This window comes from Streptomyces saintjeani, assembly GCF_055409605.1.
On the sequence record NZ_CP189624.1, the window covers coordinates 3066155 to 3295221 of the forward strand.

General features: G+C 70.4%; 198 protein-coding genes, 5 tRNA genes and 2 pseudogenes (2 of these 205 running past the window's edge). 75 read left to right on the top strand and 130 right to left on the bottom strand.

Annotation, left to right across the window (positions count from 1 at the left end):
- Positions 1-127, bottom strand: the 5' end (the start) of a protein-coding gene (dusB, locus tag ACQCO7_RS13655) for a tRNA dihydrouridine synthase DusB (RefSeq protein WP_464072088.1). 1016 nt of this gene lie to the left of the window's left edge; 127 of the gene's 1143 nt are visible here — the first part of the coding sequence; its start codon is at positions 125-127; the stop codon falls past the left edge of the window.
- A 106-nt stretch (positions 128-233) separates the two neighbouring features.
- Between dusB and ACQCO7_RS13660 the strand changes: the two genes are divergently transcribed.
- The gene (locus ACQCO7_RS13660; RefSeq protein ID WP_464072089.1) at positions 234-1685 is read left to right on the top strand and encodes an MFS transporter; all 1452 of its coding nucleotides are present in this window, start codon (positions 234-236) and stop codon (positions 1683-1685) included.
- A 98-nt stretch (positions 1686-1783) separates the two neighbouring features.
- Positions 1784-2188 carry a hypothetical protein gene (locus tag ACQCO7_RS13665; protein ID WP_464072090.1) on the top strand — a complete coding sequence of 135 codons (405 nt, stop codon included), beginning with the start codon at positions 1784-1786 and terminating at the stop codon, positions 2186-2188.
- A gap of 55 nt (positions 2189-2243) precedes the next feature.
- Here the strand turns inward: ACQCO7_RS13665 and ACQCO7_RS13670 are convergent, their stop codons facing one another.
- Positions 2244-3626 carry a glycine--tRNA ligase gene (locus ACQCO7_RS13670; RefSeq protein WP_464072091.1) on the bottom strand — a complete coding sequence of 461 codons (1383 nt, stop codon included), beginning with the start codon at positions 3624-3626 and terminating at the stop codon, positions 2244-2246.
- 206 nt (positions 3627-3832) lie between these two features.
- On the opposite strand from ACQCO7_RS13670, the gene ACQCO7_RS13675 reads away from it, so the two are divergent.
- The 4 genes from ACQCO7_RS13675 to ACQCO7_RS13690 all read left to right on the top strand — a co-directional run bounded on the left by ACQCO7_RS13675 (position 3833) and on the right by ACQCO7_RS13690 (position 6948).
- Positions 3833-4792: a metal ABC transporter substrate-binding protein gene (locus tag ACQCO7_RS13675; RefSeq protein ID WP_464072092.1), complete on the top strand. Its 960-nt coding sequence runs from the start codon at positions 3833-3835 to the stop codon at positions 4790-4792.
- Positions 4793-4816: 24 nt separating this feature from the next.
- Complete coding sequence (locus tag ACQCO7_RS13680) at positions 4817-5572, top strand: metal ABC transporter ATP-binding protein (protein WP_464072093.1); 756 nt, start codon at positions 4817-4819, stop codon at positions 5570-5572.
- Position 5573: 1 nt separating this feature from the next.
- On the top strand, positions 5574-6476 hold the full coding sequence (locus tag ACQCO7_RS13685; protein ID WP_464072094.1) for a metal ABC transporter permease: 903 nt from the start codon (positions 5574-5576) through the stop codon (positions 6474-6476).
- A gap of 61 nt (positions 6477-6537) precedes the next feature.
- Positions 6538-6948 (top strand): Fur family transcriptional regulator, encoded by a 411-nt coding sequence (locus tag ACQCO7_RS13690; RefSeq protein ID WP_010354829.1) that lies wholly within the window; start codon positions 6538-6540, stop codon positions 6946-6948.
- Here ACQCO7_RS13690 and ACQCO7_RS13695 read toward each other — a convergent pair.
- Genes ACQCO7_RS13695 through recO form a run of 3 tightly spaced genes read right to left on the bottom strand, consistent with a single transcriptional unit; the run spans position 6945 to position 9968 of the window.
- Positions 6945-8276, bottom strand: a complete 1332-nt coding sequence (locus ACQCO7_RS13695; RefSeq protein WP_464072095.1) for a histidine-type phosphatase — start codon at positions 8274-8276, stop codon at positions 6945-6947. The genes ACQCO7_RS13690 and ACQCO7_RS13695 overlap by 4 nt on opposite strands.
- Before the next feature lie 40 nt (positions 8277-8316).
- Positions 8317-9183: an isoprenyl transferase gene (locus ACQCO7_RS13700; RefSeq protein ID WP_464072096.1), complete on the bottom strand. Its 867-nt coding sequence runs from the start codon at positions 9181-9183 to the stop codon at positions 8317-8319.
- Positions 9184-9218: 35 nt separating this feature from the next.
- The gene (gene recO / locus ACQCO7_RS13705; RefSeq protein ID WP_464072097.1) at positions 9219-9968 is read right to left on the bottom strand and encodes a DNA repair protein RecO; all 750 of its coding nucleotides are present in this window, start codon (positions 9966-9968) and stop codon (positions 9219-9221) included.
- A 174-nt stretch (positions 9969-10142) separates the two neighbouring features.
- Between recO and ACQCO7_RS13710 the strand changes: the two genes are divergently transcribed.
- A complete protein-coding gene (locus ACQCO7_RS13710; RefSeq protein WP_464072098.1) occupies positions 10143-11354 on the top strand; it encodes an MFS transporter in 1212 nt (403 codons plus the stop codon).
- On the opposite strand, the pseudogene ACQCO7_RS13715 reads toward ACQCO7_RS13710, so the two are convergent.
- Positions 11351-11488 (bottom strand): annotated as a pseudogene (locus ACQCO7_RS13715) (protein phosphatase); the annotation flags it as partial. The gene ACQCO7_RS13710 and the pseudogene ACQCO7_RS13715 overlap by 4 nt on opposite strands.
- A gap of 74 nt (positions 11489-11562) precedes the next feature.
- Between ACQCO7_RS13715 and ACQCO7_RS13720 the strand changes: the two are divergent.
- Positions 11563-12063, top strand: a pseudogene (locus tag ACQCO7_RS13720) (SigE family RNA polymerase sigma factor); the annotation flags it as partial.
- Positions 12064-12412: 349 nt separating this feature from the next.
- On the top strand, positions 12413-13432 hold the full coding sequence (locus ACQCO7_RS13725) for a hypothetical protein (protein WP_464072099.1): 1020 nt from the start codon (positions 12413-12415) through the stop codon (positions 13430-13432).
- Positions 13433-13451: 19 nt separating this feature from the next.
- Here ACQCO7_RS13725 and ACQCO7_RS13730 read toward each other — a convergent pair whose 3' ends face one another.
- Together ACQCO7_RS13730 and leuA are read right to left on the bottom strand one after the other, a co-directional pair.
- Positions 13452-14147: a TerB family tellurite resistance protein gene (locus ACQCO7_RS13730; RefSeq protein WP_464072100.1), complete on the bottom strand. Its 696-nt coding sequence runs from the start codon at positions 14145-14147 to the stop codon at positions 13452-13454.
- A 182-nt stretch (positions 14148-14329) separates the two neighbouring features.
- Entirely contained in the window at positions 14330-16051 is a 1722-nt protein-coding gene (gene leuA / locus ACQCO7_RS13735; RefSeq protein WP_464072101.1) for a 2-isopropylmalate synthase, read from the bottom strand.
- Positions 16052-16372: 321 nt separating this feature from the next.
- On the opposite strand from leuA, the gene ACQCO7_RS13740 reads away from it, so the two are divergent.
- From ACQCO7_RS13740 to ACQCO7_RS13760, 5 genes are all read left to right on the top strand, one after another.
- A complete protein-coding gene (locus ACQCO7_RS13740) occupies positions 16373-17440 on the top strand; it encodes a M4 family metallopeptidase (protein WP_464072102.1) in 1068 nt (355 codons plus the stop codon).
- Between the two features lie 22 nt (positions 17441-17462).
- Positions 17463-17729 carry a protealysin inhibitor emfourin gene (locus tag ACQCO7_RS13745; protein ID WP_464072103.1) on the top strand — a complete coding sequence of 89 codons (267 nt, stop codon included), beginning with the start codon at positions 17463-17465 and terminating at the stop codon, positions 17727-17729.
- Between the two features lie 86 nt (positions 17730-17815).
- Positions 17816-19114 (top strand): GH1 family beta-glucosidase, encoded by a 1299-nt coding sequence (locus tag ACQCO7_RS13750; RefSeq protein WP_464072104.1) that lies wholly within the window; start codon positions 17816-17818, stop codon positions 19112-19114.
- Positions 19115-19157: 43 nt separating this feature from the next.
- Positions 19158-19409 (top strand): type II toxin-antitoxin system CcdA family antitoxin, encoded by a 252-nt coding sequence (locus ACQCO7_RS13755; protein ID WP_464072105.1) that lies wholly within the window; start codon positions 19158-19160, stop codon positions 19407-19409.
- A complete protein-coding gene (locus tag ACQCO7_RS13760; protein WP_464072106.1) occupies positions 19406-19804 on the top strand; it encodes a DNA-binding protein in 399 nt (132 codons plus the stop codon). Before ACQCO7_RS13755 ends, ACQCO7_RS13760 begins: the two co-directional genes overlap by 4 nt.
- A gap of 1 nt (position 19805) precedes the next feature.
- Here ACQCO7_RS13760 and era read toward each other — a convergent pair whose 3' ends face one another.
- Positions 19806-20768, bottom strand: a complete 963-nt coding sequence (gene era, locus ACQCO7_RS13765; RefSeq protein ID WP_055718987.1) for a GTPase Era — start codon at positions 20766-20768, stop codon at positions 19806-19808.
- Between the two features lie 175 nt (positions 20769-20943).
- Here era and ACQCO7_RS13770 point away from each other — a divergent pair, with 175 nt between their 5' ends.
- Both ACQCO7_RS13770 and ACQCO7_RS13775 read left to right on the top strand, forming a co-directional pair.
- On the top strand, positions 20944-22242 hold the full coding sequence (locus ACQCO7_RS13770) for an ammonium transporter (RefSeq protein WP_464072107.1): 1299 nt from the start codon (positions 20944-20946) through the stop codon (positions 22240-22242).
- Entirely contained in the window at positions 22239-22577 is a 339-nt protein-coding gene (locus tag ACQCO7_RS13775; RefSeq protein WP_010354845.1) for a P-II family nitrogen regulator, read from the top strand. Before ACQCO7_RS13770 ends, ACQCO7_RS13775 begins: the two co-directional genes overlap by 4 nt.
- Positions 22578-22679: 102 nt before the next feature.
- Here ACQCO7_RS13775 and ACQCO7_RS13780 read toward each other — a convergent pair whose 3' ends face one another.
- The 15 genes from ACQCO7_RS13780 to ACQCO7_RS13850 form a co-directional block, all read right to left on the bottom strand.
- Positions 22680-23663: a COG1470 family protein gene (locus tag ACQCO7_RS13780; RefSeq protein ID WP_464072108.1), complete on the bottom strand. Its 984-nt coding sequence runs from the start codon at positions 23661-23663 to the stop codon at positions 22680-22682.
- A 91-nt stretch (positions 23664-23754) separates the two neighbouring features.
- Positions 23755-25074 (bottom strand): WxL domain-containing protein, encoded by a 1320-nt coding sequence (locus ACQCO7_RS13785; protein WP_464072109.1) that lies wholly within the window; start codon positions 25072-25074, stop codon positions 23755-23757.
- A 166-nt stretch (positions 25075-25240) separates the two neighbouring features.
- Positions 25241-25714, bottom strand: a complete 474-nt coding sequence (locus ACQCO7_RS13790; RefSeq protein ID WP_464072110.1) for a hypothetical protein — start codon at positions 25712-25714, stop codon at positions 25241-25243.
- Between the two features lie 148 nt (positions 25715-25862).
- Positions 25863-26216, bottom strand: a complete 354-nt coding sequence (locus tag ACQCO7_RS13795) for a cytidine deaminase (RefSeq protein ID WP_464072111.1) — start codon at positions 26214-26216, stop codon at positions 25863-25865.
- A 2-nt stretch (positions 26217-26218) separates the two neighbouring features.
- Positions 26219-27628 (bottom strand): SMI1/KNR4 family protein, encoded by a 1410-nt coding sequence (locus ACQCO7_RS13800; protein WP_464072112.1) that lies wholly within the window; start codon positions 27626-27628, stop codon positions 26219-26221.
- 23 nt (positions 27629-27651) lie between these two features.
- Positions 27652-28011 (bottom strand): MmcQ/YjbR family DNA-binding protein, encoded by a 360-nt coding sequence (locus tag ACQCO7_RS13805; RefSeq protein WP_409112598.1) that lies wholly within the window; start codon positions 28009-28011, stop codon positions 27652-27654.
- Positions 28008-29303 (bottom strand): hemolysin family protein, encoded by a 1296-nt coding sequence (locus ACQCO7_RS13810; RefSeq protein ID WP_464072113.1) that lies wholly within the window; start codon positions 29301-29303, stop codon positions 28008-28010. The genes ACQCO7_RS13805 and ACQCO7_RS13810 overlap by 4 nt, the downstream gene beginning before the upstream one ends.
- Entirely contained in the window at positions 29300-29797 is a 498-nt protein-coding gene (gene ybeY, locus ACQCO7_RS13815) for an rRNA maturation RNase YbeY (protein ID WP_010354853.1), read from the bottom strand. Before ybeY ends, ACQCO7_RS13810 begins: the two co-directional genes overlap by 4 nt.
- A 12-nt stretch (positions 29798-29809) precedes the next feature.
- Positions 29810-30868: a PhoH family protein gene (locus ACQCO7_RS13820; protein WP_464072114.1), complete on the bottom strand. Its 1059-nt coding sequence runs from the start codon at positions 30866-30868 to the stop codon at positions 29810-29812.
- Positions 30869-31042: 174 nt separating this feature from the next.
- Positions 31043-32185, bottom strand: a complete 1143-nt coding sequence (locus tag ACQCO7_RS13825; RefSeq protein WP_464072115.1) for a carbohydrate kinase family protein — start codon at positions 32183-32185, stop codon at positions 31043-31045.
- Positions 32186-32367: 182 nt separating this feature from the next.
- Positions 32368-33657 (bottom strand): glucarate dehydratase family protein, encoded by a 1290-nt coding sequence (locus ACQCO7_RS13830; protein WP_464072116.1) that lies wholly within the window; start codon positions 33655-33657, stop codon positions 32368-32370.
- 65 nt (positions 33658-33722) lie between these two features.
- Positions 33723-36326, bottom strand: coding sequence for an immunoglobulin I-set domain protein (locus ACQCO7_RS13835; protein ID WP_464072117.1), 2604 nt, complete (start codon positions 36324-36326; stop codon positions 33723-33725).
- Positions 36327-36424: 98 nt separating this feature from the next.
- A complete protein-coding gene (locus ACQCO7_RS13840) occupies positions 36425-36973 on the bottom strand; it encodes a hypothetical protein (RefSeq protein ID WP_464072118.1) in 549 nt (182 codons plus the stop codon).
- Between the two features lie 117 nt (positions 36974-37090).
- Entirely contained in the window at positions 37091-38023 is a 933-nt protein-coding gene (locus ACQCO7_RS13845; RefSeq protein WP_464072119.1) for an HtaA domain-containing protein, read from the bottom strand.
- A gap of 69 nt (positions 38024-38092) precedes the next feature.
- The gene (locus ACQCO7_RS13850; RefSeq protein ID WP_464072120.1) at positions 38093-38872 is read right to left on the bottom strand and encodes a neocarzinostatin apoprotein domain-containing protein; all 780 of its coding nucleotides are present in this window, start codon (positions 38870-38872) and stop codon (positions 38093-38095) included.
- A gap of 105 nt (positions 38873-38977) precedes the next feature.
- Between ACQCO7_RS13850 and ACQCO7_RS13855 the strand changes: the two genes are divergently transcribed.
- Positions 38978-39991: a heme/hemin ABC transporter substrate-binding protein gene (locus tag ACQCO7_RS13855; RefSeq protein WP_464072121.1), complete on the top strand. Its 1014-nt coding sequence runs from the start codon at positions 38978-38980 to the stop codon at positions 39989-39991.
- Here the strand turns inward: ACQCO7_RS13855 and ACQCO7_RS13860 are convergent.
- The 9 genes from ACQCO7_RS13860 to hrcA form a co-directional block, all read right to left on the bottom strand.
- Positions 39988-40977, bottom strand: coding sequence for an adenosine deaminase (locus tag ACQCO7_RS13860; RefSeq protein WP_464072122.1), 990 nt, complete (start codon positions 40975-40977; stop codon positions 39988-39990). The two genes, ACQCO7_RS13855 and ACQCO7_RS13860, sit on opposite strands and share 4 nt — an antisense overlap.
- Positions 40978-40997: 20 nt before the next feature.
- Entirely contained in the window at positions 40998-41909 is a 912-nt protein-coding gene (locus tag ACQCO7_RS13865; protein WP_464072123.1) for a ribonuclease Z, read from the bottom strand.
- Positions 41910-41915: 6 nt separating this feature from the next.
- Positions 41916-42269 (bottom strand): histidine triad nucleotide-binding protein, encoded by a 354-nt coding sequence (locus ACQCO7_RS13870; RefSeq protein WP_464072124.1) that lies wholly within the window; start codon positions 42267-42269, stop codon positions 41916-41918.
- A 139-nt stretch (positions 42270-42408) separates the two neighbouring features.
- Positions 42409-45606, bottom strand: coding sequence for a S41 family peptidase (locus ACQCO7_RS13875; RefSeq protein ID WP_464072125.1), 3198 nt, complete (start codon positions 45604-45606; stop codon positions 42409-42411).
- 95 nt (positions 45607-45701) lie between these two features.
- Positions 45702-46094 (bottom strand): VOC family protein, encoded by a 393-nt coding sequence (locus ACQCO7_RS13880; protein WP_464072126.1) that lies wholly within the window; start codon positions 46092-46094, stop codon positions 45702-45704.
- 9 nt (positions 46095-46103) lie between these two features.
- Complete coding sequence (locus tag ACQCO7_RS13885; protein WP_464072127.1) at positions 46104-46850, bottom strand: 16S rRNA (uracil(1498)-N(3))-methyltransferase; 747 nt, start codon at positions 46848-46850, stop codon at positions 46104-46106.
- Positions 46850-48001, bottom strand: a complete 1152-nt coding sequence (locus ACQCO7_RS13890; RefSeq protein ID WP_464072128.1) for a nitronate monooxygenase — start codon at positions 47999-48001, stop codon at positions 46850-46852. Before ACQCO7_RS13890 ends, ACQCO7_RS13885 begins: the two co-directional genes overlap by 1 nt.
- Positions 48002-48069: 68 nt before the next feature.
- Positions 48070-49206 carry a molecular chaperone DnaJ gene (gene dnaJ / locus ACQCO7_RS13895; RefSeq protein ID WP_464072129.1) on the bottom strand — a complete coding sequence of 379 codons (1137 nt, stop codon included), beginning with the start codon at positions 49204-49206 and terminating at the stop codon, positions 48070-48072.
- Entirely contained in the window at positions 49207-50223 is a 1017-nt protein-coding gene (gene hrcA / locus ACQCO7_RS13900; RefSeq protein WP_010354871.1) for a heat-inducible transcriptional repressor HrcA, read from the bottom strand.
- A 120-nt stretch (positions 50224-50343) separates the two neighbouring features.
- Between hrcA and ACQCO7_RS13905 the strand changes: the two genes are divergently transcribed.
- Together ACQCO7_RS13905 and ACQCO7_RS13910 are read left to right on the top strand one after the other, a co-directional pair.
- Positions 50344-51045, top strand: coding sequence for an MBL fold metallo-hydrolase (locus tag ACQCO7_RS13905; protein ID WP_464072130.1), 702 nt, complete (start codon positions 50344-50346; stop codon positions 51043-51045).
- Positions 51046-51086: 41 nt separating this feature from the next.
- On the top strand, positions 51087-51890 hold the full coding sequence (locus ACQCO7_RS13910; protein ID WP_464072131.1) for a DUF3097 domain-containing protein: 804 nt from the start codon (positions 51087-51089) through the stop codon (positions 51888-51890).
- A 47-nt stretch (positions 51891-51937) separates the two neighbouring features.
- Here the strand turns inward: ACQCO7_RS13910 and hemW are convergent, their stop codons facing one another.
- Entirely contained in the window at positions 51938-53170 is a 1233-nt protein-coding gene (gene hemW / locus ACQCO7_RS13915; protein WP_464072132.1) for a radical SAM family heme chaperone HemW, read from the bottom strand.
- Positions 53171-53201: 31 nt separating this feature from the next.
- A complete protein-coding gene (locus ACQCO7_RS13920; protein WP_464072133.1) occupies positions 53202-55100 on the bottom strand; it encodes a SpoIIE family protein phosphatase in 1899 nt (632 codons plus the stop codon).
- A gap of 143 nt (positions 55101-55243) precedes the next feature.
- On the opposite strand from ACQCO7_RS13920, the gene ACQCO7_RS13925 reads away from it, so the two are divergent.
- Positions 55244-59200 carry a HAMP domain-containing protein gene (locus tag ACQCO7_RS13925; protein WP_464072134.1) on the top strand — a complete coding sequence of 1319 codons (3957 nt, stop codon included), beginning with the start codon at positions 55244-55246 and terminating at the stop codon, positions 59198-59200.
- Positions 59201-59202: 2 nt separating this feature from the next.
- On the opposite strand, the gene ACQCO7_RS13930 is transcribed toward ACQCO7_RS13925, so the two are convergent.
- Together ACQCO7_RS13930 and lepA are read right to left on the bottom strand one after the other, a co-directional pair.
- The gene (locus ACQCO7_RS13930) at positions 59203-61080 is read right to left on the bottom strand and encodes an AMP-dependent synthetase/ligase (protein ID WP_464072135.1); all 1878 of its coding nucleotides are present in this window, start codon (positions 61078-61080) and stop codon (positions 59203-59205) included.
- 200 nt (positions 61081-61280) lie between these two features.
- Complete coding sequence (gene lepA / locus ACQCO7_RS13935) at positions 61281-63149, bottom strand: translation elongation factor 4 (RefSeq protein ID WP_464072136.1); 1869 nt, start codon at positions 63147-63149, stop codon at positions 61281-61283.
- A gap of 357 nt (positions 63150-63506) precedes the next feature.
- On the opposite strand from lepA, the gene rpsT reads away from it, so the two are divergent.
- Positions 63507-63773 (top strand): 30S ribosomal protein S20, encoded by a 267-nt coding sequence (gene rpsT, locus ACQCO7_RS13940; RefSeq protein WP_409112623.1) that lies wholly within the window; start codon positions 63507-63509, stop codon positions 63771-63773.
- A gap of 296 nt (positions 63774-64069) precedes the next feature.
- Here rpsT and ACQCO7_RS13945 read toward each other — a convergent pair whose 3' ends face one another.
- The 8 genes from ACQCO7_RS13945 to leuS all read right to left on the bottom strand — a co-directional run bounded on the left by ACQCO7_RS13945 (position 64070) and on the right by leuS (position 74886).
- Entirely contained in the window at positions 64070-64846 is a 777-nt protein-coding gene (locus tag ACQCO7_RS13945) for a class I SAM-dependent methyltransferase (RefSeq protein ID WP_464072137.1), read from the bottom strand.
- A gap of 46 nt (positions 64847-64892) precedes the next feature.
- Complete coding sequence (gene holA, locus ACQCO7_RS13950) at positions 64893-65879, bottom strand: DNA polymerase III subunit delta (RefSeq protein WP_464072138.1); 987 nt, start codon at positions 65877-65879, stop codon at positions 64893-64895.
- A 56-nt stretch (positions 65880-65935) separates the two neighbouring features.
- Positions 65936-66181 carry a hypothetical protein gene (locus ACQCO7_RS13955; protein ID WP_464072139.1) on the bottom strand — a complete coding sequence of 82 codons (246 nt, stop codon included), beginning with the start codon at positions 66179-66181 and terminating at the stop codon, positions 65936-65938.
- 159 nt (positions 66182-66340) lie between these two features.
- Positions 66341-68758, bottom strand: coding sequence for a ComEC/Rec2 family competence protein (locus ACQCO7_RS13960; RefSeq protein ID WP_464072140.1), 2418 nt, complete (start codon positions 68756-68758; stop codon positions 66341-66343).
- Positions 68755-69846 (bottom strand): ComEA family DNA-binding protein, encoded by a 1092-nt coding sequence (locus ACQCO7_RS13965; protein WP_464072141.1) that lies wholly within the window; start codon positions 69844-69846, stop codon positions 68755-68757. The genes ACQCO7_RS13960 and ACQCO7_RS13965 overlap by 4 nt, the downstream gene beginning before the upstream one ends.
- Positions 69847-69971: 125 nt before the next feature.
- Positions 69972-70817 (bottom strand): DegV family protein, encoded by an 846-nt coding sequence (locus ACQCO7_RS13970; protein WP_464072142.1) that lies wholly within the window; start codon positions 70815-70817, stop codon positions 69972-69974.
- Between the two features lie 94 nt (positions 70818-70911).
- Positions 70912-71607 carry a hypothetical protein gene (locus ACQCO7_RS13975; protein ID WP_464072143.1) on the bottom strand — a complete coding sequence of 232 codons (696 nt, stop codon included), beginning with the start codon at positions 71605-71607 and terminating at the stop codon, positions 70912-70914.
- A 372-nt stretch (positions 71608-71979) separates the two neighbouring features.
- Positions 71980-74886 (bottom strand): leucine--tRNA ligase, encoded by a 2907-nt coding sequence (gene leuS, locus ACQCO7_RS13980; protein WP_464072144.1) that lies wholly within the window; start codon positions 74884-74886, stop codon positions 71980-71982.
- A 427-nt stretch (positions 74887-75313) separates the two neighbouring features.
- Between leuS and ACQCO7_RS13985 the strand changes: the two genes are divergently transcribed.
- A complete protein-coding gene (locus tag ACQCO7_RS13985) occupies positions 75314-76477 on the top strand; it encodes a cytochrome b/b6 domain-containing protein (protein ID WP_464072145.1) in 1164 nt (387 codons plus the stop codon).
- Positions 76474-78099: an NADH-ubiquinone oxidoreductase-F iron-sulfur binding region domain-containing protein gene (locus ACQCO7_RS13990; protein ID WP_464072146.1), complete on the top strand. Its 1626-nt coding sequence runs from the start codon at positions 76474-76476 to the stop codon at positions 78097-78099. Before ACQCO7_RS13985 ends, ACQCO7_RS13990 begins: the two co-directional genes overlap by 4 nt.
- A gap of 109 nt (positions 78100-78208) precedes the next feature.
- On the opposite strand, the gene ACQCO7_RS13995 is transcribed toward ACQCO7_RS13990, so the two are convergent.
- From ACQCO7_RS13995 to ACQCO7_RS14010, 4 genes are all read right to left on the bottom strand, one after another.
- A tRNA-Ala gene (locus tag ACQCO7_RS13995) sits at positions 78209-78281 on the bottom strand.
- 74 nt (positions 78282-78355) lie between these two features.
- Positions 78356-78589: a hypothetical protein gene (locus tag ACQCO7_RS14000; RefSeq protein ID WP_003976229.1), complete on the bottom strand. Its 234-nt coding sequence runs from the start codon at positions 78587-78589 to the stop codon at positions 78356-78358.
- Between the two features lie 3 nt (positions 78590-78592).
- Positions 78593-78766, bottom strand: coding sequence for a hypothetical protein (locus ACQCO7_RS14005; RefSeq protein WP_010355366.1), 174 nt, complete (start codon positions 78764-78766; stop codon positions 78593-78595).
- A 69-nt stretch (positions 78767-78835) separates the two neighbouring features.
- Complete coding sequence (locus ACQCO7_RS14010; protein WP_464072147.1) at positions 78836-80266, bottom strand: MFS transporter; 1431 nt, start codon at positions 80264-80266, stop codon at positions 78836-78838.
- A 105-nt stretch (positions 80267-80371) separates the two neighbouring features.
- On the opposite strand from ACQCO7_RS14010, the gene ACQCO7_RS14015 reads away from it, so the two are divergent.
- Positions 80372-81298: a helix-turn-helix transcriptional regulator gene (locus ACQCO7_RS14015; protein ID WP_464072148.1), complete on the top strand. Its 927-nt coding sequence runs from the start codon at positions 80372-80374 to the stop codon at positions 81296-81298.
- Here the strand turns inward: ACQCO7_RS14015 and ACQCO7_RS14020 are convergent.
- The 7 genes from ACQCO7_RS14020 to ACQCO7_RS14050 all read right to left on the bottom strand — a co-directional run bounded on the left by ACQCO7_RS14020 (position 81280) and on the right by ACQCO7_RS14050 (position 85502).
- A tRNA-Ala gene (locus ACQCO7_RS14020) sits at positions 81280-81352 on the bottom strand. The genes ACQCO7_RS14015 and ACQCO7_RS14020 overlap by 19 nt on opposite strands.
- A 98-nt stretch (positions 81353-81450) precedes the next feature.
- Entirely contained in the window at positions 81451-82122 is a 672-nt protein-coding gene (locus ACQCO7_RS14025; protein WP_029184092.1) for a histidine phosphatase family protein, read from the bottom strand.
- A complete protein-coding gene (gene rsfS / locus ACQCO7_RS14030; RefSeq protein WP_464072149.1) occupies positions 82119-82556 on the bottom strand; it encodes a ribosome silencing factor in 438 nt (145 codons plus the stop codon). Before rsfS ends, ACQCO7_RS14025 begins: the two co-directional genes overlap by 4 nt.
- A gap of 75 nt (positions 82557-82631) precedes the next feature.
- Positions 82632-84356 carry an LCP family protein gene (locus ACQCO7_RS14035; protein WP_464072150.1) on the bottom strand — a complete coding sequence of 575 codons (1725 nt, stop codon included), beginning with the start codon at positions 84354-84356 and terminating at the stop codon, positions 82632-82634.
- A gap of 25 nt (positions 84357-84381) precedes the next feature.
- Positions 84382-85008, bottom strand: coding sequence for a nicotinate-nucleotide adenylyltransferase (nadD, locus tag ACQCO7_RS14040; RefSeq protein WP_050373599.1), 627 nt, complete (start codon positions 85006-85008; stop codon positions 84382-84384).
- A gap of 45 nt (positions 85009-85053) precedes the next feature.
- Positions 85054-85218, bottom strand: a complete 165-nt coding sequence (locus tag ACQCO7_RS14045) for a hypothetical protein (RefSeq protein WP_029184090.1) — start codon at positions 85216-85218, stop codon at positions 85054-85056.
- Positions 85219-85349: 131 nt separating this feature from the next.
- The gene (locus ACQCO7_RS14050; protein WP_010355358.1) at positions 85350-85502 is read right to left on the bottom strand and encodes a hypothetical protein; all 153 of its coding nucleotides are present in this window, start codon (positions 85500-85502) and stop codon (positions 85350-85352) included.
- A gap of 141 nt (positions 85503-85643) precedes the next feature.
- Between ACQCO7_RS14050 and ACQCO7_RS14055 the strand changes: the two genes are divergently transcribed.
- Positions 85644-86741 (top strand): M48 family metallopeptidase, encoded by a 1098-nt coding sequence (locus ACQCO7_RS14055; protein WP_464077206.1) that lies wholly within the window; start codon positions 85644-85646, stop codon positions 86739-86741.
- Between the two features lie 90 nt (positions 86742-86831).
- Here the strand turns inward: ACQCO7_RS14055 and ACQCO7_RS14060 are convergent, their stop codons facing one another.
- The 9 genes from ACQCO7_RS14060 to rfbA all read right to left on the bottom strand — a co-directional run bounded on the left by ACQCO7_RS14060 (position 86832) and on the right by rfbA (position 94193).
- Positions 86832-87113 (bottom strand): type II toxin-antitoxin system RelE family toxin, encoded by a 282-nt coding sequence (locus ACQCO7_RS14060; protein WP_464072151.1) that lies wholly within the window; start codon positions 87111-87113, stop codon positions 86832-86834.
- A 4-nt stretch (positions 87114-87117) separates the two neighbouring features.
- Entirely contained in the window at positions 87118-87399 is a 282-nt protein-coding gene (locus tag ACQCO7_RS14065; RefSeq protein ID WP_464072152.1) for a type II toxin-antitoxin system Phd/YefM family antitoxin, read from the bottom strand.
- Between the two features lie 72 nt (positions 87400-87471).
- On the bottom strand, positions 87472-88542 hold the full coding sequence (locus tag ACQCO7_RS14070; RefSeq protein ID WP_464072153.1) for an SCO2583 family membrane protein: 1071 nt from the start codon (positions 88540-88542) through the stop codon (positions 87472-87474).
- Between the two features lie 77 nt (positions 88543-88619).
- Complete coding sequence (locus ACQCO7_RS14075; protein WP_464072154.1) at positions 88620-89162, bottom strand: SCO2584 family spore wall biosynthesis protein; 543 nt, start codon at positions 89160-89162, stop codon at positions 88620-88622.
- A gap of 100 nt (positions 89163-89262) precedes the next feature.
- The gene (locus tag ACQCO7_RS14080) at positions 89263-90546 is read right to left on the bottom strand and encodes a glutamate-5-semialdehyde dehydrogenase (RefSeq protein WP_464072155.1); all 1284 of its coding nucleotides are present in this window, start codon (positions 90544-90546) and stop codon (positions 89263-89265) included.
- 250 nt (positions 90547-90796) lie between these two features.
- Complete coding sequence (locus ACQCO7_RS14085; protein WP_409112640.1) at positions 90797-91222, bottom strand: hypothetical protein; 426 nt, start codon at positions 91220-91222, stop codon at positions 90797-90799.
- 203 nt (positions 91223-91425) lie between these two features.
- The gene (proB, locus tag ACQCO7_RS14090) at positions 91426-92556 is read right to left on the bottom strand and encodes a glutamate 5-kinase (RefSeq protein WP_464072156.1); all 1131 of its coding nucleotides are present in this window, start codon (positions 92554-92556) and stop codon (positions 91426-91428) included.
- A gap of 141 nt (positions 92557-92697) precedes the next feature.
- Positions 92698-93297 carry a dTDP-4-dehydrorhamnose 3,5-epimerase gene (gene rfbC, locus ACQCO7_RS14095; RefSeq protein ID WP_464072157.1) on the bottom strand — a complete coding sequence of 200 codons (600 nt, stop codon included), beginning with the start codon at positions 93295-93297 and terminating at the stop codon, positions 92698-92700.
- Between the two features lie 26 nt (positions 93298-93323).
- Positions 93324-94193 (bottom strand): glucose-1-phosphate thymidylyltransferase RfbA, encoded by an 870-nt coding sequence (gene rfbA, locus ACQCO7_RS14100; RefSeq protein ID WP_464072158.1) that lies wholly within the window; start codon positions 94191-94193, stop codon positions 93324-93326.
- Between the two features lie 136 nt (positions 94194-94329).
- Here rfbA and rfbB point away from each other — a divergent pair, with 136 nt between their 5' ends.
- The 9 genes from rfbB to ACQCO7_RS14145 all read left to right on the top strand — a co-directional run bounded on the left by rfbB (position 94330) and on the right by ACQCO7_RS14145 (position 107070).
- Positions 94330-95319 carry a dTDP-glucose 4,6-dehydratase gene (rfbB, locus tag ACQCO7_RS14105; protein WP_464072159.1) on the top strand — a complete coding sequence of 330 codons (990 nt, stop codon included), beginning with the start codon at positions 94330-94332 and terminating at the stop codon, positions 95317-95319.
- Positions 95316-96146 carry a dTDP-4-dehydrorhamnose reductase gene (rfbD, locus tag ACQCO7_RS14110; RefSeq protein WP_464072160.1) on the top strand — a complete coding sequence of 277 codons (831 nt, stop codon included), beginning with the start codon at positions 95316-95318 and terminating at the stop codon, positions 96144-96146. Before rfbB ends, rfbD begins: the two co-directional genes overlap by 4 nt.
- Positions 96143-97408, top strand: a complete 1266-nt coding sequence (locus tag ACQCO7_RS14115) for a polysaccharide biosynthesis protein (protein WP_464072161.1) — start codon at positions 96143-96145, stop codon at positions 97406-97408. The genes rfbD and ACQCO7_RS14115 overlap by 4 nt, the downstream gene beginning before the upstream one ends.
- 131 nt (positions 97409-97539) lie before the next feature.
- Positions 97540-97923: a DUF2304 domain-containing protein gene (locus ACQCO7_RS14120; protein WP_464072162.1), complete on the top strand. Its 384-nt coding sequence runs from the start codon at positions 97540-97542 to the stop codon at positions 97921-97923.
- Positions 97920-98684, top strand: coding sequence for a glycosyltransferase family 2 protein (locus ACQCO7_RS14125; RefSeq protein WP_464072163.1), 765 nt, complete (start codon positions 97920-97922; stop codon positions 98682-98684). Before ACQCO7_RS14120 ends, ACQCO7_RS14125 begins: the two co-directional genes overlap by 4 nt.
- On the top strand, positions 98681-99577 hold the full coding sequence (locus ACQCO7_RS14130; RefSeq protein ID WP_464072164.1) for a glycosyltransferase family 2 protein: 897 nt from the start codon (positions 98681-98683) through the stop codon (positions 99575-99577). The genes ACQCO7_RS14125 and ACQCO7_RS14130 overlap by 4 nt, the downstream gene beginning before the upstream one ends.
- A 127-nt stretch (positions 99578-99704) precedes the next feature.
- Positions 99705-101879 carry a bifunctional glycosyltransferase/CDP-glycerol:glycerophosphate glycerophosphotransferase gene (locus ACQCO7_RS14135; RefSeq protein WP_464072165.1) on the top strand — a complete coding sequence of 725 codons (2175 nt, stop codon included), beginning with the start codon at positions 99705-99707 and terminating at the stop codon, positions 101877-101879.
- 71 nt (positions 101880-101950) lie between these two features.
- A complete protein-coding gene (locus ACQCO7_RS14140) occupies positions 101951-105493 on the top strand; it encodes a bifunctional glycosyltransferase/CDP-glycerol:glycerophosphate glycerophosphotransferase (RefSeq protein ID WP_464072166.1) in 3543 nt (1180 codons plus the stop codon).
- Between the two features lie 20 nt (positions 105494-105513).
- The gene (locus ACQCO7_RS14145; RefSeq protein WP_464072167.1) at positions 105514-107070 is read left to right on the top strand and encodes a DUF6020 family protein; all 1557 of its coding nucleotides are present in this window, start codon (positions 105514-105516) and stop codon (positions 107068-107070) included.
- A gap of 71 nt (positions 107071-107141) precedes the next feature.
- On the opposite strand, the gene ACQCO7_RS14150 is transcribed toward ACQCO7_RS14145, so the two are convergent.
- The 19 genes from ACQCO7_RS14150 to ACQCO7_RS14240 all read right to left on the bottom strand — a co-directional run bounded on the left by ACQCO7_RS14150 (position 107142) and on the right by ACQCO7_RS14240 (position 134143).
- Positions 107142-107495: a hypothetical protein gene (locus tag ACQCO7_RS14150; RefSeq protein ID WP_464072168.1), complete on the bottom strand. Its 354-nt coding sequence runs from the start codon at positions 107493-107495 to the stop codon at positions 107142-107144.
- 93 nt (positions 107496-107588) lie between these two features.
- Positions 107589-109025: a GTPase ObgE gene (gene obgE / locus ACQCO7_RS14155; protein WP_010355337.1), complete on the bottom strand. Its 1437-nt coding sequence runs from the start codon at positions 109023-109025 to the stop codon at positions 107589-107591.
- 135 nt (positions 109026-109160) lie between these two features.
- Positions 109161-109415, bottom strand: a complete 255-nt coding sequence (gene rpmA, locus ACQCO7_RS14160; protein ID WP_040253648.1) for a 50S ribosomal protein L27 — start codon at positions 109413-109415, stop codon at positions 109161-109163.
- Positions 109416-109429: 14 nt separating this feature from the next.
- A complete protein-coding gene (rplU, locus tag ACQCO7_RS14165; RefSeq protein ID WP_010355335.1) occupies positions 109430-109750 on the bottom strand; it encodes a 50S ribosomal protein L21 in 321 nt (106 codons plus the stop codon).
- Between the two features lie 277 nt (positions 109751-110027).
- Positions 110028-113834 (bottom strand): Rne/Rng family ribonuclease, encoded by a 3807-nt coding sequence (locus ACQCO7_RS14170; RefSeq protein ID WP_464072169.1) that lies wholly within the window; start codon positions 113832-113834, stop codon positions 110028-110030.
- A 282-nt stretch (positions 113835-114116) separates the two neighbouring features.
- Positions 114117-114878 carry a TIGR03936 family radical SAM-associated protein gene (locus ACQCO7_RS14175; RefSeq protein ID WP_464072170.1) on the bottom strand — a complete coding sequence of 254 codons (762 nt, stop codon included), beginning with the start codon at positions 114876-114878 and terminating at the stop codon, positions 114117-114119.
- 47 nt (positions 114879-114925) lie between these two features.
- Positions 114926-115990, bottom strand: a complete 1065-nt coding sequence (locus ACQCO7_RS14180; protein WP_464072171.1) for a hypothetical protein — start codon at positions 115988-115990, stop codon at positions 114926-114928.
- 201 nt (positions 115991-116191) lie between these two features.
- A complete protein-coding gene (locus ACQCO7_RS14185) occupies positions 116192-118213 on the bottom strand; it encodes a restriction endonuclease (protein WP_464072172.1) in 2022 nt (673 codons plus the stop codon).
- Between the two features lie 98 nt (positions 118214-118311).
- A complete protein-coding gene (locus ACQCO7_RS14190; RefSeq protein WP_464072173.1) occupies positions 118312-120240 on the bottom strand; it encodes a TIGR03960 family B12-binding radical SAM protein in 1929 nt (642 codons plus the stop codon).
- 95 nt (positions 120241-120335) lie between these two features.
- Positions 120336-121964, bottom strand: coding sequence for a CYTH and CHAD domain-containing protein (locus ACQCO7_RS14195; RefSeq protein WP_464072174.1), 1629 nt, complete (start codon positions 121962-121964; stop codon positions 120336-120338).
- Between the two features lie 104 nt (positions 121965-122068).
- The gene (rodA, locus tag ACQCO7_RS14200; RefSeq protein ID WP_464072175.1) at positions 122069-123265 is read right to left on the bottom strand and encodes a rod shape-determining protein RodA; all 1197 of its coding nucleotides are present in this window, start codon (positions 123263-123265) and stop codon (positions 122069-122071) included.
- Positions 123262-125652, bottom strand: coding sequence for a penicillin-binding protein 2 (mrdA, locus tag ACQCO7_RS14205; protein WP_464072176.1), 2391 nt, complete (start codon positions 125650-125652; stop codon positions 123262-123264). Before mrdA ends, rodA begins: the two co-directional genes overlap by 4 nt.
- Before the next feature lie 184 nt (positions 125653-125836).
- Positions 125837-126511 carry a rod shape-determining protein MreD gene (mreD, locus tag ACQCO7_RS14210; protein ID WP_464072177.1) on the bottom strand — a complete coding sequence of 225 codons (675 nt, stop codon included), beginning with the start codon at positions 126509-126511 and terminating at the stop codon, positions 125837-125839.
- Positions 126512-126526: 15 nt separating this feature from the next.
- Positions 126527-127480, bottom strand: coding sequence for a rod shape-determining protein MreC (gene mreC, locus ACQCO7_RS14215; RefSeq protein ID WP_464072178.1), 954 nt, complete (start codon positions 127478-127480; stop codon positions 126527-126529).
- A gap of 128 nt (positions 127481-127608) precedes the next feature.
- Positions 127609-128628 (bottom strand): rod shape-determining protein, encoded by a 1020-nt coding sequence (locus ACQCO7_RS14220; protein WP_010355320.1) that lies wholly within the window; start codon positions 128626-128628, stop codon positions 127609-127611.
- A gap of 365 nt (positions 128629-128993) precedes the next feature.
- On the bottom strand, positions 128994-129407 hold the full coding sequence (gene ndk / locus ACQCO7_RS14225; RefSeq protein ID WP_010355319.1) for a nucleoside-diphosphate kinase: 414 nt from the start codon (positions 129405-129407) through the stop codon (positions 128994-128996).
- Positions 129408-129470: 63 nt separating this feature from the next.
- The gene (locus ACQCO7_RS14230; RefSeq protein WP_464072179.1) at positions 129471-129827 is read right to left on the bottom strand and encodes a DUF4233 domain-containing protein; all 357 of its coding nucleotides are present in this window, start codon (positions 129825-129827) and stop codon (positions 129471-129473) included.
- A gap of 2 nt (positions 129828-129829) precedes the next feature.
- Positions 129830-131314, bottom strand: coding sequence for a bifunctional tetrahydrofolate synthase/dihydrofolate synthase (gene folC / locus ACQCO7_RS14235; protein ID WP_464072180.1), 1485 nt, complete (start codon positions 131312-131314; stop codon positions 129830-129832).
- A 180-nt stretch (positions 131315-131494) separates the two neighbouring features.
- Positions 131495-134143, bottom strand: a complete 2649-nt coding sequence (locus ACQCO7_RS14240; RefSeq protein WP_464072181.1) for a valine--tRNA ligase — start codon at positions 134141-134143, stop codon at positions 131495-131497.
- A 136-nt stretch (positions 134144-134279) separates the two neighbouring features.
- On the opposite strand from ACQCO7_RS14240, the gene ACQCO7_RS14245 reads away from it, so the two are divergent.
- A complete protein-coding gene (locus ACQCO7_RS14245) occupies positions 134280-135263 on the top strand; it encodes a hypothetical protein (protein ID WP_464072182.1) in 984 nt (327 codons plus the stop codon).
- Positions 135264-135332: 69 nt separating this feature from the next.
- Here the strand turns inward: ACQCO7_RS14245 and clpX are convergent, their stop codons facing one another.
- From clpX to ACQCO7_RS14270, 5 genes are all read right to left on the bottom strand, one after another.
- Entirely contained in the window at positions 135333-136622 is a 1290-nt protein-coding gene (gene clpX, locus ACQCO7_RS14250) for an ATP-dependent Clp protease ATP-binding subunit ClpX (protein ID WP_409112669.1), read from the bottom strand.
- A 180-nt stretch (positions 136623-136802) separates the two neighbouring features.
- Positions 136803-137483, bottom strand: a complete 681-nt coding sequence (locus ACQCO7_RS14255) for an ATP-dependent Clp protease proteolytic subunit (protein ID WP_464072183.1) — start codon at positions 137481-137483, stop codon at positions 136803-136805.
- A gap of 418 nt (positions 137484-137901) precedes the next feature.
- Positions 137902-138510, bottom strand: coding sequence for an ATP-dependent Clp protease proteolytic subunit (locus ACQCO7_RS14260; RefSeq protein ID WP_461800900.1), 609 nt, complete (start codon positions 138508-138510; stop codon positions 137902-137904).
- A 255-nt stretch (positions 138511-138765) separates the two neighbouring features.
- Positions 138766-140145: a trigger factor gene (gene tig, locus ACQCO7_RS14265; RefSeq protein ID WP_464072184.1), complete on the bottom strand. Its 1380-nt coding sequence runs from the start codon at positions 140143-140145 to the stop codon at positions 138766-138768.
- A 169-nt stretch (positions 140146-140314) separates the two neighbouring features.
- Positions 140315-140391 (bottom strand) — tRNA-Pro (locus ACQCO7_RS14270).
- Positions 140392-140537: 146 nt separating this feature from the next.
- Here ACQCO7_RS14270 and ACQCO7_RS14275 point away from each other — a divergent pair.
- A tRNA-Gly gene (locus tag ACQCO7_RS14275) sits at positions 140538-140608 on the top strand.
- Positions 140609-140684: 76 nt separating this feature from the next.
- On the opposite strand, the gene ACQCO7_RS14280 is transcribed toward ACQCO7_RS14275, so the two are convergent.
- The 5 genes from ACQCO7_RS14280 to ACQCO7_RS14300 all read right to left on the bottom strand — a co-directional run bounded on the left by ACQCO7_RS14280 (position 140685) and on the right by ACQCO7_RS14300 (position 144643).
- On the bottom strand, positions 140685-140879 hold the full coding sequence (locus ACQCO7_RS14280; protein WP_464072185.1) for a hypothetical protein: 195 nt from the start codon (positions 140877-140879) through the stop codon (positions 140685-140687).
- Between the two features lie 64 nt (positions 140880-140943).
- Positions 140944-141702: a DUF6508 domain-containing protein gene (locus tag ACQCO7_RS14285; protein ID WP_464072186.1), complete on the bottom strand. Its 759-nt coding sequence runs from the start codon at positions 141700-141702 to the stop codon at positions 140944-140946.
- Positions 141703-141754: 52 nt separating this feature from the next.
- Positions 141755-142936: a PP2C family protein-serine/threonine phosphatase gene (locus ACQCO7_RS14290; protein ID WP_029184083.1), complete on the bottom strand. Its 1182-nt coding sequence runs from the start codon at positions 142934-142936 to the stop codon at positions 141755-141757.
- Between the two features lie 169 nt (positions 142937-143105).
- Positions 143106-143915: an Fpg/Nei family DNA glycosylase gene (locus tag ACQCO7_RS14295; RefSeq protein ID WP_464072187.1), complete on the bottom strand. Its 810-nt coding sequence runs from the start codon at positions 143913-143915 to the stop codon at positions 143106-143108.
- 242 nt (positions 143916-144157) lie between these two features.
- Positions 144158-144643, bottom strand: a complete 486-nt coding sequence (locus ACQCO7_RS14300; RefSeq protein WP_464072188.1) for a ribose-5-phosphate isomerase — start codon at positions 144641-144643, stop codon at positions 144158-144160.
- A gap of 201 nt (positions 144644-144844) precedes the next feature.
- Between ACQCO7_RS14300 and ACQCO7_RS14305 the strand changes: the two genes are divergently transcribed.
- Entirely contained in the window at positions 144845-146275 is a 1431-nt protein-coding gene (locus ACQCO7_RS14305) for an amino acid permease (RefSeq protein WP_409112676.1), read from the top strand.
- Here the strand turns inward: ACQCO7_RS14305 and ACQCO7_RS14310 are convergent.
- Positions 146262-147845: a serine/threonine-protein kinase gene (locus ACQCO7_RS14310; RefSeq protein ID WP_464072189.1), complete on the bottom strand. Its 1584-nt coding sequence runs from the start codon at positions 147843-147845 to the stop codon at positions 146262-146264. The genes ACQCO7_RS14305 and ACQCO7_RS14310 overlap by 14 nt on opposite strands.
- Positions 147846-148082: 237 nt before the next feature.
- On the opposite strand from ACQCO7_RS14310, the gene ACQCO7_RS14315 reads away from it, so the two are divergent.
- The gene (locus tag ACQCO7_RS14315; protein WP_464072190.1) at positions 148083-148802 is read left to right on the top strand and encodes an LPXTG cell wall anchor domain-containing protein; all 720 of its coding nucleotides are present in this window, start codon (positions 148083-148085) and stop codon (positions 148800-148802) included.
- Between the two features lie 211 nt (positions 148803-149013).
- Here the strand turns inward: ACQCO7_RS14315 and ACQCO7_RS14320 are convergent, their stop codons facing one another.
- Positions 149014-149595, bottom strand: a complete 582-nt coding sequence (locus ACQCO7_RS14320) for a biotin transporter BioY (protein WP_464072191.1) — start codon at positions 149593-149595, stop codon at positions 149014-149016.
- A gap of 220 nt (positions 149596-149815) precedes the next feature.
- Between ACQCO7_RS14320 and ACQCO7_RS14325 the strand changes: the two genes are divergently transcribed.
- Together ACQCO7_RS14325 and ACQCO7_RS14330 are read left to right on the top strand one after the other, a co-directional pair.
- A complete protein-coding gene (locus tag ACQCO7_RS14325; protein WP_464072192.1) occupies positions 149816-151180 on the top strand; it encodes an amino acid permease in 1365 nt (454 codons plus the stop codon).
- A gap of 114 nt (positions 151181-151294) precedes the next feature.
- Positions 151295-151936, top strand: a complete 642-nt coding sequence (locus ACQCO7_RS14330) for a superoxide dismutase (protein WP_409112680.1) — start codon at positions 151295-151297, stop codon at positions 151934-151936.
- A gap of 127 nt (positions 151937-152063) precedes the next feature.
- On the opposite strand, the gene ACQCO7_RS14335 is transcribed toward ACQCO7_RS14330, so the two are convergent.
- Positions 152064-152840 carry an SAM-dependent methyltransferase gene (locus tag ACQCO7_RS14335; protein ID WP_464072193.1) on the bottom strand — a complete coding sequence of 259 codons (777 nt, stop codon included), beginning with the start codon at positions 152838-152840 and terminating at the stop codon, positions 152064-152066.
- Between the two features lie 207 nt (positions 152841-153047).
- Positions 153048-154061 (bottom strand): hypothetical protein, encoded by a 1014-nt coding sequence (locus ACQCO7_RS14340; RefSeq protein ID WP_464072194.1) that lies wholly within the window; start codon positions 154059-154061, stop codon positions 153048-153050.
- 295 nt (positions 154062-154356) lie between these two features.
- Between ACQCO7_RS14340 and ACQCO7_RS14345 the strand changes: the two genes are divergently transcribed.
- A complete protein-coding gene (locus ACQCO7_RS14345) occupies positions 154357-155007 on the top strand; it encodes a DUF2238 domain-containing protein (protein ID WP_464072195.1) in 651 nt (216 codons plus the stop codon).
- A gap of 75 nt (positions 155008-155082) precedes the next feature.
- On the opposite strand, the gene pepN (ACQCO7_RS14350) is transcribed toward ACQCO7_RS14345, so the two are convergent.
- Positions 155083-157629, bottom strand: a complete 2547-nt coding sequence (gene pepN / locus ACQCO7_RS14350) for an aminopeptidase N (protein ID WP_464072196.1) — start codon at positions 157627-157629, stop codon at positions 155083-155085.
- Between the two features lie 188 nt (positions 157630-157817).
- Here pepN (ACQCO7_RS14350) and ACQCO7_RS14355 point away from each other — a divergent pair, with 188 nt between their 5' ends.
- On the top strand, positions 157818-158456 hold the full coding sequence (locus tag ACQCO7_RS14355; RefSeq protein ID WP_464072197.1) for a mycothiol-dependent nitroreductase Rv2466c family protein: 639 nt from the start codon (positions 157818-157820) through the stop codon (positions 158454-158456).
- A gap of 4 nt (positions 158457-158460) precedes the next feature.
- Here ACQCO7_RS14355 and ACQCO7_RS14360 read toward each other — a convergent pair whose 3' ends face one another.
- From ACQCO7_RS14360 to ACQCO7_RS14370, 3 genes are all read right to left on the bottom strand, one after another.
- Complete coding sequence (locus ACQCO7_RS14360; protein WP_464072198.1) at positions 158461-158712, bottom strand: hypothetical protein; 252 nt, start codon at positions 158710-158712, stop codon at positions 158461-158463.
- A gap of 79 nt (positions 158713-158791) precedes the next feature.
- Positions 158792-159187 carry a hypothetical protein gene (locus tag ACQCO7_RS14365; protein WP_464072199.1) on the bottom strand — a complete coding sequence of 132 codons (396 nt, stop codon included), beginning with the start codon at positions 159185-159187 and terminating at the stop codon, positions 158792-158794.
- A gap of 753 nt (positions 159188-159940) precedes the next feature.
- Entirely contained in the window at positions 159941-160363 is a 423-nt protein-coding gene (locus tag ACQCO7_RS14370; RefSeq protein ID WP_464072200.1) for an ATP-binding protein, read from the bottom strand.
- A gap of 207 nt (positions 160364-160570) precedes the next feature.
- On the opposite strand from ACQCO7_RS14370, the gene ACQCO7_RS14375 reads away from it, so the two are divergent.
- Together ACQCO7_RS14375 and ACQCO7_RS14380 are read left to right on the top strand one after the other, a co-directional pair.
- The gene (locus tag ACQCO7_RS14375; RefSeq protein WP_464072201.1) at positions 160571-161452 is read left to right on the top strand and encodes a helix-turn-helix domain-containing protein; all 882 of its coding nucleotides are present in this window, start codon (positions 160571-160573) and stop codon (positions 161450-161452) included.
- A gap of 4 nt (positions 161453-161456) precedes the next feature.
- Entirely contained in the window at positions 161457-161672 is a 216-nt protein-coding gene (locus ACQCO7_RS14380) for a DUF397 domain-containing protein (protein ID WP_464072202.1), read from the top strand.
- Here ACQCO7_RS14380 and ACQCO7_RS14385 read toward each other — a convergent pair.
- The 3 genes from ACQCO7_RS14385 to ACQCO7_RS14395 all read right to left on the bottom strand — a co-directional run bounded on the left by ACQCO7_RS14385 (position 161644) and on the right by ACQCO7_RS14395 (position 164638).
- Positions 161644-162801, bottom strand: a complete 1158-nt coding sequence (locus ACQCO7_RS14385) for a glycosyltransferase (protein WP_464077207.1) — start codon at positions 162799-162801, stop codon at positions 161644-161646. The genes ACQCO7_RS14380 and ACQCO7_RS14385 overlap by 29 nt on opposite strands.
- Before the next feature lie 111 nt (positions 162802-162912).
- Positions 162913-164097 (bottom strand): serine hydrolase domain-containing protein, encoded by a 1185-nt coding sequence (locus ACQCO7_RS14390; RefSeq protein WP_464072203.1) that lies wholly within the window; start codon positions 164095-164097, stop codon positions 162913-162915.
- Positions 164098-164188: 91 nt separating this feature from the next.
- A complete protein-coding gene (locus ACQCO7_RS14395; RefSeq protein ID WP_464072204.1) occupies positions 164189-164638 on the bottom strand; it encodes an NUDIX domain-containing protein in 450 nt (149 codons plus the stop codon).
- A 187-nt stretch (positions 164639-164825) separates the two neighbouring features.
- Here ACQCO7_RS14395 and ACQCO7_RS14400 point away from each other — a divergent pair, with 187 nt between their 5' ends.
- The 4 genes from ACQCO7_RS14400 to ACQCO7_RS14415 all read left to right on the top strand — a co-directional run bounded on the left by ACQCO7_RS14400 (position 164826) and on the right by ACQCO7_RS14415 (position 170440).
- Positions 164826-168089, top strand: a complete 3264-nt coding sequence (locus ACQCO7_RS14400) for a S8 family serine peptidase (protein ID WP_464072205.1) — start codon at positions 164826-164828, stop codon at positions 168087-168089.
- 483 nt (positions 168090-168572) lie between these two features.
- Positions 168573-169553 (top strand): LuxR C-terminal-related transcriptional regulator, encoded by a 981-nt coding sequence (locus tag ACQCO7_RS14405; RefSeq protein ID WP_464072206.1) that lies wholly within the window; start codon positions 168573-168575, stop codon positions 169551-169553.
- Positions 169554-169755: 202 nt separating this feature from the next.
- Complete coding sequence (locus ACQCO7_RS14410; protein ID WP_464072207.1) at positions 169756-170073, top strand: hypothetical protein; 318 nt, start codon at positions 169756-169758, stop codon at positions 170071-170073.
- A 145-nt stretch (positions 170074-170218) separates the two neighbouring features.
- Positions 170219-170440, top strand: a complete 222-nt coding sequence (locus tag ACQCO7_RS14415) for a hypothetical protein (RefSeq protein WP_464072208.1) — start codon at positions 170219-170221, stop codon at positions 170438-170440.
- Positions 170441-170516: 76 nt separating this feature from the next.
- Here ACQCO7_RS14415 and ACQCO7_RS14420 read toward each other — a convergent pair whose 3' ends face one another.
- Both ACQCO7_RS14420 and ACQCO7_RS14425 read right to left on the bottom strand, forming a co-directional pair.
- Positions 170517-171152, bottom strand: coding sequence for a hypothetical protein (locus ACQCO7_RS14420; RefSeq protein WP_464072209.1), 636 nt, complete (start codon positions 171150-171152; stop codon positions 170517-170519).
- A gap of 1 nt (position 171153) precedes the next feature.
- A complete protein-coding gene (locus ACQCO7_RS14425; RefSeq protein ID WP_464072210.1) occupies positions 171154-171675 on the bottom strand; it encodes a sigma-70 family RNA polymerase sigma factor in 522 nt (173 codons plus the stop codon).
- 278 nt (positions 171676-171953) lie between these two features.
- On the opposite strand from ACQCO7_RS14425, the gene ACQCO7_RS14430 reads away from it, so the two are divergent.
- Positions 171954-172970 carry an aspartate-semialdehyde dehydrogenase gene (locus ACQCO7_RS14430; protein ID WP_464072211.1) on the top strand — a complete coding sequence of 339 codons (1017 nt, stop codon included), beginning with the start codon at positions 171954-171956 and terminating at the stop codon, positions 172968-172970.
- A 78-nt stretch (positions 172971-173048) separates the two neighbouring features.
- Here the strand turns inward: ACQCO7_RS14430 and ACQCO7_RS14435 are convergent, their stop codons facing one another.
- Positions 173049-173192, bottom strand: coding sequence for a hypothetical protein (locus ACQCO7_RS14435; RefSeq protein WP_464072212.1), 144 nt, complete (start codon positions 173190-173192; stop codon positions 173049-173051).
- A gap of 5 nt (positions 173193-173197) precedes the next feature.
- Positions 173198-174433 (bottom strand): MFS transporter, encoded by a 1236-nt coding sequence (locus ACQCO7_RS14440; protein ID WP_464072213.1) that lies wholly within the window; start codon positions 174431-174433, stop codon positions 173198-173200.
- A 57-nt stretch (positions 174434-174490) separates the two neighbouring features.
- On the opposite strand from ACQCO7_RS14440, the gene ACQCO7_RS14445 reads away from it, so the two are divergent.
- Entirely contained in the window at positions 174491-175348 is an 858-nt protein-coding gene (locus ACQCO7_RS14445; RefSeq protein WP_464072214.1) for a LysR family transcriptional regulator, read from the top strand.
- 212 nt (positions 175349-175560) lie between these two features.
- Entirely contained in the window at positions 175561-178125 is a 2565-nt protein-coding gene (gene pepN, locus ACQCO7_RS14450; RefSeq protein ID WP_464072215.1) for an aminopeptidase N, read from the top strand.
- A gap of 89 nt (positions 178126-178214) precedes the next feature.
- On the opposite strand, the gene ACQCO7_RS14455 is transcribed toward pepN (ACQCO7_RS14450), so the two are convergent.
- A complete protein-coding gene (locus tag ACQCO7_RS14455) occupies positions 178215-179108 on the bottom strand; it encodes an EamA family transporter (RefSeq protein ID WP_464072216.1) in 894 nt (297 codons plus the stop codon).
- 134 nt (positions 179109-179242) lie between these two features.
- Here ACQCO7_RS14455 and ACQCO7_RS14460 point away from each other — a divergent pair, with 134 nt between their 5' ends.
- The gene (locus ACQCO7_RS14460) at positions 179243-179746 is read left to right on the top strand and encodes a MarR family winged helix-turn-helix transcriptional regulator (protein ID WP_464072217.1); all 504 of its coding nucleotides are present in this window, start codon (positions 179243-179245) and stop codon (positions 179744-179746) included.
- Positions 179747-179805: 59 nt separating this feature from the next.
- On the opposite strand, the gene ACQCO7_RS14465 is transcribed toward ACQCO7_RS14460, so the two are convergent.
- Entirely contained in the window at positions 179806-180054 is a 249-nt protein-coding gene (locus tag ACQCO7_RS14465) for a hypothetical protein (RefSeq protein WP_464072218.1), read from the bottom strand.
- Positions 180055-180228: 174 nt separating this feature from the next.
- The gene (gene malQ, locus ACQCO7_RS14470) at positions 180229-182235 is read right to left on the bottom strand and encodes a 4-alpha-glucanotransferase (RefSeq protein WP_464072219.1); all 2007 of its coding nucleotides are present in this window, start codon (positions 182233-182235) and stop codon (positions 180229-180231) included.
- Between the two features lie 131 nt (positions 182236-182366).
- Between malQ and ACQCO7_RS14475 the strand changes: the two genes are divergently transcribed.
- Positions 182367-184352 carry a TerD family protein gene (locus ACQCO7_RS14475; protein WP_464072220.1) on the top strand — a complete coding sequence of 662 codons (1986 nt, stop codon included), beginning with the start codon at positions 182367-182369 and terminating at the stop codon, positions 184350-184352.
- Here ACQCO7_RS14475 and ACQCO7_RS14480 read toward each other — a convergent pair.
- Positions 184349-185062, bottom strand: a complete 714-nt coding sequence (locus ACQCO7_RS14480) for a DUF4232 domain-containing protein (protein WP_464072221.1) — start codon at positions 185060-185062, stop codon at positions 184349-184351. The two genes, ACQCO7_RS14475 and ACQCO7_RS14480, sit on opposite strands and share 4 nt — an antisense overlap.
- 419 nt (positions 185063-185481) lie before the next feature.
- On the opposite strand from ACQCO7_RS14480, the gene ACQCO7_RS14485 reads away from it, so the two are divergent.
- The 3 genes from ACQCO7_RS14485 to ACQCO7_RS14495 all read left to right on the top strand — a co-directional run bounded on the left by ACQCO7_RS14485 (position 185482) and on the right by ACQCO7_RS14495 (position 189114).
- A complete protein-coding gene (locus ACQCO7_RS14485) occupies positions 185482-187710 on the top strand; it encodes an ATP-binding protein (RefSeq protein WP_464072222.1) in 2229 nt (742 codons plus the stop codon).
- A 305-nt stretch (positions 187711-188015) separates the two neighbouring features.
- Entirely contained in the window at positions 188016-188375 is a 360-nt protein-coding gene (locus ACQCO7_RS14490; RefSeq protein WP_464072223.1) for a hypothetical protein, read from the top strand.
- A 19-nt stretch (positions 188376-188394) separates the two neighbouring features.
- A complete protein-coding gene (locus ACQCO7_RS14495) occupies positions 188395-189114 on the top strand; it encodes a hypothetical protein (protein WP_464072224.1) in 720 nt (239 codons plus the stop codon).
- Between the two features lie 4 nt (positions 189115-189118).
- On the opposite strand, the gene ACQCO7_RS14500 is transcribed toward ACQCO7_RS14495, so the two are convergent.
- From ACQCO7_RS14500 to ACQCO7_RS14510, 3 genes are read right to left on the bottom strand one after another with little or no spacing between them, the layout of a single operon-like run.
- The gene (locus ACQCO7_RS14500; RefSeq protein WP_464072225.1) at positions 189119-189646 is read right to left on the bottom strand and encodes a GNAT family N-acetyltransferase; all 528 of its coding nucleotides are present in this window, start codon (positions 189644-189646) and stop codon (positions 189119-189121) included.
- Between the two features lie 41 nt (positions 189647-189687).
- Positions 189688-189861, bottom strand: coding sequence for a DUF397 domain-containing protein (locus ACQCO7_RS14505; RefSeq protein WP_464072226.1), 174 nt, complete (start codon positions 189859-189861; stop codon positions 189688-189690).
- A 6-nt stretch (positions 189862-189867) separates the two neighbouring features.
- Positions 189868-190749, bottom strand: a complete 882-nt coding sequence (locus tag ACQCO7_RS14510; protein ID WP_464072227.1) for a helix-turn-helix domain-containing protein — start codon at positions 190747-190749, stop codon at positions 189868-189870.
- Between the two features lie 135 nt (positions 190750-190884).
- Between ACQCO7_RS14510 and ACQCO7_RS14515 the strand changes: the two genes are divergently transcribed.
- The gene (locus ACQCO7_RS14515; RefSeq protein WP_464072228.1) at positions 190885-191286 is read left to right on the top strand and encodes an ATP-binding protein; all 402 of its coding nucleotides are present in this window, start codon (positions 190885-190887) and stop codon (positions 191284-191286) included.
- Between the two features lie 24 nt (positions 191287-191310).
- Here ACQCO7_RS14515 and ACQCO7_RS14520 read toward each other — a convergent pair whose 3' ends face one another.
- Positions 191311-192216: a zinc-binding dehydrogenase gene (locus ACQCO7_RS14520; RefSeq protein ID WP_464072229.1), complete on the bottom strand. Its 906-nt coding sequence runs from the start codon at positions 192214-192216 to the stop codon at positions 191311-191313.
- A 489-nt stretch (positions 192217-192705) separates the two neighbouring features.
- On the opposite strand from ACQCO7_RS14520, the gene ACQCO7_RS14525 reads away from it, so the two are divergent.
- From ACQCO7_RS14525 to ACQCO7_RS14545, 5 genes are all read left to right on the top strand, one after another.
- A complete protein-coding gene (locus tag ACQCO7_RS14525; protein ID WP_464072230.1) occupies positions 192706-193299 on the top strand; it encodes a class I SAM-dependent methyltransferase in 594 nt (197 codons plus the stop codon).
- Between the two features lie 82 nt (positions 193300-193381).
- Positions 193382-193915: a PadR family transcriptional regulator gene (locus ACQCO7_RS14530; RefSeq protein ID WP_464072231.1), complete on the top strand. Its 534-nt coding sequence runs from the start codon at positions 193382-193384 to the stop codon at positions 193913-193915.
- Entirely contained in the window at positions 193912-194595 is a 684-nt protein-coding gene (locus ACQCO7_RS14535) for an ABC transporter ATP-binding protein (RefSeq protein WP_464072232.1), read from the top strand. Before ACQCO7_RS14530 ends, ACQCO7_RS14535 begins: the two co-directional genes overlap by 4 nt.
- A gap of 2 nt (positions 194596-194597) precedes the next feature.
- Entirely contained in the window at positions 194598-194747 is a 150-nt protein-coding gene (locus tag ACQCO7_RS14540) for a hypothetical protein (protein ID WP_464072233.1), read from the top strand.
- A complete protein-coding gene (locus ACQCO7_RS14545) occupies positions 194744-196072 on the top strand; it encodes an ABC transporter permease (RefSeq protein WP_464072234.1) in 1329 nt (442 codons plus the stop codon). Before ACQCO7_RS14540 ends, ACQCO7_RS14545 begins: the two co-directional genes overlap by 4 nt.
- 68 nt (positions 196073-196140) lie before the next feature.
- Here ACQCO7_RS14545 and ACQCO7_RS14550 read toward each other — a convergent pair whose 3' ends face one another.
- On the bottom strand, positions 196141-196677 hold the full coding sequence (locus tag ACQCO7_RS14550; RefSeq protein ID WP_010354180.1) for an HNH endonuclease: 537 nt from the start codon (positions 196675-196677) through the stop codon (positions 196141-196143).
- A gap of 339 nt (positions 196678-197016) precedes the next feature.
- Between ACQCO7_RS14550 and ACQCO7_RS14555 the strand changes: the two genes are divergently transcribed.
- Positions 197017-198057, top strand: a complete 1041-nt coding sequence (locus ACQCO7_RS14555; RefSeq protein WP_464077208.1) for a mechanosensitive ion channel family protein — start codon at positions 197017-197019, stop codon at positions 198055-198057.
- A gap of 299 nt (positions 198058-198356) precedes the next feature.
- Here ACQCO7_RS14555 and ACQCO7_RS14560 read toward each other — a convergent pair whose 3' ends face one another.
- Both ACQCO7_RS14560 and ACQCO7_RS14565 read right to left on the bottom strand, forming a co-directional pair.
- The gene (locus tag ACQCO7_RS14560) at positions 198357-198632 is read right to left on the bottom strand and encodes a hypothetical protein (protein ID WP_464072235.1); all 276 of its coding nucleotides are present in this window, start codon (positions 198630-198632) and stop codon (positions 198357-198359) included.
- On the bottom strand, positions 198633-202208 hold the full coding sequence (locus ACQCO7_RS14565) for a hypothetical protein (protein WP_464072236.1): 3576 nt from the start codon (positions 202206-202208) through the stop codon (positions 198633-198635). It abuts the gene before it with no gap.
- A 316-nt stretch (positions 202209-202524) separates the two neighbouring features.
- Here ACQCO7_RS14565 and ACQCO7_RS14570 point away from each other — a divergent pair, with 316 nt between their 5' ends.
- The 3 genes from ACQCO7_RS14570 to ACQCO7_RS14580 all read left to right on the top strand — a co-directional run bounded on the left by ACQCO7_RS14570 (position 202525) and on the right by ACQCO7_RS14580 (position 204983).
- A complete protein-coding gene (locus tag ACQCO7_RS14570) occupies positions 202525-203022 on the top strand; it encodes a hypothetical protein (protein WP_464072237.1) in 498 nt (165 codons plus the stop codon).
- Positions 203023-203112: 90 nt separating this feature from the next.
- Entirely contained in the window at positions 203113-204729 is a 1617-nt protein-coding gene (locus ACQCO7_RS14575; RefSeq protein WP_464072238.1) for a trypsin-like serine protease, read from the top strand.
- Complete coding sequence (locus ACQCO7_RS14580) at positions 204729-204983, top strand: DUF7660 family protein (RefSeq protein ID WP_464072239.1); 255 nt, start codon at positions 204729-204731, stop codon at positions 204981-204983. Before ACQCO7_RS14575 ends, ACQCO7_RS14580 begins: the two co-directional genes overlap by 1 nt.
- A 461-nt stretch (positions 204984-205444) precedes the next feature.
- On the opposite strand, the gene ACQCO7_RS14585 is transcribed toward ACQCO7_RS14580, so the two are convergent.
- A complete protein-coding gene (locus tag ACQCO7_RS14585) occupies positions 205445-205840 on the bottom strand; it encodes a hypothetical protein (RefSeq protein WP_464072240.1) in 396 nt (131 codons plus the stop codon).
- Positions 205841-206078: 238 nt separating this feature from the next.
- Between ACQCO7_RS14585 and ACQCO7_RS14590 the strand changes: the two genes are divergently transcribed.
- The 7 genes from ACQCO7_RS14590 (at position 206079) to ACQCO7_RS14620 (ending at position 217329) form a co-directional block, all read left to right on the top strand.
- Positions 206079-207428, top strand: a complete 1350-nt coding sequence (locus ACQCO7_RS14590; protein ID WP_464072241.1) for a hypothetical protein — start codon at positions 206079-206081, stop codon at positions 207426-207428.
- A 14-nt stretch (positions 207429-207442) separates the two neighbouring features.
- A complete protein-coding gene (locus ACQCO7_RS14595; protein ID WP_464072242.1) occupies positions 207443-208432 on the top strand; it encodes a glutamate ABC transporter substrate-binding protein in 990 nt (329 codons plus the stop codon).
- 83 nt (positions 208433-208515) lie between these two features.
- Positions 208516-209784, top strand: coding sequence for a coiled-coil domain-containing protein (locus tag ACQCO7_RS14600; protein ID WP_464072243.1), 1269 nt, complete (start codon positions 208516-208518; stop codon positions 209782-209784).
- Positions 209781-212420, top strand: coding sequence for a serine/threonine-protein kinase (locus tag ACQCO7_RS14605; protein ID WP_464072244.1), 2640 nt, complete (start codon positions 209781-209783; stop codon positions 212418-212420). Before ACQCO7_RS14600 ends, ACQCO7_RS14605 begins: the two co-directional genes overlap by 4 nt.
- 3 nt (positions 212421-212423) lie before the next feature.
- Positions 212424-213608 carry a PP2C family serine/threonine-protein phosphatase gene (locus ACQCO7_RS14610; RefSeq protein ID WP_464072245.1) on the top strand — a complete coding sequence of 395 codons (1185 nt, stop codon included), beginning with the start codon at positions 212424-212426 and terminating at the stop codon, positions 213606-213608.
- Positions 213609-213704: 96 nt separating this feature from the next.
- The gene (locus ACQCO7_RS14615) at positions 213705-215051 is read left to right on the top strand and encodes a vWA domain-containing protein (RefSeq protein ID WP_464072246.1); all 1347 of its coding nucleotides are present in this window, start codon (positions 213705-213707) and stop codon (positions 215049-215051) included.
- Positions 215052-215091: 40 nt separating this feature from the next.
- Entirely contained in the window at positions 215092-217329 is a 2238-nt protein-coding gene (locus ACQCO7_RS14620) for an FHA domain-containing protein (protein ID WP_464072247.1), read from the top strand.
- Positions 217330-217496: 167 nt separating this feature from the next.
- Here ACQCO7_RS14620 and ACQCO7_RS14625 read toward each other — a convergent pair whose 3' ends face one another.
- A complete protein-coding gene (locus ACQCO7_RS14625; RefSeq protein WP_464072248.1) occupies positions 217497-218393 on the bottom strand; it encodes a methyltransferase domain-containing protein in 897 nt (298 codons plus the stop codon).
- Positions 218394-218476: 83 nt separating this feature from the next.
- Between ACQCO7_RS14625 and ACQCO7_RS14630 the strand changes: the two genes are divergently transcribed.
- On the top strand, positions 218477-218890 hold the full coding sequence (locus ACQCO7_RS14630) for a globin (protein WP_464072249.1): 414 nt from the start codon (positions 218477-218479) through the stop codon (positions 218888-218890).
- A 111-nt stretch (positions 218891-219001) separates the two neighbouring features.
- Here ACQCO7_RS14630 and ACQCO7_RS14635 read toward each other — a convergent pair whose 3' ends face one another.
- The 7 genes from ACQCO7_RS14635 to ACQCO7_RS14665 form a co-directional block, all read right to left on the bottom strand.
- Entirely contained in the window at positions 219002-219673 is a 672-nt protein-coding gene (locus tag ACQCO7_RS14635) for a DUF8010 domain-containing protein (RefSeq protein WP_464072250.1), read from the bottom strand.
- The gene (locus ACQCO7_RS14640) at positions 219670-220080 is read right to left on the bottom strand and encodes an acyl-CoA thioesterase (RefSeq protein WP_464072251.1); all 411 of its coding nucleotides are present in this window, start codon (positions 220078-220080) and stop codon (positions 219670-219672) included. Before ACQCO7_RS14640 ends, ACQCO7_RS14635 begins: the two co-directional genes overlap by 4 nt.
- Before the next feature lie 2 nt (positions 220081-220082).
- Positions 220083-221747, bottom strand: coding sequence for an energy-dependent translational throttle protein EttA (gene ettA, locus ACQCO7_RS14645; RefSeq protein WP_010354160.1), 1665 nt, complete (start codon positions 221745-221747; stop codon positions 220083-220085).
- Between the two features lie 166 nt (positions 221748-221913).
- A complete protein-coding gene (locus ACQCO7_RS14650) occupies positions 221914-223311 on the bottom strand; it encodes a TQXA domain-containing protein (protein WP_464072252.1) in 1398 nt (465 codons plus the stop codon).
- A gap of 292 nt (positions 223312-223603) precedes the next feature.
- The gene (locus ACQCO7_RS14655; protein WP_464072253.1) at positions 223604-224035 is read right to left on the bottom strand and encodes a single-stranded DNA-binding protein; all 432 of its coding nucleotides are present in this window, start codon (positions 224033-224035) and stop codon (positions 223604-223606) included.
- 245 nt (positions 224036-224280) lie between these two features.
- On the bottom strand, positions 224281-226164 hold the full coding sequence (locus tag ACQCO7_RS14660) for a YfjP family GTPase (protein WP_464072254.1): 1884 nt from the start codon (positions 226162-226164) through the stop codon (positions 224281-224283).
- Between the two features lie 3 nt (positions 226165-226167).
- Positions 226168-227769, bottom strand: coding sequence for a dynamin family protein (locus tag ACQCO7_RS14665; RefSeq protein WP_464072255.1), 1602 nt, complete (start codon positions 227767-227769; stop codon positions 226168-226170).
- Between the two features lie 315 nt (positions 227770-228084).
- On the opposite strand from ACQCO7_RS14665, the gene ACQCO7_RS14670 reads away from it, so the two are divergent.
- Positions 228085-228157: transfer RNA gene (locus tag ACQCO7_RS14670), tRNA-Arg, on the top strand.
- A gap of 11 nt (positions 228158-228168) precedes the next feature.
- On the opposite strand, the gene ACQCO7_RS14675 is transcribed toward ACQCO7_RS14670, so the two are convergent.
- A protein-coding gene (locus ACQCO7_RS14675) for a hypothetical protein (protein ID WP_464072256.1) crosses the window boundary here: on the bottom strand, positions 228169-229067 show its 3' portion. 739 nt of this gene lie beyond the right edge of the window; 899 of the gene's 1638 nt are visible here — the last part of the coding sequence; its start codon lies off the right edge, out of view; it ends in the stop codon at positions 228169-228171.

Sequence of the window (229067 nt, forward strand, 5' to 3'; positions counted from 1 at the left end):
TGCCCCCGCTGAACTCCCTGCACAGGGTGCGGAACGGGGCGTTGGTGATACCGGCCATGGGCGCCAGGACGACGGGCGGCTGGACGGTGTGCGGGCCGATCTGGAGCGGCTGGGCGGTCGTGGACATTCCCCCATTGTCGCGCATGGGACGAGTGGGCCGAACGGGTGAGGTCCAGAATCTTGTACCGGTCATTAGTTAGACGCACTATCGATATGGGCGTATGGTGGAGCGCATGCCGGAGCTCAGCCATCACCGTCGACTGCTGGTGCTCGCGATCTGCTGCATGAGCCTGCTGATCGTGAGCCTGGACAACACCGTGCTGAACGTGGCGCTGCCGTCCATGCAGCGCGATCTCGACGCGAGTACGTCGGGTCTCCAGTGGACCATCGACGCGTACACGCTGGTGCTGGCCTCGCTGCTGATGCTCGCGGGGTCGACCGCCGACCGGATCGGGCGGCGCAAGGTCTTCATGACCGGGCTCGTCGTCTTCACGGTCGGGTCCGTGCTGTGTTCTCTCGCGCCGAACCTCGAACTGCTCGTCGTCGCGCGGATGGTGCAGGCCGTCGGGGGGTCGATGCTCAACCCCGTCGCCATGTCGATCATCACGAACACGTTCACCGACGCGCGGGAGCGCGCGAGGGCCATCGGCGTGTGGGGCGCCGTCGTCGGGATATCCATGGCGGCCGGGCCGCTCGTCGGAGGGCTCCTCGTCGACTCCGTGGGGTGGCGGGCGATCTTCTGGCTGAACCTTCCCGTCGGGGTGGCCGCGCTGGTCCTCACGCTGCGGTTCGTCCCCGAGTCCCGCGCCGAGCGGGCCCGGCGGCCCGACCCGGTCGGGCAGGTGCTGGTGATCGCACTGTTCGGTGCGCTCACCTGCGCGATCATCGAAGCGCCGGTCTCCGGGGCCGGGGTCAGCGTGCCGTTCGGGGCGCTCGCCGCCGCCGCGCTCGCCGGGTTGCTGTGGTACGAGCCCCGGCGTACCGATCCCCTCATCGACCTGCGGTTCTTCCGGTCCGCGCCGTTCAGCGGGGCGACCGTGATCGCGATCTCCGCGTTCTCCGCCCTCGCCGGGTTCCTGTTCCTGTCGACGCTGTACCTCCAGAACGTCCAGGGGCTCGACGCGCTGCACGCCGGGCTGTGGATGCTGCCGATGGCCGTCCCGACGTTCCTCTGCGCCCCCGTCTCCGGGCGCCTCGTCGGTACGCGCGGGCCCCGCATCCCGCTCCTCGTCGCCGGGGTCGCCATGTCCTCGGGCGCGCTGCTCTTCGCGGCCTTCGACGCCGGGACCTCCGACGCCGGGCGCTTCCTCGGCTACCTCCTCTTCGGCATCGGCTTCGGCTTCGTCAACGCGCCGATCACGAACACGGCGGTCTCCGGCATGCCGCGCGCACAGGCCGGGGTGGCCGCGGCGGTGGCCTCCACGAGCCGGCAGCTCGGGCAGACGCTGGGGGTCGCGGTGGTGGGCGCGGTCCTGGCGTCCGGCATCGACGCGTCGTCGTACCGCGCCACCTTCGCCTCCGCCGCGACGCCAGGCTGGTGGATCATCGTCGGCTGCGGGCTGTCCGTACTGACGCTGGGACTCCTCACCAGCGGACGGTGGGCGCGGGGGACGGCGGAGAAGACGGCCGCGCGGCTGCGGGCTCCGGAGCTGCGGGAGGCGAGGGCAGGAGCCTCGGCGGGGTGAATCCCGGCCGGCCGCCCCTCGACTCGCGGCTCGGCTCGGCCCGCGTGACCCTGGTAGGTGCACCCCAGGGGGGACCACCGTAGAAACGGACGTCACCCATGAACTCCGTGCTCCACAGCCGGGTCGCCCGCGCGCTGGCCGCCGGTGCGATGTCCGTGGCGCTGGCGGCAGGCGGGGAGACCGCCTCGTACGCCGCCGCCACCCCGAAGCCGAGCGCGTCGTACATGAACGACGCCTCGATCACCGTCAAGGCCGACAAGTCCTCGGTGAAACAGGGTGACGAGGTCACCTTCACCGGCCGGACCAAGGGGCTGAAAGTCGGGTCCAAGCTGACTCTTCAGCACCAGAACAACGGCAAGTGGACGGCCCTCAAAGCGTCAACCACCGTGAAGAACGGCAGCAGTTACACGCTCAAGGGGAAACTGAACACGAAGGGTTCGGAGAAGCTGAGGATCGCGGCGGGAAAGGTGTACTCGCCGACGGTGACCGTGAAGGTCAACTGATCCACGGAGACCGGGCCTCTGCGACAGAGGCCCGGTCCCGGAAGGTCGACCGACCTCAGCAGCCGATCAGTCGGCTCGCCAGGTAGCCCTCGATCTGGTCGAGAGACACCCGCTCCTGCTTCATCGTGTCCCGCTCCCGAACGGTCACCGCGTTGTCGTCGAGCGTGTCGAAGTCGACGGTGACGCAGAACGGCGTACCGATCTCGTCCTGGCGACGGTAGCGGCGCCCGATCGCACCCGCGTCGTCGAACTCGATGTTCCAGTGCTGGCGCAGCGCCTGCGCGAGCCCCTTCGCCTTGGGCGACAGCTCGGCGTTGCGGGACAGCGGCAGCACCGCGACCTTCACCGGCGACAGGCGCGGGTCGAGCCGCAGGACGGTCCGCTTCTCCAGCTTGCCCTTGGCGTTGGGCGCCTCGTCCTCGACGTACGCGTCGAGCAGGAACGCGAGCAGCGAGCGGCCGACACCGGCGGCGGGCTCGATGACGTACGGCGTGTAGCGCTCGCCCGCCTCCTGGTCGAAGAAGGAGAGGTCCTGTCCGGACGCCTTGGAGTGCGCGGTGAGGTCGTAGTCCGTGCGGTTGGCGACGCCCTCCAGCTCACCCCACTCGTTGCCGCCGAACTGGAAGCGGTACTCGATGTCGGCGGTGCGCTTGGAGTAGTGGGAGAGCTTCTCCTTCGGGTGGTCGTACCACCGCATGTTCTCCTCGCGCATGCCGAGGCCGGTGTACCAGTTCCAGCGCTCCTGCATCCAGTACTCCTGCCACTTCTCGTCCTCGCCCGGCTTGACGAAGAACTCCATCTCCATCTGCTCGAACTCGCGGGTGCGGAAGATGAAGTTGCCGGGGGTGATCTCGTTGCGGAAGGACTTGCCCATCTGGGCGATGCCGAACGGCGGCTTCTTGCGCGAAGCGACCTGCACCAGCGCGAAGTTGGTGAAGATGCCCTGTGCGGTCTCGGGGCGCAGGTAGGCGACGGAGCCGGTGTCCTGGGTCGGGCCGAGGTGGGTGGAGAGCAGACCCGAGAACTGCTTGGGCTCGGTGAACTGGCCCTTGTTGCCGCAGTTGGGGCAGTTGATGTCGGCGAGGCCGTTCTCCGGGAGGCGGTTGTGCTTCGCCTCGTACGCCTCTTCCAGGTGGTCCGCGCGGTACCGCTTGTGGCAGGCGGTGCACTCGGTCAGCGGGTCGGAGAACGTGGCGACGTGGCCGGACGCGACCCAGACCTCGGGGGCGAGGATGACGGACGAGTCGAGACCGACCACGTCCTCGCGCGACGTCACCATGTAACGCCACCACTGGCGCTTCAGGTTCTCCTTGAGCTCGACACCCAGGGGGCCGTAGTCCCAGGCGGCCTTCTGGCCGCCGTAGATCTCACTGCAAGGGAAAACGAAGCCACGGCGCTTGCTCAGGCTGACGATGGTGTCGATCTTGTCGGCGGCCACGGTGCTCTCTTCATAACGACGGTAACGGCGGCGGACGAAGCGGAAACGCCCGCGAAGAAGCGGAGAAGTGTGCTTCGGGGGCGCGTGCTTCGGAGCGAACCCTCAGGGTACCGGCGGGGACTCCCCCTCCTCCAAATCGGAACCGTCATCCGCTCTTACCCGGCCCTTGTTGACAACGGTTTCCATATTTGTTGAAAATGGCTTTCATGAACGTACGACGACTCATATCGGGCACCGCCCTCGCGGCGGCCGGCACCCTCTCCCTCGCCGCCCTCACCGGCTGCTCCTCCGACAGCGCCGCCGCCACCAAGAGCGACGGCAAGCTCGACGTCGTCGCGTCGTTCTACCCGATGGCCTTCCTCGCGGAGCAGATCGGCGGCGCCCACGTCAGCGTGACCAGCCTGACCCAGCCCGGCCAGGAGCCGCACGACCTGGAGATCAGCGCCAAGCAGACGGCGAACCTGGAGAAGGCGGACGCGATCGTCTACCTGAAGAACCTCCAGCCGTCGGTGGACGCGGCCGTGAAGCAGTCCGGCGTCAAGACCAAGATCGACGCCGGCTCCCTCACCACCCTGGAGAAGCACGGCAACGAGGTCGGCGGCCACGCGGCCGAGGCCGACCACACCGAGAACGACGAGCTGGCGGGCCTCGACCCGCACATCTGGCTCGACCCGGTCCGCTACTCGCAGGTCGCCCAGGGCGTCGGCAGCGCGCTGGAGAAGGCCGACCCGGACCACGCGGCGGACTACAAGAAGAACACCGCCGACCTGGTCGCCAAACTGGCCGCCCTGGACACGCAGTTCAAGACCGGCCTCGCCAACACGAAGACCAAGGTCTTCATCACCACGCACGCCGCCTTCGGCTACCTCGCCGAGCGCTACGGCCTGACCGAGGAGGCCATCAACGGCCTCGACCCCGAGTCGGAGCCCAGTGCCGCGCGCGTGAAGGACCTTGAGAAGATGGCCAAGGCCGACGGCGTCACCACGGTGTTCTACGAGACGCTCGTCAGCGACAAGACCGCGAAGACCATCGCCTCGGACGCGAACCTGAAGACGGACGTCCTCGACCCGATCGAGGGCATCACCGAGAAGTCCCGCGGCAAGGACTACTTCTCGGTCCAGGAAGCCAACCTCAAGGCACTCCAGACCGCCCTGGGAACAAAGTGAGCTCGAAGTGACTTGGAGGACGGCATGACCACTGAGCCCGTCATATCCCTGCGCGGCGTGCGCGCCGAGCTGGGCTCGCGGCCCGTCCTCCGCGGGATCGACCTCACCGTGCGGCGCGGTGAGGTCGTCGCGCTGCTCGGCGCCAACGGCTCCGGCAAGTCGACGGCGATCCGCGGCGTGATCGGCCAGGTCCCGCTCAGCGCCGGGGAGATCGACCTGTTCGGCACCCCGCGCAAGCGGTTCCGCGACTGGGCGCGCGTCGGGTACGTCCCGCAGCGTACGACCGCCGCCGGCGGTGTCCCGGCGACGGTCACCGAGGTCGTCTCCTCGGGCCGCCTGTCCCGCACCCGCTTCGGCGTCCTGCGGGGGGCGGACCACGCGGCCGTACGGCACGCCCTGGAGCTGGTCGGCATGGCGGACCGGGCCAAGGACAACGTGGACGCCCTCTCCGGCGGCCAGCACCAGCGCGTCCTCATCGCCCGCGCCCTCGCCTCCGAACCCGAGCTGCTGATCATGGACGAGCCGATGGCGGGCGTCGACCTGGCGAGCCAGGAAGTGCTGGCACAGACCCTGAAGGACCAGGTCGCGGCGGGTACGACGGTCCTGCTCGTCCTGCACGAACTCGGGCCCCTGGAGCCGCTGATCGACCGGGCGGTGGTCCTGCGCGACGGCTGCGTCCTGCACGACGGACCTCCCCCGCGCGCGGTCGGCCAGCATGCCCTGCCCGGCCACGACCACGTCCACCCCCACGAGCCGATGCACACGGGACTGCTGAGCTGACATGGACTTCCTCGACTACGCCTTCATGCAGCGGGCCCTGCTCGCCGCCGTCCTCGTCGGCATCACCGCGCCCGCCGTCGGCATCTACCTCGTCCAGCGCCGCCAGGCCCTCATGGGCGACGGAATCGGCCATGTCGCGATGACCGGCGTCGGCCTCGGCTTCCTGCTCTCCTGGTCGCCGGTGTGGATGGCGACGATCGTCTCCGTGATCGGCGCGATCCTCATGGAGCTGATCCGCTGGTACGGCAAGACGCGCGGCGACATCGCGCTCGCGATGCTCTTCTACGGCGGCATGGCGGGCGGTGTGATGTTCATCAACCTCGCGCCGACCGGGTCCAACGCGAACCTCACGTCGTACCTGTTCGGGTCGCTGTCGACGGTCTCGCAGTCCGACGTCACCGCGATCTGCGTCCTCGCCGCGTTCGTCGTCCTCGTCACGCTGGGCCTGCGGCGGCAGCTCTTCGCCGTCAGCCAGGACGAGGAGTTCGCGCGGGTCACGGGGCTGCCGGTGCGCGCGCTGAACCTGCTCACCGCGATCACCGCCGCCGTCACCGTCACCGTCGCCATGCGGGTCGTCGGATTGCTGCTGGTCAGCGCGCTGATGGTGGTCCCCGTCGCCGCCGCGCAGCAGCTCAGCCGGAGCTTCGCGGCGACCTTCGCCGTCGCCGTCGCCATCGGGGTGAGCGTCACCATCGGCGGGACGATCACGTCGTACTACCAGGACGTGCCGCCCGGCGCGACGATCGTCCTGCTGACCATCGGCGCGTTCATCCTGCTCACGGCGCTCTCGGCACCCCTCGCGCGTCGGCGCGCCCGCGCGCACGCCCTCGCACAGCCCGGCGGGGATCCCGCGGAGTGCGCGATTCCGGCCACCCGGAAGACGGGCGACGGGGTCGGCGTCTGACCGGGCACAGGCCGGGCTGGCACAATGGCCCGGCAGGTGTTCAGACGTTCAGGAGGCAACGGTGACGACCGCTGGACCGCCCGTGAAGGGCCGCTCCACCCGGCAGCGTGCCGCAGTGGCGGCGGCGCTCGACGAGGTCGACGAGTTCCGCAGCGCCCAGGAACTCCACGACATGCTGAAACACAAGGGCGATTCGGTGGGCCTCACGACGGTCTACCGCACCCTCCAATCCCTCGCGGACGCCGGCGAGGTGGACGTCCTGCGCACCTCCGAAGGCGAATCCGTCTACCGCCGCTGCTCCACCGGCGACCACCATCACCACCTCGTGTGCAGAATCTGCGGCAAGGCGGTGGAGGTGGAAGGCCCGGCGGTCGAGAAATGGGCCGAGGCCATCGCGGCGGAACACGGCTACGTCAGTGTCGCGCACACGGTCGAAATCTTCGGCACCTGCGCGGACTGCGCCACGAATTAGCTCCGCTTGAAGCAGCGCTGCAATTCCGTGAAGTCGTAGAACGTGCTGTTCTTCGCCACCGGCTTGCAGTCCGCCTTGAAGGCGATCTCCTTCTCGTTGTAGAGCATCCGTACGAGGTACCGGGTGCCCTTCTGGTACACGTCCCACTGGATGTTGGCGCCCAGGGGAGCCACGTCGGCGCCCCTCCAGGGGTTGTTCCTGTACGTGTACGGCTGGCCCGGAGTTGCCGGCTTCGCGCTTTCCGGGAGGCCCATCAGGGCGGCGAGGGGGATGATTTCCTCGGCGTGAGTGAAGCGGAGTTCGGCACCCAGGGTCGAAGTGCCGGACTTCTTCGCCTTCACCTGGTCGAAGAAGTCGTCCAGCAGGACGTTCGCCATCTTGTACGTGATGTCGGAGTCCGAGAAGCCGGGGCCCTTTTCGTAGAAGTCCTCGGCGTCTCCCAGGTATCCGAACCAGGCCGCGTCGGAATGGGAGATGTACCTCTCCATACCCCAGCCCTTTCCTCCCGGGCTTTCCTGGATCATCGCGGGGGCGATGGCGTACAGGTTGTAGACGGCTTCTGCTGCGGCCACCTGGTCGGAAATGCCGTCCACGAAATCCCGCTTGAAAAGCTTGCGCAGTACGCTGACCGCCGCCTGCCTCGTCTTCGGCTGGTCCGTGATCGACTTCAGGGTCGACGCGAGGCGCTGGTCGTTCGCGAGGTACTCCTGGTACGCCTTGCCGCCCGCCGCCTTGTGGAAGTACAGGAGGTCCTTGTCGGTGCGGGTCGCGCCGATGAGCGGCTTCAACGCCGGGTCCTTCGCGGCGAGTTCACCGGCGTACGTGTTGGCGCTGTCGATCGCGCGGCCCTGGCCGGAGCTGACGACGTCGATCTTCTCGCCCTTGGCGGCGATCTCCGCGAAGAGGGACGGCACCCGGGAGGCCATCCGGTCGGCCGTGTCCCGCATCTCCTCGCGGCCCCGCCCGCTGAGGTTCCCGTACCCGACCTTGGCCATCGCCGCGAGCAGCGCGCGCACCTTGGGGCCGAACTCCTCGCCCTTGCCGGTGAGTTGACCGGACGCGGACGCCTTGTCCCACAGCGCGAGGACCAGGTCGCCGTCCTCGCTGTCGGTGGCGGCGCGGGAGCCGTGCCGGGAGACGTTCTCCGTGAAGACGGGGACGAAACCGGCGGGGACCTTGCCGTAGGAGGCGGGGTTCTGCTTCGGCGCATAGGGCGCCTTCGTGCCGTAGCTGTCGGCGTGCGCCGGCGGCCGGGACGCGGCGAGTGCCGGGGTCGCCGCGACCACTACGGCGCAGAGGGCCGCGAACGCGGGGGTTACGTGCTTCATGGGCGGATCGTCCGTGAGCCGCGTGAACCCCCGGTGGCGCTCAGGTGGCCGTCTCGCCTTCCACCGGATCGTCCTGCGACGTCCTGCCCTCCATCGCGAGGAGTTCCTCGTTCGGGATGGCCCCGCCGAAGCGGCGGTCGCGGGAGGCGAACTCGACGCAGGCGCGCCACAGGTCGCGGCGGTCGAAGTCGGGCCACAGGACGTCCTGGAAGACCATCTCGGCGTAAGCGCTCTGCCAGATCAGGTAGTTGGAGGTGCGCTGCTCGCCGCTGGGCCGCAGGAAGAGGTCGACGTCCGGCATGTCCGGGTAGTACAGGTACTTCGCGAGGGTCTTCTCGCTGACCTTGGACGGGTCGAGCTTCCCCGCCTTCACGTCCTCGGCGAGGGCCTTGGCCGCGTCGGCGATCTCCGCCCGGCCGCCGTAGTTCATGCAGAAGTAGAGGGTCAGCTTGTCGTTGCCCTTGGTCTGCTCCTGCGCGATCTGGAGCTCCTGCGCGACCGACTTCCACAGCTTCGGCATCCGGCCGACCCACCGCACGCGGATGCCGAGCGCGTCGAGCTGGTCGCGGCTCTTGCGGATGAAGTCGCGGTTGAAGTTCATGAGGAAGCGGACCTCGTCGGGCGAGCGCTTCCAGTTCTCGGTGGAGAAGGCGTACAGCGAGATGTTCCTCACACCCATCTCGACGGCGCCCTGGAGGACGTCGAGGACCTGCTCGGCGCCGACCTTGTGGCCCTCCGTGCGGGGCAGCCCCCGCTCCTTCGCCCAGCGGCCGTTGCCGTCCATCACGATCGCCACGTGCTCCGGCACCAGCTCGCCGGGGAGCTTCGGCGGGCGCGCGCCGGAGGGGTGCGGCTCCGGCGCCCGGTACTCGCGCCGCTGACGCCCCAGGATCCCGCGTACGACCATGTCCTTCTCGTCTCCCTCTACGCCTTTGCCGCGTACTAGGTCTTCTCCACGTACCGGAGTGAGCGCAGCCCCCGCTCCAGGTGCCAGTGCAGGTACGCGGACACGAGTCCGCTGCCCTCCCTGACGTGCCGGGCCTCCGCCGTGTCCGCCGCCTCCCAGTCTCCCGTAAGCAGCGCGCCCAGGAGGACCAAGGTCTGCGGGGAGGGTACGACGCTGCCGGGGACGCGGCAGTCGACGCAGATGCAGCCGCCGGACCCGACGGAGAAGAAGCGGTTGGGGCCCGGGAGTCCGCACTTGGCGCAGTCGCCGAAGCTGGGGGCGTAGCCGTTGACGGCCAGCGAGCGCAGCAGGAACGCGTCGAGGATGAGGTGCGGGGCGTGCTCGCCCCGGGCCAGCGTCCTGAGCGCGCCCACGAGGAGCAGGTACTGCTGCACCGCCGGCTCCCCCTCGTGGTCCGTGAACCGCTCGGCCGTCTCCAGCATGGCCGTCCCGGCGGTGTACCGCGCGTAGTCGCTCACGATGCCGCCACCGTACGGAGCGATGGTCTCGCTCTGCGTGCACAGCGGCAGCCCCCGGCCGACCAGTTCACTCCCCCGGGTAAAGAACTGCACATCGACGTGCGAGAAAGGTTCCAGACGCGCCCCGAACTTCGACTTTGTCCGCCGCACGCCCCGGGCGACTGCGCGTACCCTGCCATGGCCGCGCGTGAGCAGGGTGATGATGCGGTCGGCTTCGCCGAGCTTCTGGGTCCGCAGGACGATGCCATCGTCCCGGAACAGACTCATCGGGCGCCCCCACGGGTTTTCTGCCGGGGGTCCGGGGGGTGTCCCCCGGGAAGACGCAGCATGATCCGGTCCGCTTCGCCCGGTTTCTGGGTGCGTAGGACGATGCCGTCGTCGCGGAACAGGCTCATGGGTTCATTCTCGCATCGAGCGGCTTTCTGAAGGGCGGGGGCGTTGGTGGGGCGGGACTTCCGGTGGTTGTGGGGGGCCTACGCGGTCAGTGTGTTCGGTACGTGGCTGGCGTTCGACGCGTTTCCGATGATCGCCGTGCTGGCGCTGGACGCGAGTCCGGCGGCCGTGTCGGCGCTGGCCGCGGTCGGGCCGGCCGTGGGGGCGCTCGCGGCGGTGCCGCTGGGGCCGTGGGTGGAGTACCGGCGCAAGCGGCCGGTGATGGTCGCGATGGACCTCGTCCGGTGCGTGGCGCTGCTCAGCCTGCCGCTCGCGTACGCGCTCGGGGTGCTGGGGTTCGCGCAGTTGCTGCTGGTGTCGGTGGTGGTCGCCGCCGCCGACATCACGTTCACCTCGGCGAGCGGGGCGTTCGTCAAGTGGCTCGTGCCGAAAGACCAGTTGCTCGCGGCCAACGGGCGGTTCGAGTCGACGATGTGGACGGCGACGATGGTGGGTCCGCCGCTCGGGGGTGCGGCGATCGGGGCGGTGGGGCCGGTCGTGACGGTGATCGCCAACGCGGTGAGCTTTCTGCTGTCGGCGCTGGGGCTGGCGCGGGTTCGCGGCGAGGAGCCTCAGCCCTCGAAGGCGCCCGCGCTCGACTGGCGTGAGCTGCTGGAGGGCTGGCGGTACATCCTCGCGCACCCCGTCCTGCGGCCCCTCCTCCTCAACGCGATGGTGGTCAACGGCCTGATCATGGCCGGCGCCCCGCTCCTCGCGGTCCTCATGCTGGGCGAACTCGGCCTCCCGCCCTGGCAGTACGCGCTCGCCTTCGCCGTACCGTGCGTCGGCGGGCTCATCGGCTCCCGGCTCGCCCGCCGGCTGGTGCCCCGGTGGGGGCGGCGGCGGATGCTGCTGTGGTTCGGCACGCTGCGGGCGTGCTGGCCGGTGGGCCTCGCGTTCGTGGGCACCGGGGTGGCGGGGGTGGTGCTGATCATGCTGGTCGAGTTCGGGCTGATCATCTGTTCCGCCGCCTACAACACGGTCCTCTCCACCTTCCGCCTGGAGTCGACGCCGTCCGACCGCGTGACACGGGTCCTGTCGGCGTGGTCGGTCAGCACGAAGGCGGGGATCGCGTCGCTGACCGCGCTGTGGGGGGTGGTCGCGGGGGTGACGGGGACGCGGACGGCGCTGGGGGTGGCGGGGGTGGTGTTGCTGGCGACTCCGGTGATGCTGCGGGGGGTCGGGAGGTCGACGGTGGCCTCGGAGAAGGTCGCGGGCTAGAACCGGCGTACGTACCGGCTCTGCCAGGGCGCCGGTACGCCGTCCAGCACGGCCAGGCACGCCAGCGCCGTACCCGTATCCCGCCGGCCCGACGGCAGTTCCAGTACGCCCGGTGTGTCCCGTTCCCAGATCTCCGTCCGACGATTCTTTCCCGCCGGGCAACCCTTTTCGCGTTCTGGGTGGTCTGGGGGGCGAGGAGGAGTGCTTGATGCGTGACGAGCTGGAAGAGCAGTTCCAGGAGTTCGTGCGGGCGCGGTGGACGCGGCTCGTGCGGACGGCGTACCTGCTGACGGGGGACCCGCACCACGCGGAGGACCTGACGCAGACCGCCCTGGCCAAGGCGTACCGGTCCTGGCGGCGGGTCTCGCGGGCGGACAGCCCGGAGGCGTACGTCCGTCGCATGCTCGTCACCTGCAACAACGACCGCTTCCGCAAGCGCCGGGTACGGGAGTCGCTGACAGCGGCGCCGCCCGACACGATCGCCTACGCCGACCACCCCGTCGAGGACCGCGGCCCCCTTCTCACCGCCCTCGCCGAACTCCCCGACCGACAGCGGGCGGTGGTCGTCCTGCGCTACTGGGAGGACCTCTCCGAATCCGAGGTCGCCGAGGTGCTGGGCTGCTCCCAGGGCACGGTGAAGAGCCAGGCGTCGAAGGGCCTGGCGAAGCTGCGGTCACATCCAGGACTGGCCCGGACGCCGGGGGGTGGGCTCCACGGGGGTGGGCCCTCCCTGCGGGCGTCCGGGCCGGGGGAGACGGCGGGGGGTGGGCCTACTGGGGAGGCGGCGTCGAAGGGTGAACCCCACGGGGGTGGGCCCACCCGACGGGCGTCCGGGCCGGGGGAGACGGTGAGAGCGCAGGCGGTGACAGGGGACACGGCGTCGGAGCAGGCGATGCCGAGGCAGGCGACGCCGGAAGCTGACGCGTCCGCCTACGCCGGCTCTCAGGAACGGCCGGTCCGGTCGGCCGTCTCACCCGCGACACACACCCACCCCGCCTCGGCCCCCCTCGGCCCTCGCCCCCTGTCCCCCACCCCGACACTTCAGAAAGGAACCGGCGATGAGCGGTGAGCAGGACGGACGACGGAAGGACGCCGGGGACGGCGAAGCCGAGGAGTGGGTGCGGGAGTTGCTCGCCGAGGATGCGTACGCCATCAGTCCCTCGCCCGTGCCGTACCCGGCGATCCGGCGGCGGGGTGTGGTGGAGCGCAGGCGGCGGCTCGCCGTGGCGGGTGCGGTGATCGTGGCGCTCGGGGTCGCGCCGGTGGCGACGTGGGCCGTGGTGCGGGGGGACCGCGCCGACACGGTCGTGGCGGGACCGCCGGCCGGGGACTCCGGCACCCCGGGCGGCTCCAGCGCCTCGGACAGCCCCGGCGACTCCGGCAACTCCACCTCGGACAGCCCCGGAACCCTGGACAGCAGTTCCTCGTACAGCTCACCCCCGCCCACCCCTCAAGGCCCCACTCCCCCAGCCACCCCCGCCCAACTCGTCGCCGGCATCACCTTCCCCCAAGCCGCCGACGGCCTCGAAAAGTGCCTGGCCTACGAACGCTCGGGCGTCCAGCACCCCGGCGAGGAGGGCCCGGGCGAAGCCTCGGAGTACCGGATCATCCTGGCGATCCCCAGCACCGGCGACTCCAACTCCCCCGGCGACGGCATCTACGTCGTCGCCGTCAAGGAGAAGCCGACCCCGGTCCGCCTGATCTGCACCCTGCGGAACGGCAGGGCCGAGGGCGTCAACAGCAGCGGCACCGGCGAGGACGAACCCGTCCCGCTGGTCTATCCGGACATCAACAGCGGCAAGCTCTACCAGCAGTCGTTCCTCGACCGGGGCAACTGGAAACTCCCGTTCCGCTGGGGAGTCATCGGCACGTACGTCCCGGCGACGGTCACCCGGGTGACCGCCTCGTACGGTACGGATACCCCCGTAGAAGCGACCCTGGACCACGGCTGGTACGTGGCGACCGGCGTCCTGGACCGCCAGGTGACCCGGGCCCCCCACCTCAAGGGGTACGACTCCAGCGGGAAGCTGGTCTACGACTCGGACACGGACACGACGTACGAACGCACCCTGCCCTGATACCCGTACCCCGCAGGTATTACGACGGCGTCCGCGCAGCCGCCAGCAGCCGCGTGACATCCTCCGCCCCGATGGACAACGCCACCCCCACGGTCGCCAGCGTCTCCCGCTCGGCGGGCGTGTACGGCCCGTCCGCGAGGGCGATCCGCGCCCCCTGCAAGAGGATCGACTCCCGCCCCACAGCGGCGAGATGGGGCGCGAGGGGGTCCAGCGCCTCGTGCAGCTCTATGGCCAGCCCCGGCCCGCAGGGCGTCCCGTACGCCCGCCCGGTGTCCGCGGCGACCGCCTCCACGAGCGCCACCAGCTGCTCCTCCGTGCAGTCCTGGAACCCGGCGGCACGGACGGCGGCGGTGGCCGTCTCCAGGGCCGTACGGGACGACGTACCCCCCACGGAGAGGACCGCGAGGGCGACCGTGTGGACGGCGTCACGGAGCATCGCGGAGAACCGCGTGGTGGTGGGATGGTCGAGGACGTCGATGGGGAAGTGCCGACGGCAGGCGGCGCACTCGACGACGGGCCCGGTCTCACCCCTGGGCAGTACGGGTACCCCCAGGCACGTGAACCGCCGACGCCCGGTCAGCCGCTGGTAGTTGCGGTCCCCGCCGCACCCGGGACAGAAGAACTCCCCGTCCCCGACGGGCGTCCACGCGGTACGGGTCCCCAGGATGCGGGCAACCCCGGTGGCCCGGCTGTCTCGTCCCGGTCCTGGCAGCACGTCGCACCTCCGTCACCAGCGCGGCCCCATCGCCACGTCTGCGTGATGTTAGCCACATCGGACAGGTGTAGTCAGCACCTTCGACGAGACCTTCTCGTGATCTGCACCCGGGAATGGCCGATATACGCCGGAGCCCGGACCGTCGCACAGGACGGCCCGGGCCTGCGGCACAACCGGGTGAGTTACCGCGTCGCGCGGTTGACGGCGGAGACGACCGCCTTCAGGGACGCGCGGGTCGTGTTCGCGTCGATGCCGATACCCCACAGGACCTTGTCACCGACGGCGCACTCGATGTAGGAGGCGGCCTGCGCGGACGCGCCCTCGCTCATCGTGTGCTCCTGGTAGTCCAGCAGGCGTACGTCGATGCCGATGCCCTGGAGCGCGTGGAAGAAGGCCGAGATCGGACCGTTGCCGGTGCCGACCAGGGTCGTCTCCGTGCCGTCTACCTCGGCCTGGACGGTCAGCGTGTCCACGCCGTCCTTGTCGGTGGTCGACTGGCCGGCGCGCAGCTGCATCCGGCCCCACGGGTTCTCGGGGTTGGGCAGGTACTCGTCGCGGAAGACGGCCCAGATGTCGCCGCCGGTGACCTCGCCGCCCTCGGCGTCGGTCTTCGCCTGGATCAGCTTCGAGAACTCGATCTGCATCCGGCGCGGCAGGTCCAGCTTGTGGTCGTTCTTCAGGACGTACGCGATACCGCCCTTGCCGGACTGCGAGTTGACGCGGATGACGGCCTCGTAGGAGCGCCCCACGTCCTTGGGGTCGATGGGCAGGTACGGCACGGCCCACTCGATGTCGTCGACGGTGACGCCCTTGGCGGCGGCGTCGGCCTCCATCGCGTCGAAGCCCTTCTTGATGGCGTCCTGGTGGGAGCCGGAGAAGGACGTGTAGACCAGGTCGCCCACGTACGGGTGGCGCGGGTGGACCTCCATCTGGTTGCAGTACTCCCACGTACGACGGATCTCGTCGATGTCGGAGAAGTCGATCTGCGGGTCGACGCCCTGGGAGAAGAGGTTCATGCCCAGCGTGACCAGGTCGACGTTGCCGGTGCGCTCGCCCTGGCCGAAGAGGCAGCCCTCGATGCGGTCGGCGCCGGCCATCAGCGCCAGTTCGGCCGCCGCGACGGCCGTACCCCGGTCGTTGTGCGGGTGGACGGACAGGACGACGTGCTCGCGGCGGGAGAGGTTGCGGCCCATCCACTCGAAGCGGTCGGCGTGCGTGGAGGGGGTCGAACGCTCAACGGTGGCAGGCAGGTTGAGGATGATCTCGCGGCCCGGGCCCGGCTGGTAGACGTCCATCACCGCCTCGCAGACCTCCAGCGCGAAGTCCAGCTCGGTGTCGGTGAAGATCTCGGGGCTGTACTGGTAGCCGAACTCGGTCTCGGGGCCCAGCAGTTTCTCCGCGTACTCCATCACCAGGCGGGTGCCGTCGACGGCGATCTGCTTGATGTCGTCCTTGGAGCCGCGGAAGACGACCCGGCGGAAGACCGGCGCGGTCGCGTTGTACAGGTGGACGGTCGCGCGCCTGGCGCCCTTCAGCGACTCGACGGTCCGCTCGATCAGGTCCTCGCGGGCCTGGGTCAGGACGGAGATCGTCACGTCGTCCGGGATCGCGCCCTCTTCCTCGATGATCGAGCGCACGAAGTCGAAGTCGGTCTGCCCGGAGGCCGGGAAGCCGACCTCGATCTCCTTGTAGCCCATCTTGACCAGCTGGTCGAACATCCGGCGCTTGCGCTCGGGCGACATCGGGTCGATCAGGGCCTGGTTGCCGTCCCGCAGGTCGGTGGAGAGCCAGCGGGGGGCGGTGGTGATCCGCCGCTCGGGCCAGGTGCGGTCGGGGATGTCGACCTGGTCGTACTGCCCGTACTTGTGGATCGGCATCTGGCTGGGCTGCTGGCGATTCGCCATGGGGATTCAGGCTCCTCAAGGGGGTCCGGATGAACCGGCCGACACGCAACACCAAGCTCCGCGGGGAGGGAGTCGGCCTTCTTTACAGGCCCTCGCCGCGGCAGCTAAGGAGAAGCAGCCCGAAACGCATAGTGCTGCGCACTCTAGCGGAGGCACTGGTGGGGCGCGGCTCCGTCCCAGTATGCGGGACCGGTGGGACGAACGGGACGAAACGTGCGCCGTACCACACAGCGGAATCATTCACATCCCTATGTGGGGGTATTTCACCAATCATGGTTGCGGGTAGTGACAGGCACGTGACTCAGTGCCAAGGTGCCCGACATGACTCACCACGGGGGCTTCGAGCCCGTCTTCTGCACGATCATCCCGCCACACGTCCTGGACCACGTGGCCCGCCACGAGGACGCGTCCATCGCCGACCGGGTCGCGCGCACGATGGAGCGCGACTCCCTCCAGCGCACCCGCCGCCGGCTCACCGTCGAGCGCGGTCTGACGGCCGTCGCGCCCGCCGCCGGCACCGGCAAGCCGAAGCGCACCATCTACGACGCCGGCCACACCACCGACCTGCCCGGCACCGAGGTCCGCGCCGAGGGCTCCGAGCCGGGCCAGGACGCCACCGTCAACCGCGCGTACGCCGGGCTCGGCGCGACGTTCGACCTGTACCTCAACGCGTACGGCCGTGACTCCATCGACGGCAGCGGGCTCGCGCTCGACGCGACCGTCCACTACGACCGTGACTACGACAACGCGTTCTGGGACGGCCAACAGATGGTGTTCGGCGACGGGGACGGGGAGCTGTTCCTCGACTTCACCCTCCCGGTCGACGTCATCGGGCACGAACTCACCCACGGCGTCACCCAGTTCACCGCCAACCTGGAGTACTACAGCCAGTCCGGCGCGCTCAACGAGTCCGTCTCCGACGTCTTCGGCTCCCTCATCAAGCAGTACGCCCTCGGGCAGACCGCCGACCAGGCCGACTGGCTCATCGGCGCCGGCCTCCTCGGCCCGGCGATCGACCACGGCGAGGCCCTGCGCTCGATGAAGGCGCCGGGGACCGCGTACGACGACGACGTCCTCGGCAAGGACCCGCAGCCCGCGACCATGGCCGACTACGTCAAGACCAGCCGCGACAACGGCGGCGTCCACATCAACTCCGGTATCCCCAACCACGCGTTCTACCTCTTCGCCACCGAACTCGGCGGCAACGCCTGGGAGAAGGCCGGCCAGGTCTGGTACGACGTGCTGACGGGCGGGGAGTTGGCGACGGACGCCCGCTTCACGGACTTCGCGAAGCTCACGGCCGCCGCCGCGAAGGCCCGCTACGGCGACAGCGACGTCCACAAGGCCCTCCTCGACGCATGGCGCCAAGTCGGGGTGCCGACCACCTGAAATCTGTACTAGACAGGGCTCCATGCGGATTCAGGTGCGACGCACCGGCGGTTTCGCCGGCATCGAACGGTACGCGCAGCTCGACACCACCGGCCGCCCCGACGCGGCCGAGTGGCACGCCCTCGCGGAACAGGCGGTGGCCTGCGCGCGGACGGTACCCCCGGTCGGGGTGCCGGACGGGTTCAGCTACGAGATCACGGTGGACGGCAAGACCGTGTACGCGGCCGACCCCCGACTGACCGAGGAGCAACGGGCCCTGGTCTCCAGGGTGTTGAAGGAAGGGGCGTAAGAGGGAGGCGTTCCGGACGGGGGATTCCGGGACGCCTCTCCGTCAGGGCGTTGACTTCCCTACCCGTCGGTACGGATGATCCGCGCATGGCGATTGACGCAGGTAACGCGATACCCCGGTTCCCGGCGAACTTCCTTTGGGGAGTGTCGACTTCGGCGCATCAGATCGAGGGAGCCGGGGGGCGGGGGCCCTCGGTGTGGGACGAGTTCTCCGGGGTGAAGGACGGGTCCACGGCGGAGATCGCCTGCGATCACGTCAACCGGTACCGGGAGGACGTCGCGCTGCTCGCCGGGCTCGGGGTGGACGCGTACCGGTTCTCCGTGTCGTGGCCGCGCGTTCAGGCGCCGGGCGGGCTGGACTTCTACGACCGGCTGGTGGACGAACTCCTCGCGGCGGGCGTCCGTCCCGTCCCCACCCTCTTCCACTGGGACCTCCCCGTCGGCCTGGACTGGCTGGAGCGCGACACCGCGTCCCGGCTCGCGGAGCACGCGGCCGTCGTCGCCGGGCGCCTCGGGGACCGCGTACAGCAGTGGATCACCCTCAACGAGCCCGCCGAACACACCCTGCTCGGCCACGCGCTCGGCACGCACGCGCCGGGCAAGCAGCTCCTCTTCGACGCGCTCCCGGTCGCCCACCACCAGCTCCTGGCCCACGGGCTCACCGTCCAGGCCCTGCGCGCGGCCGGCGCGACCGATGTCGCGATCACCAACTCCCATGGCCCGACGTGGCCTTCGTCGGACGCCCAGCCCGACATCGAGGCGGCGGCCTTCTACGACACTCTCCTCAACCGGCTCTTCGCGGAGCCGGTGCTCCTGGGCGAATACCCGGACGGCCTGGGCGAGTTGATGCCGGGCGACGTCTCGGCCGACCTCAAGATCATCTCCGAGCCCCTCGACTGGTACGGCATCAACTACTACGCCCCCACCCGGGTCGGCGCCCCCCAGGGCGAGGAGATCAACTTCGGCGGCGTCACGATGCCGGCCGAACTCCCCTTCTCGGTACGGCAGATCGAGGGCGTCCCGACCACGGACTTCGGCTGGCCGGTGGTCCCGGAGGCCCTCACGGAACTCCTCACCACCTTCACGTCCCGCTACGCGGACAAGCTCCCCCCGATCGTCATCACGGAGAACGGCTGCTCCTACGAGGGCCTCGACGACCAGTCCCGCATCACGTACCACGCGACCCATATCCAGGCCCTGCACAGGGCGTTGGAGTCAGGCGTAGACGTACGCGGCTACTTCGTCTGGTCCCTCCTCGACAACTTCGAGTGGGCCGAGGGCTACACCCGCCGCTTCGGCCTGGTCCACGTGGACTACGCGACGCAGGAGAGGACGCCGAAGGCGTCGTACGCGTGGTACCGGGAGGTGCTGCGGGCGCAGCGGTGAGAAAAGCCGCACGGGGGTTGCCATATCGCGGTATGGTGATCGTGTGACTGCGAAAAAGATCACCATCACAGTGCCGGAAGAGCTCGTCGAGGCGGCACGGGGACTGACCTCCAATGTCTCCGGCTATGCCGCCGAAGCACTGGCGGACAGAATCCGCCACGATCTCCTCGGCGAGGCTCTCCGGCTCTACCAGGAGGAGCACGGAGCCTTCACCGCAGAAGAGATGGCTGAGGCAGACGCCCTTTTGCTCGGTACCTCGGAGTCCGACGCGTCTGCTCAGGCGGATGCCGCGTGACCCAACTCCGCACCTTGGTCCTCGACTGCGAAGGACTTAGCGCCTGGCTCACCCAAGACCGCAAGGTTCTGGGGATCATCGACAGCGCCTGGCGTCACAAGAGCCGCATCGTCGCCAGCGCGAACACCATCATCGAGGTCTCGCACGCCGGCCTGAGCATGCCCCGCCTCAACTGGGCCCTCTCACACGTGAAGATCGAACCCGTCACCGAGCAATCCGCCAAAGCCGCCGCGCGCCTCCTCAAGGAGACCGGCCTCCACGGCCACAAGTACGCCCTGGACGCCACCGTCGCCGAGACCGCCCTGCGTCAGCCCGGCCCCGTCGCCGTCCTGACCTCCGACGTGGACGACATGCGGAAACTCTGCGGTCAGCGGGTCCGCGTCATCCCGGTCTGACTCAGAACCCCAGCTTCCGCAGCTGCTTCGGGTCCCGCTGCCAGTCCTTCGCGACCTTCACGTGCAGGTCCAGGAAGACCGGCGTACCGAGGAGGGCCTCGATCTGTTTGCGGGACTTGATGCCCACGTCCTTCAGGCGGCGGCCCTGGGGGCCGATGATGATGCCCTTCTGGCTGGAGCGTTCGATGTAGATGTTCGCGTGGATGTCGAGGAGGGGCTTGTCGGCGGGGCGGTCCTCGCGGGGGAGCATCTCCTCGACGACGACGGCGATGGAGTGCGGGAGTTCGTCGCGGACGCCCTCCAGGGCGGCTTCGCGGATCAGCTCGGCGACCATGACCTGCTCAGGCTCGTCCGTGAGGTCGCCCTCGGGGTAGAGCGGCGGGCTCTCGGGGAGCATCGGGGCCAGCAGGTCCGCGAGGAGTTCGACCTGCTTGCCCGCGACCGCCGACACCGGCACGATCTGCGCCCACTCGATCCCCAGCTCCTTGCCGAGCAGGTCGATCGCGATGAGCTGCTCGGCGAGGGTCTTGGAGTCGACGAGGTCGGTCTTGGTGACGACGGCGACCTTGGGCGTGCGCTTGATCCCGGCGAGCTCCTTGGCGATGAACCGGTCACCGGGGCCGAGCTTCTCGTTCGCGGGCAGGCAGAACCCGATGACGTCGACCTCGGCCCACGTCGTACGGACGACGTCGTTGAGCCGCTCCCCGAGCAGTGTCCGGGGTTTGTGCAGGCCAGGGGTGTCGACGAGGATCAGCTGCGCGTCCTCGCGGTGGACGATGCCGCGCACCGTGTGCCGGGTCGTCTGCGGCCGGTTGGAGGTGATCGCCACCTTCTTCCCGACGAGAGCGTTCGTGAGGGTGGACTTGCCCGCGTTGGGACGCCCCACGAAGCACGCGAAGCCCGCACGGTGGGCGGCGCCGCCCGACTTCTCGGACGGCGAGGATGACTGGGAACGAACGCTCATACCCCCATTCTCCCTGATCCACGAAGCACCGCCGTACACACGAGCGCCCGGCCACCCCCACGGTGAGTTTCCGGAAACCCATTCGCAACGAAACTCCCCGGAAACACATCCGTACGCGGCCGGAAACCGGAACCGGTGACCCTCTGACGAGCCCCGACCCCCGTTGGAGACCCCCGTGCCCCTCGCCGCCGCACAGGTGAACACCGGCGACACCGCCTGGCTGCTCGCCGCGACCGCCCTCGTCCTGCTGATGACCCCGGGCCTGGCCCTGTTCTACGGCGGCATGGTCCGCACGAAGAGCGTCCTCAACATGCTGATGATGAGCTTCGTGTCGATCGCCCTCGTGACGGTCGTCTGGCTCGCCGCCGGCTACTCCCTGGTCTTCGGCGAGGACGCCGGCGGCGGCCTGATCGGCGGCCTCGCGCACGCGGGGATGGCCGGTATCACCCCGGACAGCGTCCAGGGCACCGTACCGACCCTCCTGTTCGCGACCTTCCAGCTGACCTTCGCGATCATCACGGCCGCGCTGATCAGTGGCGCGATCGCGGACCGCGCGAAGTTCGGGGCGTGGCTGGTCTTCGTCCCTGTGTGGACGCTGCTCGTATACGTTCCGGTCGCGCACTGGGTCTGGGGGCCGGGCGGGTGGATCCTGACGCGCCTCGGAGCGCTGGATTTCGCGGGCGGACTGCCGGTGGAAATCACCTCCGGGGCGTCCGGACTGGCCCTCGCGATCGTCGTGGGGCCGCGTCTGGGGTTCAAAAAAGACGCCATGCGTCCCCACAACCTCCCCATGGTCGTCCTCGGCGCCGGTCTCCTCTGGTTCGGCTGGTTCGGCTTCAACGCCGGCTCCGCGCTCGGCGCGAACGGCCTCGCCGCCGCCGCGTTCCTCAACACCCTGGCCGCCGGCTGCACCGGCCTGCTGGGCTGGCTCCTCGTCGAGCAGCGGCGCGACGGCCACCCCACGACGCTGGGCGCGGCGTCCGGCGCGGTCGCCGGGCTCGTCGCTATCACCCCGTCCTGCGGGTCGGTCTCCCTCCTCGGCGCGCTGGTCGTCGGGCTCGCGGCGGGGGTCGTCTGCTCGTACGCCGTGGGCTGGAAGTTCAAGCTCGGTTACGACGACTCGCTGGACGTCGTCGGCGTGCACCTCGTCGGCGGGGTCATCGGCACGCTCCTGATCGGCGTCTTCGCCGCGAGCGAGATGACCGGGGGTACTACGGGTCTCCTGTACGGGGGTGGCCTCACCCAGCTCGGCAAGCAGGCCCTCGCGATCGTGGTCGTAGCCGGGTACGCCTTCGGAGTGACGTACGGCATCGGCAAGCTCATCGACAAGGTCATGGGGTTCCGGGCCGACGAGGACCACGAGCACACGGGCCTGGACCTTACGGTGCACGCCGAGACCGCATACGATCACGGCGTCCTCGGCCACGGTGCGCCCATCTCGCACTCCATCCAGAAGGTGACGCCGCCCGCATGAAGCTCATCACCGCGATCGTCAAGCCGTACCGCCTCGACGCGGTCAAGACGGCGCTGCAAGAACTCGGCATCCACGGTCTGACCGTGACGGAGGCGAGTGGGTACGGACGCCAGCGGGGGCACACGGAGGTGTACAGGGGCGCCGAGTACCAGATCGACCTGGTGCCGAAGGTGCGGATCGAGCTGGTGGTGGAGGACGCGGATGTGGAGCCGGCGATCGAGGCGATCGTCAAAGCCGCGCAGACCGGAAAGATCGGGGACGGAAAGGTGTGGGCGGTACCGGTGGAGACGGTGGTGAGGGTGAGGACGGGCGAACGAGGCCCCGACGCGCTGTAGGTACCAATGCCGGTCGCGGTGTTGTCTTTTAGGGGCGCGGGGCTGTATCGATTTGCGGCTACCGCCGCGTGGGCGCGACCAGCCACGACGGTGCCGCACCCGCTAGACGGCCTTCTGCGGCTCCGCTGTGGCTGGTCGCGCAGTTCCCCGCGCCCCTTGGGGGTGCTGCTGCCGTCGTTTGACCAGCAGCCAGACCCCTGCGCCTACGGCCACCAGCACAACCCCCACCGGCAGCCACGGAACCGCCAGGAACGACGTACTCCCCTCCTCCTCCGTCCCCGTGGCGCGAGCCGTCAGTGTCACCCGCCCTCGATCCAACTGCGGCGCCCCACCCCACCGTTCGCTGAGCCGAACCCGCTGCCCCGGCAACAACTCCGCCGGCACCTTGGTGAGTTCACGACTCAGCAGCGTACGTCCGAACAGCCCCGTCGCCTTCAGCCGCACCCGGGGATCCAGCGTCACGTTCCCCGTGTTGTGCAGCGTGTACGAGACGGTGGCCGTACTGTCCCCGAACCCCGGCACGAGCGGACGGTCCTGAGCGATCCGGACGTCCTCCACGGCGAGGGCCCGCAGTGAAACCCCCGTGACCTGCAAGTACACCCGCGCCCCGACCGCCCGCTGAACCCCGAGCGCGACCCCTCCCCCACCCTTCTCCACCTTCTCGTCGAGCGCGACGATCGCCCCGGGATGATCACCGGGCTCGGCACCGGACGGCACCTCGATCGTGAACGGCACGGTGACGGTCCCCCGCGCCGGCACGCTGACAGAGCTGCCGGGAAGCGTGGCCCAAGCCCCCACCCCCGACATCTTCTCGCCGACCGACTTGACGGCGAACCCCCCGTCACGGGCGGTGTTGTACGCGTCGGCCGCGTAGAGCCGGAACCGCATGGGCTGGTCGGTCTTGTTGGCGACGACGACCTTGTCCCGGACGGTATGACCGGGATCGGCGGAGACGAAGAAGTACGGCCGGGCGGCGACAGCCGTGGACGCCGGATAGACGGACCAACTCCCGTTGTCGGCGGCCCGAGCCGGAGCCGGCAGCAACAGCAGGAGCAGGACCGGGACGAGCCCGAAGAACTTCCGCATGGAGACGAACCCCCCTGGTGCGAAGGGAAGTTGGACGGTCGGGCGGATGCGGACCAGTGGGGTGGACGCCCGGCCGTCTAGGACCCGGCGCTCAGGTCAGCGTCAGGGTGAGGACGCCGGCGTAGCTGCCCGGAGGCGTGAACGCCGGTACGTCGAGGGAGAGTTGCGCGCTCGCGGTGAACTCGCCGCCGGCTCCGGTCCCGTCGGGCGTGGACGCGAGGGTCGCGCCCGCACTGCCGACCGCACCGGCGCTGCCCGCCTGGCACGTGCTGGGCGAGCCCACCTTGGTGGCACAGGCAGGTGTCCAACTCAGCTTGCCCGCCGCGATCTTGGCACCGGGCCCGGTGAAGTCGGTGACCTTCCCGGTCAGGGACCACCCCGCGGGACCCCCGCGGAAGTCCTTGACGGTGACGGTCTGGAGCGCACCGGTGGACGCGTTGCCGCTGCCGAAGTCGACGGCGGAGAGCGCGACCGAGTCACCGGCCTGGGACATGGCGAGCGTCCCGGCCTTGACGGTGGCGGTGAGCTTCTGACTGCCGGGCGGTACGGGCGTGTCGTTGACGACGACGTACGCGGCCGGTCCGGCCCCCTTCGCGTCGGACCAGGCGCTGCCCTCGTAGGCGACGATCCCGGTGGTGGTCAGGTCGTTGACGGTGAGCGAACCGCTGATCGCGCCACTGGAGTTGGCGGTCACGGTCGCCGTGTCCTGGGTCTGGCCGGCCCCGGCGCGCCCGGCCAGCGTGACGCTCGCGCCGGCGGTGAAGTTGCTGCCGCTGACGGTGACTGCCGTGCCCGGCGCGCCCGTTGCCGAACTCAGCGAGATCGTCCGGGTGTTGGCGGGCGGGTTGGCCGTGGCGGTGACCGTCTCCGAGATCGGTGCGGGCGGGTTGGTGACGGTGCAGGGCGTGTCCAGCTCCAGGATGTAGCTGGTGTGGATGTTGTAGTCGCCGGGCGAGAGGGTGATCGCGCCGGGCGCGGTCACGGTGAACGACCCGGACATGGAGAACGACGGGAAGGGCGCCCGGCCGGGCACCGGGTCGTTCTTCTTGGGCCCGGCGACCGTGACGCTGCCGCTCTGGGCACCGCCGAGGGTGATCTTCCCGGTCGGGGTCATGATGTCGGCCGGGAGAGCCAGGTCGGTGGGGTTGCCGGCGGCCGGAGTGACCACCGTGTAGGTGACGTTGACGGTGTCGCCGACCTTGGGCGACGTGTTGTCGACGGCGATCTTCGCGGTGGTGGTGCCGTCGATCGGCGGTATCCCGGCGACCGCCGGGGGGATGCAGTGGGTGGGGAAGTCGACGTTCGTCGCGGCCGACGCGGGGCAGGCGAGCGCGCCGCCCGCGCCGAGCGCGAGCGCGGCCGTCCCGAGCAGTGAGACCAGACGCCGTCTTCGAGTGGGTGTGCGACCCATGGGTGGCCCCCTCCTTCTTGGGGTGCAGGCGCAGCGGCTCTTCTGCGCCGACAGGGGGCATTGACGTGGAGGCGGCCGAAGAAGTCAATGGACTCGGCGGACAAAGCTGACGGTCGGTCAGCTATAGAACTGACAGACCGTCAACTCACTTCGCAGGTGCGAGGGTTCAGCTGTAGACGAACGGTGCGGACTGGTGGCCGGTCGCCGTGCAGGTGACCGTGATGCCGAAGACGACCATCGTGAGGCCGCCGCCGAAGATGTCCAGGCTGTCGCCCGAGGCCACGGTGCCGTTCAGCGGACCGACGGTGATCGGGTCGTTGGTGGCCATCGCCGGGTTCGCGTTACCGGTGAAGACCCGGTTCGGACCCGTCGAATTCGTCATCGTGAGCGTGGAGTTGATGCTGTTCGCACCGATCGGGAGCGGCGCCTTGACCGCCGACGTGGACAGGGTGAGGGTGGCGGCGGTCCCGTTCTGGGTCGCCGTGAGGGTGGCCGAGCCACCGCCGAAGATGCCGCAACTGGCGGTGAACGTCGCCGTCGTGGGGCTCACGGCGACAGCCGTGGGAGCGAGCGCCAGCCCGGTGACCGCGAGGGCCCCGGCCAGCAGTGCCGCACCTGATCCGATTCGCTTGCCTCTCATGGAGTTTCCGGCTCCTTCCGGGGGGAGAGACGGACGGCCGATCGGGGCGGGAGGGTGCGGACTCCGGCCCCGGTGGGGAAATCTGACGGCCCGTCGGAATCAACGGCTCCATTGATGCGTGGGAGACGAGCGAGGGCAAGGCCCCTTTTCAGCCAACGGCAAGAGTCCGCAGCACGGTCCCGTCGGGCCCCGCCACCAACACCGGCGTCCCCACGCCCCCCAGGTCCCGCACGGCGGCGAGATCCTCGTCCGCCACACTCTCCCCGCCGGTCACGACAGCCGCGGCCTCCAGCGACTCGGCGCCGGACGCCACCGCCATCGCCACGGCCGTACGCAGCGCGCTGAGCTTCAGCGACGGCAGCTCCACGGTCGCCGCGACATACGTCCGCCCCGTCTCGTCCCGCACGGCCGCCCCCTCCGGAACACCGTTACGGGCCCGAGCGGAACGGGCCAGGGTGACGATCTTGCGGTCCTCGGGGTCGAGGGAGGTGGTGTCGGTCATGGTCAGAGCATACGAGCGGGGTCGGCGGGGGACGGGCCGAGGTAGCCCTCCAGTACGGTCGGGGTGATCGGCGAGCGCCCGAAGAGCGCCAGGATCTCGTTCGCGAGAGCTACGAGGTCGAGCGGGTGGTGGCGCTCCCGGGTGCCGTTCGGCTCGATGGACGCCGCCAGCAGCCCGCGCGGAACGGCCCCGGCGTCCAGGAGCGAACGCCAGTAGTCCGGGGGTAGGTCGAGGTACTCCAGGCCGGTCAGCCCGCCGATCTCGCAGGGGTCCGCGAGGGTACCCGGGTACGCCGAGAGAGTGCGCAGGCGCGGCAGGCCGACGACCGGGGCGAGGCTGAACGGCTCGCCGTCGCACACGCCGAGGGAGAGCACTTCGAGCGCCGGGTGAGCGGCGGCCTCGACGCTCCGTACGGCGCCGTGGTTGACGCGGGCCACCTCGGGAAGCTCCCCGCGGCGGCTGCGGCGCTCCTCGCGCTCGCCGTCGCGCACCAGGTCGGTGAGGGAGTCGGCGAGCAGCTCGGCGCCGACATGGTCCTCGTGGCCGATGAGGACGACCTGGCCGAGATACCCGGCCGGTCCCGGCGTCAGGTCCAGCGCGATACCGTCACCGCCGCCGCTGCCGCCGAAGACGATCCACCCCGGCGAACCGACCACCCCCCGCACCGCGTCCCCGGGCCGGGTGACGGCCGCGTCCGTCGCGCCGAACTCCCACGGTGCCGGCCGGGTCGACGCGTCCGCGACGTACACGTGGTCCAGCGGGAGCAGCTCGCAGCCGACGGTCTCGTACACCCGGTCCGCCGCGTCGAAGTCGTCGGACCAGTCCTCCCACCTCCCCCGCACCACCCCGTAGAGGGACCTCAGCTCCCCCGGAAGAGTTACGCCGATCCGGGACTCGGTGGCGGCGATCTCCTCCTCGGTGGCGCCGATGGCGTCCGGGAGCCGCTCGCGCAGCAGCCGCGCCAGCTCCACCGGGTCCGCCGTCGGCGCCGGCACCGCGTCCGGCACCGGCTCGGGGAGCCTGCGCCAGGGCTCGGGCACCGCGTCGTCGACGAGGAGCAGCGAACCGCCCTGCGGGCCGCCGAAACCGGGTTCCACGTGCGGGTGCGGACCGTACAGCCGCAGTGTCGCCGCCCCGTCCGCCCCGCACTCCAGCACGAACTCGACCTGGCCGACCCCCGCTTCCGTGAGTGCGCCGATCACCGCGTGGACCGCGTCCCACTCCTCCTGCATGTCCTCCACCTGAGCCGCCTGCCCGGGCGGCGGGGAGGGCCGGTGCACCGGAACACTCCACGAACCGACCCCGACATGACCCCGTACGTACCCGCCCGGCGCGGCGAGTTCCGCCGCGTTGCTCGCCCGTACGAGCCTCAACAGCGGCTCCCACAAGGCAAATTCATACAGCGCGGACAAGAAGTGCTCCCCCCCCTGGAAACCTAGGGCCGGTCCAGCCGCAGCCGCTCCGCCCTCGGCAGACCGGCCACGACAAGGTCGTACGAGTCCTCCACCAGCTCCCGCACCAACCGCTCCGGAAGACCGGCCGTCAGATCGACCGTGTTCCAGTGCCGTTTGTTCATGTGATACCCGGGAGTGATCACCCCTGGGTACTCCCCCCGGAGGCGTACGGCGTCGTCAGGGTCGCACTTGAGGTTGACCTTCAGGGGTACGGCGTCCATCCAGCTCAACGCGAACAGTTTGCCGCGGACCTTGAAGACGGAGATCTCCGGCGAGAACGGGAAGTCCTCGACGGACGCGTTGAACGACAGGCACAGGGAACGGAGTTGGTCCGGGGTCACGCGGGCTCCTTCTCGGGGTCGTCCCCGACGGGCTCCACCAGCACGGTCACGATCTTGTTCCGCCGCCCGGCAGCCGCCTCGGCGGTCAGCCGCAGCGTCCGGTCGTCCGGAAGGCGTACGACCGCCGAGGCACCGGCGATCGGCACCCGCCCCAGCGCCTTCGCGAGGAGCCCGCCGACCGTCTCGACGTCCTCGTCGTCGTACTCCTCCAGTCCGTACAGCTCGCCCAGGTCCGTGATGTCGAGGCGCGCGGTGACCCGGTGCCGGTCGTCACCCAGGTCCTCCACCGGGGGCAGCTCACGGTCGTACTCGTCGGTGATCTCGCCGACGATCTCCTCCAGGATGTCCTCGATGGTGACGATCCCGGCCGTACCCCCGTACTCGTCGATGACGACGGCGACGTGGTTGCGCTCCTGCTGCATCTCGCGCAGCAGGTCACCCGCGTTCTTCGTGTCGGGGACGAACGCGGCGGGCCGCATGGTCGTGGAGACGAGGGCGGACTCGGCGTCGCGGCTGATGTGCGTCCTGCGGACGAGGTCCTTGAGGTAGACGATGCCGACGATGTCGTCCTCGCTCTCCCCGGTGACGGGTATCCGGGAGAACCCGGACCTCAGCGCCAGGGTGAGCGCCTGACGGATCGTCTTGTAGCGCTCGATGACCACGAGGTCGGTCCGGGGGACCATGACCTCCCGTACGAGGGTGTCACCGAGCTCGAAGACGGAGTGCACCATCCGGCGCTCGTCGTCCTCGATCAGCGACTCCTTCTCCGCGAGGTCGACCATCGCGCGCAGCTCCGCCTCGGAGGCGAACGGGCCGCGCCGGAACCCCTTGCCGGGGGTGAGCGCGTTGCCGATGAGGATCAGCAGCGACGGGATCGGGCCCATGATCCGGGCCAGCGGCAGCAGGACGTACGCGGCGGCGGTGGCCGTGTTCAGCGGATGCTGGCGGCCGATCGTGCGCGGGGAGACGCCGACCGCGACGTACGAGACGAGGACCATCACGCCGAGCGCGGTGAGCAGCGCCGCCCACGTCTGGTCGAACTCCTTCAGACAGGCGTACGTCACGAGCGCGGCAGCCGCCATCTCGCAGGCCACCCGGACCAGCAGGGCGACGTTCAGATAGCGGGTCGGGTCGGCCGCGACCTGCGCGAGCCCCGCGCTGCCCCGGCGGCCCGACTTGACGGCCTCCTCCGCGCGGAAGCTGGACACGCGCGCGAGGCCCGCCTCCGCGCAGGCGGCGAGCCAGGCGACGACGACCAGGGCGACGGCACCGCCGATGAGCTGGACGCTCATGAGACGGTCGGCGCGGGAGAGGGGCCGGTGATGCCCTTCTCGGCCCGCCAGCCGTCCACGATCGCCGCCTGGAGGCCGAACATCTCGGCCTTCTCGTCGGGCTCCTCGTGGTCGTAGCCCAGCAGGTGCAGCACCCCGTGGACCGTCAGGAGCTGGAGCTCCTCGTCCATGGAATGCTGCGTCGGCGCTTCCTCACCCTGCTTCTTCGCGACCTCCGGGCACAGCACGATGTCCCCGAGCAGCCCCTGCGGGGGCTCCTCGTCGTCCTTCGCCGGGGGGCGCAGCTCGTCCATCGGGAACGACATCACGTCCGTCGGGCCGGGCAGGTCCATCCACTGGATGTGCAGCTGCTCCATCGCGTCGGCGTCCACGACGATCACCGACAGCTCGGACAGCGGGTGGATCCTCATCCGCGCCAGCGCGTAGCGGGCGATGTCGAGGACCGCCTGCTCGTCGACCTCGGTTCCGGACTCGTTGTTGACGTCGATCGACATGGCGCTGCTCTGCTACTTCCGTTTGGGCCGGCCGCCCTTGTGGCCGCCGTTGTCCGTACCGTTCTCGCTGTCGTACTTCTCGTACGCGTCGACGATACGGCCCACCAGCTTGTGCCGGACGACATCCTGCGACGACAACCGCGCGAAGTGCACGTCGTCGACCCCCTCCAGAATGTCCTGCACCTGCCGCAGCCCACTCTTGGTCCCGCTCGGCAGGTCGACCTGCGTCACGTCACCCGTGATGACGATCTTCGAGTCGAACCCGAGCCGCGTCAGGAACATCTTCATCTGCTCGGCGGAGGTGTTCTGGGCCTCGTCGAGGATGATGAAGGCGTCATTAAGAGTCCTTCCCCGCATATATGCCAGCGGCGCCACCTCGATCGTCCCCGCCGCCATCAGGCGCGGGATCGAGTCGGGGTCCAGCATGTCGTGGAGGGCGTCGTAGAGGGGGCGCAGGTAGGGGTCGATCTTTTCGTACAGGGTGCCCGGGAGGAAGCCCAGGCGTTCGCCCGCCTCGACCGCGGGGCGGGTCAGGATGATGCGGTTGACCTGCTTGGACTGGAGGGCCTGGACGGCTTTCGCCATGGCCAGGTACGTCTTGCCGGTGCCGGCGGGGCCGATGCCGAAGACGATCGTGTGCTTGTCGATCGCGTCGACGTAGCGCTTCTGGTTGAGGGTCTTGGGGCGGATCGTGCGGCCCCGCGAGGACAGGATGTTCTGTGTGAGCACCTCGGCCGGGGTCTCCTGGCCGTCGCTCGTCCCGTTCTCGCTCGCCCGCAGCATGGCGATCGAGCGTTCCACCGCGTCCTCCGTCATCGGCTGCCCGGTGCGGAGCACCAGCATCATCTCGTCGAACAGGCGCTGGATCAGGGCGACTTCCCGTACGTCCCCGACCGCGCTGATCTCATTGCCCCGGACATGGATGTCGGCCGCCGGGAAGGCCGTCTCTATCACGCGCAGTAGGGAGTCGCCTGATCCCAGCAACGACACCATGGGGTGCTGGGCGGGAACGGTGAACTGTGCTCTCGCCTGCCCCTGCGCGGGGGCCTTGGCCGTGGGTGTCTGCGTCATAGTCCGGCCCGTAGGGCCTCTACGTCCTCCCGAACAGGTCTCGCCTGCCACAAGGGCGGCCTGGCGATTTCAAGAGTACGCCTTGCCACTGACAACGCCGTAGGGGTTTTCGCACGGCCGTACGGGGTGGGGCGGGGGCCGGGTACGTCGCTCCCGGCGCCCCCGCGCGCGGGCTCACGCCGAGCGTCTGAAGCCGATCGTCGGGACGGCCCTGCGCAGGGGCCACGGCCTCGCCTCGCCGTCGGACAGGAGGTCCGCGAGGAACGCGTACCGGCGCAGCGCCTCGGGGTCCTGCGTGTCCACGGAGCGGACCTTGCGCCACCAGGCGGCGATCTCGGACCAGCTCGGGGCGGAGAGGGAGCCGCCGAACTCCTGGACGGAGAGGGCCGCGGTGAGGCCCGCGAAGGCGAGGCGGTCGGCGAGGGGCCAGCCGGCGAGGGTGCCGGTGACGAAGCCGGCCACGAAGACGTCCCCCGCGCCGGTGGGGTCGAGCGCCTCGACGGCGATCGCGGGGACCTCGGCGGTCTCGCCGGTGCGCCGGTCGACCGCGTACGCGCCCTGCGCCCCCAGCGTGACGACCGCGAGCGGTACGTGTTCGGTGAGCGCGTGCGCGGCCTCGCGGGGGCAGTCCGTGCGCGTGTACCGCATCGCCTCCTCCGCGTTGGGCAGGAACGCCTCGCAGTGCTCCAGGTCGGCGAGCCCGGCGAGGTCCCACGCGCCGGTGTCGTCCCAGCCGACGTCGCCGAAGATCCTCGTCCCCTTCGACGCGGCCTGCGCGATCCACGGCTCGCGCCTGCCCGGCGTGAGCGAGGCGACCGCCGCGCGCGCGGGCGGGGGGCAGGCGGGGGCGGGCTCCTCGGGGGGCGCCTCGTGGCCGTGGGAGACCATCGTGCGCTCGCCCTCGTACGCCATCGACACGGTGACCGGGGAGTGCCAGCCGGGGACCGTGCGCGAGGGCGTCAGGTCGATGCCCTCGCCCTGTTCCAGCGCGTCCCAGCAGTACTCGCCGTAGTGGTCGTCGCCGAAGGCCGCCGCGAGGGACGTACGCAGGTTGAGGCGGGCCAGCGCGGTCGCCATGTTGGCCACGCCGCCGGGGCTGGAGCCCATGCCGCGCGCCCAGGACTCGGTCCCGCGCACGGGTGCGGAGTCGAGGCCCGTGAAGATGATGTCCAGGAACACGGTCCCGGTCAGGTACACGTCGCACGCCGGATCGCCGGGCGCGCGCACCCCGGCCAGCGGATCCATCGGACACTGCCGGTCCGGGCGGATCCTGCTCCTCGGTACGGTCTCTCCTGCCGACGCGTCGGACGGGGTCACGGTGCGCTCCCTGCGAGTGGTGCCGATCCGGCAAACCTGCGTCCCGTGAACGCCCCCACGGCGGTGCGTCCTCGCGAGTGTGCCGATCCGGCCAGTGTGCACCACCCCACTGACAACAGGCCTCCCAACAGGCCCGCACCACCCCGCCTACGCGCGCGTGCCCCTCGAAAACGCCCTCCGTCTCACCACCGGGGCACCGCGGGCGTCTCCCACCCCGGCTCGGCCACCCGCATCGCCGCCGCGTCGTCGCGGTCCCGCAGCGTGCCGTCGTCGTCCAGCCACCGCTGGTGCAGGAAGGCGAGCCGGTCCCGGTCGAGTTCGACGCCCAGCCCGGGTCCGTCGGAGACGGAGACCTTTCCCCCCTCGAACGCGAGGCGTTCCGTGAGGACGTCCTCGGACTGCCACGGGTAGTGGGAGTCGCAGGCGTGGTGGAGGTCGGGGACGGTCGACGCGACGTGGGTCATCGCGGCGAGCGAGATGCCGAGGTGGGTGTTGGAGTGCATGGAGATGCCGACGCCGAACGTGCGGCAGACCGCGGCGAGTCGCTGGGTGTTGCGCAGCCCGCCCCAGTAGTGGTGGTCGGAGAGGACGACCTGGACGGCGCCCCGGGTGAACGCTTCGGGGATCTCGACGAACGTCGTGACGCACATGTTGGTCGCGAGCGGCACCCCGGTCCGCGCGGCGACCTCGGCCATCGCGTCGGTGCCGAGCGCGGGGTCCTCCAGGTACTCCAGGACGTCGCCGAGTTCCTTGGCGACGGTCAGGGACGTCTCGACGGACCACGCCCCGTTGGGGTCGAGCCGCAGCGGATGCCCGGGGAACGCCTCGGCGAGCGCGCGGACCGCGGCGATCTCCTCCTCCGGCGCGAACACCCCGCCCTTGAGCTTGAACGACGTGAACCCGTACCGCTCGGTGAACTTCCGCGCCTGCGCGACGACCCCGGCGGGATCGAGGGCGGCCCCCCAGTCGTCCCGCTCGGCCGCGACGCCGGCGGGGTGCTCGGCCCACTTGTAGAACAGGTACGCGCTGTACTCGACGGCATCGCGCACCTTCCCGCCGAGCAGCGCGTGCACGGGCAGCCCGAGGGCCTTGCCGAGCGCGTCGAGGCAGGCGACCTCGAACCCGGAGACGACGGACAGCCGCAGCTTGTCGGCGGTCTGTACGCCTCGCAGCCCGCCGACGTCGACCTGGTCGACGACTCGCGCGCGGTCGACGTCCACCCCGTTCATGACCGTGAACAGCCCGTTGTGATCGGCGACGGACCTGCCGACGAGCCGCTCCGCGAACGGCCGCGCCAGCTCCAGGTACTTGGTGTCCCCGTAGGTCTCCCCGAGCCCGGTGACCCCGTCCGCGGTGACGACTTCGACGATCAGCCGAGGGGTGTACGGCTGGTGCACCCCCTGCGTGTTCAGCAGCGGCGGGTCCGCGACCAGGATCGGCGTGAGGCGTACGTCGGCGATCGTGAGGTCCACCTGGTCATCTCCCTCTCAGCTTATCCATGTACGGAAACAGAGGTTATATACGTGAACCAGAGCCGTCAATGGAGCGTCCGAGCCCGCCGCACCGCGTACACCCCGGCCACCGTCAGCAGCGCCGCGATCCCCGCGACCGCGCCGACGGTCACGCCGGTGGAGGCGAGGTGTCCCCCTGTGGTCGTAGTACCTCCGAGGGACCCACCGGAGGAGGACGTAGTACCCGTACCACCCGTAGTACCCGTAGTACCCGTAGTACCTGAGTCGCCCCCCGTGGACCCGGTACTACCCGTAGTACCTGTAGTCCCCGTAGTCCCCGTCTCCGGATCGGTCTCCACCGGTTTCTGCCCCACGAAGCTCACCGGCACCTTGACGTCCTGCGACCGGTCCCCGGACAGCGTGTGATCGGCCCGGGTCGCCAGCACGCACGTCGCCTTGAAGCAGTCGGTGTACGCGTCCTTGGCATCGAGGGTCAGCGAGACGGAGAACGTCCCCCCGTCCCCGTACGGCGTCGCCAACTCCTCGCCGTAGTCAGGCGGGTTGGAGGAGATCCACGCCGAGGAGTGCGACGCGCCGGTCATGTCGACGCCCCCGACGCACGGCGTCGGCAGTTGCCCGGCGCCGTTGTCGACGCAGAGGGCGACATAGACACCCTTGGCCTCGTCGTACCCGGACCCGGTGACCCGCACGGTCTGCCGCTCGACGGCCAGGTCGTTGACCGGCGTGACGGTCAGCTTCTGCCCCTCGGCGCCGGTGCCGGTCCGGGTCCCGGACGGCGCGGTCCCCCCGGGCGTCTCCCCGCCGCCGGTGGTGGTGCCGGCTTCCTTCACGGTCAGCGTGAACTCCGGACTCCGCGTCGTACCACCGGCGTTGGAGAAGACGACGCGGTAGCGGTAGCCGTCCTGCGCGGCGCGCGCGGTGAAGGAGTACGTCCGGGACGTGGCGCCCGCGACGACGTTCCAGGTCTGCCCGTCGTCGGCGCTGACCTCCCACTTCTGCCCCGGCGCGGGGACCCCTTCGGCGGCGGCGACGAAGGTGACCTCGTCCCCCGCGAACACCGTCTGGTCGGTCGGGGTCTGGGTGACCTCGGGCGACACCCGAAGGTCCACCTTGACGACCTTGCTCTCCGCGTACTTGGTGAGGTAGACGGAGGTCGCGCCGGGCGTGACCGCGACGCCCGCGTAGACCGTGCCCGCGATGCTGCCGGGCAACGCGACGGGTACGGCGGCCTGTTCGAAGGTCGCGCTGTCGAGGATCTGGAGCGAGCCGGTGCCGTCGGCGCCCTCGGCCACCGTGCCGTAGTCCTCGCGCAGGACGAACGCGCGCCCGGACGCCTTGTCGAAGGCCATCGCGAGCGGACGGTCCTTCGCGGTGAGCGTCTTGAGGAGCTTGCCGTCCTTGCCGAGGACGAGGACGGCGTCGTCGACGGCGACCCACACGTTGCCGCCGGCCGGGTCGACCTCGACGAAGTAGACGGAACCGGCGGGGAGTTCGGCGGTCGCGGTGACCGCGAAGGCGGCGGACCTCGTGTCGACGCGCCGCAGCACCTTCTTGCCGTCGGCCGAACCCACCGACCAGGCAACGCCGTTGGCGGCATCGACGCCCAACTGGGCACCGCCTTCGAGGGAGATGGTCCGCTTCACTGTGCCGGTGAGGGTCTCGACCTCGGAGAGGGCGGCACCCTGCGCGACGAGGACGGTGGACGCGGTGGCGGGCCCGGTGCCGGTGACGGTCGAGCCGTTCAGCCAGGTGCCCTCGGCGCGCGCGTCGCCGTCCTTGGCGGTGGCGAGGCCGCGCAGCGGGAAGTGGAAGGAGACCCCGTCGCCGGGCAGCGGGGCGACGATCTGCCGGACCACGCGCGCGGCGAGCGTCCCGCCCGCGCCGGGCGCCTGGGCGATGTGGCTGAGGACCTTGCCGGTGGCCGGGTCGAGGGCGTAGAGGCCCTGTTCGGCGATGTCGGCGGTGTCGGGGATGTTGTCCGAACCGACGTACAGCTTCCCGGAGTCGGGGTGGACCAGGAGGTCCAGAGGACGACCCGCGGTGGTGAACTCGGCGGCCTGCGCGTAGGAGACGGTCCCGGCGGGAACGTCCACGCCGCCACCCTCGCCGCCGCCCGGGTCCTGGCCCTGGAAGGTGACGGGTATGCGTACGTCCTGAGAGCGATCGCCGGGCGCGTTGTGGTCGACGCGGGTGACGACCGAGCAGGCCACCCGCGTGCAGTCGAGGCCGCCGTCCTTCGCCTTGACGTCGAGCCGTACGTCGAAAGTACCGCCCGCGCCCCACTTCTCGGCGACCCCGGCGGGGGCCTCCGTCGAGTCGGCGGGGACGATCCACCGGGACGCGCCGCTGCCGCCGGTCTGGTCGGCGCCGCCGAGGCAGGGGGTGGGGATGCGGTTGTCGCCGTTGTCCTTGCAGAGCGCGACGTACACCCCCTTGGTGACGTCGTACCCCGAGCCGGTCAGCCTCAGGGTCTCCCCCTCAAGAGCCAGTCCGGCCGAGGCGGAGACGGTGAGCCGCTGGCCGTCCTTGCCGTACGCGGTACGGGGGGTGTCGGCGGCCTGAGCGGCCGGGCCCACCGTGACCGCCGTCGCCGTCGCGGCCACGAGGGCCACCGCGCCGAGCAGAGCGGCGGGCCGTCTCAGCCGCCGGGCGGGGGTGTCGTCTGTCATGAGAGGTCCCTCGGAGAGGTAGTACCCGGGTAGTACCTGAGCGGTACCGAGGGGCACCCCGCAGCAGGCGCCCCTCGGAGTTCAGGAGTAGTGCGGGACTACTGGAAGGTGATCGGCACGTGGACGTCGTAGGCGCGGTCGTTCGTGTCGAAGTGGTCGGCGCGGGTCACGACCGCGCACTCGACGTCCTGGCCGCAGACGCTGCCGTCGTCCAGCGTGGCCTTGACGAAGACGTTCACGCTGAAGGTGCCGCCGGCGGCGAACTTGGAGCTGTTGGCGAAGAGGCCGCCGAAGGTGTTGTCGACCCAGTGGGAGGCGCCGGTGGAGCCGGACTCGTCCTGGCCGCCGAGGCAGGGGGTCGGCTTGTTGACACCGGCCGCGCCGTCGACGACACACAGGCCGACGTAGATGCCCTGGCCGGTGTTGTAGCCGGAGCCGGAGACGGTGACGACCTGCCCGGCGGCGGTCGCGGTGCCCGGCGAGGTGAGGGAGAGGGTGTAGGTGGTGCCGCCGTCGGTGACCGTGCGGGTGGCGGTCGCGGCGGAGGCGGAGGTGGCCAGGCCCAGGGTGAGCGCGGACGCGGCGGCGACGGCGAGACCGGCACGGGCGGCGGTGCGGGCGGAGGTGTGGGCGGAGGCGACTCTCATGAGGGAGACCCTTCTGATCGGCCCAAGCCTGAATGACTTGAACTTAGGTAAGGCTAACCTAATGACGATCTTCGGTTGTTTGTCAAGGGACGGTAAAGGAGCTGTGGCGTACGCGACTCAGCCCACAGGTTCGTCCACCTCGAACTCGGCGCCCACGACGGTCTGTTCACCGGTCACCGCCGTCACCTCGACCGCGTGCGCGCCCCGGGCCGCGTTGCCGTACACGGGGAAGTCCCGCACGAATCGGCCGTCGCCGTCGGCCACCGCCTGGTACCGGGTGTCCCCGTCGATCGCGACGAGCAGCACCGCGCCGGGGGTGAACCCCTCGCCGGTGAGGCGCTGTTGGCCCCCGGCGGGGAGGGCGGGGCGGGTGAGGGAGACGGCAGCCTCGGAAGACGCCCCCGCCGAAACCTCCGCGCCCGGACTCCCCGGCCTCGGCGTGGGGTTCGTGGCCGGTGCCCCGACGGGCTCCTCGGCAACCCCGGTGCCGACCGTCACGTCGAGCACCCCGAGCCCGCCTCCGGCCACGAACCCCCGCCCGCTCCAGGAGGAGAGCAACTCGGCGCCCTCCTCGGAGAGTTCGGCACGCAATCCGGCCCACGTCACGGCGCTCTCCCGGACGACGGGCCCCGCGTCGGACGCGGCGACCTCCGCGAGCGTCACCTCACGGGCCCGCCCGTCCACGGCCGTACGGGCCTGGAGCGTGCCCGCTTTCCCGCCGAGCCGCAGCGTCAACCCGGCGAGGACCAGAGGCTGTTGACCCCCATCGGCGCCGTCGAGCCGGACAGCTCCGCCCAACCGCACCTCCCCGGAGGCCCGTTGGACGTCGAGTCCGCCGCCGACGGCCGGGAAGGAGACGCCCGCCGACTCGACGGCGGGTTGCGTCACGCCGAACGACACGCCCCGCGCGGCGAGTTCACCATCGACGCCGGACCAGGCGGCCCGCCCTTCGGTGACGCCGGGCAGTTCCTGACCGGCGAGCGCGCCGGGGCTGCCGAGTGCGAGCAGGGCGCCGGTCGCCAGGCAGACGACGGCCGTTCTCTTCGCCATGTTCGGTTCCCTCTCGGGGATATGGAGTTCTGGACAAGGAAGTCGACATGCCGTCAGACAGCACCCCGGTCAGCCGGCCTCGGCCCCAGCCCCGACCTTGCGCCGCCGAGCCCACACCCACGCGCCGCCACCCGCCGCCACCAGCCCCACCGAGGCGAGCCCCGCCGGAAGCGCGAGGCCGGACCCGGTGCGGGCCATGGACCCGGACGGCGCGGAAGAGGTCACCGACCCCGAGGAACCGCCGGCGGCCAAGGCGGACGCGGAGGCCGACGGCGCAGCACTGGGCAAGGTCGAACTCCCGCCCGTAGAACCGGAGTCAGCGCCCCCGAACGTCACCGGAATCCGCACGGTCTGGCTCTGATCGCCGCCCCGCGTATGGTCGATGCGCGTGATGACCGCACATGTCACCCCGGCCGCCTCACAGTCGGTGTTCGCGTCCTTCGCCCGCACCTTGAGCCGGACGCTGAACGTCCCCTGATGCGCGCTGCCGCCGTACGGCTCGGCCAACCCCTCGCCGTAGGAAGGGGGGTTGGACGAGACCCACACGGACGCGCCGGACTCGCCGGACATGTCGACGCCGCCGACACAGGGCGTGGGTGTCTTTCCGGGACCGTTGTCGACGCAGAAGGCGACGTAGATGCCCTTCTCCGTGTTGTAGCCGGTGCCGCTGACGGTCACCGTCTCGCCCGTCGCGGCGAGGCCGGACGTCTTGGACACGGTGAGTTTCTGGCCCTCGGGACCCGAGGCGGTACCGCTCGCGGCGGAGGCCGTCGGGGCGGTCGCGAACAGGGCAACGGCCGCGAGAGAACACACAACTCCCCGCCCGCGTACGCCACTTGCCGATGCCATGAGCACACCCCCACCTGACGAAACTAAGGGAAGGCTAACCTAAACTAATCGCCAAGGAACTGCCAAGCATCAAAGAACTGCCGAGCATCGCCGAGAGGAAAGACCATGCGGAGACGACTGGCCGCCCTGGGAGCGGGCCTCGCGCTGCTGACGGCGGCCTGCGGCACAGGCGGCGGGAGCGACACGCGGGAGGCGCCGAAGACCGCGAGCGCACGGGCCGCCGCCGCGGTGGAACGGCTCGCCGAGAACACCGTCGTACCGCTCGAAGGGCCCGCCCCCGCACCGGAGTTGCCGGTCACGGTCGACTCCTCGGACGGCCGGAAGGTGACCGTCGCGGACGCCTCACGCATCCTGCCGCTCAACGGCGGGGTCGCGGAGACCGTGTTCACGCTCGGGCTCGGGAAGAACGTCGTCGGGCGGGACATCACGGCGACGTTCGAGGAGGCGAAGAAGCTTCCGCAGGTCACGAAGGCACACGACGTGAGCGCGGAGAGCGTGCTGTCGCTGAGGCCGACGGTCGTGCTCGCGGACACCGACACGGGTCCCGAGGAGGCGATCGACCAGATCCGCGCCGCCGGGGTCCCGGTCGTCGTCCTGGACCCGGCGACGAAGCCGGCCGACGTGACGACGCGAACGACCCGGATCGCGGCGGCACTTGGCGTCCCCGACGCCGGGAAGGCGCTCAACTCGCGGATGGGGAAGGAGCTTTCGGAGGCGCGGGCCGGGGTGCCTGCGGGCAGCAGGCCGAAGGTCGCGTTCCTCTACCTGCGGGGCAGTGCGGCCGTGTACCTGATCGGTGGCAAGGGGTCCGGCGCGGACTCGCTGCTGGAGGCGGCGGGTGCTCAGGACGCGGGCGTGGCCGCCGGGTTCACGCGGCCGTTCACGCCGATCACCACCGAGGCGCTCGCGCAGGCGAGCCCCGACGTCATCCTGATGATGACGAAGGGGCTCGACTCGGTCGGCGGCCTGAGCGGCCTGCTCCAGGTGCCGGGCATCGCCCAGACCCCCGCCGGGATGAACGAGCGGGTCGTCGACATGGAGGACGGCGTCCTGCTGAGCTTCGGCCCGCGTACGCCGCTCGTCATCGACATCCTGGTGGACAGGATCCACCAACCCTAAAAGACGTAATCCTCGACTTCCGCGAGGTACTTGGCCCGTCGCTCCTCGTCGTCCTCCAGGAAGGACGCGACGAAGGAGTTGCGGGCCAGCTCGCGCAACTGATCCTGCTTCAGGTCGAGTTCAGCGGCGACCGCGTCGAAGTTGTCGCCCGCGTAGCCGCCGAAGTACGAGGGGTCGTCGGAGTTGACCGTGCACAGCAGACCGGCGTCCAGCATCGCGGGCAGGGGGTGGTCGGCGAGGGTGCCGACCGCCTTGAGCCGTACGTTGGACAGGGGGCACAGCGTCAGCGGGACCCGCTCGCGGACCAGCCGCTCCACCAGCGCCGGGTCCTCCATGCAGCGCAGGCCGTGGTCGATCCGCTCCACACCGAGGACGTCGAGAGCCTCCGTGATGTACGCGGCCGGGCCCTCCTCCCCCGCGTGCGCCACCCGGCGCAGTCCCAGAGAGCCAGCCGCCTCGTACACCTCACGGAACTTCGCCGGGGGGTGGCCGACCTCGGCGGAGTCGAGACCGATACCCGTAATACGGTGGAGGTACGGCTTCGCCGCCTCCAGGGTCTCCAGCGCCGACTCGGCGGACTCGTCGCGCAGGAAGCACAGGATCAGGCGGGTGGAGATGCCGTGCCTCGCCTCGCTCTCCCCGAGCGCCCGCCACAACCCCTCGACGACCGTGCCCAGTTCGACGCCGCGCGCGGTGTGCGCCTGCGGGTCGAAGAAGATCTCCGCGTGCCGCACGCCCTGCGCCGCCGCCCTCGCGAGGTACGCGTCCGCGAGGTCCGCGAAGTCCTGTTCCGTGCGCAGGACCGCCATCAGCGCGTAGTACAGGTCCAGGAACGACTGGAGGTCCGCGAAGTCGTACGCCCGCCGCAGGGCCTCCGTGTCCGCGTACGGCAGCGTCACGCCGTTGCGCTCGGCCAGCGTGAACGCGAGTTCCGGCTCCAGGGTGCCTTCGATGTGCAGGTGCAGTTCAGCTTTGGGGATGGGCATCCAAGTATCGTACGGCCGCTTTACCAACGTTTCGGAACCGGCACTCGCATCAAGTCCCTGGCGATGGTCAGCTCGCCCTCGAACCCCGCGGACCTCGCCTGGCGCTCGAACTCCTCCGGGTCCGTGTAGCGCTGGCTGAAGTGGGTGAGGACGAGGTGGCGTACGCCGGCGTCCCTCGCGACCGCCGCCGCCTGGGCCGCCGTCAAGTGGCCGTGATCCTCAGCGAGTTGGGCGTCCTCGTCCAGGAACGTCGATTCGATGACCAGCATGTCGCAGTTCTCCGCGAGTGCGTGCACGCCGTCGCACAGGCGCGTGTCCATCACGAACGCGAACCGCTGTCCGCGCCTCAGCTCGCTCACGTCGTCCAGCATGACGGTTCCCAGGGCGCCCTCGCGCTGGATCCGGCCCACGTCCGGACCCTTGATGCCGTGCTCCGCGAGGCGGGCCGGGAGTATGCGGCGGCCGTCCGGCTCCACCAGGCGGTAGCCGTACGACTCCACCGGGTGCGAGAGTTTGTGCGCCTCCAGGGTGTACGAGGGTCCCTCGGCCAGCGTGATCATGCCGCTGCCCGCGACCGGGGATTCGGTGATGCCGACGGTTTCCCTGTACGCCGTGGAATAACGGAGCCTGTCGAAGAACCGCTGGCCCGAACGCGGATAGTGGGCGACCACCGGATGCGGCACCTGGTCGAGGTTGATCCGCTGAATCACCCCGGCCAGCCCGAGCGAATGATCCCCGTGAAAATGGGTGACGCAGATCCGGTGAAGATCGTGCGCGGCGACTCCGGCCCGCACCATCTGTCTCTGCGTCCCCTCGCCGGGATCGAAAAGAATTCCCTCGGCGTCCCATCGCAGGAAATACCCGTTGTGATTACGATGCCGGGTGGGCACCTGGCTGGCCGTACCCAGCACCGTCAACTCACGCACAGACACGCGGAATCACCCCGGAGGCCACTGGAGCCCACGTCCACCGAGGACATGAGCGTGCACATGAAACACAGTCTGTCCAGCACCGGCGCCCGTATTGAAAACGGTCCGATAACTGTCGAGCTTCTCCTCATCGGCGACATCCTGTGTCTCCCGCAGAACATCGGCAAGAACGTCGGGAGCCCCCGCAGCGAGAGCGCCGACATTCTCGTAATGCGCTTTGGGAACCACGAGCACATGAGTAGGCGCCTGAGGATTGATATCCCGAAAGGCAACGGTGGTCTCGGTCTCGCGCACAATGGTCGCCGGAATCTGCCCAGCGACAACCTTGCAGAACAGACACCCGCCCTGCGGCTCCCCTGCCATACGTGTCCCTCCTAGGTAGTACGGCGAATAGTAGTCGTACGGGTGCGGCGGGTCCGTGGCCGATCACGCCCACGCGGCGGAGCCGCATATCGATACGGCCCCGCACCCGGAATCACGCGGCATCCCCCACCACCTCACCTCAAGACGACGGCACCCCCGGTGCCACCCTCGCCTCCCCCACCCCCTCCAACGCCAGCCTTATCGCCGCGTCCAACTGCACATCCACCCCCGCCACATAATCCTGAGGCCGAACCACCACCTCCACATCAGGATCGACCCCGTGGTTCTCCACCCCCCACTCGAACCCCTCCAGCCAGAACGCGTACTTCGGCTGAGTCACCAGCGTCCGGTCCACCAACCGGTACCGGCTGTCGATCCCGATCGTCCCGCCCCACGTACGGGTCCCCACCACCGGCCCGATCCCCAGCGCCCTGATCGCCGCGTTCACGATGTCCCCATCGGACCCGGAGAACTCATTGGCGATGGCGACGACAGGCCCCCGGGGCGCGTCGAGGGGATACGTCGTGGGCCGCATCCCCCGGGCCACGTCCCACCCGATGACCCGCCGCGCAAGCTTCTCGACGACCAACTGGGACGTATGCCCGCCCCGGTTCTCCCGGACATCGACGAGCAACCCCTCCCGAGCGACTTCGACCCGCAGATCCCGGTGGATCTGGGCCCACCCCGGCGCCTGCATATCGGGAACATGGAGATACCCGAGCCGCCCCCCGGACGCCGCGTGGACATATGCCCGCCGGTCAGCGACCCACGCGTGATACCGAAGCGCCTCCTCATCCCCGACAGGCACGACAACGGCATGACGGACATCCCCCCCGTCCGCAGGCGAGACGGTCAGCTCAACAGCCTTCCCGGCCGTACCGACAAGAAGCGGACCAGGCCCGGCAACAGGGTCGACGGGATGCCCCCCGACGGCAACGATCGCGTCACCGACACGCACGGCGACTCCCGGCGCGGCAAGGGGAGACCGGGCGTCAGGGTCGGACGTCTCGGAGGGAAGGATCCGATCGACACGCCAACTCCCGTCACCGGAACGGGAGATGTCCGCCCCCAGCAGCCCCTGCCGAGGCCCACGCCCATACGCCCACCCCGGTGTGACGTACGCATGGGACGTCCCCAACTCCCCCTGGACCTCCCAGAGAAGGTCGACAAGGTCATCGTGCGTGGCGACCCGTTCGAGGACGGGCCGGTACCGGTCGAGAATCCCGGACCAGTCGACACCCCCGAGATCCTCCCGCCAGAAGTTGTCCCGCATGAGCCGCCCGGCCTCGTCGTACATCTGCCGCCACTCGGCAGCGGGATCGACGGTCTGCCGGATCCGCCCGAGATCGACGGTGATGTTGGAGTCGCTGTCCTCGTCCCCGGAGGCCCGCCGATCGCTGGGTACGACCTTGAGCTTGCCGTCGGTCCAGAGCAGCAGCCGCTTCCCGTCGCCGCTGACCTCGAACCCGTCGGCGTCGTCGGCGAGGTGCTCGACCCGCCGCGCACCGAGGTCGTACCGCTCCAACTCGGTGGTGGCGGCGGGCTCTTCGGGGGTGGCCCGGGAGGTCCCGAGGACCCCCTGAACGGGATGCCGCAGCCACAGCAGCCCGTCCTTGGCGGCGCGCAACGCCGAGTACCGGCCGGCCTCGACAGGGAACGGGACGATGCGATCGGCGAGCCCGTCGAGGTCGATGCGGGTCGCGGGGGTCCCCTCGCTGTCGGGCGTCTCCTCCTTGTCGGGCGCCTCGAAGGCACGCCCGTGCCGCTGGGGCCCGAAGGGGGACGGGGTCGTCGCGGCGAGGGTGATGAGGTGGGGCCGCGCGCCGGCGAGGAAGGACAGGTCGAAGGCGTGCTGGTCGTAGACGGGATCGAAGGCCCGCGTGGAGAGGAACGCGAGATGCTTGCCGTCGAGGGTGAAGGCCGGTGCATAGTCGCGGAACCGCAACGGCGTCGCCTCGGTGACGGACAGATCGGTGGTGTTGGCCAGCATCAGCTGACTGAGCGGGTTGGGCCCGGGGTGGGACCAGGCGAGCCACCCGGAGTCGGGAGAGAAGACCAGGTCGGAGACGTCACCGTCGTCGCTGTGGACGACCTCGCGGACCTCCCCGCTCTCCCGCTCGACGAACAGCAGCCGCCCGTCGTGCGAGGCGACGGCGGCCCGGCTCCCGTCGGGAGCCATGGCCAGCTCAAGCACCCGCCCGAGCGCACCCCCCGCGAGCCGCCGAGGCGTGGCCCCCGGCGCGAGCCCGGTGGCGGGCGCGAACTCCAGCGCGTCCTCCCCCTCCGCGTCCGTCACCCACACGACCCACTCCTCCCCCTCCGGCGTACGGAAGGTCCGCGGCAGCCGCGCCCGCACCCCGGGTTCGGCGGCGAGCGCGCGGGCGGGTCCGGCACGGTGGGTGACCCAGTGCAGGCCGCCGCGTACCTCTACGGCGCTGCCGCGCGCGGTGTGGTCGGGCGCGGCCTCGCCGAGCCAGCCGGCGGGGACGAGGGGGCGGGGCCTGCGGTCCATCCGCTGGCCGCCCAACCGGACGTCCAGGAGCCGGGGTTCGGCCCCGTCAAGGTCGTCGAGGAGCCACAGCTCGCCGCCGGACGCGTACACGAGCCGGGTGCCGTCACCGGTCAAGTGCCGCGCGTAGAAGCCGCCTTGGGGAGTGTGCCGGCGCAGATCGGACCCGTCGGCGAGCGAGGAGTAGACGGCGCCGGTGCCTTCGTGGTCGGAGAGAAACGCGATGCGATCCCCCGCCCACACCGGCGACTCCAGGTTCCCGTCCAGCCCTTCATGCAGCCGTACGAACTCCCCCTCACCCTCCCGGTCGATCCACAGCTTCCCCGCCATGCCGCCCCGGTAGCGCTTCCAGTGCGCGGCCTCGCGGCCGTGGCGCGCGGAGAGCAGGACGACGGACGGTCCGCCGAGCGCGAGGTCGTCGACGAGTCCGTACGGCAGGGTCGTCGCCGGTCCCCCGTCGAGCGGGACGGCGCGGGCCCAGCTCCGGGAGCGGGACGCCTGGTCGTACGTCGACACGACGAGGACGTGCCCCTCGGGGGTCCAGCCGCACACGCGGGTGGACGAACTGCCCCAGTACGTCAGCCGGGTCGACGGCCCCCCGTCGACCGGAGCGACCTGGACCTCGCGGGCTCCGTCACGCGTCGACGCCCAGGCGACCGTCGTGCCGTCGGGGGATATCCGGGGCGCGGTGACGGGCGTGTTGTCGGCGCTCACCCGCCACGCGCGACCGCCGTCGAGCGGTGCGAGCCATACGTCGTCCTCGGCGGTGAAGGCCACCAAGTCGCCGTGCAGATGCGGGAACCGGAGATACGCAGCGGGCTGGGTCACCGGCTCACCCTATGCAGGGAACGCCGGGAGAGACACCGCTTTCGGATCACTTTCCGGCGCCGGACCGGCAGGTCCGGGCAGGGGGGCGGGCGCGCTCAGCCGCGCAGCAGCAGCCACTCCTGGAGTTCCACCAGGTTCCCCTCGGGGTCCTTGAGATGGGCGACCCGCATCCGCTCGCCCAGCGCGGCGGGACCGTGGACGAGGACGGCGCCCCGCCCGGTGATCTCCGCGCAGTACGCGTCCAGGTCGTCCACCCGCAGCGCGACCAACGACCGGTGCCCGGTGCACGCGTCGTTCAGCTCACCCAGCAACTGGGCCATCATCGCCCGGTCCTGGAGCGCGATCCCGGCGGACCCGGTGACGGGGCTGAACTTCTCGTACGGACCGTTGCGTGCCCCGGACTGCGCCTTGAGGCCGAGGACGTCGGCGTAGAAGTGGTAGCAGGCGGCGAAGTCGGTGACGAGCAGCCGTACTTGAGCGAGTTCCATGACAATCTCCTAGACCCAGCGGCCGGTTCGGCCCAGTACGAGTGCGGCGGCGGCCGTTCCCGCCGTCGATGTCCGCAGGACGCTCCGCCCCAGTCGGCAGGTCACCGCGCCGGCCTCCTCGAAGAGGGCCAACTCCTCGGGGGAGACGCCGCCTTCGGGGCCGACGACGAGCACGATGTCACCGGCGGAGGGCAGTTCGACCACGGCGAGCGGCGCGCTCCCGTACTCCCGGTCCTCGTGCAGGACGACCGCGAGGTCCGCGCCCGCGAGCAGCGCGGCGACCTGCTTCCCGCTCGACAACTCCGCGACCTCGGGAAACCGCACCCGCCGCGACTGCTTCCCCGACTCCCGAGCCGTGGCACGCCACTTGGCCAGCGCCTTCGCTCCCCGCTCGCCCTTCCACTGCGTGATGCAGCGGGACGCGGCCCAGGGGACGATCGCGTCGACCCCCACCTCGGTCATCGTCTCGACGGCCAACTCCCCCCGGTCCCCCTTGGGCAGGGCCTGGACGACGGTGAGGCGCGGCGCGGGACGCGGTTCCTCGGTGACATCGGCGAGGCGGACGGTCAGCCGGTCCTTGCCCTCGGCCGTGACGACCGTTCCCTCGGCCCAGCGCCCGGCACCGTCCGTGAGGACGACCGGCTCCCCGGTCTGGAGCCGCTTCACGGAGACGGCGTGCCGTCCCTCGGGCCCGTCGAGCACGAACTCCGTCCCGGTGGCCCCGAGTTGCCCGACCACGAAGACCGGAGCGGTCATCAGGCCACGCCCCCGTCGGCGGTCGGCGCGTCGTCCGGGAGCGGTGCCGTCTCGGCCAACGCGGTGCGCGCGGCGTCCAGTTCGGCCGCGAGCACCTCGACGAGGTCCCCGGCGGAGAGGTCACGCGCCATCCGGTGCCCCTGCCCCGCCCACAGCGCCATCCCCTGCGCGTCCCCGGCCTTGGCGGCGGCCTTGCGCAGCGGCGAGGTCAGATGGTGGATCTCCGGGTACGCGGCGGGCGCGTACGGGCCGTGCTCGCGCAGGAACCGGTTCACCAGCCCCCGCGCGGGCCGCCCGGAGAAGGCCCGCGTCAACTCCGTACGCGCGAACAGCGGGTTGGTCAGCGCGGCCTTGTGCACGGCCGCCGCCCCGGACTCCGCCGTCGCGAGGAACGCCGTACCGAGCTGAGCCGCGCTCGCCCCGGCGGCCATCACCGCGGCGATCTGGCTGCCCCGCATGATCCCGCCGGCCGCGACCAGCGGCAGCGACACGGCCTCGCGGATCTGCGCGAGCAGGGCCAGCAGGCCGACGCCCGCACGGTCGTTCTCCGGGTTGTCCCGGTGCGTCCCCTGGTGACCGCCCGCCTCGACCCCCTGCACGACCACCCCGTCCGCGCCCGCCCGCTCGATCGCGACGGCCTCCTCCGGAGAGGTCGCGGTGACGAGGGTGAGCGTCCCGGCCCGCCGGAAGTTCGCCAGCACCTCGGGGCTCGGCACGCCGAAGTGGAACGACACGACGGGTACGGGGTTGCCGAGCAGAACGGCGAGCTTCGCCTCGTACCCGTCGTCCCGTCCGCTGTCGGGGTCGCCCAGCTCCGTCTCGTACCAGGTGGACTCACCGGCGAGCTGATGCGCGTAGAGCTCGACCGCGCCAGGAGGGCCCGCGGCGTCAGCCGCTCCGGTGGAGCCGGTGCTTGCACCGGGATATTCGGGCTGGGGCATGAAGAGGTTCACACCGAACGGCCGCGAGGTCTGGCCACGGACCTGTTTGATCTCCTCGTACATGCCGTCGGCCGTCTTGTACCCGGCGGCGAGGAAGCCGAGGCCGCCGGCCTCGGACACGGCGGCGGCCAGCCGCGGCACGGAGACGCCACCCGCCATGGGGGCCTGCACGATCGGGAGAGGAAAGAGATCGGTCAGTTCGGAGGACATGACGGCATGTTGTCACGTCCTCCGAACATCCTCGAACCGACCCCGGGTTTGGCACATGCCAACAAGGATCAACGCCCGTTGAAGGCATCCTTCAACCGCGAGAACAACCCCTGCTGCCCAGGCTGGAACTGCCCCGTGGGCCGTTCCTCGCCCCTCAGCTTGGCCAGTTCCCGCAGGAGGCGTTCCTGTTCCGGGTCCAGCTTCGTCGGTGTCGTGACCTCGACGTGCACGATGAGGTCGCCGCGTCCGCCGCCCCGCAGATGCGTGATGCCCCGGCCGTGCAGCGGGATCGACTGGCCGGACTGCGTGCCGGGCCGGATGTCGACCTCCTCCAGCCCGTCCAGCGTCTCCAGCGGCACCTTCGTGCCGAGGGACGCCGCCGTCATCGGGAGGGTGACCGTGCAGTGCAGGTCGTCGCCCCGGCGCTGGAACATGGCGTGCGGAAGCTCGTGGATCTCGACGTACAGGTCACCGGCGGGACCGCCACCGGGCCCGACCTCGCCCTCACCGGCGAGCTGGATGCGCGTGCCGTTGTCGACACCGGCCGGGATCTTGACGGTGAGCGTCCGCCGCGACCGGATGCGGCCGTCACCGGCGCACTCGGGACACGGCGTCGGCACGACCGTACCGAAGCCCTGGCACTGCGGGCACGGCCGCGAGGTCATGACCTGGCCCAGGAAGGACCGCGTGACCTGCGAGACCTCACCCCGGCCCCGGCACATGTCGCAGGTCTGCGCGGTGGTGCCGGGCGCGGCCCCCTCGCCGTTGCAGGTGTTGCAGACGATCGCCGTGTCGACCTGGATGTCCTTGGTCGTACCGAAGGCCGCCTCGTCGAGGTCGATCTCCAGCCGGATCATCGCGTCCTGGCCGCGCCGGGTGCGCGAGCGCGGACCGCGCTGGGACGCCGTGCCGAAGAACGCGTCCATGATGTCGGAGAAGTTGCCGAAGCCACCGGCGCCGAAGCCGCCCGCGCCCCCGCCGCCGCTCTGCGAGAGCGGGTCGCCGCCGAGGTCGTAGACCTGCTTCTTCTGCGGGTCCGACAGCACCTCGTAGGCGGCGTTGATCTCCTTGAACCGCTCCTGGGTCTTCGGGTCCGGGTTGACGTCCGGGTGCAGCTCGCGCGCGAGTCTGCGGAACGCCTTCTTGATCTCATCCTGCGACGCGTCACGGCGCACGCCGAGTACGGCGTAGTAGTCCGTGGCCACTTACGACTCCGCCAGGATCTGTCCGACGTACCTCGCCACTGCGCGTACCGCTCCCATCGTTCCCGGGTAGTCCATGCGGGTCGGTCCGACCACGCCGAGCTTGGCGAGTGCCTCGCCGCCCGAACCGTAACCGACCGACACGACGGACGTGGAGTTGAGTCCCTCGTAGGCGTTCTCGTGCCCGATGCGCACGGTCATGCCCGAATCCCCGGCCTCGCCAAGCAACTTGAGAAGCACGACCTGCTCCTCCAAAGCTTCCAGGACGGGCCGGATGGTGAGGGGAAAGTCATGTCCGAAGCGGGTGAGATTGGCGGTTCCGCCGATCATCAGCCGCTCCTCGTTCTCCTCGACGAGCGTCTCCATCAGCGTGGAGAGCACGATCGAGACCGTACCCCGGTCCTCGCGCTCGAACGCCTCCGCGAGGTCCTCGACGAGCATCGGTACGTCGCTGAACCGGCGCCCCGCGACCCGGCTGTTGAGCCGCGCGCGCAGATCCGCCAGCGACGACTCCCCGAAGGGCGCCGGGCAGTCCACCATCCGCTGCTCCACCCGGCCCGTGTCCGTGATCAGCACGAGCATCAGCCGCGCGGGCGCGAGCGCCAGCAGCTCGACGTGCCGGACGGTGGAGCGGGTGAGGGAGGGGTACTGGACGACGGCGACCTGACGGGTGAGCTGCGCGAGCAGCCGGACCGTCCGCGCCACCACGTCGTCCAGGTCGACCGCGCCGTCCAGGAAGTGGTGGATGGCGCGGCGTTCGGGCGCCGTCATCGGTTTGACGCCGGCCAGCCGGTCGACGAACAGGCGGTAGCCCTTGTCGGTGGGGATGCGCCCCGCACTCGTGTGCGGCTGCGCGATGAACCCCTCGTCCTCCAGGACGGCCATGTCGTTGCGCACGGTCGCCGGGGAGACGCCGAGGTTGTGCCGCTCGGTGAGCGCCTTGGAACCCACCGGTTCCTCGGTCCCCACATAGTCCTGGACGATCGCGCGCAGCACCTGGAGCCTGCGTTCACTCAGCACCGCGCACACCTCCAGAAGTCCGCCTTGGCACTCTTCACCTACGAGTGCCAGTGTACGGCGGTCGGGTACCACGGGGGCAAGGTCGTCCCCGTCGCCGGATGGTACGGCTAGCGTCTCTGTATGACGGTGACTTGGGAAGAGCTGGGCTGGGAACGTCTCGCGGAAGGCGTCGGCCGCGTCCGTCTGCCGGGTTGGGACTGCACGACGGGGCTGGTGATCACCCCCGGCGCGGCGCTCGTGATCGACTCCGGCTCCAGCCTGGCGGAGGGGGCGCGGCTGCGGTCCGACGCAGAGCGGATCGCCGGCGTCAATGTGACCCATCTCGCGTTGACCCACCCGCACTTCGACCACGTGTTCGGCGCCGCGGCTTTTCCGGGGGCGGAGGTGTACGCGGCTCACGCCGGGTACGACGCCGGCGAGCTGGCGGGGGACGCGGTGCGTAACGGCCTCGACGCCGGGGTCGCCCGGGAAGCCGCGTCCGCGCTGACCGCCCCACGGCACGTGGTCTCCGGCACGTGTACGCCGGTTCCTGGTGTCCTCCTCGCCTCTCTGGGGCCCGCGCACTCGCCGGACGACCTTGTCGTCGTCGTTTCCGGTGCCGTGCCGGTGGTGTTCTGCGGGGACCTCGTCGAGGAGTCCGGTCAGCCGCAGGCGGGGTCGGACGCGGCGGTGTCGCGCTGGCCCGCCGCGCTGGACGCGTTGCTGGCGCTCGGCGGGGAGGACGCGGTGTACGTGCCGGGGCACGGGGCTGTCGTCGACGCGGCTTTCGTACGGCGGCAGCGGGACGCTCTCAGCGAACGGTTCGGCGTGTCGCGCGCGTGAGGGGTCTGTTCGGTGCGGGGGTTTCTCCTATCGTCATCCGAATGCGCCAGTACTCTCCGGACCTCACCCCGCCGTGGAAGAAGCAGGCCCCCGCGCCCGAGATCCCCGCCGACCCCGGCCTCGTCGTCGAGGAGCCCGGCACCGGGTTCTGCGGGGCGGTGATCCGCTGCGAGGCGGGGACGGTGACGCTGGAGGACCGCTTCGGCAAGCACCGGGTGTTCCCGCTGGAGCCGCGCGGGTTCCTGCTGGAGGGGAAGGTGGTGACGCTGGTGAAGCCGTCCGGGGTCTCGGTACGTCCCACCCGTACCGCTTCCGGTTCCGTCGCCGTCCCCGGCGCCCGCGCGCGCGTCGCCCGGGCCGGCCGGATCTACGTCGAGGGCCGGCACGACGCCGAGCTGGTCGAGAAGGTCTGGGGTGACGACCTGCGCATCGAGGGCGTCGTCGTCGAGTACCTGGAAGGCGTGGACGACCTCCCCGCGATCGTCGCCGAGTTCGCGCCGGGTCCCGATGCCCGCCTCGGCATCCTCGTGGACCACCTGCTGCCGGGGACGAAGGAGTGGCGGATCGCGCAGTCGGTGACCAGCGAGCACGCGCTCGTCGTCGGACACCCGTACATCGACATCTGGGAGGCGGTGAAACCGTCGTCGCTGGGGATCACAGGATGGCCCCGGGTCCCGCACGGCCAGGACTGGAAGACGGGGGTGTGCCGGGCGCTGGGCTGGCCGTCCGAGAACACGGGCGCGGTGTGGCGGGCGATCCTGGAGCGGGTGACGTCTTACAAGGACCTGGAGCCGGAGTTGCTGCGTTGTGTCGAGCACCTCATCGATCACGTGACCGTGCCCTGAGGCGCTCGCCCGAGCAGATCATCGTCCCCGCGCCCGCGGGGTTGTGATCAGTCCACCAGATCCCTGACGACCGCATCCGCCAGCAACCTCCCCCGCAACGTCAGCACCGCCCGCCCCGCCTCATACGCCCCCCGCTCCAGCAGCCCCTCCCCCAGCACCCGCCCCGCAGCGGCCAGCCCGGCTTCCCTGAGCAGCGACAGCGGCACCCCCTCCCGGAGCCGCAGCTCCAGCAGGATCCGCTCGACCCGGCGGTCCTCCTCGGAGAGCAGCTCCCGCCCAGCCCCCGGTGAGCGGCCGGCGCTGAGGGCCGCCGCGTACGCCCCCGGGTGCTTCACGTTCCACCAGCGCACGCCGCCGACGTGCGAGTGCGCGCCGGGACCCGCGCCCCACCAGTCCGCGCCCCGCCAGTACAACTCGTTGTGCAGACAGCGGGCCGCCTCGGAGGTGGCCCAGTTGGACACCTCGTACCACGCGAACCCGGCCCCGGACAGCACGGACTCGGTGATGAGGTAGCGGTCCGCGTGCACGTCGTCGTCGGTCATCGGCACCTCACCGCGCCGGATCCGCCGGGCGAGCTGCGTCCCCTCCTCGACGATCAGCGCGTACGCACTGACGTGGTCGGGACCGGCGCCGAGCGCGGCGTCGAGGGAGGCCCGCCAGTCGTCGTCGGACTCGCCGGGGGTGCCGTAGATCAGGTCGAGGTTCACATGCTCGAACCCGGCGTCCCTGGCCTCCCGGACACACGCCTCGGGCCGCCCGGGGGTGTGCGTGCGGTCCAGCACCTTCAGCACATGCTGCCGGGCGCTCTGCATCCCGAAGGACACCCGGTTGAACCCGCCCTCGCGCAGAGCGGCGAGATAGGCGGGGTCCACGGTCTCCGGATTGGCCTCGGTGGTGACCTCGGCGTCCTCGGCGAGCCCGAACTCCGCGCGGATCGCGCCCAGCATCCGTACGAGATCCCCGGCGGCCAGCAGCGTGGGCGTCCCCCCGCCCACGAACACGGTCCGCACCTCCCGGGGGTCGTCCCCCAGCACCTTCCGCGCGAGCCGGATCTCGTCGATCAGGGTGTCGGCGTAGTTGTCCCGGGAGGCCAGCACACCCCCCGTACCCCGCAGCTCGGTGGCGGTGTAGGTGTTGAAATCGCAGTACCCGCACCGGGTGGCGCAGTAAGGAACATGCAGGTAGAAGCCGAGTGGTCGCTCCGCACCCCCAGCAAGCGCGGCAGCGGGCAGCGCACCATCGTCGGGGACGGGTTCACCGTCGGGAAGTACGGAAGGCATGGGCCCATTGTCCCGCACCCGCCCCCTTCACTCACTCCGCCTGGAGCACCAGCAGCGCCAGATCGTCCTCCGGCGGCTCCGAGCCGAACCCGTGGACCAGTTCCTGGATCCGTTCGGCGATCAGCTCCGCGTCGTACCCCGCGCACCCGGCCAGCGCGACGGCCAGCCCGTCGCCGTCGTCGAACTGCCGCCCGCCGTCGCGGCGTTCCGTCACGCCGTCGGTGACGCACAGGAGGCTGTCACCGGGGAGCAGGTGGAGGACCTCGCTCGTGTAGGTCGCGTCCTCGACGACCCCGATGAGGGTCTGGGGCTGGGCGACGGGGGTGACGGTCCCGTCGGGGCGCAGCAGGAGCGGCAGGGGGTGGCCGGCGGACGCGAGGGTGACCCGTACGCCCCCGTCGTAGGGGACCAGCTCGCCGTAGAGGAGGGACAGGAACCGCGTCTGGGGCCCCTCCCCGGGCCCGGCGGGGCCGACGTACGCGCGGGCGGCGGCGTCGGCGGCCTCGGTCGCGTCGTCGAGGAGCAGCTGGTTCAGCCGGTCGAGGACGTCCGCGACCCCGTACCCCTCCCGCGCCAGCAGCCGTAGCCACGGCCGGGCCAGCCCGATGACGACGGCGGCCTCGGGCCCCTTGCCCTGGACGTCGCCGATGGCGAAGCACCACCGCCCGTCGTCGGCGGGGAAGAGGTCGTAGAAGTCGCCGCTGGGGCCGCCCTTCTCCCGGGGCTCGTAGATGAGGGCGCTCCGCACGCCGGGGATCTCGGCGACGGCCCCGGGCAGCAGCCCGCTCTGGAGTACGGAGCTGATGGTGACCTGTCGCGCGTACTGCCGGGCGGCGCCGACCGCGAGCGCGACCCGCCGGCTGAGGTCCTCGACGAGCCCGGTGACCTCGTCGGGGAACCGCAGGATTCCGCACCGCCCGATGACGAGCGTCCCGAGGAGCCGTCCCCCGGCGACGAGCCGGTACGCGAGGGCGGTGCCGGGCGCGCCGAGGGACTGGCCGGGCCAGGGATGGTCGTAGGGCTGGGTGTCGGGGGGCCGCCCGTTGTGCTCGGGGGGCCGGGGCGGCGTCTGCTCCAGCTCCCGCTTGAGCGCTTCGAGGAACCCTTCGCTCTTGTGCCACACGCGTGCGAGCCGGCCCCCGCCCCCGGTGGTCTCGTCCTCCAGCCACACGGCGCACCAGTCGGCGACGCGGGGGACGACGACCTGTCCGGTGAGCGCGGCGACCAGGTCCTCGTCGAGCTGCCCGGCGAGCAGGTCGGACGCCTCGGCGAGGAAGGAGAGCGCACCGCGCCCGAGCCAGTCCCGCTCGTTCGGCGGGGGCTCGGGCGCGAGCGCGACGGCGAGCCCGAGGGAGGGCAGGGGGCCGAGCACGGAGACGGGGCCACGGACGCCCTGGTCTCCCCCACAGGCCCCGCACCGCTCCTCACCCTCGCTGCACTCCTCGCACCCGCCCGGCTCTCCCAACCGGGCCCAGACCGTCTTCCCGTCCCGTCGGTACGTCACCCCCCACTCCATGGCGAGCGCGGTGACGAGCCGGAGCCCCCGCCCGTACTCGGCGGGTTCGTACGACGGGTCGGGGTCCCCGTTTCGCAGCGTCCGCGACGGATGCCGGTCGGAGACCTCGACGACGAGGTCGTACGACGCCCCCGCCCCCTCCTTCGGCTCCTCCAGCCGGCAGCTGATCTCGACGTCGGTCCCGGCGTGGACGACCGCGTTGGTGACGAGTTCGCTGAGGACGAGGAGGGCCTCGTCCCCGGTGTGGGCGGTGGCGTGCCAGCCGGCGGCGGCCCACTCGTCGAGCGCCCGGCCGAGCACCTCCCGCGCGGTCCCCGGCGCGAGCGCGCTCCCCGCGAGGGTCGTCCCGATCCGCGCGGGCCGGCGGAGCCGGGAGCGCGGGGTCGATTCCCGTTGTGTCGGAATGGTCCCCATGAACGGCTCCCCTCCCCGAGTGGTTGATCCGGTGATCGGTCCGGCGGTCGGTCCGGCGGTTGGTTCGAATACGCCTCGGTCGTTACGGACAGGGTGACAGACTGACTACGCCCATAAGCGCCGAGTTACCGAAGTGGGCCGTCATGAGTGAGAACAGTGCTGGGTGTGTGCTCGAAGACGGATCATTTGAGGGCGGGATTCGAGCATCCGCGCTACGCCCTCTGCTCACCGCGCTGCTCGCGGCCCGGGACGGGGATTTCGTCCGGGCGGCGATGCCGGTGGAGGACGACGGGATCGTGGCCGAACTGACCACGGTCTTCAACCAGATCGTGGACCGCAGTACGCACTTCAACGACGAGGTGCGCCGGGTCAAGCGCGAGGTGATCCGGCACGGCAGGCTGGACGAGCGGGTCTCGGCCAGCCCGGGGCAGGGCCGTTGGACGTCACGGGTGGACGACGTGAACCAGCTCCTGGACGCCCTGGCCGCGCCGGCGGCGAACGCGACCCGCGTCCTGGACGCGGTGGCGGGCGGCGACTTGACGCAACGTGTCGACCTGCACGACGGCACCCGCCAACTCCGGGGCGATCTGCGCCGGTTGGGCCGGGCCGTGAACAAGATGGTCGACCAGCTCTCGCTGTTCACCGGCGAGGTGACCCGGGTGGCCCGCGAGGTCGGCACCGAGGGCCGCCTCGGTGGCCGCGCCAAGGTGCAGGGCCTGTCGGGGAGTTGGCGGGACGTGACGGAGGCCGTCAACACGATGGCGGCCCGGCTGACCGCGCAGGTACGGGACATCGCGCTGGTGACGACGGCGGTGGCGCGCGGCGACCTGACCCGTACGGTGACCGTCGAGGCGACCGGTGAACTCCTCGAACTGAAGCTGACCGTCAACACGATGGTGGAGCAGCTCTCCGCGTTCGCGGACGAGGTGACCCGCGTCGCCCGGGAGGTCGGTACGGAGGGCCAGTTGGGCGGCCGGGCCCAGGTCCGGGGCGTCTCCGGGGTCTGGAAGGACTTGACGGACAACGTCAACTTCATGGCCTCGAACCTGACTTCACAGGTCCGCAACATCGCCCAGGTGACGACCGCCGTGGCCAACGGCGACCTCAGTCAGAAGATCACCGTGGACGCGCGCGGCGAGATCCTGGAGCTGAAGGACACGGTCAACACGATGGTCGACCAGCTCTCGGCGTTCGCCGACGAGGTCACCCGGGTCGCCCGGGAGGTCGGCACCGAGGGCAACCTGGGCGGCCGGGCCCACGTACGAGGCGTGTCCGGCGTCTGGAAGGACCTCACCGACAACGTCAACTTCATGGCGGACAACCTGACTTCACAGGTCCGCAACATCGCCCTCGTCTCGACCGCCGTCGCCCAGGGCGACCTGGGCAAGAAGATCACCGTGGAGGCGAAGGGCGAGATCCTGGAGCTGAAGACGACCATCAACACGATGGTGGACCAGCTCTCGGCGTTCGCGGACGAGGTGACCCGCGTCGCCCGGGAGGTGGGCACGGAAGGCAACCTGGGCGGCCAGGCCCAGGTCCGGGGCGTCTCCGGGGTCTGGAAGGACTTGACGGACAACGTCAACTTCATGGCCCTGAACCTGACTTCACAGGTCCGCAACATCGCCCAGGTGACGACCGCCGTGGCCAACGGCGACCTCTCCAAGCAGATCACGGTCGACGCGCGCGGCGAGATCCAGCAGCTGAAGGACACCGTCAACACGATGGTGGAGCAACTGCGGGCGTTCGCCGACGAGGTGACGCGGGTCGCCGCCGAGGTCGGCACGGAGGGGAACCTGGGCGGCCGGGCGCAGGTGCGGGGCGTGTCCGGGGTCTGGAAGGACCTCACCGACAACGTCAACTACATGGCGGACAACCTGACTTCACAGGTCCGCAACATCGCGCAGGTGGCGACCGCCGTGGCCCAGGGCGACCTGTCGAAGAAGATCGACGTGGACGCGCGCGGCGAGATACTCGAACTGAAGACGACCATCAACACGATGGTGGACACGCTCTCCGCGTTCGCCTCGGAGGTCACCCGCGTCGCCCGTGAGGTCGGCTCGGAGGGCCAACTCGGCGGCCAGGCACGGGTGGAGGGCGTCTACGGCACCTGGAAGCGGCTCACGACGAACGTCAACGAACTCGCCCTGAACCTCACGACGCAGGTCCGCGCGATCGCCGAGGTCGCCTCGGCCGTGGCGCAGGGCGACCTGACGCGGGCGATCACCGTCGAGGCGCGCGGCGAGGTCTCCGAGCTCAAGGACGACATCAACCTGATGGTCGCGACCCTGCGTGAGACGACCCGCGCGAAGGACTGGCTGGAGTCCAACCTGGCCCGCCTCGCGTCGCTGATGCAGGGCCACCGGGACCTGATGGAGGTCGCGGACCTCATCCTGCGCGAGCTGACGCCGCTGGTGAACGCGCAGTACGGGGCGTTCTACCTGGCCGACCCGGAGGACCACACCGCCGGTCCGGCGAAGGGGCTCGCGTTCATCGCCGGGTACGGCGCCGTCGAGACGGGCGGGCTGCCGGTGCACGGGCTGGTCCGGCAGGCGGCGCGGGAGAAGAAGCGCATCCTGGTGGAGGAGACCCCGGCGGACTACATCAAGATCGCCAGCGGTCTCGGGGACGCGGCGCCGACGACCGTCGTCATCATCCCGATCCTCTTCGAGGACACGCTCCTCGGTGTCGTCGAACTCGCCTCGTTCTCCCGCTTCTCGGACGTCCACCTCGCGTTCTTCGACCAGTTCGTGAACACGATCGGCGTCGCCATCAACACGATCATCGCCAACTCCCGTACGGAGTCCCTGCTGAGCGAGTCCCAGCGGCTCATGCGCCAGCTCCAGGAACGCTCGGACGAACTCCAGAAGCAGCAGGCGGAGTTGCGGCGCTCCAACGCCGAACTCGCGGACAAGGCGGCCCTGCTGGCGACGTCCTCGCAGTACAAGTCGGAGTTCCTGGCGAACATGTCGCACGAGCTGCGCACGCCGCTCAACTCCCTGCTGATCCTGGCCCGGTTGCTCTCCGACAACCCGGACGGCCGTCTCTCGGAGCAGGAGGTGCAGTTCGCGGCGACGATCCACCGCTCCGGCTCCGACCTGCTCCAGCTCATCAACGACATCCTCGACCTGTCGAAGATCGAGGCGGGCCGGATGGACGTACGCCCCAAGACGCTCCCGCTGAACAAGCTCCTCGACTACGTGCACGCCACGTTCCGCCCGCTCACCCTCGACCGGGGCCTCGCCTTAGAGGTGTCGGTCGGCGACGACGTGCCGCGCACGATGCACTCCGACGAGCAGCGCATCCAGCAGATCCTGCGCAACCTGCTGTCCAACGCGGTGAAGTTCACGTCCTCGGGCCGCGTCGAACTGCGGGTGACCCGCGCCCCCGAGGACATGGTCGCGTTCGCCGTCACCGACACGGGCATCGGCATCGCGCCGGACCAACTCCCGGGCATCTTCGAGGCGTTCCAGCAGGCCGACGGCACCACGAACCGCAAGTACGGCGGCACGGGCCTGGGGTTGTCCATCAGCCGCGAGATCGCCGGGCTGCTCGGCGGCAGGATCGTCGCCCAGAGCGCGCCCGGCCTCGGCTCGACGTTCACGCTGTACGTCCCGCTGGTCAGCCCCGGTCACCTCGCGCCGCCGGCCGCCGAACCCGCCGATCCCTCCGAGACCTGGCCGCCGGCCGCCGCGCCGGAGACCTGGCGCACCGGCCGCGCCGCCGAGGTGCTGCCCGGCCGCCGGGTCCTGATCGTCGACGACGACATCCGCAACGTCTTCGCGCTGACCCACGTACTCGGCCGGGTCGGGATGCACGTCCAGTACGCGGAGAACGGCCGCGAGGGCATCGAACTCCTGTCGTCCGACCCCGGCGTCGAGCTGATCCTGATGGACATCATGATGCCGGAGATGGACGGCTACGAGACGATCACCGCGATCCGCCGCTCCCCCCGCTGGACCGACCTCCCGATCATCGCCCTCACGGCGAAGGCGATGCCGGGGGACCGGGAGAAGTCGATCACGCAGGGGGCGGACGACTACGTACCGAAGCCGGTGAACATCGACGAACTGCTCGCGGTGATGTGCCGGTTGCTGGAGTGACCTCAGGCCTCGCGCGTCCCCGCGTACATCTCCTCCAGCAGCCCCTTGTACGCCTTCTCGACGACAGGCCGCTTCAGCTTGAGGCTCGGCGTGATCTCCCCGTGCTCGACGTCCAGGTCGCGGGGCAGCAGCCGGAACTTCTTGATCGTCTGCCAGCGCTGGAGCCCCGCGTTGAGCTCGTCCACGTACCCCTGGATCAGCTCGACGGCGGCGGGCGAGGCGACGACGTCCGCGTACGGCCTGCCGCCGAGCCCGTTCTCCTCGGCCCACCCGAGGATGGCCGGCTCGTCCAGCGCGATCAGCGCCGTGCAGAAGTTCCGGTCGGCCCCGTGCACCAGGATGTTGGAGACGTACGGGCAGACCGCCTTGAACTGTCCCTCGACCTCGGCGGGGGCGATGTACTTGCCGCCGGACGTCTTGATGAGGTCCTTCTTGCGGTCGGTGATCTTCAGGAACCCGTCCGGGGACAGCTCGCCGATGTCACCCGTGTGGAACCACCCGTCGGACTCCAGCACCTCGGCGGTCTTCTCGGGGAGCTTGTGGTACCCCTCCATGATCCCGGGGCCGCGCAGCAGGATCTCCCCGTCGTCGGCGATGCGCACCTCCGTGCCGGGCAGCGGCTTGCCGACGGTCCCCGTGCGGTACGCCTCGCCGGGGTTGACGAAGGACGCGGCGGACGACTCGGTGAGCCCGTAGCCCTCAAGGATGTGGATACCGGCGCCGGAGAAGAAGTACCCGATCTCCGGGGAGAGCGCGGCGGACCCGGAGACGCAGGCGCGCAGCCGCCCGCCGAACGCCTCGCGGATCTTCGCGAAGACGAGGGCGTCGGCGGCCTTGTGCTTCGCGGTGAGCGCGAAGGGCGCCGTCCGGTCCCCGGTCCGCATGAAGTTGTCCTGCGTGACCTTCGCGTACTCCCGGCCGACCTGCGAGGCCCACTGGAACACCTTGTACTTCGCGGCGCCCCCGGCCCTGGCCTTCGCGGCGACGCCGTTGTAGACCTTCTCGAAGATGCGGGGGACGGCCGCCATGTACGTCGGCCGCACGACCGGCAGGTTCTCGATGATCTTGTCGACGCGCCCGTCGACGGCGGTGACGTGCCCGACCTCGATCTGTCCCGAGGTGAGGACCTTGCCGAAGACGTGCGCCAGCGGAAGCCACAGGTACTGCACGTCGTCCGCGCTGATCAGCCCGGTCGCGGCAATGGCCTTCGCCATGTAGGACCAGTTGTCGTGCGGAAGGCGTACCCCCTTGGGGCGGCCCGTCGTACCCGAGGTGTAGATCAGCGTGGCCAGCTGGTCCCTGGTGATCGCGGCGACCTTCTCCTCGATCAGCCCGGGTTCCTTGGCCAGCCGGTCGGCGCCGCGCTCCTCCAGCTCGTCCAGCGTGAGGATCCAGTCCTCGCCGGTGTCCGCGCCGGCCGGGTCGATGACGACGACGTACGCCAGGTCCGGCAGCTCACCGCGCCGGGCGACGGCCTTGGCGAGCTGGGCCGCGTCCTCCGCGATCAGCACCCGGCTCTCGGAGTCGGAGAGGATGTACGCCGACTCCTCGTCGTTGGTCTGCGGGTAGACGGTCGTCGTCGCGGCGCCCGCGCACATGATGCCGAGGTCGGCGAGGATCCACTCGACGCGGGTGGAGGAGGCGAGCGCGACGCGCTGCTCCGGCTCGACGCCGAGGCCGATGAGGCCGGCCGCGATGGCGTGGACGCGCGTAGCGGCCTGCGCCCAGCTGAGCGACTTCCACTCGTCGGGACCCTGGCCGTCGGCCGCGGGCACCGGGTACCGGTACGCCTCGCCGTCCGGCGTCGCCGTCACGCGGTCCAGGAAGAGGCCCGCGACGGACGGCGGCCGGTTCTCGATCAGGGTCTGTGTGTCGCTCACGACGTCCTCCGGGGCCCGCGACGGTGCGGCGGTTGTGCTGCGCGGCTTATTAACTCACGAGTAACTACCAGGCAGGGATCAGAGTAAAGGGCGTCCGGCCCAGGCGTAAGGGGTCACTTCCCCCTGATCCGGTACCGGTACGACAACGGGGCCCGCCACGCTCACACGCGACGGACCCCGCACACACAGCCGTACGAGCCCTACTTCTTGCCCTTGCCCGAACCCGCGTTGTCGTCACTGCTCAGGACGGCGATGAACGCCTCCTGCGGAACCTCCACGGAACCCACCATCTTCATCCGCTTCTTGCCTTCCTTCTGCTTCTCCAGCAGCTTCCGCTTCCGGGAGATGTCACCGCCGTAGCACTTGGCGAGGACGTCCTTGCGGATGGCGCGGATGGTCTCTCGGGCGATCACCCGGGAGCCGATGGCCGCCTGGATCGGCACCTCGAACGCCTGGCGCGGGATCAGCTCGCGCAGCTTGGCGACCAGACGCACGCCGTACGCGTACGCGGCGTCCTTGTGCGTGATCGCCGAGAACGCGTCGACCTTGTCGCCGTGCAGCAGGATGTCGACCTTGACGAGGGAGCTGGTCTGCTCGCCGGTGGGCTCGTAGTCCAGCGACGCGTAGCCGCGCGTCTTCGACTTCAGCTGGTCGAAGAAGTCGAACACGATCTCCGCCAGCGGCAGCGTGTAGCGGATCTCGACGCGGTCCTCGGAGAGGTAGTCCATGCCGAGGAGGGTGCCGCGCCGGGTCTGGCACAGCTCCATGATCGAGCCGATGAACTCGGTCGGCGCGAGGATCGTGGCGCGTACGACGGGCTCGTACACCTCCATGATCTTGCCCTCGGGGAACTCGCTCGGGTTGGTGACGACGACCTCGCTGCGGTCCTCCAGGACGACGCGGTACACCACGTTCGGCGCGGTCGCGATCAGGTCGAGGCCGAACTCGCGCTCCAGGCGCTCGCGGATCACGTCCAGGTGCAGGAGGCCGAGGAAGCCGACGCGGAAGCCGAAGCCGAGGGCGGCGGAGGTCTCCGGCTCGTAGACGAGCGCGGCGTCGTTCAGCTGGAGCTTGTCGAGGGCCTCGCGCAGCTCCGGGTAGTCCGAGCCGTCCAGCGGGTACAGGCCGGAGAAGACCATCGGCTTGGGGTCCTTGTAGCCCCCGAGCGCCTCGGTCGCTCCCTTGGCCTGGCTGGTGACGGTGTCGCCGACCTTGGACTGGCGGACGTCCTTCACGCCGGTGATCAGGTAGCCGACCTCGCCGACACCCAGTCCGTCCGCGCCGAGCATCTCCGGGGAGTTGGTGCCGATCTCCAGCAGCTCGTGGGTCGCGCCGGTCGACATCATCCTGATGCGCTCACGCTTGTTGAGCTGGCCGTCGATGACACGGACGTACGTCACGACGCCGCGGTACGAGTCGTACACCGAGTCGAAGATCATCGCGCGGGCGGGCGCGTCCTTGACGCCGACGGGGGCCGGGACCTCCTGGACGACCCTGTCGAGCAGCGCGTCCACGCCGATGCCGGTCTTGGCGGACACCCGCAGGACGTCGCTCGGGTCGCAGCCGACGAGGTTCGCCAGCTCCTCGGCGAACTTCTCCGGCTGCGCGGCCGGGAGGTCGATCTTGTTCAGCACCGGGATGATCGTGAGGTCGTTCTCCATCGCGAGGTACAGGTTCGCGAGGGTCTGCGCCTCGATGCCCTGCGCCGCGTCGACGAGCAGGACGGTGCCCTCGCAGGCCGCGAGCGAGCGCGAGACCTCGTACGTGAAGTCCACGTGACCCGGGGTGTCGATCATGTTCAGGATGTGCGTGTTGCCCTGGTCGTGGGTCGGCGCCCACGGCAGCCGCACAGCCTGCGACTTGATCGTGATACCGCGCTCGCGCTCGATGTCCATCCGGTCGAGATACTGAGCACGCATCTGCCGCTGATCCACCACACCGGTCAGCTGGAGCATCCGGTCGGCAAGCGTGGACTTGCCGTGGTCGATGTGAGCGATGATGCAGAAATTGCGGATCAGCGCCGGGTCGGTACGGCTCGGCTCGGGCACGTTCTTAGGGATCGCGGGCACGCAGGGTCCTGTCTCTTGAGGCGCCTTGTGCCTCGGGTCGGATCGATACGTAGCTTCCATGGTCCCACGGGCGCGGGGCGGGGGTGGCTCGGGCGGGGTGGGGCGGGGGTGTGGTGCCGGGGGCGGGGAGCGCGGTGTCAGTGTGGGCGGCTCGGCTCCGTGCCTCTCGCTTCGGTGGGCCTCGGGGGTGAGGCAGCCGGTCCCTCGGTCCGGGCGGCCCCGGTTTGGGTCGGTCGCAGGGCCGCTGGTAGTGTGGACAGCTGTGTCTCTTGCCCTCTCAGCGCGAGGCACAAACCCAAGAAATCACCTGGTGAAACCCGCGAGGGCAGCTCACCTGAACCTGAAAAGGCTCAATCAGTGGCGAACATCAAGTCCCAGATCAAGCGGATCAAGACCAACGAGAAGGCCCGGCTGCGCAACAAGGCCGTCAAGTCCTCCCTGAAGACCGCGATCCGCAAGGCCCGCGAGGCCGCCGCCGCGGGTGACGCCGAGAAGGCCACCGAGTACCAGCGCGCTGCCGCGCGTCAGCTCGACAAGGCCGTCTCCAAGGGTGTCATCCACAAGAACCAGGCTGCCAACAAGAAGTCGGCGCTCGCTTCCAAGGTCGAGGCGCTCAAGGGCTGAACACCTTCCTGATCTGACCGCCGACGGAACCGAGCGGGCCCTCTCTCTTCCGCTCCCGTCCGGCACCCGAACGATCACGCGCGGCCTGCGTTCGCCACGCGGGCGTGATCACCAAGCTCGAACCGAAGGCCCCGGCCCCCACCCTTCCCCAGGGCGGAAGCCGGGGCCTTCGGCGTACGCGAACGGGGTTGACGCACCAGCCCCCGGGGGCGGAACCCTGGCGGGGCGATGCCCTGGAAAACACCACGCCGTGAGGGCGCCCCGCGTCGGCCTCGCCGTACCGGTCGTCGCGGCCCTCACCCCGTCTTCGCCGCCCGCACCGAGTAGACCCGAGGCACCCCCCGCCCCGCAGGAAGCCGGAAATGGCCACGGTCATGCTCGTGCAGAAACTCCACCCGGAGACCAGCCGCGGCCAGAGCGCTGACCACCTCACCGACCCCGTGCCTCCACTCGACGGTCAGGGTGGCGTCCATGGACGCGGCGGTATCGGCGTACGTCCCCGGCGCATCGACCACGAACGGCTCACGGCGGAAGTAGTCGCTCTCCACGGTGACCCCGTCATCGGCAAGCAACTCGGCGACGGGGTGATACTCAGCCAGATACAGGAACCCGCCCTCGGCGACCAACGCGGCAACCGTCCGCGCCCACCCGGCGATATCAGGAAGCCAGCACAGCGCACCGAAGCCGGTGTACACGATGTCGAAGCGCTGCCCGCCGACCGCCTCGACGGCGTCGTACACATCGGCCGTCACGAACCGCGCCGTATCCGCACCGACCCGCCCCGCCAGCTCCCCAGCAACCGCGACAGCGGCAGGCGAGAAGTCCAGCCCGGTGACGACGGCGCCGCGCCGGGCCCAGGACAGGGTGTCCAGCCCGATATGGCATTGCAGGTGAAGCAGGCTCTTCCCCCTGACATCACCGACCTCGTCGACCTCGAAGTCCTGAAGCGATTCCCGGCCCGCGACGAAGGAGGGCAGGTCGTAGAAAGAACCGGCCGTATGGATCGGAACACGCTCGTCCCAGTTGGCGCGATTGACCGCGAGCCAGTCGGCGGCGTCCGGAGTCGTCGTCATACCGGAAACGCTAGCCAGACCCGCGAACGGCGATCAACCCGTTTCCCTACCTCCCCCGGGACCGAGCCGCCCGGGCGATCACCACGACCGCCTTCTCCAGCGCGTACTCCGGATCGTCCCCCCCGCCCTTGACCCCGGCATCCGCGTCCGCGACGGCCCGCAACGCCACCGCCACCCCGTCCGGCGTCCACCCCCGCATCTGCTGCCGGACCCGGTCGATCTTCCACGGCGGCATCCCCAGCTCCCGCGCGAGATCAGCCGGCCGCCCCCCACGCGCGGACGACAGCTTCCCGATCGCCCGCACCCCCTGGGCCAACGCACTGGTGATCATCACCGGCGCCACCCCGGTGGACAGCGACCACCGCAACGCCTCCAGCGCCTCCGCCGCCCGCCCCTCGACGGCCCGATCGGCGACGGTGAAGCTGGACGCCTCGGCCCGCCCCGTGTAGTACCGCCCGACAACGGCCTCGTCGATGGTCCCCTCGACATCCGAGGCCAACTGCGAGACCGCGGAGGCCAGCTCCCGAAGATCACTCCCGATCGAGTCGACCAGCGCGGAACACGCCTCCGGCGTCGCGGACCGCCCGATGGCCCGGAACTCCTGCCGGACGAAGGCCAGCCGGTCGGCGGGCTTGGTCATCTTCGGACAGGCGACCTCCCGCGCCCCCGCCTTGCGCGCGGCCTCCAGCACGGCCTTCCCCTTGACCCCACCGGCATGCAGCAGCACGAGCGCGATGTCCTCGACGGGCGATCCCAGATACGCCTTGAGGTCCTTGACGGTGTCCGCCGAGAGATCCTGCGCGTTCCGTACGGTGATGACTTTCCGCTCGGAGAACAGCGAGGGGCTCGTCAACTCGGCCAGCGTCCCCGGCTGCACCTGCTCCGCCCCCAGGTCCCGCACATCCGTGTCCGCGTCGGCCTCCCGGGCCGCCCGCACGACATCCCGCACGACCCGGTCGAGCAGCAACTCCTCCTGCCCCACGGCGAGCGTCACAGGAGCGAGCAGATCATCATCAGCACGTTTCTTGGCCATCCCCACAAGCATGTCACGCACCACCGACACCCCCATCCAGAACCGGACCCCAAGCCCTACGGCTCCTCCCGCCACCCCTCCCACTCCCGAGCGAACGCGTCCAACTCCTCGGCCCCGAGGAGCCCCGCCTCATCCCCGAGCACGACGAGCCACTGAGCGTCCTCCGCATCGTCCTCCCCCGCCAACGCGTCCCGCACGACCAACGGCTCCTCCACCACCCCGAACCGCTCCCGCAACTCCTCGACAACCTCCTCAGCCGCATCCCGATCCGGCAACACCAGCACATGTCTCACATCACTCACACGCCCATTCTCCGCCACCCCCCACGCACCCCGATCCGATCCGCACCCGGCGACCCTCTCCCAGAGTCACCCCTTTCACGCCCCCCGTCCGGCCCGACCTTGCCCACCTCCGCTCACCCGCTCCCACTCGCCCCCTCCGCTCCCCCTCCCCACCCACGCTCACCCACCCCCCATAACCCGCACCCCATCCCCCACCCCACTGACCACCAACCCCCCGTCCCGGTCCGTCCGCATCACCACGGCCCCCGCCTCCCGCAACCCCGCGACCGTACTCGGCGCCGGATGCCCGTACGAGTTCCCCGCCCCGCAAGAGATCAACGCCACCCGAGCCCCCACCGCCCGCATCAACCCCGCATCCTGATGCGCCGACCCATGATGAGCCACCTTCACCACATCCACCCCACCCCGCAGCACCCCCGCCAAGGCCCCCGCGTCAACCATCGCCCGCTGCCCCACCGGCTCCAGATCCCCCAGCATCAACACCCGCAGCCCACCCACCCGCACGTACATCGCCACACTCGCGTCATTGGCCCCCTCCCCGACCGCCCCCTCCCCGACCGCCCCTCCCCCCGGCGGCCACAGCACCTCCCACTCCAGCTCCCCCACCCGCCGCCGCTCCCCGGCGACAGCCCGCACCACCGGCACCCCGGCGTCCCGCGCAGCCCGCCGCACGAACCCCACCTGATCCACCGGCTCCTCGAACCCGGTCACCTCGATCGCCCCCACGGCCCGCCCCCGCAACACCCCCGTCAGCCCGGCCACATGATCGGCGTGAAAGTGCGTGAGCACGACCAACGGCACCCGAGTGACCCCCAACTTCCGCAGACACCGGTCGACGGCCCGGGGATCAGGCCCGGCGTCCACGACAACCCCCGCCCCCTCCCCCGCCGCCAACACGGCCGCATCCCCCTGCCCCACATCGCACACCGCGAGCTTCCACCCGGGCGACGGCCACCCCGTCACCACCCGAGTCACCGGCGGCGGCTGCAACACGACCAGCACGAGCAGCACCCCCAACACCCCGCACCACAAGGGCCGCCCCAGCACCCGCCGCCCGAGCAGCACCCCCACGACAGTCACCGCCCCGAGCGCGACGGCCCCACCCCACCCCCCGGGCCAGTCGACCCCGGCACCAGGCAGAGCAGCCCCGGCCCGAGCAACATCAGCGATCCACCCGGCGGGCCAACTGGCGCACCACGCAAGCACCTTGGCCACCGGCATGGCCACCGGCGCCACCGCGAGCGCCGCGAACCCCAGCACCGTGGCCGGCGCGACCGCGAACTCCACCAGCAGATTGCACGGCACCGCCACCACACTCACCCGCGCCGACAGCACCGCCACCACCGGCGCGCACAACGCCTGCGCCGCCCCCGCCGCGGCCACCCCCTCCGCCAGCCGAGCCGGCACCCCCCGCCGCCGCAACGCCGCACCCCACCCCGGCGCCACCGTCAGCAACGCCCCGGTGGCCAGCACCGACAGCAGGAACCCGTAACTCCGGGCGAGCCAGGGGTCGTACAGCACCAACGCCAGGACGGCCGCCGCCAGTGCGGGAAGCATCGTCCGGCGCCGCCCGGTCGCCAGCGCGACCAGCACCACCGCCCCGCACGCCGCCGCCCGCAGCACGCTCGGATCGGGCCGGCACACCACGACGAACGCCAGCGTCAGCCCGCCCCCGAGCAGCGCCGTCCCCCGCAGGGACACCCCGAGCCGGGGCGCGAGCCCACGCCGCTCGACGTGTTGGGCCGACCCGGGCGGGCCGAGCAGCAGGACGAGGATGATCGTCAGGTTGCTCCCGGAGACGGCGAGGGTGTGCGCGAGGTCCGTCTCCTTGAACGCCTCGTCCAGTTCGGCCGAGATCCGCGAGGTGTCGCCGACGACCAGCCCCGGCAGCAACGCCCGCGCGTCGCCCGGGAGTTCCGCGGTCGCCTCCCGCAGCCCGGCCCGCAGCCGCCCGGCCACCCGCTGCACCCAGGACGCCTCCCCCACCACCTCGGGCCCCGCGTCCCCCCGTACCCGCAGCACCGCCGCCACATCGTCCCCGCCACCCATCGGCGGCACCAGCTTCCCGGCGACCCGCACCCGTGTGGACGGCAGCAGCCCCAGCCACCCGGCCCCGCCCTCCCCCGACACGACGACCAGCACCGGCGCCCGCGTCCCCACCTCCCGCCCACCGGTCCCCACGACCCGCAGCACCTCGGCGTCCACCACCACCGCGTCCCGCGACATCCGGTCCCCCGTGACCCTCGGCCGGGTCCGCCGCGCGTCCGAGGTGATCCGTACGTCCGCCCGTACGTCGGCGAACTCCGCCGCCAACTCCGGCACGGGCCCGCTCCGTACGTCGTCCCCGTGCACCCCACCGACCACCGCAGCCGCGCCCGCGCACAACAGCACCCCCGCCCCGGTCACCCCCGACCACCCGGACCTGCGCCCCACGAGCAGCACCCCGGCCACCACCACGCACCCCGCCGCGACCGCCAACGCCACCCCCAACGACACACCCAGCGCCCAGGCCGCCGTCCCCCACGCCGCCAGCGCCGGCGGCACCAGCCTCAGATCCGCCTCCCCCTCCCTCTTCATGGCCGCACAAGCTCCCGCAGCTCCGAGAACCGCCGCTCCCCGATCCCGTTCACCTGCCGCAACTCGTCCACCGACCGGAACCCACCGTGCTGCGTCCGGTAGTCGAGGATGTGCTGCGCGAGCACGGGCCCCACCCCGGGCAGAGCATCGAGCTGCTCCAGGGTCGCGCCCCCGAGCGAAACCGGCACACCGCCCCCACCACCGGCCACACCCCCGCCACCAGGCGCGCCCCCGCTCCCCGGTACGCCCCCGGCGACAGCAGCGGCACCGGGCACCCCCACCGCCACCTGCTCCCCGTCCACCAGAAACCGCGCCTGATTCAACCCACTGACATCAGCCCCCGGCCGCACCCCACCCGCCGCCCGCAAGGCATCCACCACCCGAGCCCCCGCCGGCAACCGATGCACGCCGGGATCGCGCACCTTCCCACTGACATCGACGACGATCTCGGCACCGGCCGAAGGCACACCCCCGACCCCCAAGGCCCCCGCACCCGCAGCACCCGCAACACCCGCAACACCCGCAACACCCGCAACACCCGCAACACCCGCAGCACCAACCCCCTTCCCCACACCCGAAGTTCCACCACCCCCCACCTCCACAGCACCCCCCGACTCGACCACACCCGCCCGCACCACCTCCGGCGCCCGCACCCCCTGCGTCCGCCCCGCCCAAAAATGCTGCCCCGCGAACACAGCGGCCACCACCAACACAACGCTCAACGCCACAACACCCCGCCGCTCCACCCCACACCGAGCCTGCACCCACACCGGCAACCGCTCCACCACAGCGGCCCTGACCCGCCCACGCCGCCCCACACCGTCACCCCGAGCACCCCCGACCGGCCCCACCACACCCCGCCCGACGACCTCCCCGGCAACATCCTCGACCCCCAACTCCCCAGCCCCCTCGCCCCGTTCCCCGAACAACACCTCCACCCTCCGCCGCGTCTCCGCCACCGACTCCCGCCTCCGCCGCCCACCCCCTCGTCCACGGACACGAACACGGACACGGCTGTCAGAGCCGAGCCTCCGCCCGGGCCCACTGGTCGCAATCGTCGTACGCGCTGAATGTGCTCGAAGTGCCATGCCCAGAGCATCGACCAATCCCCGCACCCACGAAGATCTCACCCGAATTCAGTGGACAACCCCCCACCTGTGGATAACTCGGTCACCCACACGAGTGACACCCCCGCACCCCCACCCCCACCGCCCTACCGAGGCGAAACCACAACCCCCAACAACCCAGGCCCCGTATGCGCCCCAATCACCGCCCCCACCTCACTCACATGCAACTCCCCAAGCCCCACCACCCGTTCACGCAACCTCTCCGCCAAAGCACTCGCCCTCTCCGGCGCGGCAAGATGATGCACAGCGAGATCCACAGCAGCCGCCCCCGCCCGCTCCACAGCCAACTCCTCCAACCGCGCGATCGCCTTGGAAGCCGTACGCACCTTCTCCAACAGCTCGATCCGCCCCTCATCGAGCTGGAGCAACGGCTTCACCGCAAGCGCGGACCCCAGCAACGCCTGAGCGGCACCGATCCGCCCACCCCGGCGAAGATAGTCGAGCGTGTCGACGTAGAAGTACGCGGCGGTCCCGGCCGCCCGCTTCTCCGCAGCAGTCACCGCCTCATCGACCGTCCCCCCGGCCTGCGCCGTCTCAGCGGCGGCGAGCGCACAGAAGCCGAGGGCCATGGCGACCATGCCGGTATCGACAACACGCACAGGCACGGGCGCCTCGCGCGCGGCGACGACCGCCGCGTCGTACGTCCCCGACAACTCGGCGGAAAGGTGCAGCGAAACGATGCCGGTGGCACCCGACTCGGCGACCCTGCGGTACGTCTCCGCGAACACCTCGGTCCCGGGCCGCGAGGTCGTCACCGGCCGCCTCTTCTGAAGCGCCTGCGCGAGGGACCGCGTCGAGATCTCGGTGCCCTCTTCCAGCGCCTGGTCCCCGAGAACCACGGTCAGCGGCACCGCCGTAATACTGTGCCGCTCCATCATCGGCTGCGGCAGGTAGGCCGTTGAATCCGTGACGATCGCGACATGGCGGGACATGATCTGGAGGTTACCTGGCGTATCGGGCGACCGTCAGCCCGGCCCCTCGCCCCGGCCACTCCTTGACCGAATCAAGGTGTACGGGGCCTGCCGCTCAGGTCGTGCTCTCCGGCCGGGTCTCCTTCTCCCACGGGTACGCCGGACGCGGCGGCTGAGGACTGATCGCGGGCGCCGGAGTCTCCCTCGGAGCACCCTCGGTCCCAGCCTGCCCGGCCCGACCGGAACGGCCGGTCTGCGGCACATCGTCCGTGGTCCAATGCCGCAACGCCCCCGCCTCCACATCGATCTGCGCACTCAACGAGTCCAGCTCATCCTCGGCGAACCGACTGGCCCGATCCCGCGCGGCCCACCGCAGTGAGTCGGCGGACGCGGTGATCCTCTCGGTACGCTCCCTCAGCTCCGGAAGTCGCTGAGCGAGCGTGCTGCGGTCGGGGTCGGACTCCAGCCGCTTGAGTTCGTCATCGAGCTGATGCCCATGCGCACTGAGCCGCTCGAACAACCCCAGCGACTCCTTCAGGGACTCGTCCTCGGCGACCCCGGCATGCAACGCGTCCTGAGTGGCCCGCATAGAGGTCCGCAACTTCAACCGAAGCTGAGCGATCTCCCCAGCAGGCCCGAGCCTCCCCAACGACTTGGCCCGCAAGGTGTGATCCTCGACAGTCCGCCGAGCCTGCCCGATCGTCCGGTCCACGCTCCGCTTGGCGGCCCCCACAGCCTTGACGGTCCCCCAGACCCCCAGCAGGAACAGCGCCAGGAAAACCAACGCAACCACCACGATCACGGCTTCCACAGCACTCCTTCATCCCCGACCCGACGCACCCGCGCCGCCTTCTCAAGATAAACGCCGCCCCCACCCTCCAAGTTCCCCCCAACCCTGACCTTCCCCCCACCCACCCCGTAGGGGCCCCGGCCTGACAACCACCCCAGCCAAATCCAGCCCGTCCGTCGCTTGAGGACGAGGCCCTTTCAGGGCCGAACGGGGTCCAGGGGCAGAGCCCCTGGCGGGGTCGAAGGGGCAGCGCCCCTTCAAAGGATGGGACGGGTAGGGGCGGCGGGGGCGAGAAACTCATCCGCCAAAACCCACCACACACCACCCCCACCGCACAGCGCGCCCCACCCCGACCCCAGCCGAAGCAGAGCGCGCCCGCGCGAACGAACCACCTCACCCGGTAACGATGTTCACCAGCTTCGGCGCCCGAACGATCACCTTCCGCACCGCAGCCCCGTCCAGCGCCTTGACAACCGCCTCGTCCCCCAGCGCCACCTTCTCCAGCTCCTCCTCGGAGATGGCCGGCGACACCTCCAGCCGAGCCTTGACCTTCCCCTTGATCTGGACGACGCAGGTGACGGTCTCGTCGACGACGTACGCGGGATCGGCGACCGGCAGGGACTCATGGACGACGGACGACGTGTGCCCCAGCTTCCGCCACAGCTCCTCGGCGACGTGCGGAGCCAGCGGAGCGACCAGCAGGACCAGCGCCTCGGCGACGGACCGCGAGACAGGCCCCCCGACCTTGGTCAGATGGTTGTTCAGCTCGGTGATCTTGGCGATGGCGGTGTTGAACCGCAGCCCCTCCAGATCACCGCGCACCCCGTCGATGGCCTTGTGCAGGGCACGCAGGGTGGCCTCGTCGGGAGCGTCGTCGACGACGGTCACAGCGCCGCTCGCCTCGTCGACGACGTTCCGCCACAGCCGCTGCAACAGCCGGAACTGCCCGACGACGGCCCGCGTGTCCCAGGGCCGGGAGACGTCCAGGGGACCCATGGCCATCTCGTACAGCCGCAGCGTGTCGGCCCCGTACTCCTCACAGATCTCGTCGGGAGTGACGGCGTTCTTCAGGGACTTGCCCATCTTCCCCAGCAGCCGGGAGACCTTCTCGCCCGCGTACCAGTAAGCACCGTCCCGCTCCTCGACCTCGGCGGCCGGCACCGGGAACCCACGCTCGTCGCGGTAGACGTACGCCTGGATCATCCCCTGGTTGAACAGCTTGTGGAACGGCTCGGCGGACGAGACGTGCCCCAGGTCGAACAGCACCTTGGACCAGAACCGGGCGTACAGCAGGTGCAGGACGGCGTGCTCGGCGCCGCCGACGTACAGGTCGACGCCACCGTGTGGCTGGCCCTCCCGAGGCCCCATCCAGTACTGCTCGATGGAGGGGTCGACCAGCTGCGCGGAGTTGTGCGGGTCCAGATACCGCAGCTCGTACCAGCAGGACCCGGCCCAGTTGGGCATGGTGTTGGTCTCACGCCGGTACTGCTTGGGCCCGTCGCCCAGGTCCAGCGTGACGTCGACCCAGTCCTGCTTGCGGGACAGCGGCGGCTCGGGCCTGGTGTCCGCGTCGTCCGGCTCGAACGTACGGGGCGAGTAGTCGTCGACCTCGGGCAGCTCCAGCGGCAGCATCGACTCGGGCAGCGCGTGCGCGACGCCGTCCTCGTCGTACACGATCGGGAAGGGCTCGCCCCAGTACCGCTGACGGCTGAACAGCCAGTCCCGCAGCCGGAAGTTGACGGTCCCGCGCCCGATGCCCTCGCGCTCCAGCCACTCGGTGATCCGCGCCTTGGCCTCGGCGACGGGCAGCCCGTCCAGCGAGATCTCGCCGTTCGAGGAGTTGACGATCTTCGCGTCGTACGAGGAGAAGGCGTCCTCCCACAGCGCGGTGTCGGTGCCGCGCCCGTCGGTCGGCTCGACGATGCAGGTGACCGGCAGCTCGAAGGCGCGCGCGAACTCGAAGTCACGCTGGTCACCGGCGGGTACGGCCATGATGGCGCCGGTGCCGTAGCCCATCAGGACGTAGTCGGCGATGAAGACGGGAACCCGCTCGCCGTTGACGGGGTTGACCGCGTACGCCCCGGTGAAGACGCCGGTCTTCTCCTTGGCCTCGGCCTGCCGCTCGACATCGGACTTGGCCCCGGCCTGCGCGCGGTACGCGGCGACGGCGTCGGCGGGGGTGGCGTGCCCGCCGGTCCACACGTCGTGCGTGCCCTCGGGCCAGGCGGCGCCGGTGATCTTCTCGACCAGGGGGTGCTCGGGGGCCAGGACCATGTAGGTCGCGCCGAACAGGGTGTCGGGCCGGGTGGTGAACACGGTGATCCGGTCATCGCCGCCCTCCTCACCGTCAGCCCCGGCCGCCCCCGAACCGCTCACGGCGAAGTCGACCCGGGCACCCTCGCTGCGCCCGATCCAGTTCCGCTGCTGGAGCTTGATCGCCTCGGGCCAGTCCAGCTCGTCCAGATCGTCCAGCAGCCGATCGGCGTACGCGGTGATCCGCATGTTCCACTGCCGCAGCTTGGTCTTGAACACGGGGAAGTTCCCGCGCTCGGACCGCCCGTCGGCGGTGACCTCCTCGTTCGCCAGCACGGTCCCCAGCCCGGGACACCAGTTGACCGGCGCCTCGGAGGCATAGGCCAGCCGGTACTCCCCCAGCAGATCGGCCCGCTCGACAGCGCTCAGCGCACCCCAGGACCCGCCACCGGGAACCGCACGCTCACCGCTCTCGAACTGAGCGACCAGCTCGCGGATCGGCCGCGCCCTGCCCGCCTCCTCGTCGTACCAGGACTCGAAGATCTGGACGAAGATCCACTGGGTCCACTTGTAGTACTCGGGGTCGATGGTCGCGAACGACCGGCGCTTGTCGTGGCCCAGGCCCAGCCGGCGCAGCTGGGCCTTCATGTTCTCCATGTTGGCCTCGGTGGACACGCGCGGGTGCGTGCCGGTCTGCACGGCGTACTGCTCGGCGGGCAGGCCGAAGGCGTCGAAGCCCAGGGTGTGCAGGACGTTGTGCCCGGTCATGCGCTGGAAGCGGGCGTAGACGTCGGTGGCGATGTACCCCAGGGGGTGGCCGACGTGCAGCCCCGCGCCGGAGGGGTACGGGAACATGTCCATGATGAACTTCTTGGGGCGGGCGACGACCTCGGGGTCACCGGCCAGGTCGCCCGTGGGGTTGGGCGCGGAGTACGTGCCTTCCGCGTCCCAGAAGTCCTGCCAGCGTGCCTCGATGTCGGCCGCCAGCGCGGCCGTGTAGCGGTGCGGCGCAACCGTCTCGGCGGCTGCGGGGTTCGTCTCGCTCATGGTCCTCAAAGCTCCATCGATCGTCATCTGCGTGGCGGGTCCCGGTGGTTTCGGCCAACCCGGGAAACGAAAAATCCCCTCGCACAGGAGGGGACGCCGCGCCGACTCCGACCACACTCACCGGCGGTCGGGACTGGTCAGCGCGGCCCGCTAAGCAGAAGGCGTACGGCACGCATGTCGTCAGAGTACCGCAGGGCTTGAGCAAGCCGCGACGAACCTGCGTATAGCTGTACGACACCGCGAGCACGGGAGCGAAAACTGACTACCGTTCAAAAATTACCCGACACAACACCCCCTATAGGGACATCGCTTCGGCCGCCCCTCCCTTAGGTCACAGCCCAATAACTCAAACTCGTACCCATCGGTATGGCGCCCACTTAGAGTTCGGCAGCGGGACCGCTTTCCCGGACTGCTCGGAGTTGCCCCCATGAACCCTCGTCGTAGTAACACCTCGCTCCCCCAGCCGGGGCGGTCCGCGTACGGGATCGCGACGGTTGTCGTCCTCGTCCTCATACCCGTGGTGGTGGTCCTCGGAGGCACCTGGCTCCAGGACTTCCTGAACTTCGGTGCGGGCGTGCTCTCCCTCGTGAGCCTCACCTGCTCGGTGATCTGGGGACTCGTCGCCCAGGACCGGCTCATCCTCAACACCCGTCAGCGGATCCTGGCGCAGGGCATCCACCGGGTGACCGCCGTCGCCTCGATCGCGTTCCTGCTCGTGCACATCAGCATCAAGGTCGCGCTGGGACACGCCGCCCTCATCGGTGCGCTGATCCCGTTCAGCCTCGGCCTGACCGGCATCGGCGGCCTGATCGGCCTCGGCTCGCTCGCCGCACTGCTGATGATCTTCGTCGGCGTGACGGGCGCGCTGCGCAACCAGTTCGCCTCCCCGGCGCCGGTCGCCGCGCGCTGGCGGATGATGCACATGATGGCGTACCCGGCGCTGTGCGCTGCCCTGGTCCACGGCCTGTACGCGGGTCGCGCCGCGAAGCCGTTCTTCATGATGAGCTACCAGCTCTGCCTGGTCGGCGTCATCGCCGCGCTCGCCCTGCGCGCGGCTCCCCGCTCCTTCAAGCGCAGCGTCGCCGACCGCATCGGCGCGATCATCGGCTCCGAGCCGGGCATGCGCGACGACCTGGAGCAGAGCCGCGCGCGGGTCTCCGAGTCCGGCCCCCAGGAGCGCGCCCCGCGCGCCGAGCGCCCGGCGGCTGCGCAGACGTCGTCGCTGTTCGGTATGCCCGCCCCGGAGTCCGGCGGTTTCGCCGCCGCGTACCGCAACGCGCCGCCCACCCCGCAGGCCCCACAGCCGTCGTACGGCGCGAACATGCCGTACGACACGCAGCCCACGGCGGCGATGCCGCGCATGGACGGCCCCGGCTCCACCTCGGGGAGCTGGCCCGTCCCGTCCCCGCCGCCGGTCGGCGAGGCCCCGCCGTCGGCGTACGACCCCATGCAGGACACCGGGTTCAACATCCCGGTGTACGAGACCCCCAACCCGAACGCCCCCTACGACAACGCCCCCGGCAACGCCGCCCAGGGCCCCACGCCCGGTTCGGGCGAAGCTTGGAACACGCCTTCCGGAGGCTATAGGTGAACGAGGCCCTGCCCGACGTCCCAGAGGTCCGCGTGGTCGGTCTTCCGCAGCTCACGTCGGGTTTCGACCTTGTCGAACGGCTCGATCTGCCCATGCATCTGAAGGTGCACGGGCCGCTGGAGCCGATCGGCGGCGAGAAGCTCGCGCAACTGGCCGAGCGGATCAACCTCAAGGGGCGCGGCGGGGCGGGCTTCCCGTTCCACAAGAAGCTGCGCTCGGTCGCGGACGCGGCGATCAAGAAGGGCATCCGGCCCGTCGTCGTCATCAACGGCAGCGAGGACGAGCCGGCCTGCCGCAAGGACACGGTGATGATCAACCGTGCCCCGCACCTCATCCTGGACGGCGCGCTGCTGTGCGCCGAGGCGCTCGGTGCCCGCACGCTCGTGGTGGGGGTCACCCGTGAGTCGACGCAGCGCTCGATGGAGGCGGCCCTCGCGGAGCGCGGCCTCAGCGACAGCCGCCGCTCGGCGCTGCGGGCGTTCGTGCAGCGCAACCCGATCCGCATGGTGACGGGCGCCGCCGCGTCCCTGGTCCGCTCGATCGACGGCGGCCCCGCGATCCCGCCCGGCCGCAAGACCAGCGCCTCCCAGAACGGCGTCGGCGGCGCCCCGACCCTCCTGTCGAACGCCGAGACCTTCGCCCAGCTCGCCATCGCGGCCCGCATCGGCCCGGAGCGCTACGGCAACACGGGTCTGTACGACGAGCCGGGCACCGTCATGCTGACCGTCTCCGGCGCGGTGGCCCGCCCGATGGTCATCGAGGTCCCGACGGGCGTGCCGCTGCGGTACGTCCTCCAGCTCGCCGGTGCCCCGCCGGTCCCGCAGGGCGTGCTGACGGGCGGCTACCACGGCAAGTGGATCGACGCGGCGACGGTCAACGAGGCCGTCGTCTCCCGCAACTCCCTGGACGCCGTGGGCGGCGCGCTGGGCGCGGGGGCGATCCTGCCGATCAGTCAGGAGACGTGTCCGCTGGGCGAGTCGCTGCGGGTGGCGCAGTGGCTGGCCGAGGAGAGCGCGGGGCAGTGCGGCCCCTGCTACCTGGGGCTCCCGGCCGCCGCGCGCGGTATGGAGGACATCCTCAACGGCGGTGGTCCCGCCGCCCTGGAGGCCCTCAAGCAGGTCGCCCGCAACGTCAAGAGACGTGGCGCCTGCTCCCACCCCGACGGCTCCGCGATGTTCCTCGAATCGACCATCAAGGCGTTCACGGACGACCTCGCGGCGCACGTCCTGGGCAACGGCTGCGGACGCCCCGTCGAGGGCGTCCTCCCCCTCTTCGAGGAGGGCCAGCTCCCGGCCGGCATCTCCGGCGGCGCCCCCGCTGAGGACGCCTCCGGCAGCCGCCAGAAGATCTTCGTCGACTGGACCCTGTGCCGGGGCCACGGCCTGTGCGCGGACATCCTCCCCGAGGTCTTCCAGCTCGGCGCCGACGGCTTCCCCACGGTCGCCCAGGCCAAGGTCCCCCGCTATGCCGAGGCCAAAGCTCTACGCGCGGTGCGCCGCTGCCCCGCCCTCGCCCTCCGCATAGAGGAGGACACCCGGGGCCAGGCCCCCGCGAAGAACCTCCCGGTCCTCTCGAACCGCGAGGGAGGCGGCGGCAGGGGACGCCGGGCGCTGGGCCGCTGACATGTCGAAGGGGCCGTCCTCCCAGAGGGCGGCCCCTTTGTCGTCGCCTCGCGCACGGGCACGGAAAATCCCGCCGGACCCATGAAGGATCCGGCGGGATCTTGAGAAGTGGAGCTAAGGAGAATTGAACTCCTGACCTCCTGCATGCCATGCAGGCGCTCTACCAACTGAGCTATAGCCCCGTGCGGTGGTCCGCCTGGTCTCCCTGGCGGCGACGCCAACATTACACGGTCACCGGGGTGCTCCACCAAATCGATTACGCGGTGACGAAGGAGTAGAAGCGCTTGAGCGTGCAGTGCTCTTCGAGGAGGCGGCCGTAGATCGGCTCGCCCTCCAGTTCGCGGTACGTCTCGATGGGGTCGCCTTTTATGATCAGCGCCCGCGCGCATTCCTCGCACCAGTACTGGTAGTCGGGGTTGACCGGCTCCATGTCACGGACGATCGGGGTGCCGCTCCCGCACCAGTCGCACTTCCGCCTGTGTGCACCCATCGATCAGCTCCAGCTGTGGCCGCAGGCCGTGCACACGTAGGAGATCCCGCCGTTGTCGCCGAGGACCTGTGCGACGTGCGCGGAACCGCAGGAGGGGCAGCTGAGCCGGGTGGCCGTGTCCCGTGTCGACGCCGCATCGGAGAGGTGGCCGACCTCTCCGAGGATGCTCGCAGGCATCACTGCTCCCTCCCGTCGGGCCGCGCTCCCATCCGGCCGTTTGATTCTGCCACGGCCGGACCGACACGGTCAGCGACGCCTCAGTACCAGTCCGGACACGGCTCCCGCGACGGCGGTCGCGGCGAGCGCGTACATGCACACGAGAAGCGCTTCCGAAGAGGTATACGCCCGAGGCCCCCCATGTGACTCAAGGCGGTTCAGGAAGAGTGTGCCGAAGGCCGAGACCCCGACGAGCTGCCCGAGCTGGGTGACGGTCGCGAGCAGCCCGCTGGCGTCCGCCGCGTCCTCGGGACGTACGGCCGCCAGCGCGCGCGTGAGGGCCGGGCTGAAGGCCATCGCGAGCCCGGCCCCCAGGCCCGTGTACGCGACGTACACGGCCGCCCCGCCGTGGCTCCCGTCCCGCAGCGCGAGGCCCACCCCGGCCACCGCCGCCGCGACGAGCGCGAACCCGCCCGGCACGAGCGCCCGTTGGAGACCGGCCGGCCACCTCCGCCAGGTCAGCCCGACCGCCCCGAACACCACGGCGGTCGGCCCGAACGTCAGCCCCGCGCGCAGCGCGCTGTACCCGAGCCCGGCCTGGAGATGCAGCGTGAGGACGAACAGGAACCCCCCGTTGACGGCCATCACGGCCGCGATGCGTACGACGGCCAGGGCCGTACCGGGGTGGCGCAGCACCCGGGGCGCGATCAGCGGTGCGCCCCCGCGCCGGGCGAGCCTCGACTCGTGGCCGCAGAACAGGGCGAACACCGAAGCCCCGGCGGCCAGCGACAGCCAGGACCACACCGGCCAGCCCTCCTCATGCCCGAGCACCAGCGGGACGGTGACGAGCGACACGGCCGCCCCGAGCAGGATCTGTCCGGGCCAGTCGAGCCCCCGCGCGGACCCGGCACCGCCCGCGCGCGGGAGCACGCGACGCCCCACGACGAGCAGGAACAGCCCGACCGGCACGTTCACCAGGAACACCGGCCGCCACCCGGTCCCGAACAGGTCCGCGCTGACCAGCACCCCGCCGACGACCTGCCCGGCCGCAGCGCCGACCGCGAGGACGGCCGAGTACACCCCGAGCGCCCGCACCCGGGCCTCCCCGGTGAACGACCGCTGGACGATGCTCAGCACCTGCGGGATCATCACCGCCGACCCGGCGCCCTGCACCAGCCGGAAGGCGATCAGCTCGGCGACCCCCTGCGCGAGCCCGCAGGCGAGCGAGGCCCCGGTGAACAGCGCGAGCCCGGCGAGATGCACGCGTCCGTGTCCGAACCGGTCCCCGAGCCGCGCGCCGGTGATCAGCAGAACCGAGTACGTGATCGCGTACCCGGCGACGACCAGCTGGAGTTCGGCTCCCGAGGCGCCGAGGTCGGAACCGATCGTGGGGGCCGCGACGTTGACGATGAAGACGTCGAGCAGGGCCATGAAGAGAGCGGCGAGCACGACGGCGAGGAGCCGCCCGGAGCCACTGTCGGTGGCGGGATTTCTACTTGGAGCAAGAGGTGTGGTGGTCATGCCGCAGAGCCTGGCCCCGGTCCGGTACGGGTGCCGAGAGCCCACTGATGCTGGTACTGACACCACCAGGCAAGCAACTGGCGTGAAGCGGGAGGGAGTTCGAGGATGGGGGACGTGACGACGGGAACGATGGAGACGGCACGGACAGCACCGGCGCCCGCACGCCCCGCCCAGCGCCGCCGCCCCGAGCTGGCCTCCTTCCTGCGCACCCGGCGCGCCCGCCTCACCCCGGCGGACGTCGGCATGGCCCCCGGCCTGCGCCGCCGCACCCCCGGCCTGCGCCGCGAGGAGGTCGCCCAGCTCTCCGGCGTCGGCGTCACCTGGTACACGTGGCTGGAACAGGGCCGCCCGATCAACGCCTCCGCGCAGGTCCTGGACGCGATCGCACGGACCCTGCGCCTCGACCAGCCGGAGCGCGAGCACCTCTACCACCTCGCGGAAGTCCCGTTCACGGCCCACCCGGAGACCGAGGTCCACTGCGTCACCCCCGAGGTCCAGGGCATCCTCGACGCCCTCGCCCCGCGCCCGGCGGTGGTCTACAACGCCCGCTACGACATCCTCGCCACCAACGCCCCGTACCGGGCCCTGTTCTTCCGCCCCGGGGAGGGCGTACCGAACGCCCTGTGGCGCCTGTTCACCGCACGGGACGAGGAGTGCCCCCTCGCCTTCCGCGACCAGGAACTCCCGGTGATGGTCGCCACGATGCGCTCCGCGTACGGCCTGCACGCCGGCGAACCGGCCTGGGAGACCTTCGTGACCCGCCTCTCGGAGGCCAGCCCCATGTTCGCCCGCCTCTGGAAATCCGGCGACGTGGTGGAACCCGGCCGCCGCGTGAAGGTCTTCCGCAACTGCGGCGTCGGCGAACTGCGGATGACGTCGATGTCCCTGTCGATCGACGGGATGCCGGAGTGCCGGATCGTCGTCTACACACCCGGCGACGAGGAATCGGCGGAGCGGACGAGGCAGCTGACAATGAAAGATCCCGCCCCCACCGGGGACGGGATCTTGAGAAGTGGAGCTAAGGAGAATTGAACTCCTGACCTCCTGCATGCCATGCAGGCGCTCTACCAACTGAGCTATAGCCCCTCGCGTTCTTCCCGTTCCGTCTGGCCGGGCGAACAAGAAGAACTTTAGCCTGCGACCTGCCGGAAAGTGAAATCCGGGGTGCGGGCCGCCGGGGACGCTCAGTCGTCGTCGCCGAGGACCGGTTCCGGGAGGGTTCCGGCGTTGTGTTCCAGGAGCCGCCAGCCGCGGGCGCCCTCGCCGAGGACGGACCAGCAGCAGTTGGAGAGCCCGCCGAGGGACTCCCAGTTCCCGGAGTCGAGCCCGAGGAGGCGCCCGATGGTGGTGCGGATCGTGCCGCCGTGGCTGACGACGACGAGCGTCCCGTCGTCGGGCAGCTTCTCGGCGTGACGCAGGACGACGGGAGCCGCGCGGTCGGCGACCTCGGTCTCCAGCTCGCCGCCACCCCGGCGCACCGGCTCGCCGCGCTTCCACGCGGTGTACTCGGCGCCGTGCCGCGCGACGATCTCCTCGTGCGTCAGCCCCTGCCAGGCACCCGCGTACGTCTCACGCAGCGCCTCGTCGTGGGTGACGTCGAGACCGGTGAGCGCGGCGAGTTCGGCGGCCGTGTCGGCGGCGCGGGAGAGGTCGGAGGCGACGATCGCGTCCGGCGTGAGGGAGGCCAGCAGGCGGGCGGCGCGGCGGGCCTGGGCGACACCGGTCTCGGTCAGGGCGACGTCCGTCGTGCCCTGGAAACGGCGTTCGACGTTCCACGCGGTCTGGCCGTGCCGCCACAGGATGACCCGGCGCCCCCGGCCGGGCCTGCCGTCGGCGACCTCACCCGTGGCGCTCACCACTCACCGCCGGCGCCGTCCTCGGCGGCCTGGAGCTTGGCGTGCTCCGCGCCCTTGCCGCGGGTCGCCTTGGCGTCCTCGGGGAGGTCGAGCTCGGGGCAGTCCTTCCAGAGCCGCTCCAGCGCGTAGAACACGCGCTCCTCGCTGTGCTGGACGTGGACGACGATGTCGACGTAGTCCAGCAGCACCCAGCGCGCCTCGCGGTCGCCCTCGCGGCGTACCGGCTTGGCGCCCAGCTCCTTGCTGAGCCGCTCCTCGATCTCGTCGACGATCGACTTGACCTGGCGGTCGTTGGGGGCCGACGCGAGCAGGAAGGCGTCGGTGATGGAGAGCACATCGCTCACGTCGTAGGCGATGATGTCGTGCGCGAGCTTGTCGGCCGCGGCCTGCGCGGCGGCCGAGATGAGGTGGACAGAGCGGTCGGTGGCGGTCACTGCACGGCTTTCCCTAGGCGGTCGGTTACCCCTCAAGGGTCTCACGGCCCGCCGAGCGCGCTCACGCGATGACCATCAGGACGCCGACCGCTTGTAGTCCTTCCCCAGGATCACGGTGACGTCCCCGCCGGACGCCGCCGCGGATTTCTTGACGGCGCTGTCGGCCAGGCCCAGGGTCTTGGCGACCTGGGTGGCGTTGTTCTTCTCGGCGTCGTCGCCGTAGGTGACGGACGAGGTGGAAGCGGTCGAGGCGACCGTGCCGCCGTCGAGGACGGTGAAGCCGCCGTTGAGCAGGACGACGCGGGCGTCCTCGGAGTCGGCCTTCTTCCCGGTGGCGTTCTGCACGGAGACGCGGACGGCCGCGCCGGGGTCCGGGCTCTTCGCCGTACCGCCCAGGACGTTCTTGACGACCTCGGTGCTGGCCTCGGCGCTGAGCGTGCCGTCCTTCTGGACCGGGAGGGTGTCGGTCTTGTAGTCGCCGCCCTTGGCGAGGGAGGCCAGGTTCGCGAGGAAGGCGCCGAGATCCTTGTCCGTGAGGGACGGGTCGAGGATCTGCGCGAGCGTCTGGACGGTGATCGTCGCGGCCTGCGCGTCGCTGGAGATCTTGCGCAGCACCCCCTGCACGACCTGCCCGAACCGGGTGAGCTGCGCGTCCTGCGTCTCCTCCTCGCCCCGGTACGTGGCGTACGCGACGGCCATCTTGCCGCTGAGCGACTGCTTCTCCCCTTTGTTGACCAGCGCCTCCCCCTTCTTCGAGGCCGGGTCGGGGACGGTCGCGTCGGTGTCGGTCTCGATGCCGCCGACCAAGTCGACGAGGTTCTGGAGGTAGGGGGTGTCGAGGCGCCAGGTCCCCTCGATGTTCGTGCCGAGGACGGTGTCCAGCGCGTCGCGGGTGCCCGCCGAGCCGTCGTCGTCCACGGACTTCGCGAGCGTCGTGCTGTTCCCGTCGTCCGTGGTCACGACGAGGGAGTTCGGCAGCAGGACCGTCGTCCCCCGCTTCGCGGTCGTGTTGTCGACGAGCAGCAGCGTGGAGGTGCCGCCCTTCGCGGTGTCGTGGAGGTGGACGACGACGACGTCCCGCTTCTGCGCGGCGCCGCCGGTCGTGGCGGTGGCCTTGCTGTCCGAGGAGGACAGGCCGGGGAGCTTCCCCGCGTACGCGAGATAGCCGACGCCGCCGACGGCGGTCAGCGCGAGGACGACGACGAGTGCGACGAGCCGGCTCTTCGCGCGCCGCTTGGCCTCCTCGCGGCGCTCCGTGCGGTTCTCGGTGAAGTTGAGCCAGTCGATGACGTCCTCGGAGTCCGCGGTGGGCTCCTCGACGAACGCGAACTGCTCGGTCTTGTAGTCCCGCCCCTCCTGTGCGGGGGCGTCCTCGACGGGGGCCGGGGGCGCCTCTTCCTCGACGGGGGTGGACTGCTGGGGCGGGATGTAGGCGGTGGCGGGCGCCTCGGCCTGACCCGCGTCCGTCGCGGTCCGGCCGTACGGGGCGTACGCGTCGTACGAGGGCTGGGTGCCGTACGCGTCGTAGCCGTAGCCCTGCTGGTCGTACGGCTGTTGCTGGCCGTACTGCTGCTGGGGGTAGGCGGGCTGCTGGCCGTACCCGTAGTCGTAGCCCTGGCCCTGCTGCTGAGGTTGCTGGGCCTGTTGGGTCTGCTGGGCCGCGTACGGGTCGTAGGGCTGCTGCGGGGGGACCTGTTGCTGGGGGCGGCCGTAGACGGGACGGCCGTAGTCGTCGTAGCCGACCACGACGTACGGGGTCTCCTCGTCGTCCGACTGGTCCGCGTCGTAACGGTTGTTCACCGGTGCCCCTCTCGGCCTGCTCGCCTCACTCGCCGCGGTACAGCTCGCGCTTGTCGATGTAGCGCACGACGCCGTCCGGCACCAGGTACCAGACGGGGTCCCCCTTCGCGACGCGCGCGCGGCAGTCGGTGGAGGAGATGGCGAGCGCGGGGACCTCGACGAGGGAGACGATGCCGTCGGGCAGGCCGGGGTCGGCGAGGTGGTAGCCCACGCGGGTCACGCCGATGAAGTGCGCCAGCGCGAACAGCTCGTCCGTGTCGCGCCAGGTGACGATCTGCGCGAGCGCGTCGGCGCCGGTGATGAAGAAGAGGTCCGTGTCCGGGTTGAGGGCGCGCAGGTCGCGCAGGGTGTCCACGGTGTAGGTGGGGCCGCCGCGGTCCATGTCGATCCGGCTCACCGAGAACTGGGGGTTCTCGGCGGTCGCGATGACCGTCATCAGGTAGCGGTCCTCCGCCGGGGAGACCGCGCGGTGGCTCTTCTGCCAGGGCTGGCCGGTCGGGACGAACACGACCTCGTCCAGGTGGAACGCCGCGGCGACCTCACTGGCCGCCACGAGGTGTCCGTGGTGGATCGGATCGAACGTCCCGCCCATGACGCCGAGGCGGCGCTTGCCCGGTGTCGACGGGCCGGTAGGCATGTCCTGCTCTCCCATGCGGCAGACCCTACCGGCACCGGGTGAGGGGCCGGCCGGGGTGTCTCAGCGGTCGCGGTTGAAGCGGGTGGTGATCCACAGCAGGAGCAGCAGGATGCCGAACGCGGCACCGCCGGTGACCAGCGGGTCCAGGCTCTGGTGGTTGCCACCGTGCTCCTCGCCCTCGGCGGCGAGGGTGACCAACTGAACTGCGGTGCTGTGAAGGCTCATCTTCGTCAGGACCTATCCGGTGTGGGCGGAGTAAAGACGTCGGCCCATGGTACGGGGACGGGCCGTCGGCGATCACGCCGACTCCGCCATCGGGAAACAGGGCGAGGGGCCCGGGGAACTTTCGCGGGGCGTCAGTCGTCTTTCCGCTTGTAGCCCCGCAGCAGGAACCACCCCGTCAGCACACAGCCCACGACCATCACGAGAAGCACGATCCGGAGCAGGTTCCCCGGCCCCTGCTGGTCGGCGGCGGCTGCGGCGAGCCAGGCGGCGGGGGTGTGCTCCATGGTGCGGGACTCCTTCGGATGTAGTGCCCGTCCACCGTAACTCCGCCTAGGCTGGCAGCAGCCTCGGGGGCATAAAAGACCGCACAAGGGTCAGCAAAGGGGCCGTAAGCGGCTCACTCCACTTCGCACATGGGGGACGACATGTCCGACGACGGCCAAGAGCAGAGCGGCCACGAGAACGTGCCCAGCAGGCAGCGCAGGCGATTCCCGGAGATCTCCTCGCGTGCCTACGAACACCCCGCCGACCGTTCCGCCCTGGTCGCCCTGCGCAAGCTGAGCGGCTTCGACACGGTGTTCAAGGCGCTCAGCGGGCTCCTTCCGGAGCGCAGCCTGCGCCTCCTCTTCCTCTCCGACTCGGTCCGCGTCTCGGAGCAGCAGTTCGCGCACCTCAACGACATGCTGCGGGACGCCTGTCACATCCTGGACCTGGAGAAGGTCCCGGCGATGTACGTCAACCAGGACCCGCAGCCCAACGCGATGTGCATCGGTCTCGACGAGCCGATCATCGTCGTCACCACGGGCCTCGTCGAACTCCTCGACGAGGAGGAGATGCGGGCGGTCGTCGGCCACGAGGTGGGCCACGCGCTCTCCGGCCACTCCGTGTACCGCACGATCCTGCTCTTCCTGACGAGCCTCGCGCTCCGGGTCGCCTGGATCCCGCTCGGCAACCTCGCGATCATGGCGATCGTGACGGCGCTGCGCGAGTGGTTCCGCAAGTCCGAACTCTCCGCCGACCGCGCCGGGTTGCTCGTCGGCCAGGACCTCCAGGCGTCCATGCGCGGCCTGATGAAGATCGCGGGCGGCAACCATCTGCACGAGATGAACGTCGACGCGTTCCTCAAGCAGGCCGAGGAGTACGAGGAGGGCGGCGACCTCCGCGACTCCGTCCTCAAGATCCTCAACGTCCTGCCCCGCTCGCACCCCTTCACGACCGTCCGCGCGGCCGAGCTGAAGAAGTGGGCCGAGTCCCGCGACTACCAGCGCATCATGGACGGCCACTACCCGCGCCGCACACAGGACAAGGACACGTCGGTCACCGACTCCTTCCGCGAGTCGGCGGCCAGCTACGCGTCCAACGTCAAGAACTCGAAGGACCCGCTGATGAAGCTGGTCACCGACATCGCCGGCGGCGCGGGCGACCTGGGCGGCCGGGTGCGGCGGGGGTTCGGGGGCGGAAACCGCACCTCGACCCCGACGAAGGACCGGCCGCAGACGGAGACCGAGGGGGACGAGCAGTAGGACCCCGGGGGTGCCCTGTGCCGACCGTTTCCCGAACGGCCGGCACAGGGTCCTCTTCACGATTGCGTACGTCCACCGATGCCCCGAGGGCTACGGAACCTGCCGGTAGACGTCCCGGCGGTTGCCGACGGCCAGGACCCACACGATCAGCTGACCGTTCTCGACGGTGTAGACGACGCGATAGTCGCCGACCCTGAGTCGCCAACGGGCACTGTGCCCCTGAAGCGCTTTGATGTCGAACGCGGTGATGTCCCCCGCATCCATGGCCTTCTGGAGTTCGGCGAGGCGGTGCAGGACGCGGAGGGCGTCCAGGCGCGGGACCTTGAGCATCTCCCGCTGCGCGTGTGACGTGAAACGTGTGACGTACCCCATGGGGTCACCCTTGAGGGGCACGGAGCAAGGCGGCCATCTCTTCGAGTGAGACCGACCCCTGCACGCCCTCGGACTCGGCCTCGTCGGCCAGACGGTTCAGCCACGCTTCCTCGGCGTTCTCCGCAACCTCACGCAAGCGCTGGTATTCCTGGATGTCGATCACGACGGCTTCCTGCTTGCCGCGCCGGGTGATGATCGTCGGGGTCTCCTCCCGGCGAGCACGATCGATGACATCAGCGAGGTGACTACGGACCTCGGCCATGGATTCAACCACCGGATCACTCATGCACCCAATGTACTAGATGTACATGAACTCTGCGGGGCAAGACCGAAGAGCCCTCGATGCCGGCCGACCCCCTCACACCTTCGGCAGCGCACCCCCCGCCAGCGTCCCGCACAGCGCCGCCGTCGTCCCCGTCCCGTACGGGTCCGTCCCTGCGGGGCCCGCCGTGCCCGCTGTCTGCCCTGCCAGCAGGGGGCGCAGGTAGCCGACCGCGTCCGAGGAGCAGGCCAGGGGTCCCGCCTGGACCGAGGAGACCAGGAGCTGGGTCTGGCGCAGGCGCAGATCGTCCCGGTCGAAGCGGAAGTGGAGTTCGCGGCGGACGGTGAACAGGGAGGCCCGGGCCGAGGACGCCGATGCGGGGCGGAGGGCGTAGACGTAGGTGTGGTCCGCCGTGACCTCCAGTGTCGCGGAGTCCGTCTCGGCGACGCCGAGGGTGCCGCGGACCCGGATACCGGGGTCGGCCAGCTCGACCTGGTGGGGGTCGAAGCGGACGAGCCAGCCGGTGGGGGCGTGGAGGCCGTCGGCGGAGGGGTGGGTGAAGCTGGCGTCGAACTGGTCGAGCTGGGCGGAGTCGAGCAGCACCCGGGCCGCGCGGATCTGCTGGCCGAGAATCACCTCCGGATACAGCGCCGAGCGGACGATGTACTCCTTGGCCGTGGTGAGCGCGGTGACGACCTGGCTGTCGGAGAAGTGGGCGGTGCGCCGCGCGGCGGGCAGGGTGACCCCGTCGGCGCCGGTCCTGAACTCGGCGGCGGGACTGTGCGCGAAGAGGTACCCGGCGTCGGCGGCGCCGGGTACGGGGGACTGCGGGGCGAGCGGCACGACGGTCATCCGCAGGGGCTCGACCGCCCGCCGGGCGCCCGGCGACTGGTAGGGACTGCGGACCCCCATGTAGATGGCCGTACCGAACGCGATCGTGATCAGCAGGGCGAGGAAGAGGACCTGCCGGGTCAGCCCCCGGCGTAAGGGCGGAGGCCGGCGCCGTACGGCGGGCGCGTGGTCGCCGATGCGCTCCTGGGCGGAGTACTCCTGGATCCGGGCAGCGCGGACGAACGACTCGTCGAAGACGACGGATCGGTACTCGTCCTCTCCACCGGCAGGAGTGCCCTCGGGTGTCCCCTCCGGTGGGTCTCCAGGCCCGCCCATACCTTCAGAGTAGGTCTCAGGAGCCTCGGGTAAACGCCCTGCCGCAGGACAACTTCTGACAGGTTCTCAGCAACCGCTCACGGCGCCTGCGGGACCACCGAGACGGCCGGCGGAGCGGACGGCGTCGCGTCCGCGCCGGTGGACGTGGACGGCGCCTGCCGGCTGCCGCCGCCCGAGGAGGAGCCCCGGTAGACGGCGGTGAAGGCGAGCGCGACCATGCCGATGCCCATGACGAGGGCGAGGAGCCAGGCGACGGGCCGGTGCCAGCGGACCTGTTTGCCGTACGCCCCGTAGAAGCCGTACGACGCGGGGGCGCCGTAGCGCGCGTCGAGGACCTCGGGGTCGTCCAGGTCATCGAGGTCGTCGGCGTCGCGCCGGGAGCCGTCGGCGTAGCGCTCGGGGCGGGGTCTGGTGCGGCGGGACTCCGCCTCGGCCTCGGCTCTCGCCTCGGCGGCGGCCAGGAGGCGTTCGACGGCGGACGGTTCGTGGTGCACCGCCGCCTTCACGAAAGCCTCGTCGAAGACCACGGAGGCGAACTCTTCGTCCGACACCCCGCGGTCGTGGTCGTCGTCGGGCTGTCCGCCGTCAGGGAACGGCGTGCCCCCCACGTCCTCCGGCACGCTTCCAGAGTAGACCTGGGGGGTCCGTTTGGGCAGACGGTATGAATATTCGACCACCCGATGAGACGCCTCTCACGCCGGTCTCACACCGGACGGACCGTCAGCGGATGTGCCCGTCCCCGGTGACGATGTACTTCGTGCTGGTCAGCTCCGGCAGCCCCATCGGCCCCCTGGCGTGCAGCTTCTGCGTGGAGATGCCGATCTCCGCACCGAACCCGAACTGCCCCCCGTCGGTGAACCGGGTGGACGCGTTCACGGCGACGGTCGTCGAGTCGACCAACTGGGTGAAGCGGCGCGCGGCCTGCTGGGAGGTGGTGACGATCGCCTCGGTGTGGCCGGAGGTCCACAGCCGGATGTGCTCGACGGCCTTCTCCAGCGAGTCGACGACGGCCGCGGCGATGTCGTACGACAGGTACTCGGTCTCCCAGTCGTCGGCGGTGGCCTCCACGACCGTCGCGGTGGAGTCCTTCGCGTACGCCATGACCCGCTCGTCGGCGTGCACGGTCACCCCGGCCTCCGCGAGGGCGTCGAGGGCGCGGGGCAGGAACTCGGGGGCGATGTCCTGGTGGACGAGGAGGGTCTCGGCGGCGTTGCAGACGCTGACGCGCTGCGCCTTGGAGTTGATGAGGATGCCGATCGCCATGTCGAGGTCGGCGTCCGCGTCGACGTACACGTGGCAGTTCCCGGTCCCCGTCTCGATGACCGGGACCGTCGACTCGGACACCACGGTCTGGATCAGGGAGGCGCCGCCGCGCGGGATGAGTACGTCCACGAGCCCGCGCGCCCGCATCAACTCCCGTACGGACTCCCGGCTTTCGCCGGGCACGAGCTGTACGGCGTCGGCGGGGAGGCCCGCTCCGCCGACCGCGTCGCGCAGGACCCGGACGAGGGCGGAGTTGGAGGAGTGGGCGGAGCTGGAGCCGCGCAGCAGGACGGCGTTGCCGGACTTGAGGCACAGGGCGGCGGCGTCGACGGTGACGTTGGGCCGGGCCTCGTAGATGATGCCGACGACGCCGAGGGGCACGCGCACCTGGCGCAGGTCGATGCCGTTGGGCAGCGTGGAGCCGCGCACGACCTCGCCCACCGGGTCGGGCAGCGCGACGACGTCCCGCACGTCGGAGGCGATGGCCCGGATGCGCTCGGGCGTGAGCGTCAGCCGGTCGATGACGGACTCGCTGGTCCCGGCCTCGCGCGCCCGCGCCACGTCCTCCGCGTTCGCCTCGACGATCTCCCCGGTGCGCACCTCCAGCGCGTCCGCGATGGCGAGCAGCGCGTCGTCCTTCACGGCCCTCGGCAGCGGCGCGAGATCTGCGGCGGCGGCCTTGGCCCGGTAGGCGGCCTCGATGACCGGGGACATGGCGTCGTACGGAGAGAGCGTGGTCATGGGGAAAGCGTAGTGCTCCGCGAGAGGGCGTCCGGCGCGTGGTCCACACCGCGAGACGGGTCGGACCGACCGGCAAATGGAGGGCGGGAGAAGGAGCGGGGCTGGGTGCGTGCAGCTGCAAGGCGGAGGAGGGAGTCATGGCGGAGCCATGGGGACCGACGACAACGCGGCTGGGGGTCCCCCCTGCTCGCAGAGCTTGGGGGAGTGCGTGCCCAGCCCCGCGACGCCGCCCTCCATTTGCCGGTCGGTCTCAGAACGGGTGCACGCCCACCGGGGTCGCCGGGAGGGGGCCGTAGCCCTCCGCCACCCGTTGGTGGTAGGTCTCGCGGTTGATGACCTCCAGGCCGACGATCTCCCAGGCGGGCAGCCCAGCGGTCTGGCGGTGTTCGCCCCACAGGCGCAGGGCGACGGCGGCGGCGTCGTGGAGGTCGCGGGCCTCCTCCCAGTAGCGGATCTCCGCGTGGTCGGGGGCGTAGCGGCTGGTCAGGAGGAAGGGGTGGTCGTGGGCGAGCTGTTCCAGGCCCCGGCGCAGGTCCTTCACCGGGACGGCCGCGCCGGAGACGCTGAGGGTGACGTGCCAGAGGCGGGGGAGGTCCTTCGGTTCCTGGTACGTCTCACCCGCCACGACGCTGGTCAGTCCCCCACGGACCGTCGGCCCGGGGCGCGTTCGACTCACGACGGCCTCCTTGACAGCTTGCACCTGGAACACAGTTGAGCAGGCCGCCGCCGTCCGTGGGGCACTTTCACGGAACGTCCCCCGGCGGTACGGGAGCCGTTCGAACGCATGCCATGACGCTCGTACGACAAGACGACGGTCGGACGGCTCTCCCGTGCCCCTGTTCCCGTCTCCTGTGCCCCTGTTCCCGCCCGGCACACCTCTCAGGACGGGGCCAGCACCACCAGGTCGTCCCGGTGGACGACCTCCCGCTCGTACGCCGCCCCCAGCTCCCGCGCCAGCTCCCGCGTCGACCTGCCCAGCAGCTGCGGGATCTCCTTCGCGTCGAAGTTGACCAGCCCTCGCGCCACGGCCCGCCCGCTCGCGTCCCGCAGCTCGACGGGGTCCCCGGCGCTGAAGTCGCCCTCGACCGCCGCGATCCCGGCCGGCAGCAGGGACGTGCGGCGCTCCACGACCGCCTTGACCGCGCCGTCGTCCAGGGTCAGCGAGCCCTGGGGGGTCGAGGCGTGCTGGAGCCAGAGCAGCCGGTCGGCGGAGCGCTTCCCGGCGGGGTGGAAGTAGGTACCGGTGTCGCCGCCGGTCAGCGCCTCCGCCGCGAAGACGGCACTGGTCAGGACGACGGGGATGCCGGCGGCAGCCGCGATGCGGGCCGCCTCGACCTTGGTGGCCATGCCGCCCGTGCCGACCCCCGCCTTGCCGGTGCTGCCGATCTCGACGTGCGCGAGGTCGGCCGGGCTGTGGACCTCCGCGATCCTCGACGTCCCCGGCTTGCTCGGGTCGCCGTCGTACACGCCGTCCACGTCCGAGAGGAGGACGAGGAGGTCGGCGTGGACGAGGTGGGCGACCAGGGCCGCGAGCCGGTCGTTGTCGCCGAAGCGGATCTCGTCCGTGGCGACCGTGTCGTTCTCGTTGACGATCGGGAACGCGCCCATCGCGAGGAGCTTGTCCAGGGTGCGGGACGCGTTGCGGTGGTGGGCCCGGCGGCTCATGTCGTCGCTGGTGAGGAGGATCTGGCCGACCCTTACACCGTGGCGGGCGAAGGAGGCGGTGTAGCGGGCGACGAGGAGGCCCTGGCCGACGCTGGCCGCCGCCTGCTGGCGGGCGAGGTCCTTGGGGCGGCGGCGCAGTCCCAGCGGGGCCAGGCCCGCCGCGATCGCGCCGGAGGAGACCAGGACGAGCTCCTTCTCGCCGCCGCTGCGGGTCTTTGCAAGGGCGTCGACCAAGGCATCGACTCTGTCGGCGTCCAGGCCGCCGGAGGCGGTGGTGAGGGAGGAGGAGCCGACCTTTACGACGATCCTGTGTGCGTCTGTTACCCGCTGCCTTGCCGCTGTCACCTGCGTGTCCTCACTGCGTCTGGGATTCGCAATGTACGTGAGGGGATTGGGGTGGTGCGCTTTCGTTTCAGAGTGCGGGCCGTCTGTGGTTGCTCGCGCAGTTCCCCGCGCCCCTAAAAGCACCAGCGCGCCCCGGAGCAGCTACGAAGCCAGCGACCGCCTGTACGCCACGCAGTCCTCGTACCTCGGCAGGATCCCCAGCTCCAGCGCCTGCGCCAGCGTCGGCGCCTCCGCGTCCTTCGCCGACAGCTCCGGCGCGCCGGACACCGGCCACTCCACGCCGATCTCCGCGTCCAGCGGATGCAGCCCCCGCTCCCGCTGCGGCGCGTACCCCTCGGAGCACAGGTAGGTGACTGTCGCCCCCTCGGTCAGGGCGCAGAAGCCGTGGCCCAGGCCCTCCGAGATGTACACGGCGCCCCGGGTCTCGTCGTCCAGCCGCACCGCCTCCCACTTGCCGAAGGTCGGGGAGCCGACGCGGATGTCGACGATGACGTCGAGGACCGCGCCCTTCACGCAGGTCACGTACTTCGCCTGGCTCGGCGGCACGTCCGCGAAGTGGATGCCGCGCACGACTCCGGCCGCCGAGACGGAGAGGTTGGCCTGCCGCAGGTCGAGGGCGTGGCCGACCGCCTCCTCCAGCGCCTCGGCCTTGTACAGCTCCATGAACATGCCCCGGGCGTCGCCGAACTGCTGCGGTACGAACTCCCAGGCACCCTCGATGGAAAGGGGGTTGACCTTCATGGAAACAGGGTCCTTATCTGAGGCTCTCAGGCTTCGTACGTGAGCAGGTCGAGCAGGTAGTCGCCGTAGCCGCTCTTGAGCAGCGGTTCGGCGAGGGAACGCAGCCGGTCGTCGTCGATGAACCCGGCCCGCCAGGCGGCCTCTTCGATGCAGCCGATCTTCATGCCCTGGCGTTCCTCGACGACGCGGACGAACTCGGATGCCTGGACGAGGGACTGGAAGGTGCCGGTGTCGAGCCAGACGGTGCCCCGGTCGAGGACGGAGACCTGGAGTTCGCCCCGGTCGAGGTAGTACTTGTTGACGTCGGTGATCTCCAGCTCGCCGCGCGCGCTGGGCGCGAGCCCCTTGGCGATCTCGACGACGCGGCTGTCGTAGAAGTAGAGCCCGGGGACGGCGTACCGGGACTTCGGCCGCTCCGGCTTCTCCTCGATGGAGCGGGCGCGGCCGTCCTCGTCGAAGTCGACGACGCCGTACGCGGTCGGGTCGGAGACGGCGTGCGCGAAGACGACGCCGCCCTCGGGCTCGGCGTAGCGCACGAGCTGCCGGTCGAGGCCGACGCCGTGGAAGATGTTGTCGCCGAGGATCAGCGCGACGGACTCGTCCCCGATGAAGTCCTCGGCGATGAGGAACGCCTCGGCGATGCCGTTCGGCTTCTCCTGCGTGGCGAACTCGATGTTGAGGCCCCAGTCGGAGCCGTCGCCGAGGAGCCGCTCGAACTGGGGTCGTTCGTCGGGGCCGGTGATGATCAGGATGTCCCGCAGGCCGGCCAGCACGAGGGTGGTCAGCGGGTAGTAGATCATCGGCTTGTCGAAGACCGGCATGAGCTGTTTCGACACCGCACGGGTGATCGGCCACAGTCGGGAACCGGTACCACCGGCGAGCAGGATTCCACGCATGGACAAGCACCCTACGGCAGGTGGGGACCCCCGGTTGTCCCGGTGGTGGCCTCATCGGGCACAGTGCGCACAACAAACACGATGCCAACAGCCGTGGAACAGTGCCCGACCCCCACGGCCTAGAATGCGGGTTCTTATGAGGATTCTTGTCACCGGCGGCGCCGGCTTCATCGGCTCGCAGTTCGTGCGGGCCCTGCTTTCCAACGAGCTGCCCTCGGGGGAGGGCGCACAGGTCACGGTCCTGGACAACCTGACCTACTCCGGCAACCAGGAGAACCTGGCCCCGGTCGCGGACGAGGCGGGCTACACGTTCGTCCACGGCGACATCCGGGACTACGCGACCGTCGACGACGTGATGCGCGGCCAGGACGCGGTCGTGCACTTCGCGGCCGAGTCCCACGTGGACCGCTCGATCGCGGACGCCTCCCCGTTCGTCACGACGAACGTGCTGGGCACGCAGGTCCTGCTGGACGCCGCCAAGCGGCACGGCGTGGCCCGCTTCGTGCACGTCTCCACGGACGAGGTGTACGGCTCGATCAGCGAGGGCTCCTGGACCGAGGACTGGCCGCTGGCCCCGAACTCGCCGTACTCGGCGTCGAAGGCGGGCTCCGACCTGCTGGCCCTGTCCTACCACCGCACGCACGGCATGGACGTCGTCGTCACCCGGTGCTCGAACAACTACGGGCAGTACCACTTCCCGGAGAAGATGATCCCGCTGTTCACGACGAACCTGCTGGACGGCAAGAAGGTCCCGCTGTACGGCGAGGGCCTGAACATCCGGGACTGGCTGCACGTCTCCGACCACTGCCGGGGCATCGAGATGGTCCTGCGCGGCGGCCGGGCGGGTGAGGTCTACCACATCGGCGGCGGCACCGAGGTGACCAACAAGGAGCTGACCGGTCTCCTCCTGGACGCCTGCGGCGCGGGCTGGGACATGGTCGAGCACGTCGAGGACCGCAAGGGCCACGACCTGCGCTACTCCCTGTCGATCGAGAAGATCCGCACGGAGCTGGGCTACGAGCCGCTGGTGACCTTCGAGCAGGGTCTCGCCTCGACCGTCCAGTGGTACCGCGACAACCGCGCCTGGTGGGAGCCGCTCAAGGCGAAGGCGGCGCTTCCGGCATGACGCGCTGGCTGATCACCGGTGCGGGCGGGATGCTCGGCCGGGACCTCGTCGCCACCCTGAAGGGCGAGGTCACCGCGCTGACCCGCGCGGACCTGGACATCACCGACCCGGCGGCGGTCCGCGCGGCCGTCGAGGGCCATGACGTGGTGGTCAACGCGGCGGCGTGGACGGACGTGGACGGCGCCGAGACCAACGAGGCCGCCGCGACCCGCGTGAACGGCGAAGCCGTACGCGTCCTGGCCGAAGCCTGCGTGCCCGGCCGCACCAGGCTCATCCAGGTCTCCACGGACTACGTCTTCCCCGGCGACGCCACCGAGCCCTACCGTCACGACTCCCCCACCGCCCCCCTCAACGCCTACGGGCGCGGGAAGCTCGTGGGTGAGAATGCCGTGAAGATGCTGCTGCCGGACTGCGGGTACGTCGTGCGGACGGCGTGGCTGTACGGCGCCCACGGCCGCAACTTCGTCTCGACGATGCTGAAGCTCGCCGAGTCCCGGGACACGGTCGAGGTCGTGGACGACCAGCGCGGCCAGCCGACGTGGACGGTGGCGCTGGCCCGGCAGATCGCGGCCCTCGGTGAGAGCGACGCTCCCGCCGGGGTCTATCACGGCACCGCCTCCTCCACCGCGACCTGGTTCGACCTGGCGCGCGCCGCCTACGAGTTCGCCGGCCTGGACCCCGAGCGGGTACGCCCGACGACGTCCGAGAAGTTCCCGCGCCCCGCCCCCCGCCCCGCGTACAGCGTCCTCGCGCACGACCGCTGGGAGGCGGCCGGGATCGCCGTGCAGCCCGACTGGGAGAAGCAGCTCGCGGAGTACCTCGGGTGAGCCTCCTCGACCGCATCACCACCGCCCTGCCGACCGGCACCGCGTTCGTCGGGGCCGGGACGGCGCTGCTCGGCATCGCCAGCTACGTGCATCTCGCGGCGGCCGGGCACACGCTCGACGTCGACGACATGGCGAGCTTCTCCGTGCTGTGGACGGTCGTGTCGTCCATCGGGCTCGGCCTGTTCTTCCCGGTCGAGCAGGAGATCACCCGCCTCGTGGCGTCCCGTGTCGTGCACGGCGACGGCGTGGCACCGGTGCTGCGGCGCGGCGCCGCGCTGTCGCTGGGACTGCTCGCGGCGGTGCTGGTGCCGCTCGCGGTGTTCTCGAAGAAGGTCGCGGACGTCTTCTTCCACGGCGACGAGGCCCTGGTCCTCGCCCTGGGCGGCGCGTTCGCCGCGCTCGCCATCGCGTACGTCACGCGCGGCGTCCTCGCGGGCCTGGGCCGCTTCCAGGCGTACGGCACCCAGCTCGGCCTGGACGGCGCCCTGCGGATCGTCCTGCCGGGGATCCTCGCGGTGGCCGGCGTGAAGTCGGTGTTCGCGTTCGCGGCCGTCCTCACGGTCGCCCCGCTGATCGCCGTGCTGCTGACGATCAAGCCGGTGCTGAGCGGCAGCCACCACGGCACCCCGGCGCACTGGCGGGACCTGATCGAGCACCTGGGCCTGCTGGTCGGCTCGACGCTGCTGGCCCAACTCCTCGTGAACATCGCGGTGATCAGCACCAAGCTGATCTCCACGAACGACGACGCCCTGGTCGCGGCGCTGCTGTCGGCGCTGGTGGTGGCCCGCGTCCCGCTGTTCGTGTTCGGGGCGTTCCAGGTGTCGCTGCTGGCCGGGCTCTCCTCGGCGGCGGCGGAGCAGGACTGGGCGGGCTACCGGCGGCTCCTGCTGCGGGCGGCGACGGTCACCGGCGGTCTCGGGGTCGCGGGCGGCATCGGCGCGACCGCGCTGGGCCCGGCGCTGCTGCCCGCGCTGTTCGGGGCGCCGGACGTGCTGACGGCCGTCGACTTCGCGTGGCTGTCGCTCGGGACGACCCTGTACATGCTCGCGATGGTGCTCGGTCAGGCCCTGCTGACGAGTGGGGGCGCGCGCAAGCAGCTGCTGGCGTGGGTGGTCGGCACGGCGGTGCTGCTGGCGGTCACGTTCAGCTCGCTGGAGCTGCGGACGCGGGTGGAGGTGGCGTACGCGGCGGGGTCTTTCGCTGTCGTCGCCTTCATGTCACTCGTTGTTCGAGCTCGTGTAGGCTACCGTTCGCCGCACTGACGAGAGTGACCATCTTCCCCTCACTCTGGGTAGTCACCGTGACGGGCAGTGGATCACAGTCCGACGGTCCCCTTCTGTGGCCGTCCACCTTTCCGGAAGAGTAGACAGGCCCTCTAGCCATGCAACTGTGGATGCTGACGTCGGTCACCGGCGTCTTCCTGGTGCTCTGCATCGTGGAACTCCTGCGCCGCCGCAAGCTCAAGGAGAAGTACGCGTTCCTGTGGGTGTTCACCGGCATGGTGATCATCCCGCTCGGCTTCTTCCCCTCCGGCCTGGACTGGGTGGCGCGGAACGTCGGGGTCCGCTCGGGTGTGAGCCTCATCCTCTTCCTCGGCGTCGCCTTCCTCTTCATCGTCTGCCTCCAGCTCAGCTGGGAGGTCGGGCACCTCGAAGAGGAGGGACGGACGCTCTCCGAGGAGGTCGCGCTGCTGCGCATCGACGTCCAGGAACTGCGCCAACAACTGTCCGAGGGTGAGACGACCGTCGCCTCGGGGGACTCGGGGAGGCTCAAGTGATCGACGGCAAGCGCGTCCTGATCATCATGCCCGCGTGGAACGAATCCGAGGGCGTCGCCGACGTCGTCAAGGAGGTCTACGCGACGCTGCCGGGGGTCGACATCCTGGTGGTCGACGACGGCTCGGGCGACGAGACCGCGAAGGTGGCGGGCGGCGCCGGAGCGACGGTCATGAAGCTGCCGTACAACCTCGGCGTGGGCGGCGCGATGCGCGCCGGCTACAAGTTCGCGCACGACCGCGGCTACGACATCGCCATCCAGGTCGACGCGGACGGCCAGCACGACCCGCGCAACGTCCCGGAGCTGATCGCGCGCCTGGACGCGGGCGCCGACCTCGTGATGGGCGCCCGGTTCGCGGGCACCGGCGAGTACGAGGCGCGCGGGCCGCGCCGCTGGGCGATGCTCGTCCTCGCGTTCTGGCTGTCGCGGATGGCCCGCACCAAGCTGACCGACGTCACCTCGGGCTTCCGGGCCTGCGGACCCGACCTGATCGACGCGTTCGCGCGCTGGTACCCCGTGGAGTACCTGGGCGACACCGTCGAGTCGACGATCGCCGTGGTGCGCGCCGGGTACAAGGTCGAGCAGGTGCCGGTCGCGATGCGGGCGCGCACCACCGGCACGCCGAGCCAGTCGCCGTGGAAGGCGACGATGTACCTGGGCCGGATCGGGATGATCCTGCTGCTGGCGTTCAGCCGCCGCTCCGCACTGGGGCCGGCGCGCAAGAAGGCCGCGCAGAAGGCACTGGAGAAGCAGGCATCGTGACCATCGACATCATGCTGCCGCACTACGGCGACACCGCCCTGATGCAGGCGGCCGTGCAGAGTGTGCTGGACCAGACCGACAAGGACTGGCGGCTGACCGTCGTGGACGACGGCCGCGAGCCGGACGTCCCCGAGTGGTTCGCCTCCCTCGGCGACGAGCGGGTGCGCTACCTGCGCAACGAGGTCAACCTCGGCATCACCCGCAACTTCCAGAAGTGCGTGGACCTCGTCGAGGCCACGCACTTCACGATGCTCGGCAGCGACGACCTGATGATGCCGACGTACGTCGAGACGCTGCGCGCGGCGATCGAGGCCGAGCCCGGCGCCGCGATCTACCAGCCCGGCGTCGAGGTCATCGACGAGCACGGCAAGCCGGTGACGACGCTCGGCGACGAGGTGAAGCGGCGGCTGTACGCGCCGAAGACCAGTGACGGCAAGCGCCTGGTGCTGTCCGGCGAGCCGCTGGCCGCGAACCTGCTGGGCGGGAACTGGCTGTACTTCCCGTCGATCTGCTGGCGCACGGACGCGGTGAAGGCGATCGGGTTCCGCGAGGAGCTGTCCGTCATCCAGGACCTGGCGCTGATCATCGAGCTGATCCGGCGCGGCGAGTCCCTCGTCGTCGACCCGGCCCCGGCGTTCCGCTACCGCCGCCACTCCGCGTCCCTGTCCTCCTCCGAGGCGGCGACCGGGTCGCGGTTCGGGGAGGCGGTGCGGTTCTTCAACGAGGTCGCCGACGATCTGGACGCGCACGGCTGGCACAAGGCCGCCAAGGCCGCGCGCCGTCACCTGTCGATGCGGCTGCACGCGCTGACGATGCTGCCGGGCGCCCTGCGCCAGCGCCGCTCGGACGCGGTGCGCAGGCTGCTGGGGTACGCGCTGACCCGGGCCGAGTGAACGGCTCGGCCGAAGAATCGCAAAGAAGCACCCGATGTCCGGGGACTCGTGGAACCCCACTCCGCCGGGTCCCGTCCTCCAGTCCGAGGCTCGCCCCTCCCCCCGTCGCGAAAGCTACTGACCCCATATGACTGCCACTGGCTCCGAAGACCGGTCCCCCCGTTTCAGCATCGTCGTGCCCGCGTACGGCGTGGAGGCGTACCTGCGCGACTGCCTCGACTCCGTGCTGGAGCAGGCGTACGGGGACTTCGAGGTCATCGCGGTCAATGACGCGTCGCCGGACTCGTGCGGCGAGATCATGTCCGAATACGCGGCGGCCGACGCGCGCGTGATCGCCGTACAGCTCGCCGAGAACGTCGGTCTGGGCCGGGCGCGCAACGCCGGGATGGAGCGGGCGCGGGGCGAGTACCTGATCTTCCTGGACAGCGACGACGTGATGCTGCCGGGGTCGCTCCAGGCCATCGCGGGACGGCTTGAGGACACCGGGGACCCGGAGCTGCTGGTCTACGACTACGACCGTACGTACTGGGACGGCCGGGTCACGCCGAACGCCAAACGCAAGGCGCTCACCGACGCGCCCTCCGGTGCGTTCGCGCTCGACGACCACCCGGTGCTGCTCGAACTGCTCCAGGTCGCCTGGAACAAGGCGTACCGGCGGGACTTCATCGAGCGGTGGGGGTTCGTGTACCCGACCGGGTACTACGAGGACACCCCGTGGACGTACCCGGTGCTGGTCGCCGCCGAGTCCATCGCCGTGCTCGACCGGGTGTGCGTGCACTACCGGCAGCGGCGGCAGGGGTCGATCCTGTCGTCGGCGAGCCGTAAGCACTTCGAGGTGTTCGACCAGTACGACCTGGTCTTCGGGTTCCTCGCCGCGCACCCCGAGTTCGACCGCTGGCGCGGGCCGCTGTTCGAGCGGATGGCGTTCCACCTCGGTGTCATCGAGCGGATGCCGGGCCGGCTCCCGGCGGGCGCCCGCGCCGAGTTCCGGGGCCGGCGCCTGGAGGCCGAGCGCCGGTACCGCCCGGCGGGTTACCGGGACCCCGCGAAGAAGCCCGCCAAGTCCGGCGTACGGCGGGTCGCGAACCGGCTGCCGAACCGGCTGCGCAGGCCCGCGCGCAGTGCGTACCGGGCGGCGCGCAAGCTGAAGAAGCCGGTGCGGACGGCCGTGCTGATGGCGTACTACCGGGCGCAGCGGATGCTGCCGGTGAAGAAGGACACGGCGGTGTTCGCCGCGTACTGGAACGCCGACTACTCCTGCAACCCGGCGGCGATCGACCAGAAGCTGCGCGAGCTGGCGCCGAACGTGAAGCCGACGTGGGTGCTGAAGCCGAGCCCGCGCAACCGTCCGCCGGCCGGGACGCCGACCGTGCACCCGGGGTCGTTCGGGTTCTGGCGGGCGATGGCGCGCTCGCAGTACTTCGTCAACAACGTCAACTTCCCGACGAAGGTCGTGAAGCGGCGCGGCCAGGTCTTCGTGCAGACCCACCACGGCACGCCGCTCAAGCGGATGGGTGTCGACCAGGTCGAATACCCGCTGGGCGCCGCCCAGTTGGACATGCGGCTGCTGATGGACCGGGTCGACCGCTGGGACTACAGCGTCTCCTCCAACAGCTTCACCACCGCCGTCTGGGACCGCGCCTACCCCTCCACCGCGTACACGTCCCTCGACTACGGCTACCCGCGCAACGACGTCCTCGCGAACGCGACCGCCGAGGACCGCGCGAAGGCCCGCGCGAAGCTCGGTCTGGAGCCGGACGAGAAGGTCGTCCTGTACGCGCCGACCCACCGCGACTACCAGTCGACGCCCCAACCTCTCCTGGACGTCGAGCACTTCGCGCACAGCATCGGCGCCGAGTTCACGGTCCTGGTGCGCGCCCACTACTTCAACCTCGACACGGGCCACGGCAACAGCGAGGGCGTCATCGACGTCAGCGGCCACCCGAACGTCGAGGAGCTGTACCTCGCCGCGGACTGTCTCCTCACGGACTACTCGTCCCTGATGTTCGACTACGCGCTCCTCGACCGGCCGATCGTCCTGTTCGCGAGCGACTGGGACGTCTACCGCGCCACGCGCGGCACCTACTTCGACATCCACTCCGTGTCACCCGGTCCGGTGGTGGCCACCCGTGACGACCTCATCGACGTCTTCCGCTCCGGCCGCTGGTCCGACGACACGTCCGCGAAGGCCCGCGGCGAGTTCCGGCGCCGGTTCTGCGAGTACGACGACGGGCGGGCGGCGGAGCGGGTCGTACGGCGCGTTTTCCTGGGGCAGGAACCGGAGCCTCCCGTGCGAGGCTAGTGCCACGGTGCCGGCGAGTCCGGTCATGTCCGTCATCGCCACCGCAGTTCCGAGAAAGGCGCAGTACCCCGATGCCTCCCCGTCTGTCAGTAGTCGTTCCCGTCTACAACGTGGAACTCTTCCTCGACGAATGTCTCCAGTCGATCGCGGACCAGACGTTCACCGACTGGGAGGCCGTCGTCGTGGACGACGGCTCGACGGACGGCAGCCTCGCGATCGCGGAGAGATGGGCGGCGAAGGACGACCGCTTCCGGGTCGTCCCGCAGCAGAACCAGGGTCTCGGCCCGGCGCGCAACACGGGTGTCGCCCACCTCACCGACGGCACGGAGTTCATCGCGTTCGTCGACAGCGACGACATCGTCCTGGCGGACGCGTACGAGCGGTTCATCACCAGCCTCGACAAGACCGGGTCGGATTTCGCCAGCGGGAACGTCAACCTGCTGAAGGCCGGCGAGATCCTCACCTCCCCGCTGCACCAGAAGCGGCTGCGCACCGACCGCGAGCGCACCCACATCACCCGCGACAAGGACCTCGTCTACGACCGCACGGCGTGGAACAAGGTCTTCCGCCGCTCCTTCTGGGAACAGCACCACTTCGAGTTCCCCGGCATCCTCTACGAGGACGCCCCGGTGACCCTCCCCGCGCACTTCCTCGCCAAGGCGGTCGACGTGCTGGGCGAGCCGGTCTACCTGTGGCGCCAGCGCACCGGCGGCGCCCCCTCGATCACCCAGCGCCGCACCGAGCCCGTCAACGTCCGTGACCGCATCCGGTCCTGCGACTCGGTGAGCCGCTTCCTCGGCTCCCAGCCCGGCGAGAAGTACGCGGCGCACAAGCGCTGGTACGACGAGATCTTCATCACCGACGAACTCCCCCTGTTCATGGGCGTGCTGGACGAGGCGGGGGACGAGTTCCGCGACCTGTTCATGACGGGCGCCGCCGGCTTCCTGGGCCGCGTCGACCCGGCGGTCTTCCCCCGGCTGCCCGTCTCGCTGCGCCTGAAGTGCCACCTCATCCAGGAGAAGCGCCTGGACGAGCTGATGGACCTCCTCGCCTACGAGCGGGAGACCGGCCGCGCGGTCCCGGTGGTCCGGCAGGGCCTCAAGCACTTCGCCGACTACCCGGTGCTGTCCGGCAAGGGCGCGGTGCCGCGTTCGGTGCTGCGCGTCGACACGGACTTCTCCGCGCGGGCCCGCGCCGAGGAGATCGTCTGGGACGGCGGCAAGCTGCGCATCACCGGCCACGCCTACATCCGCAACCTGGCCGCCGAGCGCCCCCAGCCGACGGCGCTGCGCGTCCTGATGCTGCGCGAGAACGGCAGCCGCCGCACGGTCCTGGTCCGCCCGAACCGCGTCCAGGCGGCCCGCGCCACGCAGACGTCCGGTCAGTCGCTGCACAACTACGACTGGTCCGGGTTCTCCCTCGACCTCGACCCGCGCAAGTTCAAGGCGCGCGGCGGCTGGCGGGACGGCGTGTGGCGGCTGACCGTCGCCACCGTCCAGCAGGGCATCGTGCGCCGCACCCGCCTGAAGGCCGGCGAGAGCGGCAGCGCCGAGAGCCCCGTGCCGTACTGGGTCGAGAAGGACGTACGGGTCGTCCCGTTCGTCACCGACGACCACATCTACCTGCGCGTCGAGCGCGTCCGCGCCAAGCTCACCGGCCACCGCGTCGAGGACGGCGTCCTGGAGCTGACCGGCGCGCTGGGCCACGAGGCGGTCGGCGGCAAGCTCGGCCTGCGCCTCACGCACGGCTCGACGCAGGCGACGCTGGCGTACGACGTCAAGCGCGACGGCACGACGTTCACCGCGCGGGTCCCGCTGGCCGACCTCGCCGTCGACGGCCGGGACCTCGGCAACTGGGACCTCACCGACAAGTGGACGGCCGAGGTGTCGGTGGACGGCCGCTTCCACCCCGTCGCCGTCGCGCCGAAGGAGGGCGGCCTCACCGGCCAGTACCCCGTCGACGGCGAACCCGTCTGGGGCGGGCGCACGGTCTGCGTCGCCGACGACGGCGTGGGCCGCCTCGCGCTGCGCACGCAGGCCGCGCAGCCCGCGGTCACCGAGCTGTCCGTGGACCCCGAGGGGCGGATCACGCTCGCCGGGGCGCTGCCGGTGACGGTGGACGAGCCCGTCGAGATCGTCATGCGGCACAGCCGCCACTCCGAGGAGCACTCCGCCCCGGCGACCCTCGTCGACGGTGTCTTCCGCGCCGAGTTCCTGCCGGTCCCGGACAGCCTCAGCGAGGTCCCGCTGAGGCAGGGCCGCTGGTACCTGACAGCGCGGGCCGCCGAGAGCCGTACGGAGGTGCCGCTGCGCGTCGCCCCGGCCGCGCTCGGCACGCTCCCGCTGCGGTTCGCCGTACGCGGCCGGGACTACGCGCTCACCCACCGCTTCTTCGACCGCCTCCTCATCGAGGCGGCGCCCGACCTGCTGCCCGACGAGTTCGGCTGGTTCCGCCAGCGCGAGCTGCGCACGGGCGTGTACGCCGACGCGCGCACCGCGCCGCTGCGGGACACCGTGCTGTACGCGTCGTTCTCCGGCCGCCAGTACTCCGACTCGCCGCGCGCGGTGTACGAGGAACTCGTGCGCCGGGGTGACGAGTTGGAGCACATCTGGGTCGTCGAGGACAAGCGGGCGCAGATCCCCGAGGGGGTCCGGGTGATCCGCCGGTGGAGCCGCGACTGGTACGAGGCGCTGGGCCGCTCCCGGTACATCGTCACCAACACGCACCTGCCGCACTGGATCCGGCGCCGTGAGGGCCAGGTCATCGTGCAGACCTGGCACGGCACCCCCCTCAAGCGCATCGGCCACGACATCGACAGCGTCCAGTTCGCCGACCGCAAGTACCTGACCAAGGTCGCCGAGGAGACGCCGAGCTGGAGCTTCCTCGTCTCCCCGAACCGCTTCTCGACGCCGATCATGAAGCGGGCCTTCCAGTACGACGGGGAGATCCTGGAGTCGGGCTACCCGCGCAACGACCTCCTGCTCGCGCCGAAGACCGAGGACACCGCGCGCAAGGTGCGGGAGCGGATCGGGCTGCCGGAGGGCAAGAAGGTCGTGCTGTACGCGCCGACCTGGCGCGACGACCAGTTCTACCGGGCCGGCAACTACAAGTTCGACCTGCGGGTCGACGTGAAGAAGGCCCGCGAGCGGCTCGGCGAGGACCACGTCCTGCTGGTGCGCAAGCACTCCAACATCGTCGACGCGGTGCCCGGCGCCGGGGACGGCTTCGTCTTCGACGTCTCCAGCTACCCGGACATCGCCGAGCTGTACCTGATCACGGACATCCTGGTCACGGACTACTCGTCCCTGATGTTCGACTTCGCCAACACCGGCCGTCCGATGCTGTTCTTCACGTACGACCTCGAGTACTACCGCGACCAACTGCGGGGCTTCTACTTCGACTTCGAGCGGCAGGCCCCCGGCCCGCTGCTTCAGACGTCCGACGGACTCATCGAGGCGCTCGGCGACATCGAGCGCATCCACGCCTCCTACGCGGACGCGTACACCGAGTTCAGGAAGATGTTCTGCGACCTCGACGACGGCCACGCCGCCGAGCGGGTCATCACCCGGATGCTGGAGCTCGCGCACCCCGACCGACCTGCCACGGAGCGTTGAGAGTGCCCACAGTCTCCTCGATGAGGACCAGCCTGAGAGAACGCTGGGAGCGCATCCCGGCCAAGCGCCGTATGCCCCTGACGGTGTACGCCGTCACGCAGTTCGTCTTCCTGCTGTGGTGGGCGGCCTTCTATCCGGGCGGGATGAGCTACGACTCCATCTCGTACGTCTGGCACGTCACCACGAACCACTGGATGTCCAACCACTCCGTGGCGTACGACGGGCTGGTATGGCTCTCCATCAAGCTCACCGGTGACCTGGCGCTGCTGACGTTCGGCCAGTCCGTCGGCATGGCCGCCGCGCTCGCCTATGTCGCCGTCACGCTGCGGCACTTCGGGGTCCCCGGCAAGTGGAGCGCGCTCGCGGCCATCGCCTGCGCGGTGCTGCCGTCCATCGGCACGTTCACCATCTTCGTGTGGAAGGACGTCCCGTTCGTCATCGGCGCGCTCCTCGCGTTCGGGGCGGCGGGGCGGCTCACCGTACGGCGGATGCGGGGGCGCGAGGCCGTGCGCGACAAGGCGTTCCGCGACCAGGTGATCGTGCTGTTCGCCGGGTTCCTGATGATGGGGCTGTTCCGCAACAACGGGCTCCTCGTCGCCGTCATCGCCTGCCCCGTGCTGCTGCTGGTGCTACCGAGGATGCGGCGCGCGATACTCGTCGCGACCGTCGTCCCGACGGTCATCTCCGCCGCGCTCCAGCTCGTCATCTATCCCGCGCTCGGCGTCCAGACGCCGACCAAGGACCAGGTGTACGCCCTCAACTACGCCGACATCGCCGTCGTGTACGGCAAGGCGCCGTGGACGTTCACCGCCGCCGACAAGAAGCTCATGGCCGAGGTCGCGCCGCTGTCCCACTGGGGCGGGCGCGCGGCGAACTGCTGGAACGCCGACTGGGCGATGAAGAAGCCGATGAACCGCCAGAAGGCGGCCGAGCTCAACACCGAGCTGCTCGACCTGTGGGGCCGCGTCCTCAAGCGCACCCCGGACCAGATGATCGGCGCGCGCCTGTGCCGCTCGCAGATCGCCTGGGGCATCTTCCCCGGTCCCGCCGACCTGGACGGCGAGACCCTCATCTCCGTCCCGTCCGTGCCGAAGAACCTGTACGGCTGGGCCGACTGGAACCCGGAGATGGCGAACAGCCCCTACCGGGACGAGCTGAAGATCCGCCCCCTCAGCGACACCCTCCACGACGCCGCGTTCTTCACGTGGAAGGCCAGCAAGACCCCGCAGCTCCAGTGGATCCTCTTCCGGGGCGCGTTCTGGTGCTACGCCGCGTACGCGGTCTTCTACGTCTTCTCCCGCCGCCAGCGCTCCTGGGCTCCGGTGGGCATCCTGTCCATCCCGCTGGCCCTCCAGCTGACGGTGGTCGCCGCCAACCCGGCACCCCTGGCCCGCTACATGTTCGCGCCGATGTTCCTGGGCATCATGACGATCCCGCTGCTGGCGGCCCGGCCGAAGTGGGGGCGCGGAGCGAAAGCCGTGGCTGTGACGTCGGAACCGTCGGCGAAGGCTCCTGTGGAGACGGAGCACGAGACGAAGCGGAAGACCCCCGAGGCTTCACCGGAACCGGTCGCCTGAGACACACCTTGAGGCGAGGGCCCGCCCACTTTCCCTACGGGACGGTGGGCGGGCCCTTCGTCGTCCCGGTCTCAGAACAGGAGCAGTGCGGCCACGGGGACGACGACCATCTGCATGCCCCAGAAGACGGCCACGTGGCGGCGGGGCATGGAGTTCGACTCCGGCGGAACGCCACGACGCGACGCCGCGGAGTAGTCGGCGAGCGCGTGCCGGGCGAGGAACATCCACAGCGCTATCCCCGTCATGCTGAGGGAGAAGATGAGCGCCATCTCGATGCCCTCGATGTAGATCATGAAGAAGTAGCAGACGAGAGAGCCACCCGCGACAGCCGCCATCCCTTCCCTTCTCAGCTCCAGCCACCGCCACATGGCGAGCGTGAGCAGCGCCGTCGCGGCGACGGGCACGGCCAGCAGGTACGGGTTCACACGCTCCCCCTCGGATTCAGCTCTCCCGGCAAAGACGCGAGCCCGCCCCTCCCCGGTTCAGGGTGGGCGGGCTCTTCAGGTGAGCGGCGTGGCTCAGAACGGCTCGAAGCCCTCGAACTCCTGGGTCGCCTCGTCGCGTTCCGCCTGCTTGTCGCGGCGGCGCTGCGTCGCGGGGCGGGGTTCGTCGAGGCGGTGGTCCTCGCCGCGTCGGCCCAGCATCTCCGCGCCGGCCATGACCGTCGGCTCCCAGTCGAAGACGACCGCGTTGTCCTCGGGCCCGATCGCGACGCCGTCGCCGGCGCGGGCGCCCTTCTTCATCAACGCGTCCTCGACGCCGAGGCGGTTGAGGCGGTCGGCGAGGTAGCCGACGGCCTCGTCGTTGCTGAAGTCGGTCTGCCGCACCCAGCGTTCGGGCTTCTCGCCCCGGACCCGGAAGAGACCGTCCTCCTCCTGGACGACGGTGAAGCCGGCGTCGTCCACGGCCTTGGGCCGGATCACGATCCGGGTGGCCTCCTCAAGCGGCTTCGCGGCCCGCGCCTGACCCACCAACTCGGCGAGCGCGAAGGAGAGTTCACGCAGGCCCAGGTGCGCGACGGCGGACACCTCGAAGACCTGGTACCCGCGCGCCTCCAGATCGGGCCGGACCATCTCCGCGAGGTCCTTGCCGTCGGGGATGTCGGTCTTGTTCAGGACGACGATGCGCGGGCGGCCACCCAGGCCGCCGTACTGCCGCAGCTCCTCCTCGATGATGTCGAGGTCGGAGATCGGGTCGCGCTCGGACTCCAGCGTCGCCGTGTCGAGGACGTGCACGAGGACACTGCACCGCTCGACGTGCCGCAGGAACTCCAGGCCGAGCCCCTTGCCCTGGCTGGCGCCGGGGATCAGACCGGGGACGTCCGCGATGGTGTAGACGGTCGAACCGGCCGTCACCACACCCAGGTTGGGGACCAGGGTCGTGAACGGGTAGTCGGCGATCTTCGGCTTCGCGGCCGACAGCACCGAGATCAGCGAGGACTTGCCCGCACTCGGGTACCCGACCAGCGCGACGTCCGCGACCGTCTTCAGCTCCAGGACGATGTCCCCGAGATCCCCCGGCACCCCCAGCAGCGCGAACCCGGGCGCCTTGCGGCGGGCCGACGCCAGCGCCGCGTTCCCGAGACCGCCCCGGCCGCCCTGCGCGGCGACGTACGAGGTGCCGTGGCCGACGAGGTCCGCGAGGACGTTGCCGTGCTTGTCGAGGACGACCGTGCCGTCCGGGACCGGGAGGACCAGGTCCTGGCCGTCCTTGCCGGAGCGGTTGCCGCCCTCGCCCGGCTTGCCGTTGGTGGCCTTGCGGTGCGGGGAGTGGTGGTAGTCGATGAGCGTCGTCACGGACTGGTCGACCGTGAGGATCACGTCGCCGCCGCGCCCGCCGTTGCCGCCGTCGGGCCCGCCGAGCGGCTTGAACTTCTCACGGTGGACGGAGGCACAGCCGTGACCTCCGTTACCCGCGGCGACATGCAGTTCGACGCGGTCCACGAAGGTGGTCATGGGTAGTGCCTCCAAAGACAAGGGTGCTGCTCAAGACAGAGCAGGGTGTTACCTATACCAACACGCGAAAGGCGGACCCGCCTTCCCGACCGGGAAGTGAGGTCCGCCTCGCGAAAAGCTTCCGGATCAGCCTTTTCAGGCGACCGGAACGATGTTCACGACCTTACGGCCACGGAACGTACCGAACTCCACCGCACCGGGCTGGAGCGCGAACAGCGTGTCGTCGCCGCCACGACCCACACCCGAACCCGGGTGGAAGTGCGTGCCGCGCTGACGGACCAGGATCTCACCAGCGTTGACGACCTGACCGCCGAAGCGCTTCACGCCGAGCCGCTGGGCATTGGAGTCGCGACCGTTCCGGGTGGACGATGCGCCCTTCTTGTGTGCCATTGCTCAGTCCCTCTTTACTTCGCGGCCGACGGGATGGACGTGACCTTGATCGCCGTGTACTGCTGACGGTGACCCTGGCGACGGCGGTAGCCGGTCTTGTTCTTGTAGCGCAGGATGTCGATCTTCACACCCTTGTGGTGGTCCACGATCTCGGCCTGGACCTTGATGCCGGCCAGCACCCACGGGTCGCTGGTGACAGCTTCGCCGTCGACAACGAGCAGGGTCGAGAGCTCGACCGTGTCGCCAACCTTGGCAGTGGGAATCTTGTCAACCTCAACGATGTCGCCGACAGCAACCTTGTGCTGGCGACCACCGCTGCGCACGATGGCGTACACGCGGATCTCACTCTCTCGCTCGGAACCGGCACCCCCGCAGTCCAGCCGACCGGTCGTGAACACAGCCAGCCTCTCCCGGCCACGAAGCGCACCCGGAGGGAAGAAAGGTTTACGGGGATGTGACGTGCTCATTAGCACGCCGACGCCCCAGGCTACGAGGTGTCCCCCGTACAGGTCAAACTGAGTCGAGTGCAACGCCCCGCAACACAAACCCCACAACACAGAGCGGCCCTTCCCGCGAAGCACGCGGGAAGGGCCGCTCGGCTCAGCCCTCGACTCAGCTCTCGTCAGCCGCAGCCGACACGGACGGAGAAGAAGCCTGCTCAGCAGCAGCCGTCTTCTTGGCCGCAGCCTTCGTCGTCTTCTTGGCCGTCGTCTTCTTCGCGACGGTCTTCTTGGCAGCCGTGGTCGTCTTCTTGGCCGCGGTCTTCTTGGCGGGAGCCGCCTTCTTCGCCGTCGCCTTCTTCGTGGCCGTCTTCCGAGCCGCCGTCTTCTTGGCAGGCGCGGGCGCCTCCTCCTCGACAGCAGCCGGTACGACGACGACAGCCGCCTCGTCAGAGGACGTGGGCGCCGCCACCTCCCGCACAGCCCGCCGACGCGGACGAGCCGGAGCAGCGGCAACCGTCTCCTCGACGACCGGCGCCTCGACCACAGCCTCCGCCACCGGAGCCGCAGCCTCGACGACCGTCACGACACCGGCCTCGGCCCCCGAAGGCGACCCAGCAGGCGCGGACGCCTTCCGGGTGGCCCGCCGACGCGGACGCCCCTCGACGACCGGCTCGGCAACGGTCTCGACGACCGGCGCCTCGACCACAGGCTCCTCGACGACCGGCGCCTCGACGACAACCGGCACCTCGGCAACCGGGTCCTCGACGGCGACCGGATCAGCCGCGACCTCGCCAGCCGAAGCCACCGCGTCCCGCCGGGACGAAGTCGCACCCCCGGGAGAGGAGACCCGCCGACTGGCCCGCCGACGCCCCCGCCCACGAGTAGCCGCGGCCTCGGCCTCGGCCACGCTGCTGTACAGCTCCTCATCAGGCTCGAACTCGGGTGCGGGCAGAGCAACAGGAGCCGCCACCTCAGCGGCGACCTCCTCCGCACTCTCCTCGGAGACGACCGGCGTCAGATCCTCGACGACGTGCTCGTGGGCAACGTGCTCGTGAGCACCCTGCTCGTCCCCACCCCGCCCCCGCTTCTTCCGCTTCCCGCCACCGCCGGCAGCCGACGGCTGGTCGAGGTGGACGATCACACCCCGCCCGTTGCAGTGCACGCACGTCTCGGAGAACGACTCCAGCAGCCCCTGCCCGACCCGCTTACGCGTCATCTGCACGAGCCCGAGCGACGTCACCTCGGCCACCTGGTGCTTCGTCCGGTCCCGGCCGAGGCACTCCAGCAGCCGCCGCAGCACCAGATCCCGGTTCGACTCAAGGACCATGTCGATGAAGTCGATGACGATGATCCCGCCGAGGTCCCGCAGCCGCAGCTGCCGGACGATCTCCTCGGCCGCCTCCAGGTTGTTGCGCGTGACGGTCTCTTCGAGGTTCCCGCCCTGCCCGGTGAACTTCCCGGTGTTGACGTCGACGACGACCATCGCCTCGGTCCGGTCGATGACCAGCGACCCACCACTGGGCAGCCACACCTTCCGGTCCAGCGCCTTCGCGAGCTGCTCGTCGATCCGGTACGTCGCGAACACGTCCACCTCGGACGTCCACCGCGACAGCCGCCCGGCGAGATCCGGCGCGACGTGCGCGACGTACCCGTGGATGGTCTGCCATGCCTCGTCACCGCTGACGACGACCTTGGTGAAGTCCTCGTTGAAGATGTCGCGCACGACGCGGACGGTCATGTCCGGCTCGCCGTACAGCAGCGCCGGCGCGTTCCCCGTCTTCGCGTTCTTGCGGATCTCCTCCCACTGCCCCTGGAGCCGCTCGACGTCGCGCCGCAGCTCGTCCTCGCTGGCGCCCTCGGCCGCCGTGCGCACGATGACGCCCGCGTCCTCGGGGACGATCTTCTTGAGGATCGTCTTCAGACGCGCCCGCTCGGTGTCGGGCAGCTTGCGGCTGATCCCGGTCATGGAGCCCTCGGGGACGTACACGAGGTAGCGCCCCGGCAGCGAGACCTGGCTGGTCAGACGCGCGCCCTTGTGCCCGATCGGGTCCTTGGTGACCTGCACCAGCACGGACTGCCCGGACTTCAGCGCGGACTCGATGCGCCGGGGCCCATTGGCCATCCCGAGCGCCTCGAAGTTGACCTCACCGGCGTACAGGACGGCGTTGCGCCCCTTGCCGATGTCGATGAACGCGGCCTCCATGGACGGCAGCACGTTCTGCACCTTGCCCAGGTACACGTTGCCGACGTACGAGGTCGACTGCTCCTTGTTGACGTAGTGCTCGACGAGCACCCCGTCCTCCAGAACACCGATCTGCGTACGCTCGTGGCTCTGCCGTACGACCATGACGCGCTCGACGGCCTCACGGCGCGCCAGGAACTCGGCCTCGGTGATGATCGGAACCCGGCGACGCCCCTGCTCGCGCCCCTCACGGCGGCGCTGCTTCTTCGCCTCAAGCCGCGTCGACCCCTTGATCGACTGCACCTCGTCGGACGGCTCGGCCTGCTTGCGCGGCTCACGGACCTTCACGACGGTCCGCTCGGGGTCCCCGTCACTCTGCTCGACCTCGCCCCCGGAGTCCCCGGCCCGACGACGCCTACGACGCCGGCGACGGCTCCCGGCGGTGGAACCGGCGGCCCCGTCCGCCCCGTCTTCCGCGTCCTCCTCGTCCTGCTCGGCGCTGTCCTCGGCGTCCTGCTCGGCGGCCAGCTCCTCGGCGTCGGCGGCCTCGTCCTCGGCGGTCTCGCCACGGCGACGGCGACGGCCTCCACGACGGCGGCGACGGCGCGAACCGGACTCCTCGGCCTCGTCGTCGGCTGAGTCCTCGGCGTCGTCGACGTCCTCCGGCTCCTCCTCCGCGACAGGCTCGGGCTCCACGACCGTCTCGACGACGTCCTCGGCGGGCGCGGCGGCACCCCGGCGACGGCGGCGGCGACGCGAGCCAGCGGGCTCCTCGGCGACGGCCTCGGGGAGCGCGATGGGCTCGGTGGCCTCGATCTCCTCCTCCTCGACCTCGGCGTCGACCTCGACCTCCGCCTCGGCCTCCGCGGCAGCGGCCTCGGCCGCCGCCCGCTGGAGCGTCTGGAACTGGAACTTCGGCTCGGTGAACACCGGCGCCTGGAACACGGCCACGGCAGGCCGCGCGGCGCGCTTCGGCGACTCGTCCGCAGCGGGCGCGGGCTCCGAGAAGCCACCGGCTGCCTTGCTCACGACGCGGCGGCGGGAGCGGCGGGGAGCGGTCTCCTCCGGAGCCTCCGCGACGGGGGAGGGAGTCTTGGCGGGGGCCTTGGCCCGGGTCGCACGCGTCTTCGCGGCCGGCGCCTCGTCCTGTGCGGGAGCCTCGGCGGCGGCCTCGCTCTCCTCGGCGGGTGCGGTCACCTGGCGCGTGACACGGCGGCGACGGCGCGAGCCGGTCTCCTCCGCGACGGCCTCTTCAGCGACCGGCGCCTCCACGGCGGCGGGGGTCTCGACAGCCACCGGAGCCTCGACGGGCGTCTCGACAGCGGCCTCTGCCTCGGCGGCCTTGGGCGCCCCGGCAGGCGCGGACGCCCGACGGCTCGCCCGGCGACGGGTGGTACGCGGAGCGGGCGCCTCTTCCTCGACGGCGGGAGCCTCTTCCACGGCGGGCGCCGTCTCCACGGGCACGGCCACGACCGCCTCTTCGGCGGCCTGCGGAGCCCCCGCCGGCGCGGACGCCCGACGGGTCACCCGGCGGCGCGCACGCGGAGCGGTCTCAACCGGCGCGTCGGCCGCCCGCTCCTCGGCTGCGACGGACGGCGCGGGCGTGGTCCCGGCCGGTGTTTGAGTCTGTGCGGCCTCGTCGGCCTGTATGGCCGAGGTGTTCTCGGCACCTCCCTCGGCACCGGCGGGCGGACCGGCCGGGCGGGACGCGGCACGGCGCCGACGACGCGGCGGCAGGGTGTCGCTGGGAGTGTTCTGTTCGGAACCCTCGATGGGGTCGGTCGATTCGAGCATGCGGGGGTGTCTCCCGTCAGGCTCCCGGGCGCCGCGCCTGGTCCGGCGCCGGCCATGAGGGCCGGTCACCGCTGACGTCCGCGGGATACGCGAGTCGCGTTCACCGCCGCCGGGGCGCGGGCGCCGCACGGGAGCTTTCCGTGTCCTGTCTCGCCGGTTCCGTACGCCGTGTTGCGTACGGCCTGGCGAAAGTCTTGTGGTCGGTGCGCTGCCCGACCCAGGTGGCTCCCGAGTACGAGGGCGACGCTACGACGTCCGTCCTTCGCGGGACCTTCCCCCTGCCTACGCCTTCGCGGCGGCAGCCGGTTCGGCCGTTGAGAGGGCCTGAGCTGCCTCGCGGTCGGGCGCGAGCGGGTCGGTCACCGTGCCGGTCTCTTCATCGAGCAGCCCCTGCGCCAGCCTGGTCACCGCTGCGGGGACCGGCGGCGCCAGGTCGGCCACGGCGCGGAGACCGGACAGGACGTCGTCGGGTCGAACGGCAGGCGTCACGTGCCGAACAACCAGCCGCAGTATCGCACAGGGCTGGTCCGTCGGCCTATCAGCCGTTTCACTCTGTGTTGTTTCCAGGTGTACGACAGCGGCGCGCGCGTCGAAATTCCTCAGGCCGTTCTTGGTGGTCCGCTGGACCTCGACGACCTCGGCGGCGTTGAACGCGGCCACGGCCTTCTCGGCGTCGCCCCGCTCCACCCCGGCGAGCCGCAGCTCCCACACGGAAGCCGTCAGCCGGTCCGCGAGCCCCGAGGTCCTGGCCTCCACCGCGTCGGTGATGTCCAGGCCGTCCGGCAGCGACTCGTCGAGCAGTGCCCTCAGCCGCTGCGGGTCCCGCGCCGCCGTGAGCGCGATCTCCAGGTACTCCGCCTCGCTGCCCGTGCCGGTGGGTGCGGCATTGGCGTACGACACCTTCGGGTGCGGCGTGAACCCCGCCGAGTACGCCATCGGCACCTCGGCCCGGCGCAACGCCCGCTCGAAGGCGCGCTGGAAGTCACGGTGGCTGGTGAACCGAAGGCGACCACGCTTGGTGTACCGCAGTCGAATACGCTGCACCGCGGGCGCGGGCGGCGGGCCTTCGGGTTGTCGCTTACCCAGTTTCGTCAGTCCTTAGTGAGAGCTGTCGTACTTCTACCAAGAGTACGTCCCTCGCCGCTCCCAGGTTCCCGGCGAGCGACCTCTTCCCTCTCACGGGGTGCCCCGAACAGCGCCCTGCGCAGGTCGGCGCGGGTCTGTCGGGCCGTCTCGCGCGCGGACGCGAGGACCTGCCGGGTGACGCGGCCCACACTGCGTACGGCCTCGGCGGCGGGCCGCAGGACGGCGTCCCGTACGACATGCCCGACCGGAGTCAGCACCGTCGTATAGACCCACCGCACGGGCTCCACGAACACCCACCGGAACACCCCGACCAGGAACCGCCACACCGCGAGCGAGACCCACCCGGCGACCCGCCACGCATGCCCCAGCGCGTCCCCCACCTCCCGCGCGACCACCCCGAGCACCCGTCCCACCGGCGCGAGCACCCACCGCCACAGCGCCACCAGCGGCAGCACGAGCAGGACGCGGACCGTCCAGTAGAGGGTGAGCCAGACGCCGGTGGCGACGAGCACGACGCCGCGCCACACCCCTTGCGCACACCACCCGATCCCCCTGCCGACCGGCGCGAGCACCCAGTCGTACAACCACCGTGCGGGCACGACGACCAGATACCGCGTCAGCCACGCGCCCCCGGCGCCGAGCGCGGCGATCCCCGTACCGATCCCCCGCAGGACCCACATCACCCCACGCCCGACAGGCGCGACCACCCACACGACGCCATGCCCGAACGCCACCAGCACATTCCGGTAGAGCCACACGACAGGCACCACGACCAGCACCCGCCCCAGCCACCCGAGCCCGATCCCCACCGGCACGACGACATACCGCCAGACCCCCACCACCGGCCAGACGAACACCGCCTTCCCCACCCACCACAACCCCCGCCCCACAGGCCGCAGCACGGAATCCCTGACGACCCGCCCCACCACGACAAGCCCGTCCCACACCACCCTCACGGGCACCACAAGCACCAACACCACGATCCGCACCGGAATCCGGATCGCGACGACAAGACACCCCTCGGCATCCCGCCGAGCCCCCTGCGACTGTCCGTGCTTCTCCAGGTCCATAACGGCATAGACGCTACGCCAGCCGACAAGGATGCGGCCAAACCCCCGTCCTCAGTACCGAACCTGCAACAACCGCTCGGACCCCGCGAACCCGGCCCGCACGTACGCGGACACGGCCCGCCCCGACGAGTGCACGGTCAACCGCTCGACTCCCGCTCTTCGGCGGCCCTGATGACGATCTCGTCCGTCATGGACTTTCCCCTATTCCACGTCGAGGCCGAAGTCGCGTACCAGTTCCTCCAGGCCGCCCCGGTAGCCCTTGCCGCCCAGGACGAAGTCCCAGTCGCCGGTGGTGCGGCGGCGGAAGGAGCCTAGGACCAGGGCGGTTTCGGACGGGCGGCCGTCGGAGACCTCCAGGACGCCGAGTTCGGCCGCGCGGGCGTCCAGGAGGCGGATGCGGGCGTCGGTGAAGCCGGCGAGGTCGGCGTGCGGGTCGGTCTCGGGGTCGACGGCGGCGACCAGGACGAGGCGGTCGGCCGCCGCCGGGAGCGCGTCGAACGCGACCCGCAGGGAGGCCCGGTCGGGGGCGGTCGGCGGCAGGGCCCGTACCGAACCGTCCGGGGTCGCCGGATTGTTGAAGAAGACGAAGTGGTCGTCGGAGAGGACCCGGTCGCCCTGGCAGACCAGCGCGCACACGTCGAGCGCGACCGTGCCGGACCAGGACATGCCGAGGATGTTGTGCCCGTCGCCGGACGGCGGGGTGCCTTCGCCCAGCCGTCCCCGCAGGCCGTGCCGGTGGAGGAGGTCGACGAGTTCGGGGCCGGAGATCAGCTCCAGGGGTTTCCCGGTGGCGAAGTCGCGCGACCCGGGTCCGAAGGACGACGTCGTCACGAGGACGCCTTTGTTGGCGCCTCGGTCGAGCACCGTGCCGTACAGGTCCCGGACGGCCGTGGGCGACACCGTGTTCCGGTACCGCTTCACCTGGACGACGATGACCCCGCCCCGGACCGGCGTCGGGTCGGTCGCGTCGACGTCCACCCCGCCGTCCCCCGACCGCTGCGTCGTCACCGCCTCCATCCCCATCGCCCGGAACAGCTCCGCGACGAGTTCCTCGAAGGCGAGCGGGTCCATCGCGTAGAGGTCGGGCTCGTCGTCGTCCCGGTGGGTGACCACGCGGTTGCCGACGTCCTGGGGGCGGCGGTCCGGGCGTACGGAGGTCAACTGGTCGGGGCGGGCGGAGAGTTGGCCGCGCAGCCCGTCCGTGAGGCAGCTGACCGCGTCGACCTGTGCGAGGTTCAGGGGCGTGAAGGCGGAGCGCGGGGCCAGGACGGTGACCAGGATGTGCTGGGCGCGCAGGCCGGTCACGGGGTCGGGTCCGTCGGCGAAGCCGTTGAGGACGACGGACTCCAGCGCGCCGGCGGTGTCGGCGGCGTACAGCTCGTGCAGGACGAGCAGCGCGGACTGCGCCAGCGTCTCCCGGTACAGCGCCCGGCGCTGGGTCACCGGGCGGGCGCTCTCCCGGTACTGGTCCTCGCCCGGCGAGTAGCGCACCGCCTTCGCCTCGGGGACGACGCCGTAGCCGGGGAGTTCCCAGTCCAGGACGAGTTGGCGGGCCGACTGGTCGTAGGCCGCCGAGAGCTGCCGGGGGAACTCCTCCGGCCAGGACGGGGAGGCGTACAGCGCGGCGGTGAAGTACTCGACGACGGCGTCCGGTTCGCCCCGCTGGACGCCCCGGGCCGCTTCGGCGACGCCGGTGTTGTGGCGCCGTACCTCGGTCCGCAGGCCCTCGGCCCACTGCTCGTACTGCCGTTGCTGTGCGGCGAGTTGCTCCAGGCGCCGGGCCTCGGCGGCCTGGGCCGCGTACCACGCCTGCTCGAAGCGGGCGCGGGCCTCGGCCTGGGCCTGGGCGCGTGCGTTCGCCGTCCAGCCGCCGTGCGCGGGGAACTGGCTCGGGTCGGGCATGGGGACCGGGTGGGCCAGTGCGCCGGGGTCGAACGGCGGGACCTGTTCCGTACGCAGCAGCGCGTCCGGACGGAACGCCGCCGCACGGCATCCGGTCGCCAGCAGCCCCTGGAGCGCGGCCACTCGCGCCTCCAGCTCGGCGGTCCGCCGCGCGGCCTCCGCCTGCCGGTACGCCTTGTGGTCCTGCGCGGCCTGCCGCTGGTACGCGCGCGCCTGCCGCTCCCGCTCCCTGACCTGCCGGGCGGCGGCCTGCGCCTGCCGCTGCTGCTGGCGCTGCATCTCGGCCCAGACGCCGACCGTTCCGGACCTACGACGACTCATCGGACAGAGCTCCTCCCCCGCTGTGAACAGGACGACTCTATCCAGCGATCATGGCAACGGGCCCTCCCCCCGGAGGGAAGGGCCCGGTAAGCGGCCCGCTACTTGTTCACGACGCTCAGCGGCAGCAACTTCTTGCCCGTGGGGCCGACTTGGATGTGGGTGTCCATCGCCGGGCACACCCCGCAGTCGAAGCACGGGGTCCAGCGGCAGTCCTCGACCTCCGTCTCGTCGAGGGCGTCCTGCCAGTCCTCCCAGAGCCAGTCCTTGTCGAGGCCGGAGTCGAGGTGGTCCCAGGGGAGGACTTCCTCGTACGTGCGCTCCCGGGTCGTGTACCAGTCGACGTCCACGCCGAACTGGGCCAGGGACTTGTCCGCGCAGGTCATCCAGCGGTCGTAGGAGAAGTGTTCGCGCCAGCCGTCGAACCGGCCGCCGTCCTCGTAGACGGCGCGGATGACGGCGCCCACGCGGCGGTCGCCCCGGGACAGCAGGCCCTCGACGATGCCGGGCTTGCCGTCGTGGTAGCGGAAGCCGATGGAGCGGCCGTACTTCTTGTCGCCGCGGATCTTGTCGCGGAGTTTGCCGAGGCGGGCGTCGGTCTCCTCGGCGGAGAGCTGGGGGGCCCACTGGAAGGGGGTGTGGGGCTTGGGGACGAAGCCGCCGATGGAGACGGTGCAGCGGATGTCACCCGCGCCGGAGACCTCACGGCCCTTGGCGATGACGTTCGCGGCCATGTCGGCGATCTGGAGGACGTCGTCGTCGGTCTCGGTGGGCAGGCCGCACATGAAGTACAGCTTCACCTGGCGCCAGCCGTTGCCGTACGCGGTGGCGACCGTACGGATCAGGTCGTCCTCGGAGACCATCTTGTTGATGACCTTGCGCATCCGCTCGGAGCCGCCCTCGGGGGCGAAGGTGAGGCCGGAGCGGCGGCCGTTGCGGGTCAGCTCGTTCGCGAGGTCGACGTTGAAGGCGTCGACGCGGGTGGAGGGCAGGGAGAGGCCGATCTTGTCCTCGGTGTAGCGGTCGGCGAGGCCCTTGGCGATCTCGCCGATCTCGCTGTGGTCGGCGCTCGACAGCGACAGGAGGCCGACCTCCTCGAAGCCGGTCGCCTTCAGGCCCTTGTCGACCATCTCGCCGATGCCGGTGATCGAGCGCTCGCGCACGGGCCGCGTGATCATCCCGGCCTGGCAGAAGCGGCAGCCGCGCGTGCAGCCGCGGAAGATCTCGACGGACATCCGCTCGTGGACGGTCTCCGCGAGGGGTACGAGCGGCTGCTTCGGGTACGGCCACTCGTCGAGGTCCATGACGGTGTGCTTCGACACGCGCCACGGGACGCCGCTGCGGTTGGGGACGACGCGGGCGATACGGCCGTCCGCGAGGTACTCGACGTCGTAGAACCGGGGGATGTACACGTTGCCGGTCTTCGAGAGGCGGAACAGCACCTCTTCCCGGCCGCCCGGACGGCCCTCCGCCTTCCACTGTCGGACGATGTCCGTGATGTCCAGGACCGCCTGCTCGCCGTCCCCGATGACCGCCGCGTCGATGAAGTCGGCGATCGGCTCGGGGTTGAACGCGGCGTGGCCGCCCGCGAGGACGATCGGGTCGTCCAGACCCCGGTCCTTGGCCTCCAGGGGGATGCCGGCGAGGTCGAGGGCCGTCAGCATGTTCGTGTAGCCCAGCTCCGTGGAGAAGGACAGGCCGAACACGTCGAACGCCTTCACCGGGCGGTGCGAGTCCACGGTGAACTGCGGGACGCCGTGCTCCCGCATCAGCGCCTCCAGGTCCGGCCACACGCTGTACGTGCGCTCGGCGAGGACGCCGTCCCGTTCGTTCAGCACCTCGTAGAGGATCATGACGCCCTGGTTGGGGAGTCCGACCTCGTAGGCGTCGGGGTACATGAGGGCCCAGCGGACATCGCTGCTGTCCCAGGGCTTGACGGTGGAGTTCAGCTCGCCGCCCACGTACTGGATCGGCTTCTGCACATGCGGGAGCAGAGCTTCGAGCTGCGGGAAGACCGACTCGACAGACATCGCGCGAACTTTCGTGAGCGGGGGAACGACAGGGGTGACCATCTAGCCTAACGCGGCTGGGGGTCTTCCCCGTCCGCCCAGCTGTCCGGGGGAGGTCAGATCCCCGTCCCGCCCTTCGCCTCCGCCCACAGGCCCGGCAGCTCCGCCTCGTCGGCCGCCGAGCGGCGTTCCTCCCTGCCGTACAGCACGCCGTACGTGAAGCCGTTCTCGCCCGCCGCGTGGGCCTGGGCGGCGATCTCGCGGAGTGCGTCGCGGGCCATCACGCTGTCCTGGTGGTCGCCGAGGAGGTTCTGGAGGGACTTGGCGACCTTCACCATGGCCGTCGCGGGGGCGCCGAGCGCCGGTTCCGCCGCCTCCGCCGAGTACCTGGTCCGCTTCGCCTTCTTCCGCGCCTCGTGCAGCGCGAAGTCCCGCTCCGGGCCGGACGAGGGCTGTGCGAGGGCGTCCTCGACGAGGGCGGCGACCTTCGCGAAGTCCTTGCGGACGGCTGCGGCGACGACCTTCTCGGGCGTCCCGGCCGCCTTCCCGGCGAGCGGGGGCTCCGCGATCAGCGCGTCCAGCCTGTCGAGCAGCGTCAGGTACCGCTTTCCGTCCAGTACGGCGATGAGGCGCTTCCTCGAACCGCCCCGGCGGGCGTGCGACCAGGTCCGTACGCGGGTGCGGACGGGGCCGGCGACCAGGTGGCGCGGGAGGTCGTCGAGGCCGGCGGCGATCCTCTCGGTGAGGACCTCCTGGTCGCGGTCGACGCCCAGCTCCCCCGCGAGCCACTTCAGCTCGTCCCCGACGGGGTCGGTGACCGTACGGTCCAGCACCTTGCCGAAGGACCGGAACGCGCTGCGCATCCTGCGGGTGGCCACGCGCATCCTGTGCACGGAGTCGTACTCGTCCTGCCGGACGGCGGGGTCGAGGGCGACGATGGCGTCGCGCTGGGCGCGGAGGTAGACGAGGACGTGGTCGGCGGCGGTTTCGGGGGTACGGGGGGTGCTGGGGGTGTCCGGGGTCTTGGCGGTACGGGGGGTGGCGGGGTCGGTCGCGGTGTCGGCGGAGGTCTTCGCCGGCTTCTTGGACCTGGCCGGCTTTCCCTTCTTGCCGGACTTCTCGGGGGCCGGCTCACCCGCCTCGGGGCTCGTCGCCGTCTCCGCCAAGGCCCGCGCCAGCTTCGACTCCGACTTCGAGCGGCGTACGCCCGCCTTGCGGAGGCGTTTCTCCACGTGGTCCAGGAAGGCGGGGTCCCCGCCGTCGGCGAGTTCCACCTCGATCTCCGACCACTGGACCTCGCCCTCGCCGCCGCTCAGCCGCTCCGCGCGGACCGCGTCCACGCTGACCTCCGCGAGCAGCTTGCCCTCGCCGTCCACCAGATCCCGTACGTCCCGCGCGGAGCGCAGTCTCACGACGGGTACGAGTTCGGCGTCCCTGACCCTCGACCTGACCAGCCCGGCGAGGCTCCGTGGCAGGGCCGGCGAGAGGGGTGCCCGCACCTCGTCCCGCACCCCCGGTCCCACCGGAAACTTCAGGTGCCACCCCGCGTCCGACCCCCCGGTGCGCCGCCGCAGAGTGATCGACGCCGCCGCGAGCCGCCCGTCCGGGGTGTCGTAGTACGTGGCGTCCAGCTCCGCCACGCCCTTGTCCAGCACGGCCTCGATCCCGGCGACACCTGTCAGATCCGGAAGCCCGCTCTCGTCGGATTCGTACTTGCGCTCGATCTCGCGTTTCGTCTCCGCCATGGATTGAATCTAGTGGCACCCGGGCCAAAGCGGCAGAGGGAAACGAAGGGTGAATTCACGACGAACGCGCAGATAACCGGGTGCGGGGTGGCCGGGGGTGCGGCTCACGCGGACATCGGTCTCTGGACCTTGATGGACTGGAGCAGGCCCACCGCCACCCAGACCGCGAACATCGATGAACCTCCGTACGACACGAACGGCAGCGGCAGGCCGGTGACCGGCATGATGCCCAAGGTCATGCCGATGTTCTCGAACGCCTGGAAGGCGAACCACGCGACGATGCCGGCCGCGACGATCGTGCCGTAGAGCTCCGTCGTCTCGCGGGCGATCTTGCAGGCCCGCCAGAGGACGATGCCGAGGAGGAGGATGATCAGGCCCGCGCCCACGAAGCCCAGCTCCTCGCCGGCGACCGTGAAGACGAAGTCCGTCTGCTGTTCGGGGACGAACTGGCCCGTCGTCTGGGAGCCGTGGAAGAGGCCCGAGCCGGTGAGGCCGCCGGAGCCGATCGCGATGCGGGCCTGGTTCGTGTTGTAGCCGACGCCCGCCGGGTCCAGCTCGGGGTTGGCGAACGCGGCGAACCGCGCGATCTGGTACTCGTCGAGGATCCCGAGCTGCCACACCGCGAGCGCGCCGGTCGCGCCCGCGCCGAGGAGGCCGAAGACCCAGCGGTTCGACGCGCCGGACGCGAGCAGGACGCCGAGCACGATCATCACCATCACCATGACCGAGCCCAGGTCCGGCATCAGCATGACGACCAGCATCGGCACGGACGCGAGGCCCAGTGCCTGGAGCACCGTGCGGTGGTCGGGGTACGGCTTGTCCCCCGCGTCCACCCTCGCCGCCAGCAGCATCGCCATGCCGAGGATGATCGTGATCTTCACGAACTCCGAGGGCTGGAGGGAGAAGCCGCCGCCGAGCACGATCCAGGAGTGCGCGCCGTTCACCGTCGACCCCAGGGGGGTCAGCACGAGGAGGATGCCGAACACGGAGAGGCCGTACAGGATCGGTACCGCGTTGCGCAGGGTGCGGTGGCCGAGCCAGACCGTTGCCAGCATCAGGCAGAAGCCGATGCCGGTGTTCATGAGGTGGCGGAGCAGGAAGTAGTACTGGTCGCCCTGGTTGATCTCCGTGCGGTTTCGCGTCGCGGAGAAGACCAGGAGGGAGCCGATGAAGGAGAGCGACAGGGCCGAGAGGAGTATCGGCCAGTCGAGGCGCCTTGCGAGCGAGTCCCTCGCGAAGATCCTTGTCCAGCCTGCGCGGTCTGGGCCGTAGCCCGAGACGGAGAAGGTGTTGCCGGTCATTTGGCTGTCCTCCTCGGGCGGCGGAGGAAGGACCGCAGGCCGTGGGTGCCTCGGCTTGTCCGCAGGCGGGTGCGGCGCCGTTGGGGCTGGTCGCGCAGTTCCCCGCGCCCCTTAACGGCGTTGCCGCTAGGGGCGCCGGAATCCGGACCCGTTTTCCGGCGGCGCCTCGACTTTCGGCGTGTGTCCTGGTTTCCGCCCGTGTTCGTCGGGACCGTGCCCGGCGCCAGCGTTCCGTCCTGCTTCGGCTTGTCCGTCTGGCTGGCCCTCTGGTCCTTCGCCGGGTCCTTGGCGATCTTGGGGGAGGCGATCGTGCCGTCCGTCTGGATCTTGGGGAGGGTCTTCTCCGGGGTGGGGAGGAGGGCGTTCTTCGGGGTGATCGTGCCGTCGTCCGCGACGCCGTACAGGGCGTCGTAGATGTTGCGGACGGCGGGGCCCGACGCGCCGGAGCCCGTGCCGCCCTGGGAGATCGTCATCACGATCGCGTAGTCCTTGGTGTACGTCGCGAACCAGGATGTCGTCTGCTTGCCGTAGACCTCGGCGGTACCCGTCTTCGCGTGCATCGGGATCTTCGCCTGCGGCCAGCCGACCTGGGCGAACCGCCAGGCGGCGGTGCCTTCCGTGGCGACGCCGGCGAGGGCCTCGTCCATCTGGCCGAGGGTGGTCCGGCTTATGGGCAGCTTGCCGTGGGACTCGGGCTTGATCTCGGTGGTGGTCCTGCCGTCGGGGCTGATGACGGCCTTGCCGACGGTCGGGTTCCAGAGGGTGCCGCCGTTGGAGATCGCCGCGTAGATCGTGGCCATCTGGATCGGCGTGACGAGGGTGTCGCCCTGCCCGATGGAGTAGTTGATCTCGTCACCGGCGCGCATCTGGTTGCCTTCGAGGCAGTTCTCGTACGCGATCTGCTCGACGTACGTGCCGCCCTTCTTGCCCTGCTTGCACCAGGCGTCCTTGTTGGCCTTCCAGTAGCTCTGCTTCCACTGGCGGTCGGGGACGCGGCCGGTGACCTCGTTCGGCAGGTCGATGCCGGTCTCCTTGCCGAGGCCGAACTGGTGGGCGGCCTTGAAGAAGTAGTCGCCGGGGTTCTTCTTCGGCTTGATGCCGCCGTCCTTCTGCCACTCGTTGTGCGCGAGGCCGTAGAAGACGGTGTCGCAGGAGACTTCGAGGGCGCGGCCGAGGCTGATCGGGCCGAAGTTCTCCGACTCGAAGTTCTTGAAGACCTGCCCGCCCACCGAGTACGAACTCGTGCAGGGGTAGCGGCCGTTGAAGTCGTAGCCCGCCTCCACCGCCGCCGCCGTGGAGATCACCTTGAAGGTGGAGCCCGGTGCCGACTGACCCTGTATGGCCCGGTTCAGCAGCGGGTAGTTGGAGTCCTTGCCGGTGAGCGACCTGTAGTCCTTGGCGGAGATCCCGCCGACCCACGCGTTCGGGTCGTAGGTCGGGTTCGAGGCCATGGCGACGATGCGGCCGGTCTTGGCCTCCATCACGACGACGGCGCCGGAGTCCGCCTTGTACCGCTCATTGGTGTTGCGGTCCCACTGCTTGCGGGCTTCCTTCATCGCGTCGTTCAGCTCGTACTCCGCGACGCGCTGCACCCGGGCGTCGATGCTGGTGACGAGGTTGGCGCCGGGCTGTGCCGGGGTCGCCTCGGCCTGGCCGATGACGCGGCCGAGGTTGTCGACCTCGTAGCGCGTGACCCCCGCCTTGCCGCGCAGTTCCTTGTCGTACTCCCGCTCCAGCCCCGACCGGCCGACCTGGTCGGAGCGCAGGTACGGCGAGTCGCTGTCCTTGGCCTGCTGGATCTCGTCGTCCGTGACCGGCGAGAGGTAGCCGAGGACCTGCGCGGTGTTCGACTTTCCGGGGCCGGGGTAGCGGCGGACCGCCTCGGGCTCGGCCGTGATGCCGGGGAAGTCCTCGGCGCGCTCGCGGATCTGGAGGGCCTGCTTGGCGGTGGCCTCGTCGGTGATCGGGATCGGCTGGTAGGGCGAGCCGTTCCAGCAGGGCTGCGGGGTTTGGGCGTCGCAGAGGCGGACCTTCTGCTGGACCTCCTCGGGCGTCATGCCGAGCACGCCCGCGAGCTTGGCGAGGACCGCCTTGCCGTCGTCCTTCTGCTTCAGCAGGTCCGTACGCGACGCGGAGACCACGAGCCGGGTCTCGTTGTCCGCGAGGGGGACGCCCCGCGCGTCCAGGATCGAGCCGCGCACCGCCGGCTGGACGACCTGCTGGACGTGGTTGCCGGACGCCTGCTTCGCGTACTCGTCGCCCTCCCGGATCTGGAGGTACCACAGGCGCCCGCCGAGCGTCCCGAGCAGGGAGAGGACGAGGATCTGGATCACCACGAGCCGCGTCTGGACCCTTGGTGTCCGCCCGGTCTCCGGGATGTTCGTCACTGCCGCCCCCTCCCAACGCCTGCCACGCCGTGAATCGAATGTCCGTACGCCTCATGAACGGCCGGGCCACCCGCCCGCGTTCCGCCGCCGTTCACCCCTGCGAGTGAATTCCGCCCGGAGATCCCGGCGCGGAACCCGCCACCGCCGATCCCCGCGAAGACGGCCCCGCTCGACTCCCCCGCCCTCACAGCCGCTTCACCCCTTTGATCCGCCCCGTCCGCGCGGCCGACCTCTTCGCCGCCTTCATCTTCAGCCCGCTCCCCCGCTGCCCCCCGATCCGCAGCCCGGTCCCGGACGACAGCCACCCGGCGGACACGTCCCGCGCCGAGGAACCCGAACCGGCCTCGGCGAGCGGGTCGTTGTCGGCGCGCCGGGCCAGGAACATCACGGCGGGCACGACGAACGGCGCGAGCAGCAGGTCGTACAGGGCGGCGCTGAACAGCAGCCCCCCGATCCCGACATGACGGGCGGACGTGTCCCCGACGAGCCCCCCGACCGCCGCGTACAGCAGCGTCGAGCCGAGCGCGGAGGCGACGACGACCAGCATCGGAGCGGTGGCCGACTTCAGCCGGCCCGTCTCGGGTTTGATCAGCCCGGCCGCGTACCCGATGACGCTGAGGACGAGGGCGTACCGTCCCGCCGCGTGGTCGGCGGGCGGCGCGAGGTCCGCGAGGAGACCGGCGCCGAACCCGATGAGCGCGCCGCTCGTGTGGCCGTACACCATCGCGAGCCCGAGGACCGTGAGGAGCAGCAGGTCGGGGACCGCGCCGGGGAGGTGGAGCCGGGCCAGGACGCTGACCTGGACGACTAGGGCCACGACGACGAGGGTCGTGGAGAGCAGGATGCGGTTGACACGCATGGGGGGTTTCAGCTCCTACTGCTCTTGCTGCTGGTCGGGCCGGCCCTGCTGCGGTTCCGTCGCTCCCGGTGTCACCGTCACGGTCACCGTGGGCGTGGGAACCGGCTTCGGCTTCGACGGGAGGACGGTGTCCCGCGGGTCCTTCTTCGGCGCCTCGACGACGACCCCCACGATGTCCAGCTTGGTGAAGCTGACGTACGGCGTGACGTACAGCGTCCGCGTCAGGTCGCCCCCCGAGGGGTCGACCCGGGACACGATCCCGACCGGTACGCCCGGTACGAACGGCTTGTCGGCCTGGGAGCCGAAGGTGACCAGCCGGTCGCCCTTCTTCACCTCGGCCTTGCCGTTGAGCAGTTCGACGCGCAGCGGCCGGTCGCCCTGGCCGGACGCGAACCCGAGTTCGTCGGACGCCTCCATACGCGTACCGACCGTGAAGTCGGGGTCGTTGGCGAGGAGCACGGTCGACGCGTTGGGGCCGACGGTCGTGACGCGGCCGACCAGGCCGTCCCCGTTGAGTACGGTCATGTCGCGCTGGATGCCGTCGCTGGCACCGACGTCGATGGTGATCGTCCAGGAGAAGCCCTGGGCCGCTCCTATGGCGATGACCTGCGCGCCCTTGATGCCGTACTGGCCCTCGCCGGCGATCTTCAGCATCCGGTCGAGCTGGGTGAGGCGGCTGCGGCCCCGGTCCTCGCTGCCGAGCTTCGCCTTGAGGGCCGCGTTCTCCTTCTCCAGGCCCGCGAGCCGGTCGTGGCGCTTGCCGGAGTCGCGTACGGCGGAGACCGCGTTGCCGACGGGGTCGACGGCCGAGGCCACGCCGTTCTCGATGGGTCCGAAGACCGTCGCGGCGGCCTGCCGGGCGCCGTCGACCGGAGAGTCCTCACCTCCCCTGATGTCGACCGTGATCAGCGCGAACGAGACGGCGACCAGCAGTACCAGGAGCAGCCGGCTCTCTCGTGTGTCCCTCACGTGCGGCGGCCGTGCCTTCCTCATAGAAATCCGGGAAAATCAGGAAACTCGGGAGAGTTCATGCCTCTATATCAACGATCCGCCGCACGAGAGGAGATCGTCTCGTACGGCGGAATCGAAGCGTCACGTCATCTGCGCGGCGCGGCGTCCAGCACCTGCTGGAGCGCCTCGAACTCCTCGACGCACTTGCCGGAGCCGAGCGCGACGCTGTCCAGCGGGTCCTCGGCGATGTGGATCGGCATGCCGGTCTCCCGGCGCAGCCGCTCGTCGAGGCCGCGCAGCAGGGCGCCGCCGCCGGTGAGGACGATGCCGCGGTCCATGATGTCGCCGGACAGCTCGGGCGGGCACTTGTCGAGGGTCGTCTTCACCGCGTCGACGATCGCGTTGACGGGTTCCTCGATCGCCTTGCGGACCTCGGCGGCCGAGATGACGACGGTCTTGGGGAGGCCGGAGACGAGGTCCCGGCCGCGGATCTCGGTGTGCTCGTCGTCGTCGAGGTCGTACGCCGAACCGATCGTGATCTTGATCTGCTCGGCCGTGCGCTCACCGAGGAGGAGGGAGTACTCCTTCTTGATGTGCTGGATGATCGCGTTGTCCAGCTCGTCGCCCGCGACGCGGATGGACTGGGCGGTGACGATGCCGCCGAGGGAGATGACCGCGACCTCCGTGGTGCCGCCGCCGATGTCCACCACCATGTTGCCCGTGGCCTCGTGGACCGGCAGGCCCGAGCCGATGGCCGCGGCCATGGGCTCCTCGATGATGTGCACCTGGCGGGCGCCGGCCTGCGTCGACGCCTCGATGACGGCGCGGCGCTCGACGCCGGTGATGCCGCTGGGCACGCACACGACGACGCGCGGGCGGGCGAGGTAGCGGCGCTTGTGGATCTTCAGGATGAAGTAGCGCAGCATCCGCTCGGTGATCTCGAAGTCGGCGATCACGCCGTCCTTGAGCGGACGTACGGCGACGATGTTGCCGGGGGTGCGTCCGATCATCTTCTTCGCCTCGGAGCCGACCGCGAGGATCCCACCGGTGTTGGTGTTGATCGCCACCACGGACGGCTCGTTGAGGACGATCCCGCGACCCCTGACGTACACCAGCGTGTTGGCGGTCCCGAGGTCGACAGCCATGTCACGGCCGATGAACGACATTGAGTTCCCCATCAGGATTCGTCTGGCCTTCCCACGAGCTTTTGAGGGCTTATCAGGACGGCGAAGTGGGTGCGGTGACGTGAAGGCTTACATCGTAGACGCGCCTTCACGGACACCGCGCGAGGGTCTTCGCCATTGTCAGCACGTGCCGACCCGCCCCGCTTGTGGAGACGGTCCATCGGGGGCACGCGTTCCCCCGATCGGCACCGCATATGCCGAAGGACGGCCGAAAATGTACGGCCGTCCCTCGACTGGCGATCAGGTGACCTGACTCACCATCAGAAACGTCCACGAAAACTCCCTGAGTGGGAACACCCCCGCATGCGCGGGGACCACAGAGTTCATGAACGCCGTTGTGCGAAGGGTCAGGCGCGACCCGGGAAGAACAGCTTGACCTCGCGTTCCGCCGACTCCTCCGAGTCCGAGGCGTGGATCAGGTTCTCCCGGACGATGACTCCGAAGTCGCCCCGGATCGAGCCCGGCGCGGCGGCGATCGGGTCCGTCGGACCGGCCAGCTGGCGCACGCCCTCGATGACCCGCTCGCCCTCGGCGATCAGCGCGACGACCGGACCGGACGCCATGAACTCCACCAGCGGCTCGTAGAACGGCCGTCCGACGTGCTCCGCGTAGTGCTGCTCCAGGATCGCCCGGTCCAGCGTCCGCAGCTCCAGCGCGGTGATCCGCCAGTCCGCCTTGCGCTCGATACGGCCGATGATCTCGCCGGTCAGGCCACGACGAACGGCGTCGGGCTTGAGGAGGACGAGGGTGCGCTGGCTCACGGAGTAGCTCCTTCGCTGCTGATGTGCGGTGTCACGAGGCTACAGGGCGTGTCGGTGCCGCCGTCACGCAGCGTCAGGTGTAGTGGAGGCGGCCTGCGCGGCGAACCTCGCCCTCGCCTCGTCGACCTTGCGGCCGTAGTGGACCGAGGCACCCCACAGGGCCGCGAAGACCGCGCCCATGAAGAACATCAGCGGGACGAAGACGCCGGACACGATCAGGGCGAGCTGGAGGGCCCAGCCGAGGGCGATGCCGCCGGGCCGGGTGACCACGCCGCACAGCAGGACGCTCAGGAACATCAGCGTTCCGCAGACCGTCCAGACCGTGCCCATCGAGAGGTCCGGGTCCTTCATCGCGACCAGGCCGGCGAAACCGATGAGAAAGAATTCGCCGATCAGCGTCGACGAACAGAGCGTGCGCATCCTCAGCGCCTTCCCAGGAGCAGGCGGGCCTCGCCCACCGTGATGACGGAACCGGTGACCAGGACGCCCGCGCCGGAGAACTCGCCGTCCTCCTCGGCCAGGGTGATCGCGGCCTCCAGGGCGTCCGGGAGACGGGGTTCGACCTGGACGCGGTCCTCGCCGAAGACCTCGACCGCGATGGCCGCCAGCTCGTCCGCGTCCATCGCCCTCGCCGTCGAGTTCTGCGTGACCACGATCTCCGCGAAGATCGGCTCGAACGCCTCCAGCAGGCCCCGTACGTCCTTGTCGCCGGCCGCGCCGACCACGCCGATCAGCTTGCTGAAGTCGAAGACCTCGCTGATCGCGTCCGCGGTCACGCGCGCGCCCGCCGGGTTGTGCGCGGCGTCCAGGACGACCGTCGGGGAGCGCCGGACGATCTCCAGGCGGCCCGGGGACGTGACCTTCGCGAACGCCTTGCGGACCACGTCGATGTCCAGGGGTTCCGCGCGGGCCGCGCCGACGCCGAAGAACGCCTCCACCGCCGCGAGCGCCACCGCCGCGTTGTGCGCCTGGTGGGCGCCGTGCAGCGGGAGGAAGACCTCGGGGTACTCGCCGCCGAGTCCGCGCAGGGTCATGAGCTGGCCGCCCACCGCGACCTGCCGCTCCACGACGCCGAACTCCAGGCCCTCCCGCGCGACCGTCGCGTCCACCTCGACCGCGCGCTTCAGCAGGACCTGTGCCGCGTCCACCGGCTGCTGGGACAGGATCACCGTCGCGTCCTGCTTGATGACGCCGCCCTTCTCGCCCGCGATCTCCGCCGGGGTCGAGCCGAGGCGGTCCGTGTGGTCCAGGGAGATGGGGGTGATCACCGCTACGTCCGCGTCGATCACGTTCGTCGCGTCCCAGGTGCCGCCCATGCCGACCTCTACGACCGCGACGTCCACGGGCGCGTCCGCGAACGCCGCGTACGCCATGCCCGTCAGCACCTCGAAGAAGGACAGGCGGTACTGCTCCTTCGCGTCCACCATCTCCACGTACGGCTTGATGTCCTCGTACGTCTCGACGAACCGCTCCGCCGACATGGGGGCGCCGTCCAGGCTGATGCGCTCGGTGATCGACTGGACGTGCGGCGACGTGTACCGGCCCGTCCGCAGCTCGAACGCGCCGAGCAGGGCCTCGATCATCCTCGCGGTGGAGGTCTTGCCGTTCGTTCCGGTGATGTGGATCGACGGGTACGCGTTCTGGGGTTCCCCCAGGACGTCCATCAGCGCGGCGATCCTCTTGACCGAGGGCTCCAGCTTGGTCTCGCCCCAGCGGGTCGCCAGCTCCGTCTCCACGCCGCGCAACGCCTTGTCGACCTCGGGGTCGGCGGGGCGGTTCGGTACGTCGCCCTCCGGGTGGGCGCCCTGGGTACGCAGCGTCCGGCTCCCCGCTTCGATGACCGCGAGGTCGGGGTCTCGGTCGGTCTCGGCGGCGATGATCTCGTCGAACGGGTCGCTTTGTGTCACGGGGTCCAGTCTACGGAGGTGGTGTGACAGCGCGCCCAAGGAGTGGGGGGTACAGCGAGAACGGCGGGTGCGGGTGGTTCGTGGCTGGTCGCGCAGTTCCCCGCGCCCCTAAAGAACCACAGCTCTCCCGGCATCAAGAAAGCCCCGGCGCTTCCGTAGCACCGGGGCCCTCTCAATCGCCTACGCCTTCGGCAAGTTCTCCAGTTGTGTCGTGATCCTCGCGATGTCCGCCTCCGCCTTCGTCAGGCGGCCCTTGATCTTGGCGACCACGTTCTCCGGGGCCTTGCCGACGAACGCCTCGTTGCCCAGCTTCTTCTCGGCCTCGGCCTTCTCCTTCTCCGCCGCGACCAAGTCCTTCGTGAGGCGCTTCCTCTCCGCCTCCACGTCGATCGTGCCGGAGAGGTCGAGGGCCACCGTCGCGCCGGCCACGGGGAGTGTCGCCGTTGCCGCGAACTCTTCCGTTTCCGGCTGGAGTCGGAGGAGTTGGCGGATGGCGGCCTCGTGGGCCGACAGGGGCGTGCCGGTCAGGGACAGGCGCGCCGGGACCTTCTGGCCGTCCTTCAGGCCCTGCTCCTTGCGGAAGCGGCGGACCTCGGTGACGACCTGCTGGACCAGGGCGATCTCCTGCTCGGCGGCGTCGTCGCGGAAGCCCCCCGGTGCGTCAGCACCAGGAACAGACACAGTGGACGGCCAGGACGCCGTGACCAGCGTTTCGCCGCCCGTCAGCGTCGTCCACAGGGTGTCCGTGACGAACGGGATGACGGGGTGCAGGATGCGCAGCATGACGTCCAGGACCTCGCCCAGGACGCGCGCCGAGACCTTCGCCTGGTCGCCGCCCGCGAAGAACGTCGGCTTGGAGAGTTCGACGTACCAGTCGAAGACCTCGTCCCACGCGAAGTGGTAGAGGGACTCGCTGAGCTTGGCGAACTGGAAGTCGTCGTAGAAGGCGTCGACTTCGGCGACGGTCTTGTTGAGGCGGGAGAGGATCCAGCGGTCGGTGGCGGAGAGCCGCTCGACCGGCGGGAGGTCGCCCTCGACGGTCGCGCCGTTCATGAGCGCGAACCGCGTCGCGTTCCACACCTTGTTGGTGAAGTTGCGGGACGCCTGGACCCAGTCCTCGCCGATCGGGACGTCCGCGCCGGGGTTGGCGCCCTTGGCGAGGGTGAAGCGGACGGCGTCGGAGCCGTACTTGTCCATCCAGACCAGGGGGTCGACGGCGTTGGGGTTGGACTTGGACATCTTCTTGCCGAACTCGTCCCGGACGAGGCCGGTGAGCGCGATCGTCTTGAAGGGGGCCTCGCCGTCCATGGCGTAGAGGCCGAACATCATCATCCGGGCGACCCAGAAGAAGATGATGTCGTGGCCGGTGAGCAGGACGTCGGTCGAGTAGAACTTCGCCAGGTCGGGCGTCTTCTCGGGCCAGCCGAGGGTGGAGAAGGGCCACAGGCCGGAGGAGAACCAGGTGTCGAGGACGTCGGCGTCCTGGGTCCAGCCCTCGCCCGTGGGCGGCTGTTCGTCGGGTCCGACGCAGACGACCTCGCCCTCGGGGCCGTACCAGATCGGGATGCGGTGGCCCCACCAGAGCTGGCGCGAGATGCACCAGTCGTGCATGTTGTCGACCCAGTCGAAGTACCGCTTCGACATGTCCTCGGGGTGGATGGCGACCCGCCCGTCCCGGACGGCGTCCCCGGCGGCCTTGGCGAGCGGCGCGACCTTGACCCACCACTGCATGGACAGGCGCGGCTCGACGGTCGTCTTGCAGCGCGAGCAGTGGCCCACGGAGTGCATGTACGGCCGCTTCTCGGCGACGATCCGCCCCTGCTCCTTGAGCGCGCCGACGATGGCCGAGCGCGCCTCGAAGCGGTCGAGGCCGAGGAAGGGGCCGTGGACGGTGATGATCCCGCGCTCGTCCATGATCGTCATGTTCGGCAGGTCGTGCCGGCGCCCGATCTCGAAGTCGTTCGGGTCGTGCGCCGGGGTCACCTTGACGGCGCCGGTGCCGAACTCGGGGTCGACGTGCGTGTCCGCGACGACCGGGATCGTGCGGTCGGTCAGCGGGAGCTTGATGCGCTTGCCGACGAGGTGCTTGTACCGCTCGTCGTCGGGGTGGACGGCGACGGCCGTGTCCCCGAGCATCGTCTCCGCGCGGGTCGTCGCGACGACGAGGCTGTCCTCGCCCTCGCCGTACCGGATGGAGACCAGCTCGCCGGCGTCCTCCTGGTACTCGACCTCGATGTCCGAGATGGCCGTCAGACAGCGCGGGCACCAGTTGATGATGCGCTCGGCCCTGTAGATCAGCTCGTCGTCGTAGAGGCGCTTGAAGATGGTCTGGACGGCCTTGGAGAGGCCCTCGTCCATGGTGAAGCGCTCGCGGGACCAGTCGACGCCGTCGCCGAGGCGGCGCATCTGGCCGAGGATCTTCCCACCGTACTCGTCCTTCCACTGCCACACGCGCGCGGTGAACTCCTCGCGCCCGAGGTCGTGGCGGGACTTGCCCTCCTCGGCGAGCTGCTGCTCGACCTTGTTCTGGGTGGCGATGCCCGCGTGGTCCATGCCGGGCAGCCACAGGGACTCGAAGCCCTGCATGCGCTTGCGGCGCGTGAGCGCGTCCATCAGCGTGTGCTGGAAGGCGTGGCCCAGGTGCAGGGAGCCGGTGACGTTCGGCGGGGGGATGACGATCGTGTACGGCGGCTTGTCACTGTCCGCGTGCGCCGCGAAGTAACCGCGCTCTACCCAGCGCTCGTACAACGGCCCCTCTACCTCGGCCGGCGCGTACTGCGTCGGCAGGTCGGTGGTGGGCGCTGTGTGCTGCTGAGGGTTCTCGGTCACGCAGCCAGTTTAAAGGGGTCGCGGGACTGTCCAGAACTCGATTGTTCTGTAACGGGGCAGACCCCGATGCCGGGAGTTCCCGGTGCCTGGGCCAGGATGACAGGAGCACCTAAAAGCATCTGGAGGGAACCCAGGGATGAGCAACAACCAGCCGGGTCCGTACGGCGGTCCGCCGCAGCAGCAGTCCGGTCCGTACGGCGGCCAGCCCGGCCCGTACGGCCAGCCGCAGGCGCCGCAGCCCGGCTACGGGTACCCCCAGGGTGGTGTGCCGCCGCAGGCCAACCCCTACAACCAGCCCACGCAGCCGATGGGCCAGGCTCCCTACGGCCAGCAGGCGCCGTACGGTCAGCAGCCTCCCTACGGCGGTCCGCCCGTGCAGCAACCCCCCGTCCCCGCCGCGAAGAAGAAGCGTGCCGGGCTGATCGTCGGGGTCGCCGCGGTCGTCGTGGCCCTCGCGGTCGGGGCGTACGTCGTGACGCAGGGCGGCGGCGGTGGCGGGCTGGAGAACGACGGGGCGCACCGGCTCGACACCCCGGCGACGGTCGTCTCCGAGTACAAGCGGGTCGGCAAGGGCGGCGAGACGTCCGACGCGGACACCGTCAAGTACCTCCGGACCAGCGGCGTGCAGGGCGGCAAGGCCGTCCTCGGGCAGTGGTCGACGGCCGACTTCGGCGACTACGACCCGAAGAACCCCGACCCGGCCGATCTCCCGTCCCAGGCCGAGCTGTTGACCGCGCGCGGGGTGACGCTGCTGGGCGGTTACGGCGAGATAGCCGACCCCGAGTCGACTCTCGACAAGTACTTCCTCGCGATCACCGCGCAGATCGACGCGAACAACAAGAAGATCGAGGCGGGCGGCACGTCGTCCGGCGGCGCCTCCAAGACGACGTTGGAGGGCCAGCCGGAGAAGGTCGACATCGACGGCGCGGTGGCCAAGTGCCAGGCCGCGTCGAGCGTCAACGCCCTGACGAAGAAGGTCTCCACGGACTGGTTCTGCGTCTGGGCCGACTACAGCACGGTCGGCATGGTCTCCCCCGGCGACAACACGAAGAGCATCGACAAGACGACGGCCGTGGACATAACCAGCAAGCTGCGCAAGGAAGTTCGCGTCAAGGTGTGAGGCAGTCGTTACGAGGATGAGGGGCCCGGAATCGATTCCGGGCCCCTCATCCTCGTAACTGTCCACGCTCTACGCGGACTTCTGCTCCCCCGGACCCCGGCCGCCGCGCGAATCGCGCGGGATCAGCGTCGGGTTGACGTTGGAGAGGACCACGTCGGCGGTGATGACGACACGTGCCACGTCCTTGCGGGACGGGACCTCGTACATCACGCCCTGGAGGACTTCCTCCATGATGGCGCGCAGGCCCCGGGCGCCGGTCTGGCGGAGGATCGCCTGGTCGGCGATGGCTTCGAGGGCCTCGCGCTCGAAGTCCAGCTCCACGCCGTCGAGTTCGAAGAGGCGCTGGTACTGCTTGACCAGGGCGTTGCGCGGCTCGATGAGGATCTGGAGGAGGGCCTCGCGGTCCAGGTTGTGGACCGAGGTGATGACGGGGAGGCGGCCGATGAACTCGGGGATCATGCCGAACTTGACCAGGTCCTCCGGCATGACCGCCTCGAACTGGTCCTTCGACTGGAGTTCGCGCTTGGAGCGGATCGTCGCGCCGAAGCCGATGCCCTTCGCGCCCGCGCGGGACTCGATGATCTTCTCCAGCCCGGCGAAGGCGCCGCCCACGATGAACAGGACGTTCGTCGTGTCGATCTGGATGAACTCCTGGTGGGGGTGTTTACGGCCGCCCTGCGGGGGCACCGACGCGGTCGTCCCCTCCAGGATCTTCAGCAGGGCCTGCTGGACGCCCTCGCCGCTCACGTCACGCGTGATCGACGGGTTCTCGCTCTTGCGGGCGACCTTGTCGATCTCGTCGATGTAGATGATCCCGGTCTCGGCCTTCTTGACGTCGTAGTCGGCCGCCTGGATCAGCTTCAGGAGGATGTTCTCGACGTCCTCGCCGACGTACCCGGCCTCGGTCAGCGCCGTCGCGTCCGCGATCGCGAACGGGACGTTGAGCATGCGCGCGAGGGTCTGGGCGAGGAGGGTCTTGCCCGAGCCGGTGGGGCCGAGCAGGAGGATGTTGGACTTCGCGAGCTCGATGGCGTCCTCGCGGCTCTGGCCGCCGCCGTTCTCACCGGCCTGGACGCGCTTGTAGTGGTTGTACACCGCTACCGAGAGGGCCTTCTTCGCGGCCTCCTGGCCGACGACGTACCCCTCCAGGAACTCGTAGATCTCGCGGGGCTTGGGGAGTTCCTCCCAGCGCACCTCGCTCGTCTCCGCGAGTTCCTCCTCGATGATCTCGTTGCAGAGATCGATGCACTCGTCGCAGATGTACACACCAGGCCCTGCGATGAGCTTCTTGACCTGCTTCTGGCTCTTGCCGCAGAACGAGCACTTGAGCAGATCGCCGCCGTCACCGATGCGTGCCACGGTGTGCTTCCCCTTCGCCATGGGAGACGCCTGGACGATACGAGTCCAGCGGCTCCTGGTGCTGCCTTATGTCGACGGTACCTTGCCTGACCCCCCGTTCGGGTCCCCCTTGGCACGGTTCACTTTGACGTGGACCGTGTCAAACCGTGCCAAGGGGCGGCAGACGGATTCGCCCGCGCGTCAACGGATGGACGCGTTGTTCATCTTCCGGGTGGAGATGATCTGGTCGACCAGGCCGTACGCGAGCGCGTCCTCGGCGGTCAGGATCTTGTCGCGCTCGATGTCCTCGCGGATCTTCTCGATCGGCGTGGTCGAGTGCCTGGCCAGCATGTCCTCCAACTGCGCGCGCATGCGGAGGATTTCGTTGGCCGCGATCTCCAGGTCCGAGACCTGGCCCCGGCCCGTCTCGCTGTAGGGCTGGTGGATCAGGACGCGGGCGTTCGGCAGGGCCATGCGCTTGCCGGGGGTGCCGGCGGCCAGCAGGATCGCCGCGGCGGAGGCCGCCTGGCCCATGCAGACCGTCTGGATGTCCGGCTTCACGAACTGCATCGTGTCGTAGATCGCGGTGAGCGCGGTGAACGAGCCGCCGGGGCTGTTGATGTAGACCGAGATGTCCCGGTCCGGGTCCATCGACTCCAGGCACAGGAGCTGCGCCATGACGTCGTTGGCGGACGCGTCGTCGATCTGCACGCCGAGGAAGATGACCCGCTCCTCGAAGAGCTTCGCGTACGGGTCGTACTCACGGACGCCCTGCGAGGTGCGCTCGACGAAGCGCGGGATCACGTAGCGGGACTCGGCCGTCGGGCCGGTGTACTCGGCCTGCGCCAGGTCGCGCGGTCCGCTGCCGGAAAAGCTGTTCACGGTGTCTCCTGAGAAGGCTGTGCTGGGCGGTGGCTGATCGGGCGGTGAGGAGCGTCGGGGCGTCGTCGGGGGTCCGGTCCGGGGTCGTACGGGTCGTACGGGTCGTACGGGGCCGCCACGGCCCGAGAGGCGCGGGAACGCCGGGTCGTACGGGTCCGGCGGTCTCCCGGGCCCCTTCGTGGGCCCCTACGGCCCTCCAGGGCCCGCCGGAGAGGCTGTGAGGGCTCTCGGGGCTCGGGTGCCCCCGAGGGCGTTCCCTCACGGGCTCCCGGGCCGGTCCCGGACCCACGTCCCTTCCGGACCCGGGCCCTTCAGGTCCGCCCCGGCGGGGGCTCGCCCCGCGGAGGTCCAGGATGCTCGGACCGGTCCTCCTCTGTGACCGGCCCTGACGCCCGGACCCTGCGAAACCCCCGGAGGGCTACGCTCCGGTGCCGCCGCCGCCCGGCATGCCGGCGGCTGTGGCGATGACGTCGTCGATGAGGCCGTACTCCTTGGCCTCGTGGGCGTCGAACCAGCGGTCCCGGTCCGAGTCGCGGGTGATCTGCTCGACCGTCTGGCCGGTGTGCAGCGAGGTCAGCTCGGCCATGCGCTTCTTGGTGTGCAGGAGGCGCTCGGCGTGGATCTTGATGTCCGAGGCCGAACCGGCGAGGCCGGCGGACGGCTGGTGGATCAGGATCTCGGCGTTGGGGAGCGCGAAGCGCTTGCCGGGGGTGCCCGCGCTGAGCAGGAACTGCCCCATGGACGCGGCGAGGCCCATCGCGATCGTCATGACGTCGTTCTTGATGAACTGCATCGTGTCGTAGATCGCCATGCCCGCGGTGATCGAGCCGCCGGGGCTGTTGATGTAGAGGTTGATGTCCTTCTCGGGGTCCGCCGCGGCCAGCAGCAGCAACTGTGCGGTGATCTTGTTCGCGATGTCGTCGTCCACCGGCTGGCCGAGGAAGATGATCCGCTCGTTGAGCAGACGGTTGTAGACATGGTCGCCGAGTCCACCGCCGATAGACGGCTCGCCTGCGGCGGAGGGCATCAGATTCGTCACGTATCCACCTGCTCGTCTTACGACGGCGCCGGGCCGTCTCGCGTTTCCCTGCGGGGGCCTTCGGCGGTTCAGCCGATAACGCAGGCCCTCTATCCATGGACCCTAACGCGCGGGTCCCGTCAGAGAATCCCGCAAAGGTTGGTGTTCGCCGGGGGCGTAGCCCTTGACGCAAAAGGACAGGTCCTGGGGCGTCGGGCACCCAGGACCTGTCCTCAGTCGATCACTTCAGCGGCGTACGACGGATCAGGCGTCGGCCTTCTCCTCGGAAGCGGCCTCGGCGGCGGCCTCCTCGGTGACCTCTTCGTCGTCCTCGTCGTCGAGGTCGATGACCTCGCCGTTGGTGTCCTTGACCGTCGCGGACTCGACGACGAGCGCGAGGGCCTTGCCGCGGGCGACCTCGCCGACGAGCAGCTGGACCTGGTTGCCCTCGACGACGGCCTGCGCGAACTGGTCGGGGGACATGCCGGAGGAGGCCGCGCGGCGCATGAGGTGCTCGGTCAGCTCCTCCTGGTTCACCGAGAGCTTCTCGCGCTTGGTCAGCTCGTCGAGGACGAACTGGGTCTTGATGCCCTTGACCGCGGCGTCACGGGTCTCGGTGTCGAACTCCTCGGCGGTCTTGCCCTGGAGCTCCAGGTACTTGTCGAGTTCGAGACCCATCTGGGGCAGCTGGTGGTGCTCCAGGTTGTGCTTGCGGGTGTTGATCTCCTCTTCGAGGAGCTTCTCGGGCACCGGCACCTCGACGATGTCGAGGAGCTTCTCCAGGACGCGCTCCTGGGCCTGCGTGGCCTGGTCGTACTGCTTCATGTTCTCCAGGCGCTTGCGGCTGTCCGCCTTCAGCTCCTCCAGCGTGTCGAACTCCGAGGCGAGCTGCGCGAACTCGTCGTCCAGCTCGGGGAGTTCGCGGGCGGCGACCTGGGTGACCTTGACGGTGACCTCGGCCTCCCTGCCCGCGCCGGTGCCGCCCTTCAGCTCGGAGGTGAAGGTGGCCTCGCCACCGGCCTCCAGGCCCTTGACGGCGTCGTCGATGCCTTCCAGCAGCTCGCCGGAGCCGATGGTGTAGGAGACGCCGTTGGCGATGCCGTCCTCCAGCACCTCGCCGTCGACCTTGGCCTCCAGGTCGACGGTCACGACGTCGCCGTCCTCGGCGGCGCGCTCCACCGGGGAGGTGGAGGCGAAGCGCTCACGCAGTTGCTCGACCGACTTCTCGATGTCCTCGTCGGTGACCTCGACCGCGTCGACCTCGACCTCGATGGAGGAGAAGTCCTCGGGGAGTTCGAGGGCGGGACGGACGTCGACCTCGGCGGTGAAGTTCAGCGTCTCGCCGTCCTTCAGCTCCGTGATGTCGACCTCGGGCTGGCCCAGGACGCTCAGCTCGGCCTCGTTGACGGCGTCGGTGTAGAACTTCGGGAGGGCGTCGTTGACGGCCTCCTCCAGCACGGCACCTCGGCCGAAGCGCTGGTCGATGATCCGGGCCGGGATCTTGCCCTTGCGGAAGCCCTTGACCGTGACCTGCTGGTTGATCTTCTTGTACGCCGCGTCGAGGCTGTCCTTGAGCTCCTCGAAGGGCACCTCGATGCTGAGCCGAACCCGAGTCGGGTTCAGGGTCTCCACGGCGCTCTTCACGGTTCGGTCTCCTTGGGGGCTGACTTCTTGGGTTCCGCCGGGACCTAGATTGGTCCGGCCGATCGCCGCCCGGAGACTTCCAGAGAGTGAGAGACACGGGCGTGCAGCCTGCATAGTAACCGCAGCCGCCGAGGCCCCCCAAAGCCGATCACCGTGGTGATCACGTAAATGGTCGGGGTAGCGGGATTTGAACCCACGGCCTTCCGCTCCCAAAGCGGACGCGCTACCAAGCTGCGCCATACCCCGTGCCGGTGCGACACGTAGGGTACATGCCCGGACGCGGTCCGGCTGCCCCGTCCGCCTCAGGCCGTGGAAGGGGTGTGCGGTGGAGGGGGATCAGCCGCTACGATGCTCCTGTGTCGCGGGCTTCTCTGACCTGCGGCGCGCTCTGTGCGGGCGTAGCTCAATGGTAGAGCCCCAGTCTTCCAAACTGGCTACGCGGGTTCGATTCCCGTCGCCCGCTCTCTTCAACGGCCCGAGCCGGACCGGAGGTTGATCCTCCTGGTCCGGCTTTTGTCATGCCAAAAACCGGTGTCCGCTCAGAAGTTGATGTCCGCGATCGCCTTCGTGATCGAGTTCATGAGGTCGTTTATCGTCGGCGCCAAGCCGGTCGAGGCGAGGAAGAAGCCGAAGAGGACGGCGACGACCGCCGGGCCGCCCTTGATGCTTCCACTGCGGATCATGACCGCCAGGACGATCGCCAACAACAGCACCACTGACAGAGAAATGGCCATGACTGATCACACGCCCTAGGTCGGTTCGCTCTCCCGAGAGCATCGTGCCACCAACAGGCGCATGTCATGCGGGGTGTTGCCCACCAACTGGTGGCGAACAGGTGAGCAGCGAGACGACGATCGCGTCGAGGAGTCCGTTCCGCACGGCCTTGTCGATGCCGCCCTCCGACATCCGCTCGGCCCGCAGCAGCGCGGTCGCGGCGCGTACGGCGTCGGCGGGCTGGAGCCGTCCGCCGACGGGGAGTTCGGGCCAGGGCCACTCGGTCCAGCGGTGTTCCGGGGTGACCGCGCCGAGTTCGTACAGGGCGGCGACGACGCGCCACAGGGGCTTGCTGTACTTCGGGTACGGGACCTGGATCGCGCCGCTCTCCGATCTCTCCCCGCCGCCCCACCGCACGCTGCGGTCCACGTCGGTGAGCGCGTCGTACGCCTCCCTCAACTCCCGCCACTCGTCGGCCCCTTGAGGGCTCAGTTCGGCGAGGAGGCGGCGGTCGTCGGAGTCCTCGACGCGGTGGGCGAGGCGGTGCACGACGTCCAGGCCGGCGGCTCCCCGGACCTCCCCGGCGCCGGGTTCGTGGCTCAACTCGGCGAGCAGGAGCAGGGGTTGGACGCCGGGGCGCTCGCCGGCCTCGTACAGCCTCTTGGCCCATTCCTCGGCGAGATCGTGTACGGCCGTGCTGTGGGCGCGGCGGTGCCGCCAGCCGGTCTCGGCGCGGGTGTGGTCGGCCCAGGCGTATCCGGCGGTCTCGCCGGTGGGGGCGGTGACGGGGAAGTACCAGACGGGGTGGCGGGGGTCGGGGAGGCCGGTGGGCGGCCTGGTCATGCGGTGTCCTTCCGTGCGGGCGGGGCTCGTTCGGCTGTCCCGCTCGGCGGTGTCAGAAGCGTGCCGACGACGCCGTGGGGCCCTCGCGGCAGACCAGGAGGAGGGCTCGGTCGTCGTTGACGTCCTTCGCCACCGCCTCGATGAGGTGCCAGGCGGCGCCCTGGAAGCCGCCCGCCACGTAGCGGTCGGCCTCGCCTGTGAGGCGGTCTATGCCTTCGACGATGTCGCGGTCGGAGGTCTCCACCAGGCCGTCCGTGAAGAGCATCAGGACGTCGCCGGGGCGCAGGGAGCCCTTCACCGGGTCGAACTGGGCGCCCTCGTAGACGCCGAGGAGGGGGCCTTCCGCCGCCTTCTCCTCCCAGCGTCCGCTGCCCGCGCTGAGCTGGAGGCCCGGCGGGTGGCCCGCCGAGTACAGCTCGTAGTCGCCCGAGTCGAGGTCCAGGACCAGGTGGATGGAGGTCGCGAAGCCCTCGTCCCAGTCCTGGCGCAGGAGGTAGCCGTTCGCGGCCGGGAGGAAGGCGTGCGGGGGCAGCGAGCCGAGGAGGCCGCCGAACGCGCCCGACAGGAGCAGGGCCCTCGATCCCGCGTCCATGCCCTTGCCGGACACGTCCGTGAGGACGACCTCCATCGTCCGGCCGCCGTTCGTGCGCGCCGCCACCACGAAGTCGCCCGAGAACGACTGGCCGCCCGCCGGGCGCAGCGCCATCTCCCGGTGCCAGCCCGGGGGGAGCTTCGGGAGCTTGCTCTGTACGCGGATGCGTTCGCGCAGGTCGAACAGCATCGTGCCGCCCCGCCGCCACGGGACGCCGACCCTGCTGCGGAACTGGGCGATCAGCAGGCCGAAGAAGCCGCACGCCGCCACCACCAGGACCACGCCGGGGGTCACCCTCGACGGGCCCTCGGTGTACGGGCCCAGTCGCACCGACTCGATGATCAGTGCCGTCGCCGCCGCCGCGTACAGGGCCAGCAGGCTGGAGGGGCGCAGCAGGAGGCCGCCGGCCACGATCGGGAGGACCAGGGCCGCCGGGGAGAACCACACCGAGTTCGCGAGCGTCGCCATCATGATGACCGGGACCGTGAGCAGGAGGCCGGCCAGTGCTATCCAGTCCGAGCCGTCGCCCCTGAAGTAGTCCACCGCGCTTCTGCGCAGGCCGGTGCGGACCCGGTGCATCAGATGCCTCAACCGGGCCGTGAACGTCTCGGCTTCCGCGCGCCGCTGTCGTCCTGCTGCCATTAGTTCGGGACCCTATCCATCCAACCCGCCGCTTGGCACGGGAGGTCCCACTTGTCCCCCGTCCGAGGTTCGACCTCCCAGTGAACTTCATGGAAAGGGGTTCGTGGGCGGGGAGGGCGAAATTCGATCGGTCGTCCCGGGTTGGGGTGGTTCGGGACGGTCGGGGTGGTCACGCCTGTTGGCAAGTCGGGCACCAGAAGAGGTTGCGGTTCGAGAGGTCCGCTGTGCGGATCTTCGTGCCGCAGAGGTGGCACGGCTGGTTCGTGCGGCGGTAGACGTAGACCTCGCCGCCGTGGTCGTCCACCCTCGGGGGACGGTTCATCGCCTCCGGGGTGTGCTGCGGGCGGACCGTGTCGATGCGGTTGTTCTTCACGCCCTCCCGCATCAGGTCCACCAGGTCCGTCCAGATGCCGTCCCACTCCGGCTTCGTGAGGTCCTTGCCCTGCCGGTACGGGTCGATGTTGTGGCGGAACAGGACTTCCGCCCGGTACACGTTGCCGACTCCCGCGATGATCTTCTGGTCCAGGAGGAGGGCCGCGATCGTCGTCCGGCTGCGGTGGATTCTCTCGTACGCCGTGTCCGGGGCCGCGTCCTCCCTGAGGGGGTCCGGGCCCAGGCGGTCGTGTATCGCCGCCTTCTCCTGCGGGGTGATCAGGGCGCAGGTCGTCGGGCCCTTCAGGTCCACGTACGACGTCCTGTTCCGCAGGCGGAGGCGGGTGGTGTCCGTGGGCGGGGGTGCGGGGGTGTCTCCGAAGGTGACCTTGCCGAAGAGGCCCAGGTGGATGTGGATCCAGTCCGTGTTCCGGAAGGCCAGGAAGAGGTGTTTGCCGTGGGCCTCGGTGGAGGTCAGTTCCGTACCGGTGAGGAGGGCCGCGGCGTCGGAGAACTTGCCCTGGGGGCTGGTCGCTTCGGGGGCGGTGCCTTGGAAGCGGGCCGCGTAGTCCTGTGCCAGGCGGTGGATCGTGTGGCCTTCCGGCACAGTGCTTCCTCTCCTCGTGGTGGGGTTTCCTCGCCCCCGCCGCCCCTACCCTCCCCCAAGCTCTTCGAGCAGGGGGGACCCCCACATCCTGAAGGGGCTCCGCCCCTTCGACCCCGGTTCGGCCCGAAGGGCCTCGTCCTCAAACGCCGGACGGGCTGGGGGGTGCGGACCGGCGTTGAGAGAGTTGAGAGAGGGGGCGGCTGCTGGATGCCGGCCCCCTCGGCTCCGTACTGCTCAGATCCCTACTGCTGCGGGTGGTGTGCCGGGATTTCCGGCAGATCGCCCGTCGTTTCGTACGCGCTCAGCATGTCGATTCGGCGGATGTGGCGTTCGTCACCGGAGAAAGGGGTCGCCAGGAAGGTTTCGACGAAGGCCGTGGCCTCGGCCTGCGTGTGCATGCGGGCGCCTACCGCGATGACGTTCGCGTTGTTGTGCTGGCGGCCGAGGGAGGCCGTTTCCTCGCTCCATGCCAGGGCCGCTCGTACGCCCTTCACCTTGTTCGCGGCGATCTGTTCGCCGTTGCCCGAGCCTCCGATGACGATGCCCAGGGAGTCCGGGTCGGACGCGGTGCGTTCGGCTGCCCGGAGGCAGAACGGGGGGTAGTCGTCCTGGGCGTCGTAGATGTGGGGGCCGCAGTCGACGGGGTCGTGGCCGGCTGCCTTGAGCCAGTCGACGAGGTGGTTCTTGAGTTCGAAGCCGGCATGGTCGGAGCCTAGGTACACGCGCATGGGACGAGTGTGACATGCGGGTTGCCGGGGAGGGTCAGGGGTGGGTTCGGGCGGCACACACCGGTAATTCGACGAAACGTCCAGATCACAGTTGTCGCCGATCCTTAATGGCGGGTACACCCCGTGCCCCGCCTCCGTTTCACTGGCCGCCAGCACCCGCACCCCCTCTCCCCTCCCCCACGCCGCGCAAAGGACGTCCCCATGACTTCGCCCCCCACCCTCTCCAAGGCTCCCGAGAACCCCCAGGAACCCGGCCCCGGTCTCCAGGCGGGACTGAAGAACCGGCACCTGTCGATGATCGCGATCGGCGGGGTGATCGGTGCCGGTCTGTTCGTCGGGTCGAGCACCGGCATCGCGACCGCGGGGCCCGGCATCCTCCTGTCGTACGCGCTCGTCGGCACGCTCGTGGTGCTGGTGATGCGGATGCTGGGCGAGATGTCCGTGGCGAACCCGACGTCGGGCTCGTTCTCGGCGCACGCGGACCGCGCGCTCGGTTCCTGGGCCGGGTTCACGATCGGCTGGCTGTACTGGTTCTTCTGGGTCGTGGTGCTGGCGGTGGAGGCGACGGCCGGGGCGAAGATCCTGGAGTCGTGGATTCCCGCCGTGCCCCAGTGGGGCTGGGCGCTGATCGTGATGATCGTGCTGACCGCCACGAACCTGGTCTCCGTCGGCTCGTACGGCGAGTTCGAGTTCTGGTTCGCCGGGATCAAGGTCGTCGCGATCGGCGCGTTCATCGTGGTCGGCGGGCTCGCGGTGTTCGGGGTGCTGCCGGGTGTGGACAGCGACAAGGCGGGGCTCGGGAACCTCACGGACCACGGCGGCTTCCTGCCGAACGGCGCCGGCGCGATCCTCACCGGCGTACTGCTCGTCGTCTTCTCCTTCATGGGGAGTGAGATCCCGACGCTGGCGGCGGGTGAGTCGGAGAATCCGCAGCAGGCGGTGACGAAGGCGACGAACAGTGTGATCTGGCGGATCGCGGTGTTCTACCTGGGGTCGATCTTCGTGGTGGTGACGCTGCTGCCGTGGAACGACCCGTCGATCAAGGAGGAGGGGTCGTACGTCGCGGCGCTCGACTCCCTCGGGATCGCGCACGCCGGGCAGATCATGAACTTCATCGTGCTGACGTCGGTGCTGTCGTGTCTCAACTCCGGTCTGTACACGGCGTCCAGGATGGCGTTCTCGCTCGGCCAGCGCGGGGACGCGCCGAAGGCGTTCGCGCGGACCACCTCGCGGGGTGTGCCGCTGGCGGCGATCCTGTCGTCCGTGGTGTTCGGGTTCGTCGCGGTGTTCTTCAACTACGCGTACCCGGACTCGGTGTTCCTGTTCCTGGTCAACTCCTCCGGTGCCGTCGCCCTGTTCGTGTGGCTGGTCATCTGCTTCTCGCAGCTGCGGATGCGGAAGATCATCCAGGCGGAGGCGCCGGAGAAGCTCGTCGTGAAGATGTGGCTGTACCCGTATCTGACGTGGGCGACGGCCGGGCTGATCGTGTTCGTGCTCGGTTACATGCTGACCGACACGGAGCACGACGGCCGTACGACGGTGCTGTTGTCGGTGCTCGTCGCGGCGGGCGTGCTCGCCGTGGCCGTCGTGAAGTCGCGGCTGCGCGCGCGGGACGGCGTCACAGCACCGTGAAGCTGCTCTTCACCTCCTCGTAGACCTTGAGGGCACTCTCTTCCACGCCCGGCTGGTACCACGTGTTGACCTGGAACGACTTCCCGTCCTGGTCGAACCCGAGCAGCCGGGCGTGCCAGGGGGTGCCCTTCAGCGTGAACGTGTACTCCCACACGACCGCCGGGTTGCCTCTGAACTCCGTCTCCTCCAGGCGGAGTTTGCGGTAGTTCTGGCCACGGTGCGCGTCCAGTTCGGACTTGCGCCAGGAGTCGATCAACGTGCCGCGCGCGAGGGCGGACTTGGCGAGGAGTTCCTGGGTGCCGTCGGGGGACGTGTAGTGGACCTCGGCGCCGGTCTTCACGTCCCGCCGCCAGCCGGCGGGGGTCTTCCAGGCGTAGCCGCCGGCTTCTTCGCGGGTGCCGGGGGGTGGGGTGCGGGAGCGGGCGGTTCCCTCGACTGTGGGGGTGGGGGCGGGGGTTGTCGTCGCGCCGGCCGCTTCGTGGCCGGCGCCGCCGCCGGAGGTGAGGAGGACGGCGGTGACGATGATCGCGGCCACCGCGGCGACTCCGGCCGCGGCGAAGGCTGTTGTACGGCGGTGGCGGGGTGGTTCTCGGGGGGTGGGGGGTGGTGGGGTGAAGGGGGAGGGTGGGGTGCTGGGCGTACGGGGGCGGGGAAGTGGCGTGGTGGTGAGGTCGGGTGGGGGTGGGGGTGGGGGTGGGGGTGGGGGTGGGGGTGGTGCCTGTGCTGTTTGCGGTGCCTGTGCTGTTTGCGGTGCCTGCGTTGCTTGCGGCGTCTCCCCGTACCCGGGCTCGAACCCCACCCGTACCGTCGGCGTCGGTTCCGGGAACGCCACTCTGCGCAGCTCCGTCTCCAACTCGGCGAGGTCCGGCCGTCCTTCGGGCTCCTTCGCCAGCAGCCGTCCCAGTACCCCGCCCAACTCCCCCGCGCCGTCCGGGAGTCGAGGCTCCTCGTACAGCACCGCGTGCAGCGTCGCCATCGTCGTGTCGCGCGCGAAGGGCGAGTGACCGGCCAGCGCCGCGCACAGCGTCGCTCCCACCGACCAGATGTCGGACGGCGGGCCCTGCGGGCGGCCGGAGATGCGCTCGGGGGCCATGTAGTCGGGGGAGCCCACGAGCATGCCGACCATGGTGAGCGCCTTGGCGTCCTGGATCGCGGCGATGCCGAAGTCGGTGAGGACGACCCGGTCTCCGTCGCCCTCGACCAGGACGTTCCCGGGTTTGATGTCCCGGTGCAGGACGCCCCGCGCGTGGACCCGCTGGAGCGCGGCGACGAGTCCGAGGCCGACCCTGGCGGCGGCGACGGGGCCGAGCGGGCCGTCCTCGACGGTGATCCGCTCCAGGGAGCGGCCCCGCACCAACTCCATGACGATCCACAGGAGTTCGCCCTCGTCGACGACGTCGTAGACGCGGACCACGTTGGGGTGGTCGATGCGGGCGGTCGCGCGGGCCTCGCGCAGGGTGCGTTCGCGGCGGGTCCTGGTGTCCTCCGCGTCGGTGCCGTCGATGCGTATTTCCTTGACCGCGACCAGGCGGTCGAGGATTTCGTCGGCGGCCCGCCACACCCGCCCCATTCCCCCCTGCCCGATGCTCTCAACCAACCGATATCGCCCGGCCACCAAAAGCCCGGGAACACCGCCGCTGCTGCTGTTCCTCGGCAATCCACTGCTCCCTTTCACCGGCCGTACCATCAGAAACACAATGGTCACACTTCAGGCCGTACCAGCATAGTGGCGGGAAATCTTGTGGTACCTCTTCAAGTACCGCGAATTCAGGTGCGGTATCAGGGGGAGCGAAAGAGGGGGACGGACATGAGTTCTCGATACGGTACGGCTGCCGCCGGTGCGGCCGTCGTGGCCGGGCTGGCCGCGCTGCTGGTCCTGGCGCCGCAGGCGGGCGCGGACGAGGGGCCCGGCAGCGGCAAGGGCGGCAAGGCGGTCGACCCCGCGCCGGCCGGCGTCAAACTGACCACGACACTTCCCGAACGCATCTCGGTCGACAACAGCACCAGCAAAACCACCCTCACCGCGACCGTGAAAAACGAGGGCACGAAGGAGAGCGGCGCGATCAGGCTCCTGGTCGTCGGTTTCGAGGGCCTTTCGATCAACAGCGTCGAAGGCTGCACGCAGCTCCCGAAAGAAAACCTCCCCGAGGGCTCGAACAGTGGTTTCAATTGCCCGATGGACACCCTCGCGGCGGGCGCAACCAAGTCGTACAAAGTAAACGCGACGTACAACCTCAAAAAGCAGGGCAAGATCTGCCTCCCCGTCCAATCCACGGACGGCAAAAAGACGTACTGGCAGCAGGGCCCGGTCCCCTTCGGCGCATCCAACCCGGCCCCCAACGCCCCGGCAACCCCCCTCCTCCTGGGCACGGACAACAAGCCGGTGACCCCGGGAGGGGACCAACTCCCCAACACGGGCCCGGCAGACGAACTGCTCCCCCTGGGAGCAACGGGAGCGGCGCTCCTGACGGCAGGGGCGGCGGGTCTGTGGTGGTCACAGCGCCGCCGCGGGGAGCAACTCCGGTAGGAGAACGCCGAAGAGGCTCGCGAGCGGAACTCGCGAGCCTCTCAGCACCGGGCAACAGCCGGTTTTTTAGGGGCGCGGGGCTGTATCGATTTGCGGCTACCGCCGCGCGAGCGCGACCAGCCCCCGCCCCGCCCACAACGGACAGCAACCGCCGATCTTTTAGGGGCGCGGGGAACTGCGCGAACACCCCCACCGGCCCGCACTCGACCAACTACCGCCGTTCGAGCAGCTTCCACACCCCCGGCACCAACCCCATCGCCAGCGCCGCCTTCAGCGCGTCGCCGAGCAGGTACGGCGTGAGGCCGGCGGCGATCGCCTGGGATGCCGACATGTCCGCCGCGTACGCGAGGTACGGCACGCCGATCGCGTAGATCAGCGCCTCGCCCAGCAGCACCGCGCCGGCCATCCGCCACACGTTGCGGTCAGCGCCCCGCCGGGCCAGCGCGCCGACCACCGTGGACGCCAGCAGCAGGCCGAGGACGTACCCGAACGACACCATGCCCGCCCCGGACGCGCCCTGCGCGAACCACGGCACGCCGGCGACCCCGGCGACGGCGTACAGGGCGAGCGCGAGGAAGCCCCGGCCCGCGCCCAGCGACGTACCGACGAGCAGCGCGGCGAAGGTCTGGCCGGTGACCGGGACCGGGGAGCCGGGGACCGGGACCGCGATCTGGGCGGCGAGCCCGGTGAGGGCCGCGCCGCCCATGACGAGCGCGGCGTCGCGGACGCGACCGGCGGGGAGGAGGTCGGCGAGGACCCGCCCGGGGGCGGACGTGGCGGCGAGGGTGCTCATGCAGGACTCCGCGGGGACGGTGGATAAGGGGGACCTAAGGACGCTATCCCAGACCCCCACCCCCGCGAACCGTCAGGCGTCGACAAACGGCAGGTCAGCGCATTGGTGGGCTCTACACAAACCGCTCCCCCACACGTGATTCCGGTCACGGGGCGAACGGGACCGGCGTCGATAGGGTGAAACCCTTTGCCCACCTCACCGCATTGGACGAGCCGCGCCCATGCCCATACGCACCACCTCCGAGACCCCCGCCACCGCGCCCGGTCTCACGCACGCCCTCAAACAGCGCCACCTGTCGATGATCGCCCTCGGCGGGGTCATCGGCGCCGGCCTGTTCGTCGGCTCCGGTTCCGGCATCGCCGCCGCCGGCCCCTCGATCGTCCTCGCCTACGCCCTGTCCGGCGCCCTCGTGATGCTGGTGATGCGGATGCTGGGCGAGATGTCGGCGGCGTACCCGTCGTCGGGCTCGTTCTCCGCGCACGCCGAGCGCGCGATCGGCCCGTGGGCCGGGTTCACGGTCGGGTGGGCGTTCTGGATCCTGCTCTGCACGGTCGTGGGACTGGAGGGCATCGGCGCCGCGAAGATCGTGACGGGGTGGCTGCCGGGGACGCCGGAGTGGCTGTGGGTCGCCCTGTTCATGGTCGTGTTCTGCGGGATGAACCTCGCGGCCGTGAAGAACTTCGGCGAGTTCGAGTTCTGGTTCGCGGCGCTGAAGGTCGGGGCGATCTCCCTGTTCCTGGTCCTCGGCGTGCTGGCGATCGCGGGCCTGCTCCCCGGCACGGACGCGCCGGGCACCGCGAACCTCACGGACTTCCTCCCGAACGGCGGTGAGGGCTTCGTCATCGGCCTGCTCGCGACGGTCTTCGCGTACGGCGGTCTGGAGACCGTCACGATCGCGGCGGCCGAGTCGGAGGACCCCGTACGGGGCGTGGCGAGCGCGGTCCGCACCGCGATGTGGCGCATCGCGCTGTTCTACGTCGGCTCGATGGCCGTCATCGTGACGCTGGTCCCGTGGGACGCGCAGGAGGTCACCGAGAAGGGCCCGTACGTCGCCGCCCTCGACCACCTCGACATCCCGGGCGCCGGTCAGCTCATGAACGTGATCGTCCTGGTCGCGCTGCTCTCCGCGATGAACGCGAACATCTACGGCGCCTCGCGCATGGCGTACTCGCTGGTGGAGCGGGGTCAGGCGCCGCGCGCGCTGGGCACCGTCTCCGGCGGGGTGCCGCGTGTCGCCGTCCTCGTCTCGTCGGTCGTCGGGTTCGGGTGCGTGCTGCTGAGCTACTGGCGGCCGGACGACGTCTTCATGTGGCTGCTGAACATGATCGGCGCGGTCATCCTCGTCGTCTGGATCTTCATCGCCGTGTCCCAACTGCGGCTGCGTGGGCGTACGGCGCCGGAGCGGCTGGCCGTGCGGATGTGGGGGTTCCCGTGGCTGACGTGGGTCGCGCTGGCGGGGATGGTCGCGGTGTTCGCGCTGATGGCGCGGGAGGGGGACACGCGGACGCAACTCGTGTGGACGGGGGCGATGACGGTGGTGCTGGCGGGGGTCGGGTACGGGTGGCAGCGGGCGCGGAAGGGCTGACACGGTGCCGGGCCGGCGCCGGGGGTTCTCGCTGGAGTTTCTTGCCGCCACCCTCTAATTGCAAGTATCTTGCAACAAGAAGCTGTGCGCAGGAAAGGTTCTGAGAGGACCCCCATGCCCGTCTACACGCTGCCTGAACTCCCGTACGACTACTCCGCGCTCGCCCCCGTCATCAGCCCGGAGATCATCGAGCTGCACCACGACAAGCACCACGCGGCGTACGTGAAGGGCGCCAACGACACGCTGGAGCAGCTCGCGGAGGCGCGGGACAAGGAGGTGTGGGGGGCGGTCAACGGGCTGGAGAAGAACCTCGCGTTCCATCTCTCCGGGCATGTCCTGCACTCCATCTACTGGCACAACATGACCGGCGACGGGGGTGGCGAGCCTCTCGCGGCCGACGGGGTCGGGGAGTTGGCGGACGCCATCGCCGACTCCTTCGGTTCGTTCGCCGGGTTCAAGGCGCAGCTCACCAAGGCCGCTGCCACGACGCAGGGTTCGGGGTGGGGGGTGCTCGCGTACGAGCCGCTGAGCGGGCACCTGATCGTCGAGCAGGTCTACGACCACCAGGGGAACGTGGGGCAGGGGTCGACGCCGATCCTCGTGTTCGACGCGTGGGAGCACGCGTTCTATCTCCAGTACCGGAACCAGAAGGTCGACTTCATCGACGCGATGTGGGCGGTCGTCAACTGGCAGGACGTGGCGCGGCGTTACGCGGCGGCGAAGTCCCGTACGGATGTGTTGTTGCTGAACCCCTGAGGTGCTGCGGCTTTTCGGGCGTCCTGCCTCGTGATCGTCTTCTCAACTGTCACCGTGGGCAGGCGGATTGAGGGAAACCCCCGTGAGGACCTGACTCACGGGGGTTTCCTGTACCTGGAGTCGGGAGTTACGGCTTGCGGCCGAGCCCGCCGTGCTGGCCGATCGGCGTCGTGCTCGCGCCGGGTTCCGGGCGCCACAGCGGTACGGAGACGACTCCCGGCTCGACGAGGTCCAGGCCCTCGAAGTAGCCCTCGATCTCGGCGATCGGGCGCAGGAAGTAGGGGACGGCGCCGGTCTCGTTGTAGCCGTCCTGGGCGTGCTCGTACGCCGGGTCCGTGCCCCGGGAGCCCTCGTTGAGGGAGAGGTAGCTGCCCGAGGGGAGCCCGGCGAGGAACGCGCGGGCCAGGTCGCGGGCGCGGTCGTAGCCGTCGACGTGGCCGAGGATGCCGCTGAGGATCAGGGCGACGGGCTGGTCCAGGTCGAGGGTCCGGCCGGCGGCCTCGATGATGCGCTCGGGGTCGTACAGGTCCAGGTGCTCGTACGCGGTCCTGCCCTCCGGCGAGGAGTAGAGCAGCGTGCGGGCGTGCGCGAGGATCAGCGGGTCGTTGTCGACGTACACGATCTTCGACTCGGGGGCGTACCGCTGGGCGACCTCGTGGGTGTTGTCGGCGGTGGGCAGGCCCGTACCGACGTCCAGGAACTGCCGTACCCCCGCCTCCTCCACGAGGTACCGGATGGAGCGGCCCAGAAAGGCGCGGCTGCTGCGGGCGATGGTGACGATGCCGGGAAAGACGGCGGTGTAGGCGTCACCCGCCGCCTCGTCCACCGGGTAGTTGTCCTTGCCGCCGAGCCAGTAGTTCCAGATACGGGCCGAGTGCGGCACCGTGCTGTCGATCTTCGTCATGCGGTCCATGGTGCCCTCTGGGGGAACTGGCGCGCGAGGGCTTGGGGTTGACGGGTGCCGTCTCTTGGCCATCGGAGACCTTCACCTTCGGTGCCAGCACGTTCGGTGCCAGCACGTTCGGTCCCAGCACGGAGGAGGGGGCGCCCGGCGCGATGGCCGGGTGCCCCCTCCTCTTCCCCCGGGTGCTGCCCCGGTTCCCCTCCTGCTCTACCGGGGCAGCACCACGACATAGGCGGACGGTGGGCGGTCGGTGGAGGTCAGGAGTGCTGTGTGGAGCACCATCGCCTGTTGTTCCATCGACTCGCGGAGTTTGCGGGGGGTGATGTGGACGACCGTGATGCCCAGGCGTTCCAGGGTTTCGCGTTTGCGGGCGTGGTCCGTCCAGAGGGTGTCGTCGTTCTGGTGGGGGGTGCGGATGTCGAGTTCCAGGGCGACCGCGTGGTCCGGCCAGTACGCGTCGAGGCCGCCCAGGTGGGGGCCGCCGGGGAGGCGGAGGTCGACGTTCCAGAGGGGTTCGGGGAGGGCGTGGTCGCGGACCAGGCGGTAGAGGCGGTTCTCGGCGAGGGCCCGGCTCTCGGCGAGGAGTGCGTCCACCGCGTCCACGACATGCGGTCGCGTCAGCAGCTTCGCTCGGCTCAACTCCCCTACCGCCGCCGCAGGTTCGCAGTGGCCGTCCCGTACCGCCTCCGCCATCAGGCGGCGTACGACGCCGGTGTCCGTGAGGTCGGAGAGGGCGTCGGCGAGGGCGCGGGCGGCGGGGGCCACCGGAACGCCGTCCAGGAGCAGCGGGGTTGGCGGGGTCGCCGTGCGGATGATGCGGACGTACCCCGTGGAGCGCAGGCGGCGCAGGCGGGGGACCAGGACGTCGATGTGGTCGTGGGCGGGCAGGGAGGTGAAGCCGTGCAGCCGCAGGGCCGCGAGGCCGGTGAGCATGGACTCGGCGTCGGGGGTGCCTTGTCGGGGAACCGCCGTCGTGCTGAGGATGCCCCGCCCCGAACTCCGGCTCTCCCGGGCCGCGTACAGCAGCGCGCCCCGCACCCGCTCCTCGTCGCTCAGCCGCCCGGCGTGCAGCGCGTACACCCCCGGCAGCACCTGCTGCCAAGGCCCGCCCGGCCGGCAGCGTTCGTTCGTCTCGGCCTGGGAGACGCCGTGGGAGCGGAGTTGAGGGGTCGTCAGGAGGGAGTCGGTGGCGGCGCAGCTGCGGGGGGTGTCGGCGTTCATGGAATCGGGTTTCCCGCACTCGGCCGGCGCTTTAACCGGTGTTACACGCTCGTCGATAAATGCGGACAACGCCGTACTAAAGGACGGATGTTCGGATGCCGATAAGCGCCGAAAATCGCTGGTCCCGGAGGAGGGAGCCGGAGGTTACGGGTTTGAGTACCAGAATTTCGTAACGGTCACCGAAAGCAGAATTACTGGCCATAGGGCCAAAGCTTTCCGGTCTGAGTAGGTGTACTCATGGCACCGGAGCCCGGGGCCGCCATGATGAGGCTGCCGAGAAGAAGGAGCGCCTCCGATGTCCCTGTCCGCACCTGTTCGTGGCCGTACGGCGGCCACGTCCGGTCCGCCCTCCGTGCTCCCTCGCGTCTGTGCCGCGGTGGTGGTCGCGGGTGTCGCCGTCTCCGCATGGGCGCCGTACGACCGGATGACCTGGCTGCTGGAAGTGGTGTGGGTGCTGATCGGGCTGCCGTTGGCTGTCGTGACCTGGCGGCGCTTCCCGCTGACGGGCCTGTTGTGCTGCCTGCTCGCGGTGCACGCGCTGGTGCTGGCGCTGGGCGGGCACTACACCTACGCCCGGGTACCGCTGGGCGAGTGGGTGCGGGACGGACTGGGGCTGGCGCGGAATCCGTACGACCGGTTCGGGCACCTGATGCAGGGCTTCGTGCCGGCCGTTCTGGTACGGGAGCTGCTGAGCCGGACCTCGCCGCTGCGCGGCAGCCGCTGGCTGGCGCCGCTCACGGTCTGCGCGTGCCTGGCCTTCAGCGCGCTCTTCGAGATGTTCGAGTGGGCGGCGGCGGTCGTCGGCGGGCACGCGGCGGATGACTTCCTGGCGACGCAAGGCGATGTGTGGGACACCCAGTGGGACATGTTCTGCGCGCTGATCGGTGCCACCGTCGCGCTGCTGCTGCTCAGCAGGTGGCACGACCGGCAGCTGGCCCGGCTCTGACCCGGAAGACCGATGCGCGCGCCGTGCGGGGGGTGCGGGCCGGCGAGAACGCCGGCCCGCCCGACGCCAACTCCCCTACACGCCCTGCGCCTTCAGCGCCCGAGCCAGATCGTCCCGGCCCTCCAGCACCAGCCGGCGCAGCGCGGGCGCGGCCTCCTCGTGTGAGGCCAGCCACGCATCGGCCGCCCCCAGCACCTCCCGCTCGGCCCCCGGCAGGGGATACGCCGGGAACAACCCCGACACCACGTCCACCCCGATCTGGATGGACCGGTCGGCCCACACCCGCTCGATGGAGTCGAAGTACTTGGCGACGTACGGCGCGGTCAACTCCCGCTGGGACGACCGGGCGAACCCGGCGATGGTCGCCCCGACGAGCGCGTTGGACAGCGCGTCCCCCTCGACGACCTGGGCCCATGCCTGCGCCTTGACGGCGGCGGACGGGCGGGAGGCGAGGCACCGCACGTGATGCCGCTTCCCGGAAGCCGTGTCGTCCCGGACCAGCTCGGCCGCCAACTCCCCTTCCCCCACGGCCCCGTGAGAAGCGAGGGCGTCGAGGAACGTCCACCGCAGCTCCTGGTCCACATCGAGCCCGGCGATCTTCTCGGTCCCGTCGAGCAACCCCCGCAGCAGCCCCAGGTCCTCGGCGGAGGAAGCGCCGGACGCGAAGAACCGGGCCCACGCGAGCTGAGGCTCACTGCCGGGTTCGGCGGCGCGAAGGTCCCGCAGCGCGACCCGGGCCACCAACGCCTCCACGTCCGAACGCCCGGCAGCGGGAACGTAGTTGACGAGCGCGGACCCGGCCCAGGCGTGGAGCATCTGCAACACCCCGATGTCGGACTCCCGTTGGGCGAACCGCCCCACCAACTCCACGAAGTCCAGGGCGGGAAGCAGCGCGTCCCGCGTCAGATTCCACAGCGCGGACCAGCACAGGGCGCGGGCGAGCGGATCGACGATGTCCCCGAGGGACTCGCGCAGCGTCTCCAACGACCGTGCGTCGAACCGGATCTTGCAGTACGTCAGATCGTCGTCGTTGACGAGCACGAGGTCGGGAGCCTCGGCGCCGGCCAGCTCCGCTACGACCGTCCGCGACCCGGTGACGTCCACCTCGGCCCGCGCGTACCGCACGACCCCTTCGGCCGTCCGCCGGTACAGCCCCACAGCGACCCGGTGCGGACGGGCGGGCAACTCCTCCTGGAGCACGGCGAGTTCGGCGACCCGCCCGTCTTCGACCCGCACCTCGGGCGTCAGCGAGTTGAGGCCGGCCGTCTGGAGCCAGGACCGGGCCCAGGTCCCCATGTCCCGCCCGCTGGTCTCCTCCAGGACGGACAGCAGGTCCCCGAGTCGCGTGTTCCCGTAGGCGTGCCGCTTGAAGTAGCGCCGCGCGCCTTCGAGGAACGCGTCCTGACCGACGTACGCGACGAGCTGCTTCAGCACGGAAGCGCCCTTCGCGTACGTGATCCCGTCGAAGTTGAGCTTCGCGTCCTGGAGGTCGCGGATGTCGGCGGTGACGGGGTGCGTGGAGGGGAGCTGGTCCGCCCGATAGGCCCAGGACTTACGGCGGTTGGCGAAGGTGATCCACCCGCCCTCGAAGCGGGTCGCGCCGACGAGCGCGAACGCGCCCATGAAGTCCGCGAAGGACTCCTTGAGCCAGAGGTCGTCCCACCACTCCATGGTGACGAGGTCGCCGAACCACATGTGGGCCATCTCGTGGAGGATGACGTTCGCGCGGGCCTCGTACGACGCCTGGGTGACCTTGCCCCGGAAGATGTACTCCTCGCGGAAGGTCACGAGACCGGGGTTCTCCATCGCGCCGAGGTTGTACTCGGGGACGAACGCCTGGTCGTACTTCCCGAAGGGGTACGGGTAGTCGAAGTGGTCGTGGAAGAAGTCGAGCCCCTGCTTGGTGACGAGGAAGACGTCGTCCGCGTCGAAGTGGGGGGCGAGGCCCTTGCGGCACATGGCGCCGAGGGGGATCTCCAGCGTCGTACCGTCGTCGAGCGTCCGCGCGTACGAATCCGTCACGTAGTGGTAAGGACCGGCCACCACACACGTGATGTACGTCGAGATCGGCTTCGTCTCGGCGAACCGCCATACGCCGTCGGCCTGTGTCCCGACTCCGTTGCTCCACACGGTCCATCCCTCGGGCGCCCGCACCTCGAAGCGGAACGGCGCCTTGAGGTCGGGCTGTTCGAAGTTGGCGAACACGCGGCGGGAGTCGGCCGGTTCGTACTGCGTGTAGAGGTAGACCTCGCCGTCCTCGGGGTCGACGAAGCGGTGCAGGCCCTCGCCGGTACGGGAGTACGCGCACTGCGCGTCGACGATCAGCTCGTTCTCGGCGGCCAGGTCCTCCAGGGCGATGCGCGCGCCGTCGAACACCTCGCCGGGGTCGAGGTCGCGGCCGTTCAGGGAGACGGCGGTGACGCTCGGCGCGATCAGGTCGGCGAAGCTCGTCGCGCCGGGCTCGCCGCACCGGAAGCGGATCGTGGTGACCGAGCGGAAGGTGTGGCCGCCGACCGGGTCGCCCACGGCCGAACGCAGGTCGAGGGACACCTCGTACGCGTCGACCGACAGCAGCGCGGCCCGCTCCCTGGCCTCGTCGCGGGACAGATTCTCACCAGGCACCGGCGGTACTCCCTCAGACATTCGTGGACTCGGCGCGCCCCGTTCGCGGTACGCCTGGACAGCACCGATCCTGCCATGCGTGCCTGACCGGACACATGGGGGAACACTCCCGGGAATGGTTGGCTCGGGTCGTACGTTGGCACGGGAATATCCGTACGTTCCCAGCCGTGGCGCTCTTGAGGAGAGACATGTCCGAGAAGACCCCCGTCGACTTCTGGTTCGACCCGCTGTGCCCCTGGGCCTGGATGACCTCCCGCTGGGTCCTGGAGGTCCAGGAGCAGCGCGACATCGACATCCGCTGGCATCCCTTCAGCCTCGCCGTCCTCAACGAGGACAAGCTCGACCAGCTTCCGGAGGAGTACCGCGAACTGCTCGCGACGAAGGCGTGGAAGCCGATCCGTGTCGTCACCGCGGCCTGGCAGAAGCACGGTGACTCGGTCGTGGGCCCGCTCTACACCGCGCTCGGCACGCGCTTCCACAACAACGGCGAGGGGCCGACCCTCGAAGCGATCGCCGGTGCGCTGGAGGAGGTCGGCCTTCCCGCCGAGCTGATCGAGTACGCCGAGCAGGAGGACTTCGAGTTCGACGCGGAGCTGCGTGCGTCCCACAAGGAGGGGATCGACAAGGTCGGGCAGGACGTCGGTACGCCGATCATCGCGGTGCCCGGGCCCGAGGGCAACGAAGTCGCCTTCTTCGGGCCCGTCGTCACCCCGGCTCCCAAGGGTGAGGCCGCGCTTCGCCTGTGGGACGGCACGATCGCCGTCGCCTCCGTGCCGGGTTTCTACGAGATCAAGCGGACCCGTACGCAGGGGCCGATCTTCGAGTAGGGGGTCAGGATTCCGCTGGGATCTGTAGGTCCTCGGGGAGGTTGCCGCCCAGCTGCCAGTTGTCCTTGCGCTGGATGCGGCGGCAGCCTGTGCCGGTGCACCGGTGGTAGGCCGACGGGCGGAACCGTTCCCCCTGCTCGCTCTCGAACCGGCTCATGACCTGCGCCGCTGCGGCGATCTCGGCACCCTCCAGGTCCCGGAATCGCCGCTGCGGTCCTTTGTTGCAGGTCGGGTTGGGGCATCGGACGTGGGACACGTGTACCTCCTCGCGCCGGGAGCAGGAGCATAGAGCGCGGGGCGGCTGGAGGGGAGGGTTCCGCCCGTTTTGACGTACGTCACGCTTCCGCGCGCAGCAGTTTCCTCACGGTCTCGGCGTCGCCCTCGCTGAGGAGGATGCTTATCTTGGCGTGTTCCGGCGAGGTGTACGTGAGTGTTGTCAGGCCGGTTCGCCAGCTGGGCTGTTGGGTGATGTGCCGGCTGCGGGGGAGTTTGATTTCGGGGCCTCGGCGGCGGGTGAACGTCGGTTCCTTGTCCGGGGTTGCGGAGATCTTTCCGTACACACTTCCGCGTCTGCCCAGCCCTGCTCGCCATGTCACCCGGCACGGGAAGTTCGCGGTATCGGTATTCGTGGTGGATCGCCGGGTGGATCTTCGTCGGGTTGCTGCGCGTATGGCGGCGCCTGCGAGTAACGCGATGATCGAAAGAAAGGCGAACTCCAGGAGGGTCGACATATCGAACTGGTCCTCTCGTTGCGGGGTGGCTGGGTTCGGGGGCGTTTTCGAGGTGGCTCCGGGCGGGCTGGGGCTGGAGGGTATCCGAGGGGGGGCGGAGGGTGTTGGTGCCGGTGGGCTGCTCCGTCTTTCCCCCGGGTACGGTGCTCACTCCACCTCGCGTGGGGGTGGAGGTTGGCGTCGGATCCGTCTCTGCTGCTGGGGATGTCCAGGCGTTCATCGAAGCGCCGGGCTGCTGGGGATCGCGTCGAGGCCTCCGCCTTCGGCAATCGTCCGGTGGTGAGCAGCGGGCGGTTCGGGTGGGGGCTCGGCGTGGGTGTGGGGAGGGCGCTGAGGGGTTCGACGGGGGTGGGTGGGTAGGGATGGTGGGGATAAGGTTTAGGCCGGGGTTCAGGGAGGGGTAGCGAAATGTCCGGTTCTCGGGAAGTGATGAGAAACGGCCGCTCGCTCGGATAAAGACCCAGGTCACGAGGAGTGGTCCCCGCGCACGCGGGGGTGTTCCCACCCTCGTCCTGGAAACCACCTGGACCACCGAGTGGTCCCCGCGCACGCGGGGGTGTTCCCAACTCATCGAGAGACTAGTTCTCGGGGTCGGAGTGGTCCCCGCGCACGCGGGGGTGTTCCAGGTACGGGAGTAGCGGCGCGAGCAGTAGGGCGTCCGAGTGCGCGTTCCCCGTCAGGTCAGGGCTGGGGTGTATGAGGTTCGGGCCTGCCTCGTTCGGCTCCCCCGTGACGTTCTGTTTACGCGGGGGCTTACGGCTTGTGCGACAGGTGGGCCGTGACCGTTTTGCCGAGGTTCTTGTGCGGGTGCCAGGAGAGGTGCGTGGTGAGGGCCGTGACCACCTGGAGGCCGCGGCCGGCCTCGGTCGTGGGGGTTTCGCAGAGGGTGGGGACCGTGGGGGTGGGGTCCGAGACCTCGATCAGGAGGGTGTGCGGAGTCGGCTCCAACAGGGCCAGGTGGAGCCAGAGTTCGTGGCCGGGGCGACGGGCGTGGCGGATCGCGTTCGCCACCAGTTCCGAGACGATCAGGATCGCGTCGTTCTTGTCGCCGGGCCAGTCCCAGAGGGTGAGGCGGCGGAGGGTCTGGCGGCGGGCGAGGGGGACGCTTCGCAGCGTCATGGGGTAGCTCATGTTCCAGGATTCGGTGAGGGGGGTGGTGGGAGCGGGGGTGGTCATGTGGGGTCGGTCCCTTTCCGTCGGGGATGTGGGACCACGGTGACGGGTCGGGGATTGAGGCTGCAATCGAAACCCACTCGAATATTCAACGGGGACGAAAGTGGAATATGCACGGTTCTGCGCAAACGCCTGCGTGGGCTGCACAGCGGGTGCCACACTCTGCACACAGTCACGTGCCGTACACGCTGGAGCACAGAGAGGTGCATCATGGCCGCCAAACGCGGACGCACAGGTCAGAGGCTCGAACTGGGCCTTCAGCTCCGTCAGTTGCGGGAGAACTGCGGGCGAGGCGACCGTGGGGGCGGGTTCACGCGGAAGCAGGCGATCCAGGGAACCCGGCTGTCGGAGGCGGCACTTCAACGGATCGAGACCGGCTCACTGAACTTCCGGAATGTGGGTGACCTTCGGAAGTTGCTGGACAAGTACGGGGTCGATGACCCCGACGTCATCGACTCGCTGATCGGCCTCAACAAAGAGTCCTCGAACCAGGATTGGCTCACTCAGTACCGGGGACGGATGCCTGCCGGTATGCCGGGCTTCGTGGGCATCGAACCCGAGGCGCGCAGCATGAAGGTGTACCACCCCACGCTGGTGCATGGGTTGTTGCAGACCAACGCATACGCACAGATCCTGCACGACATCCAGAAGCCGATCGAGGAGACCACCACCGAAGTGATCCGCAGCAGCGTGGAGTTGCGGATGAAGCGGCAGGAAGTGCTCACGCGCGAGGACCCCGTACGGCTCCACGCGATTCTGGGTGAGGGTGCCTTGCGGTATCCGGTCGGGGGGCCTGAGGTAATGCGGGAGCAGTACACGAAGATCGATGAGGTGTCACGCTGGGACCATGTCACCGTCCAGGTCCTGCCGTTCCGTTGGGGTTACCGCGCAAGTCACGACTTCGCGATCCTCGATTTCGGCAACGCCCTCCCGGCCAGGGTCCAGACCGACAACTCCTGGGGAGCCGTCTCCACTTCGGATAAGCCGCGCGAAGTGGACCGGTTCACTCGCCGGTTCGACGCCATGGTCGCATCGGCGCTGCCTCCGGAGGACACTCCTGACTTCCTGCACCGACTAGAACGAGAGCTATAGACCCATGCGCCCCCGCTACACCGCGCCCGAACTCGCACCCGACCACGCCTGGTTCAAGTCCTCCTACAGCGACGGCACCGGCAACAGCTGCGTCGAAGTCGCCGCCCTGCACCCCAACATCGGTGTACGCGACTCCAAGCACCCCCACGGCCCCGCCCTCCTCCTCCCCCCCTCCGCCTGGTCCCCCTTCCTCACGCGCCTGCGCGCGACCTCCGCGTAGCGCGCCCGCTCACCCGGTCCAGCAGCGCCGCGTACGACGCGATCATCCGCGTCCTGCTGAACCGTTCACGGCTCCCGGCGAGGGCGGAGCCCAGCTCTGTCCTCGCCGCGACCGCCTCCGACCAGGCGGAAGCGATCGCCCCGGCGTCGAAGGGCGTCACCAGCCCGTGCCCCGCGACGATCGACGCGCTGTCGCCGACGTCCGTCGTGACCGGGACCGCGCCGCACATCATGCCCTCGATGAGGCACAGGGGGGCCGCCTCGCCCCACGCCGAGGTGAGCGCCACGACGTCCGACGCGGCGTAGAGCATCTCCATGTCCCGGCGCACGCCGAGCAAGTGCACCCCGGCCCCGCCAAGGCCCGCAGAGGCCATCTCCGCCAGCAACCCGGCGTTCTCCGCACTCATCCCCGCCCCGCACATCAGGACGTGCCCCTGAGGCTCCCTGGACAGCCACTCCGCAGCCGCCCGCAGGAACAGCGGGACGTTCTTCATGGCGTCGTAGCGGGCGGCGAAGACGACGACGGGGGCCGACTCGGAGACCCCCAGCTCCGTACGGACCGCGAGGCGCCGAGCCGCGTCGGGACGGAAGCGGATCAGGTCGACGCCGTTGGGGATCACCGCCAACAAGTCACCCGGCACCCCTGCGGCCTCGTACGCCGCACGCGTCGACTCCGCGCAGCACACCGCCGCCGCGACCTTGCCGTCGGCGATCCCGGCGAGCAGGTCGTCCAGCGCCTGGTTCTCGGGGTCGGACCGGTGCAGCCCGACGACGACGGGGCGGCGAGGAAGGCCGGCCTGGTTCAACAGAGCCAGCGGCTGTTCCTTCAGCGACAGGATGACGTCCGCCTCGGCCATCGCCCGCGCCGTATCGGCCAGCTCGTCACCGGTGAAGGTGGCCGGATCGCCCCCCGCGTACACCCGCCCGAGCGCCGTCACCGGCACCCCCGCCGCCGTCAGCTTCCGATAACACGTGTCGTTCTCCATGCGCTGCCGGGTCGCCTCGCGGTGGACCTCGGAATGCATGCTGAGGACGCGATGGTGCTGGCCCCCTTCACTCAGGCCCAGCACCACGTCGCTGTGGACGATCCGGGCTCCCCCGGAGAAGAAGCCCTCGTAGACAGACAGCACACGGAGCATTCGCGCTCACCCGCCTTGCACATGTATCAAGCCATCCCCGTGTTGGTGCGGGTTAGCCGATATCAGGCGGTACGGATATTTCCGGCGGATGAACGGGATGTTTTATTTCGCCAGATCCTGGATGACAGCGAGGTCGGATTCACTCGAACGGCTTGCGCCCGGTGCGGGGTTTCCGCAGAATTCCGCTTCGATGACCGGCACGACGTCGCCCGTCCAGTCCGCGTTCAGGTTGAAGGCGACCGCGTGCTTGCCGTCCGCTGTCGTGAGGGCGACGGAACTGGAGCCGTGGATGCCGCCGTCGTGGCCCCAGACGGTGACGCCGCAGGAGAGGGTGCCCTCGGCGATACCGAGGCCGTACCCGGAGACGGAGTTGACCGTCTTCATCTCCTTGAGCTGGGCCGGGGGCAGGAGTCTGCCCTGGAGGAGGGCGCTGTAGAAGCGGGTCAGGTCGGCGGAGGTGGAGATCATCTCGCCCGCCGAGCCCGCGATCGAGGGGTTGAGTTCGGTGACGTCGTACGTCGGCCCGTCGGCCGTCTCCGCGAGCTTGCCGTACGCGCGCGAGGCCGGGCGCGGGAGGGTGACGGAGTTGCCGGGGACCGAAGTGCCCTTGAGGCGGAGGGGGTCGATGATGCGGGTGCGGACTTCCGCGCCGTACGGGTGGCCGGTCGCCTTTTCGATGACCATTCCCGCCAGGACGAAATTCGTGTTGGAGTACTTCCAGTCGGTGCCGGGTTCGAACTCCGGGGCGTGGGACATGGCGAGGCCCACGGCATAGGACGGGGTGCGGGGCGTGAAGCGGTTCTTGTAGAACCCGTCCTTCAGGAAGTAGTCGCGCCCGAACTGCTCGTCCTCCGTGTAGTTGTAGATTCCGCTGGTGTGGTTGAGGAGTTGGCGCAGAGTGATACGGCTGCCGTCGTGGCCGTTCCCGTGCACGACCCCCGGCAGCCACTTCTCGACCGTGTCGTCGAGCGACAGCCTGCCCTCCGCCTCCAGTTGGAGCATGACGGTCGCGACGAACGTCTTGGTGATGCTGCCGACGCGGTAGTGGTCGCCGGCCGAACGCGGCTTGCCGGTACGGAGGTTGCCGACACCGGCCGTCGTCGACCAGGTCGCGCCGTTCTCCCGGGCGGTCAGCGTGACGCCGGGTACGCCCTGCTGGACGACGCCCTCGACGGCCTTCCTGGTCGGCTCGTGCGAGGCCGGTGCGGCGGCCAGCGCCGGTGCCGCGAGGGCGACCGTCGCCGTGAGGGCCGTCGCCGCCAGCACCGTCGTACGGAGTTTCTTCATGGGTTTCCCCCTGCTCGTGATCACGCGGTCAGGGGGAGGGACGCCGTTGGATCAGGGGGAGTTGTCCCTGATCCGGAGGGTTGAGCGGCTTTCAGCCAAGGTGACCCGTCGCCGGGCGCTCGCGCCAGAGGCGTACGGACCGGGCGACCATGTCGCCCGTCGGGAGGTCCGGCAGGGCGTCGAGGTCGTGCCAGGCCGCGAGGTCCGTGGAGCCGTCCTGTTCGGAGCGCAACTCGCCGCCGGTCACCTTCGCTTCGTAGATCAGGGCGATGCCGTGGTGGTCGCGGGGGAGGCGGAAACCCCGGCGCGGGAGCGGGAAGCGGCGGGAGACGACGCCCAGGAGGGCGGTGACCTCGACGTCGTAGCCCGTCTCCTCGCGCAGTTCGCGCAGGACCGCGTCGTACGGGTCCTCGCCGTGCTCCACTCCCCCGCCGGGCATGATCCACACGCCCGTGCCGCCGGGTTCGCGGAAGCGCGGCAGGAGGATGCGGTCGTTCTCGACGATCACCGCGTACGCGGCCGTCCTTCGGGTTCTTCTCACGGGCTGGTCACAGCTCCCTCGTAGCCGGTGGGTGGTTTGTCTTGAATTGGTGGTCTGCCACCTAAAGTCCATCGCGGGTTTTCCCCATTCATTCACCACCTCACGGTCAACCCTCCCCAAACATTCACTCGGTGGGTAAAGCTGGGCGATCACTCGGGATCACTTCTGACATGAGCTAGGGATGCCCATGACCAACACCCCCCACAGACGTACGGTACGAATAGCCGTGGCGGCGGGGCTCGTCGCCGCGCTGTCGGCCGCCGGTCCCGTGCCGCTCGCGTTCGCCGGTGACCAGCACTCCACGGTCGCCCCCGCCCTCAAGCCGACCGGCGACAAGCTCGGTTCGGACGACGCGGCGGCGCTCACGGACGCGAAGGCCGAGGGGGACAAGACCGTCACGATGATGGTCGCGACCGCCCCCGGCGAGACCGCGCAGGTGGCGAAGCAACTCGACGGTCTGGACGGCGGGTTCGTCGGCCGCAAGGACGACGCGCTCGGGTACGTCCGCGCGACCGTCCCCACCGGCAAGGCGGATGCGGCCATCGCCGCCGCGTCGAAGCTGACGTCCGTGCAGGCGATCGACCTCCGCCAGGAGATCGCGCTGGACGACCCGACGCCGAGCAGCTCCAAGGAGCGCTCCACGGCCGGGAGTTACCCCGCCCCCGGCAAGAAGACGCCCGCGAAGAACCCGTACAACCCCTCCTTCGAGACGGGTGCGGTGTCCTTCGTCGAGGACCACCCCACGTACGACGGCCGTGGCGTCACCATCGGCGTCCTGGACTCCGGCGTCGACCTCGGCCACCCGGCGCTCCAGAAGACGACGACCGGTGAGCGGAAGATCGTCGACTGGGTCACCGCGACGGACCCCGTGGTGGACCGCGACGGGACGTGGCTGCGGATGAACTCCGCCGCCGCCGGGCCCGAGTTCACCGCCGCCGGGCGTACCTGGAAGGCGCCCGCGGGCAGCTTCCGGTTCCAGACCTTCGCCGAGTCCGCCACCAACGGTGGTGACATGGCAGGGGACTTGAACCGTGACGGCGACAAGTCCGATGTGTGGGGCGTGCTGTACGACGCCGCCGCCGGAACGGTCCGCGTCGACCTCGACAACGACGGTGACTTCACGGACGAGACGCCGCTGAAGCCGTACAAGGACGGTTTCCAGATCGGGTACTTCGGTGTCGACGACCCGAAGACCGCGATCTCCGAGCGCATCCCGTTCGTCGTCGAGATCCGCAAGGACGTCGTGTTCAACGGCGCCGGGGACAAGTCGGACTACGTCAATATCGGCGTCGTCGAGTCCCGCCACGGCACGCACGTCGCCGGGATCACCGCCGCCAACTCGCTGTTCGGCGGCAAGATGAACGGCGCCGCGCCGGGCGCGAAGATCGTGTCCTCGCGCGCCTGCACGTGGACCGGCGGCTGCACGAACGTCGCCCTCACCGAGGGCATGATCGACCTCGTCACCAAGCGCGGCGTCGACATCGTGAACATGTCGATCGGCGGCCTGCCTCCGCTGAACGACGGCAACAACGCGCGCGCCCAGCTCTACACGCGGCTCATCGACCAGTACGGCGTGCAGCTCGTCATCGCCGCCGGGAACGAGGGCCCCGGCACCAACACGATCGGTGACCCCGGCCTCGCCGACAAGGTCATCAGCGTCGGCGCGTCCATCTCCAAGGAGACCTGGGCCGCCAACTACGGGTCCCAGGTGACCAAGAAGTACGCGATGTTGCCGTTCTCCTCCGCCGGGCCGCGTGAGGACGGCGGGTTCGTGCCGACGCTCGTCGCGCCGGGCGCCGCGATCAACACGATGCAGACGTGGTCGCCGGGGGCGCCGGTCGCCGAGTCCGGGTACCAACTGCCGCCCGGGTACGCGATGTTGCAGGGTACGTCGATGGCGTCGCCCCAAGCCGCCGGTGCCAGCGCGCTGTTGCTGTCCGCCGCCAAGCAGCGGAAGATCGCGCTGTCGCCGCTGACGCTGCGAACTGCCCTCACCAGTACGGCTCGTGAGATCAAGGGCGTGCCCGCGCACGTGCAGGGGTCCGGGCTGATCCGGATCGTGCAGGCGTGGGACGCGATCAAGAAGGGCGCGACCGCGCACGACTACACCGTCAAGGCACCGGTCAGCACCGCCCTTTCCGGGTCGCTCAAGGAGCCCGGTTTCGGTACCGGGATCTATGACCGTGAGGGCGGGCTGAAGGTCGGGGAGAAGCGGTCGTACGACATCGTCGTGACCCGAACTTCCGGGCCTGCCAAGGCTGTCAAGCACAGTGTGTCGCTGCGGACCAACGACGGTACGTTCAAGGTCGTCGGTGGTAAGAGCGTCAGTCTGCCGCTGAACACGCCGGTCACCGTCAAGGTGCAGGCTCAGGCCAAGTCGGCCGGGGTGCACAGCGCGATCGTCGAGCTGGACGACAAGGCGACCGTCGGGGTGGATCAGCGGATCCTCTCCACCGTCGTCGTGTCCAAGGCGCTCGCGGCTCCGTCGTACTCGTTCTCCAAGTCGGCCAGTGTGCAGCGGAATTCGAGTCACTCGTACTTCGTGACCGTGCCGCAGGGGGCCAAGACGCTTGAGGTCGCGCTCGGGGGGCTCAAGGACAAGAGCCAGACGCGGTTCATCTCCCTTCACCCGTACGGGGTGTTGATGGAGGACGGGGCCACCGTCTACTGCTACAACGACTACAACAACCCCGAAAACCCCAACAACTGCCGTCCGGATCTGCGGACTTACGCGAACCCGACGCCGGGGGTGTGGGAGGTCGAGGTCGAGTCGCGTCGTACCTCGCCGTACCTCGACAACCCGTACACGCTCGATGTGTCGGTGCTGGGTACGGAGTTCTCGCCGGCCGTTCGTACGGTGCCCGAGGCGAAGGTCGGTACGCCGGTCGCCGCCGAGTGGGCCGTGACCAACAAGTTCGCGCCGCTGAACGCGAAGCTTGAGGGTGGGTCGCTCGGGTCCGCGAAGTTGGCTACGCCGACTATCGCGCAGGGTGCTTCGCAGACGTCGACTGTTGTGGTTCCGGCCGGTGTTGAGCGGTTCGACGTGTCCATCGGGGGTGTGTCCGACGCGGCTGCGGATCTTGACCTGACCGTTTATCGGGACGGTGTGCAGGTCGGGCAGTCCGCCGACGGGGACTCCGAGGAGTCGGTGAGTCTTGTTTCGCCGGCTGCCGGGACGTACACGATCGTTGTCGACGGGTACGGGGTCCCTGCGGGGACGACCACGTTCCAGTACAAGGACGTGTACTTCACGTCCGCGCTGGGGTCGGTCTCCGTGGGCTCCGGGGCTGTGTCCATCCCCAGCGGTGGGACCGCGAACATCTCCGGGAACGTGCTGGTGAAGGCTGCTGGGCCTGAGGGGCGGGAGTTCTTCGGGGAGGTTCGGTTGGTCAATGCTCGGGGGACTGCGGCGGGGGTTGGGACCGTTGTCATCGAGAAGGTCGTGGGTTAGCGACTAATGGGGTGGTGAGGGGGGTTGTGTGTCGGCTGCGGGTTCGTCGTGGCTGATCGCGCAGTTCCCCGCGCCCCTAAAAGACGAAAGACCACCCGCCGCTGCGCAAGCGTTAAAGGGCGGGCGCTCCCCCAAGAGCGCCCGCCCTTTTTCGTCCCGCCCCTTTTCCCCGTGTTTCCCCCGTATCTCCCCCACCTCTTTCCGGCCGACGCCCACCCCCGTGACGGCGCCGGCCGGTGCTTGGTGTGCCGGGTGATGCCCTCCCCCGAGGGAGCACCACCCGGCGATCACGAGATTAGGCCGGGTGTGCGCGTGGCAGGGGGGTTCGGTTGTGGCACCACGCGGCCATGGCCGGGAGATGCCAAGAGGTCACGGCGGGTGACTCGAACGCAGGTACGGCGAAATCCGCGATCGGATACCGTCAGCGGCAGTCCGACGCCAACGACAGATCTCGGCCGCGAGGCGGCCTTCGCAGGGGGAGCCATGCTGGAGACCATCGGCATCGACCAGTCGACCCACGACGTCTACCGGTCTTTGCTGCTGCACCCCTCCTGGACCCTGGAGGACATCGCCCGCGAGACGGGGCTGGCGGAGGCGGACGTACGGGCCGCGCTCGACCGGCTGACCCAACTCTCCCTGCTGCACGAGGCCGCCGGCCACCAGTTCGTTCCCGTGAGTCCGGAAATCATCCTCTCGCCGCTGCTCCAGCGCAGGGAGGCGGAGCTGGACGAACAGCGCGCCCGGCTGTCCCAGGAACGCGCCGCGCTGGCCGCGCTGACCTCGGACTACGCGAACATGGCGGCGCACCGCGTGGACAGCGGCGTGGAGCGTCTGGAGGGCGTCGACGCGGTGCGGGTGCGGCTGATGGAGTTGGCTCATCAGGCACGTATCGACGTCCGGACCTTCGTGCCGGGCGGCGCGCTGAGCGCGGGGGCGCTGGAGGCCGGGCGGCCGTTGGACGAGCAGCATCTGAGCCGGGGTGTGCGGATGCGGACGGTGTACCTCGACAGCGTCCGCAACGACCAGCCGACCGTGGAGTACGCGAACTGGCTCGCCTCGCACGGCGGCGAGACCCGTACGGTTCCGGCCCTGCCGATGCGGATGATCCTCTCCGACCACACGACCGCCGTGATCCCCATCGACATCGACGACAGCCGCAAGGGCGCGCTCCTGATCCGCTACCCCGGGATGGTGCGGGCGCTGGAGGAGCTGTTCGACATGGTCTGGGAGAACGCGGTCCCGCTGGGCTCGGCCCCCCAGGACGCGCCCCCGGACGCGCCGACGGACCGCGAGGCGGCGTTGCTGAAGATGCTGGCGGCGGGCCTGACGGACGAGGGGATCGCGCGCAAGATGGGCGTCTCGCTGCGGACGGTGCGGCGCAACACGGCGGAATTGCAGCGGAGACTGGGAGTGCAGAGCAGATTTCAGGCCGGGGCGGAGGCGGTGCGGCGGGGCTGGCTCTGAACGGCGGGTCAGCCGCGGTCTTTTAGGGGCGCGGGGCTGTATCGATATGCGGCTCCGCCGCGTGGGCGCGACAAGCCACGACGGCGCCGCAGACGAACACGGCCCCTCCCGCGGAGCGAACCGCTGGCATCTCCCTGCCATGACCGGGGGCTGACAGCGTTCTCGTGCCGATATGGGTACGTCCGGTGCCTAAGGTCACCCCGTGTACGCAGTCAAGGTCGTTCTCCTCCCGTCGGCGCCCGTCGCTATGCCCAGCGACCAGCGGCTGCACGTCGTGGCCGAGACCACGAGAGCCGCCCCGCAGCCGGGCATCGCCCATGTCTCGCTCGCGCGGTGGGGGCGGCGGCTGGTCGGGATGACGTTCGTGGAGGCGGGCAGCCTGGACGAGGCGCTGGACCGGGCGCGGGACGGCTGGGCGGACTGGCTGAGCGTGCCGGGCCTGCTGCCGGACTGGGAGCTGGGCGACTGCCGTCCGGACCGTTATCTGTACGGGGAACCACGGGGCGGACGGGTCGCGTGATCACCGGTGATCCATGCGTGACCTGACTGGCATGTGACTGCCATGGCCTCCTGAGGCCAGCTGATGCACATGACAGCGGCACGACCGCCGGACCATCATCGTGGCTGGCACACGCTCACCGGGAACGAAGAAGCAGGGGCACAGAATGAGACGCATCACCGGCCGAGCCGTCCGCACCGCCCTCGCCGCGCTGGCGGTCACCACCATGGTGGCGCTGCCGCTGGCTGTCGCGGGGCACCAGGGTTCGGCTTCGCACGGGCAGCAAGTCGTCGCCGCCGGCGACCCGTTGGACGACCCGGTCGTCACGAAGCCGACGAAGCCGAGTGGGGACGACACGGGTAGCTGGGTCTGGGACGACTGGCAGTAAATCGGGGGATTCCAACCACATCGGGGGATCGCGGGAGAGGGCGGGTGCCGGGGGGCGCCCGCCCTCTCCCGTGCGGTCAGGGCGTGCAGGAGCGAGATTCTTTCAAGGCCTGCGTGAGGGCGGGGAGTCGGGCGCTGATCTCCTGGGTTCCGACGAAGAGGTCGTCGGGGGTGGAGGAGCCCGGGGAGAGGACGACCAGCACAGGGGTGCCCTGGGTGAGGGGGGTATCCGTCGTGAAGGTGACCGCGGCCGGGCCCGGGGTCGGCTTGTAGGCGTGCGTCACCCGGAGTGTGACCTCGGTTCCTTCTACGGTGGTGACGGTGCCCGTCACGACCGTCTCGGCGCACGCCAGGTACACGAGGTCGGGCAGGTCGCTCTTCTCGGCCGAGCCGTCCGCCGCCGAGGAAGCACCCTGGTCCGACGAGGAGTTGCCGGGGGCGCCGAGGAGGGCGAGCCCTCCGCCGAGCAGGGTCAGCACACCGGCCGCCGCGACACCGACCAGGGCGGCCTTGAGGCGCCGGTGCCTGCGCGGGGCCAGCGGGACGACCTGCGCGGGCGGGGTCAACTCGTCCGCGATCAGCGCGAGTTGGGTACGGAGTACGGCGATGTCCTCACGTGCCGCGCGCAGTTCGGGTGTGTCCGGGGCCGACTCGCCGGTGATCGCGGCCAGGAGGGCGGCGTCGTCCTCGTACACGTCGTCTTTCTCCGCCATCTCACACCACCTCGTCCTCGTGCAGCCGGGCTCGCAGCGCCTTGACCGCTGTGTGCAGGCGGCTCTTCACCGTGCCTTCGGGGACGCCGAGTTGGTCCGCTATCGACGCCACGGGGAGGTCGGCGTAGAAGCGGAGGATCACCACCTGGCGCTGGGGGTCGGGGAGTTGGTCCAGGCCCTGGGCAACGGCCAGGGAGAGCACGCTGGTTTCCTCGCCGGACGGCTGCGCGGACTGGCGTAGCGAGGCGAGGCGTTCGCCCAGGCGGTCCTGGCGGCGTTTCGCCCGGTGCCAGTCCATCGCCAGGTTGGAGGCGACGACCGCCGCCCACGCGGAGACGTCGCGCGGAGCCTCGTACCCCTTCGCCGCGCGTTCCAGGAGCCGGAGCCTGACCTGCTGCACCCCGTCCGGCAGGTCCGTCTGCGGCACCCCGCCGAGGGCCAGGACCGCGCGGACCCGGCGTTCCTGTGCCGCGTCCAGAGGGTCCTCCCCCTTCCGTTCGCGGCGCGTCGTTCTGCGCAGCACTGACACCCCTCCCCCTCGGCGTTTCCTCTACGACGCGGGGCGGGGGCGAAACGTTCGTGGGGCGTAGGTCACATTCGAGGGCGGGGCGCGGAACGGATTGCGGCGGGTCGGGGTCCTGGGGCGAATATCTCCAGCTCGATGCGGGTACGGCCGGAGTTCTGGAGCCCTGTCCCGGGGCCGGTCCCGGTGTCGTGGGCAAAGAATTGGACAGGTGGACCGGGGTGGGCCGCATGATGGAAACGCCGCAGACACATCAGGTACAGCTACAGGGAGTCGCCGTGAGGGTCGGAATCGTCGGAGCAACCGGGCAGGTCGGGACGGTCATGCGCAGGATCCTCACGGAGCGTGCGTTTCCGGTGACCGAGCTGCGGTTGTTCGCGTCGGCTCGTTCCGCCGGGTCCGTGCTGGACGGGGTGACCGTGGAGGACGCGGCGACCGCGGACTACTCCGGGCTGGACATCGTGCTGTTCTCGGCGGGGGGTGCCACGTCCAAGGTCCTTGCCGGGAAGGTCGCTTCCCAGGGCGCCGTCGTCATCGACAACTCGTCCGCGTGGCGGATGGACCCCGAGGTGCCGCTCGTCGTCTCCGAGGTCAATCCGCACGCGATCGCCGCGCGGCCCAAGGGGATCATCGCCAACCCCAACTGCACGACCATGGCCGCGATGCCGGTGCTGAAGGTGCTGCACGCCGAGGCGGGTCTTGAGACGCTGGTCGCCACGACCTACCAGGCCGTGTCCGGGTCCGGGCTCTCCGGTGTCGCCGAACTCGCCGACCAGGTACGGAAGGTGGTCGACGACGCGGAGAAGCTCACGCATGACGGCGGCGCCGTGTCCTTCCCCGAACCCGGCCTCTACAAGCGGCCCATCGCCTTCAACGTCCTCCCCTTCGCCGGGAACCTCGTCGACGACGGGGCGAACGAGACGGACGAGGAGAAGAAGCTGCGCAACGAGTCGCGGAAGATCCTGGAGATTCCGGGGCTGAAGGTCTCGGGTACGTGTGTCCGGGTGCCGGTCTTCACCGGTCACTCGCTCCAGCTCAACGCGAGCTTCGCGCGTCCGCTCAGCCCTGAGCGCGCCCTTGAGCTGCTGTCCTCGGCGCCGGGCGTCGTGGTGACGGACATCCCCACACCGCTCCAGGCCGCCGGGCAGGACCCGTCGTACGTGGGCCGGGTACGCCGGGACGAGACCGTGGAGAACGGGCTCGCGCTGTTCGTGTCCAACGACAACCTGCGGAAGGGTGCGGCACTGAACGCGGTGCAGATCGCGGAGCTGGTGGCGGCGGAACTGAGCGCGTAGGCGCCGTGGCGGGGGCTGTGCGTTTGCGGCTGCGGCGCCGTCGTGGTTGTTCGCGCCCGCGCGGCGGTAGCCGCAGATTCAGCACGGCCTCGCGCCCTCGCTGTCGTGGAGGGGGGCGTCGCCCTCCGGGTCGTCGTAGGGGTGTACGGGGTTGTCGGCGTCGTCCCTCGTGCGGAGGGCCGTGAGGACGGCCGGGGGGATCGGCTGGACCGCGTAGTTCATGCCTCCTACGTTCGCGCCCGGCGTCGGGGTTCGCTGGCGGGTTCGCGACGTCGCGTTCCCGCCAGGGCCGGCGCCGCGAGGAGGGCGAGGGCCGCGCCGAGGTACAGGACCGCTGTCGGGCCGTACGCGTCCGCCGTGCGGCCCCCTGTGAACGCGCCCAGGGCGATCGCCGAGTTGAAGACGCCCGCGAACAGGGCCGACGCCGCTTCCCTCGCGTGGGGTACCGCTGCCGTCAGCCAGGTCTGGGCCGAGACCGAGACGCCGCCGTAGAGGAGGCCCCAGAGGGTGAGGAGCCCGGTGGTCAGGGGCAGGGACGTGTCGGCCGGGACGAGTAGTGCGACCGTAGTACCCAGGGACGACGCGACCAGGACGAGGGTTCGGCCGGGGTTCGCGCTCGCCCTCGCGCCGATGACGAAGGTGCCGACGACGCCTGTCACCCCGTACCCCAGCAGTAGTACGCCGACGCCGCCCGCCGCGAGACCGTCGACGCGCTCCAGCACGGGGCGGACGTAGGTGTACGCGGCGAAGTGGCCGGTCACCAGGAGGGCTACGGCGGTGAGTCCCCGCCTGAGCCTCGCGTCCCTGAGGAGTTCGGGGAAGACCGTCAGGCGTACCGGTGCCTCCGCCGGAAGCAGGGGGAGGGTGACGTGCAGGGCCACCGCCACGGCGAGCGCCAGCACCGCGAGCGCGGCGAAGGACCAGCGCCAGTCGGCGAGGGAGCCGAGGAAGGTGCCCGCGGGGACGCCGATGACCGAGGCGACGGCGATGCCGGAGAAGACCAGGGCCGTGGCCCGTCCGGCGTACCTCTCGGGTAGCAGCCGCGCCGGGAGGCCCGCCGCGATCGCCCACACCCCGCCGATACAGATCCCGACCAGCGCACGGGCGACGAGCAGGACGGCCAGGCCGGGGGCGAGGGCCGAGAGCAGGTTGGCGGCGGCGAGGAGGAGCAGGAGGGCGGTGAGGACATGGCGCCGGTCGGCGCGGCGGACGACGACGGGGAGGAGGGGCGCGGAGACGGCCGCGACCAGTCCGGGCAGGGTGACGGCGAGCCCTGCCGTACCCGCCGAGACGCCGAGGGAATCGCCGAGGGACGTGAGCAGGCCGACGGGAAGCATCTCGGTGGTGACGACGGAGAACGTGGCGGCGGCGAGAACGAAGACACCGGGCCAAGGGGGCGTCGAGGACCGGGAGTTGGTGACGGCCCGAGGGCTGGCGGAGGTCCGGGGTTCCAGGGAGGACATGCCTCCACTTTTCGCGCCGGGGCCCTGCGGGAACAACGGCGAAGTCCTCACCCTTCCATGAGCGTGACTTATCGATCGGTCCCCGACCTGCGCGAGCTGGAGTGCTTCCTCGTCCTCGCCGAGGAGTTGCACTTCGGCCGGACCGGCGAGCGGCTGTACGTCTCGCAGGCCCGCGTCAGCCAGCTCCTGCGCTCACTGGAGCGCCGGACCGGCGGCCGACTGGTCAGCCGTACGAGCCGCCGGGTGTCCCTGACGCCGCTGGGTACGCGGTTCCTGGCGCGGGTCCGTCCGGCGTACGACGACCTCGTGGCCGCCGTCGAGGACGCGCGCGGCGCCGCGCCGAGGCTCGGCTTCCAGGGGGCGGTGGATGCCGAACTCGCCGGTGTCGTACGGGAGATGGGCGCCGTCGATCTCGTGGAGCTGCCGCTGTCCGACCCCTTCGGTGCCGTGCGCTCCGGCGTCGTGGACGCGGCCGTCGTCCTGCTGCCCGTGCGGGAACCGGACCTGGTCCTCGGGCCGGTCTTCTCGCGGCAGCCGCAGACGCTCGCCGTCCCCCGTACGCATCCCTTCGCGGCGCGTACGGCCGTCTCGGCGGCGGAGGTCGCGGCTCAGCCGCTGGTCAGGCCCGCTCCCCCGGCCCCCGCGTACTGGCGTGCCGCGCAGGCGCCGGGGGTGGGCGGGCCCGAGGCGGGGACGCTTCAGGAGGGACTGACGCTGGTCGCGACGGGGCGCGCGGCGATGCTGCTGTGCGCGCCGACGGCCGCCGCGTACGGGCGGGCGGACGTGGTCGCGGTGCCCGTCGAGGGGCTCGGGGAGTCGGCGTTGGGGTTGGTGTGGCCGCGGGGTGGGGAGGGGCGGGGGGTGCGGGCGCTGGCGGAGGCGGTGAGGGGGCTGGTGGAGGCAGGCGAGACGTAGGCAGCGAGACGTACGGCGGCGTCGGGCGGGAGCGCGGGCGTGGCGGAGGCCGCGAGACATACGGCGGCGTCGGCCGGGGGCGTGCGTGAGGTGGAGGCGGCGAGGCGGGCGGCTTCGGTCAAGAGCTCGTGTGCTCGGCGATAGTGGCTGCGTGCCCGGAAGCGGCACGTGGAAAGATGGCCACAACCCACGCATAACGAGGAGATGACCGCGTGCCTGGCACAAACCTGACTCGCGAAGAGGCTCGGCAGCGGGCTCAGCTGCTCACCGTTGACTCGTACGAGATCGATCTCGACCTCTCCGGAGCGCAGGAGGGCGGCACCTACCGGTCCGTGACCACGGTGCGCTTCGAAGTCGCCGAGGGCGGCGCCGAGTCGTTCATCGACCTGGTCGCCCCGGCGGTCAAGGAGGTGACCCTGAACGGGGACGCGCTCGACCCCGACGAGGTGTTCAAGGACTCCCGCATCGCCCTGCCCGGCCTGCTCGCCGGTCCGAACGTCCTGCGCGTCGTCGCGGACTGCGCCTACACCAACACCGGCGAGGGCCTGCACCGCTTCGTCGACCCGGTCGACCAACAGGCGTACCTGTACACGCAGTTCGAGGTTCCGGACGCGCGCCGCGTCTTCGCGTCCTTCGAACAGCCGGACCTGAAGGCGACGTTCAGGTTCACGGTGAAGGCGCCCACCGGCTGGACGGTGATCTCCAACTCGCCGACGCCCGAACCCAAGGACGACGTCTGGGAGTTCGAGCCGACGCCGCGCATCTCGACGTACATCACCGCGCTGATCGTCGGCCCCTACCACTCCGTGCACAGCGTGTACGAGAAGGACGGCCAGTCCGTGCCGCTCGGCATCTACTGCCGTCCTTCGCTCGCCGAATTCCTCGACTCCGACGCCATCTTCGAGGTGACCCGGCAGGGATTCGACTGGTTCCAGGAGAAGTTCGACTACGCGTACCCGTTCAAGAAGTACGACCAGCTGTTCGTCCCGGAGTTCAACGCGGGCGCGATGGAGAACGCGGGCGCGGTGACGATCCGCGACCAGTACGTGTTCCGCTCGAAGGTCACGGACGCCGCGTACGAGACGCGCGCCGAGACGATCCTCCACGAGCTGGCGCACATGTGGTTCGGCGACCTCGTCACCATGGAGTGGTGGAACGACCTCTGGCTCAACGAGTCGTTCGCGACGTACACGTCGATCGCCTGCCAGGCGTACGCGCCCGGCTCGCGCTGGCCGCACTCCTGGACGACGTTCGCGAACTCCATGAAGACGTGGGCCTACCGCCAGGACCAACTCCCGTCCACGCACCCGATCATGGCGGAGATCAACGACCTCGACGACGTCCTGGTCAACTTCGACGGGATCACATACGCGAAGGGCGCTTCCGTCCTGAAGCAGCTCGTCGCGTACGTCGGGATGGACGCGTTCTTCCAGGGCGTGCAGGCGTATTTCAAGGCGCACGCGTTCGGCAACACGCGCCTTTCGGACCTGCTCGGCGCGCTGGAGGAGACCTCCGGGCGTGACCTCAAGTCGTGGTCGAAGGCGTGGCTGGAGACGGCGGGGATCAACATCCTGCGGCCGGAGATCGTCACGGACTCCGCCGGTGTCATCACGTCGTTCGCGGTCCGCCAGGAGGCGCCCGCGCTGCCGGCCGGCGCGAAGGGCGAGCCGACGCTTCGCCCCCACCGCATCGCCATCGGCCTGTACGAACTCGACGACGACAGCGGCAAGTTGGTGCGTGACGAGCGCATCGAGCTGGACATCGACGGCGAGTTGACGGACGTACCCCAGCTGATCGGCAAGCGCCGCCCGGCAGTTGTCCTGCTCAACGACGACGACCTCTCGTACGCGAAGGTCCGCCTCGACACGGAGTCGCTGGCCTTCGTCACCGAGCACCTCGGCGACTTCGAGTCCTCCCTCCCCCGCGCCCTGTGCTGGGCCTCGGCCTGGGACATGACCCGTGACGCCGAACTCGCCACGAGCGACTACCTCTCGCTGGTCCTCTCCGGGATCGGCAAGGAGTCGGACATCGGCGTCGTCCAGTCCCTCCAGCGGCAGGTGAAGCTGGCGCTGGAGCTGTACGCGGCTCCGGCCAAGCGGGCGTCCCTGCTGACGCGTTGGACCGAGGCGACGCTGGAGCACCTGCGTGCGGCTGCCCCCGGCAGCGACCATCAGCTCGCGTGGGCACGGGCGTTCGCGGCGACGGCCCGCACCGACTCCGAACTGTCGCTCCTTGAGGGCCTGTTGGACGGGTCCTCTGTCGTGGAGGGGCTCGCCGTCGACACCGAGCTGCGGTGGACGTTCGTCCAACGGCTCGCCTCCGTCGGGCGGTTCGACGAGGCGGAGATCAGCGCCGAGTACGAGCGCGACAGGACGGCGGCGGGAGAGCGGCACGCGCTGACGGCTCGCGCGTCCCGGCCGACCGCCGAGGCCAAGGCCGCCGCGTGGTCCTCGGTCATCGACTCCTCGGACCTTCCCAACGCGCTTCAGGAAGCGGTGATCGGCGGCTTCGTCCAGCCGGAACAGCGCGAACTGCTCGCGCCGTACACGGAGCAGTACTTCGAGGTGGTCAAGTCGATCTGGGACTCCCGGTCCCACGAGATCGCCCAGCAGGTCGCGGTCGGTCTGTACCCGGCGATCCAGGTGTCGCAGTCGACGCTGGACGCCACGAACGCCTGGCTGTCCTCCGCCGAACCGAACGCCGCGCTGCGGCGGTTGGTGTCGGAGTCCCAGTCGGGTGTCGAGCGGGCGCTGAAGGCGCAGGCCGCGGACGCGTAGTACGCACAGGGGCGCCCGGCGTTCTCGACGCCGGGCGCCTTTCGTTTGCCGATGACGCCGGGCGTCTTTCCGGCCGGAGTGCCGGGGCCTCACGCCCGCTGGAGTTCACGCGGCGCGGACGTCGGCGTCGTACGAGGAGCCGGCCTCAGCTGGCCGATCACCGTCGCCCCCAACGCCACTCCCATCCCCACGAGTTGCAGCACCGTGAGGGACTGCCCCAGCGCCGCCCACCCCACGACCGCCGCCGTCACCGGGGAGAGTGAGCCGAGCAGGGAGACCTGGGTGACGGAGAGGCGGCCGATTCCTCGGAACCAGAGCCAGTAGGCGACGGCCGTGTTGGCGAGGGCGAGGTAGAGGTAGCCGCCGATCGCGCGGGTGTCGAGGGCGGGGGGTGCGCCTTCGGCGAGGAGGGCGACGGGGGCGATCAGTACGCCGCCTGCCGTCAGCTGCCAGCCGGCGAGCGTGAGGGGACCGGCGCCGGTCGGGCGGCCCCACTTCTTCGTCAGGACCGTACCGGCGGACATGGAGGCCGTGGAGGCCACGGCGGCCGTAATACCCAGGGTGTCCAGCGCGCCGCCCGCCTTGAGGACTACGAGGGTGACGCCGAGGGCCGCCGCTATGCCGGTGAGGAGGGGGCGGACCGTCGGCCGTTCGCGGAGCGCCACCGTCGAGAGGGCCAGCACGAACAGCGGCCCCGCCGAGGAGACCGCCGCCGCGAGCCCCCCGGGCAGCCGGTACGCGGCGAGGAACAGCAGCGGGAAGAACGCGCCGATGTTGAGCGCGCCCAGCACCCCCGCCTTCCACCACCAGGCGCCGCGCGGCAGCGTGCGGGTGAGGGCGAGGAGGAGCAGGCCGGCGGGGAGCGCGCGCATGAGGCCGGTGAAGAGGGGCCGGTCCGGCGGGAGGAACTCCGAGGTCACGGCGTAGGTGGTGCCCCAGGAGATGGGCGCGAGGGCGGTGAGGAGGACGGTCGTGGACTTCATGGGGCACCCCGATTTGGTAGCTCGACGATGATTAGCTTAGTGCTAAGCAAATTAGAGTCAAGCCACTTAAGGGTAAGTCAGTCGGAGGCAAGCCGGTCGGGAGGCAAGCCGGTGCCGCTTGAGATACTCACCCCATGAGCACGCCACCCAAGGACCCCGTGGACGCGATCGTCGACCAGTGGGCCGCCGCCCGCCCCGACCTCGACACCGCCGCGATGGCGGTCTTCGGCCGCATCTCCCGCATCGCCCGCGCCATGGGCGACCGCGCCGAACGCGCCTACGCCCCGTACGGCATCTCACGGGGCGAGTTCGACGTCCTCGCGACGCTGCGCCGCTCCGGCGCGCCCTACTCCCTCTCGCCCCGCGAACTCTCCTCGACGCTCATGCTCACGACCGGTGGTATGACGGGCCGCCTCGACAAACTCGAACGCGCGTCGCTGCTGCGCCGCTCCCCCGACCCCCACGACCGCAGGGCCCTGCGCGTCACCCTTACGGAGGACGGTCTCAAGGTCGTCGACCAGGCGGTCGCGGCCGGACTCGCCGTCCAGCAGCAGGCGATCTCGGTCCTGGACGCGCAAAAGGTCGGCCAGTTGGCCGACCTTTTGCGGGAATTGCTGCCGGGTACTACGCAGGAGTAACCCTCGGGGCGTACCCGGTTAGTACTCAGGCATCGCCCGTATGACTCAGTAAGCGGACGTCAGGCCTTGGAAGCCTTGGGCTCGCGGTCGTTCGACCGGTCCAAGACCCAGACCAGGCCCGCGATCACGAGGAAGATCCCGATGGGAGCCACGACGAACAGGCCCAGCGTGTCGACGACACTCAGACCCGGACCCGGGTCGTCACCGTCGTCGCGCGTGAGCGCGAGCGCGGGGGACGACATCAACAGCATCATCAGCGTCGTACCGGCCGCCAGGGTGCCGGCGCGCAAGGCGTTCTTCTTGTCCACGGTGCAAAAGTAGCGAACGCCGGGGGAGGGCGCTCGTCCGGGGTGCCTTTAGGGGGCGGGCGGGGATGCGGAGAGGCCGCCGGAGCAGCTCCTACGGTGTAAGGGGTGACTACCTCAGAGCTACGTGGTGACCAGCTCCGAGCTATGCGGTGACTACCTCCGAGCCACCCCCGCTCACCCACCCCCTCCCTCGCCCGACCGCAGCGCCTCGAACAACCCGTGCGCCCGAGCCGACCCCGCCAGCTCCTCCAGGCTCACCGGCCTCCCCTCCCCGTCCGCGACCGGCAGCCGCCAGTTCGGATACTGGTCCCACGTCCCCGGCAGGTTCTGCGGACGCCGGTCCCCGACCGCGTCCGGCAGCCACACGCCGACCAGCGAGGCGGGCGTACGCATCAAGTACCGGTACACCGCCTGGACTTGGGACTCCTCGTCGCCACCACCCCCACCGATCACCTCCAGCCACTCCCGCACATCAGCCGCAGCCGCCGCCCGCTCCCCCTCCAGCGGCCCGTCCGACAGCCCCAGCCGCTCCCGGAGTTCGACATGTTCCCCGCTGAGGCGAGCGGCGGTCGACGGCAGGTCGTGCGTCGTGGCCGTGGCGAGGCAGTCGGCGCGCCAGCGTTCCGCCGGGATCGGCCGCCCGTCCCCGTCCCAGTCCCGCTCGAACCACAGGACGGACGTCCCGAGCACCCCCCGTTCCCGCAAGGTCTCCCGCACACCCGGCTCGACGGTCCCGAGGTCCTCGCCGATCACCACCGCCCCCGCCCGCGAAGCCTCCAGCACCAGCACCGCGAGCATCGCCTCCGCGTCGTACCGGACGTACGCGCCATCCACCGGCGCCTCCCCCTCCGGCACCCACCACAGCCGGAACAACCCCATCACGTGGTCGATCCTGAGCGCCCCCGCGTACCGGAACAGCCCCCGCAGCAGCTCCCGGAACGGCCGGTACCCCGCCTCCGCGAGCCGGTCCGGGCGCCACGGCGGCAACCCCCAGTCCTGGCCGAGGGAGTTGAAGGCGTCGGGGGGCGCGCCGACCGACATCTCCCGGGCGAAGAAGTCCTGTTGGGCCCAGGCGTCGGCGCCGCCCGGATGCACACCGACCGCGAGATCGTGGACGACGCCGAGCGCCATCCCCGACTCCCGCTGCACGGCGCCGAGTTGAGCGTCCGTGTACCAGGCGATCCGGCAGTGGAAGTCGACCCGCCGCATCAACTCCAGCCGCGCACGGGCGGTTTCGTCGGACCGGGGGTCGCGCAGCCCCGCCGGCCACCGCGTCCAGTCGGCCCCGTACACCTCCGCCAGCGCGCACCACGTCGCGTGGTCCTCCAGCGCCTGCCCCTGCTCGGCGAGGAAGTCGCAGTACACGGCCCGACGGCCCGGCCCGAGCGGAACGGCGACGACGGCCTCCAACGCCTCGCGTTTCAACGCCCACACGGCGTCCCGGTCGATCAACTCACCTTTCTCCAGGACGTCTTGCCGCAGCGCGGCACCTCGGGACTGGAGCGCGGCGCCGTCGACGTAGGCGAACTCGGGAATCTCCTCGACCCGCAGATACACCGGATCGGGGAACCGCCGGGACGACGGCCGGTACGGCGAAGGGTCGGTGGGCGGTCCCGGCACGGCCGCATGCAACGGGTTGACCTGCACGAATCCCGCCCCGAGCCCCCGCCCGGCCCACTCCACCAGCTCCCGCAGATCCCCGAGGTCCCCCATGCCCCACGACCGCCGGGAGAGCAGCGAATAGAGCTGGACGAGAATCCCGTACGACCGTGAGCCGAGCGCGGGCAACCGTGCGGGCGCGACGACGAGTTGAGCCGTGCCGGTACGCCCGTCGGGCACGGTGACGCTCAACTCGTGTACCCCGGGCGGCAGTTCCTCCAGCCCGTCCCGGATCCGCCCCTCCTCGGTGACGACCCGCACCACACTCCCCTCCGGCAACTCCGGCGCCGCCCCGCCCATCCACCGCACGAGCGTCGGCGCCACCACCCGCTCCCCCAGCATCCGCCGCCGCTCCCGAATCCCCTCCCGCACGGCCTCCGGACTCCCGGCCTCGACCCCCAACGCGCCCAGCACCCGCACCAACGCGGTGTCCGACGCCTCGACCACCCTCCCCGGCCCCGGGCTGAACGACGGAGCGACCCCGTACAACTCGGCAAGCTGTGCCAGTTCCTGATCGGCCACGGAGACCTCCTCGGCGGGCGGGACGGGTCATCCCAGCACTACCCCGTACGTACTTCACAGACGCCCCCTCAACTCCGCACAACGCCCACTACAGTCTCTACTTGTGCCGTACGTCACACCTGGGGGGTTACATGAGGGAGATGACCAAAGGGTCGAACGTCGCGCTGGCGGCGTTGAGCGAGAGCGCCGGTTCGGTGATCGTGAGCCTGAGCTGGGTGAGCCCGACGGGCGAGGGGGACGCGGATGTGTCGGTGCTGCTGCTGGACGAGAACGGAAAGGTGCGCAGCGACGGGGACTTCTACTTCTACAACAACCCCGTCGCCGCCGACGGCAGCGTGCAGATGCTCGGCAAGACGCCGACCGACAGCGGTGACGAGGACCGGATCAGCTTCGACCTGACCGTGGTCCCGCCGGAGGTCGAGCGGATCGTCGTGGCCGCGAGCCGCTACGGGGCGGCGGGCTTCGGCGAGTTGGAGGACCTCAAGGTGACGCTGGCCGACGGGAGCGGGGAGGCGCTCGTCGGGTTCGCCGTCGAGGACGCGGGCGCGGTCAGCGCGATCATCTTCGGGGAGCTGTACCGGCGGGGCGAGGAGTGGAAGTTCCGCGCGGTCGGGCAGGGCTACGACGCCGGACTCGCGGGCCTGGCGACGGACTTCGGCGTCGACATCGAGGACGACGCGGGCGAATCACCGGACCAGCAGGAGAGCCCGCAAGAAACCTCGCCGGAAACCCGTCAAGGCCCCCCGCACGAAACGGCGTTGGCCCTCGTCCCAACTCCCCGCGCACCAGCCGGAGAAGAGACGGCCCCGAAAAAACCCGCACGTCCCCGGACCGCGAAGAAGAAAGTCACCGTCCCCAGGACCCCGAAGAAATCCCTCGCGGAGAACGACAGTTGGCGTCAGTCCCGCCTCTTCCCCGCCTCCGCCCTCAAGAGCGACCGGGACCGCGAGACCCGCGCGACCTCCGTCCTCCTCTCGGTCATGGCCCAAGTACCGGAGTTCGGCCGCAGGTTGACCGCCGCGTTCGGTGCCCCGGCAGGCCGCATGGAGACGTTCACCGAGGTCTCGCTCCCCCACGGCGACACCCCGAGGCGCCCCGACGGAGTCATCCGCGTCGAGCGCGCCGGGAAACTCTGGACCGCCCTCGTCGAGACGAAGACCAACGGCAACGCCCTCAAGTCCGAGCAGGTGCAGGCGTACATGGACATCGCCGCGCGGCGCGGGTACGAGGCCGTCATCACCCTGTCGAACGACGTCGCGCTCGAAGGCAGCCCCCTCGTCGACGTCAAGGTCGACGGCCGCCGTAAGCACAAGGTCGCCCTCTGGCACCTGTCCTGGGCCGAAGTCGCGTACCAGGCCCAGATGTTGATCCGCCACGAGGGAGTCGGCGACAAGGCGCACGCCTGGCTGCTCCTGGAACTCCTGCACTACCTGCGGCACGAGAACTCCGGCTGCCACGGCTTCCAGAATATGGGCGCGGCCTGGGTCCCCGTACGCAACGGCATCGACGACGAGACCTTGTGCGCGGGCGACCCGCGCGCACTGGACGTCGTGGAGAGCTGGGAGCGCCTGGTCCGTCAGCTCTGTCTCAGCCTCGGCGGTGAACTCGGCCAGAAGGTCCTGCCGGTCCAGCGCGCGAAACGCGGCGCCGACCCGAAGGAACGCCGCAGCCGCCTCGCCGACCAACTCTGCATGGACGGACGGCTGTTGGCGGAACTCCGGATCGAAGGCGCGCCCGGCATCCTCGCGGTCGGCGCGGATCTCCGTACGGCGAGACTGCGTACGTCGATCGAGATCCCGGCGCCGGACCAGGGATACCCCCTCACCTGGGCCAAACGCCTGATCCGCCGCCTCTCCGAGGCCCCCGCCGACCTCCACGTCGAGACCCTCGTCGAGGACGGCACCGGCGGCCCGCGCGGCACCCTCGAACGCCTCCGCCCCGAACCGGCGGACCTCCTCCCGAAGAACCCCGACACCCGCATCACCGGCTTCCGCCTCTCCCTGCTCAAGAGCATGGGCAGCAGCCGGGGCAACGCGGAGTCGGGGTTCATCCGCAGCGTGGACGACGCCGTGAACCGTTTTCACACGAGCGTCGTCGTGAACCTGAACCGGTCCTAGAAGTCGTCGGCCCCGTTGCGGAGTTCGTACGTCCAGTACCCGGTGAGCGCCTTCGCCGGGTCGACGGCGATGCCGTCCTTGCCGGGCGCGGAGACGGTGATGACCGTGGAGTCGCCCTCCAGCATGACCTGGAACGCCGAGACGGGTTCGTTGTCCTCGTCGACGCCGCCGTCCGACAGCTTCACGAGGGCGTAGGCGGGAGCGCCGGCCGCCAGCACGACCGGGGTGGCCGGCTTGCTCTTCGCGACGGCCGGGACGTCCTGCTTGTGGCTCTCCAGGAACTGGACACGCGGGAAGCCCGCCAGGCGGCAGGAGTTCCGGCTCGTGTTCTTCGCGGTCAGGACGATGTGGGTGTAGGGCGGGCCGTCCTGGAGGGCGGCGGTGATCCGTACGTCGGCTGCGGTGCACGTCGGCGTCGCCGCCTTGTCGCCGGTCGAACTCCCGGAGCCCGCCGAGCCGTTGGAGCCCGCAGCCTTCGCCGAGCCCGAGCCCGAGCCGGAGCCGGACGTACCGGACGCACCCGTCGTACCCGCCGCATCCGTCGTCTTGTCCGCCGTAGACGTGCCCGCCACCGGCGTCGACGCCACCGTGACCTCGGGCGACGCCGCCGAGGACTCGGTGCCCGTGCCGCTCTGGCAGGCGGTGAGGGAGAGGGTGAGGGCCGTGCCCGCGAGGGCGAGCAGCGTGGAGCGGTGCAGTGCGGTGTTCATCAGAGGTTCCCCGTAGGTGGTAGTGGGCCGTGGCTCGATGCCACCGGCCTTTTCGCTGAGGTCGGTTGTGGTCGGCCGACGGCGGTGGAAGGCGGCCTGCGGCAGGTCGGCGGCTGCGGAAGCGCGACGTGCGGGCGGCGAGCGACCGGCGCGCTTCCCCGCACCGGCGCCGCTCCCCGCCCCACACGGACCTCGCTCCCGCAGCCGCCCGCCGGGGACGCCACCCCATACCTGGGAGCTACGCCCCGTGTCCTCCTCAAGTCGACCACCCCCATCCCCCCTCCCACCAGGCAGTTCATCCGGCAGAACTACGTCCGTCATACTTCTGCCGGAGGCCCGCACCGGCACAAGCCGGACGAGCCGGCCCACCCGACCGACCCGGACAAGCCGGACGACCCGCACGATCGGAGACACCAACGGTGCGCGCCAGCACACCTCCCGCAGGAGACTTCGCCCAGCGGCTGCGCACCCTCCGCACCGAAGCCGGCCTCAGCCAGGAAGCCCTGGCGAACGCGGCAGGCGTGAGCGTCAGAGCGCTGGCCGACATGGAGCGCGGCCGTACCCGGGGCCCGCAGCGCCAAACCGTGCAAGCCCTGGCCGAAGCCCTGAACCTGGACGACACCGAGACGGCGAGCCTGGAGAAGTCCGCCGCCGCCGGACGCCCCCGAACGACCAGGCCCTCGGCCGCCCCCCTCTCCCTCCCCCGTGACATCCAGGACTTCACCGCACGCGCCCCGGCCCTGGCCCAACTCGCGGCCACCCGCCCCCAGGTCACCGTCGTCTCCGGCCAACCCGGCCTGGGCAAAACGGCGTTCGCGGTACACGCCGCCCACCACCTGGCCCCGCACTACCCGGACGGCCAGTTCGCCCTGGACCTCCACGGCATGACCCCCGCCCCGACCACCCCGAGGGACGCGCTGGCCCGCCTGCTCAAAGCGCTGGGCGTGGCGGACATCCCGTCCACGACCGAGGACCGCGCGGCCCTCTGGCGATCACTGGCCGGCAACCGGCTCCTCCTGCTGGACAACGCGATCGACGAGGCCCAGGTGGCCCCCCTCCTCCCCGGCACCGGCCTGACCATCGTCACCAGCCGCCACGCCCTCGCGGGCCTGGAGTCGGTCCACCGCACGGACCTGTCGCTGCTGCGCCGCGAGGAGGCGGTGGAACTGCTGACCCGCATCATCGGCACGGACCGGGTACGGGCGGAGGCGCAGGCCGCCCGGGACCTGGCCGACCTCTGCGGCCACCTCCCCCTGGCCGTCCGCATCGCGGGTCAACGCCTCGCGTCCCGCCCGCACGAACGCCTGGCCAAACTCGCCACCCGTCTCAAGGCCGAGGGCCGCAGACTGGACGCCCTCCAGGCCGGAAGCCTGCGCGTACGGGCCGCGTTCGAACTCTCGTACCGCCAACTCCCGCCCGCCTCAAGGACGTTGCTACGGCGCTCCGCGCTGGCCGCCGGAGGCGACTTCAGCCCCGAGACGGCCGCGCTCCTGGCGGGCCTGCCGTACGACGAAACGGCGGCCCGCGCCGAGGAGTTGACCGACGCGGGCCTCCTCCAGAGCGACCCCGTCGCCGAGCGCTACCGCTTCCACGACCTCCTCAAGCTGTACGCCGCGGAACTGACGGAGTCCGAGGACACCGCCGAAGCCCTGGACCGTACGGCGGACTGGATGCTGCGCCGGGCCACAACAGCCGCGCTGCACTTCGACGTTGACCACGAGCGGACCTCGGAGGGCGACCCCGACCCGGACAGCGCGCCCACCGGCCGCGAAGAGGCCCGCGCCTGGCTGGAGGCCGAACGCGCACAGTGGCTGGCCGCGCTGCACCGGGCGCACGAAACGGGCCGGCACCGCCAAGTCCTGGACGCGGCAAGGGCGATGCACTGGTTCTCCGACCTCAACCAGCACTGGGAGCAGTGGGTGGAGGTCTTCCTGCTCTCGTCCAACTCAGCGCGCCTGCTGGGCAGCAGGCAGGAGGAGGCCGTCCACCTCAACTACCTGGCGTGGGCGTACAACCTCTGCGTGCACGACCCGCGCGCCGCGCTCCCCGCCGCCGTCGAGGCGCTGGCGGCGGCCCGCGAGTGCGGGGACGGGCTCCAACAGGGCTGGGCGCTCGGCTACATGGCGGGCGGCCTGCACCGGCTGGGCCGGGTGGACGAGGCGGAGGAGCGCCTGCGGGAGGCGACCGGCTGCCTCGCCCCGCAGGAGTCCCCGCAGGCCAGGCTGGCCGAACTGAGCCTCCTCAACGCCCTCGGCACACTCCTGCGCCAGACCGGCCGCCCCGCCGAGGCCCTCGACGTCCACCGCCGCAGCGAACGGATCTGCCGCGCCGGGGTCCCCGGCCGTACGGCCGAGGTCATGGCCACGTACCACGCCGTCGCCCGCCAGCAGATCGGCAACGACCTTGCGGCGCTGGAGCGTTGGTACGAGGCGGAGGCGCCGTTGCGGCAGGCGCTGGCGGCGTTCGACGAGGCGCAGATGCCGGCGTGGTCGGAGCAGGCGCGGCTCGATCTGGGCCGGGTGCTGGGCGCGACGGGTCACCCCGAGGCGCGGGAGGCGCTGCGTACGGCGCGGGACGCGCTCGCGGCGATGCGGAGCCCCCGGCAGGCCGAGGCGGCGGAGGCGCTGGCCGCGCTGGACAGGGCGTAATGGTCGCCGCACAGACGGGACTTCACGTACGGACGATGACCGAGACGGTTCACCTGACCGGGGGTCGGAGGGCGACGTAGGCGGCGTCACTCGTCAGGCTGACGTTCTGAGTCCGCCGAGGTGGCCCCGGATACCGAGGGAAGGATCAAGGCCGACAGAGGCGTCCCGCTCCTCGGAGGTGTGTGTCCTTGCGTGCCAAGCCACTTGCCGTTACGGCCCTGACCGTCGTCCTCGTCGCTGGACTGACCTCGTGGCCTTCCCCCGCCTGGGCCGAGGGGCCGACGCCGTCGCCGTCGGAGAGCCGCATGGCAGACCCGGTCGGCGTCTTCATGACCGTGGGCGACAAGGTCCACTTCTCCAGCACCCCGCCGCCGACCATGTCCGCCCACGGTTGGTGGACCGACACCGAATCCGGAAACCTCAAGGCCAAAGTCACGGTGCAACTTCAGATCAAAGAGCGGAGCGGTAGCTGGAGGACCGTAACCACAGGCGCGAAGACCGTGAAACAGGGCGGGGGCAGCGCGCGCCGCGCCAATGTCCGCAAGACCTGTACGGGCACGGCGAGGACCACGTGGCGTAGCAGAGTGGACGTCGACATCATCGGCGTCGCCGACTCGCCGAACAAGCTGGAAACCCCCGCTCAGACGTTCACCTGCGGCGGCTGACCATCCGGAGGAGCACCTCGTGGAAGACGACATCGCCGAAGGACAGAGCGCCGTCATGACCGTCGAGGTCTACGGGGTGTTCCGACAGCACGACTGGATCGGCGAGGTCAGCGTCGACCACGACCTCGACGAGGACCTCTTCAGCCTCGTCATCAAACGAGCCGCCTCGTACGGCTGGAGCAGCGCGTACATCGGTGGCATGAGCGACCTCGCGGGCACCCGCTGGGGCCACGCCGACGCCGGGAACGACTGGTCACAGGACGGCCAGAACCGGCGGGTGGCCTGGCTGACCGTCTACCCCACGGTCGGGATGACCCGGCAGCACCTCCCGATCCTCCCCATGACCCGGGTCATGGTCGACTCCCTGCACCGCATGGGCCACCTGACCTTCACCGCCCTCAGCTCCCACGTCCCCCTGCGCCTCGCCCCCGACACGTTCTGGGACCTCCGGACGGACGCGGACTGGTACGCCCTCTCCGCCCCGCAGGCCAGGACGGACGTCACCGTGACCGTCTCGACGGAACCGGGGGCCGAGTTCGATCCGGCGCGGGTGCTCGACCACGCCGCCGAGCGGTCGATCGGCCACCTGCGCATCACCCACGCCACCGGTACGACGTTCACCGCGTCCGCCCCCGAATGGACCCCGGACGCGGCGGCGTGGATCACGGAACTCGTCGTGAACTCGCTGCGGAACGCCGGGGTACAGGGGTCTGCGGTGATCACCGTGTCCGCGAGCTGAGCACCTACCGCTTCTTCCAGTCCTCGACGAGCAGCCCGAGGATCACCTCGTCCAGGAACTCCCCCAGCACCCACGCCGAGGACTTGAGAACACCCTCGCGTACGAAGCCGTTGCGCTCCGCCGCGCGCAGCATCGCGTCGTTGTCCGCGAGGGTCTCGACCTGGAGGCGGTGGAGGCTGCGGACGACGAAGGCGTAGTGGCAGAGGGTGGCGACGACGTCGGTGCCGTACCCCTTGCCCCGGGCGGACGGGAGCAGGCTGATGCCGACGTGGGCGTAGCGGTTGTGGGTGTCGATGTCCCACAGGCTCGCCACGCCGATCAGTGTGCCGCCCTCCAACTCGACGACGGAGAAGGGGACGCGGTCCTCCGTCCCCTCGTCCACGACGGGTTCCTTGGAGTCGAGGCCGAGGGGACGCCAGGGTTGGTCGTCCGCGCGGGCGGAGTTGACCACGTCGTTGAAGAGCTCGGTACGGAGGAGGGGGAGATCGTCCTCGTGCCGGGCTCGGAGCCCGATCCTGGCGCCTTTGAGCATGTGAGCTTCTTATCGGGCCGGGTTGGAGGGGGGCAACTGGATTAGCGGAGGGAGGTGGTGAAAGTGCGCCAGGTGGTGGGGGTGAGGAGGAGGTGGGGGCCGGTGGGGGCTTTGGAGTCGCGGACGGCGATGGTGTGGGGGATGTTGCGGGCGACTTCGACGCACTCCCCTTCGATCTGGCTGTAGCTGGACTTCACGAACCGGAAATCGTGCACGGTGGTTCAACTTCCCTTGTACAGGCTGTCGATCAGTGCGACAGAGTCATGCGGAGACAGGCTGAGGCGAGCGGTGCGGTCGAACACACCGTTGAAATAGGCACTGTCCTCAGCATTTTCCCTCCACACCATGCCTGTGTGCCCGTCACTCTGAACCACGTCGAGCGCCCCTTCCTCCGCGAAGGAGAGGATGCTGAACGAGCCGTAGCTACCAGGATGCGCCCCGCTCCGGAACGGGAGCACCTGAAGACGGACGTTGGGCGCCGCCGAGACGTCCAGCAGCCGCTCCATCTGGCCCCGCATGACCTCGGGCCCACCGACCTGCTGCCGCAACGCGGCTTCCCAGATCACGGCGTAGAACTGGACCGGGTTCTCACCCAGCAGGCGCCCCTGACGCCTCTGCTTGACCTGCGCCGCAGCCTCGATCTCGGCGGGGTCCTTCCATGAAGGGTCGGCAACACCCAACGCCCGCGTGTACGCGGCCGTCTGGAACAGCCCAGGAATCAGGGAGGTCTGCCAGGTTCGGATACTGGTGGCGACATCCTCCATGGAGATGTACTCACTCAGCCCGTCACCGACGCCGGTGTTGCGCCACCACCCCCTGGCCTTACGCCGCTCCCGGTCCAGCTTCGCCAACTCAAGCAACCGAGCCAGGACTTGGGGGTCCTCCAAGCCGTACCCCTCACACAGCACCCGAATGTCCGGGTCCCGCATCGGCACCCAGCCCTGCTCCATCTTCACGACCTTCGTGCCGGTCGCGTTGATGGACTCGGCGGCCTGCGTCTGCGTCTTGCCCGCAGCGACGCGCAGCCGCAGCAGCTCCCCACCGAGCTTGCGCGCCAGAACAGTTGAGGTCTGCCCTTTCCGGGGCTGAGTCGATCTCGTCACGAGCACAGTGTGTCCCACTGCTGTCACCCAGTCGACAAGTTCCGGATTCTGAGGAAGAACTTCTTCAGTTCGATTGCGCGGAGATATGGGCGCCGCTACCTTCGGTGCTCAAGCGATCACAAGCTGGAGGCCCCCATGACCAACCCCATCCACGAAGACGAACGCACCTACACCCCCACCCCCCACAACGTCACCCGCGCCCGCACCCGAACCGCCCAACTCACCACCGACTGGGGCCACCCCACCCTCGCCCCCGACGTCGCCCTCGTCACCAGCGAACTCACCACCAACGCCATCCTCCACGGCAGCCTCCGCGACCACCTCATCCTCGTCCGCCTCACCACCACCGACACCACCCTCCGCCTGGAAGTCAGCGACCCCCGCCCGGAACGCGTCCCGTCCCCCCGCGAAGCGATCCCCACGGAACAGTTCGGCAGGGGCCTCACCTTGGTCAACGCCCTGTGCCACGACTGGGGCCACGGCCCCCGAGAGGGCATCGGCAAGACGGTCTGGGCAGAGTGGAAACTCCCGAACTGAACGGCGAGGACGAGACCGAGAACCTCACCGCCCGACCTCCAGCACCGCCTTCCCCGCAACCCGCCGCCCTTTCAACGCCTCGGCCGCCTCGTCGAACCTCTCCCAGGACCCCCGCCACCCGACCTCGGCAACAAGCTCCCCCTCCGCCGCCAGCCCCGCGAGGGCCGCGAGGTCGGCGCCCGCAGGGCTGTCGATGACGAACGCGGACAGGGACTTGGCGGCGCCGACGGTGGCGTAGGGAGGGAAGACGGCGGGCTCGCCGGACGTCCACCCGACGCTCTGGATGTTTCCGCCGGGCGCCAACAAGGCCCACGCGGCGACGAGTTGGGTACCCCCGACGCTGTCGATGACGATGTCGACGGGCTCACGGACCCCCTCCAGCCCGACCGTCACCTCGTCGGCCCCGACCAGCCCCTCCCCCCGCGCGGCCGACCCCACCGACGCGATGACGTACGCCCCGGCCCGCGCGGCGAGCTGCAGGGCGAACCGCCCGACTCCCCCAGAAGCGCCGGTGACCAGCACCCGCTTGCCCGCCGCCAACCCCGCCGCCCACAACGACCGCAACGCGGCGACCCCGGCAACCGGCAACCCCACAGCCAGACTTGACTCCAAAGCGTCCGGTACAACAGCCAACGCCCCCACATCGACGGCGACTTCCTCGGCGAACGCACCCGACGCGAGCGCGAGAACCCGCGTACCGACAGCCGGCCCCTCCTCGGCACTCCGCACCACGGTCCCCACGAGGTCGGACCCGAGCACACCCCCCACCGGCACCCGCCCCGACCGGGCATCGTTCAAGTCCCCATAGTTCAGGGCCACATGGGACACCCGAACCACCACCTGCCCCTCCCCCACCACCGGTTCGGCCACCTCACCGAGCCGAACGGCGGAAGCGACGGACGGATCGACGACAAGCGCACGGACAGCCATGACACGCTCCCCCTTGGAAAACGATCTACAACAAGGTCCATCATCAACAACTGCCGCACCGGCCGGAAGAAGGCACTTTCCTGTCACACAGGCGCACCCGTGTAACCCAGCAACAGTCCCCGACATCGTCGTACTCATCCACGGCCTCTGGATGACCCCCTCGGCGCCCTCACCACGAAGCCGATCATCATGGGCCACTCGTTCGGCGGAACCTGACGGCAGACGCCTCGAAGACGGTCTACGACCGCTGCGCCGTCCCCGCCTCCAGCCACTCCCCCTTGGCCGGGGATCTCATGCCGGCCTGAGCGACGGCTTCGCCGGGCCTCGCCGTTATCTCCTCGTCACCCATGTTGTCCGAAAACGCCTCTGCCCAATCCTTCCCCTCGCGCAGGCCGACAGTATGATCTCCGTACTAATTTTCAACCAACCAGCCGCCCGGTGGCCTGTCCTCACCCCCGCACGGCCTCCGCGAGAGAACGACGGTCGCCCATGCCCGACACGCGCTCCTCCGACTACACCAGCCGCCTCACCCGCCTGGAAACGTCCGGCATCAAACGCTTCCTGCCCACCCAGGCCCCGTACCGCTGGAACCTCCGCCGTCTCCACCTCGGCCGGGTCCTCGACGTCGGCTGCGGCCTCGGCCGCAACCTCCTGAACTGCTCCCCGGAGAGCGTCGGCGTCGACCACAACCCCCACTCGGTCGCCACCTGCCGGGAACGCGGACTGACCGCGTACACGTCCGAGGAACTCACCGAGGCCCCCGACTGCGGCCCCGGCTCCTTCGACAGCCTCCTGTGCGCGCACGTCCTGGAACACATGGACGCGGACCTGGGCGCCAAGATCCTCGACCAATACCTCCCCCTGATCAAACCGGGCGGCTCGGTCGTCCTGATCACCCCGCAGGAGGCGGGCTACAAGACGGACGCCACCCACGTCCGCTTCGTCGACTTCACGGGCCTGCGCGAACACGCGGAAACGGCGGGCGTGACCGTCACCCGCACGTACTCCTTCCCCTTCGCCCGCCCCGTCGGCAAGGTCTTCCCGTACAACGAGTTCGTCCTGGTGGGCACAGTCCCCTCCTGACCGACCCGGCCCTCACCCAGGTGAGGGCTTGTTCGCGGCCAGCTATTCACTCAGTACATATACGTAGTGCATACTGCTCCCCATGAGCACCCGCCACATCCTCCTCGGCCTGCTCGTCACCGCCCCCAGCCACGGCTACGACCTGAAGCGGCGCCACGACGAGCGGTTCCCGCAGGCCCGCCCGCTGGCGTACGGGCAGGTCTATACGACGTTGCAGCGGCTCGTCCGGGACGGGCTCGCGGAGGTCGAGGGGACCGGGTCGGACGGGGGGCCGGAGCGGACGATGTACCGGGTCACCGAGGAGGGGCGCAAGGAACTCACGGAGTGGGCCGCCGAGGTCGCCCCGCCCGCACCCTTCGTCGCCAACGAGATCTTCGCGAAGGTCGTCGTCGCGATCCTCAGCGGCGGTGACGCCGACGCGTACCTCACCGCTCAACGCGCCGCGCACATGGCCCGGATGCGGGAACTCACCGCCCTGAAGACGGGGCGAGGTGCGGACCTCGCGACCGTGCTGTCCGCGGACTACGCCCTCAACCACCTTGACGCCGACCTCCGTTGGATGACCACCACGGGGGCCCGGCTCACCACACTCACCGAGGAGGTCGATGCCGGATGACGGACACTGCGCTGCTGTCGGGGCTCGGGCTGGGCAAGACGTACGGTGCGACACCCGCCCTGCGGGACGCCTCGCTGAAGCTGGCCGCGGGCGAGGTCCTCGCGGTCACGGGCGCCAGCGGGAGCGGCAAGTCGACGCTGCTGCACTGCCTTTCGGGGATCGTGCGGCCCGACCGGGGGTCGGTCGTGTACGCCGGGAAGGCGCTGGACGGGCTCGGCGAACGGGAGTTGAGCGAGCTGCGGCGTACCGAGTTCGGCATCGTCTTCCAATTCGGCCAGCTCATCCCGGAGTTGACGGCGCTGGACAACGTCGCACTGCCGCTGCTGCTCGCCGGGCGGCGCCGGGACAGCGCCTGGTCCGAGGCGCGGGAGTGGCTGGAGCGGTTCGGGGTGCTGGGCCAAGAGGCCCTGCGGCCGGGGGAGATGAGCGGCGGCCAGAACCAACGCGTCGCGCTGGCGCGGGCGTTGATCACGGGCCCCCGCATCGTCTTCGCCGACGAGCCCACCGGCGCCCTCGACTCCCTCACCGGCGAACAGGTCATGACGGCCCTGACCCGCACGGCCCGCGAGAACGACACGGCCGTCCTCCTCGTCACGCATGACGCACAGGTCGCGGCGTACGCGGACAGAGAGGTACGGATGGCGGACGGGGCGGTCGCGACGGCGGGGGTGGCGGCGTGAACATGTCGATGCCGACCGCCTCCACGCCGGGTGCCTCCACGCCAGGCACCTTCACACCAACCGCCTCCACGCCGACCGCCTTCGCCACGGGCGCCCGCACCGGCGTTCGCGTCCACCCCCGCGCCGTCGCCTCCACGGAGGTCACCCCATGAACACCCTCGCAGGCGACCTCCGCCTCTCCTGGGCCCTCCTTCGTGGTTCCGACCGGCGTGAGTGGTGGCGGGTCGGGCTCACCGCGCTCGGTGCCGGGCTCGCCACCGGGCTCGGGCAGGTCGCCGCCGCGCTGTATTCGCTCCGGGGGTACCACCAAGTCCCGTACGCCGCCGGGCTGTTCAACGCTCCGGGCGAGCGGCAGGGGATCGTCTTCGCCCTCGCCCTCCTCCTCGTACCCGTCCTCGCCTTCCTCGGCCAGTGCGCCCGCATCGGCGCCGTGCACCGGGACCGGCGGCTCGCGGGGCTGCGGCTCGCGGGGGCCGGGGCGGGGCAGGTGCGCAGGATCGCGGCGCTGGAGACGGGGCCGGCGTGCCTGCTCGGCGCCGGGGTCGTCAGTGCCGTGTCCGTGGCGGTGCTGGCGAGCATCTGGAAGGGGGCGACGCTCTACACCTGGACCGGCATGGCCGTCGTCGCGCTGGTCGTACCGTTGCTCGGCGCCGGGGCCGGGGTGTTCGCGCTGCGGCACGTCGTGGCGTCGCCGCTGGGATGGGTGCGCCGGGTGCGGCCCGAGAAGCGGGGCGGGACGTTCGCCGTCGGCACGTCCGTCGTCGTCCTCCTGCTGACGTTCGTGGTGCTCACCGGCGACATCCGGAAGTCGCTGATGCCGCCGCTCGCGGTCCTGCTGGTCGCGGTCGCCGGGGCCGGGGCCGTGGGGACCGCCGGGGTGCTGGCCCGGTTCGCCGGCGGGTTCCTCGCGCCGCGCGCCCGCTCCGCCGCCGTCCTCATCGCCGCCGAGCGGCTGCGCGACGACCCGTGGGCGGCGGCCCGTACGCACGCGGCGGTGCTCCTCGTCACCGTCCTCGGCACCGCGTACGTCGCCGTCCGGACCGTCCTCTCCCAAGGGTTCGGGCAGCACCGTTACGCCGAGAGCGACGACTTCTACCTCGCCGGGCTCGACCTCACCGCCGCCGCCATCGGCCTCGCGCTCCTCATCGCCCTGTCCGGTCTCGCCGTCGGCTCCGCCGAATCCCTCGCGAGCCGCCGCCGGGGGCTCGCGGCGCAGGTCGCCGCCGGGGTGCCGCGTACGGTCCTGGCGCGGGCCCTCCTCCTGGAGACGGCCCTCCCTCTCGCACCGGCCGTCCTGTTCGCCGGCGGCGGGGGGGCACTCCTGGGCCTGTGGTACGGGGAACTCGCGGGCACGCCTCTCCCGTCCAGCATGCTGCTGGTCCCGCTGGGGGTGTACGGCGCGTGTCTGCTGGCGGCGGCGACCTCGTTGCCGTTGCTGGGGAGATCGGTGCGGCCCGGGGAACTGCGGCAGGCGTGAGCCCCTACCATGCCTCCCGCCCCGGAAACGCAGGGGATTTCCGGGGCGGGTATGCGAAAGCCCGGATCTCAGGCCGATATGCCGTCGATCCGGGCTAGTGCGTCGTCCGCGCCGTATGGCCGCAGGTACGGCAGCCAGCGCGGGTCCCTATGGCCGGTCCCGATGATGCGCCAGGCCAGGCCGGTGGGTGGGGCGGGTTTGTGGCGCAGGCGCCAGCCGATCTCCGTGAGGTGGCGGTCGGCCTTCGTATGGTTGCAGCGGCGACAGGACGCGACCACGTTGTCCCACGCGTGCTGGCCCCCGCGACTGCGCGGGATGACGTGGTCGACGCTGGTTGCGACGCCACCGCAGTACATGCACCGGCCCCCGTCACGCGCGAACAGCGCGCGGCGGGTCAGAGGGACGGGCCCCCGGTAAGGGACTCTGACGAATCGCTTGAGCCGGACCACGCTGGGCGCGGAGACTGTGACGGTCGCGCTGTGCAGATAGGCGCCCGAATCCTCCAGGGAGACTGCCTTGTTCTCCAGGACGAGGACGAGCGCGCGGCGGAGCGGTACGACGCCGAGGGGCTCGTACGACGCGTTCAGGACCAGGACATGCGGCACGGATGCCTCCTTGGGCGTCGGCGGCGCGTGGCTCGCGCCGGGACGATCTGGTAGTCAGTCTCCCCTCTTGCCTGGTGAACGCGCCACCATCTCCCGGTAACGGGCTGGGAGTGTTTTCGACCACACCCCATGTTTTGCCGCCGTACGCCCCCTTCAAGCGCGGGTGAGACAGGTCTCTGTCGGGGCATGCGGACGGACCTCCACACAATGCCCCGTTAGTGTGGTGTGCCTGCCCGTACGGTGACCTTTTCGTGACCTCGCCGCGGGCCGCCGTTGCTCCTGGAGGTTCCCGCCGTGTCCCTGTCCGCCGCCTCGCCGACTCCTACGCCGTCGCCGTCCATGTCACCCGCCGTGACCGTGCCGACGCTCCAGGACGCACAGGAGAGCGCGACCAACGCCGCGAGCTGGGTCGAGCAGAACTGGTCGACGTGGCTGGCGATCGGGCTGCGGGTGCTGCTGATCATCGTCGTCGCGGTGATCCTCCGGAAGTTCGTGCTGCGGGCGATCACGAAGCTGATAGACCGCATGAACCGTACGGTCGAGTCGGTCGACGGCACGGCGCTCGGGGGGTTGCTGGTCAACGCCGAGCGCCGCCACCAGCGTTCCCAGGCCATCGGGTCCGTCCTGCGCTCCGTCGCGTCCTTCCTGATCCTGGGTACGGCCGCCCTGATGGTCCTCTCGACCTTCCAGATCAACCTCGCGCCGCTGCTCGCCTCCGCCGGTGTCGCCGGGGTCGCGATCGGTTTCGGCGCGCGGAATCTGGTGACCGACTTCCTGTCCGGCGTGTTCATGATCCTTGAGGACCAGTACGGCGTCGGCGACCAGATCGACGCCGGGGTCGCCACGGGCGAGGTCATCGAGGTGGGCCTCCGCGTCACCAAGCTGCGCGGCGCCGACGGTGAGATCTGGTACGTCCGCAACGGCGAGGTCAAGCGGATCGGGAACCTGTCGCAGGGGTGGGCCACGGCGGGCATCGACGTCACGGTCAAGCCCTCCGAGGACCTGGACCGCGTCAAGGCCACGTTGACCGACGTCGCGGAACGCATGAGCAAGGAGGAGCCCTGGAACGAACTCCTCTGGAGCTCCATCGACGTGGTCGGCCTCGACTCCGTCCTCCTCGACTCCATGGTCATCCACCTGACGGCTCGGACCATGCCCGGCAAGAAGCTCACGGTGGAACGGGAGCTGCGGTGGCGCATCAAGCGGGCGTTCGACGCGGCGAACATCCGGATCGTGGGCGGGGCGGCGGTGTCGGGCGAGGAAGAGGCGGCGGATCCTTCAGCGGGGGTGGCGGCGCCGTCGGTGTTCTCCAACGCGGATTCGCCTCAGGTGGCGGCTGCGGCGCCGATCGCTTCGGCGCAGCGGGGGGTGCCGAAGTAGGGGGCGCAGGGACATACACCGCACTGCTACGAGGGTCCGGTCATCGCCGACGCCCGTCACAACACCGACACCGACACCAGCCGCAATGATCCACCACCACCTCTGGTGCCGTACCTCTCCCTCGACGCGAGGCCGCTTCATCAAAGCGGCCTCAGGGGAGGTACGGCCTCATGCACTCATCTTCGACCCGTCTGCGCCGAGCTGACGCAGCTGCTGCGCTGCCTGAGCGTCCCGGTCAGGCAGCCTACGGTCGAACGGGTCCGCATTCCTGAGGCGGTGTGCGAACCCGTCGGTATCGGTCAGCGCCACTCAGGCGGAATGTGGGACAGCTGCTCCTGAAGATCCCATCCCTCCGGTTTGCGTTCCGGGCAGTCCCATTCAGCGCCGGCCGCGACCCAGTAACCCCGGGTCTGGCGAACCTTGGACAGATGGTCGTCACCCAGTCCGGACTCGATCCCGCAGCAGTCGCAGATGACGTACTCCGGCTGACCTTTGCGGTTCCACAGTATTGACCCGTCGTCCCGGCCACAGACACGGCAGACGGTCTCGCAGAGGTTCTCTTCGCCGGCAGTCATTTACTTGACCTCCACTCCTCGTCCCACGTCTTCGAGCCAGTCTTCCAGCGTGGTCCGATAGCCGTTCGGGTTGGTGACCGGATCGTATGGGCCTGGCCTGTACATAGTTTGCGGAACACCGTCCTCAGTGACCGCTGCCCACGTATTCGTGCTTTTGTCGTAGATGCCAACCCTCCCGGATCCTTGATCGTAGATGCGATACCCGGAAGCCGGTTGGCCTTTCTTGACGATGTCTCGACCGAACGCACTGTACCGATGGGCGAGCTCGACATATTCCGACATTGAGGACAATTCCGGGAATTCATGCTTGTGCTTGCCCCAGTGGAACGCGGCGTTCTGGGCGTTGTTCCGGCCCTTCTTCGGGTTAGGCGACCAAACATGCGGAACCTTCCCATCGGCCCGCATCGACTTGCCGAACGCCTCGATCGCCGAGAGGCCGTTCTTCCCCCACTTGCCGCCCGTCGCGCCCCAGCCGACGACGGGAATCACCGCCGCGCACGACAAGCCGGCGTTGATAGCGTCGCCCTCGGCCCCGTACCAGCCGCAGTTGATGAGGTCGAATCCCTCGCCGGCAACGGGGATCATGCCTGCGGCGTCCAGGACGAGATGGCCGCCGGTGGCGATGTAGTCCCACCAACTGCTCTCGTCCCCTGCCGCGAGGTCGGCCAGGGCGTCCTCGAAGGCTTGGGCTTCGGCCACGTCTCGCCGGTACTCGGCGTTACGGAGGGTTTCCTGGATCTCCTGGAGGAGTTTGGCCGTGACAGCCCGGTACGCGTCGTCAGCGGCCTTCTCCGCCTCCGTCGACGACTTACCCGCCGCGTCCGCCGAGGCCCGTGCCTCGTTCGCCGCTTCCCAGGCCGCTCCGGCGGAGCCCTGGGCAGCGGTGGCCGAAGCAGTCGCCTGGGCCGCGGAGTTGGTCGCCTGGCGGGCCGCCGCGTGCGCGTTCGCCTCGGCCGTGCGGGCCGTGCGGGCGGAGGCCGCCGCTTGGGCCGCTGACTTCTCGGCGGCGGTGGCCGATGCGCGGGCCTGGGCCGCGTACTCGTCCGCCTGCTTGGCGGACGCGGCAGCCTGCTGGGCGTAACCAGCCGCTTCCGACGCTGCCTTGCGGGCCTCAGCGGCGACCTTCTGCGCGAGGGCCGCGTTCTGCTGGGCGGTCGCCGCGACCCGGGCCGCACCCGAGATCAGCCGCTGGACACGGGCCACATGGGTCGTCGTCAGGAGGTCGGCGCGCTGAGCGGCGTACTGGCCGACGGTGATGAACGCGTGCAGCACGTCAGGCGGCCCGGCGAGGGCGACCTTGGCAGCGGCCGACAGTTCGGCGCCACCGCTCTCCATCAGCTGTACGGCGCGCACCCGCTCGTCGTCGGTGCGGGCGGTGAAGTAGCCGGTGGTGAGGAACTGGCGCATGCGGTCGGTGGAGTTGGAGTCGAGCACAGCACGCCCGGCCTCCGTCACCCCTGGCCCGGCGCCGTCGATGAGCCTGGTGATCTCGATGCGGTAGTCGTGGGCAGCCGCCGTGTGCTGACCAGTGACCAGGAACGCGCGGATCGAGGCGGCGTCGCCGTCCAGCGCGGTCTCGGCCGCCGTACGGACGGCGGCGGACTCCGCGTCGGTGGCCAACTGAAGGACCCGGCCGCGTTCGTCCTGCTCTTCGGCCCGCTTCAGGCCCGACCGCAGGTACTCGACGACCTGCCCGTCAGGGGACGCGAGCGTGACCTCGGCGGCCGTGACGCTCCACGGACCGCGCGTCGACGCGATGTGCAGTGCGACCTTGCGGCCCTTGGCAGCGGCTTCGGCAACGTCCGCACCGGGCTGCGCGGTCTGTTCGGCGAGGGCGGCAGCCTCGGCGTCCTTCGCCTTCGCCTCTTCGGCACGGGTCCTGTCGCGTGCTTCGCGCTCGGCGGTCAACTGCTTGACGTACTCGGCGCGGTCCGTCGACTGCGCGCTGCGGGCGGCCAGTTCGGCCGTCTCGGCTTCCCGGGCCAGGTCGAACGTCTTGCGCGCCGTGACGACGGCGGCGGTGGCCACGTTCGCCGCGGCGGTGGCCGCGTTCGCGTGCTTGGTGGACTCCGTGGCGGCCTTCGCGGCGTCGCCCGCGTGTTTCGCGGCCTCCTCCGCAGCCGTCGCGGCGTTCTCCGCGTGTACGGCGGCCGAGTTGGCGGCGTCCCGTGCCTCGAAAGCGGCCTTGGCCGACCGGGTCGCCAGTGCCTGCGCGGTGTTCGCCGCACGGGTGGCGTCCGCGGCATGCCGACGGGCGTCGGCGGCTGCGGCCCGAGCCCGCCCCGCCTCGGCGTCGGACACGCCCGCGTGTCCGCTCGCGGCGGTCGCCGCAGCGGCGGCGGCATCCGCGTTGGCTCCGGCGCTGATGGCGGCCTGCGCCGCGTTGCCCGCTTCGGTGGCGGCCTGGCCCGCGAAGTCGGCGGCGACGGCGGCGGTCTTGGCTCCCTTCGCGGCGTCCCTGGCCTTCTGCGCGGCCTGGTTCGCGGCGTCCGCCTTGGTCGCGTCGGTCGCCGCGTCCGCTGCCGCGTTGCGTGCCTGCGAGGCGGCCTGGGCCGCTGCGGCGGCGGCCGAGGCGGCCTGGGAAGCGGCGTTGGCGGCGATCCGCGCGGAAGTGTTGGCGGCAGCCGCCGATGCGATGGCCTGCTCAGCCGCGCGCGCCGCACCCCGGGCCGCGTCGGCGGCGCGTCCGGCCGCGCTCGATGCCCGCCGGGCGTCGGCGCCGGCGGCTTCGGTCTCCTCGGCCGCCTTCTGCGCGGCTTCCTTGGCGAGCTGCGTGGCCTCGATCGCCCGGGCCGAAGCCTCCTTGGCCGCCTCGGTCTCCTTGGCGGCCTGCCGTCCCGCTTCCGTCGCCTGCTGCGCGAGGTCGGCGATCGTCGCCTGTTCCTGGTCACGTGCGCGGGCGATGTACTGGCCGACGGCGAGGAACTCCCGTATGTCGTCCACCGTGCCGCTCAGCGCCACCCGGCCCGCCTCGCGGGTGGCCTGGCCGCCGGTGCTCATGATCTGTACGAGGGCTACCCGGTCGTCGCTGTCGCGGGCCGCGTACTGGCCGTCGTTCAGGAAGGCCCGGACGTCCTGGATGGTCCCGTTCAGCGCCGCGCGGCCCTTGGCCTGCACCTCGCGTCCGCCGAAGGAGACGACCTGCGCCGCCTGGACCCGCTGGTCCTCCTCCAGCGGCTTCTGCCAGCCGTCCTTGAGGAACGCCGTCAGCTGCTGCGGGGTGCCGGCGAGCGCCGTCCGAGCGGCCTCGCGCACCGCGCGCCCGCCCATGGAGAGGATCTGTACGGTGCCGACCCGGTCGTCGCTGAGCTGGGCCACCGCCGCTTCCTGATCGAGGAAGCGGCGGACGTCCGTGTCGGTGCCGGTGAGAGCGACCTCGGCCGCAGCGCGCGTACCGGGCCCGCCCGTCTTCCAGAGTTCGAGGACCTTGCCCCGGTCCGTCGGCGGGATGTGCTCAAGGCCCGTCGGCTCGGGTTCGAACGGATCGTCCACCGCTGCGGCGGGGACGCCGGATATCAGCCCGGCCAGGAGGGCCATCAGCAGCGAGAGGCACAGCGCCGTGACCAGCTGTCTCACTCTGCCACGCAGTCTTTTTCTCAACAAAGAAGCAACCTTCTGCTCCCCGGCCACTCCCCCTTTGACCGGGTGTCGGATCTCGACCGAGCGAGCATACGCTTTGCGTTTACTTTGTGTGGACTTTGTTTTCACGTTGCGTCTTGTTAGGCTCAACCTCCACACAGGGGGAGCGGCTGGACCGGTCAGCCAAGGGGAGCCGAGACTTACGGGACCGATAGGTGTTTCATGCGCCCGTCCTGCTGTTTTTGATGCCTTTACTCGATGCCTCTCAGCTAATTCCCTCGTGTCTTCATTCGATGCGTCGAAGGGAATTCGCGTGATATCCAGACCTCTCGCCATACTCGGTGGCGCGGCACTCACCGTCGTGGCTGTCGTCAGCGCTACCGCGTACGCCGTGGCAACCCCGTCCGCCACTGTCCGGACCGGAGCGGACGGTGCTCCGCCGGTGGCTGTGGAGGACTTCTCCTACCCCGGTGCCGCCGCGATCCAGACCGAGCAGGGCATCACCCTCAAGAGAGGGGACGGCCGCATCACCCTGGCCGCCTGCGACAACACCGCCAACCAGATCCAGGTCTGGACCCGGAAGAGCGCCGACGGCAAGTTCTGCTTCCGTTCCACCGCCACCACCGGCCGGCTCACTCTTGAAGTCCCCGACGTCTACGCCGTCGCGACCGAGAGCCGCGCTGTCCGGGCCGAGTTGAGCGCCGGGGGGAAGACCCAGACCGTCAACGTCGCCAAGAACGAGTTCAAGGGCGTCGGCGAAGGGGTCGGCGAGGCGCCGACCGTCCTGCTCGAACTGCGCGTCACAGGCTGACTGTTCCGCGTGGCATCTCACCTGTGCCCGCGTGCCGTACAGCCTGCCTCGCCATCCGTCTCGACAGAGCCTCTCCCCAGAAAGACTTCCATGAGTCGTACTCAGCCGCGCCTCCTTCTCGCCGGTCTGGCCACCGCTTCGCTCCTCGCCGCCTCCGCCGGCACGGGCACGAACGCCATGGCCCTCGACGGTGACACCGCGACGTCGTACACCTTCACCGCGAAGCTAGCCATCGGTGACACCTTCCGCTCCTGCACCGGCACCCTCGTCGACCCCCTCTGGGTACTCACCGCGAGCAGCTGCTTCGCGACGGACCTCACCACCGGGACCACCGCCGCCGGGGCACCGAAGTGGAAGACCACCGCGACGATCGGCCGCACCGACCTCACGACCACGGCCGGCCAGGTCAGGGAGGTCGTCGAGCTCGTTCCGCGTGTGGACCGTGACCTGGTGCTGGCAAGGCTCGCCGCGCCCGTACGCGGTATCGCCCCGCTGGGCGTGGGCGCCACCGCACCCGCCGTGAACGACCAGCTCAAGGGTGCCGCCTACGGCCGTACCAAGGACACCTGGGTGCCGGACACCCTGCGCGCGGGCTCCTTCAAGGTCGGCCAGGTCGACGCCACCAGCCTGCTGATCGACGGCACGTCCGTCTGCAAGGGCGACACCGGCGCTCCGGTCTTCCGCGAGCAGGACGGCCGGCTCGAACTCGCCGCTGTCGTGAACGCCTCCTGGCAGGGCGGCTGCCTCGGCACGCCCGCCACCGAGACCCGTACCGCTGCCACCGCCGCACGCGTGGACGACGCGCGCGACTGGATCCTCTCGACCATCGACGCCGCGCAGTCCGACAGCATGATCACCGCGTCGCCGACCGCGAAGGTGGTGCACCTCAGCCTCGCCGGTACCGACGGGGTCCTGCACACCACGGACGCCAACTACGGCACCGGCAAGTGGGCCGGCAGCTGGACCAAGCTGGACGGCCGTGACCTGACGGCGCTGACCAGCGTCACCGTGGACAACGTCGTCCACATGTACGCCGTCGGGACGAACGGCAGGGTCTACGGCAAGGACGCCGACTACAACACCGGCACGTTCTCGGACTGGAGCGAGGTGCCCGGCGGGGCGACCGGCGTCCGTGCCCTGAGCGCCTCGGCGACCGGCAAGGTCGTCCACCTCCAGATGATCGGCTCCGACGGGGCGCTGCACACGACGGACGCCAACTACGGCACAGGCAAGTGGTCCGACGGTTGGACGCGTATCGACGCCAAGCCGATGAAGGCCATCACCAGCGCCGTCGTCGACAACGTCGTCCACATCTACGGCGCCGGAACAGACGGCAAGATCTACGGCATCGACGCCAACTACAACACCGGCAAATGGAGCGACACCTGGTCCCCCGTACCCGGTGGGGCAACGGGTGCCCGCGCTCTGAGCGCCTCGGCGACCGGCAAGGTCGTCCACCTCCAGATGATCGGCTCCGACGGGGCGCTGCACACGACAGACGCCAACTACAACACCGGCAAGTGGTCCGACGGTTGGACGCGTATCGACGCCAAGCCGATGAAGGCCATCACCAGCGCCGTCGTCGACAACGTCGTCCACATCTACGGCGCCGGAACAGACGGCAAGATCTACGGCATCGACGCCAACTACAACACCGGCAAATGGAGCGACACCTGGTCCCCCGTGCCGGGCGGTATCACGGCGTGATGGACGAGTGGCCGGAGAACCACGTCTTCAACAGCCGCCAGGACGTGGTCGACCTGATCGCGTCGGCACGGGACAATCTGGCGGAACACCCCGAGCACTGGCTCAACCGTGACCTCGACTCGTATCTAGAAGCGATGGGTGCTTTCCTCAACGGCATCACGAACATGTACATCAACCGTGGGATCGAAGAACCGCCCCAACCGGACTGGCAGCTGCTGGCCACGATCATCCTCGCCGGCCGCGACTACGAGTAGAGCAGCCTGCTGATCAGAGACGTCTTGAAGGTCACGGCAGCTCTTCCGAGTTGCCGTGACCCAGCGTTTTCCGCGCCGCGTGCTCGCCACGTCAGAACATCCGCCTCCCGGTCGGAAACGCGGGCCCGATACGCATCACCCCCCGAACTCCCGCCTCCGCAGCTCGCGCAGCGCACGCGCTTCCGAGTCCCGGGGGTCCAGGAGGTACCCGAGGGGTGCGGGGCGGAGGCGGAAGCCCACGGATTCCCAGCGGGGGACGTCGCGTCGGCGCCCGCGCTGCACCCAGGTACGTGAGCATGAGCATCCCCCGGCTCTCGGTACGCACCCCCGGCCCCGCACCGGTGAACAGGGCGCCTTCCAGAAACACCATGGACTCACGCACGGCAATCTCGTGGGCCAACTGCTCGGCCTCTCTCCGGGAGCCCGTCCAGCATGTCGTCCTGGAACAGCTCCCAGCGCCGTCAGCCACCGGTGACCTCGCGGTGCGCGGCCCGGACGATCTCCCCCGCCGTACGGACCGCCCGCTCACGGACCTCGGGGTCCGGACTGTCGATGTCCCGTTCGGCGAGACGCAGCCGGCGGGCCGTCTCCGGATGCCGTTCGATCTCGACGACCACGGCCCACTGCCGGTAGAACATCCGGATCGGTACGACGCTGTCCTCGTTCCCGGCCCGGACGAACGCCTTCTGGACGTCCTCGAAGAACTCCGGCAGCCGGGACGGCGCGACCACCGCCACCGCGTGCCGCAGCGCGGGCAGCGTCAGCTCGGGTCTGGGGATCAGGGGCCCGTCCCCGCTCACGTGCGGCGTGGTCACCGGCAGCCCCTTCCGCTCGTCCAGCACCCTCCAGTCACGCATCCCACGTTAGCGCGTAGGTCCGGACGGCATCGGACACTCCCGGGATGCCCTCCCGGCCCCCCTCATAAGGAACCGAACACACGCTCCCGACGTATTCATGGGCAGAAGGTTCATGCGCAGGTGGCGACACGAACCGATCAAGATCCAGTGAAGTCCGGTGCGCGGTGCGCCTCGGGGCGGTGATACTTGCGGCGCGGACGGGACACGGGGGAGGTCGGCAGTGGGGAATCGGCCGGATGTGGGCGGTCGGAGAACGGCGTGGGCGGAGAACACCGAACGGCTGAAGCGCGCGGCGACGACGGAGCCGGGACGGCTGCGGATCATCGGCGCGGTGCTGGCGGTGCTGGTGATCGTGTTCGGCGCCGTCACCGCGTGGCAGATGACCGACCGTTCGGACGCGGCGGACGACGTGCTGCACAAGAGCCAGCCGCTGACCAGCGACGCGGCGGACATCTACCGCGCGCTCGCGGAGGCGAACACGGCGGCGTCGAGCTCGTTCCTCGCGGGCGGCCAAGAGACGCCTCAGGCGCGTAAGACGTACGAGGACAGCATCGACGCGGCGGCCACGAAACTCGTCACGGCGGCCAACAGCGCGGAACCCGGCTCCCCTTCGGCGCAGGCGATCACGAGGCTGAACACGGCCCTCCCGGTCTACAAGGGCCTGGTCGAGCGCGCGCGTACCTACAACCGCATGGGCTTCCCGGTCGGCGGCGCCTACCTCCGGTACGCCAACCAGAAGATGCAGGACGAGATGCTGACGGCCGCGCAGAGCCTGTACGACCAGGAGAACGCCCGCCTGGACGACGACTACGCCGCCGCGAAACCCTATCCGTGGGCGGCGATCACGCTCGGCGTCCTCGCACTGGCCGTCCTCGCGGGCACGCAGGTGCGTGAATACCGGCGTACGAACCGGCTGTTGAGCCACGGCCTGGTCGCGGCGGCCGGCGCCACGGCGGTCGTCCTGCTGTGGCTGGTCGTCGGACACAGCGTCGCGCGCGCGGAGTTGAACAAGTCGTACGACCATGGTGTGCGCTCGCTGAAGGTCCTGCACGACGCGAGGATCGCGGCGTTGAAGGCGCGGGGGAACGAGAACCTGACGCTGATCGCGCGCGGCGCGGAGACGGTCCAGGTCAAGAGAGACGCCAAGGACCCGAACAGCCCCACGGACGCCAAGGACAAGTACGACATGGAGTACGGGGACGAGATGGGGACGCTCGTCTCCGGTCTCGCCCGCGCGGAGACCCTCGCGGACGACAGGACCGGCAAGGACCCCGTCACCTCGGCCCGGCAGAGCGTGACCGAGTGGAAGTCGCGCCACGCCCAGGCCCGTACGGCGGACGAGAACGGCAACTACGAGGAGGCACTGGCCCGGGTCGTCGGCACCGAACAACCCACCAACCAGTCCTTCGACGCCGTGGACAGCAGCCTCGACAAGGCCCTCACCCACGAACAGGCCGAGTTCAAGCAGGCCGCCAGGGACGGCCGGGGCGCCTTCACCGGCCTCCCCCTCGGCGCCGGTGCCCTCGCCGTCCTGGCCGCCGCGGGCGCCGTACTCGGTATCGGCCGCAGACTGTCGGAGTTCCGATGAGCAGGGGAGGGTCCATGCCGGGCAGGGGCAAGGGCTGGGGCGGAGTCGGCGTGATGGCGGCCGTCGTCGGCGTACTCGTGCTGGCCGTCGCCCTGTTGCTGCCGCTGGCGCGGGAACACCGGGAGGGTCAAAGGACACAACCGGTCGCGGATACGGCAGGGGCCGCCGCGGAGACCTGCAAGAACCCGGAGCAGCAGACGCTGCGGCCGTCCGCCGCGGACGGCCCGACGATCGCGCAGATCAAGGCGCGGACCGGTGCGCAGCGCAAGCTGATCGTCGGCGTCGACCAGAACAGCTACCGCTGGGGATACCGCGACCCGAACAACACCAAAGCGGCGCTTGAGGGTTTCGACATCGACCTGGTGCACGAGATCGCGGGGAACATCCTGGGCGACCGTGACGCCGTCCAGTTCAGGGCGATCCCGACGAACGAGCGGATCAACGCCATCCAGAAGGGCGAGGTCGACATGGTCGTACGGACCATGACGATCAACTGCACGCGGATCGGGCAAGTCGCTTTCTCCGCCCCGTACTTCAGGACGGGTCAGCAGGTTCTCGCGCCCAAGGCCGCGCTGGAGATCACCGGCTTCGACAAGAGCCTCGCGGACAAGAAGGTCTGTGTGGCGGCGGGTTCGATCGCGCAGACGGAACTCGACGCGAACCGGCAGGGCGCCACCCCCCTCGTCGTACCGAACCAACTCGACTGCCTGGTGAGGCTCCAGCTCGGGGAGGCGGACGCGATCATCACGGACGGCGCCCTCGCCGCGAGCCAGGCCGCGCAGGACCCGACGGTCGAGCTGAAGGGCAGGGCGTTCACGACCGAGTTCTACGGCGTCGCGATGAAGAAGGACGCGAACGACTTGGTGAGCAGGGTCAACCAGGTTCTCGCGCAGTACCGTTCGGGCGGCTGGCAGGCCTCGTACGCGAAGTGGCTGTCACCGACGATGGGTCCGGACTCGGCGCCGTACCTCCCGGCGAACCCCCTTTATCTGCGCACCAGTTAGACGACCACACGGACAGGGAAGATCGACCGCACAGAGCAACCACCCCCGGCAGCAACTCCGGCAGCAACGACAAGAGGTGATCGATGGGCGTCGCGGGACCCCCTGGTCCGGTGATGGACCGGGACGAGGTGGACCGTGCGCTGGCGCGGCTCGGCCAGGAGCACGAGGCGATCGAGACCTCCTTGCTGGCGCTCCAGGACCACGCGGGCCGCAGGCTGCTGGAGGGCGCGGAGCTGACCGGCGTCACCCGCGAGCGCTGGGCGGCGGCGGACACCGCGATATCCCTGCTGTGGACGTACTTCGACGCGTACGCGGACGCCCTGCGCTCGGCCCGGGAGATCCGCTCCCGCCGCCGCTGGTCGTCCCGCGAGGACCTGGTCGAGCTGACGGAACTCCTGCGCGGCGAACCGATATCCATGACGGGCACCGGCGTCCTGGCGGAACACTTCTCGCTGGCGGCCCTGGTGGACCGCATGAACGACCTGTACGCCTCCTCCCTGGACCTGGTGGTGGCGGCGGACGCCGTCTGGTCCGCGCTCCCGGCCCGGATCGATTTACTGGCCGCCGAGTTGCAGCGCACCCGCCACCTGGCGCACTCGGTGGGCGTCCGCCCCGGCGAGCACCCGTCGGGCGACGACCTGGAACAGATCACCCGCACGCTGACGGACCTGCGGGCGAAGGTGGTGTCCGACCCGCTGGCCTACTGGCTTCCCGCGAAGGGGAGTTCGGCCCCGGGCGGCGGCCGTCCCGACACGACGGTGTACGACCGTGAGGCGCGCGCGCTGGAGGACGTACGCCGGGAGATCGACGCGGTGCTGACGGTCCGTCAGGACGCGGAGCAGCGTCTGGTCAGGCTCAGGGACGTCCTCTCCCGCGCCGACCGCACCCTCGCCGAGGCGAGGTCGGCCCGCGGCGAGGTGCTGGCGAAGATCGCGGCGACCGAGGTCCCGGTGGTGAACGGCCCCCCGACGGCGCTCCAGGAGCAGTTGGCCGCGGCGGCCGAGTACCGCAGGCAGGGCCAGTGGCACCGGCTCTCCCCGCTGCTCGAATCCCTTGAGCGGCAGGCGGACGACGAACTGGAGCGCGCCCGCGACCAGTTGGGCGCGGTGACGGCGCCGCTCGCGATCCGCGCGGAGCTGCGCGGGCGACTCGACGCGTACAAGGCGAAGGTGGCCAGGCTCGGGCTCGCCGAGGACCCGTTCCTCATCGAGCGGTACGACGCGGCGCGCCGGATGCTGTGGAGCGCGCCCTGTGATCTGCGGGTCGCGGAGCAGGCGGTCCTGCGTTATCAACGGCTGGCGGCGGAGCTGCTGGCGACACCACGGGACCGTCAGACTGGGGGGACGTCATGAGTCAGGCCGGCCAGAGCTGCCAGCGCCCGGGGTGCGAGGGCACGTACGAGGACGTCGGCGGCGGCGAACTGTACTGCGACACCTGCGGGTTGGCCCCGGTGGTGTCGGCGACCGGCATGGTCGGCTCGTCTGCCACGAGCGGCATCTCCCCGTCCCCGTCGACGAGTTCGTCCCAGTCGGCCAGGTCCCGGCGCTCGGTGTCCGGACGGCTCTCGCGCTCGCTGTCGGGCAAGGCGTCCAACCGCTCGGTGTCGGTGCGCAGTTCGGGCGCGTCGGCGGGTTCGTCGGGGCGGGCGCGGCTCGGTGTGGGCCTGGTCTCCGTGCCGCAGGTCCCGAAGCCGGACCCGCGCGCGATGGTGCTGGACAACCCCGAGGTGCCGGAGCGCAAGAGGTTCTGCTCGCGCTCCGACTGCGGTGCGCCCGTGGGCCGTTCGCGCGGTGAGCGGGTGGGCCGGACCGAGGGGTTCTGCACCAAGTGCGGTCACCCCTATTCCTTCGTACCGAAGTTGAAGTCCGGGGACGTCGTGCACGGCCAGTACGAGGTGGCCGGCTGCCTCGCGCACGGCGGGCTCGGCTGGGTCTACCTCGCCGTGGACCGCGCGGTGTCGGACCGCTGGGTGGTGCTGAAGGGCCTGCTGGACACCGGCGACCAGGACGCGATGGAGGCGGCGATCTCCGAGCGGCGGTTCCTCGCGGAGATCGAGCACGCGAACATCGTCCGCATCTACAACTTCGTCGAGCACCTCGACCAGCGCACCGGCTCCCTCGACGGGTACATCGTCATGGAGTACGTCGGCGGCAAGTCCCTGAAGGAGATAGCCAATTCACGCCGCGCCTCGGACGGGCGGCGCGATCCGCTGCCGGTGGAGCAGGCGTGCGCGTACGGCATCGAGGCGCTGGAGGCGCTCGGGCACCTGCACAGCCGCAACCTCCTGTACTGCGACTTCAAGGTCGACAACGCGATCCAGTCCGAGGACCAGCTCAAGCTCATCGACATGGGCGCGGTCCGCCGGATGGACGACGACGAGTCGGCGATCTACGGCACGGTCGGCTACCAGGCGCCGGAGGTCGCGGAGGTCGGCCCGTCGGTGGCCAGCGACCTGTACACGGTCGGCCGCACGCTGGCCGTCCTGACCTTCGACTTCCAGGGCTACACGACGGTCTTCGCGGACTCCCTGCCCGACCCCGACCACATCGAGGTCTTCCGCACGTACGAGTCCTTCTACCGCCTGCTGGTGCGTGCCACCGACCCGGACCCGGCCCGGCGCTTCGCCTCCGCGCAGGAGATGGCCGAGCAGCTCACCGGCGTGCTGCGCGAGGTGGTCTCGATCCAGACGGGCCGGGCGCGACCGGCGCTGTCCACGCTCTTCGGCCCCGAGATCCGCGTCACCGACACCGAGCTGTTCCCCCAACTCGACGGCGAGGTCTCGCGGTCGGGGGCGCGTACGGTCAAGTCGGGCCGTTTCACCCGGCTGTTGACGCCGAAGGCGGTGGCCGTACCGGTGCCGGTGCCGGTTTCGGCGAGTCTCCCGGCGGCCGTCGCGAGCCCCGCCGTCAGCGCGTTCGTCAACAACCCTACGGCGACGGAGATTTCGAGCGACCCGACCCGCGCGGCGGTCCTCTCAGGCCCCAGGAACACCGCGTCCCCCTCGGCACCGGTGATTTCCCTCACTGCTCCCCCGCCCACCCCCACCACCCTCGTCAAACCCGCCGACGCCCCCACCGCGTCCCTCGCCCTCCCCACCCCCCTGGTCGACCCCACCGACCCCAACGCCGGTTTCCTCGCGGGACTTTCGGCGACGGCCCCCGGTGAACTGACCGTCGCCCTGGAGGCCGTACCGAACCCCTCGGTGGAGACCCGACTCCGGCAGGTGCGGGCCTGGTTGGAGACCGGCGACGCGCAGGCGGCGACAACTGCCCTGCGTACGCTGGAGAGTGACCGTGAGGACGACTGGCGGGTCGTCTGGTACCGGGGTCTCGCCTCCCTCGTCACCGGCGACCACGAGAGCGCGGCGCTGGCCTTCGACGCGATCTACGACGCGTTCCCGGGCGAACCGGCGCCGAAGCTGGCGCTGGGCCTGTGCGCCGAGGTGCTGGGCCAGTTGGACAACGCGGCGGAGTACTACCGCCTGGTGTGGACGACGGACCCGAGCTATGTCAGCGCCGCGTTCGGGCTGGCCCGCGTACGCCTCGCCGCCGGCGACCGCGCGGGCGCCGTACGCACCCTGGAATCCGTGCCGGAGTCGTCGATCCACTACACGGCGGCGAGGGTCGCGGCCGTCCGCGCGCGGCTGCGGCAGCGGACGGCGGGCCGTGGCGACGTACCCTTCCTGGAGGACCTCACCGCCTCGGCGGCGCAGGTCGAGGCGCTGGACGCGTACGGCCTGGACCCGAAACGGCGGGAGCGGCTGTCGGCGGAAGTCCTCGGCAGCGCCCTCGACTGGGTACTCTCCGGGGGCCGGGGCAGCGACCCGGCGCCCGCGCGGACGCTGCTCGGCAGCGACCTCGACGAGCGGGGCCTGCGCTTCGGTCTGGAGCGCTCGTACCGCGCGCTGGCCCGGCTGGCCACCGCCGGTGAGGAGAGGATCGACCTGGTGGAACGAGCCAACCGTTACCGCCCCCGGACATGGGTGTAGTTGATGTCGCAGATGCCCCCGCCGCACACGCCCCCCACGGCAGCCCTGCCGACGTGCCCGAGCTGCGCGGAGCCCCTGGAGTCGGGGGACCGCTACTGCGGCGCGTGCGGATACGACCTGTCGGCCGTGCCACCGCGCCCGGACGACCGTCCGACGCTGACCCTCAACGGTTCGGCGCCCGACCCGACCGGTGTGCGCTTCGACCAGCCGCAGGCGCCCGAGCCCGAGGAGTACCCCCTCCAGGCCCCCGACCCCAGAGCGGCGGCCGAGGCGGCGAAGCTCTGCGTCGCCTGCCGGGTCGGCCGCGTCGACGGTGACGGCTACTGCGAGAACTGCGGCCACGCCCAGCCCCGCGAACGCGACCACATGGAACGGGAGTCCGGCCCGCTGGCCGCCGTCAGCGACCGGGGTCTTCGCCACCACCGCAACGAGGACTCGTTCGCGGTCGGTACGGCCGTCCTGCCGGACGGCGCTCCGGCGAGCGTCGCGATCGTGTGCGACGGCGTCTCCTCGGCGACCCGCCCGGACGAGGCGTCGGAGGCCGCCGCCCTGGCCGCGCACGACACGGTCCTCGCGGCGCTCCCGCAGGGCACGCACCCCCAACAGGCGCTGCACGACGCGATCGTGGCCGCCGCGCGCGCGGTGAACGCCCTGGCCGACGAGGACGGCGGCGCCCGCGAGCACTCCCCGCACCAGAACGCCCCGGCCTGCACGATCGTCGGTACGGTCGTGACGCCCGGGCTCCTCGTCGTCGGCTGGGTCGGCGACAGCCGCGCGTACTGGGTGCCCGCCGACCGTGCGACCCCGGCCGTCCGGCTCACCGAGGACGACTCGTGGGCCGCGCAGATGGTGTCCGCCGGGCTGATGAACGAGGCCGAGGCGTACGCCGACGAGCGCGCCCACGCGATCACCGGGTGGCTCGGCGCGGACGCGTACGAACTGGAGCCGCACACCGCGTCGTTCAAGCCGGACCGGCCCGGAGTGGTCGTCGTGTGCACGGACGGGCTGTGGAACTACGCGGAGGCGGCGGAGGAGATGGCGCAGGTGCTGCCGCTCGACGCGGCGGCGCGTCCGCTGCACAGCGCGCGGGTGCTGGTCGGGCACGCGCTGGACGGCGGGGGCCACGACAACGTAACAGTGGCGGTCGTACCGTTCCCGGCGGCGATGTCGGGGGCAGGATCGCTCTGAGGTATCGGTCCGAAGCGGGTACCCGGTGGGGGCCGGGTCCGCTCCGGTCAGCGCATCGCGGCTCAAGGGCCGCACTCACAGGGGGATTTGAGCAGTATGGCCAATTTTTCCAAGTCCAACGTGCCGCAATTCGCGGTGGACGTCTACCAGAACGAGTACCTGCCCGAGGGCGGTCGCGAGGTGAACGCGATCGTCACGGTCACCTCGACCGGCGGCGGCACCGTCGGCGGCGCGGTCGCCTCGCCACACCTCTACTCACCGACGCAGGGCCCCTCCGCCGCCGTGGCGATCATGGTCGACTGCTCGGGGTCGATGGACTACCCGCCGACGAAGATGCGCGGCGCCCGCGAGGCGACGGCCGCGGCGATCGACGCCGTACGCGACGGCGTGCACTTCGCGGTGATCGCCGGGACGCACGTCGCGAAAGAGGTGTACCCCGGGACCGGACGCCTCGCGGTCGCCGACGCGACCACCCGCGAGCAGGCCAAGCAGGCGCTGCGAAAGCTCAGCGCCGGGGGCGGTACGGCGATCGGGACCTGGCTGCGGCTCGCGGAACGGCTGCTGTCCTCGACGGACGTCGCGATCCGGCACGGCATCGTGCTGACCGACGGGCGCAACGAGCACGAGGAGCCCGAGGCGCTCAAGGCGACCCTCGACCACTGCGCGGGACAGTTCACGTGTGACGCACGCGGCGTCGGCACCGACTGGGAAGTGAAAGAAGTCACAGGCATCGCGTCGGCCCTGCTCGGCAGCGCGGACATCGTCGCCGACCCCGCCGGGCTCTCCGCCGACTTCACGCACATGATGGAGACGGCGATGGGCAAGGAAGTCGCCGACGTGGCCCTGCGGTTGTGGACGCCGGTCGGCACGACGGTCAAGTTCGTCAAGCAGGTCGCGCCCACCGTGGAGGAGTTGACCTCGCGGCGTACCGAGTCCGGTCCCCGGTCCGGGGATTACCCGACCGGATCCTGGGGAGACGAGTCCCGCGACTACCACGTCTGCGTGGAGGTGCCGGGTGCCGGACTCGGGCAGGAGATGCTCGCGGCCCGCGTCTCGCTCGTCGTACCGCAGGCGGACGGGAGCGTCCAGAACCTCGGCGCGCAAGGGCTGGTGAGGGCCGTGTGGACCGACGACATGACCGCCTCCACGTCCATCAATCCGCAGGTCGCGCACTACACCGGACAGGCCGAACTGGCCCAAGTCATCCAACAGGGGCTGGACTTGCGCAAAGCGGGCGATATGGACGGGGCAACGGCCAAGCTCGGCCGGGCCGTACAGCTCGCGAGTGTCTCGGGGAACGCGGATACTGCGAAACTGCTTGCGAAGGTGGTGGACGTGGTCGATGCCACGACAGGTACTGTGCGGTTGAAGGCGAAGGTCGCCGAGGCCGACGAGATGACTCTCGAAACCCGGTCCACAAAGACTGTTCGTGTGAAGAAGTGACGCCGAAGCGACACAGGTAAGGAAAGGGGGACGCGCCGACATGCCGACCTGCCCGAACGGACACCAGTCGGGTTCCGACGACTGGTGCGAGGTCTGCGGTCACCGCATGGCCGGTGCCGTACCTCCGCCTCCACCGCCGCCGCCTCCGCCGCCGGGCGGATACGGCTTCCCTCCGCCGCCGGGTCAGCCCGGCGGGGCGGGGGGTCCCGGCGGTCCCGGTCCCGGTGGCGGCCCAGGTGGCGGCCCCGGTGGCGGGCGCCACCTCTCCGCCGTGCCCGGCCAGGAGGCCGAGCTGTGCCCGCAGTGCCGGACGCCCCGTGAAGGGGGCGCGCCGTTCTGCGAGGAGTGCCGGTGGAACTTCCTGACGAACACGGCCACGTCGTACACGCCGGCCGCGCCTCGTCCGTCGAACTCGCCGGGTGGCGGGTTCGGAGGGGCGGGGGGAGCGGGGGGCTACGGCGGACCTGGGGGGCCTGGCGGGCCTGCGGGTCCCGGTGGGCCTGGCGGGTCCGGGGGCTTCGGCGGTTCCGGGGGGCCTGGTGGCTTCGGGGACTCCGGCCGACGGGGTGGACCTGGCGCGGGTGACTTCGGTGGTCCCGGTGGATCTGGGGGTCCCGGTGCTGGTGGGCCTGGCTCTGGTGGCCCTGGAGGCGCCGGTGGCTTCGGCGGTCCCGGCGGGTCCGGTGGGCCTGGCGGTTCCAGCGGCTTCGGTGGCTCCGGTGGACCTGGCGGAGGCAGCGGCTTCGGTGGACCCGGTGGGTCCGGCGGGCCTGGCAACCCCGGTGGGCCCGGTGGCCCCGGCGGGGCTCGTGGCTTCGGCGGAGCCGAAGGCTCCGGTGCGCCCGGCGGCTACAGCGGTCCCCCCACAACCGGCGGCCCCGGCAACTTCGGCGGTCCCGGTGGGCAGGGCGGCTCCGGCGCGCCCGGCATACCCGGCGGCCCCGGTGCATCTGGCGGCCCCGAGGGACCCGGCGGCGCCGGTGGCCCCGCCGGTGCGCGCTACCCCTCCCCCTCCTTCGGCAACGGTGACTCCTTCGACTACCAGGGCTCCAGCCCGTCCCGCGTGAACCGTCCCGCCGAACCGATTCCCTTCGGCGGCGAGCCCTCGGGTTCCACCGGCGCACCGCCGTTCGGCGGACGGCCGGGAGGTCCTCCGCCGACGTCGGGCGGCGGCTTCGGCCGCGACGCCGGTACGGGGACGGGGGCCCCAGGGTCGACCGGTCCCGGCGCCTTCGGGGGCCGGGAGGGGTCGCCGGGGTCCGGCGGACCTGGCGGAGCCGGTGGCTTCGGCGGACGCGAGGCGCAGAACCCGAACGGTCCGGGCGGCCCCTTCGGCGGGCGTGAGGGCTCTGGCCCCGGTGCCTTCGGCGGACGCGAAGCCTCGGACCCGAACGGCCTCGGCGGACCTTTCGGCGGACGCGAAGGAGCCGACGACTTCGGCAGCCGTAGCGGCGCCCCCGCGGGCTTGTTCAGCGGCCGGGACACCACGAGCCCCGGCGGACAGTTCCCCGGCCGAGACGGAAACCCGGCAGGCGGCCCCGGCGGTTTTGGCGCCCCTGGCGGCCCCGGCGGCCCCGGTAACCAGGGCGGACCCGGAGGCCAGAGCGGCCCCGGCGGTCCTGGTGGCCCCGGCGCCCCCAACCCCTTCGGTGACCCCTCACGCCCAGGCCCCGGCGGCCCCGGCACAGCAGGCTCCCCCCAGGCGTTCCAGCAGGCAGGCGCAACGGCCCCGCCGAGGTTCCCCCAACAGGGCAACCCCACCGGCGCGGCCCCCGCGTTCGGCGGCGCCGAGGACGACTGGGTCATCTCCCCCCCGACCTCCGGCGCCCCCGGCGGCGGCTACGGCTACCCCCAGCCCGGCACGCCCTCCGGCGGCACCTGGATGGCGACGGTAGGCCCCGACCGCGACTACTTCATGGCGATGATGCAGCGCTCGGGCCCCGAGGCGGCGGGCCTGAACCTCCCGGCGTACTCCCCGGAACAACAACGCACCCTCACGGGCAACCAGGTGACGATCGGCCGCCGCCGCCACTCCACGGGCGAGACCCCGGACATCGACCTCTCGGTCCCCCCGGAGGACCCCGGCGTCTCCCACCAGCACGCGGTCCTGGTCCAACAACCGGACGGCACCTGGGCGGTAGTGGACCAGAACTCCACGAACGGCACCACGGTGAACAACGGCGAGGAACCGATCCAGCCCTTCGTCCCGATCCCGCTGCAAGACGGCGACCGGGTACACGTAGGCGCCTGGACGACGATCACGATCAGGCGCGGCTGAACAAAATAGTCTCTGCACCCAAAACGTGGCTGTTGCCGAAAACCGGCAGCAGCCACGTTTTTTCAGGGGCGCGGGGCTGTATCGATGTGCGGCTCCGCCGCGTGGGCGCGACAAGCCACAACGCACCCGCAGCCGCCACACAACCAAACCCACCACCCCCACAGGCATCACCGCAGCACCCACGAACAAGGCCCATCCGGCGAATCCAGCCAAGCCCAGACCCGCCCACCCTCCACACTCACCCCGAACCGCTCCCGCCCAGGCCGCCCCTCCCTCTCCCACACCTCGAAAACCTCCTCCCCCACCAGCTCAGCCACGAACCGAAACCCCTCCTCCCCCTTCGCCTCCACCCCCTCCCGCCGCTCCCCCACCCCCCTCAGCCGCACGAAATAAGCGGGCGTACCCAGAAACCTCCCCTCAGCCCGCCCCTCCCCCACCACCCGCAACAACACCAACCCCGACGCGAGCGGCACCAGAATCCGCCCCCCGACCCGACACTGCCGCACCCAGGCATCAGGCACGGTACGAACCCCACAGGTCGCGACGACACGATCGTACGGAGCCCCCTCGGGCACCCCCCGAGCCCCGTCCCCCACCACAACCGTCGGCCGACACCCCGCATCGGCGAGATGCCGCCGAGCGGACTCGACGATCTCCGGCTCAAGATCGACACTCACCACCCCCCGATCCCCCAGCCGATGAGCCAGCAACCCGGCGTTGTACCCGGTCCCGGCCCCCACCTCCAGCACCCGGTCCCCGTCCCGCACATCGAGGGCAACCAGCATCAGAGCCATCAGCGACGGCTGGCTGCTGGACGAAACCAGCTCCCCGTCCCGCACCCGAGTGGCAAGCGGCACATCCTCGTAGACCCCCCGCCACCATCGCTCCCGCACCCGAGGATCGGGATCCTCCTTCCACACCCGCCGATACCCGCCCACCCCGGCGACGTAGAAATACGGCACGAACAGATGCCGGGGCACGGCGAGAAACGCCTCCCGCCACAGCGGCTCCCCGGCGAACACCCCGCTCTCCTCGACGACCCGCACCAGCTCCCGCACGCCCATCTCCCCACTGTGACCCGAAACAGCGCCCCCGGCGAACAGCCGAGGTCCTAGGCCTCAGGTCCTGGTCCCCCCGATCTGAGACCATGGGAGGCGTGAATGAGATCCGGCGCGGCACACTCCAGGAGCAGACCTTCTACGAGCAGGTCGGCGGCGAGGAGACCTTCCGCCGCCTGGTCCACCGTTTCTACGAGGGCGTGGCCGAGGACCCGATCCTGAAGCCGATGTACCCGGAGGAGGACCTGGGCCCGGCGGAGGAGCGCCTGACGCTGTTCCTGATGCAGTACTGGGGCGGCCCGACGACGTACAGCCACAACAGGGGCCACCCGCGCCTGCGGATGCGCCACGCCCCGTTCACGGTGGACAGGGCGGCGCACGACGCATGGCTGAAGCACATGAGGGACGCGGTGGACTCCCTGGACCTCTCGGAGGACCACGAGGCGACGCTGTGGAAGTACTTGACGTACGCGGCGGCGTCGATGGTCAACGCCCCGGACTAAGGGCCTGCCTGGCGGACCAGGCCGCGGTCGCGGGGTCTGGCACGCGCGTCTGCACCTATACGCGACCGCCACTCTCGTGCAGCCTGGTCCGCCAGGCAGGCCCACGCCCGTTCACCGCACGCTGAGCCCGAAGTCCCCAAGTCCCGCCCGCCGTACGGCGATCGACCCGTACTCCGTGCGCAGCCGCAGCCACGCCCCGGAGGAGAAGAGGCTCACGTCCAGGGTGGCGGGCCGCAGGAACCCGAGCGCCTGGGCGGCGTGAACGGCCCGCAGGGGAAGGGGAGTTGCCCCGACCGTACGCGACCAGATCTCCCGCCCGATCCGGTCCAGCTCGGCCCGGGTACGCCGCTCGGTGGCCAACTCCTCGCTGCGGCGCCGGAATTCACCGACGACCCCGGCGACGAGGCCTTGCAGCTCGGCGGCGCCGGGCAGGCCGGCCTCGGTGCGCCAGCCCCCCTTGGGAGGCAGAACTCCGGCCCAGGGAGGCCCGGTCACCGCACCCGGCACCCCGAGGACGGACGCGTTCTCGTCGACGCCCTCCAGCAACTCCCCCGCGGAGACGGTGACATCGAGGCTCGCGTCGAGCCCGTCCTCGTACGGCTTCGCGAGCCGCACGGCCCGTACCGCGAGGACCTCGAAGGACGGCGGCCGGCCGAAGACGGCGAGCGCGGTACCGGCCGCCTGGAGACGGACGGCCGCGCCGCGGTCGTAGTGCAGCAGCCGGGAGAGGAAGGCGGCGAGGTCGGACGCCTCCCCCTCGTCGGCGAGATGGAGCACCGTCATGCGGCGACGGCCCCCTGCGGGTCGTCGCGGTACTCCTCCAGGAACTCCCGTTCCTCCGCGGTGAGCCGGCGGGGCCGCTCCGCCTCGAAGTCGAACGGGACGATGACGGTGGCGGCGCGGACGTACACGACGTCCTCGTCCTTCACCTCGTAGCTCACGGTGAAGGACGCGGCCCGTATCTCGGTGACCCACAGCTCGATGGTGACCGGCGCGTGCCGGTGGACCAACTGCCGTTTGTAGTCGATCTCGTGGCGGGACACCACCGACCCCTGCTGGAAGTTCTTGTCCGGACGGAACAGGAAGTCGATGCGGGCTTCTTCCAAGTAGCGGATGAAGACCGCGTTGTTGACGTGCCCGTACGCGTCCATGTCCGACCAGCGCAGGGGGCAGTGGTAGATGTGCCGCAAGGTCAGCCCCGGGTCAGCTTCTTGTAGGTGGCGCGGTGCGGGCGCGCGGCGTCCGCGCCGAGCCGCTCGACCTTGTTCTTCTCGTAGGACTCGAAGTTGCCCTCGAACCAGAACCACTTGGACTCACCCTCGTACGCGAGGATGTGCGTCGCGACCCGGTCCAGGAACCAGCGGTCGTGGGAGACGACCACGGCCGCGCCCGGGAACTCCAGGAGCGCGTTCTCCAGCGAGGAGAGCGTCTCGACGTCGAGGTCGTTGGTCGGCTCGTCGAGGAGCAGCAGGTTGCCGCCCTGCTTGAGGGTGAGCGCGAGGTTGAGGCGGTTGCGCTCACCGCCGGACAGGACACCGGCGGCCTTCTGCTGGTCGGGGCCCTTGAAGCCGAACGCGGAGACGTACGCCCGCGACGGCATCTCGACCTGGCCGACGTTGATGTAGTCCAGCTCGTCGGAGACGACGGCCCACAGCGACTTCTTGGGGTCGATGTTCGCGCGGCTCTGGTCGACGTACGAGATCTTGACCGTCTCGCCGACCTTGATCGTGCCGGAGTCGGGGGTCTCGAAGCCCTGGATCATCTTGAACAGGGTCGTCTTGCCGGCGCCGTTCGGGCCGATGACGCCGACGATGCCGTTGCGCGGGAGCGTGAAGCTGAGGTCGTCGATGAGGACCTTGTCGCCGAACGCCTTGGTCAGGTTGTTGACCTCGACGACGATGGAGCCCAGACGCGGGCCCGGCGGGATCTGGATCTCCTCGAAGTCCAGCTTCCGCATCTTGTCGGCCTCGGCGGCCATCTCCTCGTACCGGGCGAGGCGCGCCTTCGACTTGGCCTGGCGGCCCTTCGCGTTGGACCGCACCCACTCCAGCTCTTCCTTGAGCCGCTTCTGGCGCTTGGCGTCCTTCTGGCCCTCGACCTTGAGGCGGGTGGTCTTGGTCTCCAGGTACTTGGAGTAGTTGCCCTCGTAGCCGTGCAGCCGGCCGCGGTCGACCTCGCAGATCCAGCCCGCGACGTTGTCGAGGAAGTACCGGTCGTGGGTGACGGCGACGATGGTGCCGTCGTACTTGGCGAGGTGCTGCTCCAGCCAGTTCACCGACTCGGCGTCGAGGTGGTTGGTGGGCTCGTCGAGGAGCAGCAGGTCGGGGGCTTCGAGCAGCAGCTTGCACAGCGCGACGCGGCGCTTCTCGCCGCCGGACAGGTTGGTGACCTGCCAGTCGCCGGGCGGGCAGCCCAGCGCGTCCATCGCCTGCTCCAGCTGGGCGTCGAGGTCCCACGCGTTCGCGTGGTCCAGCTCCTCCTGGAGCTTGCCCATCTCGTCGAGCAGCGCGTCGCTGTAGTCCGTCGCCATGAGCTCGGCGATCTCGTTGAACCGGTCGAGCTTGCCCTTGACCTCGGAGACGCCTTCCTGGACGTTCTCCAGGACCGTCTTCTCCTCGTTCAGCGGCGGCTCCTGGAGCAGGATGCCGACCGTGTACCCCGGCGACAGGAACGCGTCCCCGTTCGACGGCTGGTCGAGCCCCGCCATGATCTTCAGGATCGTCGACTTACCGGCCCCGTTCGGCCCGACCACACCGATCTTCGCGCCGGGGAGGAAGTTCAGCGACACGTCGTCAAGGATGACCTTGTCGCCGATCGCCTTGCGCGTCTTGCGCATGGTGTAGATGTACTCAGCCAAGAGAAACCGTCCGGCAACTTGAGATCTGGCAGTGGGCAGATACACCCCATCTTGCCGTACGTCCATCCCTGCGCGGAAACCTGTTGGCGAGGGGTGGGGTGACCTGGGGTTTCCTCTCCGACCGCAGGTGACGACTCCGTCACCGTACGTCGCCACCCCGGCCCTGCTACGCCCCCTGGTTCTTCCGGGCCGTCAGCACCAGCGCCGTCCCCCCGATGAGGACCAGGCCGATCGCGGTCCCGGCGATGAGCGGGGTCGTGCTGTCGGTGCCCGTTGCGGCGAGGTTCGTCGGGGTGGCCGGGAGGACTGTCGCGGGCGCGGGGTCGCTGAGGGTCTGCGTCGCGAGGTTGGACATCGTGCGGGACTGGGTCTTGCAGTCGAGGATGCCGGTGAAGCGGGGGGCCGCGCCCTGGGGCGTCGTCAGGGTGAAGTCGTAGAGCTGGTCCTCCTGGAGGGGGACCGTGAAGGTGCGGGTCTCGCCCGCGCCGACCGTGTACTCCGCCGTGAGCAGCGTGAACGCGTACGGCTGGTCGCCCTTGTTCGACGCGGTGATGTCGAGGCCGCTCTTGAGGCAGTCCCGTGAGGCGGAGAGCGCGGGCACCGCCCCCACCCCGGCCCAGCTGGCCACCGCGCTCGCGGACACCGTCGACTCGCTGGACCCGGCGAGGATCTGTGTCTGACTGCGCCCCTCGGAGACGAACGCCCGCCCGACGGGCACGGTCGTCGACGCCTGGAGCGTCACCCGCGCGGACCCGGCGGGCGCCTCGGCCGGCACCTTGAAGTACAGCCGGCTCCCGTCGCGGGCGGAGGTCACCGCCTCCCCGTCCGCGTCGACGACCTTGACCCCGCTGATCGCGGCGTCCGGCGGCGGCGCCACGGACACGGTCCCGGCACCGGTGTGCACGGTCACCGGCCCGAGCAGATCCCCGGGCTTGCCGGAGACGGCCGGGACGTCGACGGTCAGGGACGCCGACGGCTCGGCGGCGTCGCGGGCGGCCTTCTCCAGGTAGTCGGCGAGCTGCCGCGCCTGCGGATCGACCGCGTCGACGTCCGCCCCGTCCGAGTACCGCCAGATCGCCACCTGCGTACCGGCCGCCGCGTCCTGCTCGGTGAGCCCGCTCTTGATCCCGGCCTTCTGGGCGAGCGAGGCGAGGTCGTTGACCTGCGGATAGGAGTTCTGGAGGATCCACCCGATCCGCCCGGCCCGCTTGTTGGCGGCCAGCGACGTCCCGCTCCACGCGGCCTCGTGGTACTTCGCGTCCTTCTGGGTGGGGTTGTAGACGTCGACGCAGTACGTCTGGAGCGTCCCCCCGCCGTCGACGGACATCTCGAACAGCCCCGCCGGGATCTCCTGGTCGCCGCTCTCCTCGTGGAGCACCGCACTGCCGTAGACCTTCAGTCCGCCTATGGTCGCGGTCGCCCCGCCCTGCGCCTGCGCACCCGCGACGGCGGCGGCCGTACCCGCGCCGGCCAGGACCCCGGCGGCGGCGAGACCGGACACCAGGGTCACCGCCGCGAGGCGGCCGACCCCTCGGGCGAACGGCACAGTGATCGAAGAAAGCACGCAATTCCCCTTCGAGCGGGACCCGTTGACGTGGGGGACGGGGTCCCACCAGCAGAATCGGAAGCCACAAGGGCCATGTCGCGCATCCTAGAGAGAGCGACGCGGCCCCTTTCCCCGTCGGATCATCGGGCAACCGATCCGAATCGGAATCGTTATCCCAAGATCGCTCCGGCGGGCCGGAGAACCGGGCTTATCGACAAATCAACGTCCTTTCACGGCAGTTGACCCACTGCCACGAGAGGCGTGATCCACCGATAAGCCCCGGCCCGGCCTTTTCAGGCGCCCCTTGACATCACGCCACGCTCACCGGCTCCCGCTCCGCCGGCACCTCCCACTCAGGCTCCGACCTCCCGCCCGCCGGCTCCGCCCTGGCCGCGCGGACGAACGCCGAGGTGCCCCGCGCCAGATCGTGTCCGATCGCCGACGCGTCGATGTCGGCGGACGTCCAGTTCTGCCCGTCCCGCAGGTCCGACCGCACTTTCAGCCTCCCCTGCACGACCACCGGATCCCCCACCGACAGCGACGCCGCCACGTTCACGGCGAGCTGTCGGTTGGCCCACACCGTGAAGAAGTTGGTGTGCCCGTCCACCCACTCGTTCTTCTCCCGGTCCCAGTACCGCACGGTCGCCGCCAGCCGGAACCGTGCCGAGGCGCCGGCCGCGAGCTCCCGGAAGACGGGCTGCGTCGCGACGTTCCCCACCGCGCACATCGTGACCTCGTTCATCGCTCACCCCTTGTCCGTCACGCGCCGACCACGCCGTTCGTGATCGCCGCGGAACCAGACTGGACCGGCCGCGAAAACCCCGCCGAGCCCTGTGGACGACCCCCGGCCTGTGGACAACTCCGTCACCCGATCGAGCGACCCCGTGTCACGCCACCTGTGGATCACCTGCACGGATCACCCTCCGTGAACACCACGAAGCGGCGGCACCGACACCCCCCGGCATCGGCACCGCCGCACAACCCCGCCTACCGGCCGGCCGCCCCCACGACCCTGCCGTACTGCTCCCGCACCTCCCGGTACCGCAGCAGCTCCGCCGCCACCGGATCGAGCACCCGGGCCCGCCCGCACCCGGCAGCCGCCTCCCGCAACCGCCGCTCAGCGTCCTGCCCGTACCGCCGAGCGGGCCCCCGCGCGGCCATCCGGCAGCTCCACTCGACGAGCGGCCCGCCGATGATCCCGGCGACCATCAGCAGCACCGGCACCCCGAGGTTGGGAGCCATGACCCCGGCGATCTGCGCGACCAGCCACAGCCCCCCGACGATCTGGAGGACCGTCATGGACGCCTGGGCGAACACGGCGACGGGCCACCAGCCGGGCCGGGGCGGACGCCCCGGCGGCAGCCCGGTGCGCGCGGCAAGGTCGTCGAGCGCCTCGGGAAGCCCCTGGGAGCCCCGCACGGCGGCCTCGCGCACGGCGAGCGCCCAGGGCCCCGGCAGCCCCGAGGACGCGCGGTCGGCGACCGTACGGACCGCCTGTTCCACGCGCTGGCGCGCGGTCGCCTCCTCGTCCATCTGCGCGCGCACGGGAAGCCGCCCGGTCGGCGGGTCGCGCCGGTCCTGGTGCCAGCGCCACAGCCGCAGCCACGGCGTCCCGCACGCGCGGTTCGCGTTGCGCAGCCACGCGCGCTCGGCGGCGTCCCCGGCGGCACTCGCGCCGACGGCGTCCGCGAGGCGGGCGGCGAACTCGTCGCGCGCCTCCTCGGTGAGCCCCGCGCGCCGCGCGGGCGCGTAGACGGACCGCAGCCGCGCGGCGGCGGCGTCGACGTCGGCGGCCACCCTGCGCGCGGGCGCCTCGCGTTCGGCGACGAACTGTCCGAGCAGCTCGCGCAGTTCCGGTACGCCGTCCCCGCTGAGCGCGGACAGGCCGAGGACTCTCGCGCCGGGTTCGCCGTACTCGCCGAGCGCGATGCCGTCCTCGTCGAGGAGCCTGCGCAGGTCGTCGAGGACGAGTTCGGCGGCCTCGCCGGGGAGCCGGTCGATCTGGTTGAGGACGACGAACATGACCTCGGCGTGGCCCGCCATGGGGCGCAGGTAGCGCTCGTGGATGACGGCGTCGGCGTACTTCTCCGGGTCGACGACCCAGATGACGGCGTCCACCAGGGCCAGGACCCGGTCGACCTGCTCCCGGTGCAGGGTGGCGGCCGAGTCGTGGTCGGGGAGGTCCACGAGGACCAGACCGCGCAGCTGCGCCTCGGCCTCGGGGCTCTGTACGGGGCGCCTGCGCAGGCGTCCGGGGATGCCCAGGCGGTCGATGAGGCCCGCCGCGCCGTCGCTCCAGCTGCATGCGATCGGCGCGGCCGTGGTGGGCCGCCGTACGCCCGTCTCGGAGATCGTGACGCCGGCCAGGGCGTTGAAGAGCTGGGACTTGCCGCTGCCGGTGGCGCCGGCGATGGCGACGACGGTGTGCTGGCCGGAGAGTCTGCGGCGGGCCGCCGCCTCGTCCAGGACGCGGCCGGCCTCGGCGAGGGTCTTGCCGTCCAGGCGCGCGCGGGAGAGTCCGACGAGTTCCCTGAGGGCGTCCAGCCGGGACCTGAGGGGGCCGTCGTAGGCGAGGGGGGCGGAGGAGAGGGGGCCGGTGACGCGGGGTTCCGGGGCGGGGGGTTCGGGGTCGCCCGCGTTGACGCGGCGGGCGATGAGACCGTCGTCCCAGGAGATGGCGTCGGGGTCGGCGGGGGGTGCGTCCTTGGGGGAATCGTCGTCCTTGAGGACGCCGTTTCCGTCATCGACCTCCCTAGGGGCGCCGTTTCCGACGATTTCGTTCACGGGACCCTCGTTCCCGAGGGCCTCCGGAGCCCCGTCCGTATCCGTGGGCCCCTGCTCGTGTTCCTGGTGGTCCGTGACAGCGGTCATCCGTCACCTCTCCTTCTGCAGTACGGACAGCGCGGCGATCAGTTCGGCCTGCCGTTCGGCGTGGACGTCGAGCCCGTCGAGGGGGGCGAGGCGGCGCTCGCGTTCGGTGGTGACGACCCGGTCGAGGTGGGCGGTGAGGAGGCGGCCTCCCCGGTCGCGCAGGCGCAGCGCGCCGTGTGCGCCGAGGCGTTCGGCGAGCCCCTCTCCGGCGGAGCGCGCGCGCCGGCCGCCGAGGAGGGCGGTGGCGACGAGGGCGGCGACGGACTCGGGGTCGGGCGCGGAGCCCCGGTCGAGGTCGCGCACCTCGTCCTCGGCGTACTCCTCCAGTTCGCGCCGCCAGCGGCGTACGGCGAGGCCGATGCGGTGTTCGGCGCTCTCCAGGTCGGGGTCGCGGTCGTCGAAGTGTCCGGCGGCGGGTTCGCGGCGCCAGGCGTCGGCGACGCGTTCGTCGGCGGCGGTGACGGCGCACAGCAGGAGGGCCGCCAGGGACTCCACAAGGGCGTCCAGGAGCTCTCCGGGGGTGCAGTCGAGGGGGAACGCCCGCCAGCGCTTGAGAGCGTCTCCTGCGAGCACCGCGCCGCTCTGGAGGCGCCCGCGCACCCGCGCGTACTCGTTGTCGTACGCGGTGTCGACGGCGGCGGTCAGGCGCAGCGCGGCGGCGTACTGGGCGGCGGCGGCGCCCGCGAGTTCGGGCATGCGGGACTTGAGGGAGTCGAGGACGCCGTGGGCGGTGCGGGCCATCGCGCGGTGGCGGGCGCCGGGGTCCTGGGCGTGCTGGACGAGCCAGGTGCGCAGGGCGGCGACGGCGGTGGCGGGCAGCAGGCCGCCGCCCCAGGCGGACTCGGGGAGTTCGGGGACGGTGAAGCGCGGCACCTCGCCGAGCCCGGCCTTGGCGAGGAGGGCGCCGTACTGGCGGGAGACCTCGGAGACGACCTGGTGGGGGACCCGGTCGAGGACGGCCACCAGGGTCGCGTCGTACTCCTTCGCCGTGCGCAGCAGGTGCCAGGGGACGGCGTCGGCGTAGCGGGCGGCGGTGGTGACCATGATCCAGACGTCGGCGGCGCAGATCAGCTGGGCCGCGAGGGTGCGGTTCTCGGCCACCAGGGAGTCGATGTCGGGGGCGTCGAGGAGGGCGAGGCCGGCCGGGAGGGTGTCGGCGGTCTCGACGCGCAGGACGTGCCGGCCGTCCTCGCCGGTCGGGAGGAGGTCGTCGGAGGGTTCCTGATGGGGTACCCACGCGCGCGTGAGGCCGGGCAGTACGCGCATGCCGCTGAACCAGTGATGGTCCTCGGGGTGGCAGACGAGTACGGGGGTACGGGTGGTCGGCCGCAGCACCCCCGCCTCGCTGACGCGGTGCCCCACCAGGGAGTTGACGAGGGTGGACTTGCCGGCCCCGGTGGAGCCGCCGATGACCGCGAGGAGCGGCGCTTCGGGGGCTCTGAGCCGGGGCACCAGGTAGTCGTCGAGCTGGGCGAGGAGTTCGTCGCGGTTGGCACGCGCGCGTGGCGCCCCCGCCAGGGGCAGCGGGAAGCGTGCGGCGGCGACACGGTCGCGCAGGGCGGAGAGTGCGTCGAGCAGCTGAGGCCGTACGTCCAAGGTCACCACATGCGAAGAATGCCCAATTTCAGGTGATTTCTGAAGCACATAGGGATGTCTGCGCGCCGACTGGACACAGGGGACGGAAGGGATGACCGGGACAAGAGCGCACCCCAGGCATAACGAGTGCACAACACCCGGCGCTCCAGGCCCGAAAAGCGATGCACGATTCGCACCTGCCTGCGATTATCAGGACCGCTTCACCGAACCTCCACATCGAGCCACGGAGGGGAAGCAACCAGGACAAGGAGCCGGGAGCCCTATCCTTGTCCCCGGCAACGTCCCGACGGCCCCACCCGGTCCCGGCACACCGCCGACCACCCGGCCCCCGTAGCTCAGTGGATAGAGCAGGCGCCTTCTAAGCGCTTGGCCGCAGGTTCGAGTCCTGCCGGGGGCGCCCCAGACCCGTCACACCCCGTCGAGGGCAACGCTCGTCGCGGCCCGCGTGAACGCGACCCGCGCCCTCCCCCGCCCCGTCCGGATCACAAGCCCCCGCACCAGCTCCGCCCCGCCGCGCCCCTCCGTCAGCCACAGGTTGAGGGCGGCGCCCAGCAGGAGGGGGTCCAAAGTTGGCCGAAGACCGCCCCAGGGGCGTTCCGTCCGGGCCTCGAACAGGGTGTCGCGCAGGTGGACGACGGCCGAGAAGTCGTCGATCCGCGCCGTCAGGACGGCGGCGCCGAGGCGGCGGGGGGCCTCGCGCAGGCACCAGTCCGCCGGGGAGGGCTCCGAGACGGGCACCGTGCGGGCGATCACGTCGGCGCTCTGGGACCACGTGTGGTGAGCGCACTCGGCCGCGACCGCGTAGAAGCCGTCCCCCTCCTTCACCCGCCCCGGCACCATCGGCCGCCGCCGGACGTCGACCGAGCCGTCGGACAGCACCGTGCCGGTGACGGCGTACGCCAAAGGCGGCACCCCCCGTTCCGGCAAGGGCTCGGGAACCGGCGACGGGCCCGGTGGCCGGCGGGGTACGGGAACCCCCCGGTGCTCCAGGAACTCGTACAGCCGCCGCTGCGTCCGCTCCCCCGACTTGTCCACGTCCGCGAGCTGGCTGTCGACGACGGGGCGCAGCACGCCGGGTTCGTACTCCCGTTCCGCGCGCAGGAGTTGGCCGTACAGGTCGCCCGAAGGGTCGAGGCGGGGCGCGGTGGCGGCGAAGGCCGCGGCCGGGGACGCGGGGTCGAGTTCGTCGAGGCCGGTGGCGGCGAGGAGGGTGGGGCGGTCCTGGGCGGCGGAGTAGAACGTCGTGCTGCCGTGGTCGCCGATCACCGCGTCGCAGGCCACGATCGCGGCACGCCAGCCCTCGTGGG

What these genes read in the sequence shown, in the direction of transcription:
- ACQCO7_RS13660 (WP_464072089.1), top strand. Translation starts at nt 234, where the DNA reads ATGCCGGAGCTCAGCCATCACCGTCGACTGCTGGTGCTCGCGATCTGC.
- ACQCO7_RS13665 (WP_464072090.1), top strand. Translation starts at nt 1,784, where the DNA reads ATGAACTCCGTGCTCCACAGCCGGGTCGCCCGCGCGCTGGCCGCCGGT.
- ACQCO7_RS13675 (WP_464072092.1), top strand. Translation starts at nt 3,833, where the DNA reads ATGAACGTACGACGACTCATATCGGGCACCGCCCTCGCGGCGGCCGGC.
- ACQCO7_RS13680 (WP_464072093.1), top strand. Translation starts at nt 4,817, where the DNA reads ATGACCACTGAGCCCGTCATATCCCTGCGCGGCGTGCGCGCCGAGCTG.
- ACQCO7_RS13685 (WP_464072094.1), top strand. Translation starts at nt 5,574, where the DNA reads ATGGACTTCCTCGACTACGCCTTCATGCAGCGGGCCCTGCTCGCCGCC.
- ACQCO7_RS13695 (WP_464072095.1), bottom strand. Translation starts at nt 8,276, where the DNA reads ATGAAGCACGTAACCCCCGCGTTCGCGGCCCTCTGCGCCGTAGTGGTC.
- ACQCO7_RS13700 (WP_464072096.1), bottom strand. Translation starts at nt 9,183, where the DNA reads ATGGTCGTACGCGGGATCCTGGGGCGTCAGCGGCGCGAGTACCGGGCG.
- recO (WP_464072097.1), bottom strand. Translation starts at nt 9,968, where the DNA reads ATGAGTCTGTTCCGGGACGATGGCATCGTCCTGCGGACCCAGAAGCTC.
- ACQCO7_RS13725 (WP_464072099.1), top strand. Translation starts at nt 12,413, where the DNA reads ATGAGCGGTGAGCAGGACGGACGACGGAAGGACGCCGGGGACGGCGAA.
- leuA (WP_464072101.1), bottom strand. Translation starts at nt 16,051, where the DNA reads ATGGCGAATCGCCAGCAGCCCAGCCAGATGCCGATCCACAAGTACGGG.
- ACQCO7_RS13740 (WP_464072102.1), top strand. Translation starts at nt 16,373, where the DNA reads ATGACTCACCACGGGGGCTTCGAGCCCGTCTTCTGCACGATCATCCCG.
- ACQCO7_RS13745 (WP_464072103.1), top strand. Translation starts at nt 17,463, where the DNA reads ATGCGGATTCAGGTGCGACGCACCGGCGGTTTCGCCGGCATCGAACGG.
- ACQCO7_RS13750 (WP_464072104.1), top strand. Translation starts at nt 17,816, where the DNA reads ATGGCGATTGACGCAGGTAACGCGATACCCCGGTTCCCGGCGAACTTC.
- era (WP_055718987.1), bottom strand. Translation starts at nt 20,768, where the DNA reads ATGAGCGTTCGTTCCCAGTCATCCTCGCCGTCCGAGAAGTCGGGCGGC.
- ACQCO7_RS13775 (WP_010354845.1), top strand. Translation starts at nt 22,239, where the DNA reads ATGAAGCTCATCACCGCGATCGTCAAGCCGTACCGCCTCGACGCGGTC.
- ACQCO7_RS13780 (WP_464072108.1), bottom strand. Translation starts at nt 23,663, where the DNA reads ATGCGGAAGTTCTTCGGGCTCGTCCCGGTCCTGCTCCTGCTGTTGCTG.
- ACQCO7_RS13785 (WP_464072109.1), bottom strand. Translation starts at nt 25,074, where the DNA reads ATGGGTCGCACACCCACTCGAAGACGGCGTCTGGTCTCACTGCTCGGG.
- ACQCO7_RS13790 (WP_464072110.1), bottom strand. Translation starts at nt 25,714, where the DNA reads ATGAGAGGCAAGCGAATCGGATCAGGTGCGGCACTGCTGGCCGGGGCC.
- ACQCO7_RS13795 (WP_464072111.1), bottom strand. Translation starts at nt 26,216, where the DNA reads ATGACCGACACCACCTCCCTCGACCCCGAGGACCGCAAGATCGTCACC.
- ACQCO7_RS13810 (WP_464072113.1), bottom strand. Translation starts at nt 29,303, where the DNA reads ATGAGCGTCCAGCTCATCGGCGGTGCCGTCGCCCTGGTCGTCGTCGCC.
- ybeY (WP_010354853.1), bottom strand. Translation starts at nt 29,797, where the DNA reads ATGTCGATCGACGTCAACAACGAGTCCGGAACCGAGGTCGACGAGCAG.
- ACQCO7_RS13820 (WP_464072114.1), bottom strand. Translation starts at nt 30,868, where the DNA reads ATGACGCAGACACCCACGGCCAAGGCCCCCGCGCAGGGGCAGGCGAGA.
- ACQCO7_RS13835 (WP_464072117.1), bottom strand. Translation starts at nt 36,326, where the DNA reads ATGACAGACGACACCCCCGCCCGGCGGCTGAGACGGCCCGCCGCTCTG.
- ACQCO7_RS13840 (WP_464072118.1), bottom strand. Translation starts at nt 36,973, where the DNA reads ATGAGAGTCGCCTCCGCCCACACCTCCGCCCGCACCGCCGCCCGTGCC.
- ACQCO7_RS13845 (WP_464072119.1), bottom strand. Translation starts at nt 38,023, where the DNA reads ATGGCGAAGAGAACGGCCGTCGTCTGCCTGGCGACCGGCGCCCTGCTC.
- ACQCO7_RS13850 (WP_464072120.1), bottom strand. Translation starts at nt 38,872, where the DNA reads ATGGCATCGGCAAGTGGCGTACGCGGGCGGGGAGTTGTGTGTTCTCTC.
- ACQCO7_RS13855 (WP_464072121.1), top strand. Translation starts at nt 38,978, where the DNA reads ATGCGGAGACGACTGGCCGCCCTGGGAGCGGGCCTCGCGCTGCTGACG.
- ACQCO7_RS13860 (WP_464072122.1), bottom strand. Translation starts at nt 40,977, where the DNA reads ATGCCCATCCCCAAAGCTGAACTGCACCTGCACATCGAAGGCACCCTG.
- ACQCO7_RS13870 (WP_464072124.1), bottom strand. Translation starts at nt 42,269, where the DNA reads ATGGCAGGGGAGCCGCAGGGCGGGTGTCTGTTCTGCAAGGTTGTCGCT.
- ACQCO7_RS13880 (WP_464072126.1), bottom strand. Translation starts at nt 46,094, where the DNA reads ATGGAACTCGCTCAAGTACGGCTGCTCGTCACCGACTTCGCCGCCTGC.
- ACQCO7_RS13885 (WP_464072127.1), bottom strand. Translation starts at nt 46,850, where the DNA reads ATGACCGCTCCGGTCTTCGTGGTCGGGCAACTCGGGGCCACCGGGACG.
- ACQCO7_RS13890 (WP_464072128.1), bottom strand. Translation starts at nt 48,001, where the DNA reads ATGTCCTCCGAACTGACCGATCTCTTTCCTCTCCCGATCGTGCAGGCC.
- ACQCO7_RS13905 (WP_464072130.1), top strand. Translation starts at nt 50,344, where the DNA reads ATGACGGTGACTTGGGAAGAGCTGGGCTGGGAACGTCTCGCGGAAGGC.
- ACQCO7_RS13910 (WP_464072131.1), top strand. Translation starts at nt 51,087, where the DNA reads ATGCGCCAGTACTCTCCGGACCTCACCCCGCCGTGGAAGAAGCAGGCC.
- hemW (WP_464072132.1), bottom strand. Translation starts at nt 53,170, where the DNA reads ATGCCTTCCGTACTTCCCGACGGTGAACCCGTCCCCGACGATGGTGCG.
- ACQCO7_RS13920 (WP_464072133.1), bottom strand. Translation starts at nt 55,100, where the DNA reads ATGGGGACCATTCCGACACAACGGGAATCGACCCCGCGCTCCCGGCTC.
- ACQCO7_RS13925 (WP_464072134.1), top strand. Translation starts at nt 55,244, where the DNA reads ATGAGTGAGAACAGTGCTGGGTGTGTGCTCGAAGACGGATCATTTGAG.
- ACQCO7_RS13945 (WP_464072137.1), bottom strand. Translation starts at nt 64,846, where the DNA reads ATGACGACGACTCCGGACGCCGCCGACTGGCTCGCGGTCAATCGCGCC.
- holA (WP_464072138.1), bottom strand. Translation starts at nt 65,879, where the DNA reads ATGGCCAAGAAACGTGCTGATGATGATCTGCTCGCTCCTGTGACGCTC.
- ACQCO7_RS13960 (WP_464072140.1), bottom strand. Translation starts at nt 68,758, where the DNA reads ATGAAGAGGGAGGGGGAGGCGGATCTGAGGCTGGTGCCGCCGGCGCTG.
- ACQCO7_RS13965 (WP_464072141.1), bottom strand. Translation starts at nt 69,846, where the DNA reads ATGGCACTTCGAGCACATTCAGCGCGTACGACGATTGCGACCAGTGGG.
- ACQCO7_RS13970 (WP_464072142.1), bottom strand. Translation starts at nt 70,817, where the DNA reads ATGTCCCGCCATGTCGCGATCGTCACGGATTCAACGGCCTACCTGCCG.
- leuS (WP_464072144.1), bottom strand. Translation starts at nt 74,886, where the DNA reads ATGAGCGAGACGAACCCCGCAGCCGCCGAGACGGTTGCGCCGCACCGC.
- ACQCO7_RS13985 (WP_464072145.1), top strand. Translation starts at nt 75,314, where the DNA reads ATGAACCCTCGTCGTAGTAACACCTCGCTCCCCCAGCCGGGGCGGTCC.
- ACQCO7_RS14000 (WP_003976229.1), bottom strand. Translation starts at nt 78,589, where the DNA reads ATGGGTGCACACAGGCGGAAGTGCGACTGGTGCGGGAGCGGCACCCCG.
- ACQCO7_RS14005 (WP_010355366.1), bottom strand. Translation starts at nt 78,766, where the DNA reads ATGCCTGCGAGCATCCTCGGAGAGGTCGGCCACCTCTCCGATGCGGCG.
- ACQCO7_RS14010 (WP_464072147.1), bottom strand. Translation starts at nt 80,266, where the DNA reads ATGACCACCACACCTCTTGCTCCAAGTAGAAATCCCGCCACCGACAGT.
- ACQCO7_RS14015 (WP_464072148.1), top strand. Translation starts at nt 80,372, where the DNA reads ATGGGGGACGTGACGACGGGAACGATGGAGACGGCACGGACAGCACCG.
- nadD (WP_050373599.1), bottom strand. Translation starts at nt 85,008, where the DNA reads ATGGGAGAGCAGGACATGCCTACCGGCCCGTCGACACCGGGCAAGCGC.
- ACQCO7_RS14045 (WP_029184090.1), bottom strand. Translation starts at nt 85,218, where the DNA reads ATGAGCCTTCACAGCACCGCAGTTCAGTTGGTCACCCTCGCCGCCGAG.
- ACQCO7_RS14050 (WP_010355358.1), bottom strand. Translation starts at nt 85,502, where the DNA reads ATGGAGCACACCCCCGCCGCCTGGCTCGCCGCAGCCGCCGCCGACCAG.
- ACQCO7_RS14055 (WP_464077206.1), top strand. Translation starts at nt 85,644, where the DNA reads ATGTCCGACGACGGCCAAGAGCAGAGCGGCCACGAGAACGTGCCCAGC.
- ACQCO7_RS14060 (WP_464072151.1), bottom strand. Translation starts at nt 87,113, where the DNA reads ATGGGGTACGTCACACGTTTCACGTCACACGCGCAGCGGGAGATGCTC.
- ACQCO7_RS14065 (WP_464072152.1), bottom strand. Translation starts at nt 87,399, where the DNA reads ATGAGTGATCCGGTGGTTGAATCCATGGCCGAGGTCCGTAGTCACCTC.
- ACQCO7_RS14070 (WP_464072153.1), bottom strand. Translation starts at nt 88,542, where the DNA reads ATGGGCGGGCCTGGAGACCCACCGGAGGGGACACCCGAGGGCACTCCT.
- ACQCO7_RS14080 (WP_464072155.1), bottom strand. Translation starts at nt 90,546, where the DNA reads ATGACCACGCTCTCTCCGTACGACGCCATGTCCCCGGTCATCGAGGCC.
- rfbC (WP_464072157.1), bottom strand. Translation starts at nt 93,297, where the DNA reads ATGAAGGTCAACCCCCTTTCCATCGAGGGTGCCTGGGAGTTCGTACCG.
- rfbA (WP_464072158.1), bottom strand. Translation starts at nt 94,193, where the DNA reads ATGCGTGGAATCCTGCTCGCCGGTGGTACCGGTTCCCGACTGTGGCCG.
- rfbB (WP_464072159.1), top strand. Translation starts at nt 94,330, where the DNA reads ATGAGGATTCTTGTCACCGGCGGCGCCGGCTTCATCGGCTCGCAGTTC.
- rfbD (WP_464072160.1), top strand. Translation starts at nt 95,316, where the DNA reads ATGACGCGCTGGCTGATCACCGGTGCGGGCGGGATGCTCGGCCGGGAC.
- ACQCO7_RS14120 (WP_464072162.1), top strand. Translation starts at nt 97,540, where the DNA reads ATGCTGACGTCGGTCACCGGCGTCTTCCTGGTGCTCTGCATCGTGGAA.
- ACQCO7_RS14135 (WP_464072165.1), top strand. Translation starts at nt 99,705, where the DNA reads ATGACTGCCACTGGCTCCGAAGACCGGTCCCCCCGTTTCAGCATCGTC.
- ACQCO7_RS14140 (WP_464072166.1), top strand. Translation starts at nt 101,951, where the DNA reads ATGCCTCCCCGTCTGTCAGTAGTCGTTCCCGTCTACAACGTGGAACTC.
- ACQCO7_RS14145 (WP_464072167.1), top strand. Translation starts at nt 105,514, where the DNA reads ATGAGGACCAGCCTGAGAGAACGCTGGGAGCGCATCCCGGCCAAGCGC.
- obgE (WP_010355337.1), bottom strand. Translation starts at nt 109,025, where the DNA reads ATGACCACCTTCGTGGACCGCGTCGAACTGCATGTCGCCGCGGGTAAC.
- rpmA (WP_040253648.1), bottom strand. Translation starts at nt 109,415, where the DNA reads ATGGCACACAAGAAGGGCGCATCGTCCACCCGGAACGGTCGCGACTCC.
- ACQCO7_RS14170 (WP_464072169.1), bottom strand. Translation starts at nt 113,834, where the DNA reads ATGCTCGAATCGACCGACCCCATCGAGGGTTCCGAACAGAACACTCCC.
- ACQCO7_RS14180 (WP_464072171.1), bottom strand. Translation starts at nt 115,990, where the DNA reads ATGGACCTGGAGAAGCACGGACAGTCGCAGGGGGCTCGGCGGGATGCC.
- ACQCO7_RS14185 (WP_464072172.1), bottom strand. Translation starts at nt 118,213, where the DNA reads ATGAGTCGTCGTAGGTCCGGAACGGTCGGCGTCTGGGCCGAGATGCAG.
- ACQCO7_RS14190 (WP_464072173.1), bottom strand. Translation starts at nt 120,240, where the DNA reads ATGTCTGTCGAGTCGGTCTTCCCGCAGCTCGAAGCTCTGCTCCCGCAT.
- ACQCO7_RS14195 (WP_464072174.1), bottom strand. Translation starts at nt 121,964, where the DNA reads ATGGCGGAGACGAAACGCGAGATCGAGCGCAAGTACGAATCCGACGAG.
- rodA (WP_464072175.1), bottom strand. Translation starts at nt 123,265, where the DNA reads ATGACCGGCAACACCTTCTCCGTCTCGGGCTACGGCCCAGACCGCGCA.
- mreD (WP_464072177.1), bottom strand. Translation starts at nt 126,511, where the DNA reads ATGCGTGTCAACCGCATCCTGCTCTCCACGACCCTCGTCGTCGTGGCC.
- ACQCO7_RS14220 (WP_010355320.1), bottom strand. Translation starts at nt 128,628, where the DNA reads ATGTCGTTCATCGGCCGTGACATGGCTGTCGACCTCGGGACCGCCAAC.
- ACQCO7_RS14230 (WP_464072179.1), bottom strand. Translation starts at nt 129,827, where the DNA reads ATGCGCACGCTCTGTTCGTCGACGCTGATCGGCGAATTCTTTCTCATC.
- ACQCO7_RS14245 (WP_464072182.1), top strand. Translation starts at nt 134,280, where the DNA reads ATGAGCAACAACCAGCCGGGTCCGTACGGCGGTCCGCCGCAGCAGCAG.
- ACQCO7_RS14260 (WP_461800900.1), bottom strand. Translation starts at nt 138,510, where the DNA reads ATGCCCTCCGCCGCAGGCGAGCCGTCTATCGGCGGTGGACTCGGCGAC.
- ACQCO7_RS14280 (WP_464072185.1), bottom strand. Translation starts at nt 140,879, where the DNA reads ATGGCCATTTCTCTGTCAGTGGTGCTGTTGTTGGCGATCGTCCTGGCG.
- ACQCO7_RS14285 (WP_464072186.1), bottom strand. Translation starts at nt 141,702, where the DNA reads ATGACCAGGCCGCCCACCGGCCTCCCCGACCCCCGCCACCCCGTCTGG.
- ACQCO7_RS14290 (WP_029184083.1), bottom strand. Translation starts at nt 142,936, where the DNA reads ATGGCAGCAGGACGACAGCGGCGCGCGGAAGCCGAGACGTTCACGGCC.
- ACQCO7_RS14300 (WP_464072188.1), bottom strand. Translation starts at nt 144,643, where the DNA reads ATGCGCGTGTACCTAGGCTCCGACCATGCCGGCTTCGAACTCAAGAAC.
- ACQCO7_RS14305 (WP_409112676.1), top strand. Translation starts at nt 144,845, where the DNA reads ATGACTTCGCCCCCCACCCTCTCCAAGGCTCCCGAGAACCCCCAGGAA.
- ACQCO7_RS14310 (WP_464072189.1), bottom strand. Translation starts at nt 147,845, where the DNA reads ATGGGGCGGGTGTGGCGGGCCGCCGACGAAATCCTCGACCGCCTGGTC.
- ACQCO7_RS14315 (WP_464072190.1), top strand. Translation starts at nt 148,083, where the DNA reads ATGAGTTCTCGATACGGTACGGCTGCCGCCGGTGCGGCCGTCGTGGCC.
- ACQCO7_RS14320 (WP_464072191.1), bottom strand. Translation starts at nt 149,595, where the DNA reads ATGAGCACCCTCGCCGCCACGTCCGCCCCCGGGCGGGTCCTCGCCGAC.
- ACQCO7_RS14325 (WP_464072192.1), top strand. Translation starts at nt 149,816, where the DNA reads ATGCCCATACGCACCACCTCCGAGACCCCCGCCACCGCGCCCGGTCTC.
- ACQCO7_RS14330 (WP_409112680.1), top strand. Translation starts at nt 151,295, where the DNA reads ATGCCCGTCTACACGCTGCCTGAACTCCCGTACGACTACTCCGCGCTC.
- ACQCO7_RS14335 (WP_464072193.1), bottom strand. Translation starts at nt 152,840, where the DNA reads ATGACGAAGATCGACAGCACGGTGCCGCACTCGGCCCGTATCTGGAAC.
- ACQCO7_RS14340 (WP_464072194.1), bottom strand. Translation starts at nt 154,061, where the DNA reads ATGAACGCCGACACCCCCCGCAGCTGCGCCGCCACCGACTCCCTCCTG.
- ACQCO7_RS14345 (WP_464072195.1), top strand. Translation starts at nt 154,357, where the DNA reads ATGTCCCTGTCCGCACCTGTTCGTGGCCGTACGGCGGCCACGTCCGGT.
- ACQCO7_RS14355 (WP_464072197.1), top strand. Translation starts at nt 157,818, where the DNA reads ATGTCCGAGAAGACCCCCGTCGACTTCTGGTTCGACCCGCTGTGCCCC.
- ACQCO7_RS14365 (WP_464072199.1), bottom strand. Translation starts at nt 159,187, where the DNA reads ATGTCGACCCTCCTGGAGTTCGCCTTTCTTTCGATCATCGCGTTACTC.
- ACQCO7_RS14370 (WP_464072200.1), bottom strand. Translation starts at nt 160,363, where the DNA reads ATGACCACCCCCGCTCCCACCACCCCCCTCACCGAATCCTGGAACATG.
- ACQCO7_RS14375 (WP_464072201.1), top strand. Translation starts at nt 160,571, where the DNA reads ATGGCCGCCAAACGCGGACGCACAGGTCAGAGGCTCGAACTGGGCCTT.
- ACQCO7_RS14380 (WP_464072202.1), top strand. Translation starts at nt 161,457, where the DNA reads ATGCGCCCCCGCTACACCGCGCCCGAACTCGCACCCGACCACGCCTGG.
- ACQCO7_RS14390 (WP_464072203.1), bottom strand. Translation starts at nt 164,097, where the DNA reads ATGAAGAAACTCCGTACGACGGTGCTGGCGGCGACGGCCCTCACGGCG.
- ACQCO7_RS14400 (WP_464072205.1), top strand. Translation starts at nt 164,826, where the DNA reads ATGACCAACACCCCCCACAGACGTACGGTACGAATAGCCGTGGCGGCG.
- ACQCO7_RS14405 (WP_464072206.1), top strand. Translation starts at nt 168,573, where the DNA reads ATGCTGGAGACCATCGGCATCGACCAGTCGACCCACGACGTCTACCGG.
- ACQCO7_RS14415 (WP_464072208.1), top strand. Translation starts at nt 170,219, where the DNA reads ATGAGACGCATCACCGGCCGAGCCGTCCGCACCGCCCTCGCCGCGCTG.
- ACQCO7_RS14420 (WP_464072209.1), bottom strand. Translation starts at nt 171,152, where the DNA reads ATGGCGGAGAAAGACGACGTGTACGAGGACGACGCCGCCCTCCTGGCC.
- ACQCO7_RS14435 (WP_464072212.1), bottom strand. Translation starts at nt 173,192, where the DNA reads ATGAACTACGCGGTCCAGCCGATCCCCCCGGCCGTCCTCACGGCCCTC.
- ACQCO7_RS14440 (WP_464072213.1), bottom strand. Translation starts at nt 174,433, where the DNA reads ATGTCCTCCCTGGAACCCCGGACCTCCGCCAGCCCTCGGGCCGTCACC.
- ACQCO7_RS14445 (WP_464072214.1), top strand. Translation starts at nt 174,491, where the DNA reads ATGAGCGTGACTTATCGATCGGTCCCCGACCTGCGCGAGCTGGAGTGC.
- ACQCO7_RS14455 (WP_464072216.1), bottom strand. Translation starts at nt 179,108, where the DNA reads ATGAAGTCCACGACCGTCCTCCTCACCGCCCTCGCGCCCATCTCCTGG.
- ACQCO7_RS14460 (WP_464072217.1), top strand. Translation starts at nt 179,243, where the DNA reads ATGAGCACGCCACCCAAGGACCCCGTGGACGCGATCGTCGACCAGTGG.
- ACQCO7_RS14475 (WP_464072220.1), top strand. Translation starts at nt 182,367, where the DNA reads ATGAGGGAGATGACCAAAGGGTCGAACGTCGCGCTGGCGGCGTTGAGC.
- ACQCO7_RS14480 (WP_464072221.1), bottom strand. Translation starts at nt 185,062, where the DNA reads ATGAACACCGCACTGCACCGCTCCACGCTGCTCGCCCTCGCGGGCACG.
- ACQCO7_RS14490 (WP_464072223.1), top strand. Translation starts at nt 188,016, where the DNA reads ATGGCAGACCCGGTCGGCGTCTTCATGACCGTGGGCGACAAGGTCCAC.
- ACQCO7_RS14500 (WP_464072225.1), bottom strand. Translation starts at nt 189,646, where the DNA reads ATGCTCAAAGGCGCCAGGATCGGGCTCCGAGCCCGGCACGAGGACGAT.
- ACQCO7_RS14515 (WP_464072228.1), top strand. Translation starts at nt 190,885, where the DNA reads ATGACCAACCCCATCCACGAAGACGAACGCACCTACACCCCCACCCCC.
- ACQCO7_RS14520 (WP_464072229.1), bottom strand. Translation starts at nt 192,216, where the DNA reads ATGGCTGTCCGTGCGCTTGTCGTCGATCCGTCCGTCGCTTCCGCCGTT.
- ACQCO7_RS14525 (WP_464072230.1), top strand. Translation starts at nt 192,706, where the DNA reads ATGCCCGACACGCGCTCCTCCGACTACACCAGCCGCCTCACCCGCCTG.
- ACQCO7_RS14530 (WP_464072231.1), top strand. Translation starts at nt 193,382, where the DNA reads ATGAGCACCCGCCACATCCTCCTCGGCCTGCTCGTCACCGCCCCCAGC.
- ACQCO7_RS14535 (WP_464072232.1), top strand. Translation starts at nt 193,912, where the DNA reads ATGACGGACACTGCGCTGCTGTCGGGGCTCGGGCTGGGCAAGACGTAC.
- ACQCO7_RS14540 (WP_464072233.1), top strand. Translation starts at nt 194,598, where the DNA reads ATGTCGATGCCGACCGCCTCCACGCCGGGTGCCTCCACGCCAGGCACC.
- ACQCO7_RS14545 (WP_464072234.1), top strand. Translation starts at nt 194,744, where the DNA reads ATGAACACCCTCGCAGGCGACCTCCGCCTCTCCTGGGCCCTCCTTCGT.
- ACQCO7_RS14555 (WP_464077208.1), top strand. Translation starts at nt 197,017, where the DNA reads ATGTCACCCGCCGTGACCGTGCCGACGCTCCAGGACGCACAGGAGAGC.
- ACQCO7_RS14560 (WP_464072235.1), bottom strand. Translation starts at nt 198,632, where the DNA reads ATGACTGCCGGCGAAGAGAACCTCTGCGAGACCGTCTGCCGTGTCTGT.
- ACQCO7_RS14575 (WP_464072238.1), top strand. Translation starts at nt 203,113, where the DNA reads ATGAGTCGTACTCAGCCGCGCCTCCTTCTCGCCGGTCTGGCCACCGCT.
- ACQCO7_RS14580 (WP_464072239.1), top strand. Translation starts at nt 204,729, where the DNA reads ATGGACGAGTGGCCGGAGAACCACGTCTTCAACAGCCGCCAGGACGTG.
- ACQCO7_RS14585 (WP_464072240.1), bottom strand. Translation starts at nt 205,840, where the DNA reads ATGCGTGACTGGAGGGTGCTGGACGAGCGGAAGGGGCTGCCGGTGACC.
- ACQCO7_RS14595 (WP_464072242.1), top strand. Translation starts at nt 207,443, where the DNA reads ATGCCGGGCAGGGGCAAGGGCTGGGGCGGAGTCGGCGTGATGGCGGCC.
- ACQCO7_RS14600 (WP_464072243.1), top strand. Translation starts at nt 208,516, where the DNA reads ATGGGCGTCGCGGGACCCCCTGGTCCGGTGATGGACCGGGACGAGGTG.
- ACQCO7_RS14605 (WP_464072244.1), top strand. Translation starts at nt 209,781, where the DNA reads ATGAGTCAGGCCGGCCAGAGCTGCCAGCGCCCGGGGTGCGAGGGCACG.
- ACQCO7_RS14610 (WP_464072245.1), top strand. Translation starts at nt 212,424, where the DNA reads ATGTCGCAGATGCCCCCGCCGCACACGCCCCCCACGGCAGCCCTGCCG.
- ACQCO7_RS14615 (WP_464072246.1), top strand. Translation starts at nt 213,705, where the DNA reads ATGGCCAATTTTTCCAAGTCCAACGTGCCGCAATTCGCGGTGGACGTC.
- ACQCO7_RS14620 (WP_464072247.1), top strand. Translation starts at nt 215,092, where the DNA reads ATGCCGACCTGCCCGAACGGACACCAGTCGGGTTCCGACGACTGGTGC.
- ACQCO7_RS14625 (WP_464072248.1), bottom strand. Translation starts at nt 218,393, where the DNA reads ATGGGCGTGCGGGAGCTGGTGCGGGTCGTCGAGGAGAGCGGGGTGTTC.
- ACQCO7_RS14630 (WP_464072249.1), top strand. Translation starts at nt 218,477, where the DNA reads ATGGGAGGCGTGAATGAGATCCGGCGCGGCACACTCCAGGAGCAGACC.
- ACQCO7_RS14635 (WP_464072250.1), bottom strand. Translation starts at nt 219,673, where the DNA reads ATGACGGTGCTCCATCTCGCCGACGAGGGGGAGGCGTCCGACCTCGCC.
- ACQCO7_RS14655 (WP_464072253.1), bottom strand. Translation starts at nt 224,035, where the DNA reads ATGAACGAGGTCACGATGTGCGCGGTGGGGAACGTCGCGACGCAGCCC.
- ACQCO7_RS14660 (WP_464072254.1), bottom strand. Translation starts at nt 226,164, where the DNA reads ATGACCGCTGTCACGGACCACCAGGAACACGAGCAGGGGCCCACGGAT.